This is a genomic window from Streptococcus sp. Z556 (genome assembly GCF_053010225.1).
Genome location: NZ_JBRKNU010000001.1, coordinates 114,510 through 345,195, shown reverse-complemented (window position 1 = coordinate 345,195; position 230,686 = coordinate 114,510). Strand labels below are relative to the sequence as shown.

Genomic DNA, 230,686 nt, shown 5'->3' with positions numbered 1-230,686 from the left:
AGTTCCAATGTAAAATTTTTCATTTAATTTTCGGTTATTAACTTTCACAGTCGGAATGATCCGAACTATCTCATTCACATTCATATATTCCTCCAACTCTTTTATTTTAAAGGATTTTCGAATATTTTACAAGCCATATCTATTTTATTTAAAAATTTTATAACAAAAAACTGGGTTCCCCCAGTTTCTTTTATTATAGATAAAGTAGTTTGAATACTGCTACTGCTGCAATAGCCGCTGCGATTGGAGCTACAACTGGTACCCATGCATACCACCATTTTGAATCACCCTTGTGTTGACCAAGAACTGATTTTGGAAGGAGTTCGTGAAGAAGACGTGGTCCAAAGTCACGAGCTGGGTTCAAACCAGGCCCAGAAGGTCCACCGAGTGAAGTTACCAAAGCCATAACTAGGAAACCTAGGGCCAAGTGCGCAACTGAAAGTCCAGCAGCTGTGTGTGGAGCTACTTGAGCTTTTACTGCCATTTCAGTTAAATCAACAGTTTGTCCAGCTTGAGTAGCCATTTGTTTCATGTATTGAAGAACCTCAGCACCAAAGAAGTTTTTAGTCAAACCAAGTGCTGCAAAGAAAAGAACAAATGAACCTACAAACTCATTTAGGAAACCATTAACAGTAGCTGCAAAACGTGATTCTTTTGTTCCATGGTCCAAACTTGAGATAGTTGAGAAAGTTCCCAAGATGTTGTTTGGATTTTCTGTTTTCAAATAGTAAGGACGGTGAGTCGCTACAACCATAGCTTGACCAAAGATTGCTCCCAAAACTTGTGCTAGGATGTAAAATGGAACTTGATCCCAAGAGAAAAGACCACTAACTGCAAGTCCAAGAGTGAAAGCTGGGTTGATGTGGTTTCCTGATACATTACCAAACATCAAGGCTGGGATCATAACCCCCATACCGTAACCAACCGCGATAACGAGCCAGCCACTTTGGTGACCTTTCGTACCTTTAAGTTCAACGTTAGCAACTGCACCATTACCAAGAATGATCAAAATAGCAGTTCCCAAGAATTCTGTGGCATATTTAATAGCCCATGTAAAATCCATTTGATAGATTCTCCTTAAATTTTTTTAGACAATCCTTATTCTATCAATTTTTAGGCCTTTTAGCAATATCTTTTCTAAAAGAATCTATGGAAAACGCTTTATTTAACTTATCTTTAGGAAAAGGACAAAAGAAGTCAAACTCCTTTTGTCCTAATCGTTATTCGTGACGTTGACCAAAATCTGCAATCATCTGCTCCATCTCTTGGCGACTCGGAGTGGTCAGCATATAAAGGAAGTCCCCTTGTAGCTCTGCAAAGGCTGCTGGCATGATTTTTTTGACCTTGAATTGTTGGCTATACTTGGCAAGCAAGTCTTCTTCTGAATAGACATAGTTTGCATTGGCACGACGTGATGTAGCTAGACAGTATTGAGGTTCAAACTCTGATGCTGGGAACTCTTCTCCTGCGACAATCGCCGCATAGCCACGATAGAGGTCCAAAGAGTGAGCAAAGTTATAAACATCAATGGTAAAGCCACCTGCAGGACGGTTATTGTACTCAATGGCAATGTAGTCATCCCCGTCACGGAAAAACTCGATATGGAAAAAGCGTTCTCTCATTCCAAATTCTTTGACAATGGCCTCACCATACTTGCGCAGTTTGGGATCCATATCCTTAAGCACATAGTAGGAATTGTCCATCTTATAAATCATGAGATCAAGTGGTGTATGGGCATAATCGAAAGTCGTTGAAAAGACGATGTTGCCATCCTTGTCCACAAGCCCGTCAAAGGTACAGATTTCGCTAGAAGTGACAAATTTTTCAAAGAAATAAACGGTTGAATGGTCCCATTCTTGCTTGAAGTGGTGGATATCGTCTTCTGTCTCAAGCTTAAAGGTTGCTGCTGCTCCCACTCCGTTATCAGGTTTGGCAATCATTGGTAGACCGATTTCTTTCACTGCTTTATCCACATCTGCTTCCGTCTGGATAACAGTACCAGGTACCACAGGAACGCCTGCTTTTTTGAAAAGTTTCTTCATCTCAGACTTAAACTTGGTCTTTTTGAGATCCTCTGGTTTGGCACCAAAGACATTGAATTGCTCTCTGAGTGTTGCGTCTAGCTCAAGCCAGTATTCATTGTGGGACTCGATGCGGTCGATTGGGCCATGCTTGTAGAAAAGAAAAGCTACTGCACGTTTGACTTCGTCTATGTTCTCAAGATTGTCCACACGGAAATACTCGGTCAGGCTATTGCGCAAAGGTTCATCAAGTTGTTCGTAGGGCTCCTGACCAATTCCCAAAACGGTGATGCCTTTATTGGCTAGCTCGATGGTAAACTGTTGGAAGTTTTGCGGATAGTAGGGAGAAATAACAAGGTAATTCATAGGCAACTCCTTTTATAGATACAGGTGTCCAAGAAAATAGGGCATTTGTTTACGCCACCATTCCCAGTCGTGGGCGACATCGTGTCCCCATTCAGCAAACCAGGCTGGAATTTGTTTCTGGTCAAAGGCTTCTTTGAGGTTGTAGAAAGATGGCAGACCATCTTGTTCCCAGGCACCGAGACCCGTACAGACGACGATTTCTGCCTGACGGTAACGATCGATAAACCAGCCGTCGTTTTGATTCCAGATATAATCTACTGGCGAGTTTTGGTAAATAGCATCGTCATTGTAGTAATCACCGACAAAGAAACGTGCGTCATAAACACCACTGAGGGCAATCACCTTGGTAAAGACATCTGGATGCTGGAGGAAGAAATTGAGTGCATGGTAAGCCCCCATCGAGCAACCTGTTGTCATCATGCCATCAAACCAACCTGTCTTGTGCTTGATAAAAGGAATGGCCTCCTCAATCACATAGCGTTCGTAGGCACGGTGCATCTCTGCTTGGTCATGACCATTTTTCCAAGTAGCCAACCAGCTCTCGCTGTCCACACTGGATAGGGTAAAGAACTGGACACGCCCCTCCTCGATAAAGGAAGCGCAGGCATCAATCATGCCAAAATCATAGTATTCATTGTGACTGCCACCAGATGAAGCAAAAACCACAACTGGAATCCCAGCGTATCCATAACGGTTGAGGTACATTTCACGGTTGAGGTGACCACTCCAGTGGCTGAGATTTTCAATATGCATTGGCTTTCTCCTTTCCTAACTTACCATTTCTCAGCAAAAAATCGAAGACAGTCTGGTAAATTTTCCGACCAAGGGATTTCACTATGGATGGCACCAGACTGAACTTTCAAAACAAGATTATCCAAGTGTATTCCACCTGCAATCAAATCATGATAATAACGAAGCGACGAGTCGATATAGGCTTGCTTGATATTGCCAGCCATCAAGGTCTTATCCGTATCGTCTGCTTCTTCTGTCCCTACATAGATGAAAATGCGCTGTTCAGGCGTCAATTTCTTGCGCTCGATATAGCGGTTAAAGGCTTCTTGGTGAAGCCAGTTGGCAGATGAGAAGACACCTAGACAACCAATTCGGTCTTGGTACTCTAGTCCGATAAACTGGGTAATATTGCCTCCTAGTGACGAACCAATCATAGCCGTATGCTGGCGATCAGCTTTGGTACGATAGGTTTCATCGATAAAAGGCTTGACCACTTCCATGATAAACTCGGCATACTCCACACCCTTACCACCAAACTGCTGGCCTGGGATAGGAGATTCTTGAAATTTCCAAGCCGCATACTCATTCATCCGTCCCATGCCGTCATTATCTATAGCAACGACAATCATGCGACTGATGTCAGGATTTCGTTTAATAGCCGGAATGATCTTCCATGAGTGTCCGATATAAGACTCCTTGCTGTAAAAGACATTTTGCCCATCATGAAAGTAAACAACAGGGTAAAAACGGTCTGTGTCTTTCTCGTAGTCCTTTGGCAGAAGCACACGCACACGACGCTCTTTTCCAGTATAAGGAACCTTGAGTTTGTGTTCTTTCATTTTTAAGTAAAAGTAGGAATGATTCATTGTCAGAAAACTCTCTATATTCAAAATTTTATCTCATTATACCATAAAAATAGAAAAAAAGTCAGTAATTGTCCATTTTAAGGATAAATAACTAACTTTTTTCATTTAATATTCTAAATTCTTCTGGATTTTCTGATTAGAGTAGATTATCAATTAACTCATCGACAGCGTCTTTTTCAGCTTGAGGTGTGATCTTAGTGATCATAATACCTGCCACTGCTCGCTCAACCAAACCTTCAACATCCATCCGTTTTTCATACTGCTCAGCATTCTCTATCTTAGGATTGGTCTTAGGACGGTCAGGCGCAAAAATAGTACAGCAGTCTTCAAAAGGTTGGATTGAAATTTCAAAGGTATCGATTTCCTGCGCAATATCAATGATTTCCAACTTGTCCATAGTAACCACAGGACGAATGATTGGAGTGCTAGTCACAGCGTTGATAGTCTGCATGCTTTCCAAGGTCTGGCTGGCTACTTGACCAAGACTTTCCCCATTGATGATAACTAATCCATTTCTTACCTCACGAATACGGTCGGTAATGCGCATCATAAAACGACGGGTCAAGGTCATGAGGTAGGCTTCTGGCGCCTTAGCCTTGATTTCTTCTTGAATCTCAGTGAAAGGCACTTCGATAAATTGGATATTGCCACCAAACTTGGTCAATTTTCGAGTCAAATCGTGGGCTTTTTTAAGGGCACCAGGACTAGTATATGGTGGGCTGGCAAAGTGAACGGCTTCAATATCAACCCCACGTTTGAGAGCTAGATAACCTGCCACAGGTGAATCAATTCCACCTGACAACATGAGCATGCCTTTACCAGAACTTCCCACAGGTAATCCTCCTGCTCCACGAAAGGTTTCATAGGATAGGTAGGCAGCCTCCTCACGAATCTCAACCTGAAGATTAATATCTGGATTTTTCATCTGAGCTTGCACGTTTGGAATAGCTTCGAAAACAGCACCGCCAAGAGTTTGATTGAGTTCACGACTATCCAATTCGAAGTTGTGGTCGCTACGCTTGCTAGTGATTTTAAAGGTCATCCCTTCCTTGTAGATTTCCTTCATAATCTCTTGGACAGCAGATTTCAGAACTTCCACAGACTTTTCAACCTTATACACAGGAGAAAAGTTTTGAATCCCAAATACTTGTTTGAGAGATTCTGCTACTGCTGTATAATCAGCTCCATTGAGGTAAGCATGGGCACGGTCGCGGTCTGCTGTTACCTTAACTTGAGGATAGATGGACAAAACGTCCGAAATATTATTACGAAGTTTATTGATGAAACGCATACGATTTTTGTGCTTGGTTGACAATTCTCCATAGCGAATCATAATTTCTGAATACTGCATAAATGCTCCTATCTTACTTTTCTAGTTTGATTGTAAATTAATTTTAGCTTGGTCAAGAACTGCTCGACCTGACTCATATCATTTTCTAGGTCTAGGCTGATACGTACTGCTGACTGGGCCTTATCCTTGTCTACTCCCATGGCAATCAAAGTACCTGCAGGTTTCCCAGCCTTAGATGAACAAGCAGAGGTGGTGGAAATGAAAATATCATAGTCCTCAAAGGCGTGAACGATGACTTCTCCACGAACCCCCTTAATCCCAAAAGTCAGGATATGAGGGGCAAAATCTTCCTCACCTGAAAAGACGAAAATATCTGGATAGTCCAGAAGGGCTTGGCGAATGACTGTCTTTATCTGCCCAGTCTTACTAGCAAAGATAGCTAACTTTTCCATAGACAAACGAAGAGCCTTGGCTGTCGCTGCAATTCCAGCAACATTTTCAGTTGTCGAACGATAGTCCCCCTCTTGACCACCACCAGTCAACAGAGGCGTAATCTTCTTGCCAGACTTGATATAGACAAAGCCAACACCTCGGACGCCATGAAACTTATGACTTGAGAAGGTCGCAAAATCCACTCGATCAGTTAGATACTTTTCAGTTGGAATCTTAGCAAGAGCTTGGACAGCATCCACATGGAAGGAAATAGTTGGTTTATCAGCTAAAAGTTCTGAGATAGCCTCAATAGGCTGGATAGAGCCGATTTCATTGTTAACTGCCATAATAGAAACGAGGGTCGTATCAGGTCGAATCAAACTTGCTAGAACCCTAACATCTACAAATCCTTTCTCATCAACTGGGGCAATATCCACCTCAAAACCTTGACTTTTCAGCCAGAGTGCTGACTCCTTGACTGCTGGATGCTCAATAGCTGATACGATGATGTGCTTGCCAAACTGGGCTTTTTCAAAGGCTACACCCTTGATAACCCAGTTATCCCCTTCTGTTCCACCAGAGGTAAAGAAGATTTCATCACTTTTCTTCCCAATCAAATCTGCAATTTGCTGCCGGGAAGCATCTAAAATTCGTGTTGCCTGGTCTCCCAAACGATGGAGACTGGATGGATTTCCGACAATTTTTGAAGCGACCTGCATGTAGGTTTCAAGTGCTTCAGGATAAGGCTTAGTTGTCGCCGAATTATCAAAGTAGATCATGTTTTCTCACGCTTTCTAAAATCACTCCTTCTATTGTATCACGAAAAGAGACCTGCGACAAGAAAGGGAATCTTCTCTTTTTTTAAGATTTTTTTAAAGAAATGAGGTATAATAAATCATAATCAAAGGAGAGTATCATGTCTAATTATCGTAGAACTTCTAATAAATCAAAAACTGAACACATTAAAAAAGGATTTACTGTCTTTCAAAAAACGATTGCTACCATCGGTAGTATCCTTGGTCTGATTACCGCTACTATCACCATCATGAACGCCATGGATAATAACAAAAACAACAAAAAAGTACCGACGACAACCCAAACAACTGTTGTCAAGGAAATTCAAAAGGAATCCCCTCAGGAAAATACTACACCTAACAAGGACAACACTTCTACTAAAGAAAATACCCCACAAGAAGAAACTTCTCAATCCAACAAGAAAGAGGAGAAAAAAGAAGAACAGAAAACAACAACTCAGGACTCTTCTACACCCGCTACAAATAAAGAAACAAGCGATAACGGTACACAGTCAAATACGACAAATACAGAAACTAAAACGAACCAGTAATCACTAAAATAGCTTCCTTCCATATTTGGAAAGAAGCTATTTTTTATTGTTGCAATACTTTTCGTGGTTTGGTTCCCTCAGCTGGACCGATGACACCTGCCATTTCGAGTTCTTCCATCAGGCGGGTCGCACGGTTAAATCCAACCGACAAACGACGCTGAATCATAGAAGCACTAGCTTTCTGGGTTTCGATAACCAAAGCCTTAGCTTCCTCAAAAAGCGGGTCGCCACCAGCTTCACCGTCAGAGAAATCCCCCTCATTATCTGGGACGTCTCCTGGATCAAAGCTATCATCGTAGTCCGCATCCGCCTGAGCCTTGATGAAGTTTACGATGCGTTCAACATCATCATCTGAGATGAAGGATCCTTGTAGACGGACCGGGTGATTTTCATCAATTGGTTTAAAGAGCATATCTCCTCGACCGAGCAGTTTTTCTGCTCCATTTTCATCCAAGATGGTTCGTGAATCTGTACCTGATGAAACTGCGAATGCCACACGAGATGGGACATTGGCCTTGATAAGACCAGAGATAACATCAACCGATGGACGTTGCGTTGCGAGAATCATGTGAATCCCTGCAGCACGTGCCTTCTGTCCGAGACGGATGATAGCATCTTCCACTTCCTTGCTGGCCACCATCATAAGGTCAGCCAACTCGTCCACAATGACAACAATCAAAGGAAGCGGCACTTGTTTGTACTCAGATTGTCTATTGAATTCTTCAACCTTGGCATTGTAGCCAGCGATATTTCGCACACCAACCTTAGCGAAGAGTTCGTAACGGTTTTCCATCTCATCCACAACCTTTTGCAGAGCCTTGCTGGCCTTGCGTGGATTGGTCACAACTGGAATCAAGAGGTGAGGAATGTCATTGTAAACCGATAACTCAACCATCTTTGGATCCACCATCATAAACTTGACCTGGTCGGGTCTTGCTTTCATGAGAATGCTAGCGATAATACCGTTAACTGCGACTGACTTCCCTGATCCCGTCGAACCTGCAACCAGTAGGTGGGGCATCTTGGAAAGGTCAAAGGTGCGAGCAGTTCCATTGACCGCCTTCCCTAGAGGAATTTCGAGGAGATTTTCTGGTTTAGTCTGAGACTGTTCCCAGAGTTCACGGAAGGAAACGGTCGCAATTTCAGAGTTAGGTACTTCAATTCCGACTAAGGATTTACCAGGAATAGGAGCCTCAATCCGAACATCCTTGGCTGCCAGAGCCAGCGCTAAGTCGTCTGCCAGATTGGAAATGCGGTTAACCCGTACACCGACTGCTGGTTTGACTTCATACTTGGTTACTGAAGGTCCAATTTCAGCCCGTTCTACCGTCACCTTGATTCCAAAGCTGGCAAAGGTTTCTTCTAGGATTTTGATATTTTCTCGAACAATTTTCTTTTCCTTGGACTGGTCTTTGGGTTTATCTGGCGCAAAGAGTTGCAAGCTTGGCAGTTTGTATTCAAGGGCTTCTTTGGCCGAAAAATCAACCTGCACCTCTTCATCCTCAAAGTCTTCTTCCACATCTGGAACTTCAAATTCAGCTTGAGGAAGGATAATCTCCGGTTCACTCCATTCTTTTTCAGGAATTGGGGGGAGATCGTAACTTGGTTCTTCTGATAAGATTTCTCCAGTTTCAGGATCTACAGGAGGAAGCAGTATCGCATCCTGTTCTTCTTGTTCTCTCTGAATTCTTGCTGCTTCTTCAGCTTCTTGACGAGCCTTCTCTTCTTCTCTCTTGATGAAGCGTTCCTGTTTTCTCTGTTCCTGTTTTTCCATGAAGGATCTGAACTGAGCTCCAATAAAGGCTGCGACATCATAAATAGACCAGGGACTAACCAAGAGTGCCCCAACTAGAATCAAGAGAACTCCAATAAAGTACGATCCGATATTGGAGAAAAGAAAGGATATGGGGATATAGAGTCCAACACCAAGCAGGCCTCCACCGGCGAAGCTAGTCACCCGCATACCAGTCAGGTCCGTCATAACTTGAGACAAGGTCCCTTTTAGAACTGACTGCTCCAAGCCAAATTTCCAGACAAGATAAGCCTCAAAAATTAAGAGTAAGCCAGCGAAGATACAAAGAAATCCTGACAGAAGTCCCTCTTGCTTACGTATCCATTTAAATAGAAAGAGGTAAATGAGGAGGGCACCAATGGCCACATAGGCCAAACTTCCGACCACCAGTCGAATGAGATTATAAAGGGTGATACCCGCCGCACCAAGCTTGAGGGCTGCAATAATCAATAATAAGGCAATCCCTAAGGAAATCAACATCCTCTGAATAGCTTGTTTTCTTTCGAGTTCTGCTTTAGACGGTCTCCGTCTTGTTTTTGTAGTATTCTTGTTTGCCATTCTTCTATTATACCATATTTCACAGCCATTTCGAATAGAGAAAAAGATTGCACCAAATGGTAACAATCTTTCTATTCTAATACTTTTTATGCTTGTGGTTTGCGTAGGGAACCATAAACCACACCACTTACAATTGCACCAACCAAAACAAAGGCAAGATAAAGAAGAGCATTTGAAGTTAGAGCAATGACGAAGATTCCTCCGTGTGGTGCCATGAGTTTGATACCTGCAAGACCAACGAGTCCTCCTGCTACTGCTGAACCAAGGATAAAGCTTGGGATCGCACGAGCTGGGTCAGCTGCACCAAATGGAATTGCTCCCTCAGTGATAAATGACAAGCCCATGATGATGTTTGTCAAACCAGAGTTACGTTCTTCTTTGGTAAATTTATCTTTGAAAAGAAGGGTTGCGACAAAGATAGCAAGTGGTGGCACCATTCCTCCCGCCATAACTGCTGCCATAGCTACAGAACCACCTGAAGAAACAGTCGCTGCAAGCGTACCTGTACCAAAGACATAGGCTGCTTTATTGACAGGTCCACCCATATCGACAGCCATCATACCACCAAGAACGATACCAAGAAGGACAGCTGATCCTCCTCCAAGACCGCCTAGGAAGTCATTCATAGCAGTGTTGATTGCTGCCATCGGGATGTTAACAGCCAACATAACAAATCCTGTCAAGATTGTTCCAAGAAGTGGCAAGAGAAGGATTGATTTAGCACCTTCAAGTGAACGAGGAACCTTAACGTATTTCTTGATAGCAAGAACCAAAGCACCTGCGATAAATCCACCAACAAGGGCACCGAGGAAACCAGATGAGACACCTACAAGAGTTGAAGTTGCTTCACCACCTGCGGCATAAGGGATTTTTCCAAAGGCAAAACCTTCTTTGGCAATTGCACCAGCCACAAAACCAGCTACCAAACCTGGTTTTTCAGCGATAGAATAAGCAACATAACCTGCAAAGACTGGAAGCATCAAGCCGAAGGCCGCGCCACCAATTTTCATGAACATAGAAGCCAATTCATGGTAGGAACCAAGATTTCCAAGGCTATCTTGTGGCACACCAAAAGCTCCGTCAATCAAGAAAGCAAGGGCAATCATGATACCACCACCTATAACGAATGGCAACATTTGAGACACACCACTCATCAAGTGTTTGTAGAAAGCACCACCGATACTTTGTTTTTCATTGCTTGCTGTTGCAGCTTTTGCTCCATTGGCAGCACGATAAACTTCAGCATCTCCTGAAAGAGCCAAGTTGATCAACTTTTCCGTCTTACGGATACCATCAGCAACCGGACGATTGATTAATGGTTTGCCATCGAAACGATCCATTTCAACGGCCTTATCTGCTGCGATGATAACTGCTTTAGCCTTACGGATATCTTCTGCAGTTAGTTGATTTCCAACACCGCTGGCACCGTTGGTTTCAACCTTTATCCCAACACCCATTTCAGCAGCCACTTTTTGAAGAGCTTCTTGGGCCATGTAAGTATGAGCAATCCCTGTCGTACAAGCTGTAACAGCTACGATAAAGTCGCCAGAGTCATTGGCAGGTGCTTGGATAGGCTCCTCAGCTTTTTCTGAAGCTTGGTCAAAAAGTTCGATAACTTGATCAGCTGATGTTACTTGACGAAGTTTGTCAGCAAATCCGTCTTTCATCAAGTATTGAGACAATTCTGCCAAGGCTGCCAAGTGAGTGTCATTGGCACCTTCTGGAGCTGCAATCATAAAGAAGAGGTCTGTTGGTTGCCCATCCAAGCTCTCATAGTCAACACCCTTGTTTGACTTAGCAAAGAGAACGGTTGCTTCTTTGACAGCAGAGTTTTTGCTGTGTGGCATAGCGATTCCGTCACCCAAACCAGTGGAAGTTAGAGCTTCACGCGCTAAGATTCCTTCTTTAAAGGTTTCAAAATCTGTCACATAACCGTGATCTACCAAACTTTTAATCATTTCTTCAATGACAGCTGTTTTTTCAGTTGCCTGCAAATCCAGCAACATAACATCTTTTCTCAATAAATCTTGAATTTTCATCTTTTTTCTACCTCAACTTTTTCATAAGTTTCTTTAATAAATGCTGCAGTTGCTAAATCATCTGAAAATGTAGTTGCTGTTCCACAAGCCACTCCCCATTTGAAGGCTTCTACTGCGTCTTTTGATTTGACAAACTCACCCGTAAATCCAGCAACCATCGAGTCACCAGCTCCAACTGAGTTTTTCACGGTTCCTTTAATCGGTTTAGCAAAGTAGGTTCCCGCTGATGTTACCAGAAGGGCACCATCACCAGCCATTGAGATAATAACGTTTTGAGCACCTTTAGCCAATAACTCTCGGGCATGTTTCTCTATCTCATCTAAACTTTCGAGCTTCACTCCAAAGATAGCACCAAGTTCATGATTGTTTGGTTTGACTAAAAGTGGTTGATAATCCAAACTATCAATCAAGGTCTGACCTTCAAAGTCACAAACCACTTGCGCACCAGTCTGGCGTGTCAAGGCAATCAAATCCTTATAGATAACATTGCCTAGGTTCTTAGCACTCGAACCTGCAAACACCACCGTATCATCTGCTGTCAGACTAGACAAAATAGCTTTCAATTCTTCTAACTGAGCTGGCTCAACATTAGGACCAGTCCCGTTGATTTCTGTTTCTTGGTCTGCTTTAATCTTGACATTGATTCGAGTATCTTCTGCTACTTGGACAAAACGTGTCTCGATTTCTTCCTCTGTAAGGGTATCTGTGATAAATTTACCAGTGAAGCCTCCAATAAATCCGGTCGCTGTATTGGGAATACCCAAGCGCTTCAAAACACGACTAACATTGATTCCTTTCCCACCAGCAAACTTATCATCACTGTCCATTCGATTGACACTACCGACTTCTACGTTGTCTAAGCGAACGATATAGTCAATGGATGGATTGAGCGTGACTGTATAAATCATACTTCTATTACCTCCGTTTTCTCCTTAATAGCCTGCAAGAGCTCATGCCCTTGACTTGTGATAACGATAGCGCGTTTGAGTGGTGCTACCTTGGCAAAGCAAGTTTGTCCAATTTTTGATGAATCCACCAAAACATAGGTCTGTTTGGCATTCTCTAAAATAGCCCGCTTAAAAGCTCCCTCCTCCATGTCAGGAGTCGTATAATAACCATCGTCAACACCATTCATCCCGATAAAGGCACGGTCAAAGTGTAATTGGTTAATCTGGTTAAGAGCAACGCCCCCGATGCTAGCATCTGTCGTCATCTTGACGCTACCTCCAACCATGACAGTTGGAATCTGCTTTTCTACCAGCTGAACTGCATGGTGAATCGAATTGGTCACAACGGTGATCTCCTTATTAACCAATTCCTTGATTAAAAAAGCAGTTGTCGTTCCAGCATCAATAAAGATAACATCCTGTTCCTTGATAAGAGAGGCTGCTTTTTGAGCAAGTAATTTCTTCTCTTGAAGGTTTTTGACAGATTTTTCTTGAATGGTTTCTTCTTCCTGCAAGGAGTGGGGCAATTCTGCTCCACCATGCACACGGCGAAGCTTATTCTCTGCTTCCAACTCATCCAAATCTCTTCGTACTGTCGATTCTGATGTTTCTAATAGACTAACCAATTTTTCTAGGGAAACTACGTGATGTTGATTAAGTTGCTCTAAAATCAGTTGTTTTCTCTCTGTTTTTAACACCAAAACACCTCCTGTTATCGTTTACACTATTCATTCTAACACATTTTCTATCAAAGTCAAGCATTATTTATCATTTTCTTTCAAATTCTATCATTTTTGTCTATTCCAACATTTTTATTGCAAGATAAGTGGCTTTATGGTAGACTATTTGAGTAAGTATTGGAAGATTACTCAAGAGGCTTAAGAGGCCGTGTTGGAAACGCGGTAGGCGTGTAACAGCGTGCGTGGGTTCGAATCCCATGTCTTCCGTAGAAAAACAGAAAAACTGCACTTCGATGCAGTTTTATTTTATTTATCATACTAAAAATGTCTATTTGCAAAGATCTACAACTTAATAAGTGAAAGGACACTACTTTAATCGGAGAACGCTTTGCGGATTATATTGATTTCTAGGATACAGCAAAACGTTGTATCCTTTGTTGTATCCTTTTTTTGAAAAAGAATACTAAACAATAAAAAAGATAAAAATAAAAACGCTGATTTATCAACGTTTTAGAAAGGTTTGCGAAAGAATGCAAAATATAGATGGAGCCGGTGGGAGTCGAACCCACGTCCAAACACCTGCCAACATATTTGTCTACAACCATAGGTTATGTATTGTTTTAACAGTCCCTCGACACATAACTCAAGCCTAGGAACTGCGAGTCTATTAATCTCTTATCAAACCACTAGACAAGGCTTGATCGTATCTCGCTAATCATAAGACCTGTCATTGAACACGAGCAATCCAAATCAGGTCACGCCTGCTGGTTTTTAGGCAGCTAGAGCGTAAGAAGTGTTATTTTTTGCAGTTATATTTAACTGAGCGTTTACGTCGCCACACGGGTTGCAAAATATGCCTCATAATGCCTGTCGAATCCGTAACGACCCCAGGATGTTAGAACTATTATAACCTATCTTCATAAAAAATGCAAAATCAAGCCAATTCTTTAGAAAAGATACGTTTTTAAAATATCTGATAAAGCTTGATAACCAGCTACACTCAGATGGAGACCATCCGTTGTATAGGCTGATTGAAGTTGTCCTTCTGAATCTGTCAAACTATCATAAATTGGTAGAAAATCTACTTGCATATAGGCGGAAGCTAGAGCCTCATAGGCTTGATTCCATTCTCTGATCTTTTCATTGGTACGAATATATACTGTCTGCTTGTATTCTTCTCCTTCATTGACTGGCAGAATAGAAACAAGCTTTATTTGTGACAGCGGATATTCTCGGGCAATCGATTGGATCACACGCTCAAGATTATCCAAGGCTTCATTCATGGGAATATCTTTTCCGATATCGTTTGTCCCAATTAAGAGAACAATTTGATCGACAGCATCACCATAAAGATGGGCATCAAGATTGTCTAGTAGAAGCCCCGTCTGGTAACCTCGGATGCCTCGATTAACAATCGTCTTGGCAGTCCCAAGTAACTCTTGCAAAGGGTAGTATTCTACAATCGAATCGCCGATAAAAATCATATCTGGTTCTAAAAGAGAAATCTGATTGAGTTCACGATACTTGGTTTGAATCTTTGTCTGCTCTTTTAGAAGCCAATTTTCTAATAACTGTACTGCCACCTTATCCCTCTTTCTCTAACCAATTTTCTAGAACCTGATAAACGCCTCCTTGGCTGTTAGCTGGAGCTAGGGCAGTTGCAACTGCCTTGGCCTCATCATCAGCATTTTCCATAGCATAGGCAATTCCAGCCATCTCCAACATCTCAACATCATTTTCGCTATCACCAAAAGCCATGATTTGTTCCGATGTCAAATCCCAGCGCTTGAGTAATTCTTCCAATCCCCAAGCCTTGTGAACCCCAGCTTGCAGGATATCGATACAGCCATAACCGCTAGAAACAGCCCTTACATGACCATCAAAGAGATCATTGATTTCCTGCAAAACTGCACTAGAACGTTCCTCTCCAACGACCATGCTCATCTTTAGTACTCCTCCAAAGAGGTCTGAGTTTAGTTCATCCACAAAATTGGTCCTTTGGTAAAGTTTTTCAATCATCTCTGGAGTCATAAATTTTTCCAGATCTGTAAAAACCGTTCCTTCCTTGACAAAACTCCCATTCATACTGGTGACGACGAACTGATCTCGACACTCCCTCCCTTTAAAATGAAGGAGAGCCTTGTCAACCATAGCATCATCCCAGGTCTGAGCCTGAAGTAATGTATCATACTCAAATATCCGCGCACCGTTAGCAACAACAAGGACTACTCGACTCGCTAAGTGTTCTAATAATTGCCTCATCCGATGGACTTCATTTCCCGTTGCAATAACAAAACGGATACCTCGTTCATCTAATTGGTCTAAAATCTTTTCTAAACGTGGCAAGTCCAGTTGCCCTCTTGGATCCAGCAAGGTCCCATCCATATCTGTTGCAATCAATTTAATCGTCATCTCGTCTCCTTTAGGGCGAGTGCTTACCACTTCAACCCTACATGTTCATTCATTTCTTTATAGGCTGTGTCAATTCGTTCCTTGGTCGCCTCATCCAACTTGTCACGGTGACTGCCCCCCTCGATGAAGTCCTCTAGGATATAGGTCTGATAGAGGAAGAGCGGATAGCCTTCTGGGGAGTAAGTACCTTTGGGTGTTCGATTAACCCAAGTAGGATGCGCTTTGGCGGTTTCAATCCTTGTCTTTCCATCTTTTTTCTTAATGGTCACATCCATAAGAACACCGCGCTCTGTCCACTTGGCATTTCCCTCGTCTTGCATTGTTTCAATGCGCTGGTTTGAAAGGAAATTCCCCATGGAATAGATAATCAGTTTTTTGTCACCATCTTTTTCAACTGTTTCGGCAGGTTCAACGACGTGCGGATGCCCTCCAAAGATAATATCGGCTCCCCAGTCCACCATCTTGTGGTAGAGTGTCTTTTGTTCTTCCGTTGGTTCCAACTGGTACTCAATTCCCATCTGAGGCATAACAACAGTGATATCCGCTTCTTTCTCTGCACGCTCGATTTCCGCCTTCATCTTTTCTTCGTCTAAGTCAGAAAGATAGCGATTATAGTCCTCTTGGGAAATAGATTGTTCAATGCCATTAAAGCCATAGGAATAAGCCAGGAGAGCTACCTTGATACCATTGACTTCCTTGATGACTATAGGAGCTTGGTCTCGGGATTCATGTGTGTAGACTCCGATGGGTGTCATTCCAGCCTTTTCAATAGCTTGAGCCGTTGAAACCACTCCCTCAATTTGAGAATCCAAAATATGATTATGAGCCAAGTCTAGAACTTGGTAGCCTGCATCCTTGATCGCATCCATGACTTCCCCTGGTGCATTAAAGAGAGGATAACCTGCCAAGTAGTGGTCCTTGTTCACCGTTCCTTCAAAGTCACCAATCACCAAATCCGCTTGTTTGAGCCAGGGTTTTACATACTCAAAATTTTCATGGAAATCATAGGTTCCATCTTCTTTAAGAGCTGTTCGGTAGATGGGGATATGATAAAGAAGGTCACCGTTTGCCATGATACGGGCTGTCTTTTCGTCAGAATCATTTTCCTTGGACTGACCAGATGTACTTGTAGAATCAAGAGTTTGACTACTAGGACTCGTTCCCTTGTTGCCTTGTACTGCTCGAACTAATAAGTTCCCCCCCATGGACACGGCAACTGCAAGCAGTAACACAATAATAAACTGAGCATTGGTCCAGGATTTATAATTCCGAAAGAACCCAATACTTCTCTCCAACAATCCATCAATAGGTCCATGAGACCGTCTATTTTGTCGCTTTTCCATCTGCATTCTCCCTTGCTTTCTTATGCAAGTCTTTTCTTTTATTATACCACAGACAAAAGAGGAATACCGTTTATTATATTATTTTTTAGTAACTTCTGCGACTTTCTTTCTCGCCTATTTTGTGTTATCATGTAGAGGTAATGAAAGGAGAGAAAATGTCTGCTATAGAACGTATTACAAAAGCTGCTCATTTGATTGATATGAAAGATATTATCCGTGAGGGAAACCCTACTCTACGTGCGGTTGCTGAGGAAGTGACCTTTCCATTGAGTGATCAAGATATCATCCTTGGCGAAAAAATGATGCAATTCCTCAAGCATTCTCAGGATCCTGTTATGGCTGAGAAAATGGGACTCCGTGGTGGTGTTGGCCTTGCTGCTCCTCAGTTAGATATCTCAAAACGCATTATCGCTGTTTTAGTGCCAAATATTGTGGAAGAAGGTGAAACTCCAGAGGAAGCCTACGATTTGCAAGCCATTATGTACAATCCGAAAATTGTATCCCACTCTGTTCAGGATGCTGCCCTTGGCGAAGGAGAAGGTTGCCTATCTGTTGACCGTAACGTGCCAGGCTATGTTGTCCGCCATGCCCGCGTCACTGTTGATTACTTTGACAAAGACGGCGAAAAACACCGTATCAAGCTCAAAGGTTACAACTCCATCGTTGTCCAACATGAAATTGATCATATAAATGGAATCATGTTCTACGATCGTATCAATGAAAAAGATCCATTTGCTGTTAAAGATGGTTTACTGATTCTGGAATAAAGAAAATCCCGTTGCAAGACGGGGTTTTGTGTTATAATAGAGGCATGAAAACAAATGATATTGTCTATGGCGTCCATGCCGTTACTGAAGCCCTCCTTGCAAACACTGGAAACAAACTCTACCTCCAAGAAGATCTTCGAGGTAAGAATGTTGAGAAAGTCAAGAAACTGGCTGCTGTGAAAAAAGTCTCCATCTCTTGGACCTCAAAAAAATCCCTCTCTGAAATGACCGAAGGTGCTGTCCATCAAGGATTTGTCCTTCGAGTTTCCGAATTTGCCTATAGCGAGCTAGATCACATTCTTGCCAAAACGCGTCAAGAAGAAAATCCTTTGCTATTGATTCTGGACGGGTTAACTGATCCTCACAACTTAGGTTCTATCTTGAGAACTGCTGACGCGACTAATGTTTCAGGAGTCATTATCCCCAAACACCGCGCTGTCGGTGTAACTCCTGTTGTTGCCAAAACGGCTACTGGGGCTATTGAGCACGTACCGATTGCGCGAGTGACCAACCTCAGTCAAACTTTGGATAAACTCAAGGATGAAGGTTTCTGGACCTTCGGAACAGATATGAACGGTACCCCTTGCCACAAGTGGAATACAAAAGGAAAAATCGCCCTCATCATTGGAAATGAAGGAAAAGGCATCTCTAGCAACATCAAAAAACAGGTTGATGAGATGATTACCATTCCCATGAATGGACATGTTCAAAGTCTTAATGCCAGTGTTGCTGCAGCCATTCTCATGTACGAAGTTTTCCGAAATCGACTTTAAAAAAGTTTCCAATCAATCTGATTGGAAACTTTTTTAACTATGTTCAGTAATAAATTTGTAGGCTTCTTGACCAGCGATAGCCCCATCTCCAACTGCTGTTGTTACTTGGCGAAGATCTTTCTGGCGAACATCTCCAACCGCAAAGATGCCATCAACGCTAGTTTTCATGTGGTTATCTGTTACAATCCACCCCGCCTGGTCTTGGATATTCAAATCCTTAACAAAATCACTAACAGGGTCCAGTCCAACATAGATAAAGACACCTCCAAAGGCTTGCTCTGTCACTTGACCCGTTTTTACATTTTCAAATACAACTGACTCTACTCTGTTTTCACCCTTGATTTCCTTAACTACAGAGTCCCAGATAAAGTTGACTTTTTCATTTGCAAAGGCACGGTCTTGCAAAACCTTTTGAGCACGAAGTTCATCTCGACGGTGAACAATGGTAACAGTCTTGGCAAAACGAGTCAAGAAAAGGGCCTCTTCTACCGCTGAATCTCCACCACCAACTACGAGCAACTCTTGATCACGGAAGAAAGCTCCATCACAGACAGCACAATAAGAAACGCCTCGGCTATTTAGTTCTTCTTCTCCGGGAACTCCCAAGAGACGGTGTTTTGACCCAGTTGCCACGATGACAGTACGGGTTTCATAAACTTGGTCATCAGTGATTACCTTCTTAAAGTCACCCTTGTCTTCAATATTTTCAACGTAGCCATAAAGGTGTTCTACTCCAAGGTTTTCAAGAGGTTCAAACATTTTTTCAGCCAATTCAGGTCCACTGATGTTGGCATAACCTGGATAGTTTTCGATATCAGATGTGTTATTCATTTGCCCGCCTGGCAGACCACCTTCAATCAAAGCCACTTTCAGATTGCTTCGAGCTGCATATAAGGCAGCTGTCATTCCCGCAGGTCCAGCACCGATAATAATCGTATCGTACATTTCGATTCCTTCTTTCTTGTTGTAACTATCTTTATTCTAACTGTTTGAAGTTTATTTAGCAAGCATTATGCTCTAAAAACTAAAATGAGACTCATGACGGCAAAGGATAATACTGGAATCACCAAAACCCCTATCATAATCATATCATAGAGATGGGCTTGACGGGCCTTGGCTGTCTTGTCCACACCAGACATAGCTCGCAATCCAATCCAAATCCCTAAAGAAATCACGACGAGAATGGTCGTTAAGATCAAACTCTCGAAATATAAAGAAAATAGTTGCAGCAGCATGATCTCTCTCGTTTCTATCTTTTTTAAAGAGTAAACTCAGCTAGTCCAACTAACTGAGTTTTCCTTTTTACTATTATATCAAATATAAGTCCGTTTGTAACTAGCGAAGAATTCTTTTGTCCGTTCTTCTTTCGGCTGATTGATGATTTCATCCGGTGTGCCTGACTCGATGATTTTCCCTTTATCTAGGAACAAAATCTTATCTGCCACTTGGGCTACAAAAGACATATCGTGACTAACCAAGATCATGGTCTGACCAGACTTAGCGGCATCTGCAATAGATTTTTCCACTTCTCCGACCAATTCTGGATCAAGAGCTGATGTTGGTTCGTCCAAGAGCAAAACGTCTGGTTTCATAGCGAGAGCACGCGCTAGGGCAACCCGTTGCTTTTGCCCACCTGACAAATGGCGAGGGTAATGTTGCTCCTTATCAGAAAGACCGACCTTAGCCAACTCTTCCTTGGCGATTTTGGTTGCTTCATCATCTGATAATTTCTTAACAACGACCAAGCCTTCCTTGACATTGTCAAGGGCTGTTCGGCGTTCAAATAAGTTGAACTGTTGGAAAACCATGGACAACTTGCGACGAAGGGTCAAAATCTCCTCTTGGCTAATCTGAGAAAAATCAACTGTAAAATCGTCAATCTGGATGGATCCGCTATCTGGTGTCTCAAGATAGTTAAGGCTACGCAAGAAAGTTGATTTCCCTGCTCCAGATGAACCAATCAAGGCTACTACTTCTCCCTTTTGGATATCCAAGTCCAGATGATCCAAGACAGTCTGACCTGAAAAGGATTTGCTTAAATTCGAAATCTTAATCATTAACGTAAGTCTCCTTTCACATCTGTAGTTACTGTATCCGGCGCTGAAATTTGCATTTTCTTCTCGATAAAACGACCGAGGCTTTCAATTCCGATATTGACTACCCAGTAAACAAGGGCTACAGAGATGAATCGCTCAAAGTAACGATAATCGGCTCCACCCAAAATCTGAGCTTGGGCAAAAACTTCGACAACACCCGCACTAAAGGCTAGAGAAGTTCCCTTGGTCAAACCAATAAGGGAATTGATCAAGGTTGGAGTAGCTACCACCGCTGCATTAGGAATAATGACACGACGATAAACTTGTGCACGGGTCATCCCCAGACTGCGTGCCGCTTCAATCTCACCAGGATTGACAGAAAGGATGGCTGCACGAATGGTTTCGCTGGCATAAGCTGCCTCATTAAAGGCAAAAGCTACGATAGCAAAGGTTGCTGCTGGAATAGCATTGATATTGAAGCTGGTTCCCCATTGTTGATTGAGGGCTTTCAGAGCAAGTGGAATCCCGTAGTAGGTCAACATAAGCTGAACCAAAATCGGTGTCCCTTTTAAAAAGCTGACAAAAAAGGCTTGTAAGGGATATAAAATCTTAACACGGTTGATCTTAACAATGGCAAAAACCAAGGCTAGCACCAAACCAAAAATCGCACCGCTAAGAGTCAACATGATAGTTGTGGGAAGTTGTTGGACAATTCTTGGAATCCCATCAAAAACCGAACGCAAGCTAAAGAGCTTACCGTCTGGAATCAGCTGCATCAAGCTCTGGTACCAATCTGATGCTAAAAGTGTTGTAACAGTCATAAAAACATCCTCTCCTGATAATGATTCATTCTACCATACTTCTGCTCACAAGCAAATTATTTGCTACGGGTAAAGCAGACTTTGTCTACCTTCTAGTTTATCACACTTTAAAACAGGGAAGCTATATATTTTACCTATCAAGGAGATAGATAAAAACTATTTCAAGCCCAGTTCCCCGTAGGATTTTCTATAGCCGATTTGCTTAACAGCACCATTTTCCACTAAGATTGGGCGTTTTAACAACATGCCATCACTAGCCAGAAGCTTGGCTGCTTCTTGCTTTGACAAGCTTCCCACCTTATCTTTCAGGCCCAGTTCACGATATTTGATCCCACTGGTATTGAAAAATTGTTTCACTTCAAAACCGGAAGTTTCTAACCACTTCAAAATCACTTCTTCACTTGGTGTTTCTTCTACGATGTGGACATCTTGGTATTCCAGTCCAAGTTGATCCAATTCATTTTTTGCTTTCTTACAAGTTGAACATTTTGGGTATTCGATAAATTCTAACATCTTCTTTTCTTTCTATTTTTTACTTTCTTGAAATGGTGCCCCTTCATGTTGCAAGAGCCAGGCTTTCTTTTCGACTCCAGATGCATAGCCTGTCAGACGATTGCCTGACCCCAGCACACGATGACAGGGGACGAGGATGGACCAGGGATTACGCCCCACTGCTCCGCCAATAGCTTGGGCAGAATTCACCTGCAAGTCTTGAGCTATTTGTCCGTAAGTTACTGTTTGACCGTAAGGAATAGCCTGTAAGTAAGCCCAGACTCGCTTTTCAAAATCCGTTCCAATAGGAGCCAAAGGTAAGTCAGATAAATCCTGAACACTGCCTTCGAAATAGGTATCTAAATAGGAAATAACTTGCTCTAATACAGGATGGCTAGCAACTTCTTCTATCGTTTCGTCTCCTAATCCCCTCTCAAAATGAGTTTGGTCCTGAACCCAAATCCCAAACAAATATTGCTCATCAGCAACTAAGGACAAGGTTCCAATTGGCGATAAGTAGAGCATTTTTGAATACTTTTTCTGCGTCATTTTTTTAATTTCTGATAGGCCAAGCGTTCTCCATCAACTGGAACTTTTCCTACATGACTAAATCCAAGTTTTTCAAAGATATGCTGCATGGCCTTGTTTTCTACATGCGTATCTGAACGAAAATCTAGATAATCAAAACCTTCAATCAAGCCTTCTAGGAAAGTCTGAGCAACACCTTGTCCTTGGACATCTGCTGCCACAGCGATACGGTGAAAGACCAGATATTCTGATTCTTCCCCCTGCCAACTTCCTTCATAAATGGCTTCATAGGCTTCCTCTGGGCTCTTGGTCACAGCAGCATAGGCTAACAGTTCTCCCTCTTCCAAGGCCACATAGGCTTGACCAGAGATGATATCATCAATAATGATGTCAGCATTTGGATAGCCATTTTGCCACTGGTCACTACCAGACTTGGCTAAACACTTTTTGGCATCCTCCATCACCTGCATAATCGCATCTACTTCGTTTGGAAAAGCTAAACGAATCTCCATCTTTTCCCCTCATTTCTAACTAGTTTCTCTCATCATAGCATAATTTAAAGCTTTCTACAAGCAGTTGAAACTTGACTTTTGTTTTTTATTATTTTATAATCTAGTTATCGAAACTAGATAAAAAGGAGTTGGAAATGAATTCTAGCTTTTCCTACCCAAAATGGGAAGACATTCCAAACATTGACCTCTATCTGGATCAGGTTTTACTTTATGTCAATCAAGTCTGTGCCCCTATCTCTCCAGATAAAGAAAAGGGCCTGACCGCATCTATGGTCAATAACTATGTCAAACACGGTTACCTGACAAAGCCTGACAAGAAAAAATACCAACGTAAACAGATTGCCCGTTTGATTGCTATCACTACTCTCAAGTCTGTCTTTTCGATCCAAGAAATCGCTCAGACGCTTAATAGTCTACAAACTCAAGCGAGCTCAGACCAGCTCTACGACGCTTTTGTGGACTACATGAACCATGGGATTGATCCAGAAAATCCTATTATCCAAACCAGCTGTCAAACGGTTAAACTCTATCATCAAACTCTAGACTTAATCCTTATCAAAGAAGAGGAGGAAATCCAATGAATACCAGCTTAAAACTCAGTAAAAAACTCAGTTTTGGAGAAGAAATCGCCAATAGTGTGACCCATGCTGTGGGTGCCGTTATCATGCTCATCTTGCTCCCTATTTCATCCACCTATAGTTATGAAGCACATGGATTTTTATCATCTTTTGGTGTTTCTATCTTTGTTATCAGTCTATTTCTCATGTTCCTCTCGTCAACCATTTACCACTCTATGGCCTATGGTTCGACCCATAAATACGTCTTGCGAATCATCGACCATTCTATGATTTATGTGGCTATCGCAGGCTCTTATACGCCAGTCGTATTGACTTTGATGAATAACTGGTTTGGCTATCTGATCATTGCCATTCAGTGGGGAACGACCATCTTTGGCATCCTCTATAAAATCTTTGCTAAAAAGGTCAATGAAAAATTCAGCCTTGCCCTTTACCTGATTATGGGCTGGTTGGTTCTGGCAATCATTCCTGCCATTATCAGTCAAACAACGCCCATCTTTTGGAGTCTCATGGTAACTGGCGGACTCTGTTATACAGTTGGAGCTGGATTTTACGCTAAGAAAAAACCTTATTTCCACATGATCTGGCATCTCTTTATCTTAGCTGCGTCTGCTCTCCAGTACATTGCTATTGTTTATTTCATGTAAAAAAGTTGAGAATCTTTTCTCAACTTTTTTCTTTACACATATTAATAAAATACTGGTGCAAGCTTACATCATCTGTTAACTCTGGATGAAAAGAAGTTACCAGCATATTTTTTTCTTGGGCTGCAACGATTTGGTTGTCTACGGATGCTAGGATTTCCACATCCTCTCCAAGACTGCTGATAATCGGTCCACGGATAAAAGTCATGGGAATCTTGCCAACTCCCTTACATTCTGCCTCTGTATAGAAGCTTCCTAGTTGGCGTCCATAAGCATTGCGCTCAACCACTATATCCATAGTTCCAAGATGACTCTCTTCCTGAGAAGTGATTTCCTTAGCCAGCAAAATCAAGCCCGCGCAAGTCCCAAAAACGGGAAGACCAGAAAGTATGGCTTCTCGGATGGGAATCAGCATCTTCTGGTCACGCAAGAGTTTGCCCATGGTCGTAGACTCACCTCCAGGTAAAATCAAACCAGATAAGTCACTCTGATGCTGTTGAAAATCATCTAAATTTCTGATTTCAACACTATCAACACCTAACTTCTCTAGCACTTTTGCATGTTCTGCAAAGGCGCCTTGCAAGGCTAATATACCGATTTTCATCTATTTTCCTCGCTCAGCCATGAGAATTTGGATTTCATTCTCATTGATACCAACCATGGCTTCCCCTAGATCTTCAGAGATTTGAGCCAGAATTTGAGGATTTTGATAGTTGGTTACGGCTTTAACAATAGCACTTGCTCGTTTAACAGGATCTCCTGACTTGAAAATACCTGATCCAACAAAAACACCTTCTGCTCCCAGTTGCATCATCAAGGCCGCATCTGCTGGCGTTGCAACGCCTCCAGCTGCGAAGTTAACAACCGGCAATTTTCCATGTTCATGGACATACTGAACCAATTCAATAGGGACTTGCAAGTCCTTGGCAGCCACATAGAGCTCGTCTTCACGTAGGTTTTGAATACGGCGAATTTCTTGATTCATCATGCGCATATGACGAACGGCTTGAACGATGTCGCCTGTCCCTGGTTCTCCTTTTGTACGAATCATGGAAGCTCCTTCCGCGATACGACGCAAGGCTTCTCCCAAGTCCTTAGCCCCACAGACAAAAGGAACTTGGAATTCTTTCTTATCCACATGGAAACGGTCGTCAGCTGGAGAAAGCACTTCACTCTCATCGATATAGTCGATCTCAATGGCCTCCAAAATCTGAGCCTCTACAAAATGTCCAATTCTGACCTTGGCCATCACTGGAATGCTCACCGCTTCTTGGATTTCCTTAATCATCTTTGGATCACTCATACGGGAAACCCCACCAACAGCGCGAATATCAGCTGGAATCCGTTCCAAGGCCATAATAGCTGCCGCACCAGCAGCCTCTGCGATACGAGCCTGTTCAGGGTTCTGAACATCCATGATAACACCGCCCTTGAGCATCTGAGCCAAGTTTTTATTTAGTTCATAACGATTTTCAGTCATTTCTTAATCCTCATCATTTGTATTGGTAGCTACCATTTTATTTTATGTCAGATTGGAATGAAGTACAAGATAGAAAAACAACAACTGTCTGGGGACAGAAACAAGAAAAAACTATCTGACCTTCAGTTAAGGCCAGATAGTTCATCAATTTTTATTTTTCAGCTGTAAGTGCAGCCATTGTGATGTAGTTGTAAGGTTTGTTAAAGTGTGGCAAGAAGAATAGATCTGTCAAAGCCAACTTGTCAATTGTCACATGTTCTTGGATAGCAAGTGAGAACATATGAATTCCCATGCTGATAGCAGAATCACGTGATACCATTTGAGCACCAAGAATTTCGCGACTGTCTTTATCAAAGACAATCTTGATGGCAACTTCATGGTTGTCGTGCTTCATAAATTCTGGTTTTTGAAGATCGTTAAAGCCTGTTTCAGTTGCGTTGTAGCCAGCAGCTTTAGCTTTTTCAAGAGTCAAACCAGTTGAAACCATGTGAAGACCGTAGATTGAGATACCGTTTGATCCTTGTACACCGATTCCTTCAAGTTCGTGTCCACAAGCGTTATAAGCACCAACGATACCAGTACGAACAGCGTTTGAAGCAAGCGCGATGTAGCTAGTGTCTTTACGAGCGTTGTCATAAACAGTCGCACAGTCACCTACTGCATAAACACCTGGAATTGATGTTTCTTGTTTCTTGTCTACAAGGAAGGCACCGTTACGGAAGAGTTCAATCTTACCATCAGCAAGAGCTGTGTTTGGACGGAAACCAACTGCAAGAACAACCATATCCACATCAAATGTTTCTTTGTCTGTTACCAAGCGTTCAACTTTACCATCACCTTGGATAGCTTTTACTGTTTGACCAAGTGCCAAGCGGATGTTGTTGTCTTCCAAGTTCTTCGCCATCATTTGAGTGAAGTCTTTGTCGTAGTAGCCGTTCAAAACAGTGTCTACGATATCAACAAGAACAACTTCTTTTCCAAGACGTTCGAAAGCTTCAGCAAGCTCAACACCGATGTAACCACCACCTACAACAGCGATACGCTCAAGGTGTTTGCTCTTGTCAGCAAGTTTTTCGATAACTTCTTCTGCGTTTTGGTACAACTTAACAAATTGAACATTTTCAAGTGTTGCTTTGAATTCGCGGTTGCCCTTAACGATTTCAACACCTTCGATTGGAGGCAAGATTGGAGTTGAACCAGTCGCAAAGATCAATTTGTCATAAGACTCTTTGTGTTCTTGACCTTCAACTTCTGCTGTCACAACTTTATTGTCATAGTCGATTGAAAGAACAGGTGAGTTCATGTAAACTTTTGCACCCTTAGCTTCCAATTTTTCTTTATCAGAGTAGAACAAGCCTTCAGCTCCGTCGATTTGTTCCCCGATCCAAAGCGCCATTCCACAACCAAGGAATGAAATATTTGAGTTTTGGTCAAATACAACGATTTCATTTTCATGTCCAAAATTGTCCAACATAGTATTGATACATGCTGTACCAGCGTGGTTAGCACCAACTACAACGATTTTACTCATAGAAAATTTCCTACCTTTAATTTAAAATTTACCTTTCTAGTATAACATTTACTGTTAGCGTTTACAAGGTATTTGCTTAGAATTCTCTTATTTTAAGCAATTTTAAGTTTTATTATATTATTTTTTTGAGTTTCTATCCTTTTTTTATATTTTTTGAGCATATTTCTTGACTTTTGTTAAAATTTATTTGTGAAAACGCTGACTTTATGTTATGCTAGAAACATGGGAATAAAATGTAAGGGGTTCAATTTAACCTCCTTGAACTATTTCCTCTGAAGAAGAAAGGAGTTGGTAGCTTGCCTCTTCGTTCACGTTCTGAACGACTAATGGGAACAACTATTACGATTTCATTAGTAGATGAACAGGCAGATTGCCTGCTTCAAGGAGCCTTTGACTTACTCAGAGAGCTCGAGTACCGCTTCAACGCCAACAGTCAAGAATCCGAATTGATGGAGATCAATCACCAGGCTGGAATTGCTCCGGTCAAGGTCCATCCTGACTTATTTGAGCTGATTGCTCTTGGGTTAGAACATAGTCTAGCTCCATCTAGCCATCTAAATATCAGTATTGGCCCCTTGATTCAAACCTGGCGAATCGGTTTTTCAGATGCCCGACTCCCAGATCTAAATGAAATCGAAGCTGTCTTGCCTCTAGTTGACCCGCATTTTATCAAGTTAGATCCCGCTAGCTCTACTGTCTTTTTAGAGAAAAAGGGAATGAAGCTTGATTTAGGTTGCTTAGCTAAAGGCTATAGTGCAGATAAGGTTGCTCAGTATTTAAAAGTACACGGAGTCACTTCTGCCTTGATCAATCTCGGAGGAAATATCCTCACCATCGGGAACAATCAAGCTAAAGAAGGGAAAGACTGGCAAATCGGTATTCAAGATCCACGAAATCCTCGTGGCAATCATCTCCTAACCATTCCTGTTTCTAATAAATCCGTCGTCACTTCTGGTATCTATGAACGGCACCTGACAATAGACGGAGAAGACTATCACCATATTTTTGATAGCGAGACAGGATTCCCTGTCGAAACAGAGCTTGCTAGCCTAACGATTATCTCAGATAAATCCGTCGATGGTGAGATTTGGACAACCCGCCTATTCGGAGAACGTAGCGCTTCTATCCTCTGGCAAGTCGAAAGTTTAGATGGCATCGAAGCCATTCTCATCGACAAAGAGGGGAACCTTACATGTTCTTCAGGCCTTTAAATTTGTATTATGTAAAAAGAGAAAGGAAATCTCATGCTAAAACTTATTGCCATTGTTGGAACGAACTCTAAACGTTCTACAAACCGCCAATTGCTCCAATACATGCAAAAACACTTTGCGGATAAAGCTGAAATTGAACTTGTTGAAATCAAGGACATTCCTGTTTTCAACAAACCAGCAGATAAACTTCTTCCTGCTGAAATTCTTGAAATTGCGGCTAAAATTGAAGAAGCTGATGGTGTGATTATCGGTACTCCTGAGTACGACCACTCTATCCCTGCAGTTTTGATGAGCGCTCTTGCTTGGCTATCTTACGGTATCTACCCACTTTTGAACAAACCAATCATGATTACTGGTGCTTCATACGGAACTCTTGGTTCATCTCGTGCCCAATTGCAACTTCGTCAAATCTTGAACGCTCCTGAAATTAAGGCAAATGTTCTACCAGATGAATTCTTGCTCTCTCACTCTCTTCAAGCATTTAACCCAAGTGGTGACTTGGTTGACCTTGATGTCATCAAGAAATTGGATGCCATCTTTGATGACTTCCGTATCTTTGTGAAAATTACTGAGAAATTGCGCAATGCGCAAGAATTGCTTCGCAAAGATGCAGAAGAATTTGACTGGGAAAATTTGTAAGATAGGAGACCGAAAGAATGAAATTTGTTGGACTTGTTGGATCAAACTACGATCAATCATATAACCGCAAACTCTTGGAATTTATCCGTCGCAATTTCAAATTTAAATTTGAATTAGAAGTTCTTGAAATCGACGAAGTTCCAATGTTTAACCAAGACGAAAAATGGGACGAAAGTTTCCAATTGCGATTCTTGTACAACAAGATTACACGTGCTGATGGTGTCATTATCGCAACTCCTGAGCACAACCACACTATCTCAGCTTCACTCAAATCTGTACTTGAATGGCTTTCATACGAAGTTCATCCATTTGAAAACAAACCTGTTATGATTGTGGGAGCATCATACTACGACCAAGGAACATCACGTGCCCAAGTTCACCTTCGTAAGATTCTTGATGCTCCAGGAGTTAACGCCTACACGCTTCCAGGTAACGAATTCCTTCTTGGTAAAGCCAAAGAAGCTTTTGATAACAATGGAAACATCACCAACGAAGGAACTGTTAAATTCCTTGAAACATGCTTAGATAACTTTGTTAAATACGTAGGAGTCGTTTCGAAATTGAAAAAACCAAAACCAATCGAACCAGAAGACTTGGATTGTGGAAGACCAATTGCTACAACCATTACAGAAGTTGACCCTGATGATCCAGAATGGGTAGAAAAAGTTGCAGCAATCACTGGAGCTGTTTCTGGTGATACCTATGTCAAATTGGACCACGGTATTCTAACAGTTAACCAAATCGATATGTTCTTGAAAGCTATGCCATTTGAATTGACATACGCTGACGACAACAACCAATTCCTCTACTACAACAACGCTCACCAAGATCCAGACACCATGTTTGCTAAACGTGTACCACCTCAATCAGGTAGCCGTATGTCGACTGTTCATGGTTCTCTTCCACCAGCACGTATGAAGAACGTAGAGTGGGTTATCGGAACACTTCGCAACGGAAACCAAGAATACGTCCGTACGATCGTTCCAGGTTCTCCTGCAGGTGTCATCAACACACACAACTACCAAGCAATGTACTATCCTGATGGATCATACGCTGGAATCAATGAAATCGTCTTTAACTTCCAACCATGGCTTGACTGGTACCTAAAAGAGACTGGTCAACGTTTGGTGGGTGGTAGCGGACCATTTGCTCCTGCAGCTGGAGGTCATGGAGACGCCGATGCTACTTCTGGTGCTTCTGATTCAGGTGATGCTGGAGGCCACGGTGGTGACGCTGACGCTACTTCTGGTGCAAGCAACTAAGAAACCAAAAAGGAGCCATTTGGCTTCTTTTTTTTATTGCAACAGAAAAGGGGCTTGTAAATCATCTACAAACCCCTTTCATTTTATGAGTTGGGATCATCTAAACTACGCCCATGCAAACCTTTTTCACGTTGTACCTGACGTAGTTTTTCTGGTGTGACATCATTTCCTTCCTCGTCCACAATTTTAATTCCTTCAATGTGGTGACGAACAGAACGACGATAGCCTTCGATGTACTCCTCACGAAGTTTAGCTTGTTCCACTTTTTCAGCAGAAGTTAAGCCTTCTGTCTTTTTCTTTTTGGCAAGCTCATTAATACGAGCGATTTTTTTCGGATCCATTTCTTCTCCTTTGTGATAAGATACAGTTCGTTTGACTGAGTTTATTTAGTATTGATTTGGTTAAAACGAGCGAGCTTAGCTGCTTTCTTGGTTAATTGCGACAAGATAGCCAAACGATTTTGTCGAACAGTCTGATCTTCAGCCATTACCATGGTATTTTCAAAGAAAGCGTCAATAACTGGGCTAAGCGCAAAGAGTTGTTCTAATTGCTGGCTTGCAGCCCCTGACAAAACAAGAGATTCTACAGCTTCTGCCAAGGCTTTCTCTTCTTCATTCTCAAAGAGAGCAGGATCAACCGTGTCAGAACCTTCTGCCTTCTCAGTCAAGTTGAAAGCACGTGAGAGGGATTCAACAGATGGTTTGAAATCTTCTTTCTTGCTTGCTTCGACAAGAGCACTTGCTGCTTCTAGCATATCTGCCACAACAAAGTTCGAACTTGCAAGAACTGCTTCCTTAATATCTTTTGGAGTTGAACCCATCATCTTATCAACACGAGCCTTGATAAAGTCCATGACCTCTGCTTTATTTTCATAAGTCAAACTGTCGAATTTCAGAGCATAAAGGCTATCAATCAGCTCGTCCATAGCAATGTGCCAACCAAAGGCATCCAAGATACGAACTACACCTTGCGTTGCACGACGAAGAGCGTAAGGGTCATTAGAACCTGATGGAATCAAGCCTACTGAGAAGAAACTCAAAATCGTATCCAATTTATCTGCAATGGCTAGAACTGCCCCAACCTTGCTCTCTGGAAGTTCTCCGTCAGCAGATGTCGGCATGTAGTGTTCACGAATGGCTGCTGCAACTGCTGGAGTTTCACCAGCAAGAAGGGCATATTTCTCACCCATAATACCTTGGAGCTCATCAAACTCACCAACCATACCTGTCAACAAGTCAAACTTGTAAATCGCTGCTGCACGAGCAAGGTCAACTGTTTCATCCACTGACAAGCCAGCTTTTTCTGCCAAGAGAATGGCGATCTGACCAGTACGAATCATGTGTTCACGAAGAGAACCAATCTTTTCATGGAAAGTGACGTTGTTTAATTTTTCAACAAGGTCAGAAATAACCAATTTTTGGTCTTCACGCCAGAAGAATTCACCGTCTTCCAAACGGGCAACTAAGACTTTTTCATTACCCTTGATGACATTTTCCAAATGCTCTGCGTTTCCGTTACGGACTGAAATGAAGTTTGGTAAGAGTTTACCGTCTTGATCACGAACAACAAAGTAACGTTGGTGTTCTTTCATCGAAGTCACCAAGACTTCTTCTGGAACTTCAAGGTATTTGGCATCAAAACTTCCCATAAAGGCAGTTGGGTATTCAACCAAGTTCAAAACTTCGTTCAGTAAGTCAGCATCAATTTCGATGCGTACGCCTTGTTCAGCTTCGATTGCTTTGATTTGATCAACAATCATTTGCTCACGTTCACGAGGATCCGCAATTACAAATTGTTTACGAAGGTCTTCTTCATAGCTCAATGCTGACTGAATCTTAGTTTCTTGCCCCAAGAAACGATGGCCGCGACTCACACGACCGCCCTTGATATCAAGGAAATCCAAATCAAACTCTTCTTCATCTAAAAGAACAGTTAAAGTGTGTACAGGGCGGATGTATTCAAAAGTGTTGTTAGCCCAGTGCATGCTGACAGGGAAAGTCAGTGACTTCAAGACGTCTACTACACCTGGAACAATGGCTTCAACTGGTTTACCCACTTCTTCCTTGGTAACATAGACATATTCTTCACCCTTGATTTCACGGAATTCAATATCTTCAACCGTCAGGCCTTTCCCACGGACAAATCCTTGAGCTGCTTTGGTGAAATTTCCATCATTATCCAGGGCAATTTTTTTCGCTGGACCCTTGAAATCTTCTGTCAAATCAGACTGTTTGTCTGCAAGACCAATCACACGAACAGCCAAACGGCGTGGTGTGGAGAAGGTTTGAATGGCTTCAAAAGACAGGCGGTTTTCCTTGAGGAAGGCTGCCATTTTTTCACCTAGTTGTTTTTCACTTGGAGTTACTACATAGGCTGGTAACTCTTCAAGACCGAGTTCTACTAATAAGTTTTTTGTCATGTTTTTTCCTTTACATCTTCTTCAATCTTTTTTGATATGCACCTTAGGTACTGGGGACGTCGCTAACTAACTTTGTGAGTCTGAATGGAAATCTAATGCAAAATTGAACAAGATTTCCAACAGTCTCATCAAAGTGGATTTAGCTGACTGATTTTTGAACCTAAGGTTTCAAAAATCTCCACATAACAGTACAGCGGTGCATATCTCTCTAGCAAGTCTTCGACTTGCCTCTAACGATTTTAGAGCACAGTATTACTCACTATTCTGCGTCTTCTGCTAAGAGTTTAGCTCTTGTTTCTTCATCTAAAAGTGGGTAGCCTAGGCGTTTGCGTTCTGCGACAAAAGTTTTAGCTACGACACGAGCAAGGTTACGGATACGAGCGATATAGCCTGCGCGCTCCGTTACAGATACGGCACCACGCGCATCAAGTAGGTTAAAGGTGTGTGAACATTTGAGAACATAGTCATAGGCAGGGTGAACCAAGCCTTCTTCCAAAGCGCGTCCTGCTTCTTTTTCAAACTTATCAAAATTTTCAAGCAACATTTCTTGGTCCGAAATTTCAAACGAATATTTTGAGTGCTCGTACTCAGGCTGGATAAAGATTTCTCCGTATTTTACACCATCAGCCCACTCGATATCATAAACAGAGTCTACTTCTTGGATGTAAGAAGCCAAACGCTCCAAACCATAGGTAACTTCCGCAGTCACAGGGCCAGTTGCCAATCCACCGACTTGTTGGAAATAAGTGAACTGAGTGATTTCCATGCCATCAAGCCAAACTTCCCAACCAAGACCAGCTGAACCAGTCGATGGATTTTCCCAGTTATCTTCAACGAAGCGAATATCATGTTCCAATGGATTGATACCCAATTTTTCCAAAGACTCAAGGTAAAGCTCTTGGATATTTGATGGAGAAGGTTTCATGACCACTTGGAATTGGTGATGTTGGTAAAGACGGTTAGGATTTTCCCCGTAACGACCGTCAGCGGGACGACGTGATGGCTCTACATAAGCCGCATTCCATGGCTCAGGCCCGATAGCACGAAGGAAAGTGTACGGACTCATGGTTCCCGCACCTTTTTCATTATCATAAGCCTGCATAAGCATACAACCTTGGTCATTCCAAAATTGTTGCAAAGTCAAAATAATTTCTTGAAATGTTAATTTCTTAGACATTGAATACTCCTTAATAAAAAATGATTTTTTGCGACACGAGTCTGCCTTGTCGATTATACGAGGCAAGACGAGTTAGTACTGCGTCTAGCTCAGGCCCTCTAGTGCTGAGCGTGGGGCAGTCCGACTGTAAGGAGGTCTCTGCCACTGACGCAGTGGAAAGTCAATTTTTTAGACATTGTTTACTCCTCGTTATTAATTCTTGAGACTTTGGATACAAAAAGAACCGTGTCTTTACTCCTAAGTCAAGTGACCTAGGGGCGTCAGAAACGCGGTTCCACCCTAATTTATTACTTCATTGTTTTTAAAAATACGACAGAAAGCGCCAGTTTCTTAGTTTGTTCTACTTGGCTCCCACTGTCCCAAGCTCGCTTGAAGAACGCCATAAGACTTTCTTTCCTGTTGAATATTATATCAGAAAGGCAAGAAATTTACAATTCTTTTTCTTACTTTCTAAAAATCCATCTCATCCACACGTGGTGCACCAGAAGTCACCGAGATTTTCTTTAAGATTTCTCGTTCTTCTTTGCTGAGTTCTATCCCAAAACAGTCAAGATTGCTCTGGATGCGAGAGACTGTCACTGACTTAGGTAGAGGTAAGAAACCTTCTAATAAACTCCAAGCCAAGGCGATATGAGCCACTGATTTCCCATGCTTAGCAGCAATTTCTTGGACTTCTTTCTTTTCAAACAACTCTCCTTGGCCAAAAGGTCCCCAAGCCTCTAAAAGAATGCCTTTCTCTCTACAGTAGTCAACCACTTCCTCTTGATAAACTCCTGGTGCCAAGCGAACCTGATTGACTGCAGGAACAATTCTTGCTGTTTCAAGCAAAGCATCCAAATGCTTGGGAAGGAAATTACTAACTCCGATAGCACGAATTTTCCCTTCTTGGTACAGGTCCTCCATCGCTCTCCAGACATCGGCATTGCGAGTTTTCCATGCCTCATTTTCTCTTAGTGGTTTTGGATTTGGCCAATGGATCAGGTACAAATCTAGATAGTCCAATCCCAGTTTTTCCATTGATTGCTCAAAAGCTTGGTGAGCTTCTTCATAGCTGTGATTGGTATTCCAGAGTTTGGTCGTTACAAAGATTTCTTGGCGAGGAATACCGCTATCTCGAATAGCGCGACCAACACTCTCCTCATTTTTGTAGATAGCTGCAGTATCGATATGACGATAACCAGCCTTCAAGGCTTCTAAAACAGCTTGGTAGGCTACTTCTCCATTTTCAGCTTTCCATGTTCCAAATCCTAGTACAGGAATTGAAACTCCATTATTAAGGGTGTAAGATTTCATCGTTTTTCCTTTCTATGTGAAGAAAATCTAAAGAAACAAAGCCAGATTAACAGAGGCATGTCTCTTTAGATCTTGAAGATTATTGATCACGGTCATAATATATTTCGTGAGCCTTCAAGCGAGAGTTCAGCATTTCCGGAACAGTCACAAATGTATAACCTTGTTCTTTCAGATATTCAATGATGCTTGGTAGGGAATTAACAGAAGGACCATGAATATCATGCATAAGAACGATCGATCCATTACGAACCTGACGTTGTATCTCTGTCAAAATAGCTGTTTCATTCTTACTCTTCCAGTCCAAACTATCCACATCCCACATGATAAAGCTCAAGTCCAGACTGTTACGGATATCATCTGTAATGGCACCATAAGGAGGGCGCATGAGTTTAGAACTCGAACCTAGAACTTGGGTTAACAAATCTTCTGTGTCAGTGATTTGTTTTTTAGCATCTTCGAGAGAAAGTTGGGAAAGGACAGGATGACTCCAGCTGTGGTTGGCAACCACATGTCCTTCAGACTTCATCCGTTTAAGGATGTCTTCATTGCCAGCGATGTTTTTACCAAGTACAAAGAAGGTCGCCTTTACTTTGTACTTAGCTAATGTATCCAAAGCCTGTGTAGTTGTAGACGGATTTGGACCATCGTCAAAGGTCAAAGCCACAACTTTTTTGTCTTTTTGTGCAAAGTAAGCTTGATAGAGTTCAGCATCCTTTTCTAATAGATAAGAGGACTTCAAAACATCAAAGAAACTGGATATCGGTAGAGCAATTTCTTCCAGAGTCTCCCCTGGATTAGCAGGATAAAGGATGATTTGACTATCTTTATAATCAAAGCTCCATGATGCCAGATCTTGGTCTGTAAAGTTTTTTAGGACCTGATCAATTTTTGTCTGGTCAAGTTTCTTATCTTCTAGAGTCGATTTGATTTGACTCAATAGGAGTTCCTTAGCCTTGCTAGCATCTTTGAAAAGCCTACTGAGATCAAAAGTTTTTCCATCTTCTGTCAAGAAAATTTTTCCTAAAGACGTCTTTTCTTTTTCTTCAACCTTTGCTGCAGACAAATCGTAAACTTGCTTACTTATATTACGCGCAAGAACTCCCTTTAGAACCTGATCCAACTGCTCCGTATAATAAAAGACCAAATCCTCTTTATCTTCTAACTTTTCCTTGATGTCTTGGTTGATTTTTTCTCTAACAGACGCAATGACTTCCTCTCCTTGAAGAGGATAGTAGGCAATCACCTCAGCTTGACCTTTTCGGAAATGGCCTCTCTGACTACCTGAGTTGAATTGTTGGTCCTTTTCGCTTTTTAGCGCTTCAATTTTTTGTTCATAAGATTGCTTTTGTAGCACCTTGTAACCAATGGCACACCCTAAGAGAATCATAGCGATTCCTAAAATCCCTACAAAAGCAAGAAGTATACTTCTCTTTTTATCGTGAGAAACACGTTTCGCTCTATTTTTTTTCATATTTCCATCATATCAAATCGAGGCTATTATTTCAATGATAAACAAGAATTCTGACTTCTTTTTAGAAAAATAAAAAAGCTTAGAAGTATCTAAGCTTTTCATTTAGAAACGAATCGTTTCACGTGTTTTTTCATATGAGGTCACAAAACGGTTTGTAACTCCTGGTTCTGCAACTTCCAAGGCTTGCGAAATCTTTTCAAATGATGTTTTATAGTCAAAGTCTTTCTCAAAAATCTCAAGCGCTTCATTGAAAGCCTCTTGGATACGTTCATCAAATGAACGGTAACGATTTGAGTATTGCAAGAGTTGCTCAGTCAAAGTTGCATATTGAACAATATCGTAGGTTTCTGTTTCAAGTGCTTCCATATCATTGGTTGCGACTTCAAGAATTCGCTTAACGGATTCAATATTCACTTGTGGTTGCTCTAACTCTGCCATCAAATCCTCTGTGTTGTGGCTTGCAGTAAAGAAAAGTTTCAAGAAACTTTGAGGAATACCTGGCAAGTTTCTCTTCTCCATGTATCGTTTAATGGTATGCAAACGATTCACATAAACATTTGCTTTTTGACGAGCATTGAGATCAACTTTTTCGATTTGGGCAAGTCGTTCGCTCACAGAGATTTGCTCATCCTCAATATCTTTGAGGTTGCTTTGCAGCATTTCCAACTGTTCTTCAAGTACAGAGAAGGCTTGAGTTGGCTCACCTTGGTCCTCTGTTACCTCTAAGATAGCTGTATCAAGTGCTGCCAATTCTGCTTGAAGACGGCGAACATGGTTTCCATCACTTTCTGGAAGAAGGTAGGCCTTGTTCAAACGTTCAAGATCTTGAACAAGAACTTGGTTGTTTTCTTTCAGGTGAGTGAGGTAAGTTGGCAATGTTGAAAGAAGACTTTCAACTACTTTTTGAGCTGCAATTTCGCGAGTGAAGATATCATAAAGTGCGTTGATTTCTTCATGAATGCGATTATTTTCATACTCAGCATTATCCAACTCCAACTGGCGGATGTTTTCTTGATTTTTCTTCAAGGCTTCATACAAAAGTTGGAAACGTGACTCGATATCTGTTTCAGTGAAGTGGAAGTTGGCATCCAACAGCTTGCGATAGCCTTCTTCCAAATCTGACAATTGATCTGGTAGGTCTGTTGTCAATGTTTCAACTAGAGCTGGAATACGATCAACGATGTGAGTTAAAGCAAGAATATGGTTTTCAGTAGCATCTAGAATAGCCGCAGCTTCAACTGGGTCACCTGATGAGTTCAAGGTAACAAATTGAGAAAATTCTGATTGGATGTTTTCCAATTGTTTCTCAATCTCAGGAAGGGCTTTTCCATATTTTTCTGAGTTTTCTGCCACAGTGTGCTGAAGTGTTTCAAACAAGTCCAAAGCGTGCAAGACACGACCACTGTTTTTAGATTCTTGTTTTTCAAGTTCTGAGAGGGCATTGCGAATAGCTGCAATGTCTTCTTCGATTAGGTCGATTTGGCTCTCAATTTGATCAATTTTATGTGTTGCCTTAAAGAAACGGAAAGAATTGTTATAGCTTTCAGCTTCAAAGAGATGATTTTCAATATCAGCAAATGAGTTAAGTGATAAATCGACCCATTTTTGATTCCATTCACGGAAGGTTACCTGACTTTGACCAATCAAGTGCATGTTTTTAACGGCTTCAACCTCATCATTAACTGGAAGGTTATAGAGTTCTTCTTTTCTTTCTTCAAGGGCCGTTAATCTACTTACATTACGCTTACGTAAAAAGATAACTGCTACATAAGCTAGGATCAAAATGACTGCAATCGCAACCATTAGATAAATTAGTTGTCCATTAGACATATCAAACTCCTTTTATACTAGAAACAATCGTAATGATTATATCATATTTTTTAAACCAAGGGAACTATTTCCCACAATTTTTAGACGTCAAGTGTACTGTAAACAGCGTTTTCTTCGATAAATTCGCGACGAGGCTCTACCCGATCGCCCATTAACATATCAAAGATCTTATCCGCTTCGGCAGCATCATCTACCGAAACACGCGCCATCAAGCGATGTTCTGGATCCATGGTTGTTTCCCACAATTGGTGGTCATCCATTTCTCCTAAACCTTTATAACGTTGGATGGTTGGTTTTGAACGCCCTTCACTGTGACGTGCTAAGGCTTCTTGGAGTTTAATTTCTTGATCCGCACCTGGCTGGATGTATTCTTTAATCTCACTTCCAACTTTTACTCCGTAAATTGGCGGTTGGGCAATGTAGACATATCCAGCTTCTAGAATTGGCTTCATGTAGCGGTAAATCAGAGTCAGTAAGAGGGTTCGAATGTGGGCTCCATCAACATCGGCATCGGTCATCAAAACGAGTTTTTGGTAACGAGCCTTAGTGACATCAAATTCTGCCCCAAAACCTGTTCCCATGGCTGTGAAAAGGCTCCGAATTTCTTCGTTGGCAAGAATTTTATCCATGCTGGCTTTTTCAACGTTCAAGATCTTACCACGAATTGGCAAGATAGCTTGGAATTCACGGTTACGACCAGATTTAGCTGATCCACCAGCTGAGTCTCCCTCAACGATGAAGAGTTCGGTTTCAGCTGGGTTGTTTGAAGAACAGTCTGCTAATTTCCCTGGAAGATTAGAAATTTCCAAGCCAGATTTCTTGCGAGTGACTTCACGCGCACGCTTGGCAGCTACACGAGCCTTGGCAGCCAAAATCCCTTTTTCCACGATGCGCTTGGCAATCTGCGGATTCTCCATGAGGAAATCAGAAAATGCATCGCTAAAGAGGCGGTTGGTAATCTTAACAACTTCGCTATTTCCCAGTTTGGTCTTGGTTTGTCCTTCAAACTGCGGATTAGGGTGCTTGACAGAGATAACAGCAGTCAAACCTTCACGAACATCTTCCCCTGTCAGGTTGTCTTCATTGTCTTTTAGCAGTTTATTCTTGCGGGCATAATCGTTGATAACACGCGTCAGTGCTGTACGGAAACCTTGCTCATGTGTTCCACCTTCATGGGTATGAATATTATTGGCGAAACTCATGACGTTTTCGTGGTAACCCGTTGTGTACTGCATGGCTACTTCAACAGTAATGTCATCCATTTCTCCATCTGTATAGATTGGTTTGTCAAAGATAACATCCTTATTTTCGTTGATATACTCAACGTAGCTAGAAATCCCACCCTCATAATGGTAATGCTTGGTTTGTTCGAGACCTTCACGCTTGTCTGTAATTGAAATTCGAAGTCCTCGGTTCAAAAAGGCTAATTCTTGAACACGTTTGTTTAATTTTTCAAAGTCAAAAGTCGTTGTTTCTGTAAAAATCTCTGGGTCTGGTGTGAAGTGAACTGTAGTTCCTGTTTTATCTGTATCTCCAACGACCTCAAGATCAGCAACAACATGACCACGACGGTATTCTTGGTAATGAATTTTGCCGTTTTTGTGAACATGGACATCTAGTTGGGTTGAAAGAGCGTTTACTACTGATGAACCTACTCCGTGGAGTCCACCTGATACCTTATATCCGCCACCGCCGAATTTTCCTCCAGCGTGAAGAACCGTAAAGACTGTCTCAACAGCAGGACGTCCCGTCTTTTCTTGAATATCAACAGGAATTCCACGACCGTCATCCACAACGGTAATGGAATCATCAGGTTCGATAAAGACTTGGATATGACTAGCAAATCCAGCCAAGGCCTCGTCAATAGAGTTATCAACAATTTCCCAGACTAGGTGGTGAAGACCTTCTTTTGAAGTTGATCCAATATACATACCTGGACGCATACGAACGGCTTCCAGACCTTCTAAAACTTGAATTTGACTGGCATCATAATCCTGTGCCTGTTGGTTTTTGATTTCTTCTGTCATTTTTTCCCTTTTCTTACATGTCTATTGCTTGTCTCAATGTCGCAACGTTATTAAAAAGATAGGCATCTAAGCCAGCAGCTATACCTGCTTCTACATCAATATTTCTGTCACCAATGACCAAACCAGATGTAATATGATATTTATCACGTAAATAAATCATGGACTCAGGATCTGGTTTTCGTTTAAAACCTGAACTGGCAGTCACTACTTCAGTGAAGTAGTTGGCTATCCGGGTCTTAGAAAGAAGTTCCAGAACTTGGTCATTTCGATGAGAAACTAAGAAATGGCGACCACCCTTGTCAGAGATGTCTTTGAGTAAGTCTGGAATTCCCTCAAACAAAACTGGATGCTCTAACTCACGTGCTTCATTTTCTTTGTAGTTCTCTAAAAAATCCTCGATATCTGGAGCAAACTTCTCAATGGCAAAAGCTGTCGAAACCTTCAAGGCTTCGTAAACACGGTCGTGTTCTTGCTCAATTCCATATTGGGCCAAGGTTTCTACAAAAGCTGCTGTAGAAGTCTCATAATTATCCAATAGGGTACCACCTAAATCCCATATGTAGTCGTGATATTTCATACCCTTCATTATACCATTTTTTTATGAAAAAAGCGATGATTTCCTAGATTTTTCCAAGTAAAAAACGAGAGCCGAACTCTCGTTTTACTGTTGATTTCCAAAGACATCTTGATAGAGCATGCCGACTCGTAAACTTTCGGCATCTCCTCCCAACTGATCCACCAATTCATAGGCAAAGGCAAGGGCTGTTGACGGTCCTCGGCTGGTTGTTAGATTGCCATCCACAACCACTGTTTCCTTTTGGTAAATCCCGTCAGTAATTTGCTCCTGAACACCGTCATAACAGGTAAAGTGTTTGTCTTTTAAAACACCTGCTTGTTGGAGGGCGATTGGGGCTGCGCAGATAGCTGAAATCTTCTTTCCTTCTTGGTTAAAGGCTTGAATCTCAGAAATGAGGGCTTGATTATCCCGTAGATTTGCTGATCCAGGCATGCCACCTGGAAGAACGAGCAAGTCATAGTCGGATAAATCACCATCAAAGACACGATCGGCTGTTACTTGAATGTCATGTGACCCCGTCACCTGCTCCTCAAATCCTACCATATCACAGGAAATGTTTGCTCGACGCAAGACATCGACTACTGTCAAGGCTTCGATTTCTTCAAAGCCATTTGCTAAGATAACTGCTACTTTTGCCATAGCGACCTCCTCTTATTTGATTTGTTTTAGGATTACTTTTTTTCGTTTGAATGGAATTTTCCCACTTTTTTCTTCTGCTAGATTGGTCTGGTAACTCATAGACAAGAGAAGACCGACTCCGATGAGGTTACTAATAATTGCGGACCCCCCTTGAGAGATGAAAGGTAAAGGTATCCCAGTCAGAGGAAGCAAGCCAGTCACTGCGCCAATATTTTCAAAGATATGGAAGAGCAACATCATGATAAAGCCAGTCGAAATATAGGTATAGAACTGGTTGTTTGACTTAAGTGTAATCTTCAACATCCGATAAATAAGAAGCAAGTATAGAGCAACCACAAAGACTGAACCAATAAAGCCAAAGTCTTCCGCAATTACGGTGAAAATCATATCACTTTCACGTACTGGAATGAGGAGATTGGACACATTAAAACCTTGTCCAAACAAGCCACCACTTCCAATAGCAATTTGCCCTTGCGCTTGTTGGTAAGTTGTTGTTTGCGCGAAGTCAAAGGGATTGAGCCAAGCCAAAATACGGTTAATCTGGTAGGTCGGCATCCCAATCTGGTGTAAGAAAGCACGTCCATCTTTACTGATAAAAATCGCTAGGAAACCTGCGACTGCAGTCACTCCTGTAGCAAAAACTGGAATGATAATCTTCCACGAAACACCTGAAAGGAGAACCATACCGGAAAAAATAGCCACGAAGACCAAGGCAGTTCCTAAGTCACTTTGTAGGGCTAAAAGAACCAGCACTGGAATAGTAAAGCCAATCATCCAAATAATCAGCAAGAAATCCAGTGGGATGGTTCGGCGCCACTCCTTGTGCTTTTGAGTGAATTGTACAATGACTCGAGCCAATATCAAGATATAGGAAATCTTCATGAACTCAGATGGTTGAAAGAGCGTGGTTCCTCCAATCGACACCCAGTTTTTAGCACCCGTAGAAGCTACCAAACTCGGATTGTAAAAAACAAGGGGGAGAACCATCAAGGCCAAACCTAAGACATAAAGATAGGGAGTTACCTTCCATAAAAACTCGGTATTGAAGAACATGACCACAAAACCAATAACAAGCCCTAAAGCAATCCAGGCGATTTGTTGACCTAGAATTGGAAGTACATTATTGGGATAGTCATGGCTAACTGCTATATAAATAGCCACTACTCCAATCACCAGTAGACAAAATACTGGTAGAAGGAGGCTATAGTCGACTCGAGAGTCGAAGGAACGTTTCATATTTTTTACCTTTTCTCTTTCTTGGATTTTTCTTTCATTCTATTGCGACGGGATTGTAGAAAATCTGCTACTGCAGACTCTAGCTGTTCTCTAGCAAGGACCCGAACCTTTCTTTCTTTTGACATGGTTTGGGCAATTTGTTTGCCATAGCGCTTGCTGACAACACGACTGTCTAGGATTACAGCAACCGAACCTTGGTCAGGCCGTCTAACAGTACGACCAAGGGCTTGTTTTAGCCGAATAATAGCCATCGGCAATTGATAATCATAGAAGGGATTTTTTCCTTCTCGACGTAGTTCTTGGTTTAATTTTTTGGTTAAAGGTTCTTGTGGATTTTGAAAAGGCAATCTCGGAATCACTTGGAGTACAAATGGATGGGTTGAAAAATCAACTCCTTCCCAGAAACTACCTGTTCCAAGCAATATCTGACGTTCACCTTTTTCAAAACGTTTTTTCAGTTGGCTTGGTTCTCCATTTTTATATTGAGCTAGATGAGGATGGTCTAGCAGATCCGAAACTGCCAGCAACATCTCTTTTGAGGTAAACAAAACCAATAAGGGTTCTTGAAAGGCTTGTAACCTTCGAATGACAGAAGTCACTTCACTCGCATAGTCAAATGGCGAAACTTCTGTCACAAGAGGAAAGTCATCGATTAGAAAGACTTCTTGTTGCTCCTGCTTTGCTACATCAAGCCTAACAAGTGGAGCATCTGGAAATCCCAGTAAATCTGCTAAGGAAACCCGATTGCTGATTTCAAGAGTGGCAGATACTCCTAGGAGCCTACAATCTTCTGGCAATAAGTCTGCTAGTATAAAGCGACCGTTTTTGCTTGAACAAATCAGGACATCCTTGCTCGATTTCTCTGCTGGAGCAAGCCAAAATTCATGGTCCGACGTAAAAAAGTTTGCCATTTCTCTATACTCTGGGAGAACTAGCTCCGAAAAATGTTGGCGCAACTGTTCGAGAGAATCCAACCACTTTCCATCCTTAAGGCCTGACTGATAGTGCTCCATCAAGTAACGACATTCAAAAGCAATACTCTCAAGCAAGCGCTTCTGAACCAAATCTTCCTCTGACTCTAAGGACTTATCAAGCTGGGTTACAAGTTCCTCAAGACGATAAGCCTGCTGGGCTAGATTTTCAAGAGCTAGCAGCATTTTTTGAGCTTCATCCAAAATCACCAAACGGTTGTCGACAAACTCTGGATTGTCTTCCAAACGAGTAACCAGATAGGCATGATTGGTCAAGAGGACGCGACTGGTCTTGGCCTTTTCCTGCCCTCGTTTCCAAAAATCCTCTGTGGCAAATAAACTTTTCTTTGAAAGCTTGCCATCGTGGACTAGTTCAGGTAGAAAATGCTGATAGCGATAAAGTTGCCCAATTTCATCCAAATCACCAGTCTCTGTTTCCGTTAGCCAGATGAGCAGTTGCATTTTAAAGCGTGTGAAAAGACGATTGGACTCAGATCGATGGAGAACTCTGTGAAAGGCATCCAGTTTTAAATAATTTTGAGGACCCTTGAGACTATGAATCTCCAGATGAAAAACCTCTTTTAAATGCTGTCCTTCTTCTTGCATGATCTGATTTTGAAGAATTTTGGTCGGGACGCTCACTAGGATTCCAGCTTCACCCTCCAAATTCAAAGCTGGGAGGAGATAGCCGTATGTCTTACCCAATCCCGTTTGAGCTTGGATAAAAGAAGTCTGGTATTCTTCTAATAAGTGCTCAATCTTCTCCGCAAAATCCAGCTGTTGCGGACGGTCCTCCAGCCCCAGTAAAGAAATGTTTTTAGCAAAGTCTTTGGATAATTTGCGTGGTACTAAGGCTTGACTTTCCTTTCTCAGGAAAAGCCCATGGAGTTCTATCAATTCCGGAGAGGACAGGAGAGATTGTTGCTGATAGACCTCCTCAATCACCAGATAGCTTTCATAGAGAAGGTTATCTGCAAGGTCTAACAAGCTTTCTAAGAGCCCTTTTGGTAACTCAAAAAGTTTTTGACGCATGTAAAGCAAGAGTTCTGCTGTTGCCTGAGCATCAGACAGGGCAGTATGGGCCTGTTCCAGTTCAATGCCCAACTCTTGACAAAGAATACCTAGATTGTACTTTTCAAACTGAGGATATAGAACTTGGGCTAGCTCAACAGTATCCACCCGTGGAGTGCGCAATTCATAGCCTTCAAAAAAGAGAAATTCTGCAAGGAGGTTGGCATCAAATTGTACATTGTGCGCAACAAAAATACCGTCCTTAACCAATTCAAAAATTTTTCCAGCCACCTGAGAAAACTCTGGTGCCGCAGCCAAACGTTGATCAGTCAGACCTGTTAATTCTTTGATATGAGAATCCAAGGGTTCGTGAGGATTGACATCAGTCGCATACTGATCGATGATTTCACCATTCTCAATCACCACAATGCCTACTTGAATAATTTTTGCCTTGCTTCCGGTGCTGGTCGCCTCTAAATCAACGACCACATACCGATCATTTCTCGCATTCATCATTAAAAATTATATCAAAAAAAGCATGATTTGACACCCCTCAACTTTGATAACAATCTTGCTTCACTTTCGAGTTCGATTAAAAATCAAGACCTTAAAAGTGAGAATTTCTCGCAAGTTCAGCAGTTGTTTGCTGGTTCTGAGATGTTTGAAAAACTTAACAGGATAGTTACATCAATATAAAAAGACAACCAAGGTATCAGTTGCCTTTTTGAGATATTTTTTTCATTTTTTTCGGAAGTGTCTTGCTAATTTCCGTTGGTAAGACAAGATAGTGTTCTTGAGAAAGTTCTTGCGCGATAGCTGAGTGCAGATGGGTCGCTACTACTACGCGTTCATAGAGATTGACATGTGGAAACTGACCTGCAAAACCTGCAATCATCCCAGCCAAAGTATCTCCCATCCCACCAGTTGCTTGATAGGGGCCTCCAACCTCCAGTTGATAGTATTCAGATTTGCCAGTTTGCCAGATACGAGTCGCTGGACCCTTCTCAACTAAAATCGTCCCTTGAGGAAAAGATGAAAGAGCCCTAGCAATCGTCTCTGTATTTTGATGGTCAAGAGCTATACCAGATAGTCTTTCCCATTCCTTTTGGTGGGGAGTTAGGATGATCTGTCTAGATGGGAATGGCAAATGACCTTTTGCTAAGATGCCCAAAGAACCACCATCAATAATCAAAATCTGGTCATTTCTGAGCTTATCAAAAACCCGTTTTACAAGTTCTTCTCCGAAGGCATCCTCTCGCAGACCTGGACCCAGCAAGACAACTTCTGCCTTTTCCAACTGTTCCTTTAGTAATGCTTTATCCTTTAGAGAAAAAGCCATGGCTTCAGGTAAATGGCTGTGCAGGGCTGAGATATTCTCCTTATCCGTCCCAACAGTCACCAAACCAGCGCCACTTTTAACTGCTGCAATGGCGGACATGATAATAGCTCCCCCATAAGGATAGGTTCCTCCCAGCAAGAGTAGACGACCGTAATCCCCCTTATGACTGTGACGAGACCGTTCCACAATGACTTTTTCTAATAAAGTTTGATCAATCACTTTCATCGTTTTTTCCTCTCACTCCATTATACTACAAAAGGAGGGGCGAACCTCCTTCTATCTATTTTCCCTTAAATTCCGCAAAGGTCTGTAATATTTTAGCTGCCACTGCTGGAGAAGGTTCTCCTTTTAGCTCAACCGTTTCATCTGTATATGGACTAAGACCAGCAAAATCGCCTATCCGGACAGAGTAGAGAGATGTTTTAAAGAGCTCAATATCGTTTTGGTCATTGCCAAAAGCAATAAAGTTCTCTCCACATAACTTTTCAACAGTTGTCGCCTTATGAGTGTCCAAGGGGTTGACATAAAGGCATTTTTCATGCGCATGATAGGACAGATGAGCCTGCCCCAGTCTTTCTAGCTGTCCAAGCAGATCATCAAGCAAATCCTCATGGTCTCCCATATAAACGACTACCTTAATCGGAGTACCCAAGTCCTCGAGTTTCTGATGGCGAGCTACCTTTAGGGGATCCACACTGGAGATAAATGGAATCTTTTCCACAATCTGACCACTATAGTCAAAGCAATCATCTGCAAAGAAAGGGAGATTATAGGTCTGGCAATAATCCACTAGCGCCTGATAAACTCTAGCATCGAGATTTCTCTCATAGATGGCTTTCCCCAGATAATAGGCTACGCCTCCATTCAAACCTATGACCAAGCGCTGACTAAGTTCAGTACCTAATAAACCCAAACAATCCCGATATGAGCGAGCTGAGGCAAATACAACCTCATGTCCATAATCGCCAGCCTTTAAAAGAACCTGCTTAATCTCCTCATCTATGGTCATATAGTCAAAAGACAGCGTCCCATCCAGATCAAATACGAATTTCATTTTCCTAGTCCTTGTTTAGTGTTCGAAGCGCTGCTTCATAGGTTTGCTCCATCAGCATGGTAATGGTCATAGGGCCAACTCCACCAGGTACTGGCGTGATGTGGCTGGCAAGTGGTGCAACGGCATCATAGTCAACATCACCACATAGCTTGCCATTTTCATCTCGGTTCATCCCTACATCAATGACAACTGCACCCGGTTTGACAAAGTCAGCAGTCACAAACTTGGCGCGACCGATAGCTACGACAAGAATATCCGCTTGCGATGCTACTTGAGCTAGATCTTTTGTACGGGAATGAGTTAGAGTAACAGTAGCATTCTTGTCTACAAGAAGCTGGGCAATCGGCTTCCCAACGATATTCGAACGACCAATAACGACCGCATTTTTTCCTTCCAGCTCAAACCCATACTCATGAAACATCTCCATAATCCCAGCAGGAGTTGAAGGAATCATAACTGGATGCCCTGACCAAAGACGTCCCATGTTTAGCGGATGAAAACCATCCACATCCTTTTCTGGATCAATGGCAAACAAAACAGCCTCTTCGTCAATATGTTTAGGTAATGGTAACTGAACCAAAATCCCATGCCAAGCTGGATCTTGATTGTATTTGGCAATCAAGTCTAACAATTCCGCTTGTGTAATAGTTTCAGGAACTCGCACTACTTCACTATGGAATCCTGCAGCAAGAGCTGACCGTTCTTTGTTGCGAACGTAGACTTGGCTGGCTGGATTGTCCCCAACCAAAATCACCACCAATCCTGGAACTAAACCTGTTTCTTCCTTTAGTTTGGCAGTCTTTTCAGCCAACTGTCCTTGTAACTTAGCGGCAAGAGCCTTTCCATCAATAATCTGTGTCATATCACTTCTCTTTTCTGTCAAATATCCTCTATTATATCAAAAAACACCTTGCCATTCTAACACTTCTTGACTAATAGACCTTATAGTTTGAAACTATAAGAAAAAGCTCTTGTCGAGCTTTTAGTGCCTATTGATATTAGGTAAATCTGTCATGCTTTCTTTTTAACTTTTGGAGCCGGTAAGACTTCATACATATCCCTGATCAGTCCCGCTAGAAATGACTTATCTTCAAGGTCTTCTAGTAAAATCATCTCTTTGGCTCCTTCATAAGGTCGTTCAAGCCTAGTTTGTTCCAATTGATCCATAACCACCTTCACAGGCTTCAGTAACAAACGATTATCATAGATTCCACCAATGATTTTCCCACGATAATAAAGGATATACTCTCCCATCATTGGGCGATAACTCATCTCCTCTAGCTCCGAAAACTGATCGAGAATAAAGTCTAAATATTCCTTACTGGAAGCCATGATTTTCACTCCACTTCTTCTAAAAATGAGGTCTTACAAAACCTTACTCAAAAAATCCTTGGTCCGTTGTTCTTGGGTTTGGTCAAAAATCTCCTCTGGTCTTCCATCTTCTACAACAACCCCATCCGCCATAAAGATAACACGGTCTGCCACCTCGCGGGCAAAGCCCATTTCATGCGTCACAATCACCATGGTCATCCCTGACTTGGCAAGGTCTTGCATAACAGCTAGAACTTCTCCAACCATCTCAGGGTCTAAGGCTGAAGTCGGTTCATCAAAGAGCAAAACATCTGGTTCCATTGCCAGTCCACGTGCGATGGCAATCCGTTGTTGTTGCCCACCTGACAAACTCTGCGGGTAGGTCTTTGCCTTATCTGGCAAGCCAACTTTTTCTAATAGTTCCAGTGCTCTCTTCTCCGCAACTTCCTTGCTTTCTCCTTTGGTTTTAATTGGTGACAAAGTGATATTTTCCATCACTGTCATATTGGGAAAGAGGTTGAATTGTTGAAATACCATGCCCATCTTTTCACGCATAGCAAAAAGGTCATTTTTCTTATCAGTGATATCAACTCCTTCAAAGATAACCTTGCCTTTACTTGCTTCTTCAAGGAGATTCATCGAACGAAGGAGAGTTGACTTTCCGCTCCCTGACGGTCCGATAATGACCACAACTTCTCCTCGTTTAATCTCAAGGTTGATGCCTTTTAAAACTTCATTTTTCCCAAAAGACTTATGTAGTTCTTCAATTTTAATCAAGGTTTCTGTCATTATTTCTTGTCTCCTTGTCCAATATGTTTTTCAAATGCTTTCAACGCCACTGTCAAAACAGAGGTCATAATCAAATAGTAAAAGGCTGCAAATAAAAGGGGAGTCAAGGGTAAATAAGTTGTTGTTGCTACTGTCGTTGCACCATTCCACAACTCCATCACCCCAATCGCAGACAAGAGGGAACTATCCTTGATAATGGTGATAAATTCATTTCCCAATGCTGGCAAAATATTTTTAATTGCCTGTGGTAAAATAACATAACGCATGGCATTTTTCGGACGAATACCGAGAGAATATGCGGCCTCTAACTGCCCTTTAGGAACTGCATTGATCCCTGCACGAACGGTTTCAGACACATAAGCACCACTGTTCATCGAGATAATCAAAATACCTGGAATTAAACGAGAAAGGTCCACACCTAAAATCCCTACTTGAATAGTGGGCGCATCGATATGCATGAGGGCAAAAGCAATCATAATTTGCACCATCATCGGTGTTCCTCGGAAAATCCATACATAAACATTTGCAAACCATACAAGAGGTTTAAACCGTGAACGTTGAGCAAAGGCCAATAAGACACCTAGAATGGTACCGAAAAAGACTACCAGAATTGAAATCACTACCGTGATAAGAGCACCATAATTAAAATAAGGTAAATACTTTGGTAAAAAGGAAAAATTCATATAAACTCAGCTTTCTAAATATCGGATTGTATGATTATAACATGTTCTGAATTAAAATTCAATCTTTTTTCACTGATTTTCACCAATAATTTTATGCAAAAGAGAAATAGCGAGAAATCTTAGTTTTTTCTAGTCAAGTCCCCGTGGTTTATGGTAAAATAGTAACGATAAGAAATGGAGGAGAATCATAATGGAATCACATTTGGTTAGAATCATCAACCGCCTAGAAGCTATGACAAAAGATGGCGGAAATCTAAAACGTAATTTTGAACGTGAAGGAGTTGTTGTTGCAGAAGTTGCTTACAGCTATGACGAAGAAAATGGATCACTCTTCACCCTTCGCGATGTTGAAGCACGTGAAACCTATACCTTTGATAGCATTGACTTGATTGCAATGGAGATCTACGAACTCCTTTACTAATAGAAAAGCAGCAGGGAAACCTGACTGATGAACGAGAATCCTTTTTGTCCCTGCAAATAGGATTTTTTCTTACCATCAGTAACAGAGATTTTCTTAGGAACTTTCTCTCGAAATCTCCCTAGCCCAATCTTTTTACTTGCTTTACACCTTAATCATGCTATAATGAGAATATAAAACTTTGACTATTTTTGACCTTTTATCAGGCCAAGGGTAAGAATGAAATGAGGTAGATGTATGCTCTGTCAAAACTGTAAAATTAACGACTCAACAATTCATCTTTACACCAATCTCAATGGACAGCAAAAACAAATTGATCTCTGTCAAAATTGCTATAAAATTATCAAAACAGACCCAAACAATACCCTCTTTAAAGGAATGACTGACCTAAACAATCGTGATTTTGATCCTTTTGGAGACTTTTTCAATGATTTGAACAATTTCAGACCTTCTTCTAATAACGTCCCTCCAACTCAATCAGGTGGAGGATATGGAGGTAATGGTGGCTACGGACCTCAAAATCGCGGACCTCTTCAAACACCGCCTCCAAGTCAAGAGAAAGGTCTTCTAGAAGAGTATGGGATCAATGTTACAGAAATTGCCCGTCAAGGAGATATTGACCCTGTTATCGGTCGAGATGAAGAAATAATTCGTGTTATCGAAATCCTCAACCGTCGAACCAAAAACAATCCTGTCCTTATCGGTGAACCAGGTGTTGGTAAAACAGCCGTTGTTGAAGGTCTGGCTCAAAAAATCGTTGATGGTGATGTTCCCCATAAACTCCAAGGCAAGCAAGTCATCCGTTTGGATGTGGTCAGCCTAGTTCAAGGAACAGGTATCCGAGGCCAATTTGAAGAGCGTATGCAAAAGCTCATGGAGGAGATACGCAAACGTGAGGATATCATTCTCTTTATCGATGAAATTCATGAAATTGTCGGTGCAGGATCTGCTGGTGATGGCAATATGGATGCAGGTAATATCCTCAAACCTGCCCTTGCCCGTGGTGAATTGCAGCTTGTCGGAGCGACTACCCTCAATGAATACCGTATTATTGAAAAAGATGCCGCTCTCGAGCGCCGTATGCAGCCTGTCAAGGTAGATGAACCAACTGTCGAAGAAACCATTATCATCCTCAAAGGGGTTCAAAAGAAATACGAAGACTACCATCACGTCAAGTATACTGATGCGGCTATAGAAGCTGCTGCAAATCTGTCCAATCGTTACATTCAAGACCGCTTCTTACCTGACAAGGCTATTGACCTTTTGGACGAAGCCGGTTCAAAAATGAATCTGACGCTGAACTTTGTGGATCCCAAAGTGATTGACCAGCGTTTAATTGAGGCTGAGAATCTCAAGGCTCAAGCTACACGAGAGGAAGACTTTGAAAAGGCTGCCTACTTCCGTGATCAGATTGCCAAGTACAAGGAAATGCAAAAGAACAAGATGACTGACCAGGATACTCCTATCATCAGTGAGAAAACCATTGAACACATCATCGAGCAGAAAACCAATATTCCTGTCGGAGAACTCAAAGAAAAAGAACAGTCTCAGCTTATCCATCTAGCAGAAGACCTCAAGTCCCATGTTATCGGACAAGACGAGGCTGTCGATAAGATTGCCAAAGCCATCCGTCGTAATCGTGTTGGTCTTGGAACTCCTAACCGGCCAATCGGAAGTTTCCTCTTTGTCGGACCAACTGGTGTCGGTAAGACAGAACTGTCCAAACAACTAGCCATTGAACTCTTTGGTTCTGCTGATAGCATGATTCGCTTTGATATGAGTGAATATATGGAAAAACACAGCGTGGCTAAATTGGTCGGAGCCCCTCCAGGCTATGTAGGCTACGATGAAGCGGGGCAATTAACAGAAAAAGTTCGCCGTAATCCCTATTCTCTCATCCTTCTCGATGAAGTGGAAAAAGCTCACCCTGATGTCATGCACATGTTCCTTCAGGTCTTAGACGATGGTCGTTTGACAGATGGGCAAGGACGCACTGTTAGCTTCAAGGATGCTATCATTATCATGACTTCAAATGCTGGAACTGGTAAGGCCGAAGCCAGCGTTGGTTTTGGAGCCGCTCGTGAAGGGAGAACCAACTCTGTCCTTGGTGAACTCGGAAATTTCTTTAGCCCAGAGTTTATGAACCGTTTTGACGGCATCATCGAGTTCAAAGCTCTCAGCAAGGACAACCTCCTCCAAATCGTCGAACTCATGCTAGCAGATGTTAACAAACGCCTCTCTAGCAACAACATCCATCTCGATGTAACAGACAAAGTCAAGGAAAAGTTGGTTGACCTCGGCTATGATCCAAAAATGGGGGCGCGCCCACTCCGCCGTACCATTCAAGACCATATTGAGGATGCTATCACAGACTACTACCTTGAAAATCCAAGTAAAAAAGACCTCAAGGCAGTTATGACAAGCAATGGCAAGATTCAAATCAAATCTGCCAAAAAAACTGAAAAAACAGAAGAGATTGCTTCTGAAATAGAAGAATAAAACGACCTAACAGGTGCAGGAAATCTAACAATTTCTGCACCTTTTTTACTAAAATAACTGTAAATTCTTGACAGCTTGCCCCTCGTACATTATGATAATAATAAAGATACTAAAGAATGAGGACAGTTCGATGGCCAACCCAACTTTTGGTGTAAAAAAAGAAAATGTGACCTACCAGCACCGCTATGGTGTGTACGCAGTTATTCCTGATCCTGATAAAAAACAAATCGTTTTAGTTCAAGCTCCCAATGGTGCTTGGTTCTTGCCTGGTGGAGAGATTGAAGCGGGAGAAGACCATCAAGAAGCACTGAAGAGAGAACTCATCGAAGAACTTGGCTTTACAGCTGAAATTGGAAGCTATTTCGGACAAGCTGATGAGTATTTCTACTCTCGCCACCGTGACATCTACTACTACAATCCAGCTTACCTCTACGAAGCTATTTCTTTTGAGGAAGTACAAAAACCTTTGGAAGACTTTAATCATATTGCTTGGTTTCCTATTGACCAGGCAATAGAAAAACTCAAACGTGGTAGCCACAAATGGGGAATTGAAGCTTGGAAAATCCAGCATGGAATTGACTAAAATACACGATTTTATCCAAAAAGTGCTATAATAGAATTAGAAAATCGGAGGAACTATTATGAAGCTTATCAATACGACAAACTCACACTCGCAACTTGTTAAAAGCCAATTAGAAAGCACTGACGCAACGCTTGTTGAAGTCTATTCAGCTGGAAACACAGATGTGATTTTCACTCAAGCTCCGCTTCACTATGAAATCCTCATTTCCAACAAACACCGCGCTATTCGTGAACCAGAAATCGAAACCATCCAAGATTTCTTCATGAAACGCAAAATCGATAAAGATAATATCGATGAAGCCAATATCAAGACCCTTTATTCTGATAAATTGATTGAAATTTCTATTCCTACAAAATAAGAAAGCCAGCCAAAAGCTGGTTTTCTTTTGCAAAAAAAGATTGGTAGTTTCTACCAATCTTTTATTTTTATTTTACAGCTTCTTTCAAAGCATCTACCTTGTCTAAACGTTCCCATGGAAGGTCAATATCTGTACGTCCCATGTGTCCATAAGCCGCTGTTTGACGGTAAATTGGACGTTTAAGATCCAGCATTTGGATAATTCCTGCAGGGCGAAGGTCAAAGATTTGACGAGCCGCTTTCTCAAGCTTGCTTTCAGCTACTGTTCCTGTACCAAAGGTATCGATACGGACAGAAACAGGCTGCGCAACACCGATAGCGTAGGCCAATTGAACTTCTGCCTTCTTAGCCAGACCCGCTGCAACAATATTCTTGGCAATATAACGTGCCGCATATGAGGCTGAACGGTCCACCTTCGTCGCATCCTTACCAGAGAAGGCACCACCACCGTGACGAGAGTAGCCACCATAAGTATCCACGATAATCTTACGACCAGTCAAACCGGAGTCTCCTTGAGGTCCACCGATGACAAAGCGACCAGTTGGATTGATGAAGAATTTTGTTTGCTCATCCAAGTAAGAAACTGGAATAACTTCTTTGATAACCTTGTTAATCACATCATTATGAATTTGTTCATTGCTGACATCTGGATCGTGCTGAGTTGAAATAACTACAGTGTCCACACGTACTGGACGATCGTTTTCATCATACTCAACTGTAACTTGTGATTTAGCATCTGGGCGAAGATAGCTGATTTCACCAGATTTACGAAGTTCTGCCAAACGACGAACCAGTTTATGACTGAGTGAAATTGGCAATGGCATGAGTTCCTCTGTCTCATCTACTGCAAATCCAAACATGAGCCCTTGGTCTCCAGCTCCAATCAAGTCCAGTGGATCTTGATCTGCATTCCCACGAACTTCCAAGGCTTCGTTCACACCTTGTGCGATATCTGGTGACTGCTCAACAAGTGAAGGATGTACTCCTACCGTCTCCGCAGAAAAACCATATTCTGTATTGGTATAGCCAATCTCTGCAATAGTATCACGGACCACACGGTTAATATCCACATAGGCATTTGTCGAAATCTCACCAAAAACGTGGACTGAACCAGTATAAACAGCTGTCTCAGCAGCAACGTGCGCTTCTGGATCCTCTGCTAAAATAGCATCCAAAATCGCATCTGAAATTTGGTCTGCAATCTTATCTGGATGCCCCTCAGATACAGATTCAGACGTGAATAATTTACGTTCTGACATAAAAATGTCCCCCCTTAAAAAATATTGTTATAGAGTTACAAAGTACTGGTAGGTATTTCCATTATCTAAGAGTTACGACGCGAAAGAAATAAAAACGATACTTTTTTATTTCTGATGCTAGTAAGGCGCATAGGGTGACCGCCTTATAGCGGCAACCGTAGAATGACGAGTAACTTTGGAGCCGTCATTCTTTGCGAGTTACAAAGTACTGATAGAAAATCCTATCCTCTACGGTTTCAACTCGAAAGAAAAATAGACCTTTCTACCACCTTATCGGGACTATATAACCTTATCATTATACCACTTTTTATTTTTTTTTGCAGTATTTTTAAAAATTCATAAAATGAAGTTAAAAAAAGGAGCTATGCAGCTCCAATTCTATACTTAAAATGTTTGGCGTTTGGCTTTACGCTCGGCACGGCCACGAGCACGATTTTCAGCACGCTTTGTTTTGCGACGTTTTTCATCCACCGCCCATTGAATCTTCTTCTTATAACCTGGTTTGACTTTTTTCTTTTTCTTTTTAACCAAGCCAATCATTTCAATATCAAGCTTATCCTGCTTCTTTTCACGGTTGGCACGACGATCACGATCATAGGTATCTTGAAACTCTCCGTCTTTGACCATCTTAGGAGTAAACTTGATTCCTAATTTCTCCAACTCACGGATATCCGAGTCATCGCTTGGCTGGTAAAGGGTAATAGCTGTACCAGGCAGTCCGTTGCGACCAGTTCGTCCAACACGGTGAACAAAGAAGGACAAGTCTTGCGGAATGGCGTCATTGATGACATGACTAACCCCTTCAATATCAATTCCACGCGCTGCCAAGTCCGTTGCGACAATGTACTCAAAATCAAGATTTTTCACCTGATTCATGATCCGCTTGCGCTCACGAGGGGCAATATCCCCATGAATCTTAGCCACCTTCAAACCTTGAGCTGTTAGATATGTATGCAATTCATCTGCACGAGTTTTGGTATTTACAAAAATCATAGCCAAATAAGGCTGCATGGCTTGCGTCAACTCATAAATCTGAGCATTCTTATCTCGTCCCTTGGTCGAAATCAACCAGTTATCAATGGTCTCAGAAATGACTGTTTTTGTTTTGATTTTTTCCATAACAGGATTTGACAAATATTTTTTCAAGAATGGCTGCAACTTCTGTGGAATGGTTGCTGAAAAGACCATGAATTGCAAGTCCTTAGGAAGGCTTCCTGCTATCTTATCAACTGTCTCTAAGAATCCCATATCCAAGGTCATATCGGCTTCATCGACAACAAAGGTCTTAGCCTTGTGAATAGCCAGATCACCAGATTTGACCAAGTCATAGATACGACCTGGAGTCCCGATGACAATGTGGGGCTGGTTACTTGCCAATTTATCAATCTGACGTGCCTTATCCGTCCCCCCCACATAATTAACCACACGAACTTCGACATCCGAGTGGGCCGCAATCTGACGTGCTGCTTGGTAGATCTGAGTAGCTAACTCACGACTTGGAGCAGTAATGACCGCCTGCACACTATCGCTAGTTTCATCTAATTGCTGGAAAATTGGTAACAAGAAAGTATGAGTCTTTCCAGAACCTGTTTTTGATTCACCAACCAAGTCACGACCTGCCAAGACTATAGGAATTAACTTATCTTGAACCTCTGTAGGAGTCTCAAATTTCAACTCCTCCAAGGCTTCTGCTATATAATTTTTAAATTGAAATTTCGTAAATGACATGCTATCCTCGATTCTATTCATCTAACCATTATACCATATTTTGAACATTTTCAGTAGTTAAGTCCGACTAGCAAAAAATGAAAGGGAACAATCCCTTTCATTTTCTATTTCCAGTTTAAAATGGCATTCAAACCATAATGATCACTGACTTGTGGACCATTCTGCCCATCAAAAACCACATGCAAACTTTCTACTTCTAACTCTTTCGTTGTAAAGACATAGTCAATTCGAAGCGGTTCAGTATTGCCTTTCCAACCATCAATTTCTGGTGGAACGGTATAGCTACCACTTCTCTCCTTAGCAACTTCAAAAGCATCTTGTAACTCTAGAGGACTAGCTAGGATCGCTTGATAACCTTCCTGACCAGCTGGATTATTGAAATCACCTGCTAATATTAGAGGTTTCTTCAAATCTTTCAGTACAGCCTGGAATCGTGCCCATTCTTCCTGAAAACCTTTATCCCACCATGAAAGATGGACGCTTGCAAGAGCGAGTTCTTTACCCTCAACTTCTGTCTCTACCAAGGCGACACGGCGAGTATGGTAGTCTGTTGGATCATCTACATCCGAAACTAAAATCTCACGCGCTTGAATAGGTGTCTTGGATAAGATAGCAACACCCTCATGGTAGCGGTCATAACCGATATGGTTATAGGCCCAGGTCCAATAGTAGCTTCTTCCTTTCTCAGCCAATTTTTCAACCAAAAGTCTAACATAGTGGTCTTGGTGAATTGGCTCTGCCGCTGGCAAAGCTTGATAGAGGTCATTAACCTCCACCTCAGGAGAAGTGATTTCCTGATTGATTTCTTGGAAACAAATCAAATCATAGTCTTTATCAAGAATATCTTGGAGCAAGAGCTGGAATTTTTCTTCTGCTTCTTTCTCCATCCAACTATGAGTATTGAGTGTTAAAAATTTCATGCTTTTCTCCTAAAACAAGAGGTTGGAAAACAGCTTCCAACCTCAAGTATATTACAATTCTACTTTTGCAACTGCTGTTTTCGCTGCAAGAGAACCAGTTTGTTCTAATTTAACAGATTTAATTGCTTCAGCATTTGTGAAGACAACCACTGTTGAAGTTTCACGATCTGCTGCACGGATAGCATCCAAGTCAGCTGTAACAAGAAGATCACCAGCAGCAACCTTTTGTCCTTCAGCTACGTGAACTGTGAATGGTTTTCCTTCAAGACTTACTGTGTCCAAACCGATGTGAACAAGCACTTCAAGTCCTGCTTCAGTCACAAGACCGAGAGCATGTTTAGTTGGGAAGACACTTGATACAGTACCAGAAACTGGAGATACGATATTTCCATTTGCTGGTTCTACTGCGAAACCGTCACCCATCATTTTTTGAGCAAAAACAGGATCTTTCACTTGTTCCAATTCAATAACTTGACCATCAGCTACTGAGTAAACTTCCTCTGTCACACCTTTGTAGTGTACAGTGTTTTGTTGAGCTTCAGTCATTTGGCTTGGAAGAGTTTCAGGAATAATTTCACCTGAGTCAAGAATATCTTGGATATCAGATTTCAATACGTCAGCTTTTGGTCCGTAGATAGCTTGGACACCTTGTCCTTTCATGACAAGACCCATAGCTCCTTCTGCTTTCCATTGTTCCTCAGTACCAACGCGATCTGCATCTTTAACAGTTACACGAAGACGAGTCATACATGCATCCACATCTACGATATTTGCACGACCACCAAGAAGGTTAATGATATTTACGGCTTGAGAAGCTGCTGCAACTTTTGGAGTTCCAGAAGCTGCTTCTTCTGATGCTCCTTCAGCTGTTTCGTAGTTTCCGTTACGTCCTGGGGTTGCGTAGTTGAATTTTTTGATCATGAAGTTGGCAATGAAGTACATGATAACCGCAAAGAGAACAGTTACCCAGATAAAGTTAACGATATCCATACCAATACCAGCATTAATTGCCAATGGTGTACGAGTCAAGAATTCAATTGAACCGAATGAGTGGACACGAAGGTGAACAATATCTGCCATAGCAAAGGCAGCACCTTGAACTACTGAATAAACAAGGTAAAGCGGTGTCGCGATGAACATGAACATATACTCGATTGGTTCAGTAACCCCTGTCAAGAATGTTGCAAGGGCTGTCGCAATCATCATCCCTTTGTATTGGTGTTTCTTGTCTGCATCAACATTACGGTAGATAGCAACGATAACACCCATCAAGATACCAAATGAACCGATCATTTGTCCAACTTTGAAACGAGCTGGATGTACTGTATCTAACAAGTGTTGGTATTGACCAGCGTCAGTACCTTTAAGGTTTACAAGGTCTGTTACCCATGCAAGCCAAAGTGGATCTTGACCAAATACTTGGCTACCTTTTGCTGCACCAGTTAAGACTTCATAAGTACCACCAAGAGCTGTGTAGTTCATTGGGATAGTCAACATGTGGTGAAGACCAAATGGCAAGAGCAAACGCTCCAAAGTACCATACAAGAATGGTGCTAGAATTGGTGCAGTTTCTTGAGAGTTTGCAATCCAGATACCAAAGCTATTGATACCTGTTTGAACAAGTGGCCAGAAAATTGAAAGAACAATTGCAGCAATTACTGAACGAACAATAACTACAAACGGTACAAAACGTTTTCCGTTAAAGAATGAAAGTGCATCAGGAAGCTTACGGAAGTTATAGTATTTGTTAAAGGCAGTTGCCCCTATAAAACCAGAAATAATCCCTACGAAAACACCCATGTTAAGTGCTGGAGCTTCCATAACACTGATAAAGTAATCAGAAACTTTGATTGACCCACCCAATAGTGTTGAAACCATAGCATTTGGATCTTTTAGCATGTCGCCAGATACTCCAAAGATTGTACCTGTGATACGGTTGATAAGGATAAAGGCAAGACCAGCAGCAAAAGCACCACCAGCGCGTTCTTTAGCCCAGCTTCCTCCGATAGCAAGGGCGAACAAGATATGAAGGTTAACGATAACTCCCCAACCGATTTGCTCTAGTACACCACCAGTAATTACAAGTGGTGAAAAGTTAGGGTTAATCATCACTAGCGACTTACCGATTGAAATCATCAATCCAGCCGCTGGCATAACAGCGATAACCACCATCAAAGCCTTACCGAATTTTTGCCAAAACTCGAAAGACAAGACATTTTTGAATGTAGCTTTCATCATTCAAATCTCCTTTATTTTATTTTAGGCAAACGTTTTACGAAAACGTTTGCACCAACTTATATACTAATTATACCACTTTTTATTTTTTTGTAAAGGCTTTTATAGAAAAAAATTCTCCTTTTTCTTAAATTTTTATACAAAAAAGAGAAGTTCTTTAAAACTTCTCCTTTAAACTGTCTGGATATTTCCACTAAGCTATGCAATTTGCATTGATATCCAATTAAATTTTCAAGAATCGACGCATTGAAATTCCTGATCCGATTGATCCAATGAAGATTCCGATGACAAACAAGAGAACCGTCATCAAAGGAATAAATAGATCTGGCGTAATCATGGATAGGTTTTGACCAACCAAAGATTTATTGACAGATTGGTAGACCATATTGTAGATAAAGAATACTAGGACTGAAGGAATAGCTGCTCCAAATAAACCGATGAAGGCACCTTCCAACAAGAATGGACCACGGATGTAACTATTCTTAGCTCCTACCAGACGCATGATCTGAATTTCACGGCTACGCGAAATAATGGTGATACGAATGGTGTTGGAAATCAAGAAGACCGCGATGAAAATCAAGAGTCCTGCAATAATCAATCCCCAAACACGGATGAAAGATGCTAGTTCAAAGAGTCGTTGAGTGTTGGCTCCACCATCTTGAACTTCTGAAACTCCCTCGATTTTCTTAGCTTCTTCAGCTACTTTCTTTACATCACTTGGAGATTTGGTATCTACGATATAGGCATCATAGAGTGGGTTGGCATCCCCTTCAAAGACCTTCCAGTCATCCCCCATCGTTTCAGTCAATTTTTGGTATTGCTCCTCTTTACTTGAGAAGATAACGCTTTTTACAGCTGGCATAGCTTTCAAAGCATCATAGACCTTGTGGTAGTCATTGTTGGTAACTGTCTGACCTTCTTTTTCAATCGTTTCACTGTTATCAGCCACATCCTTACGAATGTAAACCATAACACGAACGTTGTTTTCAATATCGGTAGCCAGTTTAGCTGTGTTAAAAATTACGGATGCAAACAGGGCAACGAGCGTCAAGGTAATCATAACCGAGCTCACTGCTGCTACTGTCATCCAGCCATTTCGCTTTAAACTTTTTAGTGATTCAAATAAATGGCGAAAAAATCTACTAATCATCGTATCCATATTCTCCTTTTGCTTCGTCACGAACGACACGGCCATTTTCAATGGCAATGACACGGTGGCGCAAGGTATTTACAATCTGACTATTATGGGTAGCCATCAATACTGTAGTACCTTGGAGATTGATGCGTTCCAACAGATTCATAATTTCCCAAGAATTATCTGGGTCCAAATTTCCTGTCGGTTCATCGGCAATCAAGACTTTCGGATTGTTGACAATCGCGCGAGCAATAGCAATCCGTTGTTGCTCTCCACCTGAAAGTTCATTAGGGAATGAACGAACCTTGTGTTTCAAACCAACTAGGTCCAAAACTTCCATAACACGTTTTTTAATGGTACGGCGGTTCTCACCGATTACTTCCATTGCATAGGCAATATTTTCATAAACGGTTTTCTTTGGCAAGAGTTTGTAGTCTTGAAAGACAACTCCAACACTACGACGAAGAAGAGGAATATCTTTCTTCTTGATTTTAACCAAATTAAAACCTGCAACTGTTAAACTACCTTTTTCAATCTTTACTTCTCGATATAAAGCTCGAATAAAGGTGGACTTCCCTGCTCCAGAAGGTCCTACAATGTAGGCAAATTCTCCCGGTTCAATAGTGACAGACACACCACGCAAGGCAGTCGTTCCGTTGTCATACTTTTTGACAACATCTCGCATTTCAATGATTGACATGTGAGTTCCTTTCTATCTTAGCTGATTCTCCATTTGAGATAGGCATCGATGAAACCATCTAAATCTCCATCCATAACCTTATCTACTTGGGCAACTTCAAAGCTCGTACGGTGATCTTTCACCATGGTATAAGGTGTGAAGACATAAGAACGGATCTGACTTCCCCAAGTGATTTCTTTTTTCTCACCTTTAAGGGAATCGACTTCTGCTGCTTTCTTTTCTTGCTCCATTTGATAGAGCTTAGCCTGCAACATCTTCATAGCACGATCTCTATTTCCATACTGGGTACGATCGACTGTCGATTGAACGACTGTCCCCGTAGGAATGTGCGTCAAACGCACACCTGTTGAAACTTTATTGACGTTCTGTCCACCAGCACCACCTGAACGGAAGGTATCCATCTTGATATCGTCGTCACGAATTTCCACTTCGATGGTATCATCTAACTCAGGCATAACCTCTACGGATGTGAATGATGTGTGACGACGTTTAGCTGAGTCAAATGGTGAAATACGGACCAAACGGTGAACACCCATCTCCGACTTGAGTAGGCCATAAGCATTTGGACCTTCAAAGGACAAGGTCACCGACTTGATACCTGCTTCATCACCAGCCTGATAATCCAAAACTTCTACTTTAAAACCTTTGGCATTTCCATAACGAGTATACATGCGGAGCAACATATCCCCCCAGTCCTGAGCTTCAGTCCCTCCAGAACCTGGATGGATTTCCAAGATTGCATTATTATGGTCATAGGGTTCTGACAAGAGAAGCGTCATTTCGTAACTGGTCATCATCTTATCCAACTCGGTTAGCTGCTCCACAAGTTCATCATGGACTGACTCGTCTTCTGCTAAAAAGTCTAATAAAATTTCAACTTCATCCTGCAACTCCTCCATTTTATGGAAGGTGTTGTAGGTGTTTTTTAATTCATTTAATTCTTGCGACGTTTTTTGGGCCGCAATATTATCGTTCCAAAAATCAGGTTCTGTCATCTTGTTCTCCAAGATGGCAATCTCTTCCTCTAATCCTTCGAGGTCAAAGAGACCCCCTGAAAGAAGCTAATTTTTCACGATTTGCATCAATTTTTTGACGAATTTCTGAAATGTCCATAGATACTCCTTTTCATATCGTTTTATTATACCATAATCTCTTATTTCTTTCCATATTTTGCTTTTTTATGCTTTTATTGCCCAACAAAAAGAGGCTCTAAAGCCTCTGATTTAAAGGACTTTGGCAGAGGTATGAGTGATCTCCTCCACTTGAATTCCTTCTTTTTCAAACTTATCCTTTAATGAAGTCAAATCGATTTTTCCATCAATTTGAACTTCGATGACTACTTTGCCATCCTTACGCGGAATATTAACTGTGTGCGAGATATTCAAATTTTCCTCGGCAATCAAGGACACGATTTTTCCTAAAACTCCGACCTCGTTTTCCGTAATAAAACGAACACGAATCCCTTCTTCTCCATAACCAGCGATTTCCAAAAAGGCTTGGAAGACATCGCGGTCCGTAATCACTCCATATACCTGCTGGTTATCAACAACTGGTAAAATGCCAATCTTATTTTTCAGCATCAGATAGGTCGCATCTTCTAGACTTGCATAGCCAGAAACTGTCACGACATCTCGAATCATGACGTCTTTGACTTTGGTCTTATTGAGAAGATAATTCATCTCGTAGATAGAAAGACTGGTTGCTTTAGATGGACTTGCCTCTGCGATAGTCCCTTCTGTAACAAGACCAACCAATTGATCATTTTCGATAACAGGTAAACGGTGCAAGCCTTGCTCGCGCATCAAATCTGCTGCGTGTGCTACAGTCGTATCAGGACTGATATAAACTACCTTGCGTGTCATAAAATCTTTAACTGCCATGAGACTTCTCCTTCTCTATTTCTACTTTCATTATACACTTTCTTAGAAAATCTATCAAACGCTTTCATCTCTTTTTCAAGATTTTGAGTCTTTTACAAAAAAGAGCTCTAATTTAGAGCCCTGTGAATGAGGGATTAGCAATCCACATTCGGTTTTATTTCATCACTTAGGAAATTGCTACGCAATCTCTATCCGCCGACTAAAACAATCCACTGGTTCTGATGATTGCTACGCAATCTCTATCTGCCGACTAAAAAGGTCCCCCGGACGTTAGGGGAATTGCTTTTGCAATTCTCATCCGCCGACTAAAACAATCCAGTGGTTCTGATGATTGCTACGCAATCTCTATCTGCCAACTAAAAAGGTCCCCCGGACCTTTTTAGCCACCTAGGTATGCTTTTCTGACTTCGTCTGATGCTGCGAGTTCTTTTCCTGTTCCTGATAGGACAATCTCACCTGTTTCAAGTACATAACCTCGATCAGAGATAGCAAGGGCCTTGTTAGCGTTCTGCTCAATTAGGAGAACTGTTGTTCCTTGCTTCTGGATATCTTGAATGATATCAAAAATTTCTTGGATAAAGATCGGAGCCAGTCCCATTGACGGCTCGTCCAAAAGGAGAAGCTTAGGTGTAGACATGAGGGCACGTCCCATAGCCAGCATCTGTTGCTCACCACCAGATAGAGTTGCCGCATCTTGATTTTTGCGCTCTTCTAGACGAGGGAAACGCGAAAAGACTTTTTTCAAGTTAGCTTGATTTTCTTCACGATTTTTCTTTAAAAAGGCTCCCATTTCTAAGTTTTCCATAACAGTCAAACCTGGAAAAACATGGCGTCCCTCAGGAACTTGTGAAAGGCCACCTGCCACGATTTTTTGCGCTGGCAACTTTTGAATTTCTTTGCCTAAAAACTGAATTTTACCAGCACTTGGACGAACCAAACCTGAAAGGGTACGAAGAATGGTTGTTTTACCAGCACCATTGGCACCAATCAAGGAAACAACTTCACCTTCATTAACCTCGAAACTTACATCACGAACTGCTTGGATCATACCGTAATGTACAGAGAGGTTTTCAACTTTTAACATAGACATTAGGCTTCACCTCCTAGATAAGCTTCGATAACGCGTTTGTTGTTCTTGATCTCATCCGGAGTCCCATGAGCGATCAACCGACCATATTCAAGAACATAGATACGCTCAGTGACTTCCATAACCAAATTCATGTCGTGTTCGATGAGCATGATGGTAATTTTAAATTCATCTTTGATACGACGGATCAATTCTGTCAATTCAGCTGTTTCTTGTGGATTCATCCCAGCTGCCGGTTCATCCAAAAAGAGGATTTTAGGTTCGGTTGCCAGAGCACGAACGATTTCTAATCGACGTTGTTGGCCATAGGCCAGATTCTTCGCAAGAGTATCTGCATCACCATCCAAATCAAAAATCTTCAGCAAGTCCAAAGCTTTGCTTTTTAATTCTTCCTCATTCTTATAAAAAGCTGGTAGGCGTAGAAAGCTCGCAAGGACATGTTGTTTATGATGATTGCTAAACGCAATCAAAACATTTTCCAAAACTGTTAAGTCCTTAAACAAACGAATATTTTGGAAAGTACGACTGAGTCCAAGTGAAGCAATCTTATAGGGAGTTTTCCCATTTAGGAGGTGACCATCTAGAGTCACAGTACCTTCACTTGGTTCATAAACACCAGTCAAGAGATTGAAAAGGGTTGTTTTACCAGCGCCGTTTGGTCCGATCAAACCAACCAATTCTCCCTCGTTCAATTCAAGAGTGACATCTCCAACAGCTGTTAGACCGCCAAAATGTTTGGTTAACTGTTTAACTTCAAGTAATGCCATTAGTTTTGTCCCTCCTTCTTAGATTTTTTAAAGAAACGTGATAGACTCAATTCCCATGTCCCAAGAAGTCCACCTGGTCTGAAAATCATGACCAATACAAGAGCCAAAGCGTAGATAATCATACGTACGCTAGCTACATCTTGAAGGAGCATATTTAGAATTCCTAAAACAATCGCTGAAACGATGGTACCAGTAATAGATCCAAGTCCACCAAATACAACGATAATCAAGACGTTGATGGAATTAATAAAGGTGTAATCTTTTGGGACAACAGAACCGATAAAACCGGCCTGAAGTGAACCAGCAATACTTGCTGTAATGGCACCAAAGACAAAAGCGATAATCTTGATCTTTGTAGTGTTTACCCCAACGGACTCAGCAGCAATCTCATCCTCACGAACAGATAGAGTAGAGCGTCCAATTGGACTACGTAAGAAGTTGAGAGTTGCAATAGTTGTGATCACTACAAAAAGATAAACCATTTGCCAGTTGGTAAAGTTTGGAATACCCAAGATACCAGCGGCACCGTTGGTCAAACTTCCACCATTAATAATAAAGATACGAATGATTTCTGAAACACCTAGTGTCGCAACAGCCAGGTAGTCACCCTTCAAACGGAGTGTTGGAATCCCAACGAGCAAAGCAACTGCACCAGAAATCAAGGCTCCTATCAACATAGCAGCAAAGAAGGCACCATAGGTTGGTGATTTGGAACCAATAATCGCTGCTGCATAAGCCCCAATTGCCATAAAACCTGCATGTCCAAGTGAGAATTGTCCTGAAAAACCAACAATTAAGTTCAAACCAACTGCAAGGATGATATTAATCCCAATTTGTTCTAAAATTTGGACATGGAATAGATTGAGAACACCAGCAGAAACCAGTACACTAATCAGCCCATAACCTGCTAACAGAAGGAATAACCAGAAAATATTTACTTTAAGATTTGTCTTCATTGTTTACACCTTCTCTTTCACATTCTTACCAAGGATACCTGCAGGACGAACAATCAGAATCAAAAGCAAAATTCCATATACGATAGCATCACGGAAATCAGACATACCGAAAGCAGTTGCAAAAGTTTCCAACAAGCCAATAACAAAGCCCCCTAGAGCTGCACCAGGAATAATCCCGATACCACCAAGTACAGCTGCAACGAATGATTTTAGACCTGGAGTCACACCCATCAAAGGTTCAAGAGAGTTGTAGTAAAGGGCAATGAGGACACCTGCTGCACCAGCAAGAGCTGAACCCAAAGCAAAGGTAAAACTGATTGTACGATTTACATTAATTCCCATCAATTGAGCTGCATCACTATCAACTGATACAGCACGCATGGCTTTCCCCATTTTTGTTTTTTTGACGATCAATTGCAATAAAACCATTAACAATATAGAAACTGCTAAAATCATCAATTGAACATTTGTCAAACTAATTGGCCCAAAATCAAAGCGGATTGTTTCAATCGCTTGAGGGAAAGCACGAGTATTGGCACCTACTAGATAAACCATCCCATATTCCAGTAGGAAGGACACTCCGATAGCGGTAATCAAGACAGAAATACGTGTAGAGTTTCGCAGAGGACGGTAGGCAAGAAATTCGATCACAACACCAAGTAGTGCAGTTCCCGCCATTGAAATAATTAAAGCTAAAAAGAAATTCATTTGGAAAGAATTAATCAAAAAGTAACCAATAAAGGCACCCATCATATAAATATCACCGTGGGCGAAGTTAATGAGTTTGATAATTCCATAAACCATGGTATAACCTAGGGCCAAAAGTGCATAAACACTACCCAGAATTAGACCATTCACAAGTTGTTGGAGCATAGCATTCACTCTTTTCTATCCTTATTTTTTAGAAAATTTCATTATTTTCACAAGTTCATAAACACCGAAACAGGGAGTGAGTCAAAGGCTCATTCCCCATTTCAAGTACTATTCTAATGTTATGGTTTTACAACTTCTGCTTCTTCAACTTTACCATTGTTCATGGTCATCATGTAAGCAGTTTTCACTGTATTGTGGTCAGCATCAAAGCTTGTTTGACCAGTTACACCTTCAAAATCTTTGGTTTTAGCAAGGTTGTCCTTGATTTCACCTGAGTTTTTAGCACCTTTTGCAGCATTCGCTACTAGGTAAACTGAGTCATAGGCTAAAGCTGAGAATGTTGAAGGCTCTTCGTTGTATTTAGCACGGTATGCTTCAAGGAAAGCTTTAGCTTTTGCAGAAACATCAACGGTAGTTGAGAATCCAGAGATGAAGTAAATGTTTGATGCTCTTTCAGCAGTTGCTTGTTGAACAAATTCTTCACCGTTAAATCCATCACCACCAACGATTGGTTTATCAATTCCCATACCACGAGCTTGGTTTACAATTTTACCAGCTTCTGTGTAGTAACCTGGAACAACGATAGCGTCAAACTCTTTCCCTTTCATTTTAGTAAGGGCTGCTTGGAAGTCTGTATCGCCTGCTACAAAAGTTTCATCTGCTACAATCTCACCCTTGTAGGCTTCGCGGAAAGATTTAGCAATACCTTTGGCATAGTCACTAGCATTGTCAGTATATAGAACAACCTTCTTAGCATTCAATTTATTTGTTACATAGTTAGAAATAATTTTCCCTTGGAAGCTATCTTGGAATGTTCCAATAAATAAGTAATCTTGACCTTTAGTCAAACCGTCTTGTGTAGCACTTGGTGAAATCAATGGCACTCCAGCTTTAGTAGCGTTAGCTACAGCTGCGGCAGTTGCACCAGATGTCGCAGGCCCTACAATAGCTGCTACTTTTGATTGGGTAACAAGGTTTGTTGTAACAGAAGCTGCTTCAGCAGTTTCTGACTTGTTGTCTTTGTCTACAACTTCGATTTGTTTTCCATCAATTCCACCTGCAGCGTTGATTTCGTCTACAGCAAGTTGCGCACCTTTTTGTTCAGCAGTACCGTAAGCAGCCACAGCACCTGTCTCTTCAAAGTTAAAACCGATTTTGATTGTTTTTTCGTCTACTGGATTTCCAGTTGTGTTTGACGCTCCTGACTTAACTTCACCACATGCAGCAAGAAGGGCTACACTAGCAAGAGCCACAAAAGATAGGGCAAATTTTTTCTTCATTTTTAATCTCCTTATAGTTGTTTCAAAAAACAGTATGTTAAGAATATACCGAATTATCAGAAAATTGTCAATACATTTATTTAATTTTTTAAATGATAACGTTTTCTTCATTGCGATAGAGATTGCCAACAAAGGGAGTCTCTAACTCTTGAATATGACAAGGCCTTACCTTTTTGATAAATCGTTCCTTAGCTAATTTCTCAACCAAGCTTTCTAGATTCTCAGTCGGAACATAAAGCTGTAGGTAGCGATGCTTTTTAGAATGATAAATAATGTCTCCATATTCCTGTAGTTTTTTCGCATCTCTATTATAGTAGAGATAGATGATTAATCCTGATCGATTTGTTTTTTCAAACATGAGGAAGCCTCTTTCTAAGAAATCTTATCCTATTATATCAAAAAAAGCAAACTCCGTCGAGTTTGCTTTCTAGGTTGCTTAGCTTAAAGAATTATTGGCCATGATTTCATCAATAAAGCCATATTCAAGCGTTTCTTGGGCACTCATCCAGTAATCACGTTCCGCGTCTGCATGAATTTGCTCAACTGATTTACCAGAGTTATCTGCAAGGATTTTTTCCAAGGTCTTACGAGTTTTGAGCAAGTGTTCTGCTGCGATCGCCATATCTGTCTGTTGGGTACCACCACCGGTTCCACCCATTGGTTGGTGAATCATGTACTCTGCATTTGGAAGCATGAAACGTTTGCCTTTTGCGCCACTTGATGCAATAACAGTCCCCATAGATGCAGCCATTCCCATCACGATGGTTTGGACATCAGCCTTGATAAAGTTCATGGTATCAACGATTGCCAAACCAGCTGAAACAGAGCCTCCAGGTGTGTTGACATAAAGATAAATGTCTTTTGTGCTGTCTTGGGCATCCAAGAAGAGCAATTGGGCGATAACGGAGTTGGCCATATTGTCTTCAACGGGACCTGTTAGCATGATGATGCGGTCTTTCAGAAGACGAGAGTAAATATCATAGGAACGTTCTCCACGGCTTGTTTGTTCAATAACTACAGGAATCATTCATTTCTCCTTTTAATGTTGAATTTTCTTAGTCATACGACTCAATACAGAACTATTATATCTTTTTGGTCAAAAAAGGTCAAATCTTTGCTCTATTACCTAAACAGAAACAAAAACTCAACCTCCTTGCAAGTCAAAAACGAACTTCTAGTTCCAGTATTTACTTTGGAATCTTATTTGGTACCAAACAAACGGTCTCCAGCATCCCCAAGACCTGGTACGATATAACCATGTTCATTCAAGCGTTCATCCAAGGCTGCTGTAAAGATTTCTACATCTGAGTGAGCTTCTTGAAGAGCTTTCACTCCTTCTGGAGCAGCTACAAGGCAGACAAACTTGATGTTTGATGCCCCGCGTTTTTTAAGGGAGTCAACAGCCAAGATAGCTGAGCCACCTGTTGCCAACATTGGGTCCACTACAAAGATTTGACGTTGGTCAATGTCCTCAGGCAATTTCACCAAGTATTCAACTGGTTGAAGGGTTTCTTCATCACGGTACATACCAATGTGCCCAACTTTTGCTGCTGGAACCAAGCTCAATAGTCCATCGACCATTCCGATACCTGCACGCAAGATTGGGACAATCGCCAATTTTTTACCAGCCAATTGTTTTTGAACTGTTTTTGTGATTGGTGTTTCGATTTCCACATCTTCAAGTGGAAGATCACGAAGTACTTCATACCCCATCAACATTGCAATCTCATCTACTAGCTCACGAAAAGCTTTTGTAGAAGTGTCTGTACGACGCAAGATTGACAATTTGTGTTGAATGAGCGGATGATTAATGACTTCAATTTTTCCCATTTTCTGAGTTCCTTCTTTCAATTTATTCTTCTTATTATATCAAAAAACGGTTTAAAAAGCTTTCTAAACCATTTATTTTTATTATTTTTTAAATCAAATCTGCCTCTTGAAGAGCTGTCTGAACAGTCTCAAGCGGTAAATGGGTCAACTCGGTCCCTTTTTCTTGATAGAGGTATTTGGCATAGTCATCCATACGGTACTGGTTGATATAGACTACACGTTTGCAACCGACTTGTAAGAGTTGTTTTGTACAGTTCAGACAAGGGAAATGGGTCACATAAGCTGTAAATCCTTTCGGAACCCCTCGTTCGGCACCTTGCAAGATGGCATTGACCTCGGCGTGAAGGGTTCGGACACAATGTCCTTCAATGACTAAGCATTCGTGATCAATACAGTGCTCAGTTCCTGATACGGAACCATTGTAGCCTGTTGAAATCACCTTATTGTCCTTGACTAGGACAGCTCCCACCTTGGCACGTTTGCAGGTCGAACGATTGGCAATCAGTAAGGCCTGGGCTGCAAAGTACTCATCCCAAGCCAGTCTTTTTTCTGTCATAATTCTTCTCCTTATCCCCTATTTTTTGAAAAATGGCAAGCGTAAATCCGCAATCTTTTCTGCTGGAACCTTCATGCCATCCTTGATCCATTTGAGCAGGACTGATACGATGGCAGAACTCCAAAAGGAATGAAGGTAGCTGCTGACGCCTTTTGATTTTCCGTGGTATTTTTCCAAAAATTCCTGCATAGCTTGGACGAAAATCTTTTCCAAGTGGTAGTCCAGAGCAAGTTGGATAACCTTGGCTTCTTTCTTGGCTGCGCGGAAAAGGTGTACCCAGACTAGATAAAGGTCTGTTTTGACATCGTAATGGCTCAACTGTTCCATAATGTTATGGACACTGCGTTTAAAGACGCTTTCCAAAATCTCTTCTTTAGAATCATAATTTCGATAGAAGGCCGCGCGAGAGACACCCGCCCGCTTGACCAGCTCCGAAATACTAATCTTAGCCAAGTCTTTTTTTTCCAGAAGTTGTAAAAGAGCAGTCTCAATCGCTTCTCTGGTCAAGAAATTGGATTCTTGATTTGATTTTCTGAGATTTTCAAGAGATTTTTCAGATATTTTACGTTCAGACATAACAATTTCTTTCTACTTGTGACAACAGAGAGGTGGTACTTTTGTTTCAAGGGCTTTCATGATATAATTGTAAAAAAAGACAGAACCTTTGTCAATGTATAAGTGACAAAGATGGAGAATTTCTATGACTTGGAAGATTGTAGCTGACTCTGGTTGTGATTATCGTCAACTGCCTACTCTTGCTATCGATACTGAATTTGTGAGTGTTCCTTTAACCATTCAAGTAGCTGATCAGGTCTTTATCGATGATGCCAATCTCGACATTAACCACATGATGGAAACCATGTATGCGACTTCTGAGGCTTCAAAATCAGCCTGTCCTAGCCCTGATGATTACTTGCGTGCATTCGAAGGAGCCAAGCATATCTTTGTCGTTACTATCACTGGTGCTCTTTCTGGCAGTCATAATAGTGCGCAGCTTGCTAAGAATATCTACCTTGAAGAACATCCTGACACTCAGATTCATGTTATTGATAGTTTATCTGCAGGTGGGGAAGTTGACTTGATTGTCGAAAAAATCAATGAATTGATTGATCAAGGACTTTCTTATGAGGAGATTGTTGAAGCTATCACAGCCTACCAAGAAAAAACCAAGTTGCTTTTTGTCCTTGCTAAGGTCGATAACTTAGTAAAAAATGGTCGTTTGAGCAAACTTATCGGTACAGTTGTTGGTCTTCTCAACATCCGTATGGTCGGAGAAGCGAGTAATACTGGAACCCTAGAACTGCTCCAAAAGGCTCGTGGACCAAAAAAATCGCTTCAAGCAGCCTATGAAGAACTCATCAAGGCTGGCTATGCTGGTGGCCGTATCGTCATGGCTCATCGCAGCAATGAAAAATTCTGTCAGCAATTGTCAGAACGCTTGCTGGAAAACTTCCCACAAGCGGATATCAAAATTATCCCAACGTCTGGTCTCTGCAGTTTTTATGCAGAAGATGGCGGTTTGTTGATGGGATATGAAATTAACTAAGATTATGAGCAACAAGAGATGCCAAGCATCTCTTGTTTTTTGTGGTACAATAGAGCTATGAAACATTTTGATACTATTGTCATCGGTGGAGGGCCTGCTGGCATGATGGCTACCATTTCCAGTAGCTTTTATGGTCAGAAAACTCTTCTCATCGAAAAAAATCGGAAACTCGGAAAAAAATTAGCTGGTACTGGTGGTGGCCGTTGCAATGTCACCAATAACGGAACTCTAGATGACCTACTAGCTGGCATCCCTGGAAATGGACGCTTTCTATACAGTGTCTTTTCCCAGTTTGATAACCATGATATCATCAACTTTTTCACGGAAAACGGTGTTAAAGTCAAGGTTGAAGACCACGGCCGCGTCTTTCCTGCCAGCGACAAATCTCGGACCATTATCGAAGCCTTAGAGAAGAAAATCATTGAGCTAGGCGGACAAGTTCTCACTCAAACAGAGATTGTCTCGGTTAAAAAGATAGACGACCAGTTTGTTCTTAAGTCCGCAGACCAAACCTTCACTTGTGATAAACTCATTGTCACAACAGGTGGTAAGTCTTATCCTTCGACTGGTTCGACTGGTTTTGGTCACGAGATTGCACGTCATTTCAAACATACTATTACCGAGCTTGAAGCTGCTGAGAGCCCATTGTTGACAGATTTTTCGCACAAGGCCTTGCAGGGGATTTCACTGGATGATGTGACCTTAAGCTATGGTAAGCATGTCATCACTCATGATCTGCTCTTTACCCACTTTGGTTTGTCAGGACCTGCTGCTCTACGCATGTCTAGTTTTGTCAAGGGTGGGGAAGTTCTCTCACTGGATGTTTTGCCTCAACTTTCTGAGAAAGACTTGGCTGCATTTCTAGAAGATAATCGGGAAAAATCCTTGAAAAATGCTTTGAAAACTTTACTTCCGGAACGCTTGGCTGAGTTTTTTGTACAAGGATTTCCTGAAAAAGTCAAACAGCTAACTGAAAAAGAACGCGAACAACTTCTCCAGTCCATCAAAGCCCTCAAAATTCCTGTGACTGGCAAAATGTCTCTTGCCAAGTCCTTTGTCACCAAAGGCGGTGTCAGTCTCAAAGAAATAAATCCTAAAACTCTGGAAAGCAAACTCGTTCCTGGGCTCCACTTTGCTGGCGAGGTACTGGATATCAATGCCCACACGGGCGGCTTTAACATCACTTCTGCCCTCTGTACCGGATGGGTGGCAGGAAGTCTGCATTATGATTAAAGATCAAAGGTTGTGAAAAATGAACAGAAGAGAAACAGTCGAATTTGTCAACATGTGTATGATTCAAAACGGAGACAAGGTTCTTGTCCAAGACCGAGTTAGTCCTGACTGGCCTGGAATTACTTTTCCTGGCGGGCATGTTGAACGTGGCGAATCCTTTGTCGAAGCTGTCATTCGTGAAGTGAAAGAAGAAACTGGACTAACTATTTCCAAACCCCAACTCTGTGGTATCAAAGATTGGTATGATGATGAGGAGTACCGTTACGTCGTTCTATTTTACAAGACCAAACACTTTACTGGTGAGCTCCAATCTTCAGACGAAGGAAAGGTATGGTGGGAGGATTTTGAAAATCTTTCTCGTCTAAAACTGGCAACCAATGATATGTCTGATATGCTTCGTGTTTTTTTGGAAGATGATCTCAGTGAGTTTTTCTACTATAAAGACGGTGACGACTGGCTTTATGATTTGAAGTAAAAAATAGGCTAGGAAATTCCTAGCCTATTTATTCTGCATTTGTCCGAACGTAAGCTGCAATGACATCTGATGTGTACTGAGCTGTTCCAGGTCCAAACTTGTCAATGTTTTCCTTAAACTCTGGGTTGTAGACGTAGCCTTTACCGATATGACCGAAGACTTCAATAGAGCAGTCAAATCCATAAGTACGAATGGCTTGGAAGAGCTTGGCTGCTTGCTCTTGGTTTTCAGTTGCTGTTGCAGGTAAACCAGCTTGAAGATTTTGTGCCAAAGTTTGAAAGACTTGGTTAAAGGCGGCCGTAGACTCATCTTCACGACCTTTTTGTCGCTCGAGGGCCTGGTCCATGACTTCTTGCCCATATTTCTCTATCGCTTCTTGGTGGTATTTTTGATTGTCTTGATAGCTAAATCCCGTGAATTTTTCCTCAATTGTCATTTTTCTTTCTCCTTTTTGTTCTTGAATAGTTTTTTGCAAGGTGGAAATCAAGGTATCTAGATGTTGCCTTTCTCGAGTCAAATAGTCCAACTGTCTAGTCAAGTGAGGCAACAAATCTGATCTATCTTCCTTTAACAGCTCTGCTATTTTTTCTAAAGAAAAACCTAGATATTTGTAGTAAAGAATGACTTGAAGGCGTTCCAAATCCTCTTGACTGTATCTTCGATAGCCGTTTTCCGACTTTAAGGGGACCAAGAGTCCTATCTTGTCATAGTGGTGCAGGGTCTTGACAGAGACACCTGAAAGCTGCGCAGCTTCTTTTATATGGTACATGATTTCCTCCTTACAATGATAGTATACCCCCTCCCCTTAGGTCAGAGTCAAGTGTTTTTGCGAAACATTTTTAACTTTTTGAGAAAGGTGTGAAAACTTGAAAATGGTTTTCTTGACAGACATTGGAAAACATGATAGGATAGTCAAGTCTATCAATCAAACAGAAGGCTCATAAAGAGCCATTGAGAGAAGGCTATTTGACAACTCAAGTAGCCTTTTCTTATTTTAAAAACGAGATTGGAGTTTAACTATGTCAGAAAAATCGCAATGGGGTTCGAAACTGGGCTTTATTCTAGCATCTGCTGGCTCAGCCATCGGGCTTGGTGCCGTTTGGAAGTTTCCCTACATGACTGCTGCTAATGGTGGCGGCGGCTTTTTACTAGTCTTTCTCATTTCTACCATTTTAATCGGTTTTCCTCTCCTGCTTGCTGAGTTTGCCCTTGGCCGTAGCGCTGGTGTTTCGGCTATCAAAACCTTTGGAAAACTTGGCAAGAATAACAAGTACAACTTTATCGGTTGGATTGGTGCCTTTGCCCTCTTTATCCTTCTCTCTTTCTATAGTGTTATCGGGGGATGGATTTTAGTCTATCTAGGTATTGAGTTTGGGAAATTGTTCCAGCTTGGTGGAACGGGTGATTATGCTCAGTTATTCACTTCAATCATTTCAAATCCAGCCATTGCTCTAGGGGCTCAAGCAGCATTTATCTTATTGAATATCTTTATTGTATCACGTGGGGTTCAAAAAGGGATTGAAAGAGCCTCGAAGGTTATGATGCCCCTGCTCTTTATCATCTTTGTTGTGATCATTGGACGCTCTCTCAGCTTGCCAAATGCCATGGAAGGGGTTCTTTACTTCCTAAAACCAGACTTTTCAAAACTAACCAGCGCTGGTCTCCTCTATGCTCTGGGACAATCTTTCTTTGCCCTTTCATTAGGGGTCACAGCCATGCTGACCTATGCGTCCTACTTGGACAAGAAAACCAATCTAGTTCAGTCAGGGATTTCCATCGTAGCTATGAATATCTCTGTGTCCATCATGGCAGGACTAGCTATTTTCCCTGCCATGTCAGCCTTCAACATCCAATCCGAAGGTGGACCAAGTCTCCTCTTTATCGTCTTTCCTCAACTCTTTGACAAGATGCTCTTTGGAACCATTTTCTACATCCTTTTCCTCTTGCTCTTCCTCTTTGCGACGGTCACTTCTTCTGTAGTCATGCTGGAAATCAATGTGGGCAATGTCACCAATCAGGACAACAGCAAGCGGGCTAAGTGGAGTGCCATTTTAGGAATCTTGACCTTTGTTTTTGGAATTCCTTCAGCCCTATCTTACGGAGTTATGGCGGATGTTCACATTTTTGGAAAGACCTTCTTTGATGCCATGGATTTCTTGGTTTCCAATCTCCTCATGCCATTTGGCGCTCTTTGCCTTTCTCTCTTTACAGGCTACATCTTCAAAAAAGCCCTTGCCATGGAGGAACTGCATCTTGATGAAAGAACATGGAAACAGGGACTTTTCCAAGTCTGGCTTTTCCTCCTTCGTTTCATCATTCCAATTATCATCATTGTGGTCTTTATCGCCCAATTTATGTAATCAAAAAGGACTTGAGTAGTGATACTCTTCGAAAATCAAATTCAAACCACGTCAACGTCGCCTTGCCGTACTCAAGTACAGCCTGTGGCTAGTTTCCTAGTTTGCTCTTTGATTTTCATTGAGTATGAACTCAGGCCCTTTCTTTTTTTTATGGATGACTAACAATCAATTCCAAACCTTGCCCTTCCAAGGTCCAAGCTTCAACATCACTTGGTAGGATAAAGTGGCTGCCTTTTTGGATTGGATAATCTTTTCCATCTACAATCAGTTTCCCTTGGCCAGCTAAGACACTCAACAAGCTGTAGTCAGCTGTCTTTTCAAAATCAACTTTTCCAGTGATTTCCCACTTGTAAACGGCGAAGAAATCATTGGATACAAGGAGAGTTGAACGTAGGTCATCAGCCTTGATAGTTACAGGACGGCTATTTGCTGGTTCACCAATGTTCAAGACATCGATGGATTTTTCAAGGTGAAGCTCACGCAAGTTGCCATTGTCGTCCTTGCGGTCAAAGTCATAGACACGGTAGGTTGTATCACTAGACTGCTGGGTTTCAAGAATCAAGATTCCCGCCCCGATAGCGTGCATGGTTCCGCTTGGTACATTGAAGAAATCTCCAGCCTTAACAGGGACTTTTGTTAATAGACCATCCCAGTCTTTAGCTTCGATTTGCTGGCGGAGTTCTTTTTTTGACTTGGCATTGTGGCCATAGATAATCTCTGAACCTTCGTCTGCTGCGATGATATACCAGCATTCTGTTTTTCCAAGTTCACCTTCATGCTCGAGCCCGTATGCATCGTCTGGATGAACTTGGACACTGAGCCAGTCGTTGGCATCGAGAATTTTAGTTAAAAGCGGAAATACAGGCTCTGGACGGTTGCCAAACAACTCACGGTGTTCCGCATACAAAGTAGCAAGGTCTGTTCCCTCGTAGCATCCATTGGCTACCTTAGAAAGTCCATTTGGGTGAGCTGAGATAGCCCAGTATTCCCCGATTTTTTCACTTGGAATGTCGTAACCAAACTCATCACGTAGCTTGGTACCACCCCAGATTTTTTCTTGCATAACTGATTGTAAAAATAATGGTTCTGACATGTCGATCTCCTGTCTGATTTTTCTCCCCTCATTATAGCAAAAAAAGAGTTCGAATTGAACTCTTTTTCCTATCTTATAAAGTAGGGAGAAGATTTTGTAAAAATAGTAACGAAACAATCTTTTACTTGATGGAGGAAACCCTAAAGCAGCACTCAGAAAGCAAGCTGTCAACGGCTGTTTTCCTCAACTCTCATTAGACTTTCTTTACTTGAGAATCTATTTTTATGTACAAAAAAAGACTGAAACCAGTCTTCTTTTTAAATCAATGCCGTGATAGCCGTTACTAGACCAAAAACGATACCCGGTGCATTCGCTGCCGCAAGTGGAATATCTCTTTCCTTTTTGAAAAGACCGTAGTAAACCCAGAGACTACAGTTGATGGCTGCAACCAAGGGTTGGATGAAATTTCCTTTTTGACCAGCCAGGTTGTTCATGATTTGTGGGAAGTAAGAGACATACATCATAACGGACATGAAGGTCGCTACCCAACCCAAAATTTTCATTTGTTTTTCAGACATTTTCAAAACCTCTTTCATTTTTATGAATCATATTTTATAATCTTTTTTCAAAACAATCAAGACTTTGAAGCTTTTGTTATGAAGATGTAAACTATCACAATCTTGTGATAAGAAAAAGACCGGATTGCTCCGATCTTTCAATAGTTCATATTCTCACATTCTGTTTCAAGAATGATTAAGGTTAACTTCAAATGACTAATCGTCCTATTTCATACGATAAAAGTCAATCACTAGGCCATCAGGGCCTTTAACTAGTAGCGATTCCGTTCCCCAATCAGTTCCAGCCGGACCGTTTAAAATCTCGACACCAATTTCTTTCAATCGTTGGAAGTTCTGATTTAGATCCTCAACCTCGATGTGAAGAATGATTCCTGATTGAAAATTTCCCAAAGGAATCAAATGATTTTGGGACAACATAAGACAATGACTGCCAATCGTAAACTGAGCAAAACTGTCATCAACATAATCGGACTTTTTATCCAAAATACGCTCCAAGTCAGCACAGACTTGGGGAACATCTGAAACGATAATATCTAATTGATTTAAATTCATTTACTATCCTCCACAAAAAGACCGGAGTGCTCCGATCTTTTTAAGTTCCACGAAGGAATTATTTGATTGCGCGTGATTGCAATCCTTCTTCTTCCAAGAAGAGGCGGAATGGTACAAGCTCTTCAGCTTCGTATTTTTCCTTGAAGGCTTTGATAGCTTCTTCTGAGTGTTGTTTTGGATCCAACTCAAGTACTTCTACTGGAAGTGGACGATGTGGAGTGATGTGAGCATCGATAACAACAGTTTTACCTTCTTTGTTCAATTTAACAGCTTCTGCAACAACTGCATCGATGTCTTCGATACGGTCAACTGTAAATCCTACAGCACCTTGCGCTTCAGCGATTTTCGCATAGTCAGCATTAGGGAAGTCACAACCAAACAAGTGTTTGTTTGTGTCTTCGTATTTGTCCTTGATGAAGGCATATTTACCATTTGAGAAGACAACGTTGATAACTGGAAGGTCGTATTGAACGTTTGTGATCACGTCTGGGTAGCACATGTTGAATGCACCGTCACCCATGATGTTCCATACTTGGCGATCTGGATTGTCTTTCTTAGCAGCGATACCACCAGGAAGGGCAATACCCATTGTCGCAAAGAGTGGAGATGTACGCCACATGTTCTTAGGTGTCATGTGAAGGTGACGAGTTGATGTTTGAGTAGTGTCACCTACGTCGATTGAGTAGATAGCGTCTTGATCAGCATGTTTGTTGATTGCATTGTAAACTTGATACAATTGCAATTCACCCTCAGTTTTACCTTCGAGTTTGTTCATGTAATCACGCCAGTTTTGGTTGTTCTTCACGTTTGCACGCCACCATGGAGTTGACTCAACTGGGTTCACTTTGTCGAGGATAGCTTTAGCTGCTTGACCTGCATCACCAAGGATTGAAGCATCAAGGGCGTGGCGTTTACCAAGTTTGTAAGGGTCGATATCGACTTGGATGAATTTTTCAGTGTTCTTGAAGGCTTCGTAAACTTCAGCAAACGGGAAGTTTGAACCAAGGAAAAGAACTGTGTCTGCTTCGAAGACAACTTCGTTAGCTGGTTTCCAACCAACACGGTAAGCAGAACCTGTCAACCCTTCGTAGTTCCATTCGAAAGCTTCGAAGTTTTTACCAGTTGTGATGATTGGTGCTTTGATTTTACGTGACAATTCAGTAATCACTTCACCAGCTTTGACACCACCGTAACCAGCATAGATAACTGGACGTTCAGCGTTGTTCAAGATTTCAACAGCTTTGTTGATTTCAACTTCGTTCAATGCAGGAGCGATGAATGAACGCTCGTATGAACCTGAACCGTAGTATGAGTTTTCATCGATTTCTTGGAAACCGAAGTTTACTGGGATTTCAACAACAGCTGGACCTTTTTTAGAAACTGCAGCACGGCAAGCTTCGTCAATAACTTTTGGCAATTGTTCAGCATAAGCTACACGTTTGTTGTAGACAGCTACTCCGTGGTACATTGGGTTTTGGTTAAGCTCTTGGAAAGCATCCATGTTGAGTTCGTTAACTGGACGTGATCCAAGGATAGCAAGGAATGGAGTGTTGTCCATAGCTGCATCGTAAACACCGTTAATCAAGTGAGTCGCACCTGGACCACCTGAACCTACTGCAACCCCGATTGAGCCTCCGAATTTAGCTTGCATAACCGCTGCAAGAGCACCTGTTTCTTCGTGGCGAACTTGCAAGAAGCGAATATCTTTGTCTTCTGCCAAAGCGTCCATCAATGAGCTGAGTGTTCCTGATGGGATACCGTAGATTGTGTCTACGCCCCATGTTTTCAATACGTTGAGCATTGCTGCTGATGCAGTAATTTTCCCTTGAGTCATTATAACTCTCCTTCAAATATTTTTAAAATTTGATTCATCCGTTTTCATATACTAATTGGAAACGTTTCAGCAAATTTTTACTCTACTACTTTACCATAATTGTTTTTTGTCTCCTAAGAATGTGCTCAGAAGTTTTTATTCTCTATTACAGTACAGTTTGAAAGCGTTTTTTAGAACTGTTTTATAATACTCAATGAAAATTCAAGAGCAAACTAGGAAACTAGACGCAGTTTGCTCAAAGCACAGCTTTGAGGTTGCAGATAAAGTTGACGTGGTTTGAAGAGATTTTCGAAGAGTATAAAAAGCGAGCAAGCCCGCTTTTAGTCTATCTTAGTAACGTTTAACATGAGTGAACTAATCAAAACAGATACAGAACTAAAGGCCATGGCTAGACCAGCCAGTTCTGGGTTGAGCACCAGCCCAATTCCTGAAAAGACACCTGCTGCAATCGGAATTCCGGCGACATTGTAGATAAAGGCCCAGAAGAGGTTGAGAAGAATTCGATTGAAGGTTTTCTTGCTCATATCAAAGGCACGTACCACTCCTAAGAGGTTATTAGTTGTCAACACCAAATCTGCTGACTCAATGGCGATATCTGTTCCAGCTCCCATAGCAATCCCCACATCTGCTACACTGAGAGCAGGAGCGTCATTGATGCCGTCACCAACAAAGGCTACTTTGCCAGCCGCTTGCAGTTGATGGATTTCATGGGCTTTTTCTTCTGGCAATACACCTGCAATGACCTCTTCAATGCCAATCTGATCTGCAATGGCACGCGCCACGCCAGCATTATCCCCTGTCAGCATGACTGTTTTAAGACCTCGTTTTTTCAACTGACTGATGGCAAGTTTAGCATTTTCCTTAGGAATATCTTGTAGTGCAAGCAAGCCTTTGATTTCATTGTCAACAGCCAAGAACACAACTGTCTTAGCTTCTTTTTCCAGTTCTTCTAGTTTTTCTTGATAATTGCTTGAAATATCCATACCATCTAACATTTTAGCATTTCCAAGTAAGACTTGTTTCCCAGCTATTTGCCCTGAGACACCTTTTCCGTGTAGGGCTTGGAAATTTTCTACAGAATGAAACTCAAGTCCTCCTTCAGCCGCTCGCTGGACAATAGCTTGTGCTAGAGGGTGTTGAGAGGCTTCTTCTAAAGAAGCTGCTAAGCCAAGTACTTCTGTCTCATCACCAATAATATCAGTGACAACTGGTTTTCCTTCCGTCAAAGTCCCTGTCTTATCAAAGACGAGAGTTTTGACTTTCTGGATTTCTTGTAAGACGGTTCCATTCTTTAGGAGAACGCCCATTTTGGCACTACGACCAGTCCCCACCATGAGGGCTGTTGGTGTTGCAAGTCCCAAGGCACAAGGGCAGGCGATAATCAACACTGCCACCCCATAAAGGAGAGAGGTCACAAAGCTAGCCTCAAGCAAGACAAACCAAACCCAAAAGGTCAGAATCGCTAAAATGACAACTGCTGGGACAAAAATCCCTGAAATCTTATCCGTCAAATCCTGAATTGGTGCTCGGCTAGTCTGGGCTTTCTTCACAAAGTCCACAATCTGAGCCAAAACTGTCTCTGAACCAACTTTTTCTGCCCTAAAAACAAGTGTTCCATCGTTATTGATGGTGGAGCCAATGACAGTATCTCCAACGGTTTTATCCACCGGCAGGCTCTCACCTGTCACCATGGATTCGTCAATACTGGACACACCTTCGACTACAACCCCATCAACCGCAATCTTTTCACCTGGCCTTACTCGAATCAGGTCACCTACCTTAACTTGCTCCAAGGGGATTTGAACATAGCTATCATCACGCAAGACTTCTGCAGTTTTAGCCTGCAAGTCCAGTAATTTCTCCACAGCTTGGGAAGTATTTTTTCGCATTTTTTCCTCAAAAACGGCTCCCAAAAGAACGAAGAAGAAGATAAATGCAGCACTTTCAAAGTAAACGGGGAGACCAGCGAAGAGGGCAACTAAGCTATAGAAATAGGCCACTAGGGTTCCCAGAGCAACCAAGCTATCCATGTTGGCATTGTGCTTTTTAAAGCTGGCCCAAGCACTCTGGATATAAGGACCACCTGCTACTAGCATGATGGGTGTTGTGGCTAAAAAGGTGCCCCAACGCATGACTTGGTGACTAATTCCTCCTGTCGACATCCCAATCATGATAATCACAAGAGGCACAGTAAAGATACTGGTAATCCAAAAACGCTGTAGGAGGGATAGAGATTTTCGAGTCTTCTCAACTACGGTGTAGCTTCCCTTTTGCATCTCCATACCACATGAGAATTCATGCTCACCCAACTCTTGAGGTGTAAAACGAATTGTCTTCTCTTCATCTACGCCGATTGGTTCCAAGATGTCTTCTTCTTCAAAAAGGATTTCCTTGTAACAGTTTGAAGGAGTTATACGATGAAAGGTAATTTCAGCGGGAATCCCTTTTTGAAGCTGAATATGGGCTGGATGGTAGCCTTTGTCTGCCGTGATACGGATTTTTTGAACACCATTTTCAAGACTTGCTTTTACGATTTCAGTCATATCATTCTCCTATTCTACAATCATCTTGCCGTGCATCATATTCATGCCACAAGAGAAACCATACTCTCCAGCCTGTTCAGGTGTGATTTCCACTACATACTCTTCACCCATAGGCAGGTCCGCATGCACTCCAAAATCTGGGAAAACAATCTGATCTAGGCAGGGTGAAGGGTCCTTACGGTCGAAGACGATACGGGCTGGCACTGATTTCTTGAGAATAATCAACTCAGGCGTATAGCCCCCCATGACCTCCACACGAATCTCTTGGTAGTCCTTTTTTTGCTGGGCCTTTTGTCCAGATTTTTCAGGCTTTTTGAAAAACCAAAACAAGATAAACGCTATAAGGGCAATGCAAACAATGGTTACAATACTATTTAACATGGCGTCTCCTTTACATACAATTACATCTTACTTCTGTTACAGCGCTAACTTTCTTCTCAGAAATCACAGCTTCCAAGTCTTCCAAGTCAGCCAAAGTGAAATCACATTCGACAATCAAATCAGCCAACAAGTTCTTAATCCTACGAGAACAAACCTTGTCTTTGATATCTTGGACAAGCAAGTCTCGACTTTGATCCAGAGTTAAAAGGGCTGAATAGACAAAGAACTTGCCTTCTTTTTTCCTAGTCAAACACTCTTTCTCAACCAGACGAGCCAAAAGGGTCTGAACCGTGGACTTGGACCAGTCAAACCGCTCCGCCAGAACCCTGATCAAATCCGTGCTGGTCTGTTCTCCCTGCATCCAAATAATCTTCATAACCTGCCATTCTGCATCTGAAATCTGCATCAGCACACCTCCTAAATCTACATTTGTCAATTATAAATTTTAGTATACTCTCAAAATCTACATTTGTCAACTATAATTTTTATTATTTTTTCGAAAAATAGAATAATAATCATGTAACGAGAGATTTTCAGTCAAATTTCACTATATAAACTATAAAAATATGCTATACTGTAGAAAAAAGAAAACAACCACTAGGGGTGCGTAAAGCTGAGATTAACGACTGTTAGATCCCTTTGACTCAATCTAGGTAATGCTAGCTGATGGAAGTGGAAATGATAATGAGGACTACTTGTCTTCTATTGCTTTCCTGAAACAGACTAGCTTGTTCTTAAGAATACAAACTTCAGTTGGTTGGGAGGTTTTAGATGACTTATTTACCCGTTGCTCTAACCATTGCAGGAACTGACCCTAGTGGCGGTGCTGGCATTATGGCTGACTTAAAGTCGTTCCAAGCGAGAGATGTCTATGGAATGGCCGTTGTGACCAGTCTTGTCGCTCAAAATACCAGAGGTGTTCAGCTAATCGAGCACGTCTCCAACCAAATGTTGGAAGCCCAATTGGAGAGTGTCTTTTCGGATATCAAGCCTCAGGCTGTAAAAACAGGGATGTTGGCAACTACTGAGATCATGGAGATCATCCAACCCTATCTTAAAAAGCTGGACTGTCCCTATGTGCTGGACCCTGTTATGGTCGCTACGAGTGGGGACACTCTGATTGATTCCAGTGCCAGAGACTACCTAAAAACAAATCTGCTTCCCCTTGCAAGCATTATCACGCCCAATCTTCCTGAGGCAGAAGAGATTGTTGGTTTTTCAATCCATGACCCCGAAGACATGCAGCGTGCCGGTCGCCTGATTATAAAAGAATTTGGTCCTCAGTCCGTTGTTATCAAAGGTGGCCATCTTGAAGGCGGTGCCAAGGATTTCCTTTTTACCAAGGAGGAACAATTTGTCTGGGAAAGTCCAAGAATTCAAACTTGTCACACCCATGGTACTGGATGTACCTTTGCTGCAGTGATTACAGCTGAACTAGCCAAGGGCAGAAGTCTTTACCAGGCAGTTGATAAAGCCAAGGCCTTTATCACAAAAGCCATCCAAGACGCTCCTCAACTCGGTCATGGTTCTGGACCAGTCAACCATACAACTTTTAAAGATTAAGAAAAAACTCTCTAGTTCCCACTTTAAGGGAATTAGAGAGTTTTTTATTAGGAAATCATGTCATCCAGCTTTGTTAAAAAGGCTTGAGTTTTTGCCTCAATATCTTCTGCCTGCATCAGATCACGTACGACAGCTACTCCAGCTATACCCGTGCCGATAAGTTGGTCAATATTCTCTGACGTCAAGCCTCCGATAGCAACTACTGGAATGGCGACCGTTTGGCAAATTGTTTTCAAGGTTGAAATCAGGGTAATGGGTGCATTTTCTTTGGTCGTAGTCGGGAAAATGGCTCCTGTTCCCAAGTAATCCGCACCCCATGTTTCTGCTTCGAGAGCTCTATTAACTGTTTTAGCAGTGACACCGAGGATTTTTTCAGGACCCAAGACTTTGCGGGCAACCGAAACTGGTAGTTCATCGTCGCCGATATGCAGACCTGCTGCATCGACTGCAAGACAGACATCCAACCGATCATCAATGATCAAGGGCACCTGGTAGGCATCTGTTATTTCCTTGACTTGTTTTGCCAAGTGATAGTATTGATTGGTGGTGAGATTTTTTTCTCGTAATTGGATGATAGTAACACCTGAACGGCAGGCTGTCTCAACTTTTTCAAGAAAGTTTTCCAAGGAATCTTGGTAGCGATTGGTTACTAGATACAGTTTAAGTACTTCTCTATTCATAAAAGTCTCCTTTGATGGCTTCTAGCCAATTTTCGTTTCTTTTTAGGAGAGAGAGTTGATTGAGAACTTGGTAACGAAAATCTTCCAATCCCATTCCTTGAACAACTATTCTCTCAGCAGCGATATTGAGATAAGAGACCGCTAGACAAGAAGCTTCAAAGGCAGTCATTCCTTGGCTAAGAAAAACGGCTGTCAAGGCTCCAACTAAGTCTCCTGTCCCTGTTATCCAGTCTAATTCTGCACAGCCATTTCCCAATACAGCAACTTGATTTTCTGAAACGATGAGGTCCTTGGGGCCAGTGACTAAGAATGACATACCAGGATAAAGCTGACACCAGTCTTTCAAGACTTGAAGCAAATCCTCAGTTTCTTGATCTTTATGGCTAGCGTCAACTCCAACTCCGTGGTGCTTTAAGCCAACAAGACTTCGGATTTCTGACATATTTCCTTTAAGGACCGTGGGCTTGTATTCTAAAAGATCTCTGACTAGATCCTTACGAATGGGGGAAGCCGCAACGCCAACTGCATCTACTACCATTGGGAGACAAGCTTGAGCTGCATAAGTAGCTGCCATGCGGATTGCTTTCTCCTTCTCAGCTGACAAATGCCCCAAATTGATGAAGAGAGCTTGGCTTTGTTTAGTAAAATCAAGAACCTCACGGGGATCATCTGCCATGACTGGTTTGCATCCCAGAGCCAAAATGCCATTGGCCAGCATCTCACAAGAAATCTCATTGGTGATGCAGTGAATTAAGGAGCTAGAGCTCAGAGGAAAGGGATTTGTAAATTCCTGCATCAGTCTATCCTTTCTCCAAAGAAATATCCTTGTACTTTTTTAAAGAATTCCTGCTTAATTAAAAATCGAAAGGCAAGAAAAGCTATGGCTGTACCGATCAAGGTCGCTCCGAAAAATCGCGGAGTATAGATAAACCAGCTGAGCTTGGCCGCAGATCCGGTAAAGAGAACCATGACAGGATAGGAAACAATGGAACCGATAATCCCTGTTCCCAAAATCTCTCCTAGGGCAGAATAATGAAATTTTCGACCGTACTTATAAAAGAGACCTGCAAGGAGGGCTCCAAAAGTAGCTCCTGTGAGGGCCAAGGGCGGAATGCCTTGAGTAGACATACGGATAAAGGCTGTGACTGTAGCCATGACCAAGGCATAAATAGGTCCCATCAAGATTCCTGCAAGAATGTTGACTACACTGGACATTGGTGCCATTCCTTCAATTCGAAAGATGGGTGTAAGAACTACGTCAAGGGCAATCATCATGGATAAAATGGTTAATTTGTGAACTTGAAGTCGGTGGTTTCTCATTTTCTATTTCTTCTCTTTTCCTAAGGACTGCAAATCACTCATCCATGTTTGGTGTTGGTAAGCCATCTCCCAAAACTTGGCTTCCATGTGAACACTGCGGTGGAAGGCCTCTAGCATTTTTTGTTTGTCCGTCTCATTGCTTTCGCGATAGAGTTGATTGACCAGCTCTCCCTCCTCTCTGATCTGCTGCTCTAACTCATCCGTAATATAAGTTTCAATCCATTGTTGGTAGAGAGGATTTGGTGATGGTTTAAGATTAAGTGATTTACCTATATCATGGTATAGCCAAGGACAAGGTAGCAAACTTGCAAAAGCAATGCCCAAGTTTGGCTCTGCAAATTGCCGATAAATGTGAGAAATGTAATGATAGCAGGTGGGAGCGATTGGATGTTGCTCCATTTCCTGGTCGCTGATTCCCAATTCCTTGAAAAATTGTTGGCGGATAAACAACTCACCCTCCACTAGACTCTGAGCATTTTGTTTCAAGAGTCTTTTCATCTCTTGATTCGAAGTCTTATCAGCCAAGAGGTGATAGATTTCTGAGAAGGCCTTCAGATAGTAGGCATCTTGAATCAGGTAATAGCGGAAAATATCAGGTTCTAAATTTCCCTCTTGTAATTGTAAAATAAAGGGATGATGAAAAGAAGCCTGCCAAGCTTCCTTGGATAATTCCATCGCAATATCTGTAAATTCCATAATAACTCCTTTATAAAAATAGACTGGTTTGAAGCAATAAAAAGAAAAGCAGGTAGATTAATTTTGTTTTTTTAGGAATAGAAAAAGTCCGATAGCTATTCTCCACCTGTGCATGTTCGTCATATCCATGCGCCGACAGAGCTCTCAGATAAAGATGGCGCCACCTAAAGACTGTCATCAGAACCTTGCTGTAAATCAAGGGAGACCAAACATGCAGTTCTTGACCACGTAATAGGCAAGCTTCTTTGAGGGACTTGATTTCCTGCTGAATGAGGGGAAAGGAATTAAATACCACAATCAAGGCATAAGCCCAAGACCGTGATAACCCCTTTTGAGCTAAGTACAAGAGAAGCTCTTTTAGGGAAATAGAGGAAACAAAGACAAGACCGATACAAACCGTCACAAAAGCCCTCGTCCCAAGTATCACTGCCTGCGAAGCATCCCCATGTAACTGAACTGCCCAGTAATTAGCCAAAGATGGTAAAATGGCGAGCACAATCATCCAAGCCAACATCTTAAATCGACGGTAATAGAGCATGAAGAGTATGCAAAATGCAGCTACTGAAAGATTAAGAGCAATCGAAGGAATGAAAGATGTTTCCAAGGATAAAATCAGCAAGAAGAGACTGATAATCGGTGTCTGGGTTGCTACTTTGATCATACTATCTCACCTCCCCTAAAGTATCATTTTTCAGAGATGGGAGAGGTTTGGTAATTGTCACTTCTTTCACATGACTGAGACCCTCACTAGTCATCTCAATCCAATAATCAACCACAGAGATCAAGGGATCTAAACGATGGCTAATGATCAAAAAACTTCTCCCTTGATTTCTCTCCTCCAACATCCACTGACAATAATAATGGCAAGCTCTATCATCCAAACCTGCAAAAGGTTCATCTAGCAAGATCACAGAGGCCTTACTAGTCAAGATGGTCAAGAGCTGAAGAATCTTTTGCTGGCCGCCACTTAATTGGTAGGGACTCTTATCAAGAGCCTGCTCCAGATCAAAATATTGTAAAGCTTGGAAAATTCGCTGATTTCTTTCAGAATCAGGTCCATCTAATTGAAGCTCTTCTCGCAGACTGGCTCTGATAAATTGCTTCTCAGCTTCCTGAACAACACCAGTCAGATCACGATACAAACTCTTTTTCTTTTTCAGGACTTTCCCCTTCCAAGTAATGCACCCCTTATACTTTTGAAATTGAAGAATAGAGCGAAAGAGGGTTGATTTCCCGACACCATTATCACCCAAGATACAGGAAATTCCTTGGTAGAATGTAAAATCAGCAATCGAAAAGAGGGGGCGGTTACCCAGCTCACAAGTCACACGATCCATATGAAATAGTTCTGGGCTAGAAGCAACATTCTTTGAAGAAACCTGTATCATCTCAGAGTAAGGGACTTGAAACACTTCCCTCAGTTGCCCGTCTCTTAGCTCCACCATATGGTCGATATAGGCTTCATAGTCTGATAAATCATGGTCACACAGGATGACTGTCTTCCCATCAAGAGCTAACTCTTTTAGAATCTCCAATATCTCGATTCTGCTCTTGCGGTCAATGGAAGCGAAGGGCTCATCCAAGAGATAGACCCTAGGATTCATAGCAAAGAGGACAGCTAGCGCAGCCTTTTGCTTTTCCCCACCTGATAGGTGATGAATGGGACGGTGCAAGATTGGCTCGCAACGACATTGCCGAACCACCTCTGCTATTTTAGCATCAATCTCTTGAACAGGATGGTCGATATTCTCCAAGGTAAAAATCAGCTCCTCAAACAAGTTCTCCATGGTAAATTGATGATTGGGATTTTGAAAGAGAATGCCAACCGTCTGGACACGTTCGACGATAGAAAGCTGACTGACCTCGCTCCCATCTATCAGGACTTGACCACTATAGGGAAGAGAACTTACTTGAGCAATGACTTGAAAGAGGCTGGATTTTCCTGAACCACTGCTCCCAACTAACAAGGTAAAAGCTTGCGCATGAAAAGTAAAATCAAGCGGCTCAGAGAAGATTGGGGACTGAATCGCTCGTAGTTCCAGTCCCATCTATGCCTTGCCCCCAGCAGCAAACTGATGATAAAGTTTGACAATGGCACGAACCAAGATGGTACAGAAGAAAAAGACGGAAATAAAACGCACCACCAGTAAGGAAAGGACAAAAGGAAGGGAGAAGGCATAGTAACCTAATTTAATGTATTCATAGACAAAGCTAAAAAGGGTAATCCCAATACTATTAGCAGTTAGAGAGAGCCAACTTTCATAGCGATTCTTGGTCACAAGAAAGCCAAATTCACTTCCCAGACCTTGAACCAAGCCAGACAACAGAGCGCCTAGACCGAATTGGCTACCATAAAGAACTTCAGCAAGCGCAGCGAGCACTTCTCCAATCGTTGCACTTCCGACTCTTGGAACAAAGATAGCCGCAATAGGCGCAGCCATACACCAGAGACCAAAGAGGATTTCATTGGCAAAAGCCTGCAAGCCAAGAGGGGCTAAAATCAGAGTGAGGATATCAAACAGATAGCCAGATCCCACAAAAACGCCACCAAAAAAGATAGACAAGAAAGCAAGTAAGATAACATCTTTTAATTGCCATTTTTTCAACATAAAAAACTCCTTTTTTTAAAGAAAAGTGGGACATTCAAGGAGACCTACCTAAATGCTTTGTATCGCCTTCATCCAGCTTATATAAACAAAAAAACTCCAATTACAATCAAGAATTAGAGTTTAGCTTACAAGATTAGACAGTTCTTTTCGACATACGAAAAAAACCTTTTCACATTTCCCTTCGCCAGTCTTAACTGTATCAGGTTCAATGGGTATTATCTCAGCCTATAGCACCCCAAATGTCTTTATTATTTTATTACTTGACCAGTATAACAGAATTTGAAAGCTCTAGCAAGATATTTGACCGGAAAATATATTTATATGGTTTGTTTGTTAATTCTTTTAATCTACATCAAAGGATTGAATCTGTCCTATAATTCATAACCAATATCAAAAAAGGTTAATTCTAAAGCAACTGCTTGATTCCAGCGTTGCTGAAGTTCTGTCAAATCTTCTCTACCTTTCCCGACACGATTGAGTTCATCAACCAGAAATTGAACCCACTCTGTAAAGAAAGGACCTCTGTGGAGATTGATCCATTCCAAATGAATATAGGCTTCAGGTAGAGCCAAATCTTTAGAACCCCAGTCTAAATAGAGACCTTCTGCAATGACCAGCATGACTAAAAGATGAGCATAGTCTGATGAAGCAACAGCAGAATACATTAGCTCCTGAAAGGCTTTTGTTACAGGGTGCAAGGTCACTTCTAGATAGTCATTCTCTGCTACTTTTAACTCTTTGAAAGCCTTTTGGAAATAACCATCTTCATCTGCTTCAAGAAAGCCTAGTTGCTTGGCAAAACGAAGTTTGGATTCAAGCTGGTCTGCGTGAGCTACACAAGCTCCCAGCATGGATAAGAAGGCATCAAAGAAATGATAATCTTGAATCAGGTAGTCTTTTAAGACCTTATTCTCAATTGTCCCCGCAAAAAGTTCCTTAACAAAACGATGATTGATTGCAGCCTGCCAATCCTTCTGACTGCTTTTTAATAATTCTCCAACGGTCAAACCTGGCTGAAATGCATAGTCTTGTGTTTCCATATTTATTTTTCCTTTCTTTACTCCTTAGTAATCAATAAAATACCAAGAGATACCAAGTAAAATCGTAATTCCACTTGATACTTTTTAAGAACATCGAGGGCATTTGCAGAGAGCTACCTAAACAAGCCTATCAAGTTTGTATAAACAAAAAAAACTCCAATTACAATTAAGAATTAGAGTTTACCTTACAAGATTAGACGGTTCTTTTCGACATACGAAAAAAACTTTTCACATTTCCCTTCGCCAGTCTTAACTGTATCAGGTTCAATGGGTATCATCTCAGCCTAAAGCACCCCAAATGTCTTTATTATTTTATTACTGGACCAGTATAGCAAAAAATGAAAGCTCTAGCAAGACATTTGACTGGAAAATATATTTATATAGTTTCTGATAGCGATTTAATCTTTCTATACACGAAGAAAAGCCTCCACATCAAATGGAGACTTTCTACTTTATCAATACAACTTCAAATCACGTGAATCAATTGGGAAGGATGGATTGTATGGATTGTGACGCAGTTTGAAGCGTTTAACATCTTCAATAGTCTGAGTTCCAGATAACTGCATGACTGTCTTTAATTCTGCATTCAAGTGTTCAAAGACTTGGCGTACACCCACACTACCACCAAGAGCCAAGCCATAGATCACAGGGCGACCAATAGCTACCAAATCTGCTCCTGAAGCCAAGGCTTTAAAGACATGCTGACCGCGACGAACACCAGAGTCAAAGACAATTGGCACACGTTTAGCAACTGCTTCAGCCACTTCTTGAAGCGAGTCAAAGGCCGCTGGCCCACCGTCAATTTGACGACCACCGTGGTTGGTTACCCAGATACCAGAAGCACCTGCAGCAAGAGAGCGTTCAACGTCCTCACGGCATTGTGGCCCCTTGACATAAACAGGAAGACCTGAGTAAGCAGCGATAAATTCGACATCGCGTGGAGACAAGCGTTGTTTGGCTGATTTGTAAACAAAGTCCATTGATTTACCAGCACCTTCTGGAAGGTATTCTTCAACAATCGGCATGCCAACTGGGAAGACGAATCCATTGCGCTTGTCGACCTCACGATTGCCCCCTACAGTTGCATCTGCCGTCAAGACAATCGCTTTGTAGCCTTCAGCCTTCACACGGTCCATGATGTGGCGGTTGATACCGTCATCCTTACTAAAGTAAAATTGGAACCAGTGAGGCGTCCCTTGAAGGGCTTCTGTAATTTCTGGAAGGTCTACAGTAGAGTAAGAGCTAGTTGTATAGAGGGAACCAAACTCATGAACACCACGCGCAGTAGCCACTTCACCTTGTTCATTTGCTAATTTATGAGCTGCAACAGGCGCCATAATGATTGGTGAAGATAATTTTTCACCTGCAAATTCAATCTCTGTACTTGGATTTTCCACATCACAAAGTGTATGTGGAACAATAAGCTTGTGGTTAAAGGCGCGGATATTCTCCCGCAAAGTGAAAGTATCTTCCGCTCCACTGGCGATATAGCCAAAGGCAGCTTTTGGAATGACTTGTTGCGCCATTGCCTCTAAATCATAAGCGTTAATAAAATCTACAGGTCCTTCTGCATTACTTGTTTTATATGACATAAAATGCCCTCCTTGTTAAGTAAGCGTTTACTTTTTCTTGCATAAACTATCTTACCTCTTTTTCAAAATCCTTTCAAAAATTTTGTCTGGGAATTTCAAACTGATTACCTGGACCTTTCAAAAAAAACAGGTAATCCTTGTGACTACCTGATTTTCTATGTTTTAAGCATTTTGCCAATTTTCTTGGTCTTCTTTAAAGCGTTTTAAGAGAGCCAATCCCTCTGGTGTGATGTAACCTTCTTCTTGGGCTAGGTGAATAAGCTCGCTATAGTTAGATAGTGTCACCAATTTGACTCCAGCATCCGCAAAGTTCTTATCTGCTTTTGGTAGTTGATAACTAAAAATCGCTACAACACCAAGAACGTCTGCCCCTTCACGTTTAGCAGCAGCCACTGCTTCGAGAACAGAACCACCAGTTGAAATCAAATCTTCGACAACGACCATCTTTTGACCTTGGGCTACACGGCCTTCGATTTGGTTGCCTGCTCCGTGGTCTTTTGGTTTGCTACGGATATAGGCAAAGGGCAGGTTCATTTTGTCAGCAATGATGGCTCCGTGGGGAATCCCTGCTGTCGCTGTTCCTGCAATCACTTCTACCTCTGGAAAGGCTGTCTTGATAGCATCTACAAAACCATTTTCAATCAAGGTTCTAGTTTCTGGGTAAGCCAGAGTCACGCGGTTATCTGTATAGATAGGTGACTTGATACCCGATGCCCAAGTAAAAGGCTCTTCTGGTTTAAGGTAAACTGCCTGAATTTTCAATAGGTGGCTAGCAATGTCTTTAGCAAGTGTCATGGTTTTCTCCTTCTTATCCTTACATCTCTTAGCGAATACGCTTTAGGCCCAGTCTCGTGTCCATTCTTCCTTGATAGCATGGTAGGCTGCTACAGGGTCTTCCGCCTGCGTGATTGGACGACCTACTACAATGTAGTCACTACCGATTTGATAGGCCTGACCAGGGGTCACTACGCGTTTTTGATCCGCTGCTTCAGCACCTGCTGGTCGAATACCTGGCGTCAAGCAGATAAAATCTTCGTTTGTAGCTTCCTTGATGAGTTGAGCTTCTTGGGCTGAACAAACCACTCCATCCAATCCAGCTTCTGCTGTTTTCTTAGCATAGTGAATCACCGATTCTTGCAGACTTGTTTGAATATTTTGGCAGTCTTGCATCTGTTCTTCGGATGTTGAGGTCAGCTGGGTCACCGCGATGAGAATTCCCTTATCTCCCAACCCTTCACGCGCAGCCTGCATCATTTCAACCCCACCTGCAGCCTGAACATTAGTCATATCGACACCCAAACTAGACAAGATTTTCATGGTCGATTTAACCGTGTTTGGAATATCATGCAACTTGAGATCCAAAAAAACGCTGTGTCCTAATGATTTCAAATAACGAACAACCTCTGGACCAACCGCATAATAGATTTCCATTCCAACCTTGACATAGAGTTTTTCCTCTGCTGGAAAAAGGGCTAAAAATTCCTTTGCTTCTTCAAAACTGGGAAAATCTAGGGCAATGACTGGGCGACTCTCACGCATATATTTCTCCTTCTCATTCTTCTTGCAGTCCACCAAACTCCTTAAAAGGACTATGAAAAAAGGAACCTGCTAGCAGCAAGGTTCCACGAAAAATGGGTAGTCTCCACCCTTTCACCGTCTAACCTTAGCTGCCTCTCTGGACTGCTTTAAAGGTTTTTTACTATTCTATTATTTATATAGGAACTTGTCAAGTAAAAACTGGGCTTTATTGTTGTTGCTGTTGTTTCTTTTCTTCAGCTTCTTTTTCTTCCTGTTTTTTCTTCTCAGCTTCCTGTGCCTCTTTTTTAGCTTTTTCCTCAGCTTCTTCCAAAAGTTTATCCGCTAGGCTCGTACTATAGATTCCAGCTTCCATATCGATAAAACTCGGTTCTGCTAGTTGTGGCTTAATTTTGCTGTAATAAGGCAATTTCTTGCTCAATTCTGACAAGGGAACCAAAATCTCATCTGTATCTAGCATGGTGATTTTTAGAAGATCGGCAGTTGCCTTACTTGGGGCTAGTTCGATCTTCTGGATTTGACTCTTTATGTCCTCACTGATGCTAGAAAGACCCGAAATCAGATCCTTCACCTGCTGCTCATCGTTAAAGGTAACTGTTAGGTAGGTCTCAGGCAGGTTCAAAAGGTTGACAGGGCTTGAGTCAATTGTTCCACTAGACAGGATTGGATAGTGGTCTTCACCTGTCACATAGTAGCCCACAATCTCAAACTCTTTGACTTCAATCGTAAAGTTTGTTGGAAATTTGTAGTCAATCGTTGCTGACTCTATCCAGTGATTCGACTTGATCTGCTCAGCGTGCTTGTCCTTGTTCAATAACAAAGACAAGGTATAGTCACTATCCTGAATGCCAGAAACCTGTTTAATGTCATCCGCTTGGGTCTGGACATTCCCCTTAACCTCGATATGCTTAAGAGTCGAAAGAGGAGTCAAGAGATAGATAGAAAGGAGGAGAACCAGAACACTCGGCACCAAGATACTGACTGCCCTCCAAATATGAACAGGAGCAATTTTCGGCTTGGCAGGTTTTTCTGGCTTTTCTTTTTTCTTTTTCTCTTTCTCTTTTTTTACTTCGCTGTCTTCCTTTTGAGCTTTCTCATCTTTCTCGGAGGGTTTCTGACTTGGACTTGTATCTTCCTCGTCGGACTGACTCGAGGATTTCTTGGCCTCCTCCAATAACTTCGAGTTGGCTTCCTTTCGAGCTTGTTTTTCCTTTTCCTTCTCCGCAGCTAGAGCAGCTTCCTCCTCAGCCTTCTTTTTCAGGTATTCTTGGTTCCGTTTCTGCCATTCAGACAATTCTTGTTTCTGGTTTGATTCTTTTTTCTTATCCTTTGACATTGGTTTTCCTTATGATAAGTCTTTTCTTAGTAGGGCATAAAAATCATTAAGAGATTTCAATTCAGTTGAAGCCTTCATACTAACTTGGTATTGGTCCTTATGACTAAGCAGGTGACTGACTTTCTCCTCCAAGCTTTCCAAGGTCAATTCTGTCTCTTGGAGTTCTACTGCATAACCCTTTTTAACAAAATAGGCCGCATTTTCAATCTGGTCTCCTCGGCTAGCCTCACGTCCAAGAGGGACAATGAGATGGAGTTTAGCCATAGCCAAGAGTTCAAAAATCGTGTTGGCCCCACCTCGAGTCACCACCACATCCGCCATCTCCATCAAGGGTTGATAGAGATCCGTCACATAGTCGATACGGAAGAGATTTTGGCTCAACTCATTAAGGCTAGAATCTCCTGTGAGGTTAATAATATTGTAGCGTTCTGTTAGCACTTTCTTGTGGTCTGTTACCAGTTGGTTAAATACACGAGCTCCTGCAGAACCTCCGACAAATAATACGGTTGGCAATTTGGGATTAAAGTGAGTTTGGATATCCACCAACTCGTCTGGTTCTGGCGTCTCTTGATCTGTTACCTTGGTCACTGCCCCCACATGCTCGACTTTTGCAAGACTAGCAGGCTGCTCAAAGGTTGAGTACATCTTGGTTGCGAATTTATAGGCAATTTTATTGGCCAAGCCCATAGATAGGTCCGATTCGTGAATAAAGACAGGTACTCCTGACACACGCGCTGCGATAACCGGCGGTACTGAGACAAATCCTCCCTTAGAAAAAAGAGCCTGTGGACGCAGTCGTAACATGATAAAGAGGGATTGGACAATTCCCCAACCAACTTTGAAGACGTCCAGCATGTTTTGCCAAGAGAAATAACGACGCAACTTTCCAGTCGCAATAGAATGGAAAGTAACATCCAAACCTGACTTGAGGATTTCTTGGTGTTCGATTCCATGCTTGTCACCAATATAGTGAACTTCCCAGCCGTCTTCGATGAACTTAGGCATTAACAAAAGGTTGAGGGTGACATGTCCAACCGTCCCCCCGCCTGTAAAGACAATTTTTTTCATATTATTCCTTTAACTCCGCTACTGTGTCGATAAAGAGGTCTCCACGTACTTCAAAGTTAGCATACATATCCCAGCTAGCATTTGCAGGACTGAGAAGGACTACATCTCCTTGAGTCGCAAGCTCATAGGCCTTGCAGGTCGCATCAGCAATATCTGTCGCATCTACATAAGTCACACCAGCCTTATCCGCTGCCCGTTTGACACGTTCTGCAGACTGACCGAGGATGACCATTTTCTTGAGTCCAGTGATGTCTGGCACCAGCTCGTCAAATTCATTCCCACGGTCCAAACCACCTGCAATTAAGATGACCTGGCTGTTGTCAAATCCTGACAAGGCTTTTTGAGTAGCTAGGATATTGGTTGACTTGCTATCGTTATAGAATTTGACACCCTTAATCTCATCCACGAATTGGAGACGGTGTTTGACGCCACCAAAGGCTGAGAGAGTTTCCTTAATGGTTTGATTGTCCACACCACGAAGTTTGGCTACTGCAATTGTTGCAAGGGCATTTTCTACATTGTGGCTACCTGGAACACCGATTTCATCTGCTGCCATGACCTCTTCACCACGGAAGTAGAGCAGACCGTTTTCTAGATAAGCCCCATCAACCTTTTCCTTTGTTGAAAATGGTACAACAGTAGCCTCTGTTTTTGTGGCCAAGTCTTTTGCCAAGTCTTGGTTAAAGTTCAAGACAAGAAAATCAGCTGCTGTCATCTTGTTCTGGATATTCCACTTGGCTGCCACATACTCCTCAAAAGAGCCATGATAGTCAAGGTGGCTAGGCATGAGATTGGTAATGACCGCAATTTCCGGATGGAACTCCTGGATTCCCATCAGTTGGAAAGAAGAAAGTTCCATGACAAGGGTATCCTTTTCTGTCGCAGTTTGAGCCACTTGACTAGCAGGATAGCCGATGTTCCCTGACAAGAGACCTCGTTGACCAGCAGCAGACAAAACTTCCCCAATCATGGTCGTTGTGGTCGTTTTTCCATTTGAGCCAGTGATACCGATAATTGGCGCTTCCGAAATCAAATAAGCCAATTCCACCTCAGTCAAGACTGGAATCCCCTTTGCCAATGCCTTTTCAATCATGGGATTGCTATACGGGATACCTGGATTTTTCACCATCAAAGCAAAATCTTCATCCAAGAGCTCCAAAGGATGGCCACCAGTGACAACCTTGATTCCCTCTTCTAACAGACTTTGCGCAGCAGGATTTTCCTCAAAAGGTTTGCCGTCATTAACAGTGACAATAGCACCCAGCTTGTCCAGCAAACGAGCCGCAGACTCACCAGACTTAGCCAAACCTAAAACAAGTACTTTCTTATTTTTAAATTGATCGATTACTTTCATGTCTCAAACTCCATTTCTACTCCTACTATTTTACCATTTTTATGGAAATAATACTAAACGAAAATGCTCTAACTCTCATTATACAATAGAAAAAGAGAGCCGTAGCTCTCTTTCTATTTATCTTCTTTTGCTCTTTTTTACAGACATGAGCGTAATGTCTCTCAAGCTAAAGTAGGCTAGGGCCAGCATGGCGATTGTGACAAAGAATTCTGTAGGTAATTGGAAGATTTGCAAGATGGACAACATCAGCAAAATCAAGAGTGCAACAACTACAAAGACCAAGATAACGATGTTGACTGTTCCTTTGATACTTTGGGGTGTCGCAAATACATAGAGTAGTAATAAGAGTATCCCTATGATTAAATAGACCATCTTTATCTCTTTCTAGCTCTTACTCAGCTGATTTTTTCTTTTTATTGGCTTTCTCACGCTCTGCCTTGTTAAGGATTTGCTTACGCAAACGGATAGACTCAGGCGTTACTTCCATGTACTCGTCGTCGTTCAAGAACTCAAGTGATTCTTCAAGGGTCAAGATACGAGGTGTCTTGATAACCGCTGTTTGGTCCTTAGTAGCTGAACGGACGTTGGTCATTTGTTTGGCCTTGGTGATATTAACTGTCAAGTCGTTTTCACGAGAGTTTTCACCGATGATCATTCCTTCGTAAACCTCAGTACCTGGGTTGACAAAGATTGTACCACGTTCTTCGATCGACATGATTGAGTAAGTTGTAGCCTTACCAGCATCGATGGAAACAAGGGCACCACGGTGACGTCCACCAATTTCACCTGGAATCAATGGCAAGTATTGATCAAAGGTATGGTTCATGATACCGTAGCCACGAGTCATTGACAAGAACTCAGTTGAGTAACCGATCAAACCACGCGCTGGAACAAGGAAGACCAAACGAGTTTGACCATTACCAGTTGAAATCATATCCAACATTTCACCCTTACGTTCAGAAAGGCTTTGGATAACAGATCCTTGGTATTCTTCTGGAGTATCGATTTGTACACGTTCAAATGGTTCACATTTAACACCGTCAATTTCTTTTACGATAACTTCTGGACGAGATACTTGAAGCTCATAACCTTCACGACGCATAGTCTCGATGAGGATTGACAAGTGCAATTCTCCACGTCCTGAAACAGTCCATTTATCTGGTGAGTCTGTAGGCTCAACACGAAGAGAAACGTCTGTTTGCAATTCTGCTTGCAAGCGTTCTTCCACCTTACGAGAAGTCACCCATTTTCCTTCACGACCTGCAAATGGTGAGTTGTTGACCAAGAAGGTCATTTGAAGAGTTGGCTCATCGATATGTAGGATTGGAAGAGCTTCAACTGCATCTGTCGGAGTAATGGTTTCACCAACAAAGATATCTTCCATACCAGAAACAGCAATCAAATCACCTGCTTTTGCTTCTTGGATTTCACGACGTTCCAAACCAAAGAAACCGAAGAGTTTTGTAACACGGAAGTTTTTGGTTGTGCCGTCCAGTTTAGAAAGGGTAACTTGGTCCCCAACCTTAACCGTACCACGGAAGACACGACCGATACCGATACGTCCAACGAAGTCGTTGTAGTCCAAAAGTGACACTTGGAATTGCAAAGGCTCATCTGAGTTATCTACTGGAGCTGGGATGTGGTCGATAATCGTGTCAAAGATTGGCGCCATTGTTTTTTCTTGATCAGCTGGATCGTCTGATAATGAAGATGTTCCGTTAATAGCTGAAGCATACACTACTGGGAAATCAAGCTGATCATCATCTGCACCAAGCTCGATGAAGAGTTCCAATACTTCGTCCACTACCTCTGCTGGACGAGCTGATGGTTTGTCGATTTTGTTGACAACCACGATTGGGACAAGGTCTTGTTCCAAGGCTTTTTTCAATACGAAACGAGTTTGTGGCATGGTTCCTTCGTAGGCATCTACGACCAAGACAACACCGTCAACCATTTTCATGATACGCTCAACTTCTCCACCGAAGTCCGCGTGTCCTGGTGTGTCCATGATGTTGATACGAGTTCCGTTGTAAGCAACGGCAGTGTTTTTCGCAAGGATGGTAATTCCACGCTCTTTCTCGATATCATTTGAGTCCATAGCGCGCTCTGCCAATTCAGTACGTGCATCAAGAGTTTCAGATTGTTTCAATAATTCGTCAACAAGGGTTGTTTTCCCGTGGTCAACGTGGGCGATAATCGCAATGTTACGGATATCTTCTCTTAATTTTGTCATGATTTCCTCTAATATTTAAATTTTTATTTCTAACTGAACAATTATACCACAGTCTCATTCAAAAATCACAGTTCAGCCAAGTGTAAATGTTTTCACTCTGCTTTTCTAGTCAAGGCAACTCTTTTCAAAGTCAGAGACTTATGATAAGATAAGCTGGTATGCGTTTAGATAGATTATTAGCCCAGGAAAAAATCAGTCGGAAAGCCATGAAACAGGCTCTTCTGAAAAAAGAAATTTTAGTAGATGGACGAGCGGCTTCTTCCCTTGCACAGAATGTTGATACAGGGTTGCAAGAGCTGATTTTTAAAGATAGAAAACTCCAAGGATATGAGCACATCTACCTCATGCTTCATAAACCAAACGGAGTCGTTACAGCCAGCAAGGATAAGAAACTGCCAACCGTCATGGACCTGCTTCCGCCTGACATCCAGTCTGACAAGCTCTACGCGATAGGTAGGCTAGACCGCGATACGACAGGACTGCTCCTTTTGACAGACAATGGACCTTTAGGCTTCCAGCTCCTTCATCCCCAGTACCATGTCGATAAATCCTATCAAGTGGTAGTAAACGGACCGCTCATGTCAGAACATATCCAAAAATTCAAAGAGGGAATCGTCTTTTTAGATGGGACCACTTGTAAACCAGCTCAGCTCGAAATTCTGTCCTCAAGCCCAACAGAGAGCCATGCCTCCATCACCATTTCAGAAGGGAAGTTTCATCAGGTTAAGAAAATGTTTCTCTCAGTTGGTGTCAAAGTGACCTCTCTCAAACGAGTCCAGTTCGGTGATTTCACTTTAGACCCAGAACTAGCAGAAGGGCAATACCGTCCCTTGAATCCAGAGGAATTGGAAATCATTAAAAACTACTTAGAGAAAAGTGGATAAAAGAAAAAAGCTTTATGTTTAAAGCTTTTTTCTTTTTTGCTTATCTAAAAAATACTGCGACGGCTAGAATCCAGTTAAGAACAGAAACTACAAGACCTACGATGTTGAGAATTTTTTCTGTTTTATAGTCCAGTCCAGATTCTTTTTGGTATGAAAAAGCCAAGACCAATCCTATGATCCCCAAAATCAGACCAACTATTGGAAATAGCAAACCAAGGACGATAGATAAGATACCTAAAATAAGTGAAGGTTTTTTCTTTTGTTGTGAATTCATATTACAAAATCTCCTTAAATTTATTATAAATGATGATACCTTAAGATACTAGCTTTATCTATCATTCGACAGTTTTTAATAAAATATTAGCTAGTCTTGACCTTACCAATCCAAGAATCCAATCCATAAGAAAGGATATAAATCTCAGAAAAACCTTGTTTTTTCAGATAGAGAGCTGCATTGGTCACTCGTTGTCCGCGTTGGTTTTCGTAGAGAAGGACAGGTTTATCCTTACGAAGGGCTGCAAGGCTTGACTTCAACTGATTTGAAGGAATATTGCGAGCTCCGAGGATATGTTTTCTGTGAAATTCTGCTGCATCACGGACATCAATCAACTGCCCTTTTCGAATCAAGGCTTCAAATTCTGCATTGTCCACAATCTTAGCCGCACGACGAATACGAAGGTAGTTATACCCCATCCATGCCGCCATCGCTAGTACGATTCCCCACAAAATCCAAATTGTCATAAGTTCTTATCTCCATTTTTCTCTATGTAGTCTAATTCTATCTTGTGCTCTCTACGAAGAACAGCTTCTGCCTCTAGATAGTCTAGCTTGTCCATCAGACCTGCATCATAGATCCGAGAGAGTTCGAGCTTCATCAGTTCAATATCATACAAGCGCTTCCCCACATAGACAATAATGCCAAACTGTTTGAGAAATTGCTGCACATCATAGAATGTTTTCATAGCTTTCATTCTAACAGATTTCAGACTTTTTTTCAATACTGGACCGGCTCTTTCCCCCTATTTTCTTCGTCTTCATTGTCCATTCTTCACCAAGTATGGTACAATAAAAACATGAGAATTCAACAACTACACTATATTATCAAAATCGTCGAAACTGGCTCTATGAATGAAGCAGCCAAGCAACTCTTTATCACCCAACCCAGTCTCTCCAATGCCGTTCGAGACTTGGAAAATGAAATGGGTATTGAAATCTTTATCCGCAATCCCAAGGGCATTACCTTGACCCGTGATGGGATGGAATTTCTCTCCTATGCCCGTCAAGTTGTCGAGCAAACCCAGCTTCTGGAGGAACGCTATAAAAATCCTGTCGCCCACCGCGAACTCTTTAGCGTTTCGTCTCAACACTATGCCTTTGTGGTCAATGCCTTTGTATCCCTACTCAAGAAAAGTGATATGGAAAAATACGAGCTCTTCCTTCGTGAAACTCGGACTTGGGAGATTATCGACGATGTCAAGAACTTCCGTAGTGAAGTCGGTGTCCTCTTTTTGAACAGTTATAACCGAGATGTTTTAACAAAAATGCTGGATGACAACCACCTCTTAGCCCACCATCTCTTTACAGCTCAGCCCCATATCTTTGTCAGCAAGACCAACCCTCTAGCAAAGAAAGATAAGGTTAAACTAGAAGACTTGGAGAACTTCCCTTACCTCAGCTATGACCAAGGGACTCACAACTCCTTCTACTTCTCTGAAGAGATTCTCTCGCAGGAATACCACAAAAAATCTATCGTAGTCAGCGACCGTGCCACTCTCTTTAATCTCTTGATTGGTTTGGACGGATACACGATCGCAACAGGGATTTTGAACAGCAACCTCAACGGAGACAATATCGTTTCCATTCCACTGGACATAAACGATCCCATTGAGCTGGTCTATATCCAGCATGAAAAAACCAGCCTGTCTAAGATGGGCGAACGCTTTATCGAATACTTACTAGAAGAAGTTCAGTTTGATAATTGATAAAAAATAAAAATTTAAAGAGAAAAAGAAAAAGTTAGGAAATAGAAAGTGAAAAAGTTACTACTTGCCAGTGCTCTGATTCTGTCAATAGCAGGATCTACTCTAGCACCCGTCTCTGCAGAAGAAAACCAATCACAAACTCCTTCTGCAGTTAAAGAAAAGCAAACCAAAGATGTTCAAAAAGATGCTATTGTTAAGGAGAATACAGAACCTGAGGCTCTTCCAAAAGTAGATATGCAAGAAGCCAAACCCAAAAAGGAGGGCTGGTACCAAGAAAACTACCACTGGCGCTTCTACCAAGATGATCAACCAGCAGTGAATTGGAAACAAATTCAAGGCAAATGGTACTACTTCGACCAAAATGGTGACCGTCTCCAGTCCACTATCTACAAAGGCTATGCCTTTGACCAAGAGGGTGCCATGGTGGAAAATAGCTGGACTAAATGGGAGAATCAATGGTATTACGCTGATCCTTCAGGACGACTTGCTCAGAACAGCTGGAAAAAAATTAACGGCTCTTGGTACTATTTTGACCAAACTGGAGTCATGCTGAGCAAGACAAGTATTAATGGCTATTTCTTAAGTCAAAGCGGAGCCATGGCATCACACGGTTGGCAAGAGGTCAATCAAGTTTGGTACTACGTTCTGCCGTCAGGAAAAATCTCTCAAGACAAATGGGAGAAAATCAAGGGTACTTGGTACTATTTTGACAAAGAAGGAAGGATGTTGAGCGAAACAACCTTCAAGGGCTACCTCTTTAAGAAGAGTGGTGCCTTGGCTGAGAACAACTGGGTCAAAATCAAGGATACTTGGTTCTATGCTAGCGATTCAGGCAGATACATTAAAGCCAAGTGGCAAAAAATTCAGGGCTCTTGGTACTCTTTTACTCATGATGGGGGAATGCTAGCAGATAAATGGCAAGGAAGCTACTACCTCAAGACCAGTGGGGCCATGGCTGAAAAAGAGTGGATATTTGATAAATTCTACAAGAGCTGGTTCTATCTAAAAGCGGATGGCCGTTATGCAAATCAGGAGTGGATTGGAGCTTATTATCTCAAGTCTGGTGGCTATATGGCTAAAAGCGAGTGGATTGATGATAGTCAAGACAAAGGGCGTTACTATTTGGATGAAAATGGTCGCTATGTTACAGGAATTCACAAGATTTCTGGAAAAGACCATCTCTTCCAAAAAGATGGGAAATGGATTTCTGAAGTTTCAACTGAGGGTGGATTTGTAAAAGGCCAATACAGTAAGACCATCTTCCTCGATCCCGGACATGGCGGACGAGATTCTGGCGCCTTTTACTACAATGTAGCTGAAAAAGATCTCAACATGCAGATTTACCGTAAGCTTCGTACTAAGTTAGAAGAACTAGGCTACAAGGTTCTCACCTCACGTGATAGTGATATTGATGTAGATTTCATTACAGAACGTTCCCGTATGGTCAACAAAACCAACTCGGATATTTTTATCAGTATCCACTTCAACGCTACTGGAAACGCATATTCAAAAGCGAGCGGTATTCAAACCTACTCCTATAGCGATGAACCTGATTATCCAAGTAAGATTAATCCATACTGGCACAACCATCCTGATCGCATTAGTGAAAGTAAGCGCCTCGCTGCTGCTATCCACTCCTCTCTCTTAGCCGAAACAGGGGCTAAGGATGCTGGTCAGTTAGAAAGAAGTTTTGCCGTCCTACGCGAAACAGCCAAACCAGCCGTCCTCCTTGAACTTGGTTATATGGATAATTTCACTGAAAGCCAACAAATCAGAGATAGCCACTACCAAGATAAACTGGTGGCAGGCATCGTGAAAGGAATTCAAAAATATTACGCTGGTAAATAACAATAAAGTCTCGAGAAACCTCGAGACTTTTTATTTGCCTTCTTTTTTATCTTTATCAGGACAGAGGTAGCCAAGTCCTACACAAGCTAGCACTCCCGCACCAATCACCAAACCACTTGAAATTGGCAAAATATCAAAAATAGCATTTGCAATGATAAAGGCAATGATCAAGCACATCAGACTAGACTTGTAGTCTTTTTTCAAAAAGTTTTCTATCGTGAAATAGAGGAACAATCCTATCGGAATGAGTGACCAGAGGTTGACATCCAAACTTGGCCATCCAACAGATCCGAAATACAATACTAGCGCTGCTGCTACTAAAAATACAAGTCCCAATAATTTTTTCATTTTTTTGTCTCCATTTTCTTTTTTTGGTTCTTGAGTTGTCTGATACTGACCCCTCACGTCCCTTACAAGAATCATTATAGCAGAGGAATTTTTCAAGAACAAGCCCTTTTGCCTATCTGGTCAATATCTCTGTCTAAGTGGTTGAGTATTTGTAACAAAAGAAAAAGAAGCCCTAATGGGCTTCTTGATTCTGCCGATTGTAACAGTATTTTTGAACGAATACCATCTAATTTTTCTTTTCCTTTGACTCAAGAGAAGATTTGATTGATTCACGATCTGCTTGTAGTTGAGCTAAGTTCTTTTCTGCTTCCTCAAGTTTACTGGTATCTGGTTTCACACGATAATAAACATTTTCTGGTTTCATTAACATCGCTCCATACTCTTGCCCTGAAAGTAGTCTTTCCTCAGCATGATTGCTTTTATCCGTAATCTTTCCGTCATCAGCAGGTTGCATAACAACTCCACTTGGCACAGCTACTACTACAAATCCTCCAGCAACAGAATCTTTTACCCATGCACTGATAGACGCTGTCTCAGGGTTACGACTATCTTGTCCTTTTGATACCTTTAATCCAACTACAGATTCGTACTTTTGATCATTTGTAAACCAAGTCGCATGTACTTCTCCAGAATCATTAATAATGTATTCATTACCAGATTGACTACGCCAAGTACCTTCTAAACTAGACAGATCATTGTTCTTAATGGCTTCAATATCGGGTTTTGGAACGGTAGTTTCTTTCTTCAACTTGCTAACAAGTGCTTCTGCTTCCGTAATTTTGGTATCTAAAGCAGTCAGTTGATCCTTGAGTTTCTGAATTTCCTCTTGTTTATCCTTATCAGTCTCATCTGTTTTTCCTTGGCTTGTAGACGCTTGACTTGTTGACTCTGTAGTTGAAACAGCAGACGATGCTTGATTTGACTCTTTCTTTCCAATCAAAGAATGCGAGAAAACACTTACCAAGATGAGAGTAACTGAAGCAGCGAGTACTAGGCCAATATAGATTTTTATATTTTTACTCGGAGCCGACTTTGATTCAGACCGCTTAGGTCCATTGATCTCTTCAAATTGTTTTTCCCGTTCTTTCTTATTCATAATTTCTCCTTTTTGATTTATATTCAGCCGAGCTTACGAGACTTCATTCGTTACTATCCATGATTTTTTATAATTTTTAGAAAATCTAAACAAAAATTTCTAGCATAATTAACTATAAAATCATCTCTAGATTGGTATCAAAACAAGTATTTATTACAATACATTATACCACAAAATATAAACCACAGTTTGTATTTATATTTTTATAATCCGAAGAAATGGATTTTAAACAGAACCCATCTCAAACGTTCCACCTTTCCTATATTTATAAAAAAGAAGCCCTAATGGGCTTCTTGATTCTGCCGATTGCAGGGCTTGAACCTGTGACCTACGCGTTACGAGTGCGTTGCTCTACCAACTGAGCTAAATCGGCGATTACCCTTTTAGTATAGCACTCTGAAAATAGATGTCAAGAAATTTTCATCTCCAATAGAAAAAGCCTGTCCTGAGACAAGGCTTTGAGTTTCTTCCTTTTACGAACCCGCACTTTCGTAGGCATCTAAGCCCCTGTCCCATAGTTTCAAAGAAATTGCAAAGAAGATAAGTGAAATCAGAATCAAACCACCAATGTTAAAGAGCCCATCCTTGTCCTGCAAGAAATAGCTGGCAGGATAGTAGGCTGTAAAGGCAAAGGGGATGATAAAGCTAATCAACCAGCGAAGAAGGGAGTTGTAAATCGAAATCGGGTACTTAGCAAAGTCATTAAACATATAAAAAATGTAAATCATGGCGCCTGACTGCTTGGTCCAAAAAGCGATGCTGGCAGTCGCGATTTTCAAGGAAGTATAAATCAAGGTCGCAAAGGGGATACAGACTAAGAAAAGCAGGAATTTGGGAAGAGTCCAAGCAATGCTTGATACCGTTGTCGCTAGCAAAATACCTCCGACCAAAAGTTCACCCAAGGCATCAATCTGAAAGGTCTCAACCAGAATGTGAAAAAGAGGATTGATAGGACGAGTCAGATACTTGTCAAATTCTCCCTTTCGCACCAAGCGCTGCCCTAGTGCCCAGAGATTGTCAAAAAAGAGATGGTCCAATCCCTTGGGAATCAAGGAAAAACCATAGATAAAGGCTATTTCTTGGAAAGTCCAGCCTTCTAGCGAGGGAATGTGTTGAAAGATGACATTGAGAAACAAGAGGTTCAGGCCTTGAGTCAGAAAGACTCCCAAGACACCAACCACAAAATCGACCTTGTATTCCATGATTTGCTTGATGTATTGTCTGATAAAAATCAGATGCATGCGTTGATATTTTTTCATACTAACCTCCCTGAATAGTGATGAATGACTGGACTCGTTTCCAGATCAACTGAGAAAAGCCTACCATCACTATGAGCCAGAAAAGCTGGAGTAAAAGCGCCTGAAGAATCTGACTGGCATCGTATTTCCCAACGATAATCATAACCGGAGTATAAATCAAAGATGAAAAAGGCAAGAAGGACAGGATATCTGATACGATCTTTGGAAAGAAAGCCAAGGGAATCAAACTCCCAGACATAAAGTCAATCAGAGAATTCTTAAGCAGATTAGAGCCCCATAAATTTTTAAAGACAAAAGCTGAAAATCCAAAGCAGATATTAAAGAAAAAGTTGATCAGGTAGGCTAGGATTAAGCTAAAGAGATAAAGGACAGTTAATCCCAGCACTTCTACAATCCCTTGCCCAGATAAGATTTTCATCAAGACAATCACACTCAAGAAAGGAAGTCCGACACTGACAAAAATCAACCACTTGGAACCAAGCTCGGTGAAGAGATAAGAGGCCGCAAAATGCACTGGTCTCAACAAACGCATGATAATGGAACCATCCTTGACCTCCTCCCCAATCATAAAGGAAGAATCCGACCTAGTCAGAAGATTAGTCACAAAACTCATGATGATGTAGAGGGTGATATCTGCCATACTAAACCCCTGAATCAAAGACTCCTGCGAGGAATCAAAGACAGCCTTCCAGAGATAAAATTCCACAAAAGCACCCATGACATCGCCAATCCGATAAAGAAGAAAGTTGACTCGATAGGTAATCAACTCCTGAATCCCTGCATTGATAAAGGGTTTATAACGTCGCCACAATTTGACCATCTTAGAGCTCCTTTCGGTAGAAGCGACGGATAATATCCTCAATATCCGTATCCAGCATCTTCAAATCGCGAATTTCAAAATCAGACAGGGTCTGCTTGATAATATCAGCTGACTGGTAGCGGGAACTATCGAATTCAATATTGAGACTGTTTCCTTGTCTATCAATGGTCATATCCGAAAAACCTTCATAGTGAGAAAGGAGATGACTTTGACCTGGTACCAGTTCAAAGGAAAGAGTCTTCATCTTGCCAAAGGTTTCCTTGAGCTGGCTAACCGTTCCATCAAAAATCTCCTGCCCCTTATCAATCATAAAAATTCGATCACAAAGCTGCTCGATATCGCTCAGGTCGTGAGTGGTCAAGAGAATGGTTGTTTCTTCCTCTTGATTGATCTGAGTAATTGCCCGACGAATGTTGTCCTTGACCGACACATCCAAACCAATGGTCGGCTCATCTAAAAAGAGAACCTTGGGATTGTGGAGCAAGGAAGCCGCAATGTCCGCCCGCATCCGTTGACCAAGTGAAAGAGTCCGCACGGGATCCTTGATAAAGTCCTTCAAATCCAAGACTTCATTCAAAAAGTCCATACGTTTGTGAAAGAGCGAGTCTGGCACATCGTATATCTCTTTTAAAACCGTGTAAGTCTCTTGTAGAGCCAAATCCCACCATAGCTGGGTTCTTTGTCCGAAGACCACTCCAATATCCTTGACATAGTCTTGACGATTATCCTGCGGAATCTTGCCATTAATCCGACAAAAACCAGATGTCGGTTTCAGAATTCCTGTCAACATTTTGATGGTTGTCGACTTTCCAGCACCATTAGCCCCGATGAAACCTAAAATCTGCCCCTTGGGTACCTCAAAAGTCAAATCCTTGACCGCTTCAAAGGTCTGCTTTTCAGGATGAATAAAGGAGCGCAAAGCCCCCTTCAAGCCTGGTTCCTTAACAGTCTTTACAAAACTTTTCTGAAGATGTTCCACTTCTATCATTGCCATATCTATCTCCCTACCGTAAGGAATAGCAACATTGTATTTTTGACTACAAATATTCTAAATCCTTACTTTCTAAACTTTCTAATTGTTATTCTTACAGAAGGCTTTATACCAACCTATTATAGTCCAATAAAAAACGGAATGCAAGCGTTTGCCTATAGATTATGAAATTAGAGATTTCTCTCTTAAAATAATACTTTTAAACAAAAATTCTGGTTTGATATTTTCCTTAAAACACCAAAAAACCTGCCAAAAAGGGCAGGTTATGAATTGTAAAGAGCAAACTATTTTGATCAATATGATTCACTATTTAATCAAAGAACTAATCTTTCATAATTCTTTTCACAATCCCATTTCTATCAATTAGAAAACAATCTGGAAAGGTCATTTGCTCCCATTTTTTATAATCAAAACTGGAATCAAAGTGATGTAGTAGTATTCCTATCAAATTCCCGTGTGAACTAAGTAAAATCGTTTTTTCTGAGTATCTCTCTTCCAATTCCATTAAAAAATCTAGTACTCTAGCTAGTGCATCTTGGTTTGATTCCCCTTCTGAAAGAGATTCACTGGGATTTTGCCATAAATATTTAATACTGTCTTCAAACTCAGAATCTTTTATAAAGGTTGAAGATAATTTTCGCTCTCGTAACCGATTATCAAGAACTATTTTATCAAATTGAATTGGCGAGCTATTAACCGTTTCAAATGCTCGTTTATAAGGACTAGAAAAATAATAATCAATATTAAAAGAATTCAAAAACTCTAACTGGTCAAGAGATGAAAATCCTTTTTCTGATAAAGTTCTATTAAAATCATCACTTGAAAATCTTGAATGAGCATGTCTAAGTAAAATATAAGAATTATTCATAAGTCATTCCTTTCAATTATTATCATCAGTCTCAATGGATTTTTAAGCCCTCAATTATTCTCTAAAAATTCTTTAATGCGAGAAACAATAGCATCGCTTTGATAATGATAGAGGTCGTGAGGAGCATCCATATAAATGACCTTCACATTAGCCTGTTCACTAGCAAATTTCTCTGCAAAATGCTGCCATTCTGATTGGCTAAAACCAGTGCCTTTTCCGTTAGACACCAGTAGTAAGGTGGGAATTTTCGGATTAATGTTTGAGGGAACTTTCTTGGCATTTTCCTTTACCGTTTGGGATTCATGAAGCATGGCTTGTGACATCAACTGCTTATAAGCTAGAAGTTTATATTGTTTTCGTTCACTCTCGATCAGAGTTTGATTTTTTATATAAAAGGACTCAGGGAAATAACGTAAAAAACCAATCTTACTGCTCCAATAGGCCAACGTAAGCAAGGTCTGATTATCCTTTAAATCCTCATAACTTGATGGCAGTGCCCAATCCAGACCAATCAAGGCTTTCACTTCATCAGGATACTTCTCCTGCCAAGCCAAACTCTCTAGACTAGCCATGGAATGAGACAGAATGATAAACGGCCCTGTGATATTTGCTTGCGAAAGAGCTTGGCGAGTCTCAGACAAAACCTCCATCACATCTCTTGAATGATTGCTATCATCACTATAACCATATCCCGCCCTCTCCACGATAACTACCTTATACTGTTTCGATAAGGATTCCGATACTTCTTTAAAATCCAATATAGGAGAAGCAATACCAGCACCTGAGAGAACTACTATAGTCTCAGGACCATCCCCTTCAACGTAAACATTTATTTGATGTCCATTGACGAGAACTTGTTGCCCCATAGGTGTTAAAAATTTATTTTCCTTTTGTAAACTGATTCTGTGATAGAAAAATGTAGCGCCTAAAAACAAAAGCATAAGACTAAGGAAGCCAAGAAACCATTTTTTCAGTTTTTTCATAGCATTATTGTACAAAAATTAGAATCTTTTAGCAACTTAAGATTGGTTCTTCTACAGTATATCGCTATATAGCCACACACCAAAAAACCCACCCAATGGGTAGGTTCTGTATGTATTGTTCAGCTCGATTAAGCTTTACCTTCTGAACCGAATACGTCGATACGTTCTTCAACTGATGCTTGGATAGCTTTTACACCGTCAGCCAAGAATTTACGTGGGTCGAAGAGTTTTTTCTTGTCGTATTCTGCTTCGTTTGCTTCGTAGTCACGAGCAAATTTACGAGTTGCGTTAGCGAATGCGATTTGGCATTCAGTGTTAACGTTAACTTTCGCAACACCAAGTTTGATAGCTGCTTGGATTTGGTCATCAGGGATACCTGAACCACCGTGCAATACGATTGGGAATCCTGGAAGAGCTTCTGTCAATTTCTTCAAGTGGTCAAGGTCAAGACCTTCCCAGTTTGCTGGGTAAGGACCGTGGATGTTACCGATACCAGCTGCCAAGAAGTCAATACCAGTTGCAACCATTGCTTTAGCGTCTTCGATTGGAGCCAATTCACCTTTACCGATGATACCGTCTTCTTCACCACCGATAGTACCAACTTCAGCTTCTACTGAGATACCTTTAGCGTGTGCTTTTTCAACAACTTCTTTAGCCAATTTAAGGTTTTCTTCAACTGGAAGGTGTGAACCGTCAAACATGATTGAAGTGTAACCAACTTCGATACACTCAAGTGCATCTTCGTAGTGACCGTGGTCAAGGTGGATAGCTACTGGTACAGTGATCCCCATTGACTCAACAAGGTTAGCGATCAAGTTGCGAGCAACTTTGTAACCACCCATGTATTTAGCAGCACCCATTGAAGTTTGGATCAAAACTGGAGCTTTTTTAGCTTCTGCTGCACGCAAGATAGCTTGAGTCCACTCAAGGTTGTTTGTGTTAAATCCACCAACTGCATAACCGTTGTCACGAGCTGCTTGGACAAATTTTTCTGCTGAAACGATTGCCATTTGTCAGGCCTCCTATATATTTTTTGGGACATCCCATTTACATTGTTCATTTTATCACTTTTTGACAAAAAAAGCTAGTTTTTCCCATACTTTAGATTGAATTTCTTCCAACTCAATCAATGTAAACCCTTTCTTTCCCTTAGTCTTGAGAGACTTTAGGATAAGACATGAAGAAGGTCAAACGATCATCTTGCATCTCAAAATGATAAGGTAATTTCTCGTGTTCTAATAAACTTTTGACCACAAAGAGCCCCATTCCTGAACCCTTGGCCTTGCGACTAGCATTGCCAGAAAAAGACTGGGCTAGTTTTTCTTGTTCTTCAGGACTACAGCTATTCTCGATAAAGAGTTCTCCGTCTCTCTCGCCGATGCGAACCAAGCCACCTGGAGTGGAGTGCTTGATAGCATTGCTGATGAGATTAGATAGAATCAACTTCATCACAGATGGATTTATGTAGGCTTGCTGATGGGTCAAGCTAATGTCTATCTGAACATTTCTTTCCTTGGCTAGTAAAGTATAATCCTTAACCAGAGTTTGCGTCATTTGGAGTAGGTCGATGTTCTCCTTCTCCTCTCGCAATTCCTGAACAGAAGAAAGAGAAAGTATCTGAAGAACGTGGTGACTGAGGTCGTCCACAATCCCCAAGGCAACTCCCAGATAGTGGTCTCTATCTTTATAACGACCGATATTTTCTTTCATATTTTCGATTAGGATTTTGAGACTAGCCAGAGGTGTTTTCAGCTCATGAGAGGCCCCTCGTAGGAATTCAACCTTCATTTTTTCTAACTGGAGAATGGCTTCATTCTTGTCATGCAAGTCCGCAATGACAGTCAAAAGATGCTGGTAAAGGCTATTGATTTGTTCCTTAAGATCACCGATCTCATCCTTAGAGTCCACGCGCAACCGCACTTGAGCATCCAGGTCCATCATCCGACGGGTCACCCGCTTGATTTCCAAGATCGGCGCAACAATGGTTCGAGCATAGATGTAAGATACCAAGAGGGAAATCAAAAACGATGCCAGCAAGGTATAGGGAAGAAACTGGAGGCTAATTTGCTCTGCTTCCTTTTGCAAATCCATGGACGCTAAAAACTGGAGAGTCATAGTGCTACCATCTTGGGTTGTCACCTCACGCTCCTCGATAAAGAGAGAGGTGGTCTGGCGGTCTGTATCTAGAGGAAGGTTGTCCTTGACCTCTAACTTGTCCTCTGTCATCTCTCCCTTGACGGCCCCCTTGATATCACTAGTCTGGGAATACAAGTCTAACACTTGCTCGATACTTTGCCTATCCTTTCCTTCTAGGGACTGGGAAATGGCTGTCGCTTTCTGACCGATGCTTTCCTGACGATGACTCAGATAAGTTGAGGGAAAGAGAAAATAAATAGCTAAATGAAGACAAATAACCAGAACACTAAAAATCGAGAAGGTATAGATGAATATCTTTGTAAATAAACCTGTTCGTTTCATTTTCGCTCCAATTTATAACCAACATTACGCACTGTGAGGATACAATCCAAGTCTAGCTTTTTCCGCAGTTCCTTGATATAAACATCAATAACACGGTCAAAAGGCACCTCATCTGTCACCTTCCAGACGGCATCGATTATCTGAGATCGAGTCAAGGCCCGTCCTTCATTTTTCACCAGATAGTCCAAAATTTCCAACTCTTTGGCATTGATAGCCACTTCCTGACCTGCTAGGCTTGCACTGTAGCTCTCAAAGTCCACCTTGGTATCCTTATAGGAGAAGATTCGTCCCGTATCGTAGTAGCGCTTGAAAATCGCATCTACTCTCACTTTTAAGAGGGAGAGTGAGAAGGGTTTTTCCAGATAGCCATCTGCTAGCGAAACAAAGGCACTCATCTTGTATTCCTCATCCTGAAAGGCAGTCAACATCAAGACAGGAACCTGACTGGTTTTGCGAATCTCAGCTAGGACTTCTAGACCATTCAGCTTGGGCATTTGGATATCCAGTAAAACCAAGGCTACTTCATAGCTGGAAAATTGTTCTAGGGCTTCCTGACCATCCGCCGCCTCAATAGTCTCATAACCACAATCTGTCAAATAGTCACTGATTCCCTCACGGATCATTTCTTCATCTTCTACAATTAAAATTTTCATAGAAAAACGTTTCACATTCCTTTAAATTTCTTATAAATCTTCTCTGTTTCATCCTGATAGGAAGAGTCCTTATCAAGATAAAATAGATAAAAATGCTACCTATATTATACCCCATTTAGGGGAGAATAGGTAGCAAGTTTTTTATTCGCTATCGAGCAAGAGTTCTTTTGGTTGTTTTCTGAGGAGATTGCTTGAAGCAAGCGCCATAACAAGAACGACTAGAACTAAAGCAAGGACAAAGACGATGATAAAGTCTGATGTCTGAATGGAAATGTCTAGGCTCGATAAGGTCTTACTAAAGCCATCTACTTCTGCACCACCACCAAGGTTAGAGGCTTGAGCTGCCTTGCTGGCTTGCTTGGCAACACCTGAAGTGACATTGGCAAGAACAGTATTTCCGATTGCTCGAGCTGTGTAGTTGGCTAGGAAGTAAGCCGAAACGAGAGCAGGGATGGCGATCAGGATAGATTCGGTGATGAATTGACCCAAGATACTTGCCTGCTTGAGACCGATAGAGAGGAGAATTCCCACTTCCTTGCGACGGGCATTGATCCAAAGGCTGAGCAAGAGAGCAAGGAGAAGGACTGAGAAGCTCAAGCTACCCCAGAAGAGGAGGTTGGCCATCTTGTACATACCAGAGATGGATTGCTCAAGAGCTGGGTAGTTAGATGAGCTCTTTACAAGTGTGTAGCTCTTCCAGTTGATACCACTGATGCCATTCAACTCTTTCATGACATCATCCAAGTTCTTGTCTGCTGTTACAAAGAAGGTTGCGTCCCCATAAATAGCTGTGTCTTCTGTGTATCCATAAAGTTTTGCAGCAGTGTGAATGTCTGTGATAGCTGTGTTTTCATAGAGTTCTTGTGAGTAGGTTACTGCTGACTTATTGTGACCATCAAAGAGTCCCTTGATTGTCACTTCGACTGTTTCCTTGGCACCTTTTTCATTGTCTGCATCGTAGACATTGGAATCCAGTTTAACCTTGTCCCCTACTTTCCAGCCGTGTTTGGCTGCCAAGTCCTTGTGCAAGAGGATTTTGTCTTTGTCGTCGTTGGTTAGGTGCTCACCTTCAACCAGCTTATATGAGCCAGAGACAAACTTATCTTCTTTTGAGGAGTCATTGACACCTGTAATCATCAAACTGCTTCCAAACCGTTTGGCACGGTCTGCAGTGAGGTTTTTCTTGGTTTCTGGCGTTTCGATGAGGTCATATCCAGTCAAATCTCCGATAGCGTTGATGCGTTTCACATAAGACTCGATGGCCTTGTTTTCAGTGATTTTTTTGATATCCTCACCCTTGATATTCCCAGCACCACGAGGCGTTCCTTGATTGACGCGACGATTGATTTGCATGGAGAAGCTGTTGGTGATATTTTTAAAGGTCTCCTGAGAAGCCTTGGCTGTAGCTCCCTTGATCGACAAGCCGACCAAACTCAAGCTCGCCATGAGGAGAATAATCAGGAAGATAACAATCGATTTGAAAAACTTCCTTGTAACATAGGCAAATGCGTTGTGTAACATAGGTTCCCTTTCTAGATTTGATTTAATAATTCTATCAAAACAAGCTCATATTATTTAGTAGTATTGCGAGTTTCAGTCAGTTTCTTATTCTTCAATTCAAGTGTAATATCTGACGCTTGTGCCACTTCCTTACTGTGGGTGACGACGATCACACATTTACCTGTTTTCTCGGCAAGTGATTTGAGCAGTTCGATAATATCTCCAGCAGTTTTAGGGTCCAGATTTCCTGTTGGCTCATCAGCTAGAATAACTGGAGCTTCTGATACCAAACTGCGAGCAATAGCAACACGTTGCTGTTGACCACCTGATAACTGGAGAACGTTCCGCTTGATCTGACTTTCATCCAAACCAAGTTCAAGAAGAGTATCCTTGCTGGCTTTTTTGTTGACCAAGCGGATATTTTCCAGTGGAGAAAGATAATCTATCAAGTTATAATTTTGAAAGACTAGAGAAATATGGTGCATGCGATGGTAAGAATATCCCTTATTCCGAATGTCCTCTCCTTGGAAAAGGATAGAACCTTCAACAGGACTATCTAGACCAGCCAGTAGAGACAAGAGAGTGGATTTTCCTGCTCCTGACTCACCAATGATACTATAAAACTTTCCGGGTTCAAAATTATACTTGATCTGATATAAAACTGCCTCAGCAGTGTTCTTATAACGGTAGGTAACATCTTGCAATTGTAATAAAGTCATGATTTCTCCTTCTTAACTAATAGATGATAAAATTTCTTTCGGTGATTTTCTAAATAAGAATAGGAAACAAAGAGCTACGGACAAGCAACCAATCAAGAGCAGAAAGACATAGGATTCTGCAAAGGATAGGAGACTGGTTGATAGACTGCTTGCTTTGGCCAGCGTGTCCTGTAAGCTTGCCTGATCTCCACTTGCTAGTACAGTTTGTAGCAGATAGGATGTAATGGCCTTCCCAGCAATAAAGGATGGAAGCAAAGCTCCAAGAGATACCAACACCACCTCTAAACAGAACTGTAGGAAGATTGAGCTCTTGCCTTTTCCAAGTGCCAGTAAAATCCCTACTTCGTAGACCCTTTCTCTCAACCAGAGAGACAAGACCAAAATTAAGGCTCCAGCTCCAGCTATCAACATCCCATAAAGGAAGATAGTTAGGAAGGTTTGGAAGGTTGCAACTGAGTCTTTGATCTGTTCAAAGGCCTTGTTTTCCTTTTCGACTTGGTAGCCTTGATTTTCCAAGGTCAAGTTTTCCACCTGCTTCATGAGTCCGTCCATTTCCTTAGGATTTTCTACATAGAAGCGCGCTGCACTAACTTGAGGTTCACTATTTCCCAAAAGGGTTTGGCTACTTTCATAGTCTGTAAAGACTTGGTTTTCACTGAAGTCAGAAGACAAGCCTGTAAATTTCTCTTGTTTTTTACCAGAAAAGATGCCGACAATTTCAAATTCAACTGTTTGACCTTTTCCAGATTCTGACTGTCCAGCATCCAAGCGAATCTTGTCATGAAGCGAAAGACCGTTCTTCTTAGCCAGCTCTTCGTGGATCAGGATTTTCTTGGAATCCCCTTTTTGAAGGTGTCGGCCTTCTTTTAGATTGAAAGCCGAACTGGTGAAGGTAACATCCTTGGATGAATCCTCAAGAGCCGTTAAGCTAACCAAATTCTTGTCCGCAGCTGACAAGTCATCACGTTCGACGCTCTGCTCACCACTCACTGCTTCCTTGTCTTTTAGTTTTGCGACCGTCTCGAGTTCAGGAGAGACATTCTCCAGTCCCTTAATCTTGCTAACTGATGCTAGGTCCGATAACTTGAAGGTCTGTCCATTTTCTATCTTTTTGATAGAAAAAGAGGTATTGAGAGATTTGTAAAGATTTGTTTCTACTGTTTTGTTGGACTTCATCAGCGTCAAACAGGCTGAAATTCCTGCTAAAAGAACAAATAAAATCAGAAATAAAATAAAACTTCTCAGTCGTTTTCTGCTGACATAAGCCCAAGCTCTTTGGATTGGATTCATTTGTCACCTCCATATTTGTAAGACTATTATAAAATCCAAATATGAAATGTTTATGAAATCGAAAAAATTTTTGATTTATTTTTTATAAAAAATAAAAAAGCTAGCGTCCGCTAACTTTTCTTCTTATCTAAACAAATAATTTACTAATCAAAAATCCACTCCATTCTATATATGATGGGCATCATCTTTCAGCTAAGTATTTTTCAATTTCTTCGACTTTTAATTTCCTGACTTGTGTTTGAGGAAATTCTTGATAAGGCGAGATAGAAAAGCTTGGTTGCAAATTGTCGCATCTTTTATCTGGATTCTTCTTGAGGTAGTCTGCTAAAGCTTCCCTGTTGGCAAAAATCTTATATGAAACCCTTCCTTTATTTGACTTGATTTGGTAAATGCCACAGCTTGTCTTCATACTATAATCTGCCGCCCGTAAATAATAGCTAGCAATTTCTAGCGATTTGAACGGAAAATTCCAACGCTGTAAACCGTTTTTCGTATGCTCTATACAGATACAACGACCACAATGGCTACAAATATATTGCCTATGCTCTCTTAAACACTCCTGAGGATTCAGTAAGGGGGTCACACGATTTTTCTCACTATAACATTCGACACACATGATTTGACATTCCTTTCTCTCACCCTTAGTATAGCAAGCTTTCTCATAAAAAGACAGTTCTTGATACCAATCTCTTCCGATAGTCGAACTGCAGCTCTAGCCCTCTTTGAAAAAACAAAAAGAGCTAGCTAAAGCTAACTCTTACCCTATGCGGAGAGAGGGACTTGAACCCTCACGACCTAAAGCGGTCACAGGATCCTTAGTCCTGCGCGTCTGCCAATTCCGCCATCCCCGCGTCGATTACTTTACTAGTATATCAACTTTCAAAATCTTTGTCAACACTTTTTTCAGATTTTTTTCATTTTTCCAAGGGAATCATTCTGTAATTTCAGTTAAGTTTTCATCAAGCAACTTGGCTCCCAGAGTGTTCTTAAAATGTCCAAGAGCAAACTGATGATTTTCTGGCCAGATAGAGGCAACCGCAGGTTTGACAACTTCAATGTCATAACCTAAATTGTAGGCATCAATAGCCGTATGAAGGACACAAATATCGGTCAGAACCCCCGTCAAGATAACTGTAGTAACCCGACGTTCTCGCAGGCGAATGTCGAGGTCCGTTCCTGAAAATGCTGAATAGTGACGCTTGTCCATCCAAAAGACGCGACTATCGTCCTTATTTTCCGCATAGAAATCAGCTAGGGAGCCATAGAGGTTACGGCCACTAGTCCCAATGATGTTGTGCGGTGGAAAGAGCTTACTTTCCGGGTGGAAGGTATCCTTCTCCTCATGAGCATCAATAGTGAAGAAGACATAGTCTCCACGATCAAAAGCCAGTCTGGTTACTTGATTGATTGCCTCTGATATTGCTTGAGCAGGTGCTCCAGCAGTTAGCTTTCCGTTGTCCGCTACGAAATCCTCTGTATAGTCGATCGAGATTAAAGCCTTTGCCATTAGTAGTCCCTCTTTTTCACTTCCTCAAAAATATCACCAATTAGAACTTTGAGATAAGTCCCCTTCATTCCTAATGAACGACTCTCAATAATTCCCGCCGACTCCAATTTACGAAGCGCATTGACAATCACTGAACGCGTAATGCCAATACGGTCTGCAATGACAGATGCAGTCAATTGTCCTTCATTTCCATCCAACTCAGCTAGAATTGCTGAAACGGCACGAAGTTCTGAATAGGAAAGGGTATTAACTGCCATGGTTACAGCAGTACGACGGCGAATATTTTTCTCATCTTCTTCACGTTGGAAGTTCAAGAGTTGAATCCCTACCACCGTGCTTGCAATCTCGACAAGAATCAAATCTTCATCTTCAAACTTCTTATCATTGCGCCAAATAATCAACGAACCTAGGCGAATCCCTGATACATGAATCGGAGCGATGGTCGTCAACCCATCTGGAAAGTCCGCACGACTTTCTACAGGGAAAATGGTCAAATCATGTTCGACAGGAAGATTGGCTTCCGTATCATAGATCATGTTTGCCCCTTGTACATAGACGTCAGGGAAGGTTTTGGTTTGGAAAAACTGCTCTACTCGATCTGTATTTGTCTTGTAACGCATGAAATAGCCCAAGAGACGTCCCTTACTATTCACAATACAAGCGTTACAATCAATAATATCTGCCAACTGGCGTGTAATTGCATTGTAGGGAAGTTCATCTTGAAGTTGTTCCTCTGAGCGTTTCAAGATGGAAGTAATTTTTCTTGTTTTTTCTAATAAATGTGCCATTTTTTACCTCGCATTTAATCGCTATCATTATAACATAAAGAGCCTGAATTTTCAATTATTATCTGAAAATTGCTTATTTAATTGCAATTTTGAACAGCAAAAATATTTTAGAAAAAAAGCGATTTTTTTTATTGACATCCTATTTTATTTTTGATATTATAACATTATAAGAAGATGACATGATAAATCCCTTTCCGTTTCACCTATCCTTTACTATCAACCATCTTCTTTTACCCTTGGTCTCCTTATATATAAAAGCGATTCACCCAGTGAATCGCTTTTTCCTATTTGTCTCCCTTGTTACGAATAACAAAGCCTGTTTTCTTTTCGCTTGAAGTGTTGCGAGGTTTTTTATTGTCTTTATTACGGTAACGTCTGTCTTTATCAAAGCGGTCGTTTCCACGACTACCTTTCTTGAACTCATCACGACGACCATTGCCACGGCGATCACGGTCTCGACGGTCGTCTCCACGACGGCCACCTCGACCTCCCTTAGCTTTGCCACCGAAGCCATTACCTGATGGTTTAAATGGCAATGGTTTTTCACGTGCAATCTCAACTTCTGGAAGGCTGTCAGGATCTTGGACAGTCAGACTCAAGATATACATAGCCAATTCTTCAGGACTAAATTCAGCCGCTAACTTACGAGCGTCTTTAGCAAATTTCTCAAAGTTGGAACGAATTTCTTCATTTGCGAAATCACGTTCGATTTTCTTGAGCGCCACTTGCTTTTTAGCTTGGAAGGCTTCCTCTGCACTTGCAGGTTTAAGACCTTTCATGCGCTTCTTGGTCAAGTTTTCGATGATTTGAAGGTAGCCCATTTCGTTTGGAGCTACGAAGGTAATGGATTGACCTGACTTACCAGCACGACCTGTACGACCGATACGGTGAACATAACTTTCAGGATCTTGTGGAATATCGTAGTTGTAGACATGAGTCACTCCTGAAATGTCCAAACCACGCGCTGCCACATCCGTTGCAACGAGAACATCTAGATTGCCATTTTTAAAATCCCGAAGGACACGAAGACGTTTGTTTTGGTCCAAATCACCATGAATGCCTTCTGCACGGAAGCCACGGATCTTCAGTCCACGAGTCAATTCATCCACACGGCGTTTGGTACGACCAAATACGATAGCAAGTTCTGGTTGTTCCACATCCATAAGACGTGTCATGGTATCAAATTTTTCTTGTTCCTTAACACGGATATAGTACTGGTCCACCAGTTCTGTTGTCAATTCTTTGGCAGCAATCTTGACATGCTCAGGTTCTTTCATAAACTGAACACCGATACGTTTGATGGCTTCAGGCATGGTTGCTGAAAAGAGCAAGGTTTGACGACTGTCAGGGACACGCGAGATAATAGCTTCGATGTCTTCAAGGAAGCCCATATTGAGCATTTCATCCGCTTCATCAAGGATGAGGGTTTCGATATCGTGCAATTTCAAAGCCTTGCGTTTAATCAAGTCCAAAAGACGGCCTGGTGTTCCTACCACGATATGGGCACCAGATTTAAGGGCCTTGATTTGTTTCTCAATACTTGAACCACCATAAACTGAGCGAACTTTCACTCCCTTGCTACGGCCAAAGCGGAAAAGTTCTTCTTGACTTTGAACAGCGAGTTCACGAGTTGGAGCGATGACCAAGGCTTGGATAGTCGCTTCTTCTGTACGGATTTTTTCAAGGGTTGGCAAGCCAAAGGCTGCAGTTTTCCCTGTACCAGTCTGAGCTTGACCGATAACGTCTTTTCCCTCAAGAGCCAAAGGAATAGTTTGCTCTTGGATAGGACTTGCTTCTACAAATCCAGCTTTTTCAATCTCTGCTAGCAAATCAGCAGACAAGTTAAATTCATTAAATTTCACGTTTTTCTTCTTTCTAAAGATGGTGCGAAGCCACCCTATAGGGCTTTAGTTTATACTTTTCTTTTCATGACGTATCTTCTTTAAAACGAGATACCGTGTTGCTTCTTTTCCACGAAAGAAAAGTACTAGTTTCTTTGCAACCTATCTAGTATAACACAAGAGAGAGGCAAAAGATAGTAGAATCCTTTAGGAAAATCATGTAAGCGGTTTTTGGATTTCCTTTTTGATTGAACGACCTAGATAATAAGACAAAGCCAAGGCTATACTATATAAAATGAGAAAAACGAACAAGGTTTGTGTGTAAGAATGAGCTATTTTATAAGTCTCTGCTAATAAAATAGGCCCTGCTAAACCAGCCATTGCCCAAGCTGTTAAAATATATCCATGCAGAGCAGCCAATTCCTTGGTTCCAAAAATATCACTGAGATAAGCCGGAATCAATGAAAAACCAGCTCCATAGCAAGTCATCAAAATAGACATAGCGACTACAAATAAAACGGAATCTGTAAAGAGCCAAAGTGAGAGAGAAAAGAAAAGATTGACAAGCAGTAATATACTAAAGGTTAGAGGGCGACCGATATAGTCAGATAAACTCGCCCAGAGCAAACGACCAAACCCATTGAAAATCCCTAAAACTCCCACCATTACTGCTGCATGACTTGTAGACAAGCCAGCCATCTCCTGTGCCATTGGCGATGCCGCTGAAATTAAGCCTAAACCACAAGCTATGTTGATAAAGAAAATAATCCAAAGTATATAAAACCGATTGCTTTTCAGGGCCTGATTCGCAGCCATTCCTTGCGTCAAAGAGGCTGTTTTTTCTTTCCCTGAAACAGATAAAATTGCAAGCTCTTGCTCATTTGGACGCTTAATGAATTGTGAAGCTAGGAGCATGATAATAAAGTAACTTGCACCTAAAATATAAAAAGTTTCTACAAGCCCTACCCCTGCGATGAGATGTTGCGCTATGGGACTAGTCAATAAAGAAGCAAAACCAAACCCCATAATCGCTAAACCTGTTGCGAGACCACGTTTATCAGGAAACCATTTTATAATCGTTGACACAGGGGTAATATAGCCTGCTCCCAAACCAAGCCCACCTAAAATACCATAAGCGAGATACAACAACCACAGCTCCTGACGGTCTATTGCAAATCCTGTTAAGATATTTCCACCTGCGTATAGAAAAGCAGATAGACTCCCCATGACTCTAGGACCAAATTTTTCTACCAAACGCCCCATAAATGCAGCCGATAATCCCAAACAAAAGATTGCTAGACTAAAGGCAAAGGCAACAGAAGCCTGATCCCATCCCGTTTTTTCAATAATAGGATTGCGATAAACACTCCAAGCATAAGTCGAACCCAGCATTAAGTGTAAAATGACCCCAGCAAAGGCAATAATATAACGATTTGATTTCATAAAACCCCCTATTTTCGAACATTTATTCTATTTTATATAAAAATAGATAGGATTTTAGTTTATCAAGCTTGTCAAAAAATTACTAGTTTTTTGTCTGGAAAGCGTTTTTATCTTTTTCTGTCTTTTTCGTAGCAGAATTGTGCAAAAGTTTTTTTCTTGTGCTAGAATGAAAATCGAATAGGAGGACTATAAATGTTAACATATGATTTAATCGTTATCGGATTTGGTAAGGCTGGGAAAACACTAGCTGGTAAATTAGCTTCAGCTGGCAAAAAAGTTGCCCTTATCGAACGTAGTAAGGCTATGTACGGCGGAACTTGTATCAACATTGGTTGTATCCCAACTAAAACCTTGCTAGTTGCTGCTGAGAAAGATTTGTCTTTTGAAGAAGTCATTGCTACCAAAAATACCATCACTAGTCGCCTCAACGGTAAAAACTATGCGACTGTTGCTGGTACAGGCGTGGATATCTTTGATGCGGAAGCTCACTTCCTTTCAAACAAAGTCATCGAAATCCAAGCTGGTGATGAAAAACAAGAACTGACTGCTGAAACTATCGTTATCAATACCGGTGCCGTTTCAAACGTCTTGCCAATCCCTGGACTTGCTACAAGTAAGAATGTCTTTGACTCGACTGGTATTCAAAACTTGGACAAATTGCCTGAAAAACTTGGAGTTCTTGGTGGCGGAAACATCGGTCTTGAATTTGCAGGACTCTACAACAAACTTGGTAGCAAAGTCACAGTCCTAGATGCCTTGGATACATTCCTTCCTCGTGCAGAACCTTCCATTGCAGCTCTTGCTAAACAATACATGGAAGAAGACGGCATTGAATTGCTTCAAAACATCCGTACTACTGAAATCAAAAACGACGGTGATCAAGTCCTTGTCGTAACTGAAAATGAAACTTACCGTTTTGATGCTCTTCTCTACGCAACTGGACGTAAACCAAACGTAGAACCACTTCAACTTGAGAATACTGATATTGAACTAACAGAGCGTGGTGCTATTAAAGTAGACAAACACTGTCAAACAAACGTTCCTGGTGTCTTTGCAGTTGGGGATGTCAACGGTGGACCTCAATTCACCTACATTTCACTTGATGACTTCCGTGTTGTCTATAGTTACCTTGCTGGAGACGGCAGCTACACACTTGAAGACCGTCTCAATGTACCAAACACCATGTTCATCACACCTGCACTTTCACAAGTTGGTTTGACAGAAAGCCAAGCAGCTGATTTGAAACTTCCATACGCTGTGAAGGAAATTCCTGTTGCAGTCATGCCTCGCGGTCACGTCAATGGAGATCTTCGTGGAGCCTTCAAAGCTGTTGTCAACACTGAAACAAAAGAAATTCTCGGTGCAACTATCTTCTCAGAAGGTTCACAAGAAATCATCAACATCATCACTGTTGCTATGGACAACAAGATTCCTTACACTTACTTCACAAAACAAATCTTCACTCACCCAACCTTGGCTGAGAACTTGAATGACTTGTTTGCGATTTAAGTTAAGACTACATCGTATCTAACAGCCCTCATCGGGCTGTTTTTGTTTCTGCGAAATCTCAAATCTGTCTTTTCTTTCTTTTATGATATAATAGAAACATGAAATTAAAAACTACTTTGGGCCTCCTAGTTGGGCGTTCTTCTCACTTCATCTTGAACCGTCTTGGTCGTGGAAGTACGCTCCCTGGAAAACTTGCCCTTCAATTTGATAAAGATATTTTACAAAATCTAGCTAAGAACTACGATATTGTCGTAGTCACTGGAACCAATGGTAAAACCCTGACAACTGCCCTCACTGTCGGCATTTTAAAAGAAGTCTATGGTCAGGTTCTAACCAATCCTAGTGGTGCCAACATGATCACAGGGATTACGACAACCTTCTTGACGGCCAAATCCTCTAAAACTGGGAAAAACATCGCCGTTCTAGAAATTGACGAGGCCAGTCTATCTCGTATCTGTGACTACATCCATCCTAGCCTTTTTGTCATCACTAATATTTTTCGTGACCAGATGGACCGCTACGGTGAGATTTACACGACGTATAACATGATTTTGGATGCCATCCGTAAGGTGCCTACGGCTACAGTTCTCCTCAATGGTGACAGTCCGCTTTTCTACAAGCCAGCTATTCCAAACCCAGTTCAGTATTTTGGTTTTGACTTGGAAAAAGGACCAGCCCAACTAGCTCACTACAATACCGAAGGGATTCTCTGTCCTGACTGCCAAGGCATCCTCAAATACGAGCACAATACCTATGCCAACTTGGGTGCCTATATCTGTGAAAATTGTGGCTGCAAACGTCCTGAATTGGACTACCGTCTGACAGAACTGGTTGAGTTGACCAACAATCGCTCTCGTTTTGTCATTGACGGCCAAGAATACGGCATCCAAATCGGTGGACTTTACAACATCTACAATGCGCTAGCTGCGGTTGCCATTGCTCGATTCCTCGGCGCTGATTCGCAACGAATCAAGCAAGGATTTGACAAGAGCCGTGCTGTCTTTGGACGCCAGGAGACCTTCCATATCGATGACAAGGAATGCACCCTTGTCTTGATTAAAAATCCTGTTGGCGCGACCCAAGCTATCGAAATGATTAAACTAGCTCCTTATCCATTTAGCCTATCTGTCCTTCTCAACGCCAACTATGCTGATGGAATAGATACCAGCTGGATCTGGGATGCAGACTTTGAACAAATCACTGATATGGACATTCCTGAAATCAACGCAGGCGGTGTTCGTCATTCTGAAATCGCGCGTCGTCTACGGGTGACAGGATACCCAGCTGACAAGATCACTGAAACAAGTAGCCTGGAACAAGTTCTCAAAACAATCGAAGCTCAAGACTGCAAACATGCCTATATCCTGGCTACCTATACTGCTATGCTGGAATTCCGCGAACTGCTGGCTAGTCGTCAGATTGTTAGAAAGGAGATGAACTGATGGTTTATACTTCACTTTCCTCAAAAGCTGGCAACTACCCTTATCAGCTCAACATCGCCCACCTCTATGGAAACCTCATGAATACCTACGGAGACAACGGCAATATCCTCATGCTCAAGTATGTGGCTGAAAAACTGGGAGCTCATGTAACAGTTGACATCGTTTCTCTCCATGATGACTTTGATGAAAACCACTACGACATCGCCTTTTTCGGTGGGGGTCAGGATTTTGAACAAAGTATTATCGCTGGCGATCTTCCTGCTAAAAAAGAGAGCATTGACAACTACATCCAAAACGATGGTGTTGTTCTAGCCATCTGCGGTGGTTTCCAACTATTGGGTCAATATTATGTTGAAGCTTCAGGCAAACGTATCGAAGGGCTAGGGGTCATGGGCCACTATACCCTCAACCAGACCAATAACCGCTTTATCGGTGACATCAAGATTCACAATGAAGATTTCAATGAAACCTACTATGGATTTGAAAATCACCAGGGCCGTACCTTCCTCTCAGATGACCAAAAACCGCTGGGACAGGTGGTTTATGGAAATGGAAACAACGAGGAAAAGGTCGGCGAAGGGGTTCATTATAAGAATGTCTTTGGTTCCTACTTCCACGGACCTATCCTCTCTCGTAATGCCAATCTAGCTTATCGCCTGGTCACTACTGCTCTTAAGAAGAAATACGGTCAGGATATCCAACTCCCTGCCTATGAGGACATCCTCAGTCAAGAAATCGCTGAAGAATACAGCGACGTCAAAAGCAAGGCTGACTTTTCTTAAACCAAGGAAAACCATATCAAAGAACTCCGCTATCTTGTCGGGGTTCTTTTTGCCTGTTCTTTTACCCTTCTCCCTTGCATTTTCTCTCTTTTTTTGCCAAAATAGAGGGGTAGAAAGAAGGTAGCATATGTCTAAATTACAACAAATCTTAACATATCTTGAATCAGAAAAACTAGACGTCGCTGTCGTATCTGACCCCGTCACTATCAATTACCTCACTGGCTTTTACAGTGATCCCCATGAACGCCAAATGTTCCTCTTTGTTCTAGCAGATCAGGAACCTCTCCTCTTTGTCCCAGCCCTTGAAGTGGAGCGTGCAACTAATACTGTTTCCTTCCCAGTTGTGGGCTATGTGGACTCTGAAAACCCATGGAAGAAAATCCAAAACGCTTTGCCGCAGCACGACTTCAAACGTGTTGCTGTTGAGTTTGACAACCTCATCTTAACCAAGTATCATGGTTTGAAAACAGTCTTTGAGACTGCTGAGTTTGAAAACCTCACTCCTCGCATCCAACGCATGCGCCTCATCAAATCAGCTGATGAAGTGCAAAAAATGATGGTTGCAGGTATCTATGCTGATAAGGCTGTAAAAGTTGGTTTTGACAATATTTCTCTTGATAAGACTGAGACAGATATCATTGCCCAAATCGACTTTGCTATGAAGCGTGAAGGTTATGAAATGAGTTTTGATACTATGGTCTTGACTGGCGATAACGCTGCAAATCCACACGGAATTCCTGGTGCAAACAAGGTTGAAAAGGACGCCCTTCTCCTCTTTGACCTCGGTGTGATGGTCAATGGATACGCCTCAGATATGACTCGTACGGTCGCTGTTGGCAAACCAGACCAATTCAAGCAGGATATTTATAACTTGACCCTTGAAGCCCAACAAGCTGCCCTTGACTTTATCAAGCCAGGTGTGACTGCACATGAAGTGGACCGCGCAGCTCGTGAAGTTATCGAAAAAGCTGGCTACGGTGAGTACTTCAACCACCGTCTCGGTCACGGTATCGGTATGGATGTCCACGAATTTCCATCTATCATGGAAGGAAACGACATGGTCATCGAAGAAGGCATGTGCTTCTCTGTTGAACCAGGTATCTATATCCCGGGTAAAGTCGGTGTTCGTATCGAAGACTGTGGTGTTGTTACCAAGGATGGATTTGACCTCTTTACCAGCACCAGCAAAGATTTGCTTTATTTTGATTAAACATAGAGACAAGCAAAAAGTCAGCTATTGAAGCTGACTTTTTTATTTTATCTTCTTGACGCTCTGAAAAACTACAAACCCCACAATCATTCCCAAGGTATTTTGCAGGAAGTTTGGAAGGATTTCTGGCAAGGCTGCTGACCAGCCATTCATTAGGGTAGAACCTAGGGCGTAGCCACTTACCATGACGATAGTAGCCAAGACAAGGCCTAGCCATTGCCACTTCCCTTTAAAACCTGCAAAAAATCCTTGCAAGCCATGGTTCACTAAACTAAAGAACATCCACTGTGGATAGCCTGATAAAAGGTCAATTAGGAATCCTGCTAGTCCTCCAACGACGGCTCCTTCTTTACTGCCAAAGTAAAAGGCAGTAAAGAAAATACCTGCATCCAAGAGAGTCAATATTCCTGTTGGCGTTCCAATTTTCAAGTAATAACCTAGAACCACAGAAAGGGCGGTTAGAAGGGATACAAGGGCGATTTTAGTTGTTTTTGTTTGCTTCATATTGTCTTACTCCATATTGATCTGCTTGTGCAATGGCACGGTAAACGAAAGCTTTAGAGCTCTCCACTGCTGTTAAAAGTTCATCACCTTTAACCAAGTGACTGGCAATGCTTGAGGCAAAGGTACAACCTGCACCAGCATTTTGCCCTTGGATAACGGGATTTTCTAGGACAGTGAAAGTTTGTCCATCATAAAAGACATCCACAGCCTTGTCCTGACTAAGGCGATTGCCTCCCTTGATAATAACTGCCGGCGCTCCTAAATCATGCAATTTCTGCGCTGCAGCTTTCATATCTTCCAAGGTTTTGATCTCCTGATCAGCTAGCAATTCTGCTTCTGGGAGATTAGGTGTAATCACGCTAACATGAGGAAAAAAGCGAATCAACTCTTGACAGAGTTCACTGACAGCCACATCATGCGTTTCCTTGCAGACCAAAACGGGGTCCAATACCACCGGCACTCCCGGACGTTGCTTGATAAAGTCCAGTGCCTTCTCAGCCACACTGACAGTAGGGAGAAGACCAATCTTGATCCCTGCAAAGTCCACGTCACGCAAACTATTCAACTCATGTTGGAAAATAATATCATCCGTAGGAAAGACTTCAAAACCCTTTTCTGTCAAGGCTGTCAAACAAGTCACTGCTACAAAACCATGCAAGCCGTTCAAGTTATAGGTAGCCAAATCAGCTGACAGACCTCCACCACTAAAAATATCATTCCCAGAAAGTGCTAAAATACGATTATTCTTCATAACGAATCTCCTTCAAATACAAGCCATTTGGTGCTGCTGTTGGACCTGCAAGCTGTCTGTCTTTTTTTTCCAAGATCAAGTCAATCTGCTCAACTGGCATTCGATTATTTCCGATTTTGAGAAGAGTCCCCACCATATTGCGAATCTGCTTATACAAGAAACCATTTCCTGAAAAGGTAAAGGTCAAAAATTGGCCTGTCTCATCGACTGTTAAACTCGCTTCTGTAATGGTCCGAACCTTGTCCCCTACACTGGTTCCAGATGCTGTAAAACCGGTGAAATCGTGGATTCCCTCTAGCTTTTTGATTGCCATCTGCATCCGTTCCACATCGAGGGGATAGGGAAAGTGAGTAGCATAGTGACGGCGCATCGGATTTTTGGGGCGCCCTCTATCCACGATAAACTCATAGGTCTTGCTATGTTTTGCATAACGGCAATGAAAGTCATCCGCCACAATCTCAATCGAAATCACATCGATATCTTCTGGAGACTGAGTATCCAGAGCAAAACGGAGTTTTTCCTCATCCATCTGATAGGGCAGATCAAAATGAATAACCTGACCCAGAGCATGGACCCCACTATCCGTCCTACCAGCACCATGAACAGTGATGGCTTGCCCCTTATTGAGTCTCGTTAAGGTTTTTTCGATTTCCTCTTGAACGCTCCGCGCATGAGGCTGGCGCTGAAAACCAGCAAAGGCATAACCGTCATAGGAAATGATTGCTTTATATCTTGTCATAACTTCTATTTTATCAGGAAATAAAAGTGTAAACAAGTTTAAAAACTAATAATTGTCTGGGTACAAAAACTCCGAAAAGAAAAACTTAGAAAATCAATCCTAAGCTCTCTTTTGAAGTGCGTACATAACAAAGATAGAAGTGACAATCAACCAGCATCCTAGAATGGTGAAGACCAACATACCGTTTTGAGTCACAAAGCCAATCGCCCCAAGAATGAAAGGTGTCGTAAAGGCTCCAAAGCTGCATCCTAGCACTGCAAAAGATGTTGCCTGATTAAGGAGCTTGGCTGGGATTCTTTCAGAAAGAAGCTGAAAGACAGTGGTCAAGGCTACGCTGTAGGCAAAACCTGCCACAACACTTCCAACTACCATCACACCCAATGACGGAGACAAGGCAATTACAATCTGACCCAATCCAAAGGTGATACCTGACCAAAGGAGCAACCTTTCTTTAAACAGAGAGATAAAGAAAGAAAAACTCACACCTGCCAAGATACCAATCAACTGCATGATACTTAAAACCAAGCTCGATAACTGGGCATCCCCTAGACCTCTTTCTACCATCAGACTAGGAATACGAATAGTGATAGCTGTGTTGGTACAAACAACGACTGCTGCTTCAACAGCCAAAAGGAAAATCAAGCCTTTCATCTGTCCTGTCAGACGAGCGCTTTCAACCTCTTTTTTCTTAGTCTCTTTCTTTTCTTTGCCATAAGGGACAAATAGCAGATAAAGTATCAACACTAAAAATCCCGCACTGTAAGCTAAAAAGGTCGCTGTCCATCCAAAGGAAAGGAGTTGACCTACCATTAGAGTTAAAATCGAAGCACCAACCACCTCTGCTGATCCCCTTAGACCTAGCATCTGGATCCGTGTCTTTCCGTGATAGCGTTCACTGATAATGGAAATGGCCTTGGCATTGATCATCCCCACACCCAAACCAAATAAAATCCGCATAGCAAAGACAAAGTTATAATCCTGATACCAGAAGGGAGCTATTCCACCGATAGAGAGGATGACAAGGCCCAGACTAATCTGAAGACGTTCAGGCAACAAACGTTCCAAAACCCCATTTAAGACTAGCATAATCATAATCCCAAAAGAAGGGAGGCTAACGAGAAGCTCGATTTGTTCTTTGGGATAGCCCTGATAGTAGTCGAACATAGCTGGTAGAGCACTCGAGATGGAAAAGGAAGTAATCAAAACGAGGGAGAGAGCTAGAATGCTAGCCCGTTCTAAATATTGTTTCATGGATTCTCTTTCTGTTTTTTTCTCTCACTATCATATCTTTTTTTAAAGGATATGGCAAGAAAAGAAGGAGCCCAACTGACATAGGGACTCCGTCCTAATTTCCCTTATAGGAAGACTATTTTCGCTTGATTTGCTTGATCAGGTAGAAGATAAATCCTGCAACCATATAGGCCACAAAGATAGTCAAACACCATTTAATAACCACGTCCCAACCCTTGGCCACATCTAAAAAGAAATAAGGGAAAGGACTAACCTTGGAATTTGGTACAGGTAGTTTCAATACTAAGCCATTAAAAAGGGCAAAAAGCATGTAAACCAAGGGCAAGATGGTCCACAATACTGGATCCCAGATCTTGTATTGACCTTGCTTATCAAATAATAAGGTATCAGCTAGAAACCAAAGAGGAACGATATAGTGACAGAGGAAATTTTCCAAACGGTAAAAATCAGTCGCTATCGGCGCTAGCATAAAATGGTAAATGACACAAGTAATCATGATACTCATGGTAACTCCGCCCTTGAGACGGAGTAGATGCCGACTTTGCCATTTTTCACCAGATTGTCTCATCACATAAAGCAGATAAGCTGTAAAAAGTGTTACCAAGAGATTGGATAGCACTGTATAGTAGAGGAGCATGCCAAAACCACCACGCTTGGTAATCTCTAGGTAAACTCCTGTGAAAGCCGCTAAGAACAAGAGCACACGGCTATAAAAGATAAATTTCAGGTTCATTTTCATGGCTAGATTTTCTTAACAAATTCTGATTTGAGTTTCATAGCTCCAAAACCATCAATCTTACAATCGATGTTGTGGTCGCCTTCTACGATACGGATATTTTTGACACGAGTTCCTTGTTTCAAATCCTTAGGTGCACCTTTTACTTTCAAGTCCTTAATCAAGGTTACAGTATCGCCGTCAGCCAATTTATTTCCATTGGCATCGATAGCAACAACACCTTCTTCTACTTCTGCAACTTCAGCAGGATTCCATTCATAGGCACACTCTGGGCAAACCAAGAGGCTTCCGTCTTCATAGACATATTCTGAATTACATTTTGGGCAATTTGGTAAGTTGTTCATGGGTTCTCCTTATAACGTTTCACTATTCTTTGAAAATCAAAATTTCTCGAACAGCAACTATTATACCGTAAAATCCTACTTTTGACAATGTGTCCTAAGTCCAGTAAATAAAAAATCATGCAACTGTTTACAGTTACATGACTTTTAAAAGATGATTGGTCATGGGCACTTATCAAGCGCCTCATGATAAAAGGGGTAGCAACTATATCTTACAAACCAGGAGCTTGTCCAAGTTCTGCTGCAAGCATCCAAACTGTTTTCTCAAGTTCAGCCTTAGCCCCAACAAAGATATCGTTTGTAACATCATCACCTTCTTCATCAGTTACATCCAAAGCTTTTTGGAAAAGAGTGATGAGGTAGCGATAAATAGCTAGAACACGTTCCAAGCTTTCTTCAACGTTACGGAATTCTCCTTCTTCTTCTTCGATTTCACTGTGTTGAAGGAATTCTGTCAAAGTTGAATAAGGTTTGCCACCAAGAGTAATCAAACGTTCACTGATTTCGTCAAGATAGCCATCAAGACTGTCCATGTATTCATCCATTTTTGGATGCCATACGAGGAAACCACGACCACGCATATACCAGTGAACTTGGTGAAGGGCAACGTGAGCCACATACAAGTCTGCTACTGCTTGGTTCAATACTTCCTTTGTTTTTGCCAATGCTACTGGCGCTGTTTTAGATAATGTTGTTACATCTTTTACTGCTTCTTTTTTCAATTCAACCATATTTCTTACCTCTTTTCATTTTTTTATAACTACTTCACAGTAGCTATAATACAAGTATACTACTACCAGAAAATGATATCAAGGAAAGTGTACTATCTGAGAAAAGTTGCAATAGACTGATAATTTAAGAAAAATATACAGTCTTTTTTTTTTAAAAAAAAGACAGTCTTAGAAGACTGTCTGGAATAAGCTAGATTATTTTACAAAGTCAAGCAATGCCAAGAAGCTTTCAGCTTCAAGTGACGCACCACCAACAAGGGCACCGTCAACGTCTGGGCAAGCCATGTATGAAGCAACGTTTTCAGGTTTAACTGAACCACCGTATTGAACGCGTACTTTGTCAGCAACTTCTTGACCGAAGTCAGCAGCTACAACGTCACGAACAACTTTACACATTTTTTGTGCGTCGTCTTGTGAAGCTGATTTACCAGTACCGATAGCCCAGATTGGCTCATAAGCGATAACGGATGCAGCAACTTGTTCAGCAGTCAATCCAGCCAAAGCAGCAGATACTTGAGCACCTACGAATTCAGCTGCTTTACCAGCTTCGTAAGTTTCAAGTGACTCACCACAACAGATGATTGGAAGCATACCGTTTGCAAAGATTGCTTTTGCTTTTTTATTGATATCTTCGTCAGTTTCATGGAAGTAGTCACGGCGTTCTGAGTGACCGATAACAACGTAGTCTGTACCGATTTCTTTCAAAACTTGTGGGCTTGTTTCACCAGTGAAAGCACCTGCATTTTCAAAGTAGCAGTTTTGAGCAGCAACTTTAAGGTTAGTTCCTTTAGCAGCAGCAAGAACAGTTGTCAAGTCAAGTGCAGGAACTGCGATACCAGCTTCAACAAGGTCTGATGAAGGAAGTTTTGAGGCAACGGCTTCAACGAATGCTTTTGCTTCTTCTGGATTTTTGTTCATTTTCCAGTTACCAGCGATAAATGGTTTACGTGACATTTCACATACCTCTTTTTTCATTTTATTTTCTATTATTTTATCATATTTATAAAGAGCTTGCAAACCTTACTCTAATTTTCAAGATTTTTCAAGCGACTAATCTTGCCACAAATTCATGGCATCGAGAAAATCAGCTGAAGCTTGAACTTGTTTAGGATTGTTTGCTTCTCTCTCAGCTCGTTTAGCTTCCACTTGGGCTACAGATTGGATGCCTTCATGGCGCCAATTCCGAAGGATGGCTTGAATATATTTCCAGTTTGGTTTGCCATTTAGAACAGCTTCTCGGAGAGCTTCCTTGATTAAATCCGCCTTGATCCCATCGTCTTTGACAGTCTTAGAAAGATCTTCGATTTCAAATGGTGTTAATAAGCGTCCCAATTCCTGCTGAAAAGTTTCAACCAGAGCCTTCAACTGATTCTGCGTGTTTGGAGCAGTTGTAGCTGGAGTTTGGCTGTCTAGCAAGCTATCCAAGCGTTCAAAAGCCAAACTAGCATCAAAAATGAGCTCAATTTCCCCATTTAGTTCAATGGTCCGATATTGTAGCAAACCATTTTCAGTCAAATTCGAAATGGATTGGTTGACATCTGCCACTTCTTTCCCAATGATTTCAGCAATCTGGCTAGGCGAAACATCTCCTAGGGCTGTGGTATTTTGTAAATAGAAAAATTGCCAGACGAGAAAATCTTCGCTGGAAGGAAAGAGTTCCTTAAAATGCAAGAGCAGGGCACTTGGCAAAACCAAGTTCCCTGATTTAAAAGCGTCAAAATATGTCATAATTCCTCTTATAAATATCCAAATGAAGCTGCATCGTCCTCTACCTTTTTCCAGTCAAAAGGAGTTTCCTGATAAACGGCATAGTTAACCCAGTTACTGAAAAAGAGGGCAGCTGATGAAGACCAACAGAGACACGGTGTCTCATTCACATCATCATTTTTGAAGTAATTTTCCGGAATGTTAGGATTAAGTCCTGCCTCACAATCACGAAAATACTCTTTTGCTAGAGTATCACGGTCATATTCTAAATGACCAAAACTATAAATCTCACGAAGATCCCGACTGGCTAAAATTGAAACGCCGACTTGTTCTCCCTCAGAGAGGATTTCCAGATTGGTTTTTCCCAATATCTCTTCCTTATAGATTTCTGTATGACGAGAATGGGGAGCTACATAGCTATCATCAAAACCACGAAAGAGAAGATGGCCCTCTTTCAAGGTATCCTGAGGGTAAATACCTGACAGCTTCTGCTCCATCTGGTGTTTTTCAACGCCATAGCGAGCATAAAGACCTGCTTGGGCACCCCAACAGATATGCAGGGTTGAAAACACATGCGTCTTGGACCATTCGATGACCTGTTTAAACTCCTCCCAATAGTCCACCTCCTCAAAAGGTAAGTGCTCCACTGGAGCTCCCGTGATGATCATTCCATCAAAAAAGTCATTCTTGACTTCCGAGAAGGTCTTATAGAAGGTCTCCATATGTTCGGCACGAGTCGTCTTTGAACGATGCGTTTCCATATACAAAAAATCGATATCTAACTGTAGAGGCGTATTGGCCAAATGCCGCAAGAGTTGTGTTTCTGTCACAATCTTTTGGGGCATCAGATTTAGAATCAAAATCTTCAAAGGTCGAATATCTTGGTGAGCAGCCCGTTGATCATCCATGACAAAGATATTTTCTGTCCTTAAAATCTCAACGGCAGGTAATTTTTTTTCAATCCGAATCGGCATAATACCCTCCTAACAGTCATCTATTTCGGGAATGGCTTTATCTGCTTGAAAGCACAATCTTTCAAACTTCTCTTCCTTTTATTATACTGTATGAAGATATAGTTTTCAATTATATTTTTTCTCTAACTAGCTATAGTTTGTTTATATAGCAGATGAAGAGAAAACAGCCCCAAGGACTGTTTTTCATTAATAATGCATAAGTACCTTGTAATCGTAATCTCCGATTTTTTCACGGCCTTTAAGCTCATCAAGCTCAATCAAGAAAGCACAACCGGCTACAACTCCACCAAGTCTTTCGATCATTTCAATGGTTGCTTTGACAGTTCCACCTGTCGCCAAGAGGTCATCTACGATGAGAACGCGTTGACCTGGTTTGATGGCATCCGCGTGCATGGTCAAGGTATCAATACCGTACTCTTTCTCATAGTCAGCAGAAATGACTTCACGTGGCAATTTCCCTGGTTTACGAACAGGTGCAAAGCCAATTCCCAACTCAAAAGCAACTGGGCAGCCAACAATAAATCCACGAGCCTCTGGCCCAACAATCATGTCGATCTTCTTGTCAGTTGCATACTGAACGATTTCACGAACAGCATAGCTATAGGCATTACCATCTGCCATCAATGGGCTGATATCACGGAAGGTGATACCTTCCTTAGGATAATTTTCAATCGTTGCGATATAATCTTTTAAATTCATCTTTTTCTTTCTTTCAAAGTTTTTTACTCTCTATTATAGCATATTTTTTAAGAAAGAAACAAGGAAAAGTTAACTCCAATAATTATCTAACGATTTGACGATTTATAACTAGCCATAGCAATAAAGCCCAATTTCTGTTTATTCTTAGCAAACATTTTATACATAGTTAAAAACTGCTTTCTATTCTCCTTTTTACAAGCATTTACGCAAATTTTCAAAGTTCCTAGCCAACCTTCGTCATAAATCATACCTGATAATTTCATTAATGTCATTTCACCAGTCAATATTTTCACATCACGATAACCTGATTCTATCATCACCTGTTCCCAACCATCTTGAGTTAAAGGACCTACATTTACATGAATTGCTTGTGACAATTCCTGTCTGACAGACTCTTCAGCTTCCTTAAGAAGCACATCATGTGTCAAAAGAAGACCTTCAGGTTTTAAAACCCTTAGATACTCCATTACACATTTTTTCTTAGCTTGATCGGCTTGCATAGTCAGCATAGCTTCATTTATAACAATATCAAAACTAGCATCTTCATAAGGAAGTTTCATTGCATTTGCTCTTTCAAATCTAATCAAATGACCAACACCTGCCATTTCAGCAGATTTTTTAGCCACTTCTAAGGCTTGTCCATCCATATCAACAGCAGTTATCTTACAACCAAAACGCTGTGCCAACTCAATTGCTGTAGTTCCCCTATTGCACGCAACTTCTAGTATTCTCTTTTCTTTTGAAAATCCTCCTTCCGCAATTAACCAATCTGTAGCACGTTTTCCACCTGGACGTAAGCGTTTTTTCCCCAGTTTTGCTAAAAACTTATGACCTGCTTCTGACATTTGAACACCTCTATTTTTTCTTCATTATAACATAAAATTATATTATCTGACAATTCTAATCTATTATTTGATAAACTAGAATCAAAAGCATACAAACTGTCATGACTATAGCATAAATCTATTAATCACCTCTCTAGTTCGAATTCAATTGCTCACGTAGTTTACTCATATAGGTTACGACTACATATTTGTACTTTAGAGTTGCTGGCCTCCTTATCCGCTATATACGCTTTACTATCACGTGCCTATTCGTATAGCCAAGATTTCTCTATCTCTTTCTCTGCCGATTCTTATTTCCAACGTCAGACTTAAACAGTCTATCCTAATGCCGTTCGATCAGCTACTCACAATAGTCAGGCTTGGGAATCACTTTTGGGTTTACTAGTATATGGTAGCCACAGAGGACTTACACCTCAGATGAACGGAATGCCCGTCGTAGCTAAAAAAACGAGCACTTTCGCACTCGTTTTTTATATATTTATTGATTAAAGTGAGTTCACGTCAACCTTGATACCAACACCTTGAGTAGTTGTGATAGTCAAGCTTGTTACGTAAGTTCCTTTAGCAGTAGCTGGTTTCGCTTTTTGGATTGTTTCGTTGAATGCTTTGAAGTTTTCAACCAACTTGTCAGCTTCAAATGAAACTTTACCGATGATAGCTTGTACGATACCTGCACGGTCTGCACGGTAAGTGATTTTACCACCTTTAGACTCTTCAACTGCTTTAGCAACATCCATTGTTACAGTACCAGTTTTAGGGTTTGGCATCAAGTTACGAGGTCCAAGGACACGTCCAAGACGTCCAACAAGAGCCATCATATCAGGTGTTGCGATAACTACGTCGAAGTCCAACCAACCGTCGTTGATTTTAGCAACTAGGTCGTCTTCACCAACGAAGTCTGCACCAGCAGCTTTTGCTTCTTCAGCTTTTGCACCACGTGCAAATACAAGAACGCGAGCTGTTTTACCAGTACCGTTTGGCAATACCATTGCTCCACGGATTTGTTGGTCAGCTTTTTTAACGTCAATGTTCAAGTTGTAAGCAACTTCTACAGTTGCATCAAATTTTGCAAAGTTAGTTTCTTTTGCAAGAGCTACAGCTTCTTCTACGCTGTACGCTTTTGTGCTGTCGATTTTCTCAAGAGCAGCACGAAGTTGTTTGCTTTTTTTAGCCATTTTCTATTCTCCTTGTAAGTGGTTCAATCGATTTTCATCTCCCACGTCACTTCTCGAAATGATGAAGTCTTGCGGGTTATCTTGGGATGTTATTGATTAGTCAACAACGTTGAATCCCATAGAACGAGCAGTACCTTCGATCATACGCATTGCAGACTCAAGGTTTGCAGCGTTCAAATCTGGCATCTTAGTTTCTGCAATTTCTTGTACTTGCGCACGAGTAACTGAAGCAACTTTAGTTTTGTTAGGTGTACCTGATCCTTTTTCAACACCTGCAGCTTTTTTCAAAAGAACAGCAGCTGGTGGTGTCTTAGTGATGAAAGTAAATGATTTATCTTCGTATACTGAGATAACAACTGGAATAATCATTCCAGCTTGATCAGCTGTACGAGCGTTGAACTCTTTTGTGAATCCCATGATGTTGATACCAGCTTGACCAAGAGCAGGTCCAACTGGTGGAGCTGGTGTAGCTTTACCAGCAGGGATTTGCAATTTTACAAGTTTTTCGACTTTTTTAGCCATTTTTAAATCCTCCTTTGTGGTTTTGGCGGTAATGTAAGATTTTTACCTCCCACAAGTATGCTTTACACATACTTTTCCATTATACACTATTTATCTAAAAATGCAAGAGAAAACTTTCATTTTTAATCGATGTAATCTCCACCTTCAAAGCCATAGTACTCTTCCAAACTGAGACCACTTGCAGCAATTTCTTTGGCTTCTTTTCCAACGTAGCGGAGATGCCATTCTTCTGCCATGTAGCCGGTCTCCTTTTCCTTGCCTTTGAGATAGCGGACAACAAAGCCATAGTCAGCCGCATGGTCCAAGAGCCACTGGGCTGCCTTTTCTTCAGTAACTAAATCACCATCTGTCCCAATAAGATCAAAAGCAAGACCAGTCTGGTGTTCACTGTAACCTGGTCGTGCTGAGTAGCGATCCGCCGCTTCCTTCCCGTCTTGATTGACATAGTCTTGGTAGAGCTTAGCCTGAGTTTCATAACTTCTAAAACCACTGTAGTGGTCACTGATTGGATAGCCAGCTGCTTGCATTGCTGCAATGAGTTTCAGCAACTCTGCCTTGGCTGTTGGATTTTCTCCTGGATTATAGTCTTTTGACAAAGGATAGTGCTTATTAGCTATGACGATTTCATCGTATTTCCCTTGAATACTATAGTAGTCTCCCTTATTGACAACTTCTGCCTTTTTCTGACTAGAAGCTTGAGATTTGCTACCTACAGTTCCTTCCGGTTGACTGCTTTGCTCCGTCTTTTGAGTATTTTCTTCAACTTTGGTTTTTTCTTGCGAACAAGCTGCAAGAGTCAATGCTAGTAAACCAGATAAAATGACATATCTTTTTTTCATTTCTTTCTTCCTCTCTCTTAGGCCAAATTCTTCTCCAATTCATGAGATAAGATTTTAATCATCTCTTCCAGCTCTGGCGATTGTACTTGGCAATCTTCTGCTACCATTTCTTCCCAGGGCACCCACCAGACTGGCCCACGGCCATTCAATCCATGACCCTTCATATCACCTGTTCTTCGTGGAAAGAGATGCCAATGAGCGTGGGCATCACCATTTCCTAGGAGTTCAATATTCATCTTTTCAGCCTCAAATGCTTTGGCGACTGCTTCTTGGACCAAACTCATTTCCTCTAAAAAGCGAAATTTTACAGGATTCTCCATATGGTGGAGTTCTGTAACATGCTCTTTTGCTAAAAATAAGGTATAGCCCTTAAAGTATTGGTGGTCTCCAATAACCACATAGCCCGTTTCTAGTTCTTTGACAAAGTAGGGATTTTCTCCAGCTTTGATGAGTTCGATTCTCTGACAGATTAAGCACATTCTATGATACCGCCTCGCTCTTGAGATAGGCATCTACCATACGCTCAGTCGCTACTACTGAATCGATGTGGGTACGCTCATAAGAGTGACTGGACTCAATACCAGCTCCAAGGAGGGCGTGTTTGACCTCTGCTCCTGCTGACATAGCCGCTGAAGCATCCGATCCATAAAATGGATAGATATCCAGCTTAAATGGAATATCTTGCTCTTTCGCCAAAGCTACTAAGTGTTGACGGAAGTCATAGTGATAAGGACCGGAAGCATCCTTGACACAGATAGATAATGTGTACTCATCCGTCTGTTGGTCATCGCCCATAGCTCCCATATCCACAGCTAGATATTCTACTACCTGATCAGGAATATTGGAGTTTGCACCATGACCCACTTCTTCAAACACTGAAAAAGCAAAGTGTGTCGTCATCGGCAAGTCAATTCCTTCTTCTTTATAAACTCGAAGGAGATTGAGTAAAATTGCTGCGCTGACCTTGTCATCCAAGTGGCGAGACTTGATAAAACCAGTTTCCGTCACAACTGTTCGCGGATCAAAGCTAATGAAGTCACCAACTTCAATGCCCAAGGCGCGGGTTTCTTTTTCATTGGTCACTTTTTCGTCCAAACGCACTTCCATATTGTCCTGCGTGCGTTCTGCAGTTCCTGCATCTTTGTAGACATGGCAAGATGTCTGGTGGATGAGGATCGTTCCAGATACCGTTTTACCTGTACTAGCCACATGAACGGTACAGTTTTCTCCCTCAATCATGTTCCAAGGAAAACCACCGATCCGGTCCAATTTGAGACGACCATCTGGCTTGACTGCACGCACAATGGCTCCAAGTGTGTCCACATGGGCAGTTACATAGCGATGTTCTTCGTCGTTTTGACCTTTGATGGTCACATTGACACCGCCCTTGGCTGTACGAACCGGCTGGTAACCAAGCTCTTCTAAAGTATGGACTAGGTATTCTGAAATCTCACGAGTAAAGCCCGTTGGAGATGCAATAGCGGTTAATTCTTTGATATAGTTTACAGTTTGATTCATTTCTTCACCTCTTCCTACCATTATATCACTTTTCTAGCTGGATCCCTTTGGAAAAGGGTCTTATCCTTCTCGTTGATTTCACTATAGATCCATGTTATAATACAAATACTTTGATTATGAAAGGAAAGTAAAAAATATGAAATCATACTTTAAAGTATCGCTAGCCCTTGTGGCTTCACTTGTCCTCCTACTCGGATGTTCCAAACAAGCATCAACACCTACCAACCGCAGTAGCAAAGAAGACAAAACAACTCAGTCAAGTGAGAGCAAACAAAGCACTGAACAATCATCTGAAAAGAAAGAAACAACTAAAACACATACCTTTGTAAACAAAAGCAATTCTGGAATCACTTCTACCTTGGTTTATACTGTAGACGGCGACAATGTTATCAAGCAATCAGCTCATAACATTGCTGATCCTGAAATCCTTGGTGCAACTCCAGAAGATGTCAAGAGTTTTATCGAAGAAAAGTACAAAGGTTATAATGGACTCAAAGGTGTTAAACAAACGATTGAAATCAAAGATGGAAAAGTTGTTCAAGATCTCGAAGTAGACTTTTCAGTTGCAAGCATTAGCGAACTTAGAAAAGCACTTCCTGAAGAATATTCTGGTATCGGCAATCGTGTCAGCTTCTCAAACTCTAAAAAAGCACTAGAAGGAATGGGATTCACTGAAGAAAGCAACTAATCTTTCATCCTTAAAAACAGACAAAAACCTGACCTTATAATGGCCACCCCATACGATAGTCACCAAGCTATCTTTGGGGTGTTTTTTATATCACGAGGGAATCAATCAAAATGAAATCCTTGTTCAAATGAAATGGAGATTAAGAGCTAGAAGCTAGCCAAGAAGGCAAATCCAAGCATATCTTTTTACTGTCAGTGGGATTGTTTACTGGGTTCTTCTGATTGCTTGCATCCACTATCCGTGTTATAATACAAATACTTTGATTACGAAAGGAAAGCAATGGATATGAAATCTTACTTTAAAACATATCTTGCCCTTATGGCTGCTCTCGTCCTTCTGATAGGATGCTCTAAACAAGCATCAACTCCTACCAATAGTAGTGCCAAGGAAGACAAAACTGTTCAGTCAAGCGAAACCAAGCAGAGCACGGAACAATCATCTGAAAAGAAAGAGGAAATGACAACTCACACCTTTGTTCACAACAGCAAGCCTGGTATTGAGTCTACCTTAGCTTATACCATAAAAGGAGACGACATTCTAAAACAAACAGTTTATAATGTTTTTGATCCTGCTAAACTTGATAATACAGCAGAAGCCATTAAAGAAATTGTTGAAGATACTTATAAAGGTTATGAGGGTGTCAAAGGAGTAACACAAAAAGTTGAAATCAAAGACGAAAAAGTTATTCTAAGTATGGAAGTTGACATGACTGTTGCAACTCTTGCTGACCTAAAAAAAGCAATGCCGAACGAATTTTCTGGCTTTGGAAACCGTATAAGTTATGCAGCTTCGAAGAAAATGCTTGAAGAATCTGGTTACACTGAAAAAACCAACTAAGATTAATAGAAAAAACTTGGCCTTGGCCAAGTTTTTTTATTCCATTTCAAAAACATCGCTTTCTTGCTTGTTTGGAAGAACCAAGGAAAGCAAGATTCCAATGATAGCAGGGACCAACCATGGGAGGGACGCCTTAGCAAAAGGCAAAGTATTCACAAGATTTGCTAGAAACTCAATCTTAAAGGAGCTTCCAAGAACACTTGCAACAGCGATTGCTGTGACAACTCCTATTGTTAACTGCATACCCGGTTTTGATAGGGGTACAAACTTATTAACAATCACAATCATCACAATGGCAATAGTGATTGGATACAAGATTACCAATACTGGAATTGAGTACTTGATGATCGCATCCAGACCGAGGTTTGCAATGGCAAATCCAATCAAGGTAAAGGCAGTTGCATAGACCTTGTAGCTGATTTGTGGGAAACGTCCGTTAAAGAACTCTGCTGTCGACACAATCAAGCCAACTGTCGTTGTGAAGCAGGTTACAGTTACCATAACAGCAAGGAAGAGTTGAGCCGTTGAACCAAAGATTTCCTGAGTTGCTTGCGACAAGATATAAACACCTGGTGTTCCACCCTTCATGACTTCTGCCGGAACTGGGAAGTGATTTCCAAGGAATCCTAGACCAATATAGAGAGCACTGAAGGCAAGAGCTACAACAATACCAACAACCCAAATAGTTGAGATGTATTCTTTCTTACTTGAAAATCCAAGTTGTTTCAAGGTTTGAACAGCGATGACACTAAAGGCAACTGAGGCAAGGGCATCCAAGGTGTTATACCCCTCTAAGAATCCTGTTCCGAAAGCAGATGCTTGATAGGCTTCTGAAGCTACTTGAGGACTTGTTCCGCCATATTTAAAGGCACCTAGTACAACTAAGATAACGATCAACAAGGCAAAGACTGGCGTCAAGATTCGTCCGATACGATCCAAAATCTTTGATGGATTGAGTGAAATCAGATAGGCTGCGGCAAAGTACAACACAGTAAAGATAATCAATCCTAGGCCTTTATTTGCTTCAGACAAGAGAGGGCTGATACCGACCTCATAAGCTGTTGTTGCTGTACGTGGAATGGCAAAGAATGGGCCAATCGATAGATAGAGGACTGCAAGATAAAGAGTCGCAAACCAAGGTGAGATTTTCTTAGAAATCTCATAAATGTATCCTTTGGGATTGAGCGTACCGATGATAAGCGTTAGGACAGCAATCCCAACACCCGAAAATACAAAACCTGCAATGGCAGGAAGAAACTGTTCTCCAGATAGGGCACCTAGAGAAGGTGGAAAAATCAAGTTTCCCGCACCAAAAAATATTCCAAACAGGAGCAAGCCTGTTAGGGCACCTTTTTTAGCCATAAAAATCTCCTTCATATTTCTAAAATACTGACCTAGTATACCATGATTAAAACTTTGAAAAAAGTATCTAAAATTAATCATTGAATGTTTTCAATATTTTAAAAAATAAGAATAGTCTAAAAATAAAATCCCTCACTCGGTTAAAACCAAGCAAGGGAAGATTAGGATCTATCGCCATATTGGTTTAAAGATTTTCAAAGGCCGTCATTCCACCTTGGACATTGATAACGTCATAACCCTGTTCAGCTAGAAATTGACAAGCACGAGCTGATCTCATCCCTGCTTTACAAATGACATAATGCAACTGGTCCTTGTCCAACTCTTCCACTTCTCTCACATCTAATACAGAAAGGGATTCTTTCTGGTAAAGTTGGTAAAATTTGTCAAAAACAATTTCTTTCATCATTTCTTTTTTTGATGCCTTTAACGCAAAGTTAAAAACTTATAGGTAAATCCAATCGACTCTAAAAATCGGAACAAGTCTTTGCTTTTGATAAAGATGGTCTTTTCATTAGTATTGGGATGGAAAGTCATGATATCCTCCGATACAATGTCCTTATCAAAATAAACTAGAATGTCTTTTTCATCATTATTTAACAAACCAAAAGGTGATACCGTTCCTGCTAGCAGGTTCATTTTCTCAGCCAAGGAGTCCAATGAGGCCATTCGAATCCGATCGGCTCCCACTTGAACTTTAAAGTCATCCATATCCAATCGTTTCTTGTCATCCATTATGAGCAGATAGTACTGAGTTTTCTTCCTATTGGTCAAAAACATGGACTTAGTCCGGACTCCTTCCATTCCTTCAATATAGCTATCTGCCTGCTCTGTCGTAAATACAGGTGGGTGCTCCACCACATCAAAGGTGATTCCCAACTCTTGCAAGGTATTAGCTACTTGTTGATAGGCGTCCATAGTTTTTCTCCTTTATTGATGAATAATCTTTTTTACCAATGCTTGCAATTCTGGCACCACTTCTGACTCAAACCAAGGATTTTTAGCCATCCAGATTTGATTACGGGGAGAAGGGTGAACTAGGGGGAAATACTCAGGCAAATGGTCTTTGTAATGTTTTACCCGCTCTGTTACCTTGCTACTAACCTTCTCATGAAGATAATAGGCCTGAGCATATTGTCCAATCAAAAGGGTCAATTCAATATTTGGACATTCCTTGAGGAGTTGTGGGTGCCATTTTTCGGCAAAGCCTTTACGAGGTGGAAGGTCGCCTGATTTTCCATGTCCTGGAAAGTAGAAATCCATAGGCAAAACAGCAAAATATCCTGAATTGTAAAAGGTATCTTCATCTACACCTAACCACTCACGCAGACGATTACCACTCTTATCCTTCCAATAAATCCCAGCTTCTTGTGTTTTGAGTCCAGGAGCCTGACCGACAATATTGATGCGAGCTGTCTTTGGCGCTGCAAAGAGGGGCTCTATCCCCTGATCTGTATAGCTTTTGTTTTGCGAATCTGCCATGATGGCTTGTTTGATCTTTTCGATTTGAGACATCTGTTTTCCCTCCAAAAAGAAGTCCAAGCATAAAATCTCAGACTTCTAAAGACTTATTTAATCAATTCATAGATAGCTTCGGCATAGATTGCTGCTGCTCGGAAGAGATCGTCCAAGGCGATAAATTCATTGGCTTGATGCATGGTATCGATAGAATCTGGGAACATCGCACCGTAGGCAACACCACGTTCTAGCAAACGACCAAAGGTTCCACCACCGATGACTTGCTCATGACCTTGAAGTCCAGTTTGTTTTTCATAGACATTCAACAAGGTTTGAACAAGTGGATCTTCCATTGGCACATAGTGAGGTGTGTGTCCATGTTCAGACAAGCTAACAGAAACAACTGGCAAGTTTTCAAGGATTGACTTGATTTGTTCTGGACTTGTTCCTTTTGGATAACGGAAGTTAAGGGCAATAGTATTGTCAGCACTTGCCTCGTCGAAGCGGAAAACACCCACATTCATAGAAAGGGCACCCATCTTTTCATCCACATGAGCAACTTTCAAGTTTTTACCTTCGTGGTCGTTCAAGAGAATCTTACCAGCAATCTCAAGATAGTCTTTAGCAGGTCCCGCAAAGTCAAATTGGCTGAGGAAGAGGGCAAGATAAGTTGCACCGTTGACACCTGATGCAGGCATAGCACCGTGAGCTGATTTACCGATAATAGTAACCTTGTACTGACCGTTTTCTTCTTGCATTTCTCCTCTGAGTTTGTGTTCTGCAACAAAGGCATCTAGTTTCTCTTGCAAGTTAGCCAAATCACCTGAAACGAGTGCCGTTGCTGATTCAGGTACCATGTTTTCACGCAAACCACCTGTGAAGCTGTGAAGACGGGCTGCACCTGTATTTTCACCTGCAAAGTGGAGGTATTCAGTGATGTTCCCTTTTTCACCATTGATGATAGGGAATTCAGCGTCTGGAGAGAAACCGAAGTCTGGTTTCGCAAGTCCTACATGTTCAAAGTAGTAGTCCATGTCTGCCCAACCTGATTCTTCGTCTGTTCCGACGATGAAACGAACTTTCTTAGAAGTTGGAAGGCCCAATTCTTTGATGATTTTCAAACCATAGTAACAAGCTGTTGTAGGCCCCTTGTCGTCTGAAGCTCCACGCGCATAAAGGCGACCATCTTTGATAGTTGGTGTATAAGGGTCCGTGTCCCAACCGCTACCAGCTGGCACCACGTCCATGTGAGCAAAGATTCCGAGAACTTCTTCTCCTTCACCAAACTCAAAATGTCCTGCGTAGTTATCAACATTTTTAGTTGGATAGCCATCACGGTCTGCGATTTCAAGGAATTTTTCCAAGGCTTTTACTGGGCCAGGTCCAAATGGATGCTGAGCGTCCGCCTTGCTGTCATCACGTTCTGAATTGATTTCCAAAAGGCTAAACAAGTCAGCCAAGAGGTCTTCTTTGCGTTTTTCTACTTCTGCTGTAAAATCAATTGCTGTCATTTTTTCTTCCTTCTATCTTTTCTCGATGATTTCATCTACTGGCAAGCGGTAGCTTGGTTCTAATTTCTCGTCTGTGTATCCCACTGTAATCAAGAGTTCTGGGCGGAAACGGTCTTCGATATCCAAAACTTCATTGGCTTTTGATTTGTCAAATCCAAGAATAATGTTAGAACCGATTCCTTGGTCTGTCAAAGCCAGAACCAAGTTCATAGCAACCAAACCTGCATTGAGGGCTAGGTAGTCGCTGACTTGTTGTTCACTATAACGCGCAAATTCAGCAGGCAGATTCTTCATAAAATATTGAAGTTGCTCTTCAGAAAAGTTATTAGCGCCGCCAACTCGGGCAATCTTGCGAGCACGTTTAGCCAAATCTGTGTCTGTAAACAAGGCAATGGTCACTGGCGCTGATGACACCTGCTCAAAGTTCGAACCATAAGCTAATTTTGCCAATTCAGCATTTTTCTCACGAACAACCACAAATTTCCATGGCTGGCTGTTGTGGGCACTTGGGGCCAAGGTTGCGATTTCGATAGCCGTACGCACATCTTTGGGATCTACTGGTTTATCAGTAAAATGCTTAGTCGCATGACGTTTTTTATTCAATTCAAGAAATTTCATAATCGATTTCCTTTTCTAATTCTACTGCATCCATTCTACCATATTTTGAAAGAGCTTGCAGAGATTTTTCATAGAAAGAAATTGGAACACGGATGAAGCCATGGATTTAAACTTATCATTAAAATCAGGTTTCCCCTCATCCAGTACCAACTATTTTTCAGGGGGTAAAGAAACTAGTCTACCTTATATTCTGACTTTATAGCCTCCAAAAATTTCTTCACATCTTCTACATACCCATGCTTTTCAATTAAACTAGCTAAGAGTTCCAGATTGTGCCCCCGATAGTTGTCATATCGGCGTAGTTCTTCATACATTTCGATAAAAGGAAGGTCCTTAGACTTGGCCAATTCTAACTCTGCTTCATAATCATAGGAAACTTTTCGGAATAGAATATTTACCAATTCCCCATCTTCCACTTCTATCACGGCATACTGGGCACGGTGATTTTTTAACGCCTCCCAATCAAAATAGGGCATACCAATCGTACCTGAATTGATGATTTGTTGCCCTTGACTGCCGTAACGAAGCAACTGCTTGTGGACATGACCATAGACTGCCACGTCCGTTTCCTCATCTAGGAGTTGGTCAAATTTATCTGTGTTATTCCCAACAGACAAGTCACCACCATAGTTCTTATTTGGCAAATTATGAGAAAGAGAAAAGCGCAGCCCATCAACTTCTTTCTTTTCTAGCATAGGTAAGCTTCGTAGCCAGACAATCGTTTCAGGATCCATTCGTTCCATCAAATACTGTGTCATACGCAAGAGCTGAACTTCCTGTGGGTCTTCTAAGCCATATTGCCCATCTAAAGCCTCAAGGACACAATCGTCCCAATTGCCTCGAACACTTGCCGTGATAGGAAGTTCCTTTAACAGAGCGACCAAGTCATTTGCACCTGGACCAGGGAGGAAAATGTCTCCCATGAGCCAATATTCACTGGCTCCTTGAGTTTTAGCATCTGCAATCACTGCTTCTAGCGCCGTCGCATTGCCATGAATATCTGATAAAATTGCGATTTTATGGTTCATGATGGTTTTCCTTTTTCTATTTCATCTAGCCAATTGTGAAACTCCCAACGAAGAGGATCTTCCTTGCCTATTCTTTGCCTCAAATGTTCTTGATATTGAAGATAGAAGGCGTAATCTCCCCAACTACTCCACACTTGAGAAGGTCTTGGGATACACAACTGTTTGTTCGCCCTCTCTAACACGATGTTATCTATCGGTACGTGTAAAAAAGGAAAAACGGAGTCTAGGGTTACAGCTTCAAGCATATACAGATACTTGAAAGTCATATTAATCCACTTTTGAGCATGACCATAAGTGAATCGAATCCCATTTGAGCGATAGCAATCTATCAGAACATCACAAGTCCTATGATGCCAACTATCAAAATCAGTTTGACACAGCTTGTCCCGATTCAAGAGATTTAAAATCGCTTCTTTGATACACCTAGAGGCCCGATTTCTCATCTCCAAGCGCTGTTCATCTGGCATGCCATGAAATCGCAAGGTTCGATTAAAATCAAGATAGGCTCGAGTAGTTGCAGCTAAAAATAAATCTTTTGAATTCCCAAAGTAAGTAAATCGTAAAAAAAGGAGTATATCTCTGTCAATCTCAATTCTATTCATTTCTTCTACTTTCTATCTAGATACTTATTCCAATTCTTTTAATGGTTCCGCTACTTGAGCCAATTCCACTTCTTCCTGAGGGTTCAACTTTCTCTGCACAGCTTCTGCGACTGCTCTTGGCACACCAACTTCGACAATTTCATCCACACTGGCTTCCTTGATTTTAGTGAGAGACTTAAAATGCTTCATGAGATTCTGTTTGCGTTTAGGTCCCAGACCGTCAATCCCATCCAATTGAGATGAAAAAGAATTTTTGGAGCGCAGTTGGCGGTGGAAAGTGATAGCAAAGCGGTGTACCTCATCTTGGATGCGTTGGAGCAGGAAAAATTCCTGAGAATTGCGAGATAACTCTACCACTTCCAGTGGATCTCCGAAGAGCAGTTCATGGGTTTGGTGCTTGTCATTTTTTTGCAACCCAGCAATCGGAATGTCCAAGCCCAGCTCCTCTTGAATGACTTGCTTAGCGATATTGACTTGACCTTGTCCTCCATCAATCACAATCAAATCAGGAGGAGTCAAACCGTCTCGTTGAACTCGACCATAGCGTCTGCGAATGACCTCTCGCATACTAGCGTAGTCATCTGGACCTACAACCGTTTTTATCTTGTACTTACGGTAATCCTTCTTACTCGGTTTACCGTTGACAAAGACCACCATGGCAGAAACAGGGCTAGTTCCCATGATATTGGAGTTGTCGAAGGACTCAATGCGAACCGGAGTTGGTATTTGGAGCAAGTGTCCTAGATTTTCAATAGCTCCCTGAGTCTTTTCGACAGATTTTTCTAGCAGATTGAACTTCTGCTCCAGACTAACACGAGCATTTTTTATGGCTAGATTGACCAGTTGTTTTTTCTCACCACGCTGAGGTTTGACAATCTTGGTATCCACCAAGGCCTTGACGGCTTCTTGGTCAATATCCTGCGGAATCAATACTTCATTAGGAACCAGGTGAGATTTTTCTTGATAAAATTGTCCCACATAGGTCAAGAAGTCCTCATCCGGATCATTGTAGTAGGGGAAGAGGTTAACATCTCGCTCGATGAGCTTGCCCTGACGGACAAAGAAAACCTGGACACACATCCAGCCCTTGTCCACATAGTAACCAAAGACATCACGGTTTTGGAGGTCTTTAGCCATGACCCGCTGCTTAGTCCTTAGAGTGCCTATTGCCTGAATCAAATCGCGGTATTCTGCCGCACGTTCAAACTCCATACTTTGTGCTGCCACTGCCATTTTACCCTTAAGATCATCGATGATTTTGTCATCCTGCCCTTTTAAGAAGTCAGAAACCTCCTGAGCCATGGACTTGAAATAAGCCTCATCCTTTTTACAGATGGTGTGGGCCATACACTGACCGATATGGTAGTAAAAACAAACCTTAGACGGCGGATTGGTACATTTCCGAAAAGGGAAAATTCGATCCAAGAGTCGCTTAATTTCATTGGCTGCCCCCACATCGGGATAAGGACCAAAATAAAGCCCCCCATCCTTCTTGACCTGACGAGTAATGATGAGCCGTGGATAACGCTCATTGGTGATTTTGATGAAGGGATAGGACTTATCATCCTTGAGCATGATATTGTACTTGGGCTTATTTTCCTTAATCAGGTTGATTTCTAGGAGAAGTGCCTCAATATTGGACTCAGTGACGATAAATTCAAAATCCACAATTTCAGACACCAGAGCCTCAGTCTTGGTATCATGACTTCCACGGAAATAGGAGCGCACACGGTTGCGCAGATTTTTAGCCTTTCCAACATAGATAATGGTGCCATTTTTATCCTTGTGAATGTAACAACCAGGGCTGGTAGGCAAGAGCTCTAGTTTTGATTTGATCAAGTTGTTCATAGTTCCATTATAGCAAAAAGGCCGTAACAGGACGAACAAAAAGCCCCACCAATCACTTGTTGGAGGAGCTTTGATTTCTTTTCAGATTGCACCGACTTCATCTAGTCGCTACTGGTATAGAGTTCTTTAACAGCTCTCACATCCTGAGGCTGAATCCCATAGTAGGAGCCGGCAGGCTGCATAACAGAAGTCTCGTTGGTATGATCCAATCCGATGGCATGCCCCAGTTCGTGCTCTGCCGTGTGCACGATCCGTTCATAAGAATATCCATAACTTGGATTGGATAGATAATGATGATTTAGTCGAACTGTTACAGATATAAATTGATTGGTCAATAGATTGGTTTGACTCTCGGCTTGACCAGCTACAGCTGTCGATCCATCATTCATTTCACTTGCCACAATATCTGCTTGGCTAGAATCCGCTACCACCTCAAAGGCAAAGGCTCCCGTTTGATTCCAGTTTTTTATGGCTTCTGCATAGGCAGCTTGGAAGGTCTCATCCATTTGAGGTTCAATATAGATGCGAGCTGAAGCCTGACCCCACTTGCCTTCCGCGTGTTGGTGACTGTCTGTCTGAGACAAGACTTCCAGCGTTCCCGTCTCCTGCCATTGATTCCAGCCACCTTGACCAATCTGGCTCATTTTTTCAACCTGATTGACTGCAGAATGAAAATCACCTGTCAGATACCATAGCACTCCAAAAGCAAGGAGAACAATGATAACCAAGGTCCAGACCAGACGCCAAAAGAAACGCCAAATTCCCAAAAGAAATCGAAAGAATAATCGAATAATCCAGAACATGACACTCCACCTTTCATAAAAATAAGAATCTATCTTAAAATCAATGGTCTCCCATAATCAAGATAGATTCTCTATTTTACTCAATAAAACTGAAAGAAAACTAAAACTAAGATAAGCGTTCTTCCAAGACAAAGTCAATTGGTAAGGTAGCCAAAAAAAGCTCCAATTGTTTTTCCCAGTAGTACCACTCGTGCTTGCCAGGACTATGACTATAGGTCACTTCAAAACCAAGCTTTTTGAGGTTTTTCACTGCGAGATTATTGGCAGAGTAGAGATAGTCTTGCTCCCCACACCAAACCCATAGTTTGGTTTTTTTATCCGATTTCGCAGCGATACTTTCAAGCGAATGAGGGCTAGTTGTCCAGTCTTTGATTTCTCCAAAAACTCCTCGCCAGTAGGCAAGAGAGCCCAAATCCTGACTTTCAGGAGAAAATTCCTGAAAACTGAGCGCACCAGAAAAACTAGCCGCATGAGAAAAATGATTGGTTGCGAGAGCCAGCTTGAAGGAGCCGTAGCCACCCATGGAGAGCCCTGCTATGAAGGTCTTTTCTCGCTTGCTGGTCATATTGGGAAAGAAACGTTTCATTACCTGAGGTAACTCTTCTGCTAGAGCTGTAAAGTAGTTATAGCCATACTGAGTATCTGTGTACCAGCCATTGCTAGTATTGGGCATGATAACAATGAGATTGGTTCCCCGCAACAAGCGTTCGACATTGGTACGTTTGAGCCAGCTATTTTGATTTCCTGACATTCCGTGCAAAAGGTAAAGCGCAGGAATATCTATGCAATCTGGTTCAGTCACCCGACTAGCATCTGGATAGAGTACTGTAACGCCCCACTCCATATCCAAAACTTCAGAGTAATACTCGATATTCATAACTGCCATGGTTGTCTCCTTTTACTATTCTATAAGAAAAAGCCGAAACTCGACTTTTTCTGTAGGTATGCTGCTTATTATTTGGCTTCCATCACGACTGGCAAGATTGCTGGACGACGTTTAGTTTGGTCAAATAGATACTTGGCCAAGCCATCACGGACCTTCCCTTTGAGATCAGCCCAGTCGAAATCTTCACCTTGGAGATAGTCTTCCACGATTTGGTTGATCAATTCTGAACTTTCACGGAGAATATCACGACTCTTCTTGAGATAAACAAATCCACGCGTGTGAACTCGCGCTTTGGCGATGATTTTTTTCTCACGTCTATTTACGGTAATGGCAACGATGAAAATCCCGTCCTCTGACAAGACTTTACGATCACGAAGGACAACATTTCCGACATCTCCGATAGCATTTCCATCAATCAAGACATCACCTGCAGAAACTCCACCAGCAGGAACAAAGTCCCCGTGTTCGTAGGACATGGTTGTTCCCTTTTTAGGGATAAAAATACGCTCTGGCAACATCCCCACTGCCATGGCAGCCTTGGCATGCGCATCCAACTCACGGTATTCCCCTTGGATAGGGAAGAGATACTTGGGTTGCAAGAGATTGATCATCAACTGAAGATCACGCGCATTCCCATGTCCAGATACTCGCAAGCTTTGGGTGATGAGTTTCACTACACCACCAGCTTGGTAGATCATATTTTCCACACGCGCCATGACAGCTTCTTTTGCGATAGATGGAGTGGTTACGATATAGACCAAGTCCCCATCTTTGATTTCCACATAACGGTGGCGTCCGATAGACATCTTACGAAGTCCATTAATAGGCTCACCCATACGACCAGTCTCAAGGATAATCAACTCATGGTCTTCAAAACGAGACATTTCTTTGGGTTTGATCAAGAGACTTTCGTTGGCTAGAGACAATTTTTTGAGACGAATCGCTGTGCGGACGATATTTTCAACATCAAATCCAGTCAAAACAACTCGACGACCGGTATCCGCAGCAGCATCAAAGACCTGCTGGATACGAGAGAGGTTGCTGGCAACAGCCGCAACGATGATTCGCCCCTCCCAGTCTGCAATGGTATGGGTAATCTCCTCTCCAACTTCACTCTCGCTCGCCACTTGGATATTGCTGTCCGCATTCGCAGAGTCACTGAGAAGAGCCAAGACACCCTCACGACCAATCTCGGCCAAGCGACCAAAATCAGTCGCATAGGATTCACTAGCAGTCTGGTCAAACTTGAAGTCCCCTGTGTAAACAATGCTCCCTTTTGGAGTTTTCAAGACGACTCCCAAACTTTCTGGAATGGAGTGAGTTGTACGGAAGAAGGAAACCTCAGTTCCTCCAAAGTCAATCTCCGTATCCTCATCAATCACATGAAAGTCATTGAATTTCTTCACAGCATCATTCCCTTTGACAAAGAGTTTTGCCAACTCGATGGTTAACTCAGAGCCAAACACAGGCACCTTCGCTTCTGCCAAAAGATAAGGCAGAGCTCCAATCGCATCCGCATGTCCGTGGGTCAAGAAGACTCCAGCGATACGATCACTATTTTCAAAAAGGTATTCCATATTTGGAATAACGACGTCGACCCCAAGCTGTTCATTTTCAGGGTATTTAAGCCCCGCATCCAAAACAAAAATTGAATTGCCAATCTCAGCAATGTACATATTTTTCCCGTTTTCACGCACACCACCTAGTGTTGTTAAACTGATATTACTCATTTTTCCTCCGAAACCTTAGTTTATCTTGATTATAGGGTAGGTTCACCCTCTTATTCTAAAAGTTCTCAAACTCTCAGCCGAATCTTTTCCTACCATTATACCATTTTTTTGATTATTTTCAAAATGAAGATCGGATTTTGACCTGAGACCGTTCACTACTAAAAATCAACCCCTTTTGCCCTATTCTCTCTTTTCAAGACTGACTATAGAAAATTAAACGATTGAACTTTCAGACATCCCAAATTCCTAAATAACTTGGTTTCAGATAGATTTCTCGCATTCTAAAATTTTAATTTTAGTTCATAATTTTAGTTCATAACAAGAAGAATCCTTGCCTTTTACTTCTCGTTTCTAAAAATCTTTATACTAATTCATCACTTTTCTACATCCAAAAGTACGGAATTCCTGTCCGTTATAAATCCTAGAAACTATTCAGCAAATAACCACTAGACCCGAGCTCACCAAAAGAAAGTTTCACAGAAAGAAAAAAGACTTAGAAATTCTAAATCTTTTTATCATCTTTAGTTTGGATAGATATAAGTAACGTTACCTAAAAATTCATGAGGATTAAAGAAGCCACGGTAATTCGCAATCTGCTTTTGACGTCTATAGTTTGCTTCCAATACCTGGATAGAGTTTTCACTTTGAACATCTGTTACATAAGCAACGTGGCCATATTCACCACCGTCCCAAACGGCAATCGCTCCTACTACTGGAACACTGCCTGTCTTATAGCCTTGAGCACTAGCATAGATTGCCCACGTGTTGGCATTTCCCCACCAGTTACTAGCCCAAGGCGCTAATTCTTTCACGCCCCATGTACACTGACCAACAGGATAAGAGTTTCCATAGTTTGTTGGAGTCTTTTCGACAACATCTTCTGTGTCTGACACTTCATTGGCAGTCACGGCTGGAGCGCTGTAGGTAGAGCTAGCCTGAGCTGAACCACTCACTTGGAGAACATCTCCTGAGTGGATGGTATCAAAGATGGTTTTCCCATTCAAAGCCGCCAAGTCATAAGGATCCATACCATTGGCAGTAGCAATGGCAAAAAATGAATCTCCGTCTTGGACAACGTAAGAGTTGGCATGAACCGTTTGAGCACCAACTGTCGCTAAAATAGCGGTAGAAGTCAAACCAAGAGTCAGTTTCGTAACTGTTTTTTTCATAACTATGTTCTCCCTATTTTTTGTTGATAAGGAAATCATAACTGATTTACATGTCAGTTCGTTTAGAGTTATATTTTAGTCATATTACAAATAGTTATACTTTTACTACATCTGTTCTAGAAAAGACAAAGAAAAAGCCGAGATAGGTTACCTCAGCCTCTTTCCATCTATTTTTCCATCAAAAAGTCATATATTTCTTGCACGGTCCCCAGTGCCATGATTTCTTGATTTTTGACAGTTTGTTTGAGATTTTGGTAAATCTGACTTTCAGCAATCTCCCTTTTCGGCGCTTCTTTATTGACTGTCATGACACCATCTTTGATCGTCACAAAGCCCAGTTCCTCAAATACTTGAATCATCTTGACCAGCAAGATTTGTTGGATATTGAGATAAGCCGCCAGATCCTTCAGCTTATAGCGAATATCAAACTCTGGAAACTGGTAAATGGTCTTGTACAATTTGGCAAACTGTTCTCTGGTCCCATAACCTGTTAGATAATAGGCCTTGTCAATGTCGTTCTTGAAATAGACCGCAGAGAAATTTTGTTCTTGAAAAACGGTCTTCAGCAAGGTAATATCTTCCGGAATATTTTTCACAACAACCGCTTCACTGGTCGCTAGATCTGGCAACTCTCCAGAGAAATATAAAACTGGGATCCCTTCTGGCAAGACTGCATTCTTCCCACGAATGTTAAAGAGTTGAACACCTTCCACTCGCGCATCTACCATCATCAACTGGAGGGCGGTTTGGCCATTCCATTGGTTAACAGACAGGGTGACTGCCAATTCTAAGTTTTTTGTCTGAGCAAACTCTGTCGCCCATCTACCTTGTCCAAAGGCCACCACTTCAAAACTCGCCTCACCCTTGGAAATTTTTAGTTTAAGGTGGGCATTGCCTGCTCCCATACTGCGAGCACTCTCGATATTGAAATCCCTGATATAAAAAACAGGTTTCTGATTATCCATCCCAAAAGGTGCCAAGCGTTCAAAACTTTTGACCGTTTCCAAGCTAAGTGTCTCCAAGTCTAGCTCTTCATCTAGATTTAACTTATTCTTACCATTGGCATCTGCGCCTTTTTCACGAACATAGTCTTCCAAGACCTGAGATAAATCTGAAAGTTTCTCTACTTCTAGCGTCATACCCGCCGCTCCAGCATGACCTCCAAAGGCAATGAAGAGATCCCGATGGGGATCCAAAGCTTCAAAAATATCAACCGCTTCCACACTACGAGCACTACCCTTGGCACGACCGTCTTCTATATTAAGAACGATAACTGTTTGCCCCAATTCTTCCAGCAAGCGCCCAGCCACGATACCCAAAACGCCAGGATTCCAGCCTTCCTTGGCCAAGACCTGGACCTTCTTCTCAGGATCCACCATAGTCTTAGCTTCTTCATAGATAGATTGTACAATTTCCTTACGCTCTTCGTTTTTTTGGTGAATCATAAGGGCAATCTCGTGCGCTTCCTCATCATCAAATCCAGTCAGGAAATCAATGGCAGGATTGGGATCATCCAAACGCCCCAAAGCATTCAAACGCGGTGCAAGCTGAAAACCAACCGTTTCTTCTGTTACTTCGTTAGCAGCAATCCCAGCCATGTCTAGCATTTCTTGCAGACCGATGCGCTGAGTATGTCCCAACATCTCCAGACCATATTGAACCATGATACGGTTTTCATCCGTCAGACTTACCATATCCGCAATAGTTCCGATAGCTACCAAATCGAGTAGCTCCACTTGCACTTCTTCTAAAAGGGCGCAAGCCAGCTTGAAAGCCACTCCGCAACCAGCCAACTGTTTGAAAGGATAGTCCGCATCTGGATGCTCAGGGTGAACTATCGCATAAGCATCTGGCAAGGTTTCCGGCATGGAATGATGGTCAGTCACAATGACATCCACTCCCATAGACTGTGCCAGTTCAATGGCTTCGTGACCAGCAACCCCATTGTCCACTGTCACAATCAAGGAAATTCCCTCTTGCTCGATAAAGTATTTGTAGACACTGGCATTGGGACCATAGCCATCTGTAAAGCGATTGGGCAGGTAAACACGACACTCGGCACCAAGTTGTTCCAAACTTTCCTTAACAATCGAAGCTGAGGTCATGCCATCCGCATCATAGTCACCGTAAACGAGGATATTCTCCCCTTCTTCAATAGCCTGACGAATCCGTTCCACTGCCTTATCCATATCATGGAGCAGATAGGGGTCATGTAAGTCCTCTAAAGAAGGTTCTAAAAACTTCTTTAGACTTTCTTCATCCTGAATCCCTCTTTCAAATAATAACCGAGCCACCTCAGGACCCAGTCCAGCCTTCTTGGCTATCTTTGTAAAATCCGCATCTTCAACCTGTGGGGCAAACTGCCATTCATAAGTAGGAGTTATCAAAAAAACATCCACTCTTTCTAAGAATTCTATCGTTTCATTATAACACGATTTAGGCATTTTCTCTATCCAGATTGCTTTTTTATAACATTTTAGTGAATTTTTTTCAGATATGATTTGACAAGAACATTCTTTTGTTGTAAAATCATGTTATAAAATCTAACACAAAGGAGATCTCTCATGGCTTTAGTAGAATTTAAACACGTCGAAAAATATTACGGAGACTATCACGCACTCCGCGACATCAATCTCCGTTTTGAAAAAGGACAAGTCGTTGTCCTGCTTGGACCTTCCGGATCTGGTAAGTCTACTCTTATCCGTACGATTAATGGTTTGGAGGCTGTTGACAAAGGAAGTCTCCTAGTCAATGGACACCAAGTAGCAGGTGCTAGCCAGAAAGATTTAGTTCCTCTTCGTAAGGAAGTCGGCATGGTTTTTCAACATTTTAACCTTTATCCACACAAAACGGTGTTAGAAAACGTTACACTTGCGCCCATTAAAGTTCTAGGAATTGATAAAAAAGAAGCTGAAAAAACAGCCCAAAAATATCTGGAATTTGTAAACATGTGGGACAAGAAAGATTCCTATCCAGCTATGCTATCTGGTGGACAAAAACAGCGGATTGCCATTGCTCGTGGTCTTGCCATGCATCCGGAACTCCTCCTCTTTGATGAGCCAACATCTGCTCTTGATCCTGAGACTATCGGAGATGTTCTAGCCGTTATGCAAAAACTGGCGCATGACGGGATGAACATGATCATCGTTACCCACGAAATGGGCTTTGCCCGAAAGGTTGCAGACCGTATCATCTTTATGGCCGACGGAGAAGTTTTGGTGGATACGACAGATGTCGATGACTTTTTCGACAATCCAAGCGAACCTCGTGCCCAGCAATTCCTCAGCAAAATTATCAACCACGAAAGTGATAAAGTCAAATAAGGAGGCGCCTATGAAAAAGAAATTCTTTTTATCCGCATTATTAATTAGCCTTTTCAGCCTTGCTGCTGCCAAACCAGTCCAAGCCGATACTAGTGTGGCAGACATTCAAAAAAGAGGCGAACTAGTTGTCGGTGTCAAACAAGACGTTCCCAATTTTGGCTACAAGGATCCTAAGACAGGGACTTATTCTGGTATCGAAACGGATCTGGCCAAAATGATTGCAGACGAACTCAAGGTCAAGATTCGCTACGTTCCTGTTACTGCACAAACTCGCGGACCCCTTCTTGACAATGAACAGGTCGACATGGATATCGCAACCTTCACCATCACAGATGAACGTAAAAAATTATACAATTTCACCAGTCCCTACTACACGGATGCTTCTGGTTTTTTGGTCAATAAATCCGCCAATATCAAAAGCATTGAGGACCTAAACGGTAAAACGATCGGAGTTGCCCAAGGCTCCATCACCCAGCGCTTGATTACTGAACTGGGTAAAAAGAAAGGTCTAACCTTTAAATTCGTCGAACTTGGTTCCTACCCAGAATTGATTACTTCCCTTCACGCTCACCGTATTGACGCCTTTTCCGTGGACCGCTCTATCCTCTCTGGCTACATCAGCAAACGGACAGAACTACTAGATGATAGTTTCAAGCCATCTGACTACGGTATCGTCACCAAAAAATCAAATACCGAGCTAAACGACTATCTTGATAGCTTGGTCACTAAATGGAGCAAGGATGGTAGTTTGCAGAAACTCTATGACCGTTACAAACTCAAACCATCTAGCCATACCGCAGATTAAGGAGGACATCCCATGACAGATTTATCATCTTGGACAGCCTATTTTCAGGATTTTGGACAATTTTTCAATGGTTTCCTCTTTACCCTTGCCCTAGCGGTTGGTTCCTTTATCCTCGCCATGGTTTTGGGCATCTTCTTTGGGGCCATGTCAACTAGTAAACGCCCATTCTTGCGTGTTTTGGCTCGTATCTTTGTCGAATTTTACCAAAATACTCCCCTCTTGGTGCAGTTTGTCATCGTCTTCTATGGTTTGCCTCTTATCAGTGAACACACCATCATGATTCCGATTTATTGGACAGCCGTTCTCTGCGTGGGACTCTATCACGGCGCCTATATCGCTGAGGTTATTCGTTCAGGGATTCAGTCTATTCCTAGCGGTCAGATGGAGGCCGCCCTGTCGCAAGGATTTACTTATATCAGTGCCATGCGCTTGATTATCTTGCCTCAAGCCTTCCGTATCATTCTCCCTCCTTTGACCAACCAAATTGTTAACCTCATCAAGAACACCTCTACCGTAGCTATCATCTCTGGAGTGGACTTGATGTTTGTGACTAAGTCTTGGTCGGCTCTCAATGGAAACTATATCCCAGCCTTTTTAGGTGCTGCTCTTCTCTACTTTGCCCTATGCTTCCCTGTTGCCCAGTTTGGTCGCAAGATGGAGCAAGCCAACAAAAAAGCCTATTCACTTTAGGAGGTTACTATGGAATCTATTTTAGAAGTTTTGACCCCAGATAACCTAGTCTTTATCTTTAAAGGATTTGGCTTGACCCTCTATATTTCTCTGATTGCCATTGTCCTCTCGACCCTGATCGGGACAGTACTTGCGGTTATGCGAAATGGGAAAAATCCGGTCTTGCGAATCATCTCCAGCATTTATATCGAATTTGTGCGTAACGTTCCCAACCTCCTCTGGATTTTCACCATCTTTTTAGTATTTAAGATGAAGTCCACACCAGCAGGTATTACGGCCTTTACCCTTTTTACCTCAGCAGCCCTAGCTGAGATTATCCGAGGCGGTCTCAATGCTGTGGACAAAGGGCAGTATGAAGCAGGAATGTCGCAAGGATTCACTTCAGCCCAAATCCTCTACTACATCATTCTCCCACAAGCAATCCGCAAAATGCTGCCAGCCATCATTTCTCAGTTTGTAACCGTGATTAAGGATACCAGCCTTCTCTACTCTGTTATCGCCCTACAAGAGCTCTTTGGCGCTAGCCAAATTCTCATGGGACGTTATTTCGAACCTGAGCAGGTCTTCAGTCTTTATATCCTGATTGCCCTCGTATACTTCAGCTTTAACCTAGCAATTTCAAGCCTGTCCCGCATGCTAGCCAAACGCTGGCAACAAGCTGCAGAATAAAAAAGAAATGTGAACTCAAAACAAGGGTTCACATTTTTTGCTATAAATGAAAAAGAGCAACTCTATGCTATGCAAACGTTTTACTTTTTGGTAAAATGACTTTAAAACCATAATGTAAGGAGAAAAACAATGATCCAAGAACTTTACAAAGAATTTTCTCAATTGGAACAAGTAGAAGCCATCGCTCTAGGTGGTTCACGTGCAGGACAAGACTATGATCAAAATTCTGACTATGACGTTTACATCTATCTCAACTCTCCTATTGATGAGGCAACTCGCCTAAAAATTTTGAGTAAGTACTGCTCCTATATGGAGATTGGAAACCAGTTTTGGGAATTAGAGGATGACTGCGTGCTAAATAACGGTATCGAAATCGAGTTGATTTATCGTTCACTGGAGTCGTTTGAACAAGAACTAAACTCAACTGTTTTTCAGCATCAAGCCCAAAACTCTTATACAACCTGTATGTGGCACAATCTACTCCACAGTAAAATCCTATACGACTCGAATGGGCGCTATACTTCTCTCCAAAAAGCCTACCAGATTTCCTACCCACAGGAACTCAAAAAGCATATCATTGAAAGGCAACTCCTTTTACTAGAACAATCCATGCCTGCCTTCTCTCACCAAATAGAAAAAGCTATCAAACGCCAAGATCTTCTCAGTATGAATCATCGCTCAAGTGAATTTTTTGCTTCCTACTTTGACTTGTTGTTTGCACTCAATGAGCAAACCCATCCTGGTGAAAAACGAATGCTTGACTATGCTAAGACCAATTGCGCTCTCCTACCTAAGCAATTTGAAGGAACTATTCGCGACTATTTCCTACTACTCTACCAACCGCAGCAAGGAAAGCAAGCGGTCCTAACCTTACAAACCATCTTAAAACAACTAAAGGATATTTTGCCATAAGTAAAAAATGAAGTGTGAACCTGAAACCAAGGCTCACATTTTTTTACTTAACTGTAAAGCATCTAGTACACTTGAACACAGTTCTTCTTGCCCAACTTCATAAAAAATCGGCAATGAAAAAAGAGGACTCTAGCCCTCTTACTTGATCATTTTATCCTGAGTCTCAGCCACAACCTGAGCCAGACTCGTCTGACGAAGTTGGTTTTCCATCGCTAGTTGGATATCCAGCAATTTTTGATCCAAGACTTCATGAATATTTGCTCCTACTGGACACTTAGGGTTGGGATTGTCATGGAAACTAAAGAGTTTACCAGATTTTCCTAAACATTCAACAGCTTGATAAATATCAAAAAGGCTGATATCTCGGAGGTCTTTGATAATCTCAGTACCGCCCGTCCCACGCGCAACTGATATCAGTTCAGCTTTTTTGAGTTGGGACAAGGTTTTGCGAATAATGACTGGATTGACTCCAACACTGGCTGCGAGAAAATCACTAGTTACCTTACTTTCTTGACTCTTGATAGCAATAATGATTAACATATGAGTCGCAATCGTAAATCGACTTGAAATTTGCATCTTCTTCTCCTTTCACATCCTATCTGATACCCATTATACCCTTTTGTGTTGTAATGTCAATTATTACCACAAAAAAGTATCCTCTAAAAAAGCCTTGTATTCCCTAATAAGTCCAATGACATAGAGAATACAAAAGCTTATCCTTTATCCAATTTTACGAGCAGTTCCCTTTGTTTTGTGACTTGACCAGACTGAACTGATAGAAATCCCCGCACCAACCAAGGTAAAAACAGCTAACATCCCTAGATTAAAGAAATAATTATCTGGATATTCTCCGCTGGCAATTAGTTCATTGACCACTCGGAAAGCATAGGCAAACTCAACCCCTAGTTGAGCTACGACTTCCATTGCCAAATCGATTTGATTTACTAAAAAGACTGTAACTACCATCAAAACAACAGAAATCAGAATCCCTTTTCGTGATAACTTTCTTGCAAACATTTCATATCCTTTAATGGTACAAATTCCAAGAACAAGCCCCGCTGCGACAGCTACATAACCAAGACGTGCGATGAAAAGAGCAACCGCCCCACCAATCAAGGCTCCAAGTAAGGCTCCAATGGTTCCAAGAAGAACATTTTCCTTCTGACTGTGATAAGAATCCATTTCAATTTGAAGATTACTCTTCAAAAATTGATAGCTTTCTTCATTGATAATGAAAACCGACTCTCCTAATTGATAAAGACTAACTGGCCCCTCTTGACCACTGTAACCACATACTTGAACGAAGTGATGGGATTCAAGGAAATCTACAAAGTCTCTTATAAGTGTCTGTAACTTTTCAATTGTCTTTGATTTGCGCATCGCACCTTTGACAACGATAGATACAGTGTACTGATTAATAGATAAGGTTGACAAGTTTGGAAGTGATTCGCTCTTAAAGTCATCCCACACCAACTCGTTTTCTTCTGAATCCGCAGGATTGCCATTCAAGCTCACACTGACACTAAGTCGAAACTGATTTTTTACATCTGCTTCATGTAGCAATAGCAGGTAGCCTGATTGCACGCCATAAATGCTTCCAGACTCCTCATCAAACTGTAGGCCTAATCCCGACGCAATTACCTGTAATTCTTCTGGCTTCATAAATAATCTCCCTATTATTTTGAACATCAATTAGTATGATGTTCAAATTATATATTTTTCCACATTCTAGCATAAATTTTATAAGTAGTCAATTCGTTTCCTTTTTGACTTCCCAAGAAACAGCTGTCATCAGACTATCCTATTTCTAGTCAAAACTCCTTTTAAAACCAATCCTTCTTTTCTCTTTCCATCCAAAGTTCAACATCTTGATCATAACCTTCTTGCTCGCTAATCTTCCCCAACAATTCATGGTTATGAGTGTGGTGAATTCCATTTACCAAGCTTTCATAGTAAACCTGAAAATAAGGAAGCTTTAAATCCTTAGCCAGCTGCAATTCGGCTTCTACATCATAATCCACTCGACGAAAATCAACATCAGACAAACCTGCTTCATCAAACTCTAAAATCATATACTGAGCCCGCAAGTCCTTACGCAACTTCGCATCTAGAAAGAAAGGTTGTCCAATGGAACCTGGATTAAGAATCAACTGTCCATCACTTCCGTAACGAAGCAACTGTTGATGAATATGACCATATACTGCGATAGAGGCGTGTGGATTAGTGACCAATCTATCAAAATCTTCTTGCTTTCCCGTATGAATCAACTCTCTACCCCAGTTTTTATCAGGGAGATGGTGAGTTATTCCTACCATCAAATCACCAAACTGACGATGAACTTGCATGGGTTGATTATTGAGGTCTTCGATTTCTTCAGGGCTGACTTCCTCTAAGATGTACTGACTTTGACGCAGGAGATAACGATGGCTCGCTTTTGTAGGGTCTAACTTGCGATGCAGGCCTCGCCAGAGACTATTTTCCCAATTACCAAGAACTCTTACTGTAATAGGCAAGCTAGCTAAGAGGTCTAAAATCCTTCTACGTCCTGTTCCTGGCATCAGAATATCCCCTAAAAGCCAGTATTGGTCTACCTCTGCTGCTTTAGCATCAGTCAGAACAGCTTCCAAAGCTGTCGTATTTCCATGTATATCTGAAAGAACTGCTATTTTGGTCATTCTTTCTCCTTACTCTCTTACTTCTTTTGTTAGTATTATAACAGAAATGCCATAAAATAGAGTCGTTTCTGCTCTCCTAGAAAACTTGGAAAATCACTCCTTTCTTGCTATAATATGAGTAAAGAGAACCTTCATTTATAGCAAGATACTCTTCAGTATCACTCTTTTAGCAAGGATTGGAGGACTATTGCCATGAAAAAATATCTTAAGTATATCCCATACTGCCTTGTCATTTTCTTCTTTTACTGGCCCCTCTATGAACTCCTCTCTCTACTCATCTCTGACCCATATACACTGAAGGGACTGTACATTTACAACATCATCCTCTTTTCACCTCTGGTAACCTTTATCGTATCGCTACTTTATAGCTGTCGATTTCATTTCTCACTTTGGTGGCTACTCGGTATTGGTCTGCTCTATTGCTTTACCATCATCACCTTTGGCGAGTTCATCCTGCTTTACTTCCTAGCCTATGAGCTCTTTGCCCTACTTGGCTTGGTTTCTGGTATGGGTATCAAGCATCTCCTCCAAAGAGAGAAAAACAAAAAAATTATACAAAAGCCTTGAAAAATCTCGCAATCATGCTATAATAATGCATAGAGACAAGTCACTTAGTCCCTTTCTACTAGAGAGTGCGTGGTTGCTGGAAACGCATAGAAAGCCTAAACTGATACTACTCTACTGACTTTTATGCAAACATAAAACGGTGGCTACGTTAAAGCCAATCAGAGGTGTCAACAGTTTTTGTTGTGCATAAATGAAGGTGGAACCACGTTGCGACGTCCTTTTAGGATGTCGTTTTTATTTTGTCAGAAGGAGGAAGAATGATGCTTTATATGATTGGCGGATCGCCTTGTAGTGGAAAGTCAACAATTGCCTCACTTCTTGCTAGACAGTATCAACTACTTCATATCAAACTGGATGATTTGGTAGAAGAGATGATGAGTCAAGCAAGTGCAGACTCACAGCCAATTTGCCTTCTTAGGCAGGATAGAAATCCAGAACAAATCTGGATGAGAAATCCAGAAGAGATGGCAGATGAAGAATGGCGCTTTTATGAAGAGATTTTTCCTTATGTAAAATCTTACTTGATAAAAAATCAGAACAGACCTCTCTTGGTGGAGGGAGCTGGACTTTTGCCTCACTTGGTAAAGGAGCTCGAATGTCAAGCATCATCCTATCTTTGCTTGACTCCGATAGCTGATTTTCAAAAAAAGCATTATATACAGAGAGAATGGGTTCCTTATGTCTTAGAGGGTACAACCAACCCTGAGCAAGCTTTTGAAAACTGGATGCAACGAGACATTCTTTTTGCTCAAATGGTGCGTAAGGAAGCGGTGAGATTAGGCTATCCTAGCCTCATAACAGATGGCAGTCAATCAGAGAATCAGACTGCGGAAGAAGTTGCTCGGCTCTTAAAATTGTCCAACAAAAAAAGAATAAATATTTAAGGAGAAAACCATGATTAAGATTACTTTCCCAGATGGCGCTGTTCGTGAATTCGAATCTGGCGTTACTACTTTTGAAATTGCCCAATCTATCAGCAATTCCCTAGCTAAAAAAGCCTTGGCTGGTAAATTCAACGGCAAACTCATCGATACGACTCGTGCTATCACTGAGGACGGAAGCATCGAAATTGTGACACCAGATCACGAAGATGCCCTTCCAATCTTGCGCCATTCAGCTGCTCACTTGTTCGCCCAAGCAGCTCGTCGTCTTTTCCCAGACATTCACTTGGGAGTTGGTCCAGCCATCGAAGATGGTTTCTACTATGATACAGACAACACAGCTGGTCAAATCTCTAATGAAGACCTTCCTCGTATCGAAGAAGAAATGCAAAAAATCGTCAAAGAAAACTTCCCATCAATTCGTGAAGAAGTGACTAAAGACGAGGCACGTGAAATCTTCAAAAACGACCCTTATAAGTTGGAATTGATCGAAGAACACTCAGAAGACGAAGGTGGGTTGACTATCTACCGTCAGGGTGAATATGTAGACCTCTGCCGTGGACCTCACGTTCCATCAACAGGCCGTATCCAAATTTTCCACCTTCTTCATGTAGCAGGTGCTTACTGGCGCGGAAATAGTGACAACGCGATGATGCAACGTATCTACGGTACAGCTTGGTTTGACAAGAAAGACTTGAAAAACTACCTTCAAATGCGTGAAGAAGCCAAAGAACGTGACCACCGTAAACTTGGTAAAGAGCTTGACCTCTTCATGATTTCTCAAGAAGTTGGTCAAGGACTTCCATTCTGGTTGCCAAATGGTGCGACTATCCGTCGTGAATTGGAACGCTACATCGTCGACAAGGAGTTGGCTTCTGGCTACCAACACGTTTACACTCCACCACTTGCTTCTGTAGAGCTTTACAAGACTTCTGGTCACTGGGATCATTACCAAGAAGACATGTTCCCAACCATGGACATGGGGGACGGGGAAGAATTCGTCCTTCGTCCAATGAACTGCCCACACCACATCCAAGTCTTCAAACACCATGTTCACTCTTACCGTGAATTGCCAATCCGTATCGCTGAAATCGGGATGATGCACCGTTACGAAAAATCTGGAGCTCTCACTGGTCTTCAACGTGTGCGTGAAATGTCTCTCAACGACGGTCACCTCTTCGTTACTCCAGAACAAATCCAAGAAGAATTCCAACGTGCCCTTCAGTTGATTATCGATGTTTATGAAGACTTCAACTTGACTGAATACCGCTTCCGCCTCTCTCTTCGTGACCCTCAAGATACTCACAAGTACTTTGATAACGATGAAATGTGGGAAAATGCTCAAACCATGCTTCGTGCTGCCCTTGATGAAATGGGTGTGGACTACTTTGAAGCTGAAGGTGAGGCAGCCTTCTACGGACCAAAATTGGATATCCAAGTTAAGACTGCTCTCGGAAAAGAAGAAACCCTTTCGACTATCCAGCTGGACTTCTTGCTTCCAGAACGTTTCGACCTTAAATATATCGGAGCTGATGGTGAAGAACACCGTCCAGTTATGATCCACCGTGGGGTTATCTCAACTATGGAACGCTTCACAGCTATCTTGATTGAAAACTACAAGGGTGCCTTCCCAACATGGCTTGCACCACACCAAGTAACTCTCATCCCCGTTTCTAACGAAAAACATGTGGACTACGCATGGGAAGTAGCTAAAAAACTCCGTGACCGTGGTGTCCGTGCTGATGTGGATGAACGCAACGAAAAAATGCAGTTCAAGATCCGTGCTTCTCAAACCAGCAAGATTCCTTACCAATTGATCGTTGGTGATAAGGAAATGGAAGACGGAACTGTCAACGTTCGTCGCTATGGCCAAAAAGAAACACAAACTGTCTCAGTCGATGACTTTGTGCAAGCTATCCTAGCTGATATCGCCAACAAATCACGTGTGGAAAAATAAAACGATCACTGTCTGAGAAACATTTTTCAGTAAGAAAAAGCAACAACTGAAATAGTTGTTGCTTTTTTATATTTTATTTAACCTGAGCTAGTCGTGATTGGTCAAACCACCACAAATGGTATCCTCATCAACAATCCTTTCTATCCACTAACTGTTGGATATAGGATATCCTCCCAACATTTGCTTCCATGAGTTAGATAAGTTCAATATCCTCAATCCTTGTCTGCTTCATTTTCTTTTACGAGATCTTTTTGTGAATCTTTTTCAGAGAGTTTTTGATCGATATACTTGTTAATGTTTTCATAAAATTCCTTGGTCATCTCACTATCTAATTTTATCGAATTATGGACTTGATTGACTTTTAATTGAACAGATTGAATACCGTAAGAGGCTTGTTTTTGGTGGATCCTTTCTAATTCTTCTTCTGAAATCGGATCTCCAACAACCGTCAAGACTAATTCATTGTCCCTTGACTTATAGACTTGATTAATAACCGTATGATTGGCGAACTCTTTTCCTACAAACTGTTTGATCCCTTCTTTTCGTGCTTGATCCATCGTCAGAGTGACTGCTGAATAGCTGGCTGGAAGGACCAATAATACAATCAAGGATATCAAGCCAATTTTCATTTTAATGTTTAGCTCTTTAAATGAACTTAAGGGAGATTTTCTCATCAAAATTCTTGTTCCAATAATGTTGGCTAGCATGATAAAGGCACAGTTGATCAAGAAAAGATAGAGAGCCCCAAATAAAAATCGTACATTTCCGTTAGCTAAACCATATCCTGCAGTACAGATAGGTGGCATCAGAGCTGTTGCAATGGCTACTCCTGGCACGATATTGTTTGCTTCTTTTTTCCTTGACCCAATTACACCTGCTATCCCACCAGCAATAGCAATGAGAACATCCCAAATGGTTGGAGAGGTTCGTGCAATCAATTCGCTACTTGCATAAGATAAGGGAGAAATCCAGAAATACAGAGTCGAAACAAGCAAGCTGACCAATACTTGAGTAAATAAAACCTCTAAAGATTGCTTGATTAAACGCGTATCAAAAATAGCTAAACCAAATCCGAGTCCAACAATCGATGTCATAAGAGGGGAAATCAGCATGGCTCCAATAATGACAGCTGTTGAATTCATATTTAAACCTATAGAGGCAATAAAAATCGCACACATCAAAATCACTGTATCTCTCAATCGAACATGAAGGTCATCGTATAATTTCTCACGGTATTCCCGTGTTGAATAATTGGCAGTCATTTGTCCTCTCCTCTTTCCTTATTTAAATTGGTATAATAATTAAAAATAACAGCTGATAAACAGCCAAAAAATATGAGCCCATAAATCGTCAAGAAGACACTGGTAATCCTTCCAATCAAGGTCACAGCTAGGAGATCCCCGTAGCCGACAGTCGTCGAAGTCACAAAAGCATACCAAAGACCGTCTCCGTAATTTGTGATAGCAGGTTCAACTAGGAAAAGCACGCCTCCTGACCCAAAAACAAAGGTCACAAAACTCAGAGCAAACCGAGTAAAACCCGTAACCTGCATAATATGCCATAACATTTTTAAACGTTTCATTTGTTCTCCTTATTCATACTAGCTCCTGACCGAGCCGTTTTTTTCCAATAATCAAAGTGAAGATAGGACATGATCTCCATCAGAGAAAGATAGACAAACTGATAGATCTGATTTAAGCTGATTATCAACTGATATTGTTTGAAAAATGACTGGAAGAAAGACCAGATATGACTGTCTTGAATCAGTCCCTTCTTAATATCAGACAGGATATTAGCTAAAGCTCCCAAGGACTGAAACGGTAAATCCTTGACATTTATATAGATCCGGTCCACCACATCATTCAGACTGGTATCTTGGATGGCATGAAATTCTCCAAAGAGAACTCCTGCCGCTCCAAGAGTAGAAACAAATTCCACCAAATAATTTCTGAGGAAATTTTCTCAACCTTTTCCCATAATGTGTTTAGTGCCATCCATAACGATCCCAACCAGAAAAAGGAAAGAAAACAAGCAAAGAAATTTTGCCGTAAATCCCAAAAAGCTTCAAGACTTGGTGTTGTTGGTTTTTCTAACTCTAAAACCAAGATGGTCATAATAATTGCTAGAACAGCATCTGTCAATACAATTAATCTGTCTTTCTTCATCGGATTGCATCCCCTTTCTTTTTTGTAACATTCTATCTTATCGCATAATATTGGATATTCTTTCATAATCCGACTACAAACAAAAATAAACCAAAAAGTATGTCCCTATTATACTATATTTAACTCTAGAAGTATTCATCCATCTAATTAATAAATATATCATATTTCACAATAAGTGAATACTATCAAAGATTCATCCCCTTTCACTTCATCATGTAGTGTTGCTTAGATTTATCAAAAACAACCAAATTTGTATTAATTTCAAGTATCACCTAGTTACAAAAATTTGGGGTGAACAGAAAAATCATCCCGTATTTTTGATACGAAATGCTTTCAATAAGTTTAAATAAGTTTTAACGTTTACTAAATTGTGATGCTTTACGAGCTTTTTTCAAGCCTGGTTTGGAAAGTATGAATTTCAGTTGGACTAAAAACAGCGTAATATCAAGACTTTTCTCCGCTTTTATAAAAGCTTTTTTCCAATCAAATTCAACTAATTTTATCCGAATGGTGTGGATTTTACCCCCAAAATTACAGAGAATGGAGCTGATAAACACTAAACGTTCACACCATTAGTTAAATGATTTTTTGTTCATCATTTTTCTTAGATGATAGAACTTCTAATTTATTTCTTATTCAAGCAAAAACAACCTGCTATAAGTAAGAAAGAGGAAGATACAAGAAAAACACGGCGTAAAAACCGATTCAGTTCATTGTCCTCAATCCTTGTCTGCTTCATTTTCTTTTACGAGATCGTTTTGTGAATCTTTTTCAGAGAGTTTTTGATCAATATACTTGTCAATGTTTTCATAAAATTCCTTGGTCGCTTCACTATCTAATGTTGGCGAGTTCTGAACTTGATTCACTTTCAATTGAACAGATTGAATACCGTAAGAGGCTTGTTTTTGGTGGAGTGTTTCTAATTCTTCTTCTGAAATCGGATCTCCAACAACCGTCAAGACCAATTCATTGTTACTTGACTTGTAGACTTGATTAATAACCGTATAATTGGCGAACTCTTTTCCTACAAACTGTTTGATCCCTTCTTTGCGCGCTTGTTCTATTGTCAGAGTAACTGCCGAATAGCTAGCTGGAAGAACCAATAATACAATCAAGGATGTCAAGCCAATTTTCATTTTAATATTTAGCTCTTTAAATGAACTTAAGGGAGATTTCCTCATCAAAATTCTTGTTCCAACAATGTTGGCTAGCATGATAAAGACACAATTGATCAAGAAAAGATAGAGAGCTCCAAATAAAAATCGTACATTTCCATTAGCTAAACCATAGCCTGCAGTACAGATAGGTGGCATCAAAGCTGTTGCGATGGCTACTCCTGGCACGATATTGTTTGCTTCTTTTTTCCTTGACCCAATTACACCTGCTATCCCACCAGCAATAGCAATGAGAACATCCCAAATGGTTGGAGAGGTTCGTGCAATCAGTTCGCTACTTGCATAAGATAAGGGAGAAATCCAGAAATACAGAGTCGAGACAAGCAAGCTGACCAATACTTGAGTAAATAAAACCTCTAGAGATTGCTTGATTAAACGCGTATCAAAAATAGCTAAACCAAATCCGAGTCCAACAATCGGTGTCATAAGAGGGGAAATCAGCATGGCTCCAATAACGACAGCTGTTGAATTCATATTTAGACCTATAGAGGCAATAAAAATCGAACACATCAAAATCAGTGTATCTCTTAATCGAACATGAAGGTCATCATATAGTTTCTCGCGGAATTCACGTGTTGAATAGTTTCCAGTCATTGGTTACTCCTTTTATTTCATATAATCTTGTTTCTGCATGGATGATGGTAGAGAGACTTCTGTCTAAACTGACATGTTTTTAATTCTTACCAATGATTCTTTTGAACATTATCTTTTAAATAACCATCAGTCCATCCTACATATTATATCAAAAATTTTACATTCTTTCTCTGAGCAAATCAATTAATTTAAAAGATAGAGAAAGGAAGAAATTTTTGTATCCTTATCCGAAGAAAAAGAAAAACGATATCTCCTCTGAAAGTAGATACCTTTTTAATGTTTAAACATGATGAGTTTATAGCAGCAGTCCTAGCTGATATCGCCAACAAATCACGTATTGAGAAATAAGAGATAAAACCTGGTACAAAATCCCAGCTACTAAAAAAGAGGCTGGGACAAAAGTCCTAGCCTCTCAATTGTCTTTGGATTGTCGAGCAAGACGCAGTGGTTGAGTGGGCTCTACTACGCTGATTTCATCAGCTTTTACAGCCCTACTCAACTGTGCGGAGGTGGGACGACGAAATCGAATTCTAACGAATTAACGATTTCTGTCCTACTCTCTTTTTTGATGTTTCTATTTTTACATTTGAACAATTCTACGATAGCTTCTTGAAGTAATCATAAAGATAAGTACGTAGATGAGGGCAAAGATACCACATATAGAAAGTGTTACGGTTAACATCATGGCTGTATCAATAACTCCGATAACCTTGAGAATCAAACTTAACATGTGATAAGCAAAGGCCAAATGTAGAAAGGCGAAGATTAGCGGAAGGAAGAAGACAGTCAAAACTTGCTTGTTAATAGTTTGCTTGATTTGTTTTTGGTCTAAGCCAACTTTTTGCAGGATAACAAAGCGCTCACGGTCTTCATATCCTTCAGAAATTTGTTTGTAGTAGATGACCAGAACGGTTCCGACCATAAAGATAATGGATAGGAAAATACCAATAAAGAAGACACCGCCAAAGAGGACACTCATTTGAGCACTAGCATCTGCTAGATTGCTACCATACACATAGCTACCTTCAGTGTTTAATTGAGCATTAAACTTTTGTAAGTATTTTTCATATTCTTCAGCGACCTTGATTTGTTCTTCTTCACTGATATTTACATTCATACCACCGTAAAGCTGATTATAGATAGCCGAATCAGGGAATTGGTCCAAAAAGGCTTGTAAATCTGGAACAACAAGATAATTGTAATCAGCAGTAAAAATATTAAACTGATTTGGGACGTGGTTAACAATGAAATCTCTAGTAAATTCTTCTTTTACAGAAAATTGATGGTCATTTAAAGTTAGGTTTTTCTGTCCTTTTAGTCCATCATTCTTAGCAAAGAGTCCGACCTCATTGCCTGATAGAGAAAGTTTTTGACCAGTCATATTTTCATAATCTTTTTGGTCAAATACCATGAAAACTGTTTTTGGTTGGACACGGTTTTGTCCTTTTTCAAAAATGGTTAACTTGGTTCCTTCTTGATTTGCAACACCAAAGTTACTGTAACGAAGAACTTCTTTCTCTTTGACACTATAACCTTTGTCACTTGCAAACTGGCTTAAGAGTTTGTCCAAGTCTTCTTTTTCAACATTTTGTCCAGTAATCCCAAAGTCATGCGGATTCATCACTTTTTTAAAGCTTTCTGAGGCATTGAAAATGCTTGTTGCTGCTGACATGGTTACCAAAACCATTGTTGACAAAATTGCGATAGTTGCTAGTCCAACCGCATTTTTCTTCATACGGAAGATCAAGTTGGACACTGAGATGAGATTATTTGGTTGGTAATAGTATTTCTTATTTTTCTTTAAGATTTGAAGGAAAACTGTAACCCCTGCATTGAACAAAAGATAAGTACCAAAGATAACCAGCAAAACAGCTAGGAAAAATGTTGTTAGGGCTGTAAGAGGATCTTTTACTGTAAGGGCAAGATAATAGCCAATCCCTAAGCTAACGGAACCAAGAATGGTTTGGAGAAGAAGGAAGCGACCTTTTTTCTCTCCACTTGCTTTCTCACGCGAGAGCTGGAGGGCATTCATACGGGCGATTCGAAGGGCATTCAGAAACATGAGGCCTAGGAAAATCAAACCAAAGACAACAAGTACTGTAATGACAACTTTCATCTGGAAGGTAGCGACCATCTCAACCTTTAATTTCATCAGTTTAAGCAAGAACGCGAAAATCAACTTGTCAAACAAGGCTCCGACACCGATACCTGCTCCAACAGTTAGAATTCCAAATATCACCAACTCTTTAAAGGTCATACTGATCAGATGACGCTTCTCCAAGCCCAACATACCATAAATCCCCAACTCCTTGGAGCGGTTTTTCATAACAAAACTATTGGCATAAAGGACGATAATGGCTGACGCAAGGGTGACGACAAACATACCAAATCCTAGAGTAGCTTGAATGGTGGATCCTCCACGGATTTCCGCAATCTTGGGATTGAAGGTCAGAGAGTAAAAGAGATAGCTGATAGTGACTGCCAAAATGACAGCCAAAGCAAACGGATAATAGAGTTTGCGGTTTTTGATTAAGTTGGATATGGCCAGCTTATTGGTTAATCGAAACATACTAGTTCACCTCACTTGCCATAACAGTCAAGGTGTCAGAGATTTCTTGGAACATCTGACGATCCGTCTTTTCACCTCGATAAATTTGATTATAGAGAATACCGTCCTTGATGAAAAGAACACGTTTTGCACGGCTGGCCGCAGCTGTTGAGTGGGTTACCATGAGAATGGTCTGTCCTTGCTCGTTGATCTGATCAAAGATATCAAGGAGGGCTGCAGATGATTTAGAGTCTAGGGCTCCTGTTGGCTCGTCCGCAAGAAGAATTTCTGGTTCTGTGATGATAGCCCGTGCAACTGCTACCCTTTGTTTTTGCCCTCCAGAGATTTCATAAGGGTACTTCTCCTGCAATTGATTGATGCCAAGATTTTCGGCCGTCACGACCAATTTTTTCATCATTTCTGTAATAGGCTTTCTAGACAATACCAAAGGGAGTAAGATATTGTCTTTAACAGAAAGCGTATCTAACAAATTGAAGTCTTGGAAGACAAAGCCTAACTTTTCACGACGGAAGCTTGATGCTTCAGAATTTTTAATGGTGGCTGTGTCAATTCCGTTTAGGAAGACCTGCCCACGCGTTGGCTTGTCAAGCATAGCAAGAATATTCAGTAGAGTAGATTTACCAGATCCAGACTCACCCATGATAGCGACGTAGTCGCCTTTTTCAACGGTAAAGTGAATATCTTTCAGGGCTTCTACTTGATTGCCTTGAAAGCGAGTTTTATAAATCTTTTGAACGTGTTTTACATCTAATAGTGTCATTTTAACTTCTCCTTTTTAATATCCCATTAATTGAAACTGAGCTTGCATCATTTCGATGCCGATTCGAACTCGCTCAATATCCTTTGGACACGGCTTACTTGTATGTTTCTTTTGTAAAATTGTTTTCATAGTTTCTCTCCTTTTTCTTTATGCTCTAAGTTTACTCCAAAAAAAGATGGCTTGCCATAACATAACCTTACAAAAGAGGCCTTTAATCTTACATTTTTGTAAGATTACATTTTTTATCTAATTGAAGCCTTTTTTCTCACTATATCAAGGTCTAAAGAAGAGCTTGAAAGGTTTCTTCCAAGCTCTTCACAATTCTTTTCATTCAATCAGTAAATTCACTTCAGAGAACTTAATCCTCACCGTTGTTCCTTGCCCAAGCTCGGATTCTATTTGAATTTGATGTCCTAATTCTTGGCTGATTTTCTGGGTTAGATAGAGCCCAAGTCCAGATGACTGCTGGGTCATTCGACCATTATATCCTGAAAATCCACGTTCAAAGACTCGCAACCGATCACTGTTTTTGATACCAATCCCAGTATCTTTGATGCAAAGGTCTGAACCTTCCATGTAGATTTCAACCCCACCTTCATTTGTGTACTTGAGGCTATTTGATAGGATTTGTTCAATGACTACCAACAGCCATTTTTTATCCGTCACAATCCTTCTGTCCAAGTCATGCAGATTAATACTTAGATCTTTCTGGATAAAGAAAATAGCATATTTGCGAATGACTTCCTTGACCAGATCTTCTATATTTTCTTTCTTCAAAACCAAATCATCATGGAAGCTTTCTAAGCGTAGATATTGGAGAACGAGGTTGGTATAGGAATCAATCTTAAAAATTTCCTGCTCCATCTGTTGCTTCAGTTGGCGATCCGCCACCTCGCTCACTAGGAGTTTACTGGCTGCAATTGGTGTTTTTATCTGATGAACCCAGAGTGTATAGTAGTCCACCAAATCATTATAGCGGTTTTCAGCATCTGATTTCTTTTGATAGAGTTCAGATTCACTTTTCTCCAATTTTTCAGTTAGAAGGGCTTCCATTGGTGACTTAGCTTTTCTTTCCCCATAGAGCAATTCCTTACGATAACGTTGCAATTCTATCAAGAAATCAAATACCAAAAACAAAAATGTCAAAAATGTAGATAGAAAGAAGAAATAGTTAAAGTAGGGCTCTTGCTTATCAAACAAGATTTCAAAGAGAAAAAGCAAACCTGTAAGCGATAGAATAAAAGCAAAAAAACGGCTACGCGAACGGATATAAGCTAGAAAAAAACTTTTAATATCAAGCATGTTTCAATCCATACCCTATCCCTTTCTTGGTTTCGATAAAACCAATTAAACCTTCTTCCTCCAGTTTCTTGCGCAAGCGAGCGACATTAACAGACAAGGTATTGTCGTCGATAAAAAAGTCACTGTTCCAAAGTTCCCGCATCAAATCATCACGCGCTACGATATTTCCAGCATGCTCAAATAAAACTCGTAAAATCTGAAATTCATTCTTGGTTAGGCCGATAGCTTTGCCATTGACATGCACATCCATAGACTTGGTATTGAGAATAACTCCAGCATACTCTAAGAGACTTTCATCTCGTCCAAATTCATAAGAGCGGCGCAATAATCCTTGTACCTTAGCTAAAAGGACCTGCTGGTCAAAAGGCTTGGTCACAAAATCGTCAGCTCCCATATTAATAGCCATCACTATGTCCATAGCCTGGTCTCTTGAAGACAGAAACATAATAGGAACTTTGGAAATCTTGCGAATTTCCTGACACCAATGATAACCATTAAAGAGAGGCAATCCAATATCCATCAGGACCAGATGAGGCTCAGACTGAACAAATAACGTCAGAACTTCCATAAAGTCTTCTACCAAAACGACTTGAAATCCCCACTCAGAGAGCAGTTTTCCCACTTGTTGTCGAATAACTTGGTCATCTTCTACTAGTAAAATCTTGTGCATGCGCTCCTCCTTTGCTCTTGTTCAAACTATAAAAAACCTTAATAAAAAATCTATGAATTAGTAACTCAACTATTTGGCTATTTATCTTTCAAATCCAGATTCGGAAACGAAAGCTAAATAGAGAATAATCCCATTGATATCATACCTTATTTTTAACTATAGTTCCAGCCTTATCCTATATTTTCTTTTTTGTGCTCATTTAGTTAGCGTTTCTTTAACTTATTTAATAGATCTAGCCTTCTTATTGACAAGCTGGCAATGATTTGTTAGAATATGAATGAACGAACAAATTTATTCATTCATAAAGCAAAGGAGGTTAAATCATATTGGACAAAAAACAAGCTCTAAAAACAGCAGCCTATGACGTTTTTTCGAAAAAAGGTTACAAAGCGACAGGAATTTCAGAAATAGCTAGGCAAGCTGGTATGGCAGTAGGTTCTTTTTATAACTATTACGAGAGTAAAGAAGCCATTTTTCTAGACATCTATATAGATGAAAACAACCGTGTTCGCCAAGCTATGATCGAAGAACTGGATTGGGAAATTGACATGATTGACCTCATTGGTCAACTCTTTGCTCAGTCCAGAGCACTCGTTTCTTCCAATAAAATCCTTGCAGAATGGTACAATCCTGCCATAGCCGATGACTTGCACAGCTACTATTCCTCGGAAGAAGGCAAAGTCGCAAATCCTTTTCATCAGTTTCTAGTTAAAACTTTTACAAATCGTATGCAGGCTGAAGGGTACTCGCCAGAAAAGATTCAAGAGATTTTACAAGTTTACAACCTATTTTACTACATGGATATGCATATTACGGAAAAAGATTTTCCAGATATTGGCAAAACTGTCGAAATACTTGCAACCAACTTCATAAAAGGAGTACTAAAATAAAGAAAATGGTTTTCTTTATTTTTTGGAAATATGTGAATGAATTTATTTTTTGTTCATTCAATAATTAAGATTAGGAGTCATAAAAAATGAAAAGAGGTAAAAAAATGTTTATTATCATTCTGTCAACACTTGGAGCGCTATGTATTATAACTTGGGGTGCCATCGCTTATCTTGGACGAAGCCAGACATTATCGATAAAATCCATCGAAAACCCCAGCGGAAATCTATATTTAATTCATATCACAAAACCGAGTCATCAAATCTGGAAAGCTGGGGCTTACGCTAAGTTTACACTCCCTGATACCTCGTCTACTGCTAGTAAATATGAAGCTAAGGGAGAGCAAACCAGTCGATGGCTAACCATTGCCTCCACACCTGATGAAGATGAAATTCTCATTTTGACTCATAATAGTGGTAGCCACTTTAAGGAAACCTTGACACATTTACCGTCTGGCAGTGAGATTGAGATGAGTTGGTTGGATTCCTCTTTGACTGTTAAAGATACGAATCAGCCACTAGTTTGCTTTGCATCTGATGTCGGCATTTCTGCTCTACGCCCCCTTATCAAAGAATGGGCTGGTAAATGTCCGATTATTCTCAACCATTTTGACAAAGGAGTTACTATTTTCGATAATGAGATGAAAGAACTGGCTCAAAAAACACCGAATTTTACTTATAAAACTAGCGATGAACTTTCTCAAAGTCAAGAATTTTTAAAACGTGCTATTGATGAATACGGCAATCAAGCCAGCTATCTCATCACAGGTCAGCCTGATGATGTAAATGAGATGAAGAAGTTTTTAAAGGAAAATGGGATTGATAGCAAAAACATACAAGTAAGCTCGTTTAGAGGTTTGAAATAGGAGCAATCTATCTTCTATGTATTTCAATCAAACCCTACTAGGTCATTCGAACAAGCCTACTAGCTAATTCTAGGTAAATGTGATAGGATAAACATAGAGAAAGGAGCTTTTATGGCCAATATTTTTGACTATCTTAAGGATGTAGTCTTCGATTCCTTTTATGACCTCCCCGTGAATGAGTTAGATGTTCTTGCCTTGACCGAATTAACCTACCTTGCTTTTGATGGTGTAGTCACCGAAAAACCCCAGCGCCTCATAGATCTTGCGCCCCAAATTCCTAGAGACACGACGATGTTGACCAATAAGAACCGCCTCCAGTTGTTGGATCAGCTCGCTCAACACAAACGCTTTAAAAATTGCAAGCTCTCAGACTTTATCAACGATATCGATCCTGAATTGCAAAAACAGTTCGCAGCTATGGCTTATCGTATCAGTCTCGATACTTATTTGCTTGTTTTTCGCGGAACGGATGATAGTATCATCGGTTGGAAAGAAGATTTTCATATGACCTATATGAAAGAAATTCCAGCTCAAAAACATGCCCTCCAGTATTTAGAGAATTTTTTTGCTCAACATCCTAAGCAAAAGGTTATCCTAGCAGGACACTCAAAAGGAGGCAATCTAGCTGTCTATGCTGCCAGTCAACTTGATCCAAACTTGCAGAAAAACATTGTCGCTGTCTATACTTTTGATGCCCCTGGGCTTCACAAGGAACTAACCGAAACACCTGGCTATCAAAACATGATGGAAAGAACGAAAGTGTTTGTCCCACAAGGTTCTATCATTGGGATGATGCTGGAAATTCCTGATAAAAAAATCGTTGTTCGAAGCACTGCCTTGGGTGGTCTTGCCCAGCACGACACCTTTAGTTGGCAGGTTGAAGACAAACACTTTGTCCAACTGGACGAGACCAATAGTGACAGCCAGCAAGTCGATACAACCTTCAAGGAATGGGTTGAGACGGTCCCTGATACTGAACTGCAGCTCTACTTTGACCTCTTTTTCGGAATCATTCTCGATGCAGGCATCTCCTCTATCAACGATCTTTCTTCCTTCAAGGTTATTGAACACATTCACCATCTCTTTGTCCAAGCTCAATCCCTCACTCCTGATGAAAGAGAAATCATGGGACGACTAACCCAACTCTTGATCGACACCCGCTACCAAGCTTGGAAAAATCGTTAAGATAAGAAAGTCAATGAATCACCGATTCGTTGGCTTTTTTAGAAAAAAGGGACAGAAAAGCTAGCCTAAATCCCAAATCTTGACTACAGATTCATTTTTTGTTAAAATGTAACAAATTTTATTACATCTAACATAAGATAATCCGTGAAAGGACTTCAACTATGAAATCATTAAAAGGTATTTTATTTATCGGGCTTAGTATGTTTCTGACTATCCTAGCTTGGCTCAGTTCAGGTGTTAGTCAGTTTCTAATCCCTGGTTTAGCTCTCACTACTCTTTCACTTACTTTTATACTAGCTAGCCGTTTACCCTTGCTTGAGGCTTGGTTTAACGGACTTGAAAAGATGTATCTAGCTCATAAATTCACCGCTTTTCTATCTATTCTCCTACTAAGCCTACACAACTTTAGCATGGGAGGTCTCTGGGGTTCGCATTTGGCTGCCCAGTTTGGAAATATCGCTATCTATATCTTTATCAGCATTGTTCTGGTTGCCTATCTGGGACAGTACATCCAGTATGAAGCTTGGAGATGGATTCATCGATTGGTTTATCTAGCCTATATCTTTGGCCTCTTTCATGTTTTGATGATCATAGGAAATCGCCTCCTCTCCTTTAGTTTCCTAGGTCTTATCTTTGGAATCTATGCTATTTTAGGCTTGCTTGCAGGTTTTTATATTATTTTCCTTTATCAAAAAGTCGGTTTCACCTATCTTGGAAAAATCGTAGGAATCAAACGCCTCAACCATGACACGACTGAAATTGAAATAGAACTCAGTCATCCTTTCACCTACGAATATGGACAATTTTCCTTTCTAAAAATTTTCCAAAAAGGTTTTGAGACTGCTCCACACCCTTTCTCCATCTCTGGAGGACAAGGACGAACTCTTTATTTTACGGTAAAAAACTCTGGTGACCACACCAAGAATATCTATGACAATCTTCAAGTTGGTAGCAAGGTTGCAGTTGATTGCGCCTATGGGCATATGACTATGGAACACGGTCCAAAGCAGCAAATCTGGATTGCAGGTGGTATTGGAATTACACCTTTCATCTCTTATATCCGAGAGCATCCTATCCTAGACAGGAACGTCCGCTTCTACTATAGTTTCCGTGGAGAGGAAAATGCTGTCTACCTAAATCTACTTCGAGACTATGCCCGTCAAAATGCTAACTTTGACCTGCAGCTGGTCGATAGTAATGAAAATGGATACCTGACTTTGGAGCAAGAAGAAATCCCTGACCAGACTACTGTCTATATGTGTGGACCTCTACCTATGATGAAGGCCCTTGCTAAGCAGATTAAGAAAAAGAATCCCAAGGCAAAACTCATTTACGAAGGTTTCAAGTTTAAATAAGATCCTTGTCCCTCTAACACAAAAGAGGGACTTTCTTTTCACTTTATTTCTCTCTTCTATGCTATACTTAGTTTAGTACATTCTTTGAGATTGGAGCCAGTATGAAAATCCATAAAACCGTGAATCCCGTTGCCTATGAAAACACCTACTACATAGAGGGAGACCAACACCTGATTGTAATCGACCCTGGTAGCCATTGGGAAGCTATTCGCATGACTATCGAGAAAATCAACAAACCAGTCTGTGCGATTCTCCTGACTCACACCCATTACGACCATATTATGAGCCTTGACTTGGTCAGAGATACTTTTGGAAATCCCCCCGTTTATGTAGCAGAGAGTGAAGCTAGCTGGCTCTATACTCCCGTTGACAATCTCTCTGGCCTACCTCGTCATGATGATATGGCTGATGTCGTCTGCAAACCAGCTGAACACACCTATGTCTTTCATGAGGAATACCAGATCGAAGAGTTTCGTTTTACGGTGTTGCCAACACCTGGCCATTCTATCGGAGGTGTTTCTCTCGTTTTTCCTGATGCCCATCTAGTCTTAACCGGAGATGTTCTATTCCGCGAAACCATCGGACGGACAGACCTTCCTACAGGTAGCATGGAACAACTTCTCCATAGTGTCCAGACTCAACTCTTCACTCTTCCTAACTACGATGTCTATCCTGGGCATGGTCCAGCTACGACCATCGCTCACGAAAAAACCTTCAATCCCTTTTTCTAGCAAAGAAAAAACCAAGGATAATTTCCTTGGTTTTTGTCTTACCAAATAATCACACGATCCTCTGGTGAACGCCACATACCGTCGCCTTCTTTGACATCATAAGTTGTAAAGAAGTCATCGAAGTTTGGCACTTGCACATTGACACGGAGTTTGGCTGGCGCGTGCACATCGACACTAGCCATGAGTTTCATCAACTCTGGACGACCTTTCATGCGCCAGATACGTGCAAAGTTGTGGAAGAATTCTTCGGCTGAGAAGTCTGGCTCTCTCTTGGCAGCTTCAAGGGCTGCAGCAATTCCTCCAAGGTCAGCAACGTTTTCTGATACCGTTAGTTTCCCGTTAATTCTTGCGCCGTAAGATTCTTGGCCATCAAATTGATCGATAACCTTCTGAGTCTTTTCTTTGAAGGCAGCATAGTCATTCTCAGTCCACCAGTCTTTGAGACTACCATTTTCATCAAAGGAAGCTCCATTTGTGTCAAAGGCATGAGAAATCTCATGGGCAATAACCGCTCCGATACCACCATAGTTAGCAGAAGATGACTGATGCAAGTCATAGAATGGAGCCTGTAAAATAGCAGCTGGGAAAACAATCAAGTTCTTCTGAGGATTGTAGTAGGCATTAACCATGTGAGCAGGCATGCCCCACTCCTTGTAGTCAACCGGTTGGTTCCACTTGCTCCAGCTGTGCCTGATTTCCACACGCGCAAAGGATAGAGCATTCTCAAAGAGACTGGCAGTTTCGTCCACTACTTTGTCCTTATAGCGTTCTGGCAATTCCTCTGGATAACCGATATAAGGCTTGATGACATTGAGTTTGACAATGGCCTTGTCTCGCGTTTCAGGTGTGAGCCAGTCGTTCTTAGCCAAGCGTTCCTTATAAACGTCAATCATGGTCGCTACTTTTTTCTCTACGTCAGCCTTAGCTTCTGGGGAGAATTTTTCATGCGCGTACCAGAGACCCAGAGCTTGCTTGAAAGGACCTTGGGCCAAGTGATAAGCTGCCTTGACCTTATCCTGAGCTTCTGGAACACCTGAAAGGGCACGTCCGTAGGCACCTGACAAGACACGAATCTCGTCTGTGAGATAGCTTGTTGAGAGATTGACCACACCCAAAATCAAGGTTGCTCTGAGTAGAGGCCACGCTTCATCACTATAAAATTGATCTGCTGCTTGCCAGAAACGTTCCTCGTCTACGATAACCTTATCTGGAGTTTGCCCAAGAACAGCTTGGAAGAAATCATCCAAAGGTAGGGCAGGGGCAAATTTCTTGAAATCCTCATAAGAATACGGATGGTAGAGTTTGGCATATTCAGAACTTTCTTCGTTAGAAAGCACCACAGCCGCAACTCGACGGTCCAATTCCAATCTCTTCTCTAGTAGGTCTGCGATTTCTTCTTCTGAAAAATCAAAGGCTTTGAGAAGATTCCCCGTACTTTCCTTCCAAAGAGTCAAGAGCTCCTCACGCTGAGGATGGTCTTCAGCATAGTAGGTTGTATCTGGCAAAATCGTCCCTGGTGCACTAGCCCAGAGAACATTGGTTCTGGCATCCATAAAGTCTGGCGATACACCAAATGGAAGGAAGTTTGGTTTACCAGCTAGTTCGAACTCTGCCAGTTTGCTAGTAAAATCTGCAAAGCTCTCCAAATCTTGGTATTCCTTGAGCATCGGAAGGACAGGCTTGATCCCTTCTGCTTCTCTCTTGTCAAAATCACGTACCATACGATGGTACTTAACAAAGTTTGCGAGGATTGCATCCTCTGGAACATCTTCGCCTTCCAACCACTTGTCCGTAGTCGCCAGCATCAACTCTTCAATTTCCTCATCAAGGTCAATAAACCCACCTGTTCGAGATTTATCAGCTGGAATGACAGCTGTCTTTTCCCATTCGCCATTGATTGCATCATAAAAATCATCTTGATAACGTGTCATCTTGTTCTCGCTTTCATTTTTTCACTTATTCTTAGCTTAGCAAAAAACACTTGGGAATGCAATTAAAAATGGTCTCTCTTTTTTCTTCATTTTTCAGTTATTATTTTAAATTTTTCAAAAATTAACTTGACTTAATTTTTTTTTTAATGTATATTAAAAGATAGGAGGAAAACAACTGTATGATACGTATCGAAAACCTCAGTGTCTCCTACAAAGAAACGTTGGCACTAAAGGATATTTCACTAGTGCTCCACGGACCAACTATTACCGGAATTATTGGTCCAAACGGTGCTGGAAAATCAACTTTATTAAAAAGTATGTTGGGAATTATCCCACACGAAGGTCAGGCCTTTCTCGATGACAAAGAAGTCAAGAAATCTTTACATCGAGTTGCCTATGTCGAGCAAAAAATCCATATCGACTACAATTTCCCTATCAAGGTCAAGGAATGTGTCTCACTGGGACTCTATCCATCTATCCCGCTCTTTCACACTTTAAAGGCCAGCCACTGGAAAAAAGTGGCGGATGCACTTGAAATCGTTGGACTCTCAGACTATGCTGATCGCCAAATCAGTCAGCTCTCTGGAGGACAATTCCAACGTGTTTTGATTGCCCGCTGCTTAGTGCAGGAAGCTGACTACATCTTTTTAGATGAGCCTTTCGCTGGAATTGACTCGATCAGTGAAGAGATTATCATGAATACGCTGAGAGACCTTAAAAAAGCTGGTAAAACAGTTCTCATCGTCCATCATGACCTCAGCAAAGTCCCCCATTATTTCGACCACGTTTTGCTTCTCAATCGAGAATTAATAGACCTTGGTCCAACTGAAGAAACCTTTACCGAAGCCAATCTTAAAAAAGCTTATGGTAGTAAGCTCTTCTTTAATGGAGGTGACCTATGATAGCAGAATTTATCGATGGATTGCAACATTTCCATTTCCTACAAAATGCCTTGATAACAGCTATAGTCATCGGAGTGGTTGCTGGAGCTGTGGGATGTTTTATCATCCTACGTGGAATGTCTCTCATGGGGGATGCTATCTCTCACGCAGTTTTGCCCGGCGTAGCCCTTTCCTTTATCCTGGGAATTGATTTCTTTATTGGAGCCATCATCTTTGGCTTGATGGCTTCCATCATCATTACCTACATCAAGGGAAACTCTATCATCAAGAGTGACACTGCCATTGGTATTACCTTTTCATCTTTCTTAGCCTTAGGTGTCATCTTGATTAGTGTTGCCAAGAGTTCGACAGACCTCTTCCATATCCTTTTTGGGAATATCCTCGCTGTCCAAGATACGGACATGTGGATCACCATTGGTGTGGGTGCATTGATTCTCTTGATTATCGGGATTTTCTTTAAACAACTATTGATTACATCCTTTGACGAACTCCTGGCTAAAGCCATGGGAATGCCCGTCAATTTCTACCACTATCTGCTTATGGTGCTCTTGACCCTTGTGTCAGTCACTGCCATGCAAAGTGTTGGAACTATTCTTATCGTGGCCATGTTGATCACCCCAGCTGCGACGGCTTACCTTTATGCGAATAGCCTAAAGAGCATGATTTTTCTTTCATCAACCCTAGGGGCAACCGCTTCTGTCTTGGGACTCTTTATCGGCTATAGCTTCAACCTCGCAGCAGGATCCAGCATCGTGCTCACATCCGCCAGCTTCTTTTTAATCAGTTTCTTTATCTCTCCTAAGCAACGATACTTGAAACTAAAAAATAAAAAAATCAATAAATAAGGGGAAACCCTTCTGGAGGAATCTAATGAAAAAATTAGGTACATTGCTCGTTCTTTTTCTTTCTATCATTGGTTTAGCTGCTTGTGCTAGTGGGAAAAAAGATGCAGCATCTACAAACCAAAAACTGAAGGTTGTAGCGACTAACTCTATCATTGCTGATATTACTAAAAATATCGCTGGTGACAAGATTGATCTTCACAGTATCGTTCCTGTTGGTCAAGACCCACACGAGTACGAACCACTTCCTGAAGACGTAAAGAAAACTTCTCAAGCTGATGTGATTTTCTATAACGGAATCAATCTTGAAACTGGTGGCAATGCTTGGTTTACCAAATTGGTCGAAAATGCCAAGAAAACTGAAAACAAAGACTACTTTTCAGTTAGTGAAGGCGTAGACATCATCTACCTTGAAGGTCAAAACGAGAAAGGCAAAGAAGACCCACACGCTTGGCTCAACCTTGAAAATGGGATGATTTATGCAAAGAACATCGCTAAACAGCTCATTGCAAAAGACCCTAGCAACAAGGAATTCTACGAAAAAAATCTCAAAGACTATACTGAAAAACTAGACAAACTGGACAAGGAAGCCAAAGAGAAATTTAACAATATCCCTGCTGAAAAGAAACTCATCGTAACCAGCGAAGGATGCTTCAAATACTTCTCTAAAGCTTACGGAGTTCCAAGTGCCTACATCTGGGAAATTAACACAGAAGAAGAAGGAACACCTGAACAAATCAAGACCTTGGTTGAAAAGCTTCGCCAAACAAAAGTTCCATCACTCTTCGTTGAATCAAGTGTCGATGACCGTCCAATGAAGACTGTTTCACAAGACACAAATATTCCAATTTACGCACAAATCTTTACTGACTCAATCGCTGAAGAAGGTAAAGAAGGCGACAGCTACTACAGCATGATGAAATACAACCTTGACAAGATCGCTGAAGGTTTGTCAAAATAATCCATTAAAAACGTCATTCTCACCGAATTGGCGTTTTTCAATTTCCGGTCAAATCATTGGAAAAATCTGACAATTCTCGGTAAAATAAAAGAAAAAAGAATGGAGTAGTTTCATGACCACTTTTCTCGGAAATCCTGTAACCTTTACAGGTAAACAACTGCAAGTCGGAGACAAGGCACTTGACTTTTCTCTCACTACAACCGATCTCTCTAAAAAAACGCTAGCTGACTTTAATGGAAAGAAAAAAGTCTTGAGTGTTGTCCCTTCTATCGATACTGGTATCTGTTCAACGCAAACACGTCGATTCAACCAGGAACTTGCCAACCTTGACAACACCGTCGTTCTTACCGTTTCTATGGACCTACCATTTGCCCAAGGACGCTGGTGCGGGGCTGAAGGCCTTGACAATGCCATCATGCTTTCAGACTACTTTGACCATTCTTTCGGGCGCGATTATGCCCTCTTGATCAACGAATGGCATCTCCTTGCACGTGCCGTCTTTGTTCTCGATACTGACAATGTCATCCGTTATGTAGAATACGTTGACAATATCAACACGGAGCCAAACTTTGAAGCTGCTATTGCTGCAGTTAAAGAACTAGACTAAAATCACAAGCATTATGACAGAAAGCTAGAGAAATCTAGCTTTTTTTGGTATACTAGATGGAGAGAATATACAAGAGGAAACGAATGACTCCAAATAAAGAAGATTATTTAAAATGTATTTATGAAATCGGTACGGACATGCAAAAAATCACTAACAAAGAAATTGCTGCCCGTATGCAGGTCTCTCCGCCTGCTGTAACAGAGATGATCAAACGCATGAAAAGTGAAAATCTCATCCTCAAGGATAAGGAGAACGGCTATCTATTGACAGATATTGGCCTCAAACTGGTCTCTGAGCTCTATCGTAAACACCGTTTGATTGAAGTCTTTCTAGTTCACCATCTAGACTATACTAGCGATCAAATCCACGAAGAAGCTGAGGTCCTAGAGCACACTGTCTCTGACCTATTTGTAAAGAGACTGGATAAACTACTGGGCTTCCCTAAAACCTGTCCCCACGGTGGAACCATACCAGCCGAGGGAGAACTCTTGGTTGAAATCAATAACCTGCCACTAGCGGCCGTCCAGGAAGCTGGAACCTATCTCCTGACTCGCGTTCATGATAGCTTTGAACTACTCAAATATCTAGAAAAGCACGCAATTCATATCGGTGACCAACTCCAAGTCAAACAGTTTGATGGCTTTTCCAATAGCTTTACTCTGGTCAACAAAAACGAAGACCTCCAAGTTAGTATGGATATCGCCAAACAACTCTATGTCGAAAAAAATCAACTAACCCCTTATTCCTGAAAGAAATTCCTTTCAGGGATTTTTTATTATTTTGCTTGTAACTCCCATTCATTTGGTGTAGAATGAAGGTAGATAAAAGAGGGAGGTCTTCCTATGAAAAAGCTCTTTAGAATCCATTTCGCAGCCATTGCAGTCAGCGATTTGCTACTATTAGCAATTTTTATCTCCAAAACCGATCTCTCTGTAGACTGGCTCCTGCTCTCTGGTTTTATTTTCATCCTTGCTCAGGGACTACTGCTATTTCGCTTGGTCAACCGACTCAAACATCATTTCGTTGAGATTTATCCTCAAATAAATAAAAAGTTTCGCTTCTACTATTTAGGAGTAGCCATCAGCGATTTTCTATTATTTGTCCTCTTAGCCTTCGCTAGTTCTCAGCGACTTTCCTCTCTTATGCCAATCGTCACTGGTTGTCATTCTACTTTATATTATATAACGGCTAGCCACCTAAGAGAAAACTATCCAGACTTTTACAACAAACATACCTCTTTATGGGAGTGTCTATAAACAAAAACCAAGCCAGCTGGCTTGGTTTTCTTATCTATTTTTTGTATCAAGGATAATGGTGACTGGTCCGTCATTGACCAGCTCCACCTGCATATCCGCTCCAAAGATACCTGTCTGAACAGGTACTTCCTGAGCTAGCTTTTGGTTGAGAGCCTCATAGAAGGCAGATGCCCTATCCGGCTTGGCTGCTCCTGTAAAAGCTGGACGATTGCCCTTCTTGGTATCCGCAAAGAGAGTAAACTGGGAAATAGAAAGGATTTCCCCCTCAATATCCTTGACAGACAGATTCATCTTGCCTTCTGCATCTGAAAAAATCCGCATGTTGACCAGTTTTCTCACAGCATAATCCAGATCTTCCTCCTGGTCCTCTGGGCCAACACCGACCAGTAATAAGAGTCCCTGATTGATTTTCCCCTGAACCTGACCTTCGATATTCACTTGGGCTTTCTTGACTCGTTGAATGATGATTTTCATAATAGCCTTTCTAATAACCGAGGGGAGAATTAGCCATTGGTCCGTTTGACAGAGTAGACCTCTGGCACACTCTTAATCTTGTCCACGACTGTGGTCAGTGTAGAGAGGTTGGAAATACCAAAGGAGACATGGATATTAGCAAATTTCATATCCTTAGTTGGTTGAGCATTAACAGTTGAGATATTCTTAGTTGTGTTGGAGAGAACTTGCAGAACATCATTTAAGAGCCCTGTACGGTTGAGACCATAGATATCGATGTGGGCAGTGTATTCCTTGCTTGAGAATTGATCTTCCCATTCCACATCAAGGAGACGTTGCTCGTAGTTTTCTTGGGCACGGAGATTCATACAGTCCACACGGTGAATAGCCACACCGCGTCCCTTAGTAATGTAACCGACAATGTCGTCACCCGGAACTGGATTGCAACACTTGGCAATCCGAACAAGGAGTCCTGAGGCACCTTCAATGACCACACCACCCTCATGCTTGACCTTGAGGGTTTCTTTGTTTTCAACCTTGACCTCGCCACCTTTGACAAGCTCTTCTGCTTCCGCCTTGGCCTTGGCACGCTCTTCCTCACGGCGTTCCTTTTCAGTCAGACGATTAAAGACCGTAATGGCTCCGATTTCTCCAAAACCAATGGCCGCAAAGAGAGACTCTTCTGTCTTGTAGCTAGTCTTTTGAAGGACTTGGTCCATGTGACGCTTGTCCATGAATTTATTGGCTACATAGCCGTTTTCTTGGAACTGAGCTATCAGCATTTCACGGCCCTTGTTAACAGACAATTCCTTGTCTTGGTTTTTAAAGAACTGACGAATCTTGTTGCGTGCCTTGCTGGTCTTGACCATGTTGAGCCAGTCACGACTCGGGCCAAAGGAGTTAGGGTTGGTGACGATTTCGACCTGATCCCCAGTTTTGAGCTTGGTTGTCAGAGGAACCATACGACCATTGACCTTGGCACCAGTTGCTTTTTCACCGACTTTGGTATGAATTTCATAGGCAAAGTCAATCGGGCCTGAATCTTTTGGAAGGGAACGTACAGCCCCATCTGGGGTAAAGACATAAATCTCCTCAGCCAGATAGTTTTCCTTAACAGAATCCACAAATTCCTTGGCATCATCAGCCTGGTCTTGCAACTCAATCATTTCCTTAATCCAGTTCATCCCGATAGCTGATTCTTTGCTGTTGACCTGCCCTTTGATTCCTTTCTTATAGGCCCAGTGAGCTGCTACCCCGTACTCAGCCACCTCGTGCATTTCCTTGGTACGAATCTGGAATTCAATCGGCCCTTTTGGTCCATAGACAGTCGTATGGATAGACTGGTAACCATTAGCCTTACGGTTAGCGATATAATCTTTAAAACGCCCAGGCATTGGCTTCCAAAGCTCATGCACATAGCCAAGCATGGCATAGACATCACTATGAGTCTCTAGGATACAGCGAATGGCAATCAGGTCATAAATCTCCTCGAAGCGTTTCTTCTTATCCTGCATCTTGCGATAGATAGAGTAGATGTGCTTGGGACGGCCATAGATTTTCCCTTTTAGATTGCGTTCGGAAGTGTATTCCTCTAACTTTGTCACGACTTCATCAACCAAAGCCTCACGCTCTCTGCGTTTTTCCTTCATCATGTGAGTGATCTTGTAAAACTCAGTTGGATTGAGATAGCGGAAGGACAAGTCTTCTAACTCCCACTTGACGCTGGAAATCCCCAGACGATGAGCAAGTGGTGCATAGATTTCCATGGTTTCTCTGGAAATGCGTTCCTGCTTGTCCTTTCGTAGGTGGTTAAGCGTTCTCATGTTATGCAAGCGGTCAGATAGTTTAACCAAGATAACGCGGATATCCTCAGACATGGCCATGAGCATCTTGCGGTGGTTTTCCGCTAATTGCTCCTCGATTGATTTGTACTCGACCTTACCAAGCTTAGTCACTCCATCAACAATGATACGAACATCATGACCAAACTCTTGCTCTAAATCATCCAGTGTCGCATCCGTATCCTCAACCACGTCATGCAAAAAACCGCAGGCAACCGTCACGGCATCTAGCTTGAGTTTAGCTAAAATCCCTGCCACCTGAATGGGATGAATAATATAGGGCTCGCCAGATTTACGGTATTGACCACTATGGCATTCAACGGCGTAAACCAAGGCTTTATGTACAAAAGCAACATCTTCTTTTGATAAATATTTTTGCGTTAAAGCGACAACCTCATCGCCCGTCAAATTCACTTCTTTCGGCATCTATTCTCTCCAATTCTTCCTACCATTTTATCACTTTTTTAAGAATAATAAAACTAGAAAAGCCTGTTTTCATGCCTAGCCTCTGCATTTAAATAGAAAAAGCACTGCAAGAGAAACTCTGCAGTGCTTTGCTATTCTATTTATTTATCTTAGTAGATTGTTTTCTCAGTTTCTACGTCGAAGAAGTGCGCTTTGTTCAAGTCAAATCCAAGTTCAACTGTTGCACCTGTTTGCAAGTAGTCACGAGCATCCACTTTTGCAACAAATTCATCTTTACCAACTTGGCAGTAAAGGTGAGATTCTGAACCAAGCAATTCTGATACAGAGATAGTTGCTTTAACCACTGATTCTGGGAATGTTTCAAGGAAAGCAGGTTCTGCATTCACATCTTCTGGACGAATACCGAAGATCAATTCTTTACCTTCGTAGCCTTTATCACGAAGAACTTTTAAAGCTCCTTCTGGAACTTTCAAGCGGAAACCGTCAGAAACAATTTCACCACCAACCAATTTCACATTGATGAAGTTCATAGCTGGGCTTCCGATAAATCCTGCAACGAACTTGTTAACTGGATTTTTGTAAACTTCTTGAGGAGTACCGATTTGTTCTACACGTCCGATAGTACCTGTACCAGCAGGGTTCTTAGTAGCTGACATGATAACGATACGGTCTGCCAATGTCATCGCTTCTGTTTGGTCGTGCGTTACGTAGATAGTTGTAGCACCGATACGACGGTGAATCTTCGCAATTTCAGCACGCATTGATACACGAAGTTTGGCATCCAAGTTTGACAAAGGCTCGTCCATCAAGAACACTTTTGCATCACGGACAATCGCACGACCCATGGCAACACGTTGACGTTGACCACCTGAAAGGTCAGCTGGTTTACGATCCAAGAATTCTTTCAAGCCAAGGATTGCAGCTGCTTCTTGTACACGTTTGTCGATGTCTTCCTTGCTGTATTTACGCAATTTCAAACCGAAAGCCATGTTGTCATATACAGTCATGTGTGGGTAAAGAGCGTAGTTTTGGAATACCATGGCGATGTCACGGTCTTTTGGAGCTACGTCGTTGACAACCACGCCATCGATAGATGCAGTACCTTCTGTAATGTCTTCAAGACCAGCGATCATACGAAGAGTTGTAGACTTACCACATCCTGAAGGACCTACGAAAACGATAAATTCCTTGTCTTTGATGTCCAAGTTGAAGTCTTCAACTGAGTAGTGTTCGCTGTTTGGATATTTTTTGTAAATGTTTTTAAGATTTAATTCTACCATGGAAGGTGAACTCCTTTTATTTTTTTGATAGTTTTATTATAAATGAAAACGCTTTACATTTCTATGGCAAGATGACCAAAAAAATAAAAAAGTTCTGTGCAACTTGCACAAAACTTTAGAGAATATCTTGTAAAATCAACTGATAGCACAAGGTGAGATCTGTCAACTCCTTCAACTGAAGCCCTGTTAATTCTTCCCATTTGTCAATCTTGTATTGAAGAGAATTGCGATGCAGATAGAGTTGCTGGGCTGTTTTCGTTAAGACAGCACTGTTTTCCCAAAGAGAGAGAATGATTTCCTGAATCTGGTCTTGGTCCAGAATCAACTGACGAAGGTATTCTTTGATAATTCTATGGTCAACCAGCCCTTCCCCAAGACTCCAAAGATAGAGCTGTGAAAAGGTGTGTACACCTTGGTGACCCTGACGCCACCATGCCTTAAACAAGTCCCGCTCTGCTTGGATTAAATCTGACAAAGCCTGATACCCAGTCTGTGACCAAACCTGCCCCAACATGATAGACAGACGAAGACCAAAGTCATACTCTACTGCCTCAATCGTATCGGATAAGATTGAGCGAACAGAGCTGTATTTATCTTGCTGGAGAATAAAAACATAGTCCTGAACTCCGACCTGCAACACTGTCTGGCAGTTAGGAAAGAGGGTCTGCATCATATCCAGCCAAGAGGCTAGATTTTCCTGTTGGTAATAGGATAGATGGCAATAAACCAGTTGTATCTTTTTAAAAGTTTGAGGCGCCTGTCCCTTTCCCTCGATCAGATAGGAATACCAAGGATTGAGCGAACGAGCCTGCTCCTGCTGGGTTAAAAGGGTAATTAACTGCTTTTCACGTTCAGTGAGATTGGTCTCCTCCAGTAAAATCCACTGTTGAGAAGATAGAGGAAGTGTAAGATATCCTAGCTTCTCTATCGGCTGATCTGAAATCTGAGCCTCAGGAAACCAGTCTAGTAATTCTTTTGCAAGCATTTCTACGCCTCCACTTTTTGGATACACCACGAAATCAAGGTCTCTAGACGCTCCATATTATCAGTTAGATGAAGATAACCCATGACCGCTTCAAAGCCAGTCGACATCCGATAAGTTACGACATCTGCATTTTTAGCCTTTGTGTGGCTATTGGTATTGCGCCCACGTTTATAGATTTCTTCTTCTTTTTCCGTTAAAACTTGCTCCTCCAACATGAGGGAAATCAGGCGAGCCTGAGCCTTGGCCGAGACATACTTGGTCGCCTCTTGGTGAAGTTTATTGGGCTTGGTCATGCCTTTTAGGATGAGGTGGCGGCGAATATACATAGAATACACCGCATCCCCTTCAAAAGCAAGAGCAATTCCATTAATGAGATTGACATCAATCACGTGTCCACCTCACTCCATCCTTGGTATCAAGGAGCTTAATCCCTTGAGCAGCCAGTTGATCACGGATTTGGTCTGCTGTCGCAAAGTCACGATTAGCACGCGCTTCTTGACGTTTTTGGATCAAGGTTTCGATCTCTGCATCCAAAACTTCCTCAACAAAGACAATTCCGAAGACTTCTAACATAGCCGCAAGAGCTTCCTTGACACTTGCATCATAGTTGCCTGAATTGATCCATTTGGCCATTTCAAAGACAACTGTGATACCATTGGCAGCGTTAAAGTCCTCATCCATAGCCGCTACAAACTTATCTTTAAAGTCTTGTAACTCTAGAGCATCTACATTTCCAGTAAATGGTTGCTCGTAAGTGTTCTTTAGATACTTGAGATTTGTCTCGGCATCACGCACTGCTTTTTCCGTAAAGTTGATTGGTTTACGGTAATGCTGAGTCGCAAAGAAGAAACGAAGGACTTGGCCATCGATGGTTTTGAGGGCATCATGTACAGTTATAAAGTTGCCCAAGGACTTGGACATCTTGACATTGTCGATATTAACAAAGCCATTGTGCATCCAGTAGTTAGCAAAAGTCTTGCCTGTTTTAGCTTCTGACTGGGCAATTTCGTTGGTATGATGCGGAAACTCTAGGTCAGCTCCACCACCGTGGATATCAATAGTATCACCTAAAATCTCTGTCGACATAACCGAACACTCGATATGCCAGCCCGGACGACCAGGTCCCCAAGGACTATCCCAAGAAATCTCGCCTGGTTTGGCAGTCTTCCAAAGGGCAAAGTCCACAGGATTTTCCTTGCGAGCCGTTTCTTCATCGGTACGACCTGAAGCACCCAGCTCCAAATCTTCCAAGGTTTTATTAGCCAACTTGGCATAGTTGTGGGATTTTTCCACACGGAAGTAAACATCCCCTTGACTCTCGTAGGCAAAGCCTTTTTCAATCAAGTCTTCCACAAAGCGGATAATGTCAGCCATAAACTCGACTACTCGTGGATGGCGAGTCGCAGGCTTGACACCCAAGGCCGTCACATCCTCACGAAAGGCAGCGATGTACTTGTCCGCAACCTCCTGAGGTGTGATACCTTCTTCCTTGGCACGGTTGATAATCTTATCATCTACATCTGTAAAATTGGAAATATAGGCAACCTCGTACCCACGGTATTCGAAGTAACGTCGAATGGTATCAAAAGCTACCGTCGAACGTGCATTCCCCACGTGGATATAGTTATATACGGTTGGCCCACAAACATACATCTTGACCTTGCCGTCCTCTATCGGGACAAATTCTCGCAAATCACGAGACATGGTGTCGTAAATTTTAATCATGCGGTCCACTCCCTTCTCTATTTCTGACTTTTTCGGCTGAAAACCAGCTCTGCAAAAGGGCCAAATTGTCTGAGGCTATCCAGTTGGTAAAAGCGCTGCCCTTCCTCTTGGGTAAAGAGGGGAACCCCCTTTCCTAGGATAAGGGGCGCTATCTGAATAATGAGGTGGTCGAAAAGATCCGCATCCAAGAGCGGTCCTACCAAGGAATTACCACCAATCACAAAGACATTTTTGCCTTTGTCAATCTGGTGAACAAAGTCCACCACATCCCCAGCTACTGGCTGGTAATTGCTGACAGGCAGGTGCCTATCATGCGTAAAGACATAGTTTTCCGTAGCTTGATAAAAACTTTCTACATCTTGCAAATCTTGGATTTCCTCAAAGGTCCGCTTGCCCATGATGGTGATATCCATTTGCCTGTAAAAGTCATCGTAGCCTGTATCCCCTACAGAACCAAGCTGATGTAGCCAGTCTATCCTGTGCTGGCTGTCTGCCAAGTAGCCATCCATGGTGATACAGCCGTAAAAATATACTGCCATTCTTGTAGTTACCTTTCTAGTTCCTTTGCTATTGTCAAAGCGATAGTGAAAAAAGTCATGGCATCCGCTGTCCGCTCTTCATGTCGGGCATCCCAGGTTCTGTTATGATGATCCACATAGTCAGCTGTGTAGAAGAACTGATAGACTTTACTCTTGCGAAATTGACTCCAAGCCATGATAACTGAAGCTTCCATATCCACCACTTTGGCTCCAGCAGCCAAGCGACGCTTGACCTTATCAGGCGTTTCTCGATAAAAGGCATCAGTCGTCCAAGACTTTGTTCGAATGTGCTCAATGCCAGATTTGTTCAAAGCTTCTTCCATGGTTAAGAGCAAAGTTTCGTCATAAGCTATCTCATCACTTGGAGGAGCGTAATGATAACTTGTACCTTCATCACGTAGAGCTGAACTTGGTAGGATAATCTTATCTGCCTGAATAGACTGATCTAGAACTCCGCAAGAACCCAACACAATAAAGTTCTTAAATCCTCTTGCTTTGAGTTCTTCTAAGAGCCCAACAACCATCGGGGCTCCAATCGTAGCTATAGCAACTGCTACCTTACTCCCATCCTTTTCATAGATATACCATGGAAATCTACCATTTAGATTGGTTAGATAGCCACCTTCGTAAACATCATCAAACTGCTTTACTCGTTCAATGATTTCTCCATTAAAAGATAAAATGATCGTGTCACAGATTTCTCCACCACCACGAATACTTCGATCAGTTGGTTCGATAACAGCAGGTACATTTTCGAATTCTTCTAATAGCATTTTTCTACTCTTTCTCATTCAAATAAACTACCTGTGTCTGTTTGACAAAGCCGATTTTTTCATACAAGCGCTTGGCACCTACGTTGCAGTCCTCTACTGCAATCTGAAATTCCTTATCATTTTGCTCAATCAGTTGGTTGACTAGGGATTTTGCTAAATAGCTTCCGTAGCCTTTGCCACGTTCAAGTTCTAATATTGCTAAACCGTAGAAGTAATTCGTATTAGTCGATAAATCTACCGTGCAAGTCCCAATAACCTGACCGTCTTTTAATAAAATATATAGGCGACTTTCTGAATCTTTCAGAGCTTCAGCGACATATCTATCCACAACTTCTCTCGATTCATGTTCCTCTGAAAATGCCTGAAATTTTAACTGGCTAATTTGCTCCTGATACGAACTATCTGCTAACAAAACTTCAAGATTAGAAACAGTTACTAACTGATAAGGTCTTCTATCCTTAACTAACCAGGTTTCTGTCTCTTCATCCTCGACCAATCCCCAGTTGCTGACAAAATCAGGATGACGCTCTAGAAAAATACGTTCTGTCTGAAAAGTAACTGAACGAATAGGGAAAGAAGCCGTTTCTTTCTCAAAACTCGTAAACAAAGCACACGTAATTCCCTGACGGCGATGATTTGGATGAACCAGTATCGTCACTTCCACATCTTGGTCATCAGCATAGACAGTTAATAGACCAACAAGTTCGCCTTTTTCATAATAAAGGAAAAAGGCGGGCATGTTTGGGTCAAAATTAAGCATGTTAGAAAGATAGGGATCACGATAAGTTCCATCATAGGCTTGGCAACAGTCAATTAGTTTTTTCTCTTCAAATAACTCTTCTTGGCTCAACTTATTTCTTGCTTGAATCATATAGGTATCCTCTACAACCCCGACGATCTGTGACTGGCTTCTCTAGCCTGCTCTAGTTTATTGACGTAGTACTCGCGTTTTTCTTCGACTTCGTGGATTGTTGGTTCATCCTTCTGTCCATGAACTCGGACGATCTTGGCCGGAATACCGACAACTGTCACATCACTAGGTACGTCTGCCACGACTACTGCAGCAGCACCGACTTTGGCATTTTCACCGATTTCCACTGGTCCGATGACTTGGGCATGGGCTGATATGAGAGCTCCTTTACGCACAGTCGGATGGCGTTTGCCAACATCCTTACCAGTCCCACCAAGAGTCACTCCGTGATAGAGAAGAACGCCTTTTTCAACAATCGCCGTCTCTCCAATCACCAAGCCAGAACCATGGTCGATAAAGACACCTGATTCTATCTGAGCACCCGGATGAATCTCAATCTGAGTCCAAAAGCGCCAAAACTGACTATGCAGCCGAGCCAGGAGTTTGAAGCCGTGCTTCCAGAGAAAATGCGAGAAACGGTGGGCAGCTAAGGCCTTGACACCTGGATAAGTCAGCAAAACTTCCAAGCTGTTGCGTGCCGCTGGATCATTTTCTTTTACAATATCAATGGTTTCGCGCCACCATCCCATACATTTCTCCTTTTCTTATTCTGAATCTTTTGGTGTTTCTGTAAATTCTTTCTTAGGTTTGTGGTCCTTGTGATGACGTGGACGGTGAGGACGTTCAGACTTTTCACCTTTTTCATCACGCTCAGGTTTTGGTGGACGAGGAAGAAGAGCTTTCATAGAAGCATCAACACGTCCTTTTTCATCAATCTTGATAACCTTAACATCTACTTCATCACCGATAGCTACCAAGTCTTCTACACGGTTGGTACGAGTCCAAGCCATTTCAGAAATGTGCACAAGTGCATCTGTCTTATCAAAGAGGTTGACAAAGGCACCAAATTTCTCGATACGAACAACCTTGGCATGGTAAACTTCATCTACTTTAGCCTCACGAACCAAGCCAGCAATGATTTCTTTGGCACGGTTAATAGCAGCTTGGTCACTAGAGTAGATCGATACGTTTCCTTCTTCGTCGATGTCAATCTTAACGCCTGTTTCAGCGATGATCTTATCGATGGTTTCTCCACCTTTACCGATGACAATCTTAATCTTGTCCACATCAATCTTGATGGTATCAATTTTTGGAGCAGTTGGCGCCAATTCTGGACGAACTTCTGGAATGGTTGCTTCAATCACATCAAGGATTTCAAAACGCGCTTTTTTGGCTTGAGCAAGAGCCTCAGTCAAGATTTCTGCAGTAATCCCTTGGATCTTGATATCCATCTGAAGGGCTGTAATCCCGTCACGAGTACCTGCAACCTTAAAGTCCATGTCTCCAAAGTGGTCTTCCAAACCTTGGATATCTGTCAATACGGTGTAGTTGTTTCCATCTGAGATAAGTCCCATGGCAATCCCTGCTACTGGCGCCTTGATTGGCACACCACCAGCCATAAGGGCAAGAGTTCCCGCACAGATAGAGGCTTGAGAAGAAGAACCATTTGATTCCAAGACTTCTGCTACCAGACGGATAGCGTATGGGAATTCTTCCAAACTTGGCAAAACTTGAGCAAGGGCACGCTCACCAAGAGCACCGTGACCAATTTCACGACGACCTGGTGCACCGTAACGACCAGTTTCCCCTACAGAGTATTGTGGGAAGTTGTAGTGGTGCATAAAGCGTTTCTTGTACTCTGGGTCCAAACCATCGATGATTTGCGTTTCTCCCATTGGAGCCAAGGTCAAGACTGAAAGGGCTTGAGTTTGCCCACGAGTGAAGAGACCGGAACCGTGCACACGAGGAAGGAAGTCAACAACCGCATCCAAAGGACGGATTTCATCGACCTTACGACCATCAGGACGAACCTTGTCTTCTGTGATCAAACGGCGCACTTCAGCGTGTTCCATTTGTTCCAAGATTTCAGCCACATCACGCATGATACGGTCACATTCTTCATGGTCCGCATATTTTTCTTCGTAAACAGCAGTGACTTGGTCTTTGACTGCTTGAGTTGCAGCTTCACGAGCCAATTTTTCTTCTACTTGGACTGCTTTTTGAAGGTCACTGTTGTAAGCTGCAATGATTTCAGCCTGTAATTCAGCGTCCACGTGAAGCAATTCTACTTCTGCTTTTTCTTTCCCAACTGCTGCTGCGATTTCTTCTTGGAAGGCAATCAATTCTTTGACAGCTTCGTGTCCTTTAAGAAGAGCTTGTAGCATGATTTCTTCTGACAATTCTTTAGCACCAGACTCTACCATGTTGATAGCGTGCTTAGTACCGGCTACTGTCAATTCAAGAAGAGAGCGCTCTGCTTGTTCTTGAGTTGGGTTGATGATGATTTCACCATCGACATAACCTACTTGTACCCCAGCGATTGGTCCGTCAAACGGAATATCTGAGATAGACAAGGCCAATGATGAACCAAACATAGCTGCCATTGGTGCAGATGCATTTTCATCGTAAGAAAGAACTGTATTGATCACTTGTACTTCATTACGGAAACCTTCCGCAAACATGGGGCGGATTGGACGGTCAATCAAACGGGCTGTCAAAGTCGCGTCTGTCGAAGGACGTCCTTCACGTTTCATAAAGCCACCCGGAAACTTCCCAGCTGCGTACATTTTTTCTTCGTAGTTAACTTGGAGTGGGAAGAAATCCCCAGTTGCCATTTTCTTAGACATAACTGCTGCAGTCAAGACAGTTGACTCACCGTAACGAACGACAACAGCGCCATTTGCTTGCTTAGCAACCTGACCAGTCTCTACGATCAACTCACGACCCGCAAAAGTCGTTTGAAACACTTGTTTTGTCATTTTAATCCCCTTTGGATTGATAAAATTATACGCCTTGCCTACAAAGATCAAGATACTAAAGACGCAAAAAGCAAAGTAAAAATAGGAAACTGGCGGAGTCTTCGATGAAGACAAGACAGTTTATCTTTTTTACACGGCTTTTCGGCCGGGTTCAATTACTCAAGATACAAATCATTAGAAAGGATTGATGCTAAAGCATCTAATCCTTTCACGCTAATCGCTATCATGCGATTAGCTAAATGCTTTACTAACTCCCTTGTCAAATAATATCGATTTGACTCGCTCGTGTCGCTAAACCTTGCAGTTTGAATGCATTGTATTATTTTATACCCTCATCTTTGTATCAAGTACGTACAGAGTCTATTTTATCATATTTTTCTTAAAAAGTGCGGGCTTTTCTATTAAAAAGGAACCATTCCCCCATGAAAAGAGGAATGGTTTGTTGTTTATTTTATTTAGCAAATTCTTTGGCTTTCGCAACTGTCATTTTTCATTTAAAAGCATGTAAATGACAAGCTGTCGTCTCAGTGGTTAAAGAATCGATTACCCTAAAGACTGATGATTAAACAAGGCATGGGTTGCTTGGTGGATGTATTTTGCTGTTTCAGCATTGTTCATGGTGTAGAGATGCACACCTGCGACATCCTGGGTTACCAAGTCCACGATTTGATCCACTGCATAAGCAAGTCCTGCTGCTCTGAGCGACTCAGGGTCATGCTCGTACTTGTCTAAGATGGCCTTGAATTTTCGTGGAAGATGGATATTCTCACACGTTTGCAAGAGACGAAGCGCTTGATTACGGTTCAGAATGGGCATGATACCCGCATGAATGGGAACCTCAATCCCTGCCAAGGTACACTTGTCTTGGAAATCGTAGAAGCGCTCATTGTCAAAGAAAAGTTGCGTTACAAGGCTTGAACAGCCTGCATCCACTTTCTTCTTGAGATTTTGAATATCTGAGATCTGGTTTGGCGAGTCAGGATGCCCTTCAGGATAACAAGCTCCAATAATATCAAAGTGAGGGGCTTGTTCCTTGATGAACTCGATCAAATCCGTTGCGTAGCGGAAATCCTTTTGTGGCTCCACATCAGGGATAATATCCCCACGCAAGGCCAAGATTTTCTGTACCCCAACCTTATCCAAGTCTGCAATGGTTTCAGCAACCTTGTCCTTAGTCAGATAGATGGCTGGCAAGTGGGCAATAGTTGGAATCGCCAAATCATTCTGGATAAAGTCAGCCAAACGAACCGTTGTTTCCTTGATATTAAATTTATTATTGCTAGCAGTCACACTGATAAAGTGCGGTGTCAGCTCCCGCATATCCTGCAAGGCTGAAATAATCTTATCATTACCCACAGCTGGGTTGGGAGGGAACACTTCAAATGAGAGTGACGGTGTTTGGCGTGACATAGTTTTTGTCCTTTTCTTTGATTTTGATATTGCTTAGCTAGATAGAGCTAAGCAGTTCCTTGATCAAACAGTGTCAAGCGAGAAATCGGATCTTACAATTTCTCACGTGCAGCTTTTGCTGCTTCGACAAGGCGGATCAAGCTTTCTTTTGTTTCTGGAATACCACGTGTTTTCAAACCACAGTCAGGGTTGATCCAAACTTTCTTGCTTGGTACTTTGGCAAGAATAGCATCGATTGTGTGGTCGATTTCGCCTTCATTTGGCACACGAGGTGAGTGGATATCGTATACCCCAGGTCCCACTTCTGTTTGGAAGTTTTTCGCTTTGAGTTCGTCCAAGATTTCAAGGTTTGAACGGCTTGCTTCAAAGGAAATAACGTCCGCATCCATGTTGTCGATAGCTGGGATGATATCTGTAAATTCTGAGTAACACATGTGAGTGTGGATTTGTGTGTCTGGCGCTACTGTAGAGTGTACCAAGCGGAAGGCTGGAATAGCCCAGTCAAGGTAGTCTTCGTACCAGTCGCTACGACGGAGTGGCAATTTCTCACGAAGAGCAGCCTCATCGATTTGGATAATCTTCACGCCTGCAGCTTCAAGGTCAAGAACTTCATCCTTAATAGCAAGAGCGATTTGAAGAGTAGAATCCTTGATAGAGATATCTTCACGTGGGAATGACCAGTTGAGGATGGTAACCGGTCCAGTCAACATTCCTTTAACAGGTTTGTCAGTACGGCTTTGTGCGTAGCTAGACCATTTCACAGTGATTGGGTTGAGACGAGTAACATCGCCCCAGATGATTGGTGGTTTCACCCCACGCATACCGTATGATTGTACCCAACCATTCTTAGAGAAGAGGTAACCTGACAAGTTTTGACCGAAGTACTCAACCATGTCATTACGCTCAAATTCACCGTGGACAAGCACGTCAAATCCAACTTCTTCTTGCCATTTAATCCATTCGTCGATTTGCTCTGCCAAGAACTTGTCATAGTCTTCTGCTGACAACTCACCCTTACGGAAGGCCAAACGTTTAGCACGAACTTCTTTAGTTTGAGGGAATGAACCGATAGTTGTTGTTGGAAGAGCTGGAAGTTTAAAGGCTTCTTCTTGGATAGCTTCACGTTCTGCAAAGGCTGGCAAACGAGTGTAGTCAGCGTCTGTCAATCCAGCGATGCGTGCAAGAAGTTCTGCATTTTCACCCACACGTTCAGTCGCAAAGAGTTCTTTGTTAGCTGCAAGAGCTTGTTCACCTTGACCATTGCGGATAGCATCCAAATCACGGATCTCATCCAATTTTTCAACTGCAAAGGCAAAGTGGTTCAAGATAGCTGGTTCAAATTCTTCGTTAGCAGTTGTAAATGGCACATGAAGAAGTGAGCATGAGCTAGTCAAAACGATATTTTCAGCTGGGATTTGCTCAAGAACAGCCAAGCTCTTTTCGTAGTTGTTGCGCCAGATGTTTTTACCATTGACAATACCTGCATAAAGAGTCTTGTCAGCTGGGAAACCACCTTTAACAAGTTCAAGAGTTTTCTTACCTTCAACGAAGTCAAGACCGATGGCATCTACTGGCAAATTCACAAGATCAGCGTAGACGTCACGAACGTCACCGAAGTATGTTTGAAGCAAGACTTCAAGACCTTTTTTGTCAGCCAAGAGTTTGTTGTAGAGGTTCAAGAAGAGAGCTTTTTCTTCAGCTGTCAAATCTTTGACAAGAGCCGCTTCGTCGAGTTGGATGCGAGTCGCACCAAGTTCCGCCAATTTAGCAAAAACTTCTTGGTATGCAGCTACTAAGCTATCTACGAAGTCTTCTGCTTTCACGCCTTCTTCAAAGTCTGATAATTGAAGGAAAGTGAACGGACCTACAAGGACAGGACGAGTGTTCAATCCAAGTTCTTTGGCTTCTTGGAACTCATCAAAGATCTTGTGACCAGCCAATTTAACTTGAGTGTCTTTTTCAAATTTAGGAACGATGTAGTGGTAGTTGGTGTTGAACCATTTCTTCATCGGAAGGGCACGCACGTCTCCTTTTTCTCCTTGGTAACCACGTCCCAAAGCAAAGTAGCGCTCAAGGTCAGACAAGTCCAAATTTTGAACTGAAGCAGGTACCACGTTGAAGAGGAAAGCTGCATCAAGGAAGTTGTCATAGTGAGAAAAATCATTTGATGGGATTTCAGTGATGCCTTTTTCTTTGACAATGTTCCAGTGTTTTGCACGCAATTCTTTTGCGGCTGCAAGTAGTTCTTCTTCTGAGATTTCTTTTCTAAAGTATTTTTCAGTTGTAAATTTCAATTCGCGGAATTCGCCCAAACGAGGGAAACCGATGATCGTAGTTGACATGATGTGTCCTCCAAAATTTGTTGTTGAAACTATCTTAACAGAAAAGAAACTGTCTGTATAATTGTAAATAATTAGGCTTTGATATAGTTTGAAACTATATCACTCTTTTGGTCAAAAGAAAAAGACTTGAGACCAGCGTCTCAAATCCTTTGTATAGCTTGTTTGGTGGCTGTATTTTAGTTGGAATGCTCAAACGAGCTATTGACGATTCTCATCAGTGACTATGGCTTATTATTAGAAAAGACTATAGGTTGGTTTTCCTGTGGCATTTTTGATATTTCCCTTGAAAAGAAGACCTTAGAATCATTCTAAAGGTCTCATTTTTATTATTCGAAAAAATACGAAAAGAGTTCTAAATTAGAGCTAATCCTGACTCTTACTCCAGCTCTATCCCCTTGTCACGGAGATTAGCCAGACACTCCTCATAGTAGGCAGCATCATGCTCACTATAGATGGGCTTACCTAGCTTCTCCTCAGGCAAGTCATGATAAGGAGAGCAGGTCTTGCCACGGTAGTTCTTGTCCAGCCACTCTGGACTGACATTGTAGCCACGGTCAGCCATCTCCTCCATGATCAAGCGATGATAGGCATAGAGGTGATAAGGCGAGTGGGTAAAGACATAGTCCACCGTCGCATGCTTTCTGCCCCAGCCATTGCCACGCAAAGCACAGCACTCTCGGTGTTGTCCCAAAAGTTGAGGACGGGGAAGCTGTGAAATCAAAGCCTCATGCCAAAGTCTCATGGGAGTCTCCTTTCAGTAAAGTCGAATGTTGCAAGTAGGTATTCGGATAGCGATCAAGCAACTCTCGAGTCTTAGCAATCAAGTCTTCCTTGGAAGCCTGACCAAATCGGTAGCGATCCAGCAAAAGCATATAGTCTTTGCGCTCAACATCTGTCGCTTTCTTTTTGAAATAGCCCCAAATATGCTGAAAGGCATTGCAAACCTGACCCCTGTGTTCTGGGATTTGACAGACACGGTCGATCAGTTCTTGAACATGGCTGACCTCCACCACTTCATTCTTCAAGTATTGGCGAATCTCATTGTAAATATTGCTGGAATGGCTCAAAACGAGGTATTTGTTTCTAGCCCAGAGTTGCTGGCAAAGGGCACGTTGGTTGTTGTTTTCCATATTTCTCCTTACTTTTATCTATCTCCGAGAAATACGGAAACAAAATTTTATCTTAATTTTTTAAGGAAATGAATTTTCTTTCTATTTTATCATTTTTTTGTAAAAAACGAACTATGATAGACAGGTGCCTTATATCTTGATATAAAAATGAAAATATCAAGTTGTTTTGGTTATGTATTAGAAATAGTCTTTAAGAAATCCATGAAATCTGGATGAACAAATATCTGTCTTTCAGAGTGCCTAACTTGAAGATTATTAACTGAATTTATAAAAGGAGTATCATGATTCGAAAGAACTGCTAGTGTATTATTCAAACTTTCCCCTTTTACTCCCAAAAAGTTCCTTGGTACTATTTTAATAAGAATTTTACTAGATAATGGATAGTAGATAAATGTATCATCTCTTCCTACACCATTGTCAGCGTAAGAAACTGAGTTTCTAATAAAATTATACATCACAACCGGAGAGTCGCTTGTAATAAATGGAACACTAGAATTATTGAAACAAACTAACCAAATTTTATCAGCTAATACCTTAGAAAGTTTTTCCAGTCTATCTACCTCTGCAATTAATGGAATAGTCATATCTCTTATAAAGTCATTTTTATTATTTACAAAATCTTCTAATATGCCTTTTATTATTTCAGGATGTAATTCAAACTGTTCTGATGTTTCGTTGATCTTTTCATCAAAAACAATTTCCCCATGTTCAAATCTACGTTCTAAAAATCCTGGTACTCGTAATATTTGAAAGGAGATCATTTTAGATAACGAGTGAATCTGAGAAACTGTTAAAACATCATTCTTTTTTTGAGATAACGTTAGTGAAGCAATTATGTTATTCATCTCTGGTCCATATAAAGGTTCAATCTCGCTGGAGAAAAATTTCTCCCAATGTTTAGAATCTTTTTTATCACTAACGTCATAAAAGTTTTTCCTAAACGCCACATTATCAACTGAATCTATAAAAATTTTATTAGATTTCAATTGTTTAACTGCTATATTATAGCCTTTATTATTCAGATTTTTCTTACCGAATCGTTTCAAATAACTTTTAGGAACAACGTGCTGTTTAATATTTGATTTAATCGTATTCCTCCTATCTATCTAATTCACACAAACCGACTTCTCGGAAACGAGATAGTATATCTTCTGAACTTAATTTTCCTGTTTTAAACTGTTCAAACATTTTTAAGAAAATAAGACTATCTACTATCAACACATTATTAGCCGCATTCCTGGCTACTTCAATAACATTATTGCTAACAGGTAGCCGTTCCTCAGGTTTTATATCTTTAAATCGATTTACTATGATTATCTTTTTAATTACGTCTGGAACAACTTCTTTTGTTTCTTCATAAATATGTCCATGAGTCACTAATTGTGAAACATTTGTTTTTTTTACATCTTTTGTTAACCCTTTAAATTCAAAAATGTAATGAATCCCATTTTTCTCGAAAGAATAATCTTCATTTTTTCTATCTTCGAATTCACTTTGAACATCACACATTATTTCTAACATTTCTATCAAAATTACTTCTAATTCCGATCCTGATTTAAATAAAATTGATTCAAAACGTTTATTTTCACGAATAATTTCTTTTGAAATTTTTATTTTATCTTTAGACTCTTCAATCTTTTTATTTTCTATTTGTATAGCTTCATTTTGATTAATATCATCAAAAAAATGTAGTTCTTGAAACCAGTCAGGTGCCTCTTCTTTGGTTTCATCCATCAAAACATTTTGTACCAAGACTGATAATTCATCATTATTTTTAGCTTGTAGAGTAGTTAATGAATACTTGCCATGTGATACAAATACTAATTTTTCGCTTCCGTCTGAATAGACCATATCCTCTGATAGATTATAACCGTCATAATAATTCTCCCCCATTTTTGAGTCAAAGTAGAAATCAGCTGATAGTTTAGTACCTGACAAATTTGTATGAGTTTTTTCGTAATACAAATCAATATTTGTTGGTATAACTTTTTCTAAATTATGAACCAAATACCTGATAATATCTTTAAGTTGCTCCCTAGCCAAAAAATCTTTGCCTCTTCCTCTAATTGGTGTTGCATATTCCGTTTTAAATCTAATATTTGGTGGTAGAATGTATAAGAATTTTGTCTTAGATGAGTGACAAACGCTAGTTAATAGCGTTTGAAAGTCATTATCGCAGTCTAGTTTTTCAAAATCCTTATTATAACAATGGTTTAACCAAATTGAGGAATCAGTCAAATCGATAATATTTAAATCATAGGAATCTAATGAATGAGCCTGTCCAAATGAATTACACTCCGTTACACTATAATCATTTTCATTACGTCCATTATAATTTATTAACTGTATCTGCATTCTTTTCCTTTCTATCTTACATCGAATCTATTTTCTCTTTTTAATTTTCCTACCAAAATTATACCACGAATCCACCCAAAAACGCCTTTAGATAATAATATATCTAAAGACGTTTGTTTTTATCCTGCTATTTGTGTAGTTTCTTCTACTTTAAATTTCTTATCCTTCTTATTGGAACCAGTCAATCGTCGTTTACTGTCTCGGATTGTGTTCAAGTCTTTAAGGAGTTTGGTTAGGTGCTCTTTTTCTGGATAAGCTTCTGCACTAGCTGCGGTGTAGCGCATAAAGAGGTCGTAGATGCTGGTTAGTTCGGTACGGACTTGTCTGGTCTTGCCGACTTCCTTTGCAGACTTATGCGCACGCGCCTGATTTTCCACCTTATCATATTCCTCCTGTGCACTAGTGACTGCAAGGAGCATAGGTGTCAGTCCTAGACTGGTAACTGCTGTCTGGTAGGGTTCTTCGCTCAGGGTTTTGAGCAGACTCTTGATTTCTGCCGTTTCCACATCATTGCTATGCTTGGTGATGTCCTTGTACTTGACAAAGACTGGCTTCAAGGTCTCATGGGCTTCTTTGAGTTTGGTCTCCTTGATCTTAGCAAAACCCCTATGAAGGGTAAAGAGACCGACTAGGGCACTGTCACGATTGCGGTCGACTTCGGTCAGGTTTGTCGCCTCTTTCTTTTCTACGATAGCGAGTTGGGCTTGGAAGTCTGCTAGCTTGCTCCTGAAGGAATCGAGATGTTTGCTATACATAGGCTCGTCCTTATGTGCCTTGGCAAAAACTTCTAGTAGTTGACCCGTATCTACCATGAGACTTTCAAACTCACGGTTGGTAAAGTTGGTGTAGCTTAGCGGGCGGATAGTGAATGTTTTTGTCATGATGATAACCTTTCTATTTAACGAATCATTTAGTTTTTTCTTTATCAAATAAAGACTGGATTAATTCCGGAAGATAGACCTGTTTTTGATCTGTTTTTACAATGCTTCCTTGCCTATCAGGTTGAATCAAAGGTCTATCCTTTCTTACATAGACTTGAAGCAATACACAGACCAAAAATAGGAGGCCCCATAGAGGAAGGTCCGATAGGAAACTCTCCTCATTTACTTTATCTTTCTTCATCAGATTTCTCCTTTAAGTTGATAAGACAATTCTAACAAATAGCAAATAACTTATGACACTCATCCGCTCAACTGTCTACTTTATCATCCAAACAGCACTTTTTCAGTCTATTTCTTACTTTTACAGGATAAATCCGTCATTTCAGAAATAGAAAATCCCTATCTGACTAGACATACACTCCGTCTGTCAGATAGAGACTCTTACTATTTTTAGATTTTAACTTTTCTAGCTTTAGAATACATCTAAACTTTAGGAAAGATGACTATTCGAAAGCTCGAAGACCTCAAAACTTTCTCAGATAGACTATTCGAAGCTTAGAATACTCATAAATTTATGTATTTCTTATCATTCTAAGCTTAGAATACATATAAACTTTAGAAAACAATATCATCCGATCCTTAGAATAAAGTCTAAAATATCTCGAACTCAGATTAGTTTTTATTATCAAAATATGGTATAGTAGAATCATACTATCAATGAGGAGTTTACATGTCACAGGATAAGCAAATGAAAGCTGTTTCTCCCCTTCTACAGCAAGTCATCAATATTTCATCTATCGTCGGGGGAGTCGGCACCTTGATTTTCTGTATTTGGGCCTATCAGGCGGGTGTTTTACAGTCCAAGGAAACTCTATCGGCCTTTATCCAGCAAGCTGGGGTTTGGGGGCCACCACTCTTTATCTTTTTACAGATCCTACAAACCGTTGTTCCGATCATTCCGGGAGCTTTGACCTCAGTGGCTGGGGTCTTTATTTACGGCCACATCATCGGAACCATCTATAACTATATCGGTATCGTGATTGGCTGTGCTATTATCTTTTACCTGGTGCGCCTTTATGGAGCTGCCTTTGTTCAGTCGGTCGTCAGCAAGCGCACCTATGACAAGTACATCGGTTGGCTAGATAAGGGCAATCGTTTCGAGCGGTTCTTTATCTTTATGATGATCTGGCCAGTTAGCCCAGCTGACTTTCTCTGTATGCTGGCTGCCCTGACCAAGATGACCTTCAAGCGCTATATGATTATTATCATTTTGACCAAACCCTTTACCCTAGTGGTTTATACTTATGGTTTGACCTACATTATTGATTTCTTCTGGCAGATGTTTTGAGAATAGAAAATAGCCTGATACTAAATATACTTTGGTATGGAAATCATGCCAACTTTTCGATAGTGAATCGAGGACTTACCTAGCCTTTCCGCCGTGATAAAAACACCTGAAATCTAATGGTTTCAGGTGTTCGGAAACTTTGAGACATTAGGCTCAAAGTTTAGGTATGGAATTTCGAAGAAAGTCGCTACCGTCCGTCATCACTTAAGGAAAGGCTCAAAAAAATTGCCTTCAAACAAAATATCCGTTTGGTTTCCCAAGCGGATGTTTTCTTTGTTTTATTTTGCGACACTCTTAGCAAGGACAAAATTTCCAAGTGTGGCAGAACCATTTCCAGCAACTGCTGGTGTCACGATGTAGTCACGCACGTCTGGTACTGGTAGGTAGCCATTGAGAAGAGCTGTGAATTTCTCACGCACACGGTCCAGCATGTGTTGTTGGGCCATAACCCCGCCACCAAAGACGATGACATCTGGACGGAAAGTCACTGTAGCATTGACCGCAGCCTGAGCGATGTAGTAGGCTTGAACATCCCAGACAGAACTGTTGAGTTCGATGTTTTCACCACGAACACCTGTACGAGCTTCTAAACTTGGACCAGCCGCAAAGCCTTCCAAACAACCCTTGTGGAAAGGACAGACACCGTTAAATTCTTTTTCCTCGTCCATTGGGTGTTTAGCCACATAGTAGTGACCCATTTCAGGGTGACCGACACCTCCGATAAACTCACCACGTTGGATAACACCTGCACCAATCCCTGTACCGATCGTGTAGTAAACCAAGTTTTCGATACGACCACCAGCATTGTTACGAGCAACCACTTCACCATAGGCAGAGCTGTTTACGTCTGTCGTGAAGTACATTGGAACGTTGAGGGCACGACGGAGGGCCCCAAGCAAGTCCACATTTGCCCAGTTTGGTTTTGGAGTCGTTGTGATAAAGCCATAGGTTTTTGAGTTTTTGTCGATATCAATGGGACCGAAGGAACCGATGGCAAGACCTGCAAGATTATCGAATTTTGAAAAGAATTCGATGGTTTTATCGATCGTTTCGATAGGAGTTGTTGTAGGAAACTGTATTTTTTCTACAATGTTAAAATTTTCATCTCCGACAGCACAGACAAACTTTGTACCGCCCGCTTCTAAGCTTCCATATAATTTTGTCATGATAAACCTCTTATCTTTGTTTTCTCTATTATAGCACATTTTAAAGGGCTAGATTTCTCAATATTTTAGATTTTCCTCTGTAAATCTTACCATTCAAGCAAAAACGAACAAACATGTCATTTGTTCGTTTTGTTTTTAGATTTGATTTTTGAAGAGGATTAGGCTTTCACTTCGATGATCGCGTCACCCTTGACAACTGAAGCACTTGCGACTGGTGTCACAGAAGCATAGTCAGCTGTATTGGTAACGATAACCATTGTTGTGTCGTCAAGACCTGCAGCAGCGATTTTGTTTGAGTCAAAGGTTCCGAGAACGTCACCAGCTTTAACCTTGTCGCCTTGAGCAACCTTTTGTTCAAAGCCTTCACCGTTCATAGTCACTGTATCGATACCAACATGGATCAAGATCTCGGCTCCATTAGCTGTCTTCAAACCATAGGCATGTCCTGTAGCAAAGACGATCGATACTTCGGCATCAGCTGGTGCATAAACCACGCCTTGGCTTGGTTTTACAGCGATCCCTTGTCCCATAGCGCCACTTGAAAAGACTGGGTCATTCACATCAGCAAGCGCTACGACATCACCAACGATAGGAGTTTGGATTGTTTCATTTTGAGGAGCTAGTGGAAGGTTTCCAGTTGTTTCTTCTTGAACAAAGCGCTCTGTCGCCACTTCAGAAGCAACTTCTGCTTCATCCTCGTAACCAAACATGTAGGTAAGGGCAAAACCAAGTACAAATGATACACCTACCATGAGAAGGTATTGGAACAATTGACCATTCCCAACGTACAACATTGTACCAGGGATGATGGTGATACCATTACCAGTACCAGCAAGGCCAAGGATTGAAGCCAATCCACCACCGATAGCACCAGCGATCAATGAAAGGAAGAATGGTTTACGGAAGCGCAAGTTTACCCCGAAGATAGCAGGCTCTGTAATACCGAGGAAGGCAGAAAGAGCAGCTGGGAAAGCAAGTGTTTTCAGTTTAGGATTTTTCGTTTTAACACCAACGGCAACTGTCGCAGCACCTTGAGCTGTCATCGCTGCAGTGATGATGGCGTTGAATGGATTCACATGGTCAGCAGCAAGCAATTGCACTTCAAGTAAGTTGAAGATGTGGTGTACACCTGATACGACGATCAATTGGTGAACCCCACCGATGACCAAACCACCAAGACCAAATGGCAAGGCAAGAATCGCTTTTGTTCCGAGAAGGATGTAGTTTTCAACAACGTGGAAGACTGGTCCGATGACAAAGAGTCCAAGGATAGACATGACCAAAAGTGTCACGAACGGTGTCACCAAGAGATCCAAGACATCTGGAACCACTTTGCGGAGAGCTTTTTCAAACTTGGCTCCGACCACCCCAATGATGAAGGCTGGAAGAACGGAACCTTGCAAACCAACAACAGGAATGAAGCCAAAGAAGTTCATAGCTGTTACTTCACCACCTGAAGCTACAGCCCAAGCGTTTGGAAGCGAACCAGAAACCAGCATCATACCAAGGACGATACCAACAGCTGGGTTACCACCGAATACGCGGAAGGTTGACCATACAACCAAACCTGGCAAGATGATGAAGGCTGTATCTGTAAGAATTTCTGAGTAAATCTTCACATCATCTGGAAGTGTCATCCCAAGAGCGTTCATGAGACCACGAAGACCCATGAAGAGACCAGTTGCTACGATAACTGGGATGATTGGCACGAAGACGTCACCGAAAGTACGGATAGCACGTTGGAACCAGTTTCCTTGTTTAGCAGCTTCTGCCTTCATGTCTTCTTTAGAAGATGTTGGCAAACCGAGTGCAACCACTTCGTCGTACATCTTGTTTACTGTACCAGTACCAAAGATGATTTGGTATTGACCTGAGTTAAAGAAAGCTCCTTGAACTTTATCCAAGTTCTCAATCACTTCCTTATTGATTTTCCCTTCATCTTTGACCATGACACGTAGACGAGTCGCACAGTGGGCAACACTGTTGACATTTTCACGTCCGCCAAGGGCTTCGATGACTTTTTTTGCAATATCCTGATTGTTCATTTGCAAAAATCTCCTTATAAAATTTTGTTCTTGTTTGAAAGCGATTTTATTCGCCCTACGACTATTATTTTATCATGTTTCCAAAATATGTCAAGCGTTTTGCAGAATTTTTTATTTTTATCCTCTTCTTTATATTCCTTTATGATAGTTTTTGACTGAGTTCTTCTATTTACTCATAAAAATATCTTGTTATTAGAGGGTTCAAAGCTTTTGTATTTTATTTTTAGGTGAAAATTAATCGAGTATCCTACTTTTCTTTTATGATAATCGTTTGACATTTTTTGCTATTTTTTAACATAAAAGACTTGCTTTTTTGGTCGAAAACGTTTACTATTAAGATAGCAGAACTTTCGGAGGAATGATATAATGGAATGGACAACAGAGCGTCGCTACAGACGCTACGAGGATTGGACAGATGATGAAGTCAAGGAAATCAAGGAAAAGATGGCACAATCTCCTTGGCACACTCATTACCATGTTGAGCCAAAAACAGGACTTCTCAACGACCCAAATGGCTTTTCTTATTTTGATGGCAAATGGATTCTCTTTTACCAGAACTTTCCTTTTGGAGCAGCTCATGGCTTGAAGTCTTGGGTGCAGCTTGAAAGTGATGATTTGGTGCACTTTTCAGAAACTAATGTCAAAGTCTTGCCTGATACAAAACTAGATAGTCACGGTGCCTACTCTGGCTCTGCCATGCAGTTTGACGATAACTTGTTCCTATTTTATACTGGAAATGTCCGTGATGAAAACTGGATCCGTCACCCCTACCAGATTGGTGCTTTGATGGATAAGGATGGCAATATTACAAAGATTGACAAGATCTTGATTGACCAGCCAGCAGACTCTACTGACCACTTCCGCGACCCGCAAATTTTTAACTTCAAAGGTCAATACTATGCTATCGTTGGTGGACAGGACTTGGAGAAAAAAGGCTTCGTTCGTCTCTACAAGGCTGTAGACAATGATTATACAAACTGGCAAGCAGTTGGTGACCTTAACTTTGCTAACGACCGCACTGCCTACATGATGGAATGTCCAAATCTAGTCTTTGTAGGGGAGCAACCAGTCCTTCTCTACTGCCCACAAGGATTGGATAAGGCTGTTCTAGACTATGATAATATCTATCCAAATATGTACAAAATCGGGGCTTCCTTTGATCCTGAAAATGCTAAAATGGTAGATGTGTCTCCCCTTCACAACCTAGACTATGGTTTCGAAGCCTATGCGACTCAAGCCTTTAACGCTCCAGACGGACGTGCATTGTCTGTCAGCTGGCTTGGGCTACCAGATATAGCCTACCCATCTGATCGTTTTGACCACCAAGGAACTTTCTCCTTGGTCAAGGAACTCACTATTAAAGATGGCAAACTCTATCAATACCCTGTCGCAGCTATCAAAGAACTTCGTGCCTCTGAGGAACCCTTTTCAAATCGTGCTCAAACCAATAACACCTATGAACTGGAGCTCAACTTGGAGGCCAATAGCCAGAGCGAGATTGTCTTACTTGCTGATAAAGAAGGCAAGGGACTTTCCATCAACTTTGACCTTGTAAATGGTCAAGTTACAGTAGACCGTAGCCAGGCTGGAGAACAGTATGCCCAAGAATTTGGAAACACTCGTTCTTGCCCAATCGGCAATCAAACTACTACTGCTAACATCTTCATCGACAATTCTGTCTTTGAAATTTTCATCAATAAAGGAGAAAAAGTATTTTCTGGTCGCGTCTTTCCGCATGCCATTCAAAATGGTATCCTGATCAAATCTGGAAAGCCAACCGGAACCTACTATGAATTAGATCATGGTCGCAAAACTAACTGATGTCGCCAAACTTGCAGGCGTCAGCCCCACTACCGTCTCACGGGTTATCAATAAAAAAGGCTATCTGTCTGAAAAAACCATTCTCAAGGTCAATGAAGCCATGAGAGAATTGGGCTATAAGCCCAACAATTTAGCTCGTAGCCTTCAAGGAAAATCAGCTAAGTTAATCGGCTTAATTTTCCCAAATATTTCCAATGTTTTCTATGCAGAATTGATTGACAAGTTGGAACACCAACTCTTTAAGAATGGATACAAGACCATCATCTGTAACAGCGAACATGACTCTGAAAAAGAACGGGAGTACATTGAAATGCTGGAGGCCAATCAGGTCGATGGTATCATTTCTGGAAGTCACAACTTGGGAATCGAAGACTACAATCGTGTGACGGCACCGATCATTTCCTTTGATCGAAACTTGTCTCCTGACATTCCTGTTGTCTCCTCTGACAACTACGGTGGCGGTGTTCTCGCTGCCCAAACCTTGGTCAAGACAGGTGCCCAGTCTATCATCATGATTACAGGAAATGACAATTCCAACTCGCCTACTGGACTGCGTCATGCTGGCTTTGCTTCTGTTCTCCCAAAAGCTCCTATTATCAATGTTTCGAGTGACTTTTCTCCCGTCAGAAAGGAAATGGAAATCAAGAATATCTTGACTCATCAGAAACCAGATGCGATCTTTGCTTCAGATGATCTGACAGCCATTTTGGTTATCAAAATTGCTCAAGAACTGGGAATCTCTGTTCCTGAAGAGCTCAAAGTCATCGGCTATGACGGGACTTACTTTATTGAGAACTACTACCCTCAACTCGCGACCATCAAGCAACCCTTGGAAGAGATTGCCCACCTCACTGTCGATCTTCTCTTGCAGAAGATTGAAGGCAAGGAGGTCGCGACAACTGGTTACTTCTTACCCGTCACCTTATTACCAGGAAAAAGTATTTAATACTCTTCGAAAATCAAATTCAAACCACGTCAGCGTCGCCTTACCGTACTCAAGTACAGCTTACGGCTAGCTTCCTAGTTTGCTTTTTGATTTTCATTGAGTATAAACACAAGAAAACTCAGACGAATGCGTCTGAGTTTTTTTATGATCGTAAATTTTCCAGATAGCGCTGAGCTGTCTCTAAGTTAAAGGTTTTCTCTGCGATGAGACGCTCAACGAGGGGAGCAACCTCTGTCTCACTAGCACCTGCTAGGAGAGCTAAGGATTTGGCCTGCAATTTCATGTGGCCTTGCTGGATGCCCGTACTCACCAAGGCTTTCAGAGCCGCAAAGTTTTGTGCAAGACCAATAGACACGATAATCTGGGCTAATTCTTTGGCAGAAGGATTTCCCAGTAGTTCATGACTAAGAGCTACACGGGGGTTGAGACCGATAGAGCCACCCTTGGTCGCTACAGGCATAGGTAGGGTCATCTCACCGACCAATTCTTCTGTGTCCCTATCTAGACTCCATCGACTAAGTCCTTGATAGCGTCCATCTCGACTGGCAAAGGCATGAGCCCCAGCTTCGATAGCACGCCAGTCATTACCCGTGGCGATTAAAATGGCATCGATACCATTAAAAATCCCTTTATTGTGAGTAGCTGCTCGGTAAGGATCTGCCTGCGCAAACTGGCTAGCCAAAGCTATTTTCTCTGCTATTTCTCTGGCTTCATCCTTTCGTCGGCTCAAGTAGCGAAAGGCAATACGACAGCTTGCTGTCACTAGAGAATCTGTCGCGTAATTGGACAGGATTCCCATGAGACTCTGCCCCTGACTGAGTTCTTCTAAGACCGGCTTCAAGGCTTCTAGCATGGTATTGAGCATATTGGCTCCCATGGCTTCCTGGGTATCGACATAGAGATAAACAACGAGAAAGTCTGTTTCACCTTTGATCTGTTCTACATGCAAATCACGCGCCCCACCACCGCGTTTGACGATGGAGGGATAGGCTTGATTGGCAAGTTCCAAGAGCTCTGCTTTCTTGTTGACAATCTTCTCTTGCGCTTGTTCAGGTTCAGCAACTTGATAAAGAGCTACCTGACCAATCATCTGGCGCTGATGAACCTGAGCAGTAAAACCGCCTGCTCGCTTGATGATTTTGCTGGCATAGCTAGCTGCAGCAACCACTGACGGCTCTTCTGTCACATAAGGAACTGTATAATCCTGACCATTCACCAAAAGCTCTGGAATAATCGAATAAGGTAGAGAAAAAGTTCCTACCACGTTTTCACTCAGCTGGTCTGCAACAGCCAAGCTGACTTGTTCATCCTGCTCTAGACTGGTTTGCTTTTCAGGACTAAGGAGCGCCTGAGCTCGCAACAACTCAAGGCGCTCATGGTATGATTTTTTAGAAAATCCATTCCAACTTATCTTCATTATTTTTCAACCTTGCTATAACGGCGTTGGTGGTCGACAATCTCCACCAAGGCATAGTCTTGATGTTCATAAGCTGCAAATTGGGCTGAACCAGATTCATCCAACTGCACCTCTTCGAAGAAGACTTTTTCATAGTCTGCAACGGATAGGACTGTACGTTGCTGGAGTTTGCTCAAGCGCTCTTTGTCGAGATAAGCTTCATAGCCTTCGACCAATTCACCACTAAAGAACTCTGAAACCGCTCCACTTCCGTAGCTGTAGAGGGCAATTTTATCTCCAGCCTTCAAAGTCTCTGCATTTTCTAAAAGGGAGAGGAGGCCGAGGAAGAGGGAACCTGTATAGATATTTCCAATCATCTGACTGTAAAGAATGGATTTGTCAAAGTTTTCTTGCAAACTATCCTGCTTCTCCTGAGAAAGAGTCTTGTCCATCATCTTGCGCAAGCCTTTTAGGGCCAGCTTAGGATAAGGCAAGTGGAAACAGATGGCCGCAAAGTCACCCATGGTCCAATCGTAACGCTTCTTGTATTCGTCCCAAGTCGTCATGAGACTGTCCAGATATTGCTGGGTTGAATAAACACCATTGACATAAGGAGTCGTTGAATAGTTTGGACGCCAGAAATCCATGATGTCACGCGTTTGAGCAACATTGTCATTGTTAAAGGCCATAATGCGTGGATTTTGCGTGATTAGCATGGCCACACTTCCAGCACCCTGAGTTGGTTCGCCCGGAGTTCCGACACCATACTTGGCAATATCACTGGCAATGACCAAAACCTTAGACTCTGGAGAAGTTTCCACATGTAACTTGGCATAATGAAGGGCAGCTGTTGCTCCATAGCAGGCTTCTTTGATTTCAAAGCTACGGGCGAAAGGCTGGATGCCTAACAGACCATGAACAAAGACCGCTGCTGCCTTACTCTGGTCAATTCCTGACTCGGTCGCCACGATGACCATGTCGATTTCTTCTTTATCTGTATCTGTGAGGATAGAGTCGCTTGCACTAGCAGCCAAGGTAACAATGTCCTCAGTCAGTGGTGCAATGCTAATTTCATTTAACAAGAGTCCCTTGCTAAATTTTTCGGGGTCAACTCCCCTTGCTTCTGCTAGGTCTTGTAATTTCAAGACATATTGACTGGTTGCAAAACCAATCTTATCAATACCGATTGTCATATTTACCTCTGTTTTTTCATTCATTGTAAAAAATCGTTTCATTCTATTTTATCACAAATAGGGGCAAAAGAGAGAAAAAAGACTTGATTCACCAAATCAAGCCTTTTCTTTGACTGCATTAGGAAGAGATTCCTCGTTGTTTTCGGATGTAGTAATAAAGCTTTAGAATTACCGTTCCACTTGCCATTCCAATAGAAATAACGAGGGCTAACATAACTACCAAAGTCGCGCTGGCAAGGGCATGACTGTAATCGCCTGTCACAAAGAAAGCTGTCGTCCGATAGGATAAATAACCTGGCACCAAGGGGGCAAGAATGGCCAAGACAAATACCACCGCTGGTGTCTTATAGACAATACTTAAAATCTGGCTAATGCAAGAGCCAATTACTGCTGCGATAAAGGTTGCAACGATGACATTGGTTGGTTCTTTGAGAACGAGATAGAGGAGCCAAACGCCCATTCCCAGAATACCACCAGGAAGGAGCATGGAGCGTTGGACATTCAGTACGATTAAAAAGGTGATAATGGCGAGTAAACTCGCCACCGCTTGGAGTAAAATACTTGTTAGAGTCATCTTATGTCATCAAAACCAGGGCGACCGAAGTGCCGGCCCCTAAAGCGAGGGTAATGAGCAGAGATTCAAACATCTTGCTCATACCAGAGTTGATATGGTTGGTCATGATATCCCGAACCGCATTTGTCAGAGCGATCCCTGGAACAAAGGGCATGACTGCTCCTGCTATGATCAGGTCTGCCGTCGAAGGAAATCCAGTGTAGCGGGCCCAGAACTGGGCAATCAAGCCAAAAACAAAGGCTCCCGCAAAGGCTGTTACAAAAGGAATGCGGATAAACTTCTCGACGTAGAGAGAGAAGGCAAACCCAAACAAGGTCGCAATAGCAGCACCAAATGCGTCATAGACATTTCCCCCAAACATAATCGAGAAGAAGGGAGCACTAAGGGTCGCTGCGATGGTTACTTGGAACTTAGTATAAGGAAGGGCTTGATTGCCGATTTCTTTCAGCTTTTTAAAGGCTGTCGAGAGATCAATCTGTCCTCCGACAAGCTCCCGTGATACTTGGTTGACATCACAAACTTTTTCGATGTTATAGGAGGATGATGTCACTCGCTTCATTCGAGAAATATTAGTATTTTCAATAGAAAAGAAAATAGCAGCGGGCATGGCAAGTACATTGCAATCCATAATCCCTTGTGAATGGGCAATACGAATCATGGTATCCTCTACCCGATGAATCTCCGAACCACTTTTCAAGAGAATGGTTCCTGCTAGCATAATCACATCAATGACGGCATTCAACTCTCTCGATTCGTCCATTTTCTCCTCCTTTTTTCTACTCCCTATATTTTATCACAAAATCTTGTTAAAAAAAATCTTTGTCATGATTTCATGACAAAGATTCGTTTAATCTCGAGAACTTTCGCGGTTTCCTTCATTATTTGGTTGATTAGTTGGAGGATTATTACCTTGTTGATTACCTTGTTGGTTCCCTTGATTTGGTGTTGTTGTAGAACCCTGGTTCCCTCGTTGAGCAGAGTTAGAGGATGAAGTTGACGGTGGTGTTTTCGGTTTGTAAATCGAAATCTTGATACGCGTGCTAGCAAGGTCAACCTTTTCACCAGCTTTTGGTGTTTGATCTACAACTGTACCCTCTGCTGTTCCTTCAGGAGCAGTCGATACTTCAATAACCTCGATATTAGCCTCTTTTACTCCGACAATCTGAGTCAGATTATTCTTAGTAAATTCGAGACTTGAACCGATGTAGCTAGGCATGCTGACACTGGTCACCTTCTTGGCCACTGTTAAGGTAATCGTGGTGGCTTTTGAAAGGTCATAAGTCGAACCCGAAGCAGGGGTTTGTCTGAGGATAGTTCCTGGTTCGCTTTCGCTGGATTCTTCCTCTTCCATCTTGATTAGATTTTCAGGAACCTTCTTCTCCTTGAGTTCAGCTACAACTTCTGTATACTTGCGTCCGACGTAATTGTTCAATTGGAAGGATTGCTTGCCAGAAGAAACAACCAAATTGACCTTGGTCCCTTCTTTTCGGCCGCTACCAGCTTCTGGATCCGTTCGAATAACACGTCCTTCTGCTACTGTATCGCTGGCCTCTGACTTTTCTTCACCAGCTTCAAACTTGGATTTTTTAAGAGTTTCCTTAGCCTCTGCAACGGTTTGTCCAGCTACGTTAGGAATAGCAATCGTTGCTGGTGTCCTTGACAAAATCCAGACCAAAGAGGCTGCAACCAATAGAAGACTAGCCAAAAGAATCATATAGCGAGCCTTAAACTTCCGTTTCTTGGCTGGTTTTGGTGCAGGTGCTGGCTCAGCGACTGGTTGAGTTGCTTTCTTTGGCTGAGGGCGTTCTTCTTGCGCAGGCGCTTTAGGAATAGACGTCAGTGTACTTTGTGGAACTTTAGGCAAGGTCTTGGTGTCTGCCTTGCTGGCATCATCAAAGACCAATTTTGGTTCATTTCGGCGATTGTATGACAAACTACTCGATAAATCTACATACATCTCCGAAACAGACTGATAGCGATCCGTCAATTTCTTGGCCGTTGCCTTGATGACAACATTTTCTAAAGCCTGAGGGACAGATGGATTTTCAGCAATGACTGATGGAAGAGGCTTCTGGAAATGCTGGAGAGCAATCGTAACTGCACTATCCCCATCGTAAGGAATGTGACCAGTCAGCATCTCATAGAAGATAATCCCCATTGCATAGATATCACTCTGGAAGGTCGCTTTAGAACCACGAGCTTGCTCTGGTGACAGATAATGAACCGAACCCAGCATCGAGTTGGTCTGAGTGAGACTGGTCTCCGCAAAGGCTACGGCAATCCCAAAGTCAGTGACCTTGGCTGTGCCATCAGGTGTCAGTAGGATATTTTGTGGTTTCAAATCGCGGTGAACAATGCCTCTAGTATGGGCTAAGCGCATGGCCAAGAGGATTTGTCCCATGATTCGAACCGCTTCTTCATTTGAAAGAGGATGGTGTTCTTTGATATAACGCTTGAGGTCAAGCCCTGCTACGTACTCCATAGCTAGGTACTGTTGACCTTCTTCCTCACCAATATCTGTTATCCGAACGATATGAGGATGGTCCAGATCTGCCATAGCCCTCGCTTCACGCTGGAAACGTGCTACAGCAATCGGGTCTGTCTGGTAGTTGGTCCTCAGGACCTTGACCGCCACTTCTTCCCCGTCTAGGATCAAATCCTTGGCCAGGTAAACATCTGCCATGCCCCCTCGACCAATCTGTTTGATAATCCGATACCGCCCGGCAAAAATCTTGCCGATTTGGATCATTCTGCTTCCTCCTCGTTCATGTAAACAAGGGCAACCGTAATGTTGTCTAAACCTCCTGCATTGTTAGCGAAACGAATGAGGGTTGCCGCCTTGTCTGCTAAGGAAATATCGCTGGTTACGATATCATAAATCTCGCTGGCCGAAATCATATTGGTCAAACCATCACTATTGAGCAAGAGATAATCTCCTGACTCCAGTGTAATCATTCCAAAATCTGGTTGAATCTCATCCTTTTGTCCGATGGACTGAGTGATGATATTTTTTTGGGGATGTGCTTCAGCTTCTTCTGGAGTCAACTGACCAGCCTTGAGCAATTCATTGACCAAGGAATGGTCACTGGTCAACTGGTGGTACTCTTCTCCACGAATCAAACCGATACGAGAATCTCCAATATGAGCATAGATAGCTTGGTTGTCAATAATAGCCATAGCTTCTAGCGTAGTTCCCATACCTTTGTAGTCTTCGTCCTGACCTAGTTGATGAATTTTTTGATTTTCAATCTCTAGGTAATGAGCAAACCACTCACGAACTTCATTGACTGAGTCGATTTGGGTATCCACCCAAGCCACGCCGAGGTCTGTTACCGCCATTTCACTAGCGATATTTCCTGCACGGTGCCCTCCCATCCCGTCAGCCAAAAGGATCATTGTGCGTCCTGCTCGGTTGACAAAGTGATTGACATAGTCTTGGTTATTTGTTCGTTTCTGACCAACATCTGTTAATAATGCTATTTCCATTGTGTCAGTTCCTTCCTAATCTGATATCTTACGAAATTGGCTAATGAAGAATCCATCACTTCCATACAATTCTGGAGTAATCAGGATACAGCCATCTTTCAGGATATCTTTACATTCGTGTTCTAGTTTAACCTGCTCGAACTCGGGATGACTTTCTAAAAACGCCTCAACGACTTGAAAGTTCTCCTCAGAGACAATAGTACAGGTACTATACGTTATTATACCACCTTTTCGTAGTGTTTGACAAACACTACCTAATATTTCCAGCTGAATTTCCTGCAATGACGTGAAATCTGCCGTTTCTTTATTGTATTTGATGTCTGGTTTGCGGCGCAAGAGGCCGATTCCAGAACAAGGGGCATCTACTAAAATCTTATCAAAAGAGTCTTTTTCAAAAAACTCATGCACTTTTCTGGCGTCCAATTTTTGCGTTTGCACTCGATCCGCCACACCCAGACGTTGGGCGTTTTCTTGGATCAAGTCCAACTTGTGATCATAAAGATCTAAAGCCGTCACCTTACCAGATGTGAGGAAAGAAGCCATATGGGCTGTTTTCCCACCCGGAGCTGCACAGGCATCTAGGACCTGCTCATGGCCTTGCAGATCAAGAGTCGGAGCAACCAGTTGACTGGACTCGTCTTGGATGGTTATAGCCCCTTCTGCGAACAAATCATGTCCTGCAAAGTAGCCTTGCTCCTTGACCAGACCAGTGGCCGCCAAAGGGGAATCACTCGCCTCTAACACGGCTTTGATCTCCTCTTTTCGGCTCAAATCGACTACACGAATACTGGCTTTGCTGCGTACCAAGAGACTTTTAAAGATGGCTTGTGCTCGCTCTTCACCGTACTCTTCCTTGAGCTTAGATACTAGCCAAACTGGGAGAGAATAGGCAATGGAATCACGCTTATTTTTTCGCTTAATGCTGTCAATATCTGGCCAGCCTTCTCGTAAGATACGACGCAGGACGGCATTGACCAATTTCTCACTGCCTTTTTTACGGGCTTTGGCTAGTTCCACTGCTTCATTAACAACAGCGTGATTAGGAATCTTATCCAGATACCGAAGTTGGTAGGCGCTCAGGAGGAGCAGAGTATAGAGCCAGTTATCTAGCTTATCCCGGTCTTGGATAAAGTGGGACAGGTACCATTCCAGAGTGAGTTTTCGGGCTACCGTTCCGTAGACAATCTCTGTCACCAAGCCCTTATCTGCTGCTGAGAGTTGACTCCCCTTGAGGTGTTTATTTAAGGTAATATTGGAGTATGCTTGGTTAACTAAAACATCCTCTAGCACTGCTAGAGCTAGACTTCTAGCCGTTTCTACTTTAGTCACCAAATCGTTCTCCTACAGTCAATGTCCGACCCACTCCGTTGAGGAAGGAAGCAATGTCCATCTTGGGCTTCCCAGCTGGCTGCACTTGCTTGAGAGATAGAGCGCCTTCAGCCGCTGCAACGATTAATTCTTTCTTGCCAATAGAGAGGATCTCACCTGGAGCTCCCTGACCTTCTACTGGTAGGGCTTCATAAATCTTAAAGCGGTCTTCCTTGAGAAAAGTGTGGGCAACAGGCCATGGATTCATCCCTCTGATTTGGTTAAAGAGTTGACGGTTAGTCTTATTCCAGTCCAACTTTTCTTCCTCTGGTTTGATATTTGGCGAGAAAGTGACTTGACTAGGATCTTGTGGTTCAGGTTTGATCTCCCCAGCAATATAGGCAGGAAGGGTGTCCAAAAGCAAGTCCCGACCAACGATTGCCAATTTTTCAAACAAGGTTCCAACATTATCCTCATCAGTGATAGGAATACTGCGACGGGAAATCATGTCTCCTGCATCCATTTCCTTGACCATTTCCATAATGGTCACACCAGCTTCCTCATCCCCTTGAATCAAGGCATAATGAATGGGGGCACCACCACGGTGTTTGGGAAGAAGGGAGGCGTGAACATTGACCGCAAAGTCCATGCTATCAAGAAGTTTACTTGGGAGAAATTGCCCAAAAGCAGCGGTCACAATCCCATCTGCTCCTAAATTCATAATAGCTTCCAGCTCTGGACTTCCAGATAATTTTTCAGGCTGGTAGATGGGAAGACCTGCTTCTTTGGCAGCCTGCTTGACTGGGGTTTCTTGGATAACTTTTTTACGGCCGACAGCGCGGTCTGGCTGGGTCACAACAGCTAGGATCTCGTAACGGTCGTCTGATAACAACCCCTTCAAAACTGTCGCTGAAAAATCAGGTGTCCCCATAAAGATTAGTTTTGTCATTTCTTCTCCTTCTTATAAAAATTGCTGCGGTTCGTGGTCAATGCTGAGACGAAGCTCGCTATTTTCCCGTTCTTGGGTCAAGGCCAAGACCTGGTTGAGGGTTGGTCCCAGCTCATCTTCTAAACGGTATTTAATCAAAATCTGGTAATGGTAAAGGTTGTGGGTGCGGGCAATGGGTTTTGGCGTTGGTCCAAGGATTTTACTAGTTTCCGATAAACCTGAGCGCAAAATTCCCATGACTTCATAGGCACGTTTGACAACCTCTTCTTCTTTCTTGTGAGAGAGGGTAATCCCAATAGTGAAATAATAAGGCGGATAGCCGAGTTGGCGCCTGATACTCATTTCATAGGCATAAAAACCTTCATAGTCCTGTTCCTTGGCAAAACGAATGGCATAGTGCTCAGGATTGTAAGACTGGATCAAGACCTGCCCAGCCTTTTCCGCACGACCTGCACGACCAGCCACCTGAGTTAAGAGTTGGAAGGTTCTCTCAGAAGAACGGAAATCAGGCAGATTCAAAGCCGTATCCGCATTGAGCACTCCGACCAAAGTCACATTTGGAAAATCCAAGCCCTTGGCAATCATCTGAGTTCCCAGCAAGATATCTGCTTGCCCTTGACCAAACTGGTCAAGAAGAGCTTGGTGACTACCCTTCCTACGGGTCGTATCCACATCCATCCGCAGAATACGTGCCTGAGGAAAAAGCTCTGCTAGCTCATCATAGGCTTTCTGAGTCCCCGTCCCATAGTATCGAATACTGCGGCTCTGACAGTTGGGACAGACATGAGGAATTCCCTTAGAAAAGCCACAGTAATGGCAGTTCATGGTCTTGGTATCCATGTGCAAGGTTAGAGAAATGTCACAGTTGGGACAAGTATCCACCGTCCCACACTCCCGACACATAACAAAGCTAGAATAACCCCGACGATTGAGCATGAGGACTACCTGCTCTTTTTTATCCAGACGTTCTTTGATGGCCTCTAGCAAAGGAGGTGTAAAGTTTGATGTCTCATTCTGCCCGATATAGTCACGAAAGTCAATCACTTGAACCTCAGGAATGGTGGCTAAAGGATTGGCACGTTGGCTTAGACGTAAGTGTTGATAGACACCTTTTCCAGCCCTCGCACGGCTCTCTAAGCTCGGTGTCGCCGAACCAAGGACCAGAGCCGCTTGATTGTACTGGGCTCGTAAAATGGCGACCTCTCTAGCATGATAACGGGGATTGCTGTCTTGCTTGTAGCTAGCTTCATGCTCTTCATCGATAATGATGACACCTAGATTTTTCAGAGGAGCAAAGATAGCTGATCGAGCGCCAACGACAACTTGGGCATCGCCACGTTCGACCTTGCGCCATTCATCGTACTTTTCACCATTGGACAGGCCTGAATGAAGAATGGCTACTTTCTCGCCGAAACGAGCAATGAAACGCTCCGTCATTTGTGGCGTCAGGGAAATCTCAGGCACCAACAAAATGGCTGTCTTGCCCTTGTCCAAAGCTCCTTGGATAATCTGTAAGTAAACCTCTGTTTTCCCACTTCCTGTAATCCCTTGAAGGAGGAAAGGAGGTTGCTGACTGCCAATAGCACTGACAACGGCATCACGCGCCTGTCTTTGTTCTGGATTCAATTCCAAAGGTTGGCTGGCTTCAATGCCTTCAAAATAAGCAGCTGAGCGTTGCACTTCCTTTTGGACTAGGGTTAGAGCTCCTTGCTCCACAAAGAAGTTGACTTGCTCCCGCGAGTAGGAATCTAACAAACTAGCTAGAGGAGCGCTTTCAGGATGAGCTAGCAAATAGTCTCTCAGCTCTGCCTTTTTCTTAGCACGCGCAGAAATCTCAATCTTCTCTAGTCGAGTAGCATCAACCTCATACCAAGACTGGGTCTTGACCTTCTTCTGATCGACAGCCTGGTATTCTAGGCGGAGCAGCCCTTTTCTGGTCAAGCGCATCATTTCTGCCTGTTTGGCCAAATCTAGAGATGAAAAGGCTAGCGAATCTTCTGAACCAAACAAGCGCTCTTTGTCTGCCTGACTCAGGCCTTCTAGAGGATAGAGAATCTTATCATAGCTGGAGTTTAAAAATCCTGGAAGCATGGCTTTTAGAATGGAGATCTTGTAAGAAAAGACTGACTTACGAAGCTCCTCAGCCAGCCAGAGTTGCTCCTGGGTCAAGACGGGCGAAAAGTCTAGGACTTCTGCAATCTCTTTCAAGTCCTGATCTGCCACTTCTTCATCCGACTGGGACTCCAAACCCAATACAATCCCTTGGATCAAACGATTGCCCTTGCCGAAGGGTACATGAACCCGCATACCGACTTCCAGCATCTCTACAAATTCCTCTGGGATCTTGTAACTGTAGGGCTGGTCCGTCTGCATCAGGGGAACATCCACGATAATCTTTGCGATAGCCATTTTCTCACCTCCTTCTTGTCACTACATTCTTGCAATAGAAAAAATAAGATTGAGTCCCCCCAACCTTAAATTTTTTCACCATCTTCTTTTTCTTTAGCGATTTGCTCTTTGATTTTCTTTTCTTCTTCTTCTTTTCGGCGTTTTTCTTCTTCGATACGGAGACGAACTGCTTCACGTTTTCCTTCTGGATCTGGGTGAATGGTTACATTTCCAGACTCGATTTCTTCTAAAGCACGAAGAGTTGATTTTTCAGACTTAAACTCTTGAGTCGCTGGTGCGCCTGCTTCTAGTTCGTGGGCACGTTTTGCTTCCAAGATTACGAGTGAATATTTTGATGGTACCTTGTCCAGCAAGGTATCAATAGAGGGTTTTAACATCATTTGCTTGTACCTGTTTCCTATAGTTTATCGAGTAGTTGGAGATTTTGGCAACATCTCCTGGTAGTGACCAATAACACGGTCCACACGGAAGTGTTCTGCTTCGATCACACGCTTGACACGTTCAGCAGCGAGGGGCACCTGATCGTTGACAATGGCATAATCATACTCACGCATGAGGGCAATTTCTTCCTTGGCTTTTTCGATTCGTTGGGCAATCACTTCAGCGCTATCTGTTCCACGACCTACCAAACGATCTTGCAATTCATCCAAATCTGGTGGTGTTAAGAAGATAAAGACAGCATCTGGAACCTTTTTCTTAACCTGAAGGGCTCCTTGGACTTCAATCTCAAGAAAGACATCGATTCCCTTATCTAGGGTTTCGTTGACATAGGTCAGAGGAGTTCCATAATAGTTACCGACATATTCTGCATATTCCAACATCTGACCTTGACGAATCAGCTCTTCAAACTCTTCACGAGTACGGAAGAAATAATCTACTCCGTCCACTTCACCAGGACGTTGCGCACGCGTCGTCATCGATACAGAGTATTGAAATTGATTCTCAGAACTCTCAAAAATCTCTCTTCTAACCGTTCCTTTCCCAACTCCTGAAGGACCAGAAAAAACGATTAGCAAGCCTCGGTCTGCCATTGTGTCTCCTTTAGTTAGTCTGTGAAATAAAGTAAAATTTCTCTCGGATACTGATGATTGCGTCAGTTATCCTTCTACAGTCTTTCTATCTAGTGTAACAAAAAAGCAGTAATTTTTCAACTGCTCTTTCTTATTTATTTAGCATAATCTACTGCACGAAGTTCGCGGATCACGGTTACCTTGATATTTCCTGGGTAATCGAGATTATTTTCAATTTTCTCACGAACTTTGTGAGCCAAGATTGTGACTTTGTCGTCTTTGATTTGTCCTGGATTAACCATGATACGGATTTCACGTCCTGCTTGAAGGGCAAAGCTGTTTTGCACTCCTTCAAAGCCATTGGCGATTTCTTCCAAATCATGGAGACGCTTGATATAGCTTTCAAGAGATTCACTACGAGCACCTGGACGCGCTGCACTCAAGGCATCTGCTGCAGCAACGATCACTGCAATGACGCTTTCGGCTTCCACATCGCCGTGGTGGCTAGCAATAGTATTGACCACAACTGGGTGTTCCTTGTACTTACGAGCCAATTCCGTACCAATCTCAACGTGGCTACCTTCAACCTCGCGGTCAATAGCTTTCCCGATGTCATGAAGGAATCCAGCACGACGAGCAAGAGCTGCATTTTCACCAAGTTCACTGGCGATGATACCAGATAACTTAGCAACCTCAATCGAATGACGCAAGACATTTTGTCCATAAGAAGTACGGAACTGCAAACGTCCCATGATCTTCATCAGGTCTGGATGGAGGTTAGGCGCACCAATCTCATAGGCAGCAGCCTCACCATATTCGCGGATTTTATTGTCAATCTCCTGACGGTTTTTCTCCACCAATTCCTCGATACGAGCTGGGTGGATACGGCCATCCTTGAGCAACATTTCCATGGTCATACGAGCAATTTCACGACGAATCGGATCAAATCCTGACAAGGTTACCACTTCTGGCGTGTCGTCAATGATGACATCTACCCCTGTCAAACTTTCAAAGGTACGAATATTGCGTCCTTCACGACCGATAATGCGTCCCTTCATGGTATCGTCTGGTAGATGAACTGTAGAGTTTGTTGACTCCGCTACATACTCACCAGCGATACGCTGCATAGCCTGAACCAAGATATCTTTGGCAATCTTGTCTGAACGTTCCTTCACCTCTTGCTCTGCCTCACGAATGCGGCTAGCAATTTCCTTGGTCAAATTTTCCTCTGTCTGAGCCAAGATAATATCTCGAGCCTCAGTTTGGGAA

The 230,686-nt window shown here is 41.7% G+C and carries 229 protein-coding genes, 3 tRNA genes, 1 other RNA gene and 3 riboswitches (2 of these 236 only partly in view); of the genes, 49 read left to right on the top strand and 184 right to left on the bottom strand.

The window, feature by feature from the left end; translation table 11 throughout:
* From ACVC7S_RS01655 to ACVC7S_RS01625, 7 genes are all read right to left on the bottom strand, one after another.
* A protein-coding gene (locus ACVC7S_RS01655; RefSeq protein ID WP_447265945.1) for a CppA N-terminal domain-containing protein crosses the window boundary here: on the bottom strand, positions 1-84 show its 5' portion. The gene continues 642 nt to the left of window position 1, outside the view; only the first 84 of its 726 coding nucleotides appear in the window; the start codon lies at positions 82-84; its stop codon lies beyond the left edge, outside the window.
* 109 nt (positions 85-193) lie between these two features.
* Positions 194-1,063 (bottom strand): aquaglyceroporin Gla, encoded by an 870-nt coding sequence (gla, locus tag ACVC7S_RS01650; protein WP_447265944.1) that lies wholly within the window; start codon positions 1,061-1,063, stop codon positions 194-196.
* A gap of 157 nt (positions 1,064-1,220) precedes the next feature.
* Positions 1,221-2,387: an ATP-grasp domain-containing protein gene (locus ACVC7S_RS01645; protein WP_447265943.1), complete on the bottom strand. Its 1,167-nt coding sequence runs from the start codon at positions 2,385-2,387 to the stop codon at positions 1,221-1,223.
* A gap of 12 nt (positions 2,388-2,399) precedes the next feature.
* Positions 2,400-3,140, bottom strand: coding sequence for an esterase family protein (locus ACVC7S_RS01640; protein WP_447265942.1), 741 nt, complete (start codon positions 3,138-3,140; stop codon positions 2,400-2,402).
* Positions 3,141-3,160: 20 nt separating this feature from the next.
* Positions 3,161-3,985, bottom strand: coding sequence for an alpha/beta hydrolase (locus ACVC7S_RS01635; protein ID WP_447265941.1), 825 nt, complete (start codon positions 3,983-3,985; stop codon positions 3,161-3,163).
* Between the two features lie 136 nt (positions 3,986-4,121).
* A complete protein-coding gene (gene thiI, locus ACVC7S_RS01630) occupies positions 4,122-5,336 on the bottom strand; it encodes a tRNA uracil 4-sulfurtransferase ThiI (protein ID WP_001200094.1) in 1,215 nt (404 codons plus the stop codon).
* Between the two features lie 8 nt (positions 5,337-5,344).
* Complete coding sequence (locus tag ACVC7S_RS01625) at positions 5,345-6,487, bottom strand: cysteine desulfurase family protein (RefSeq protein ID WP_447265940.1); 1,143 nt, start codon at positions 6,485-6,487, stop codon at positions 5,345-5,347.
* 137 nt (positions 6,488-6,624) lie between these two features.
* Between ACVC7S_RS01625 and ACVC7S_RS01620 the strand changes: the two genes are divergently transcribed.
* Positions 6,625-7,053, top strand: coding sequence for a DUF6556 family protein (locus ACVC7S_RS01620; RefSeq protein ID WP_447265939.1), 429 nt, complete (start codon positions 6,625-6,627; stop codon positions 7,051-7,053).
* Positions 7,054-7,096: 43 nt separating this feature from the next.
* On the opposite strand, the gene ACVC7S_RS01615 is transcribed toward ACVC7S_RS01620, so the two are convergent.
* The 4 genes from ACVC7S_RS01615 to ACVC7S_RS01600 form a co-directional block, all read right to left on the bottom strand.
* A complete protein-coding gene (locus ACVC7S_RS01615) occupies positions 7,097-9,403 on the bottom strand; it encodes a DNA translocase FtsK (protein ID WP_447265938.1) in 2,307 nt (768 codons plus the stop codon).
* An 86-nt stretch (positions 9,404-9,489) separates the two neighbouring features.
* Positions 9,490-11,442 (bottom strand): PTS fructose transporter subunit IIABC, encoded by a 1,953-nt coding sequence (locus tag ACVC7S_RS01610; protein ID WP_096407729.1) that lies wholly within the window; start codon positions 11,440-11,442, stop codon positions 9,490-9,492.
* Positions 11,439-12,350: a 1-phosphofructokinase gene (gene pfkB, locus ACVC7S_RS01605; RefSeq protein ID WP_096407731.1), complete on the bottom strand. Its 912-nt coding sequence runs from the start codon at positions 12,348-12,350 to the stop codon at positions 11,439-11,441. Before pfkB ends, ACVC7S_RS01610 begins: the two co-directional genes overlap by 4 nt.
* A complete protein-coding gene (locus tag ACVC7S_RS01600) occupies positions 12,347-13,087 on the bottom strand; it encodes a DeoR/GlpR family DNA-binding transcription regulator (protein ID WP_447265937.1) in 741 nt (246 codons plus the stop codon). Before ACVC7S_RS01600 ends, pfkB begins: the two co-directional genes overlap by 4 nt.
* Before the next feature lie 161 nt (positions 13,088-13,248).
* Here ACVC7S_RS01600 and ACVC7S_RS01595 point away from each other — a divergent pair.
* Positions 13,249-13,336, top strand: a tRNA-Ser gene (locus ACVC7S_RS01595).
* A gap of 274 nt (positions 13,337-13,610) precedes the next feature.
* Here the strand turns inward: ACVC7S_RS01595 and ssrA are convergent.
* The 4 genes from ssrA to ACVC7S_RS01575 form a co-directional block, all read right to left on the bottom strand.
* Positions 13,611-13,958: a transfer-messenger RNA gene (gene ssrA, locus ACVC7S_RS01590) on the bottom strand.
* A gap of 58 nt (positions 13,959-14,016) precedes the next feature.
* Positions 14,017-14,652: an SGNH/GDSL hydrolase family protein gene (locus ACVC7S_RS01585; protein WP_447265936.1), complete on the bottom strand. Its 636-nt coding sequence runs from the start codon at positions 14,650-14,652 to the stop codon at positions 14,017-14,019.
* Position 14,653: 1 nt separating this feature from the next.
* Positions 14,654-15,481 carry an HAD family hydrolase gene (locus ACVC7S_RS01580; RefSeq protein WP_447265935.1) on the bottom strand — a complete coding sequence of 276 codons (828 nt, stop codon included), beginning with the start codon at positions 15,479-15,481 and terminating at the stop codon, positions 14,654-14,656.
* A 23-nt stretch (positions 15,482-15,504) separates the two neighbouring features.
* Positions 15,505-16,824, bottom strand: coding sequence for a CapA family protein (locus ACVC7S_RS01575; RefSeq protein ID WP_447265934.1), 1,320 nt, complete (start codon positions 16,822-16,824; stop codon positions 15,505-15,507).
* A gap of 155 nt (positions 16,825-16,979) precedes the next feature.
* On the opposite strand from ACVC7S_RS01575, the gene def reads away from it, so the two are divergent.
* Together def and rlmB are read left to right on the top strand one after the other, a co-directional pair.
* Positions 16,980-17,591, top strand: a complete 612-nt coding sequence (gene def / locus ACVC7S_RS01570) for a peptide deformylase (RefSeq protein WP_447265933.1) — start codon at positions 16,980-16,982, stop codon at positions 17,589-17,591.
* A gap of 44 nt (positions 17,592-17,635) precedes the next feature.
* On the top strand, positions 17,636-18,364 hold the full coding sequence (rlmB, locus tag ACVC7S_RS01565) for a 23S rRNA (guanosine(2251)-2'-O)-methyltransferase RlmB (RefSeq protein WP_447265932.1): 729 nt from the start codon (positions 17,636-17,638) through the stop codon (positions 18,362-18,364).
* Positions 18,365-18,397: 33 nt separating this feature from the next.
* Here the strand turns inward: rlmB and trxB are convergent, their stop codons facing one another.
* The 7 genes from trxB to ACVC7S_RS01530 all read right to left on the bottom strand — a co-directional run bounded on the left by trxB (position 18,398) and on the right by ACVC7S_RS01530 (position 22,753).
* Entirely contained in the window at positions 18,398-19,309 is a 912-nt protein-coding gene (trxB, locus tag ACVC7S_RS01560) for a thioredoxin-disulfide reductase (RefSeq protein ID WP_447265931.1), read from the bottom strand.
* Between the two features lie 65 nt (positions 19,310-19,374).
* Positions 19,375-19,599: a DUF4059 family protein gene (locus ACVC7S_RS01555; protein ID WP_000926604.1), complete on the bottom strand. Its 225-nt coding sequence runs from the start codon at positions 19,597-19,599 to the stop codon at positions 19,375-19,377.
* Positions 19,600-19,677: 78 nt separating this feature from the next.
* Positions 19,678-20,421 carry an amino acid ABC transporter ATP-binding protein gene (locus ACVC7S_RS01550; RefSeq protein WP_447265930.1) on the bottom strand — a complete coding sequence of 248 codons (744 nt, stop codon included), beginning with the start codon at positions 20,419-20,421 and terminating at the stop codon, positions 19,678-19,680.
* Complete coding sequence (locus tag ACVC7S_RS01545) at positions 20,421-21,221, bottom strand: amino acid ABC transporter permease (RefSeq protein ID WP_049537241.1); 801 nt, start codon at positions 21,219-21,221, stop codon at positions 20,421-20,423. Before ACVC7S_RS01545 ends, ACVC7S_RS01550 begins: the two co-directional genes overlap by 1 nt.
* Before the next feature lie 156 nt (positions 21,222-21,377).
* Positions 21,378-21,734, bottom strand: coding sequence for an arsenate reductase family protein (locus ACVC7S_RS01540; RefSeq protein WP_061408860.1), 357 nt, complete (start codon positions 21,732-21,734; stop codon positions 21,378-21,380).
* Between the two features lie 12 nt (positions 21,735-21,746).
* Complete coding sequence (locus ACVC7S_RS01535) at positions 21,747-22,262, bottom strand: methylated-DNA--[protein]-cysteine S-methyltransferase (RefSeq protein ID WP_061408858.1); 516 nt, start codon at positions 22,260-22,262, stop codon at positions 21,747-21,749.
* A complete protein-coding gene (locus ACVC7S_RS01530; protein ID WP_447265929.1) occupies positions 22,259-22,753 on the bottom strand; it encodes an N-acetyltransferase family protein in 495 nt (164 codons plus the stop codon). Before ACVC7S_RS01530 ends, ACVC7S_RS01535 begins: the two co-directional genes overlap by 4 nt.
* Positions 22,754-22,887: 134 nt before the next feature.
* Between ACVC7S_RS01530 and ACVC7S_RS01525 the strand changes: the two genes are divergently transcribed.
* Together ACVC7S_RS01525 and trhA are read left to right on the top strand one after the other, a co-directional pair.
* The gene (locus tag ACVC7S_RS01525) at positions 22,888-23,334 is read left to right on the top strand and encodes a DUF1836 domain-containing protein (RefSeq protein ID WP_061408850.1); all 447 of its coding nucleotides are present in this window, start codon (positions 22,888-22,890) and stop codon (positions 23,332-23,334) included.
* A complete protein-coding gene (gene trhA / locus ACVC7S_RS01520; RefSeq protein WP_001097971.1) occupies positions 23,331-23,978 on the top strand; it encodes a PAQR family membrane homeostasis protein TrhA in 648 nt (215 codons plus the stop codon). The genes ACVC7S_RS01525 and trhA overlap by 4 nt, the downstream gene beginning before the upstream one ends.
* Before the next feature lie 19 nt (positions 23,979-23,997).
* Here the strand turns inward: trhA and pdxT are convergent, their stop codons facing one another.
* The 3 genes from pdxT to nox form a co-directional block, all read right to left on the bottom strand.
* Complete coding sequence (gene pdxT, locus ACVC7S_RS01515; RefSeq protein ID WP_447265928.1) at positions 23,998-24,579, bottom strand: pyridoxal 5'-phosphate synthase glutaminase subunit PdxT; 582 nt, start codon at positions 24,577-24,579, stop codon at positions 23,998-24,000.
* On the bottom strand, positions 24,580-25,455 hold the full coding sequence (pdxS, locus tag ACVC7S_RS01510; RefSeq protein WP_447265927.1) for a pyridoxal 5'-phosphate synthase lyase subunit PdxS: 876 nt from the start codon (positions 25,453-25,455) through the stop codon (positions 24,580-24,582).
* Positions 25,456-25,606: 151 nt separating this feature from the next.
* Entirely contained in the window at positions 25,607-26,986 is a 1,380-nt protein-coding gene (nox, locus tag ACVC7S_RS01505) for a H2O-forming NADH oxidase (protein ID WP_096407767.1), read from the bottom strand.
* Between the two features lie 296 nt (positions 26,987-27,282).
* Here nox and ACVC7S_RS01500 point away from each other — a divergent pair, with 296 nt between their 5' ends.
* Genes ACVC7S_RS01500 through ACVC7S_RS01490 form a run of 3 tightly spaced genes read left to right on the top strand, consistent with a single transcriptional unit; the run spans position 27,283 to position 30,098 of the window.
* The gene (locus ACVC7S_RS01500; protein WP_447265926.1) at positions 27,283-28,197 is read left to right on the top strand and encodes an FAD:protein FMN transferase; all 915 of its coding nucleotides are present in this window, start codon (positions 27,283-27,285) and stop codon (positions 28,195-28,197) included.
* A gap of 33 nt (positions 28,198-28,230) precedes the next feature.
* Positions 28,231-28,836 (top strand): NADPH-dependent FMN reductase, encoded by a 606-nt coding sequence (locus tag ACVC7S_RS01495; RefSeq protein WP_000915930.1) that lies wholly within the window; start codon positions 28,231-28,233, stop codon positions 28,834-28,836.
* A gap of 17 nt (positions 28,837-28,853) precedes the next feature.
* Entirely contained in the window at positions 28,854-30,098 is a 1,245-nt protein-coding gene (locus tag ACVC7S_RS01490) for an NAD(P)H-dependent oxidoreductase (protein WP_084946274.1), read from the top strand.
* An 83-nt stretch (positions 30,099-30,181) separates the two neighbouring features.
* On the opposite strand, the gene ACVC7S_RS01485 is transcribed toward ACVC7S_RS01490, so the two are convergent.
* The 17 genes from ACVC7S_RS01485 to ACVC7S_RS01405 form a co-directional block, all read right to left on the bottom strand.
* On the bottom strand, positions 30,182-30,439 hold the full coding sequence (locus ACVC7S_RS01485; protein ID WP_000371291.1) for a DUF896 family protein: 258 nt from the start codon (positions 30,437-30,439) through the stop codon (positions 30,182-30,184).
* A 41-nt stretch (positions 30,440-30,480) separates the two neighbouring features.
* The gene (glyS, locus tag ACVC7S_RS01480) at positions 30,481-32,517 is read right to left on the bottom strand and encodes a glycine--tRNA ligase subunit beta (RefSeq protein ID WP_033705432.1); all 2,037 of its coding nucleotides are present in this window, start codon (positions 32,515-32,517) and stop codon (positions 30,481-30,483) included.
* A gap of 259 nt (positions 32,518-32,776) precedes the next feature.
* Complete coding sequence (glyQ, locus tag ACVC7S_RS01475) at positions 32,777-33,694, bottom strand: glycine--tRNA ligase subunit alpha (RefSeq protein WP_000038736.1); 918 nt, start codon at positions 33,692-33,694, stop codon at positions 32,777-32,779.
* Between the two features lie 450 nt (positions 33,695-34,144).
* Complete coding sequence (locus ACVC7S_RS01470) at positions 34,145-34,987, bottom strand: aldo/keto reductase (RefSeq protein WP_447265925.1); 843 nt, start codon at positions 34,985-34,987, stop codon at positions 34,145-34,147.
* A gap of 79 nt (positions 34,988-35,066) precedes the next feature.
* Positions 35,067-36,458 carry a peptidoglycan-N-acetylglucosamine deacetylase PgdA gene (pgdA, locus tag ACVC7S_RS01465; protein WP_447265924.1) on the bottom strand — a complete coding sequence of 464 codons (1,392 nt, stop codon included), beginning with the start codon at positions 36,456-36,458 and terminating at the stop codon, positions 35,067-35,069.
* Between the two features lie 102 nt (positions 36,459-36,560).
* Positions 36,561-38,288 carry a septation ring formation regulator EzrA gene (ezrA, locus tag ACVC7S_RS01460; RefSeq protein ID WP_447265923.1) on the bottom strand — a complete coding sequence of 576 codons (1,728 nt, stop codon included), beginning with the start codon at positions 38,286-38,288 and terminating at the stop codon, positions 36,561-36,563.
* Positions 38,289-38,368: 80 nt separating this feature from the next.
* Positions 38,369-40,315, bottom strand: a complete 1,947-nt coding sequence (gene gyrB, locus ACVC7S_RS01455) for a DNA topoisomerase (ATP-hydrolyzing) subunit B (protein WP_447265922.1) — start codon at positions 40,313-40,315, stop codon at positions 38,369-38,371.
* Positions 40,316-40,328: 13 nt separating this feature from the next.
* Complete coding sequence (locus tag ACVC7S_RS01450) at positions 40,329-40,892, bottom strand: HAD-IA family hydrolase (protein WP_447265921.1); 564 nt, start codon at positions 40,890-40,892, stop codon at positions 40,329-40,331.
* Between the two features lie 84 nt (positions 40,893-40,976).
* Entirely contained in the window at positions 40,977-41,531 is a 555-nt protein-coding gene (locus ACVC7S_RS01445) for a DJ-1 family glyoxalase III (RefSeq protein ID WP_447265920.1), read from the bottom strand.
* A 12-nt stretch (positions 41,532-41,543) separates the two neighbouring features.
* Complete coding sequence (locus ACVC7S_RS01440; RefSeq protein ID WP_447265919.1) at positions 41,544-42,767, bottom strand: FtsW/RodA/SpoVE family cell cycle protein; 1,224 nt, start codon at positions 42,765-42,767, stop codon at positions 41,544-41,546.
* Positions 42,768-42,772: 5 nt separating this feature from the next.
* The gene (locus tag ACVC7S_RS01435; protein WP_447266041.1) at positions 42,773-45,262 is read right to left on the bottom strand and encodes a bifunctional DnaQ family exonuclease/ATP-dependent helicase; all 2,490 of its coding nucleotides are present in this window, start codon (positions 45,260-45,262) and stop codon (positions 42,773-42,775) included.
* A gap of 199 nt (positions 45,263-45,461) precedes the next feature.
* The gene (locus ACVC7S_RS01430) at positions 45,462-46,313 is read right to left on the bottom strand and encodes an NAD(P)H-hydrate dehydratase (protein WP_447265918.1); all 852 of its coding nucleotides are present in this window, start codon (positions 46,311-46,313) and stop codon (positions 45,462-45,464) included.
* A 55-nt stretch (positions 46,314-46,368) separates the two neighbouring features.
* Positions 46,369-47,142 (bottom strand): HAD hydrolase family protein, encoded by a 774-nt coding sequence (locus tag ACVC7S_RS01425; RefSeq protein WP_447265917.1) that lies wholly within the window; start codon positions 47,140-47,142, stop codon positions 46,369-46,371.
* Positions 47,143-47,146: 4 nt separating this feature from the next.
* Positions 47,147-48,004, bottom strand: coding sequence for a bifunctional methylenetetrahydrofolate dehydrogenase/methenyltetrahydrofolate cyclohydrolase (locus ACVC7S_RS01420; RefSeq protein WP_447265916.1), 858 nt, complete (start codon positions 48,002-48,004; stop codon positions 47,147-47,149).
* A gap of 149 nt (positions 48,005-48,153) precedes the next feature.
* Positions 48,154-48,474: a TfoX/Sxy family protein gene (locus ACVC7S_RS01415; RefSeq protein WP_447265915.1), complete on the bottom strand. Its 321-nt coding sequence runs from the start codon at positions 48,472-48,474 to the stop codon at positions 48,154-48,156.
* Between the two features lie 33 nt (positions 48,475-48,507).
* Positions 48,508-49,242 (bottom strand): amino acid ABC transporter ATP-binding protein, encoded by a 735-nt coding sequence (locus tag ACVC7S_RS01410; RefSeq protein ID WP_447265914.1) that lies wholly within the window; start codon positions 49,240-49,242, stop codon positions 48,508-48,510.
* Entirely contained in the window at positions 49,242-49,925 is a 684-nt protein-coding gene (locus ACVC7S_RS01405; RefSeq protein WP_268705450.1) for an amino acid ABC transporter permease, read from the bottom strand. Before ACVC7S_RS01405 ends, ACVC7S_RS01410 begins: the two co-directional genes overlap by 1 nt.
* 190 nt (positions 49,926-50,115) lie before the next feature.
* Between ACVC7S_RS01405 and ACVC7S_RS01400 the strand changes: the two genes are divergently transcribed.
* From ACVC7S_RS01400 to ACVC7S_RS01385, 4 genes are all read left to right on the top strand, one after another.
* Positions 50,116-50,346 carry a DUF1797 family protein gene (locus tag ACVC7S_RS01400; RefSeq protein WP_000443579.1) on the top strand — a complete coding sequence of 77 codons (231 nt, stop codon included), beginning with the start codon at positions 50,116-50,118 and terminating at the stop codon, positions 50,344-50,346.
* 234 nt (positions 50,347-50,580) lie between these two features.
* Positions 50,581-52,842, top strand: coding sequence for an AAA family ATPase (locus ACVC7S_RS01395; RefSeq protein WP_447265913.1), 2,262 nt, complete (start codon positions 50,581-50,583; stop codon positions 52,840-52,842).
* Between the two features lie 130 nt (positions 52,843-52,972).
* Positions 52,973-53,425 (top strand): NUDIX hydrolase, encoded by a 453-nt coding sequence (locus ACVC7S_RS01390; protein ID WP_447265912.1) that lies wholly within the window; start codon positions 52,973-52,975, stop codon positions 53,423-53,425.
* Positions 53,426-53,483: 58 nt separating this feature from the next.
* Complete coding sequence (locus tag ACVC7S_RS01385) at positions 53,484-53,783, top strand: DUF1827 family protein (RefSeq protein ID WP_000767191.1); 300 nt, start codon at positions 53,484-53,486, stop codon at positions 53,781-53,783.
* A 67-nt stretch (positions 53,784-53,850) separates the two neighbouring features.
* On the opposite strand, the gene metK is transcribed toward ACVC7S_RS01385, so the two are convergent.
* From metK to ACVC7S_RS01295, 18 genes are all read right to left on the bottom strand, one after another.
* On the bottom strand, positions 53,851-55,041 hold the full coding sequence (gene metK, locus ACVC7S_RS01380) for a methionine adenosyltransferase (protein WP_447265911.1): 1,191 nt from the start codon (positions 55,039-55,041) through the stop codon (positions 53,851-53,853).
* Positions 55,042-55,425: 384 nt separating this feature from the next.
* Positions 55,426-56,769 (bottom strand): DEAD/DEAH box helicase, encoded by a 1,344-nt coding sequence (locus tag ACVC7S_RS01375; protein WP_447265910.1) that lies wholly within the window; start codon positions 56,767-56,769, stop codon positions 55,426-55,428.
* Between the two features lie 104 nt (positions 56,770-56,873).
* The gene (locus ACVC7S_RS01370; protein ID WP_447265909.1) at positions 56,874-57,689 is read right to left on the bottom strand and encodes an endonuclease/exonuclease/phosphatase family protein; all 816 of its coding nucleotides are present in this window, start codon (positions 57,687-57,689) and stop codon (positions 56,874-56,876) included.
* A 51-nt stretch (positions 57,690-57,740) separates the two neighbouring features.
* On the bottom strand, positions 57,741-59,927 hold the full coding sequence (locus ACVC7S_RS01365; protein WP_000973840.1) for a PTS transporter subunit IIBC: 2,187 nt from the start codon (positions 59,925-59,927) through the stop codon (positions 57,741-57,743).
* 220 nt (positions 59,928-60,147) lie between these two features.
* Positions 60,148-61,074: a permease-like cell division protein FtsX gene (gene ftsX / locus ACVC7S_RS01360; protein WP_447265908.1), complete on the bottom strand. Its 927-nt coding sequence runs from the start codon at positions 61,072-61,074 to the stop codon at positions 60,148-60,150.
* Positions 61,067-61,759 (bottom strand): cell division ATP-binding protein FtsE, encoded by a 693-nt coding sequence (gene ftsE, locus ACVC7S_RS01355; RefSeq protein WP_000022274.1) that lies wholly within the window; start codon positions 61,757-61,759, stop codon positions 61,067-61,069. Before ftsE ends, ftsX begins: the two co-directional genes overlap by 8 nt.
* Positions 61,760-61,776: 17 nt before the next feature.
* Positions 61,777-62,872 (bottom strand): peptide chain release factor 2 gene (gene prfB / locus ACVC7S_RS01350; RefSeq protein WP_447265907.1). Its coding sequence is split into 2 segments (ribosomal slippage): positions 61,777-62,799 and positions 62,801-62,872, totalling 1,095 coding nucleotides; the frame shifts between segments, so codons are not numbered across the junction.
* Positions 62,873-62,982: 110 nt separating this feature from the next.
* Positions 62,983-63,639, bottom strand: a complete 657-nt coding sequence (locus tag ACVC7S_RS01345) for a CBS domain-containing protein (RefSeq protein WP_447265906.1) — start codon at positions 63,637-63,639, stop codon at positions 62,983-62,985.
* Positions 63,640-64,018: 379 nt separating this feature from the next.
* A complete protein-coding gene (locus ACVC7S_RS01340) occupies positions 64,019-64,729 on the bottom strand; it encodes an ABC transporter ATP-binding protein (protein ID WP_000062206.1) in 711 nt (236 codons plus the stop codon).
* The gene (locus ACVC7S_RS01335) at positions 64,729-65,493 is read right to left on the bottom strand and encodes an ABC transporter ATP-binding protein (protein WP_001186014.1); all 765 of its coding nucleotides are present in this window, start codon (positions 65,491-65,493) and stop codon (positions 64,729-64,731) included. The genes ACVC7S_RS01340 and ACVC7S_RS01335 overlap by 1 nt, the downstream gene beginning before the upstream one ends.
* Positions 65,493-66,449: a branched-chain amino acid ABC transporter permease gene (locus ACVC7S_RS01330; protein WP_447265905.1), complete on the bottom strand. Its 957-nt coding sequence runs from the start codon at positions 66,447-66,449 to the stop codon at positions 65,493-65,495. Before ACVC7S_RS01330 ends, ACVC7S_RS01335 begins: the two co-directional genes overlap by 1 nt.
* 3 nt (positions 66,450-66,452) lie before the next feature.
* Positions 66,453-67,322 (bottom strand): branched-chain amino acid ABC transporter permease, encoded by an 870-nt coding sequence (locus ACVC7S_RS01325; protein WP_000941416.1) that lies wholly within the window; start codon positions 67,320-67,322, stop codon positions 66,453-66,455.
* A gap of 119 nt (positions 67,323-67,441) precedes the next feature.
* Positions 67,442-68,602, bottom strand: coding sequence for an ABC transporter substrate-binding protein (locus ACVC7S_RS01320; protein WP_216733881.1), 1,161 nt, complete (start codon positions 68,600-68,602; stop codon positions 67,442-67,444).
* Positions 68,603-68,690: 88 nt separating this feature from the next.
* Complete coding sequence (locus ACVC7S_RS01315; protein WP_447265904.1) at positions 68,691-68,960, bottom strand: YlbG family protein; 270 nt, start codon at positions 68,958-68,960, stop codon at positions 68,691-68,693.
* A gap of 78 nt (positions 68,961-69,038) precedes the next feature.
* On the bottom strand, positions 69,039-69,629 hold the full coding sequence (gene clpP, locus ACVC7S_RS01310) for an ATP-dependent Clp protease proteolytic subunit ClpP (RefSeq protein ID WP_000613464.1): 591 nt from the start codon (positions 69,627-69,629) through the stop codon (positions 69,039-69,041).
* Between the two features lie 173 nt (positions 69,630-69,802).
* On the bottom strand, positions 69,803-70,432 hold the full coding sequence (upp, locus tag ACVC7S_RS01305; protein ID WP_125457015.1) for a uracil phosphoribosyltransferase: 630 nt from the start codon (positions 70,430-70,432) through the stop codon (positions 69,803-69,805).
* 88 nt (positions 70,433-70,520) lie between these two features.
* Positions 70,521-70,988: a deoxycytidylate deaminase gene (locus tag ACVC7S_RS01300; RefSeq protein ID WP_007520369.1), complete on the bottom strand. Its 468-nt coding sequence runs from the start codon at positions 70,986-70,988 to the stop codon at positions 70,521-70,523.
* 18 nt (positions 70,989-71,006) lie between these two features.
* Positions 71,007-71,564 (bottom strand): TetR/AcrR family transcriptional regulator, encoded by a 558-nt coding sequence (locus ACVC7S_RS01295; protein WP_000003897.1) that lies wholly within the window; start codon positions 71,562-71,564, stop codon positions 71,007-71,009.
* A 124-nt stretch (positions 71,565-71,688) separates the two neighbouring features.
* Between ACVC7S_RS01295 and ACVC7S_RS01290 the strand changes: the two genes are divergently transcribed.
* From ACVC7S_RS01290 to ACVC7S_RS01280, 3 genes are read left to right on the top strand one after another with little or no spacing between them, the layout of a single operon-like run.
* Positions 71,689-72,534 carry a DegV family protein gene (locus ACVC7S_RS01290; RefSeq protein ID WP_447265903.1) on the top strand — a complete coding sequence of 282 codons (846 nt, stop codon included), beginning with the start codon at positions 71,689-71,691 and terminating at the stop codon, positions 72,532-72,534.
* Positions 72,535-72,591: 57 nt separating this feature from the next.
* Complete coding sequence (locus tag ACVC7S_RS01285; RefSeq protein WP_447265902.1) at positions 72,592-73,767, top strand: NAD(P)/FAD-dependent oxidoreductase; 1,176 nt, start codon at positions 72,592-72,594, stop codon at positions 73,765-73,767.
* A 19-nt stretch (positions 73,768-73,786) separates the two neighbouring features.
* Positions 73,787-74,242, top strand: a complete 456-nt coding sequence (locus ACVC7S_RS01280) for an NUDIX domain-containing protein (protein ID WP_447265901.1) — start codon at positions 73,787-73,789, stop codon at positions 74,240-74,242.
* 28 nt (positions 74,243-74,270) lie between these two features.
* Here the strand turns inward: ACVC7S_RS01280 and ACVC7S_RS01275 are convergent, their stop codons facing one another.
* On the bottom strand, positions 74,271-75,011 hold the full coding sequence (locus tag ACVC7S_RS01275; RefSeq protein WP_447265900.1) for a MerR family transcriptional regulator: 741 nt from the start codon (positions 75,009-75,011) through the stop codon (positions 74,271-74,273).
* 250 nt (positions 75,012-75,261) lie between these two features.
* Between ACVC7S_RS01275 and ACVC7S_RS01270 the strand changes: the two genes are divergently transcribed.
* A complete protein-coding gene (locus ACVC7S_RS01270) occupies positions 75,262-76,602 on the top strand; it encodes a sodium-dependent transporter (protein WP_447265899.1) in 1,341 nt (446 codons plus the stop codon).
* A 148-nt stretch (positions 76,603-76,750) separates the two neighbouring features.
* Here the strand turns inward: ACVC7S_RS01270 and manA are convergent, their stop codons facing one another.
* From manA to ACVC7S_RS01235, 7 genes are all read right to left on the bottom strand, one after another.
* Complete coding sequence (gene manA / locus ACVC7S_RS01265; RefSeq protein ID WP_447265898.1) at positions 76,751-77,695, bottom strand: mannose-6-phosphate isomerase, class I; 945 nt, start codon at positions 77,693-77,695, stop codon at positions 76,751-76,753.
* 257 nt (positions 77,696-77,952) lie between these two features.
* The gene (locus tag ACVC7S_RS01260) at positions 77,953-78,213 is read right to left on the bottom strand and encodes a SemiSWEET family transporter (RefSeq protein ID WP_001291473.1); all 261 of its coding nucleotides are present in this window, start codon (positions 78,211-78,213) and stop codon (positions 77,953-77,955) included.
* Positions 78,214-78,417: 204 nt separating this feature from the next.
* Positions 78,418-78,765, bottom strand: coding sequence for a VOC family protein (locus tag ACVC7S_RS01255; RefSeq protein WP_096407861.1), 348 nt, complete (start codon positions 78,763-78,765; stop codon positions 78,418-78,420).
* A 58-nt stretch (positions 78,766-78,823) separates the two neighbouring features.
* The gene (gene spxB / locus ACVC7S_RS01250) at positions 78,824-80,599 is read right to left on the bottom strand and encodes a pyruvate oxidase (protein ID WP_447265897.1); all 1,776 of its coding nucleotides are present in this window, start codon (positions 80,597-80,599) and stop codon (positions 78,824-78,826) included.
* Positions 80,600-80,919: 320 nt separating this feature from the next.
* The gene (locus ACVC7S_RS01245; protein WP_447265896.1) at positions 80,920-83,142 is read right to left on the bottom strand and encodes a heavy metal translocating P-type ATPase; all 2,223 of its coding nucleotides are present in this window, start codon (positions 83,140-83,142) and stop codon (positions 80,920-80,922) included.
* Between the two features lie 9 nt (positions 83,143-83,151).
* The gene (locus ACVC7S_RS01240) at positions 83,152-83,523 is read right to left on the bottom strand and encodes a cupredoxin domain-containing protein (RefSeq protein ID WP_447265895.1); all 372 of its coding nucleotides are present in this window, start codon (positions 83,521-83,523) and stop codon (positions 83,152-83,154) included.
* 10 nt (positions 83,524-83,533) lie between these two features.
* A complete protein-coding gene (locus ACVC7S_RS01235; RefSeq protein ID WP_447265894.1) occupies positions 83,534-83,929 on the bottom strand; it encodes a CopY/TcrY family copper transport repressor in 396 nt (131 codons plus the stop codon).
* A gap of 183 nt (positions 83,930-84,112) precedes the next feature.
* A riboswitch (TPP riboswitch) is annotated at positions 84,113-84,211 on the top strand.
* Positions 84,212-84,294: 83 nt separating this feature from the next.
* Here ACVC7S_RS01235 and thiD point away from each other — a divergent pair.
* Positions 84,295-85,086 carry a bifunctional hydroxymethylpyrimidine kinase/phosphomethylpyrimidine kinase gene (thiD, locus tag ACVC7S_RS01230; protein ID WP_373075860.1) on the top strand — a complete coding sequence of 264 codons (792 nt, stop codon included), beginning with the start codon at positions 84,295-84,297 and terminating at the stop codon, positions 85,084-85,086.
* Positions 85,087-85,133: 47 nt separating this feature from the next.
* On the opposite strand, the gene thiE is transcribed toward thiD, so the two are convergent.
* The 16 genes from thiE to typA all read right to left on the bottom strand — a co-directional run bounded on the left by thiE (position 85,134) and on the right by typA (position 100,550).
* The gene (thiE, locus tag ACVC7S_RS01225) at positions 85,134-85,766 is read right to left on the bottom strand and encodes a thiamine phosphate synthase (protein ID WP_447265893.1); all 633 of its coding nucleotides are present in this window, start codon (positions 85,764-85,766) and stop codon (positions 85,134-85,136) included.
* Complete coding sequence (locus ACVC7S_RS01220) at positions 85,759-86,562, bottom strand: hydroxyethylthiazole kinase (RefSeq protein WP_447265892.1); 804 nt, start codon at positions 86,560-86,562, stop codon at positions 85,759-85,761. Before ACVC7S_RS01220 ends, thiE begins: the two co-directional genes overlap by 8 nt.
* Entirely contained in the window at positions 86,562-87,086 is a 525-nt protein-coding gene (gene thiW / locus ACVC7S_RS01215; protein WP_447265891.1) for an energy coupling factor transporter S component ThiW, read from the bottom strand. The genes ACVC7S_RS01220 and thiW overlap by 1 nt, the downstream gene beginning before the upstream one ends.
* A gap of 3 nt (positions 87,087-87,089) precedes the next feature.
* Complete coding sequence (gene tenA / locus ACVC7S_RS01210) at positions 87,090-87,782, bottom strand: thiaminase II (protein WP_447265890.1); 693 nt, start codon at positions 87,780-87,782, stop codon at positions 87,090-87,092.
* A 10-nt stretch (positions 87,783-87,792) separates the two neighbouring features.
* Positions 87,793-88,443, bottom strand: a complete 651-nt coding sequence (locus ACVC7S_RS01205) for an energy-coupling factor transporter transmembrane component T (protein ID WP_447265889.1) — start codon at positions 88,441-88,443, stop codon at positions 87,793-87,795.
* A 1-nt stretch (position 88,444) separates the two neighbouring features.
* Positions 88,445-89,830 carry an ATP-binding cassette domain-containing protein gene (locus ACVC7S_RS01200; protein WP_447265888.1) on the bottom strand — a complete coding sequence of 462 codons (1,386 nt, stop codon included), beginning with the start codon at positions 89,828-89,830 and terminating at the stop codon, positions 88,445-88,447.
* A complete protein-coding gene (locus ACVC7S_RS01195; protein WP_000915272.1) occupies positions 89,831-90,391 on the bottom strand; it encodes an ECF transporter S component in 561 nt (186 codons plus the stop codon).
* Positions 90,392-90,550: 159 nt separating this feature from the next.
* Positions 90,551-90,639, bottom strand: a riboswitch (TPP riboswitch).
* Between the two features lie 123 nt (positions 90,640-90,762).
* Positions 90,763-91,431 carry a TenA family protein gene (locus ACVC7S_RS01190; RefSeq protein WP_447265887.1) on the bottom strand — a complete coding sequence of 223 codons (669 nt, stop codon included), beginning with the start codon at positions 91,429-91,431 and terminating at the stop codon, positions 90,763-90,765.
* A gap of 218 nt (positions 91,432-91,649) precedes the next feature.
* Positions 91,650-91,738: riboswitch (TPP riboswitch) on the bottom strand.
* Between the two features lie 148 nt (positions 91,739-91,886).
* Positions 91,887-93,023 carry an L-lactate oxidase gene (gene lctO / locus ACVC7S_RS01185; protein WP_447265886.1) on the bottom strand — a complete coding sequence of 379 codons (1,137 nt, stop codon included), beginning with the start codon at positions 93,021-93,023 and terminating at the stop codon, positions 91,887-91,889.
* A 162-nt stretch (positions 93,024-93,185) separates the two neighbouring features.
* On the bottom strand, positions 93,186-93,818 hold the full coding sequence (gene pyrE, locus ACVC7S_RS01180; protein WP_409003358.1) for an orotate phosphoribosyltransferase: 633 nt from the start codon (positions 93,816-93,818) through the stop codon (positions 93,186-93,188).
* Between the two features lie 42 nt (positions 93,819-93,860).
* Positions 93,861-94,562, bottom strand: coding sequence for an orotidine-5'-phosphate decarboxylase (pyrF, locus tag ACVC7S_RS01175; RefSeq protein ID WP_409003357.1), 702 nt, complete (start codon positions 94,560-94,562; stop codon positions 93,861-93,863).
* A 205-nt stretch (positions 94,563-94,767) separates the two neighbouring features.
* Positions 94,768-95,895, bottom strand: a complete 1,128-nt coding sequence (locus ACVC7S_RS01170) for a cell division protein FtsQ/DivIB (RefSeq protein WP_447265885.1) — start codon at positions 95,893-95,895, stop codon at positions 94,768-94,770.
* A 9-nt stretch (positions 95,896-95,904) separates the two neighbouring features.
* Positions 95,905-96,963, bottom strand: coding sequence for a UDP-N-acetylglucosamine--N-acetylmuramyl-(pentapeptide) pyrophosphoryl-undecaprenol N-acetylglucosamine transferase (locus tag ACVC7S_RS01165; protein WP_447265884.1), 1,059 nt, complete (start codon positions 96,961-96,963; stop codon positions 95,905-95,907).
* Between the two features lies 1 nt (position 96,964).
* Positions 96,965-98,317, bottom strand: coding sequence for a UDP-N-acetylmuramoyl-L-alanine--D-glutamate ligase (gene murD, locus ACVC7S_RS01160; protein WP_447265883.1), 1,353 nt, complete (start codon positions 98,315-98,317; stop codon positions 96,965-96,967).
* 117 nt (positions 98,318-98,434) lie between these two features.
* Complete coding sequence (locus tag ACVC7S_RS01155) at positions 98,435-98,689, bottom strand: DUF3165 family protein (RefSeq protein WP_000262665.1); 255 nt, start codon at positions 98,687-98,689, stop codon at positions 98,435-98,437.
* Between the two features lie 19 nt (positions 98,690-98,708).
* Positions 98,709-100,550 carry a translational GTPase TypA gene (gene typA / locus ACVC7S_RS01150; protein WP_447265882.1) on the bottom strand — a complete coding sequence of 614 codons (1,842 nt, stop codon included), beginning with the start codon at positions 100,548-100,550 and terminating at the stop codon, positions 98,709-98,711.
* A gap of 158 nt (positions 100,551-100,708) precedes the next feature.
* On the opposite strand from typA, the gene ACVC7S_RS01145 reads away from it, so the two are divergent.
* Positions 100,709-101,434, top strand: coding sequence for a 16S rRNA pseudouridine(516) synthase (locus ACVC7S_RS01145; protein WP_447265881.1), 726 nt, complete (start codon positions 100,709-100,711; stop codon positions 101,432-101,434).
* Positions 101,435-101,474: 40 nt separating this feature from the next.
* Here ACVC7S_RS01145 and ACVC7S_RS01140 read toward each other — a convergent pair whose 3' ends face one another.
* The 3 genes from ACVC7S_RS01140 to ACVC7S_RS01130 form a co-directional block, all read right to left on the bottom strand.
* Positions 101,475-101,708: a DUF4190 domain-containing protein gene (locus ACVC7S_RS01140; protein ID WP_447265880.1), complete on the bottom strand. Its 234-nt coding sequence runs from the start codon at positions 101,706-101,708 to the stop codon at positions 101,475-101,477.
* Between the two features lie 86 nt (positions 101,709-101,794).
* Positions 101,795-102,175, bottom strand: a complete 381-nt coding sequence (locus ACVC7S_RS01135) for a rhodanese-like domain-containing protein (RefSeq protein WP_000158115.1) — start codon at positions 102,173-102,175, stop codon at positions 101,795-101,797.
* The gene (locus ACVC7S_RS01130) at positions 102,172-102,405 is read right to left on the bottom strand and encodes a YqgQ family protein (RefSeq protein ID WP_002874361.1); all 234 of its coding nucleotides are present in this window, start codon (positions 102,403-102,405) and stop codon (positions 102,172-102,174) included. Before ACVC7S_RS01130 ends, ACVC7S_RS01135 begins: the two co-directional genes overlap by 4 nt.
* Positions 102,406-102,507: 102 nt before the next feature.
* Between ACVC7S_RS01130 and ACVC7S_RS01125 the strand changes: the two genes are divergently transcribed.
* Together ACVC7S_RS01125 and ACVC7S_RS01120 are read left to right on the top strand one after the other, a co-directional pair.
* A complete protein-coding gene (locus ACVC7S_RS01125; protein ID WP_061587722.1) occupies positions 102,508-103,416 on the top strand; it encodes a LysR family transcriptional regulator in 909 nt (302 codons plus the stop codon).
* A 48-nt stretch (positions 103,417-103,464) separates the two neighbouring features.
* Positions 103,465-105,264, top strand: coding sequence for an N-acetylmuramoyl-L-alanine amidase (locus tag ACVC7S_RS01120; RefSeq protein WP_447265879.1), 1,800 nt, complete (start codon positions 103,465-103,467; stop codon positions 105,262-105,264).
* Positions 105,265-105,294: 30 nt separating this feature from the next.
* Here ACVC7S_RS01120 and ACVC7S_RS01115 read toward each other — a convergent pair whose 3' ends face one another.
* The 20 genes from ACVC7S_RS01115 to ACVC7S_RS01020 form a co-directional block, all read right to left on the bottom strand.
* Positions 105,295-105,612: a LiaF transmembrane domain-containing protein gene (locus ACVC7S_RS01115; RefSeq protein ID WP_447265878.1), complete on the bottom strand. Its 318-nt coding sequence runs from the start codon at positions 105,610-105,612 to the stop codon at positions 105,295-105,297.
* A 226-nt stretch (positions 105,613-105,838) separates the two neighbouring features.
* Positions 105,839-106,708 (bottom strand): DUF6287 domain-containing protein, encoded by an 870-nt coding sequence (locus ACVC7S_RS01110; RefSeq protein WP_447265877.1) that lies wholly within the window; start codon positions 106,706-106,708, stop codon positions 105,839-105,841.
* A gap of 300 nt (positions 106,709-107,008) precedes the next feature.
* A tRNA-Thr gene (locus ACVC7S_RS01105) sits at positions 107,009-107,081 on the bottom strand.
* A 100-nt stretch (positions 107,082-107,181) separates the two neighbouring features.
* A complete protein-coding gene (locus ACVC7S_RS01100; RefSeq protein ID WP_447265876.1) occupies positions 107,182-107,967 on the bottom strand; it encodes an ABC transporter permease in 786 nt (261 codons plus the stop codon).
* 1 nt (position 107,968) lies between these two features.
* The gene (locus ACVC7S_RS01095) at positions 107,969-108,787 is read right to left on the bottom strand and encodes an ABC transporter permease (RefSeq protein WP_447265875.1); all 819 of its coding nucleotides are present in this window, start codon (positions 108,785-108,787) and stop codon (positions 107,969-107,971) included.
* A gap of 1 nt (position 108,788) precedes the next feature.
* Positions 108,789-109,781 carry an ABC transporter ATP-binding protein gene (locus tag ACVC7S_RS01090; RefSeq protein ID WP_447265874.1) on the bottom strand — a complete coding sequence of 331 codons (993 nt, stop codon included), beginning with the start codon at positions 109,779-109,781 and terminating at the stop codon, positions 108,789-108,791.
* 319 nt (positions 109,782-110,100) lie between these two features.
* A complete protein-coding gene (locus tag ACVC7S_RS01085; protein ID WP_447265873.1) occupies positions 110,101-110,646 on the bottom strand; it encodes a histidine phosphatase family protein in 546 nt (181 codons plus the stop codon).
* Positions 110,647-110,696: 50 nt separating this feature from the next.
* Positions 110,697-111,629 carry an alpha/beta fold hydrolase gene (locus tag ACVC7S_RS01080; protein ID WP_447265872.1) on the bottom strand — a complete coding sequence of 311 codons (933 nt, stop codon included), beginning with the start codon at positions 111,627-111,629 and terminating at the stop codon, positions 110,697-110,699.
* 128 nt (positions 111,630-111,757) lie between these two features.
* On the bottom strand, positions 111,758-112,639 hold the full coding sequence (locus ACVC7S_RS01075; RefSeq protein WP_247929324.1) for a class II fructose-bisphosphate aldolase: 882 nt from the start codon (positions 112,637-112,639) through the stop codon (positions 111,758-111,760).
* A gap of 139 nt (positions 112,640-112,778) precedes the next feature.
* A complete protein-coding gene (gene vncS, locus ACVC7S_RS01070; protein ID WP_447265871.1) occupies positions 112,779-114,107 on the bottom strand; it encodes a sensor histidine kinase VncS in 1,329 nt (442 codons plus the stop codon).
* The gene (gene vncR, locus ACVC7S_RS01065) at positions 114,104-114,760 is read right to left on the bottom strand and encodes a response regulator transcription factor VncR (protein WP_447265870.1); all 657 of its coding nucleotides are present in this window, start codon (positions 114,758-114,760) and stop codon (positions 114,104-114,106) included. Before vncR ends, vncS begins: the two co-directional genes overlap by 4 nt.
* Positions 114,761-114,901: 141 nt before the next feature.
* Positions 114,902-116,281, bottom strand: coding sequence for an ABC transporter permease subunit Vex3 (vex3, locus tag ACVC7S_RS01060; RefSeq protein WP_213988729.1), 1,380 nt, complete (start codon positions 116,279-116,281; stop codon positions 114,902-114,904).
* Between the two features lie 50 nt (positions 116,282-116,331).
* Positions 116,332-116,979 (bottom strand): ABC transporter ATP-binding subunit Vex2, encoded by a 648-nt coding sequence (vex2, locus tag ACVC7S_RS01055; protein WP_000173736.1) that lies wholly within the window; start codon positions 116,977-116,979, stop codon positions 116,332-116,334.
* A gap of 12 nt (positions 116,980-116,991) precedes the next feature.
* Positions 116,992-118,269 carry an ABC transporter permease gene (locus ACVC7S_RS01050; RefSeq protein WP_447265869.1) on the bottom strand — a complete coding sequence of 426 codons (1,278 nt, stop codon included), beginning with the start codon at positions 118,267-118,269 and terminating at the stop codon, positions 116,992-116,994.
* Positions 118,270-118,450: 181 nt separating this feature from the next.
* Positions 118,451-118,885, bottom strand: a complete 435-nt coding sequence (locus tag ACVC7S_RS01045) for a hypothetical protein (protein WP_447265868.1) — start codon at positions 118,883-118,885, stop codon at positions 118,451-118,453.
* 149 nt (positions 118,886-119,034) lie between these two features.
* A tRNA-Leu gene (locus tag ACVC7S_RS01040) sits at positions 119,035-119,120 on the bottom strand.
* A gap of 80 nt (positions 119,121-119,200) precedes the next feature.
* A complete protein-coding gene (locus ACVC7S_RS01035) occupies positions 119,201-119,776 on the bottom strand; it encodes a cysteine hydrolase family protein (protein WP_447265867.1) in 576 nt (191 codons plus the stop codon).
* A complete protein-coding gene (gene codY, locus ACVC7S_RS01030; RefSeq protein ID WP_447265866.1) occupies positions 119,776-120,564 on the bottom strand; it encodes a GTP-sensing pleiotropic transcriptional regulator CodY in 789 nt (262 codons plus the stop codon). The genes ACVC7S_RS01035 and codY overlap by 1 nt, the downstream gene beginning before the upstream one ends.
* A 284-nt stretch (positions 120,565-120,848) precedes the next feature.
* Complete coding sequence (locus tag ACVC7S_RS01025; protein WP_447265865.1) at positions 120,849-122,426, bottom strand: DEAD/DEAH box helicase; 1,578 nt, start codon at positions 122,424-122,426, stop codon at positions 120,849-120,851.
* Between the two features lie 195 nt (positions 122,427-122,621).
* On the bottom strand, positions 122,622-123,848 hold the full coding sequence (locus ACVC7S_RS01020; protein ID WP_000841589.1) for an L-lactate MFS transporter: 1,227 nt from the start codon (positions 123,846-123,848) through the stop codon (positions 122,622-122,624).
* A 192-nt stretch (positions 123,849-124,040) separates the two neighbouring features.
* Here ACVC7S_RS01020 and ACVC7S_RS01015 point away from each other — a divergent pair, with 192 nt between their 5' ends.
* The 4 genes from ACVC7S_RS01015 to ACVC7S_RS01000 all read left to right on the top strand — a co-directional run bounded on the left by ACVC7S_RS01015 (position 124,041) and on the right by ACVC7S_RS01000 (position 128,791).
* Positions 124,041-125,357: an FAD-containing oxidoreductase gene (locus ACVC7S_RS01015; RefSeq protein ID WP_447265864.1), complete on the top strand. Its 1,317-nt coding sequence runs from the start codon at positions 124,041-124,043 to the stop codon at positions 125,355-125,357.
* Positions 125,358-125,455: 98 nt separating this feature from the next.
* Positions 125,456-126,799, top strand: coding sequence for a lipid II isoglutaminyl synthase subunit MurT (gene murT / locus ACVC7S_RS01010; RefSeq protein ID WP_447265863.1), 1,344 nt, complete (start codon positions 125,456-125,458; stop codon positions 126,797-126,799).
* Complete coding sequence (gene gatD / locus ACVC7S_RS01005) at positions 126,799-127,581, top strand: lipid II isoglutaminyl synthase subunit GatD (protein ID WP_049500184.1); 783 nt, start codon at positions 126,799-126,801, stop codon at positions 127,579-127,581. Before murT ends, gatD begins: the two co-directional genes overlap by 1 nt.
* Before the next feature lie 127 nt (positions 127,582-127,708).
* A complete protein-coding gene (locus tag ACVC7S_RS01000) occupies positions 127,709-128,791 on the top strand; it encodes a M24 family metallopeptidase (protein WP_447265862.1) in 1,083 nt (360 codons plus the stop codon).
* Positions 128,792-128,833: 42 nt separating this feature from the next.
* Here ACVC7S_RS01000 and ACVC7S_RS00995 read toward each other — a convergent pair whose 3' ends face one another.
* The 17 genes from ACVC7S_RS00995 to ACVC7S_RS00915 form a co-directional block, all read right to left on the bottom strand.
* Positions 128,834-129,295: an ECF transporter S component gene (locus ACVC7S_RS00995; RefSeq protein ID WP_061852778.1), complete on the bottom strand. Its 462-nt coding sequence runs from the start codon at positions 129,293-129,295 to the stop codon at positions 128,834-128,836.
* Complete coding sequence (locus ACVC7S_RS00990) at positions 129,273-130,046, bottom strand: bifunctional hydroxymethylpyrimidine kinase/phosphomethylpyrimidine kinase (protein WP_447265861.1); 774 nt, start codon at positions 130,044-130,046, stop codon at positions 129,273-129,275. The genes ACVC7S_RS00995 and ACVC7S_RS00990 overlap by 23 nt, the downstream gene beginning before the upstream one ends.
* Positions 130,036-130,785, bottom strand: coding sequence for a tRNA pseudouridine(38-40) synthase TruA (truA, locus tag ACVC7S_RS00985; RefSeq protein ID WP_447265860.1), 750 nt, complete (start codon positions 130,783-130,785; stop codon positions 130,036-130,038). Before truA ends, ACVC7S_RS00990 begins: the two co-directional genes overlap by 11 nt.
* Before the next feature lie 99 nt (positions 130,786-130,884).
* A complete protein-coding gene (locus ACVC7S_RS00980; RefSeq protein WP_447265859.1) occupies positions 130,885-132,036 on the bottom strand; it encodes an MFS transporter in 1,152 nt (383 codons plus the stop codon).
* Between the two features lie 115 nt (positions 132,037-132,151).
* Positions 132,152-132,775, bottom strand: a complete 624-nt coding sequence (locus ACVC7S_RS00975) for a Pr6Pr family membrane protein (protein ID WP_096407964.1) — start codon at positions 132,773-132,775, stop codon at positions 132,152-132,154.
* Between the two features lie 2 nt (positions 132,776-132,777).
* Positions 132,778-133,116 carry a zinc ribbon domain-containing protein YjdM gene (locus ACVC7S_RS00970; RefSeq protein WP_001061600.1) on the bottom strand — a complete coding sequence of 113 codons (339 nt, stop codon included), beginning with the start codon at positions 133,114-133,116 and terminating at the stop codon, positions 132,778-132,780.
* 209 nt (positions 133,117-133,325) lie between these two features.
* The gene (locus ACVC7S_RS00965; RefSeq protein WP_447265858.1) at positions 133,326-133,844 is read right to left on the bottom strand and encodes a Dps family protein; all 519 of its coding nucleotides are present in this window, start codon (positions 133,842-133,844) and stop codon (positions 133,326-133,328) included.
* A gap of 195 nt (positions 133,845-134,039) precedes the next feature.
* A complete protein-coding gene (tpiA, locus tag ACVC7S_RS00960; protein ID WP_049490291.1) occupies positions 134,040-134,798 on the bottom strand; it encodes a triose-phosphate isomerase in 759 nt (252 codons plus the stop codon).
* 96 nt (positions 134,799-134,894) lie between these two features.
* A complete protein-coding gene (locus ACVC7S_RS00955; protein WP_447265857.1) occupies positions 134,895-135,572 on the bottom strand; it encodes a DnaD domain-containing protein in 678 nt (225 codons plus the stop codon).
* An 8-nt stretch (positions 135,573-135,580) separates the two neighbouring features.
* Positions 135,581-136,525, bottom strand: a complete 945-nt coding sequence (gene metA / locus ACVC7S_RS00950; RefSeq protein WP_447265856.1) for a homoserine O-acetyltransferase MetA — start codon at positions 136,523-136,525, stop codon at positions 135,581-135,583.
* Between the two features lie 186 nt (positions 136,526-136,711).
* Positions 136,712-137,224 carry an adenine phosphoribosyltransferase gene (locus ACVC7S_RS00945; protein ID WP_001049316.1) on the bottom strand — a complete coding sequence of 171 codons (513 nt, stop codon included), beginning with the start codon at positions 137,222-137,224 and terminating at the stop codon, positions 136,712-136,714.
* 86 nt (positions 137,225-137,310) lie between these two features.
* Positions 137,311-138,069: a class I SAM-dependent methyltransferase gene (locus ACVC7S_RS00940; protein ID WP_268705493.1), complete on the bottom strand. Its 759-nt coding sequence runs from the start codon at positions 138,067-138,069 to the stop codon at positions 137,311-137,313.
* A gap of 485 nt (positions 138,070-138,554) precedes the next feature.
* Entirely contained in the window at positions 138,555-139,244 is a 690-nt protein-coding gene (gene rplA, locus ACVC7S_RS00935) for a 50S ribosomal protein L1 (RefSeq protein ID WP_001085672.1), read from the bottom strand.
* A gap of 96 nt (positions 139,245-139,340) precedes the next feature.
* Positions 139,341-139,766, bottom strand: a complete 426-nt coding sequence (rplK, locus tag ACVC7S_RS00930; protein WP_001085804.1) for a 50S ribosomal protein L11 — start codon at positions 139,764-139,766, stop codon at positions 139,341-139,343.
* 122 nt (positions 139,767-139,888) lie between these two features.
* Entirely contained in the window at positions 139,889-140,605 is a 717-nt protein-coding gene (gene ldcB / locus ACVC7S_RS00925) for an LD-carboxypeptidase LdcB/DacB (protein WP_447265855.1), read from the bottom strand.
* Positions 140,606-140,622: 17 nt separating this feature from the next.
* Positions 140,623-141,084 carry an HIT family protein gene (locus ACVC7S_RS00920; protein WP_447265854.1) on the bottom strand — a complete coding sequence of 154 codons (462 nt, stop codon included), beginning with the start codon at positions 141,082-141,084 and terminating at the stop codon, positions 140,623-140,625.
* Position 141,085: 1 nt separating this feature from the next.
* Entirely contained in the window at positions 141,086-142,123 is a 1,038-nt protein-coding gene (locus ACVC7S_RS00915; protein WP_447265853.1) for a M42 family metallopeptidase, read from the bottom strand.
* 136 nt (positions 142,124-142,259) lie between these two features.
* Between ACVC7S_RS00915 and ACVC7S_RS00910 the strand changes: the two genes are divergently transcribed.
* Both ACVC7S_RS00910 and ACVC7S_RS00905 read left to right on the top strand, forming a co-directional pair.
* The gene (locus ACVC7S_RS00910; RefSeq protein ID WP_096407984.1) at positions 142,260-142,811 is read left to right on the top strand and encodes a DUF1307 domain-containing protein; all 552 of its coding nucleotides are present in this window, start codon (positions 142,260-142,262) and stop codon (positions 142,809-142,811) included.
* 285 nt (positions 142,812-143,096) lie between these two features.
* Complete coding sequence (locus tag ACVC7S_RS00905) at positions 143,097-143,648, top strand: DUF1307 domain-containing protein (RefSeq protein WP_447265852.1); 552 nt, start codon at positions 143,097-143,099, stop codon at positions 143,646-143,648.
* Between the two features lie 36 nt (positions 143,649-143,684).
* On the opposite strand, the gene brnQ is transcribed toward ACVC7S_RS00905, so the two are convergent.
* The 14 genes from brnQ to recJ form a co-directional block, all read right to left on the bottom strand.
* Complete coding sequence (brnQ, locus tag ACVC7S_RS00900; RefSeq protein ID WP_447265851.1) at positions 143,685-145,010, bottom strand: branched-chain amino acid transport system II carrier protein; 1,326 nt, start codon at positions 145,008-145,010, stop codon at positions 143,685-143,687.
* 184 nt (positions 145,011-145,194) lie between these two features.
* Positions 145,195-145,413, bottom strand: a complete 219-nt coding sequence (locus ACVC7S_RS00895; RefSeq protein ID WP_447265850.1) for a rhodanese-like domain-containing protein — start codon at positions 145,411-145,413, stop codon at positions 145,195-145,197.
* A gap of 20 nt (positions 145,414-145,433) precedes the next feature.
* Positions 145,434-145,925 (bottom strand): prolyl-tRNA synthetase associated domain-containing protein, encoded by a 492-nt coding sequence (locus tag ACVC7S_RS00890; protein WP_447265849.1) that lies wholly within the window; start codon positions 145,923-145,925, stop codon positions 145,434-145,436.
* 12 nt (positions 145,926-145,937) lie between these two features.
* Entirely contained in the window at positions 145,938-146,522 is a 585-nt protein-coding gene (locus ACVC7S_RS00885; protein ID WP_447265848.1) for a uracil-DNA glycosylase family protein, read from the bottom strand.
* 53 nt (positions 146,523-146,575) lie between these two features.
* Positions 146,576-147,976 (bottom strand): dipeptidase PepV, encoded by a 1,401-nt coding sequence (gene pepV, locus ACVC7S_RS00880; protein WP_447265847.1) that lies wholly within the window; start codon positions 147,974-147,976, stop codon positions 146,576-146,578.
* Between the two features lie 12 nt (positions 147,977-147,988).
* Entirely contained in the window at positions 147,989-148,594 is a 606-nt protein-coding gene (locus ACVC7S_RS00875; RefSeq protein WP_000670170.1) for a nitroreductase family protein, read from the bottom strand.
* Positions 148,595-148,767: 173 nt separating this feature from the next.
* Entirely contained in the window at positions 148,768-149,622 is an 855-nt protein-coding gene (locus tag ACVC7S_RS00870; protein WP_447265846.1) for a metallophosphoesterase family protein, read from the bottom strand.
* On the bottom strand, positions 149,619-150,224 hold the full coding sequence (locus ACVC7S_RS00865; protein ID WP_447265845.1) for a hypothetical protein: 606 nt from the start codon (positions 150,222-150,224) through the stop codon (positions 149,619-149,621). Before ACVC7S_RS00865 ends, ACVC7S_RS00870 begins: the two co-directional genes overlap by 4 nt.
* Before the next feature lie 24 nt (positions 150,225-150,248).
* Positions 150,249-152,072: an excinuclease ABC subunit UvrC gene (gene uvrC, locus ACVC7S_RS00860; protein WP_447265844.1), complete on the bottom strand. Its 1,824-nt coding sequence runs from the start codon at positions 152,070-152,072 to the stop codon at positions 150,249-150,251.
* A gap of 101 nt (positions 152,073-152,173) precedes the next feature.
* A complete protein-coding gene (locus ACVC7S_RS00855; protein WP_447265843.1) occupies positions 152,174-152,875 on the bottom strand; it encodes a matrixin family metalloprotease in 702 nt (233 codons plus the stop codon).
* A 106-nt stretch (positions 152,876-152,981) separates the two neighbouring features.
* Entirely contained in the window at positions 152,982-153,761 is a 780-nt protein-coding gene (locus ACVC7S_RS00850) for an alpha/beta hydrolase (RefSeq protein WP_447265842.1), read from the bottom strand.
* 68 nt (positions 153,762-153,829) lie between these two features.
* Positions 153,830-155,491: a ribonuclease J gene (locus tag ACVC7S_RS00845; protein ID WP_447265841.1), complete on the bottom strand. Its 1,662-nt coding sequence runs from the start codon at positions 155,489-155,491 to the stop codon at positions 153,830-153,832.
* Between the two features lie 521 nt (positions 155,492-156,012).
* Positions 156,013-156,660 carry a COG3942 and LysM peptidoglycan-binding domain-containing protein gene (locus ACVC7S_RS00840; protein ID WP_447265840.1) on the bottom strand — a complete coding sequence of 216 codons (648 nt, stop codon included), beginning with the start codon at positions 156,658-156,660 and terminating at the stop codon, positions 156,013-156,015.
* 167 nt (positions 156,661-156,827) lie between these two features.
* Positions 156,828-159,047, bottom strand: coding sequence for a single-stranded-DNA-specific exonuclease RecJ (recJ, locus tag ACVC7S_RS00835; RefSeq protein ID WP_447266040.1), 2,220 nt, complete (start codon positions 159,045-159,047; stop codon positions 156,828-156,830).
* Positions 159,048-159,224: 177 nt separating this feature from the next.
* Between recJ and ACVC7S_RS00830 the strand changes: the two genes are divergently transcribed.
* From ACVC7S_RS00830 to ACVC7S_RS00810, 5 genes are all read left to right on the top strand, one after another.
* Positions 159,225-159,983 (top strand): amino acid ABC transporter ATP-binding protein, encoded by a 759-nt coding sequence (locus ACVC7S_RS00830; protein ID WP_447265839.1) that lies wholly within the window; start codon positions 159,225-159,227, stop codon positions 159,981-159,983.
* A 10-nt stretch (positions 159,984-159,993) separates the two neighbouring features.
* The gene (locus ACVC7S_RS00825; RefSeq protein ID WP_080702771.1) at positions 159,994-160,788 is read left to right on the top strand and encodes a transporter substrate-binding domain-containing protein; all 795 of its coding nucleotides are present in this window, start codon (positions 159,994-159,996) and stop codon (positions 160,786-160,788) included.
* A 12-nt stretch (positions 160,789-160,800) separates the two neighbouring features.
* Positions 160,801-161,478: an amino acid ABC transporter permease gene (locus ACVC7S_RS00820; RefSeq protein ID WP_000131156.1), complete on the top strand. Its 678-nt coding sequence runs from the start codon at positions 160,801-160,803 to the stop codon at positions 161,476-161,478.
* A gap of 9 nt (positions 161,479-161,487) precedes the next feature.
* Positions 161,488-162,147, top strand: a complete 660-nt coding sequence (locus ACVC7S_RS00815; RefSeq protein WP_096408026.1) for an amino acid ABC transporter permease — start codon at positions 161,488-161,490, stop codon at positions 162,145-162,147.
* 129 nt (positions 162,148-162,276) lie between these two features.
* Positions 162,277-163,059: a nucleotidyltransferase domain-containing protein gene (locus ACVC7S_RS00810; protein WP_096408030.1), complete on the top strand. Its 783-nt coding sequence runs from the start codon at positions 162,277-162,279 to the stop codon at positions 163,057-163,059.
* Positions 163,060-163,197: 138 nt separating this feature from the next.
* On the opposite strand, the gene ACVC7S_RS00805 is transcribed toward ACVC7S_RS00810, so the two are convergent.
* The 3 genes from ACVC7S_RS00805 to ACVC7S_RS00795 all read right to left on the bottom strand — a co-directional run bounded on the left by ACVC7S_RS00805 (position 163,198) and on the right by ACVC7S_RS00795 (position 165,734).
* Positions 163,198-163,635: an Rrf2 family transcriptional regulator gene (locus ACVC7S_RS00805; RefSeq protein ID WP_096408032.1), complete on the bottom strand. Its 438-nt coding sequence runs from the start codon at positions 163,633-163,635 to the stop codon at positions 163,198-163,200.
* Positions 163,636-163,779: 144 nt separating this feature from the next.
* On the bottom strand, positions 163,780-164,721 hold the full coding sequence (locus ACVC7S_RS00800; RefSeq protein ID WP_447265838.1) for a hypothetical protein: 942 nt from the start codon (positions 164,719-164,721) through the stop codon (positions 163,780-163,782).
* Positions 164,722-164,882: 161 nt separating this feature from the next.
* Positions 164,883-165,734: a metallophosphoesterase family protein gene (locus ACVC7S_RS00795; protein WP_447265837.1), complete on the bottom strand. Its 852-nt coding sequence runs from the start codon at positions 165,732-165,734 to the stop codon at positions 164,883-164,885.
* A 192-nt stretch (positions 165,735-165,926) separates the two neighbouring features.
* Here ACVC7S_RS00795 and ACVC7S_RS00790 point away from each other — a divergent pair, with 192 nt between their 5' ends.
* The 3 genes from ACVC7S_RS00790 (at position 165,927) to thrS (ending at position 169,139) form a co-directional block, all read left to right on the top strand.
* Entirely contained in the window at positions 165,927-166,301 is a 375-nt protein-coding gene (locus ACVC7S_RS00790) for a hypothetical protein (RefSeq protein WP_447265836.1), read from the top strand.
* A gap of 257 nt (positions 166,302-166,558) precedes the next feature.
* Positions 166,559-167,185 carry an AAA family ATPase gene (locus ACVC7S_RS00785; protein WP_447265835.1) on the top strand — a complete coding sequence of 209 codons (627 nt, stop codon included), beginning with the start codon at positions 166,559-166,561 and terminating at the stop codon, positions 167,183-167,185.
* Positions 167,186-167,195: 10 nt separating this feature from the next.
* Positions 167,196-169,139 carry a threonine--tRNA ligase gene (thrS, locus tag ACVC7S_RS00780; protein WP_084877786.1) on the top strand — a complete coding sequence of 648 codons (1,944 nt, stop codon included), beginning with the start codon at positions 167,196-167,198 and terminating at the stop codon, positions 169,137-169,139.
* A 212-nt stretch (positions 169,140-169,351) separates the two neighbouring features.
* Here thrS and ACVC7S_RS00775 read toward each other — a convergent pair whose 3' ends face one another.
* From ACVC7S_RS00775 to ACVC7S_RS00735, 9 genes are all read right to left on the bottom strand, one after another.
* Positions 169,352-170,401, bottom strand: coding sequence for a DUF389 domain-containing protein (locus ACVC7S_RS00775; protein WP_447265834.1), 1,050 nt, complete (start codon positions 170,399-170,401; stop codon positions 169,352-169,354).
* Positions 170,398-170,721, bottom strand: a complete 324-nt coding sequence (locus ACVC7S_RS00770) for a potassium channel family protein (protein ID WP_000825751.1) — start codon at positions 170,719-170,721, stop codon at positions 170,398-170,400. The genes ACVC7S_RS00775 and ACVC7S_RS00770 overlap by 4 nt, the downstream gene beginning before the upstream one ends.
* Positions 170,718-171,077: a hypothetical protein gene (locus ACVC7S_RS00765; protein WP_000397555.1), complete on the bottom strand. Its 360-nt coding sequence runs from the start codon at positions 171,075-171,077 to the stop codon at positions 170,718-170,720. Before ACVC7S_RS00765 ends, ACVC7S_RS00770 begins: the two co-directional genes overlap by 4 nt.
* The gene (locus ACVC7S_RS00760) at positions 171,002-171,304 is read right to left on the bottom strand and encodes a TMEM175 family protein (protein ID WP_006151097.1); all 303 of its coding nucleotides are present in this window, start codon (positions 171,302-171,304) and stop codon (positions 171,002-171,004) included. The genes ACVC7S_RS00765 and ACVC7S_RS00760 overlap by 76 nt, the downstream gene beginning before the upstream one ends.
* A 719-nt stretch (positions 171,305-172,023) precedes the next feature.
* Entirely contained in the window at positions 172,024-173,073 is a 1,050-nt protein-coding gene (locus ACVC7S_RS00755; RefSeq protein WP_447265833.1) for a DUF389 domain-containing protein, read from the bottom strand.
* A 580-nt stretch (positions 173,074-173,653) separates the two neighbouring features.
* Positions 173,654-175,642: an ABC transporter permease gene (locus tag ACVC7S_RS00750; protein WP_447265832.1), complete on the bottom strand. Its 1,989-nt coding sequence runs from the start codon at positions 175,640-175,642 to the stop codon at positions 173,654-173,656.
* 1 nt (position 175,643) lies between these two features.
* Entirely contained in the window at positions 175,644-176,402 is a 759-nt protein-coding gene (locus ACVC7S_RS00745; protein ID WP_447265831.1) for an ABC transporter ATP-binding protein, read from the bottom strand.
* A gap of 327 nt (positions 176,403-176,729) precedes the next feature.
* Complete coding sequence (locus tag ACVC7S_RS00740) at positions 176,730-177,704, bottom strand: sensor histidine kinase (protein WP_447265830.1); 975 nt, start codon at positions 177,702-177,704, stop codon at positions 176,730-176,732.
* A complete protein-coding gene (locus ACVC7S_RS00735; protein WP_447265829.1) occupies positions 177,697-178,374 on the bottom strand; it encodes a response regulator transcription factor in 678 nt (225 codons plus the stop codon). The genes ACVC7S_RS00740 and ACVC7S_RS00735 overlap by 8 nt, the downstream gene beginning before the upstream one ends.
* Positions 178,375-178,694: 320 nt before the next feature.
* Here ACVC7S_RS00735 and ACVC7S_RS00730 point away from each other — a divergent pair, with 320 nt between their 5' ends.
* The 5 genes from ACVC7S_RS00730 (at position 178,695) to ACVC7S_RS00710 (ending at position 183,398) form a co-directional block, all read left to right on the top strand.
* Positions 178,695-179,264: a TetR/AcrR family transcriptional regulator gene (locus ACVC7S_RS00730; RefSeq protein WP_251938340.1), complete on the top strand. Its 570-nt coding sequence runs from the start codon at positions 178,695-178,697 to the stop codon at positions 179,262-179,264.
* Between the two features lie 86 nt (positions 179,265-179,350).
* The gene (locus ACVC7S_RS00725) at positions 179,351-180,127 is read left to right on the top strand and encodes a ferredoxin reductase (protein WP_447265828.1); all 777 of its coding nucleotides are present in this window, start codon (positions 179,351-179,353) and stop codon (positions 180,125-180,127) included.
* A 111-nt stretch (positions 180,128-180,238) separates the two neighbouring features.
* On the top strand, positions 180,239-181,312 hold the full coding sequence (locus ACVC7S_RS00720; protein WP_447265827.1) for a DUF2974 domain-containing protein: 1,074 nt from the start codon (positions 180,239-180,241) through the stop codon (positions 181,310-181,312).
* A 161-nt stretch (positions 181,313-181,473) separates the two neighbouring features.
* Complete coding sequence (locus ACVC7S_RS00715) at positions 181,474-182,667, top strand: ferredoxin reductase family protein (RefSeq protein WP_447265826.1); 1,194 nt, start codon at positions 181,474-181,476, stop codon at positions 182,665-182,667.
* Positions 182,668-182,768: 101 nt separating this feature from the next.
* A complete protein-coding gene (locus tag ACVC7S_RS00710; protein ID WP_447265825.1) occupies positions 182,769-183,398 on the top strand; it encodes an MBL fold metallo-hydrolase in 630 nt (209 codons plus the stop codon).
* A gap of 38 nt (positions 183,399-183,436) precedes the next feature.
* Here ACVC7S_RS00710 and ACVC7S_RS00705 read toward each other — a convergent pair whose 3' ends face one another.
* Positions 183,437-185,329 carry a M13 family metallopeptidase gene (locus tag ACVC7S_RS00705; protein ID WP_447265824.1) on the bottom strand — a complete coding sequence of 631 codons (1,893 nt, stop codon included), beginning with the start codon at positions 185,327-185,329 and terminating at the stop codon, positions 183,437-183,439.
* A gap of 179 nt (positions 185,330-185,508) precedes the next feature.
* Here ACVC7S_RS00705 and ACVC7S_RS00700 point away from each other — a divergent pair, with 179 nt between their 5' ends.
* The 6 genes from ACVC7S_RS00700 to ACVC7S_RS00675 all read left to right on the top strand — a co-directional run bounded on the left by ACVC7S_RS00700 (position 185,509) and on the right by ACVC7S_RS00675 (position 189,897).
* Positions 185,509-186,231 (top strand): metal ABC transporter ATP-binding protein, encoded by a 723-nt coding sequence (locus ACVC7S_RS00700; protein WP_447265823.1) that lies wholly within the window; start codon positions 185,509-185,511, stop codon positions 186,229-186,231.
* Positions 186,228-187,076 carry a metal ABC transporter permease gene (locus ACVC7S_RS00695; RefSeq protein ID WP_000559774.1) on the top strand — a complete coding sequence of 283 codons (849 nt, stop codon included), beginning with the start codon at positions 186,228-186,230 and terminating at the stop codon, positions 187,074-187,076. Before ACVC7S_RS00700 ends, ACVC7S_RS00695 begins: the two co-directional genes overlap by 4 nt.
* A gap of 25 nt (positions 187,077-187,101) precedes the next feature.
* Positions 187,102-188,034 carry a metal ABC transporter substrate-binding lipoprotein gene (locus ACVC7S_RS00690; protein ID WP_447265822.1) on the top strand — a complete coding sequence of 311 codons (933 nt, stop codon included), beginning with the start codon at positions 187,102-187,104 and terminating at the stop codon, positions 188,032-188,034.
* Between the two features lie 112 nt (positions 188,035-188,146).
* Positions 188,147-188,641 (top strand): thiol peroxidase, encoded by a 495-nt coding sequence (gene tpx / locus ACVC7S_RS00685; protein ID WP_447265821.1) that lies wholly within the window; start codon positions 188,147-188,149, stop codon positions 188,639-188,641.
* A gap of 83 nt (positions 188,642-188,724) precedes the next feature.
* Positions 188,725-189,390, top strand: coding sequence for a metal-dependent transcriptional regulator (locus ACVC7S_RS00680; protein WP_447265820.1), 666 nt, complete (start codon positions 188,725-188,727; stop codon positions 189,388-189,390).
* Positions 189,391-189,483: 93 nt separating this feature from the next.
* Entirely contained in the window at positions 189,484-189,897 is a 414-nt protein-coding gene (locus ACVC7S_RS00675; protein WP_061408434.1) for a hypothetical protein, read from the top strand.
* Positions 189,898-189,927: 30 nt separating this feature from the next.
* Here the strand turns inward: ACVC7S_RS00675 and dtd are convergent, their stop codons facing one another.
* The 19 genes from dtd to ACVC7S_RS00580 form a co-directional block, all read right to left on the bottom strand.
* A complete protein-coding gene (gene dtd, locus ACVC7S_RS00670) occupies positions 189,928-190,371 on the bottom strand; it encodes a D-aminoacyl-tRNA deacylase (RefSeq protein ID WP_447265819.1) in 444 nt (147 codons plus the stop codon).
* 29 nt (positions 190,372-190,400) lie between these two features.
* Entirely contained in the window at positions 190,401-192,617 is a 2,217-nt protein-coding gene (locus tag ACVC7S_RS00665; RefSeq protein ID WP_447265818.1) for a RelA/SpoT family protein, read from the bottom strand.
* 149 nt (positions 192,618-192,766) lie between these two features.
* A complete protein-coding gene (locus ACVC7S_RS00660; RefSeq protein ID WP_049538615.1) occupies positions 192,767-193,897 on the bottom strand; it encodes an ABC transporter ATP-binding protein in 1,131 nt (376 codons plus the stop codon).
* A 115-nt stretch (positions 193,898-194,012) separates the two neighbouring features.
* Positions 194,013-194,882 carry a helix-turn-helix domain-containing protein gene (locus tag ACVC7S_RS00655; RefSeq protein ID WP_447265817.1) on the bottom strand — a complete coding sequence of 290 codons (870 nt, stop codon included), beginning with the start codon at positions 194,880-194,882 and terminating at the stop codon, positions 194,013-194,015.
* A gap of 2 nt (positions 194,883-194,884) precedes the next feature.
* Positions 194,885-195,271: a Mini-ribonuclease 3 gene (locus ACVC7S_RS00650; protein WP_000567922.1), complete on the bottom strand. Its 387-nt coding sequence runs from the start codon at positions 195,269-195,271 to the stop codon at positions 194,885-194,887.
* Positions 195,264-196,607 carry a cysteine--tRNA ligase gene (gene cysS, locus ACVC7S_RS00645; RefSeq protein ID WP_447265816.1) on the bottom strand — a complete coding sequence of 448 codons (1,344 nt, stop codon included), beginning with the start codon at positions 196,605-196,607 and terminating at the stop codon, positions 195,264-195,266. The genes ACVC7S_RS00650 and cysS overlap by 8 nt, the downstream gene beginning before the upstream one ends.
* Positions 196,608-196,624: 17 nt before the next feature.
* The gene (locus ACVC7S_RS00640; RefSeq protein ID WP_447265815.1) at positions 196,625-197,146 is read right to left on the bottom strand and encodes a dihydrofolate reductase family protein; all 522 of its coding nucleotides are present in this window, start codon (positions 197,144-197,146) and stop codon (positions 196,625-196,627) included.
* A gap of 8 nt (positions 197,147-197,154) precedes the next feature.
* Entirely contained in the window at positions 197,155-197,919 is a 765-nt protein-coding gene (locus tag ACVC7S_RS00635; protein WP_447265814.1) for a nucleoside phosphorylase, read from the bottom strand.
* 4 nt (positions 197,920-197,923) lie between these two features.
* Positions 197,924-198,790, bottom strand: coding sequence for a GNAT family N-acetyltransferase (locus ACVC7S_RS00630; RefSeq protein WP_447265813.1), 867 nt, complete (start codon positions 198,788-198,790; stop codon positions 197,924-197,926).
* Positions 198,791-198,801: 11 nt separating this feature from the next.
* Positions 198,802-199,419: a serine O-acetyltransferase gene (cysE, locus tag ACVC7S_RS00625; protein WP_125391082.1), complete on the bottom strand. Its 618-nt coding sequence runs from the start codon at positions 199,417-199,419 to the stop codon at positions 198,802-198,804.
* A gap of 15 nt (positions 199,420-199,434) precedes the next feature.
* The gene (gene pnp / locus ACVC7S_RS00620) at positions 199,435-201,648 is read right to left on the bottom strand and encodes a polyribonucleotide nucleotidyltransferase (protein WP_447265812.1); all 2,214 of its coding nucleotides are present in this window, start codon (positions 201,646-201,648) and stop codon (positions 199,435-199,437) included.
* A 543-nt stretch (positions 201,649-202,191) separates the two neighbouring features.
* On the bottom strand, positions 202,192-203,058 hold the full coding sequence (gene metF / locus ACVC7S_RS00615) for a methylenetetrahydrofolate reductase [NAD(P)H] (protein WP_447265811.1): 867 nt from the start codon (positions 203,056-203,058) through the stop codon (positions 202,192-202,194).
* Between the two features lie 92 nt (positions 203,059-203,150).
* Positions 203,151-205,400: a 5-methyltetrahydropteroyltriglutamate--homocysteine S-methyltransferase gene (gene metE / locus ACVC7S_RS00610; RefSeq protein WP_447265810.1), complete on the bottom strand. Its 2,250-nt coding sequence runs from the start codon at positions 205,398-205,400 to the stop codon at positions 203,151-203,153.
* A gap of 376 nt (positions 205,401-205,776) precedes the next feature.
* A complete protein-coding gene (locus tag ACVC7S_RS00605; RefSeq protein ID WP_447265809.1) occupies positions 205,777-206,142 on the bottom strand; it encodes a TIGR02328 family protein in 366 nt (121 codons plus the stop codon).
* Complete coding sequence (locus tag ACVC7S_RS00600) at positions 206,126-206,530, bottom strand: YbgA family protein (RefSeq protein WP_447265808.1); 405 nt, start codon at positions 206,528-206,530, stop codon at positions 206,126-206,128. Before ACVC7S_RS00600 ends, ACVC7S_RS00605 begins: the two co-directional genes overlap by 17 nt.
* Before the next feature lie 170 nt (positions 206,531-206,700).
* Positions 206,701-207,606 (bottom strand): DUF4238 domain-containing protein, encoded by a 906-nt coding sequence (locus ACVC7S_RS00595; protein ID WP_447266039.1) that lies wholly within the window; start codon positions 207,604-207,606, stop codon positions 206,701-206,703.
* 22 nt (positions 207,607-207,628) lie between these two features.
* A complete protein-coding gene (locus ACVC7S_RS00590; RefSeq protein WP_447265807.1) occupies positions 207,629-208,885 on the bottom strand; it encodes a hypothetical protein in 1,257 nt (418 codons plus the stop codon).
* 119 nt (positions 208,886-209,004) lie between these two features.
* The gene (locus ACVC7S_RS00585; RefSeq protein ID WP_447265806.1) at positions 209,005-209,766 is read right to left on the bottom strand and encodes a DUF6261 family protein; all 762 of its coding nucleotides are present in this window, start codon (positions 209,764-209,766) and stop codon (positions 209,005-209,007) included.
* Positions 209,767-209,791: 25 nt separating this feature from the next.
* Positions 209,792-210,007: a hypothetical protein gene (locus tag ACVC7S_RS00580; RefSeq protein ID WP_447265805.1), complete on the bottom strand. Its 216-nt coding sequence runs from the start codon at positions 210,005-210,007 to the stop codon at positions 209,792-209,794.
* 489 nt (positions 210,008-210,496) lie between these two features.
* On the opposite strand from ACVC7S_RS00580, the gene ACVC7S_RS00575 reads away from it, so the two are divergent.
* Positions 210,497-211,114: a TVP38/TMEM64 family protein gene (locus tag ACVC7S_RS00575; RefSeq protein WP_000076176.1), complete on the top strand. Its 618-nt coding sequence runs from the start codon at positions 210,497-210,499 to the stop codon at positions 211,112-211,114.
* Between the two features lie 278 nt (positions 211,115-211,392).
* Here the strand turns inward: ACVC7S_RS00575 and scrK are convergent, their stop codons facing one another.
* Entirely contained in the window at positions 211,393-212,280 is an 888-nt protein-coding gene (gene scrK, locus ACVC7S_RS00570) for a fructokinase ScrK (protein ID WP_447265804.1), read from the bottom strand.
* 158 nt (positions 212,281-212,438) lie between these two features.
* Entirely contained in the window at positions 212,439-214,325 is a 1,887-nt protein-coding gene (locus ACVC7S_RS00565) for a sucrose-specific PTS transporter subunit IIBC (protein WP_447265803.1), read from the bottom strand.
* 366 nt (positions 214,326-214,691) lie between these two features.
* Here ACVC7S_RS00565 and ACVC7S_RS00560 point away from each other — a divergent pair, with 366 nt between their 5' ends.
* Both ACVC7S_RS00560 and ACVC7S_RS00555 read left to right on the top strand, forming a co-directional pair.
* Positions 214,692-216,146, top strand: coding sequence for a sucrose-6-phosphate hydrolase (locus tag ACVC7S_RS00560; RefSeq protein WP_447265802.1), 1,455 nt, complete (start codon positions 214,692-214,694; stop codon positions 216,144-216,146).
* Entirely contained in the window at positions 216,127-217,092 is a 966-nt protein-coding gene (locus ACVC7S_RS00555) for a LacI family DNA-binding transcriptional regulator (protein ID WP_447265801.1), read from the top strand. The genes ACVC7S_RS00560 and ACVC7S_RS00555 overlap by 20 nt, the downstream gene beginning before the upstream one ends.
* A gap of 142 nt (positions 217,093-217,234) precedes the next feature.
* Here ACVC7S_RS00555 and ACVC7S_RS00550 read toward each other — a convergent pair whose 3' ends face one another.
* The 12 genes from ACVC7S_RS00550 to ACVC7S_RS00495 all read right to left on the bottom strand — a co-directional run.
* Positions 217,235-218,509 carry a hydroxymethylglutaryl-CoA reductase, degradative gene (locus ACVC7S_RS00550; protein ID WP_447265800.1) on the bottom strand — a complete coding sequence of 425 codons (1,275 nt, stop codon included), beginning with the start codon at positions 218,507-218,509 and terminating at the stop codon, positions 217,235-217,237.
* The gene (locus tag ACVC7S_RS00545) at positions 218,509-219,681 is read right to left on the bottom strand and encodes a hydroxymethylglutaryl-CoA synthase (protein WP_447265799.1); all 1,173 of its coding nucleotides are present in this window, start codon (positions 219,679-219,681) and stop codon (positions 218,509-218,511) included. Before ACVC7S_RS00545 ends, ACVC7S_RS00550 begins: the two co-directional genes overlap by 1 nt.
* Before the next feature lie 118 nt (positions 219,682-219,799).
* Positions 219,800-220,255, bottom strand: a complete 456-nt coding sequence (locus tag ACVC7S_RS00540; RefSeq protein ID WP_000176905.1) for a threonine/serine exporter family protein — start codon at positions 220,253-220,255, stop codon at positions 219,800-219,802.
* A 1-nt stretch (position 220,256) separates the two neighbouring features.
* On the bottom strand, positions 220,257-221,015 hold the full coding sequence (locus ACVC7S_RS00535; RefSeq protein ID WP_447265798.1) for a threonine/serine exporter family protein: 759 nt from the start codon (positions 221,013-221,015) through the stop codon (positions 220,257-220,259).
* A gap of 87 nt (positions 221,016-221,102) precedes the next feature.
* Complete coding sequence (gene pknB / locus ACVC7S_RS00530; protein WP_447265797.1) at positions 221,103-223,004, bottom strand: Stk1 family PASTA domain-containing Ser/Thr kinase; 1,902 nt, start codon at positions 223,002-223,004, stop codon at positions 221,103-221,105.
* Entirely contained in the window at positions 223,001-223,741 is a 741-nt protein-coding gene (locus tag ACVC7S_RS00525; RefSeq protein ID WP_000401534.1) for a Stp1/IreP family PP2C-type Ser/Thr phosphatase, read from the bottom strand. Before ACVC7S_RS00525 ends, pknB begins: the two co-directional genes overlap by 4 nt.
* Positions 223,742-223,756: 15 nt before the next feature.
* Positions 223,757-225,070, bottom strand: a complete 1,314-nt coding sequence (rsmB, locus tag ACVC7S_RS00520) for a 16S rRNA (cytosine(967)-C(5))-methyltransferase RsmB (protein ID WP_447265796.1) — start codon at positions 225,068-225,070, stop codon at positions 223,757-223,759.
* Positions 225,063-225,998, bottom strand: coding sequence for a methionyl-tRNA formyltransferase (gene fmt, locus ACVC7S_RS00515; protein ID WP_447265795.1), 936 nt, complete (start codon positions 225,996-225,998; stop codon positions 225,063-225,065). The genes rsmB and fmt overlap by 8 nt, the downstream gene beginning before the upstream one ends.
* A gap of 12 nt (positions 225,999-226,010) precedes the next feature.
* Entirely contained in the window at positions 226,011-228,407 is a 2,397-nt protein-coding gene (locus ACVC7S_RS00510; RefSeq protein ID WP_447265794.1) for a primosomal protein N', read from the bottom strand.
* 65 nt (positions 228,408-228,472) lie between these two features.
* A complete protein-coding gene (rpoZ, locus tag ACVC7S_RS00505) occupies positions 228,473-228,787 on the bottom strand; it encodes a DNA-directed RNA polymerase subunit omega (RefSeq protein WP_002874282.1) in 315 nt (104 codons plus the stop codon).
* Positions 228,788-228,811: 24 nt separating this feature from the next.
* Positions 228,812-229,438 (bottom strand): guanylate kinase, encoded by a 627-nt coding sequence (gmk, locus tag ACVC7S_RS00500; RefSeq protein ID WP_000775041.1) that lies wholly within the window; start codon positions 229,436-229,438, stop codon positions 228,812-228,814.
* 134 nt (positions 229,439-229,572) lie between these two features.
* Positions 229,573-230,686, bottom strand: the 3' portion of a protein-coding gene (locus ACVC7S_RS00495; protein ID WP_033606008.1) for a ribonuclease Y. 500 nt of this gene lie beyond the right edge of the window; only the last 1,114 of its 1,614 coding nucleotides appear in the window; the start codon falls outside the window, past its right edge; the stop codon is at positions 229,573-229,575.

Bases quoted from the DNA above. Each gene is read 5' to 3' on its own strand.
- ftsX (WP_447265908.1), bottom strand. From the start codon at position 61,074: ATGATTAGTAGATTTTTTCGCCATTTATTTGAATCACTAAAAAGTTTA.
- trxB (WP_447265931.1), bottom strand. From the start codon at position 19,309: ATGTACGATACGATTATTATCGGTGCTGGACCTGCGGGAATGACAGCT.
- ACVC7S_RS01130 (WP_002874361.1), bottom strand. From the start codon at position 102,405: ATGAAAGCTATGAAAACATTCTATGATGTGCAGCAATTTCTCAAACAG.
- ACVC7S_RS01525 (WP_061408850.1), top strand. From the start codon at position 22,888: ATGAATTCTAGCTTTTCCTACCCAAAATGGGAAGACATTCCAAACATT.
- thiD (WP_373075860.1), top strand. From the start codon at position 84,295: ATGACTTATTTACCCGTTGCTCTAACCATTGCAGGAACTGACCCTAGT.
- ACVC7S_RS00820 (WP_000131156.1), top strand. From the start codon at position 160,801: ATGACAGATTTATCATCTTGGACAGCCTATTTTCAGGATTTTGGACAA.
- ACVC7S_RS00845 (WP_447265841.1), bottom strand. From the start codon at position 155,491: ATGAGTAATATCAGTTTAACAACACTAGGTGGTGTGCGTGAAAACGGG.
- brnQ (WP_447265851.1), bottom strand. From the start codon at position 145,010: ATGGCTAAAAAAGGTGCCCTAACAGGCTTGCTCCTGTTTGGAATATTT.
- ACVC7S_RS01285 (WP_447265902.1), top strand. From the start codon at position 72,592: ATGAAACATTTTGATACTATTGTCATCGGTGGAGGGCCTGCTGGCATG.
- ACVC7S_RS00545 (WP_447265799.1), bottom strand. From the start codon at position 219,681: ATGACAATCGGTATTGATAAGATTGGTTTTGCAACCAGTCAATATGTC.
- ACVC7S_RS01195 (WP_000915272.1), bottom strand. From the start codon at position 90,391: ATGTTGAAAAAATGGCAATTAAAAGATGTTATCTTACTTGCTTTCTTG.
- ACVC7S_RS00770 (WP_000825751.1), bottom strand. From the start codon at position 170,721: ATGAAACGTTTAAAAATGTTATGGCATATTATGCAGGTTACGGGTTTT.
- ACVC7S_RS01270 (WP_447265899.1), top strand. From the start codon at position 75,262: ATGTCAGAAAAATCGCAATGGGGTTCGAAACTGGGCTTTATTCTAGCA.
- ACVC7S_RS00710 (WP_447265825.1), top strand. From the start codon at position 182,769: ATGAAAATCCATAAAACCGTGAATCCCGTTGCCTATGAAAACACCTAC.
- ACVC7S_RS01115 (WP_447265878.1), bottom strand. From the start codon at position 105,612: ATGAAAAAATTATTGGGACTTGTATTTTTAGTAGCAGCAGCGCTAGTA.
- ACVC7S_RS01490 (WP_084946274.1), top strand. From the start codon at position 28,854: ATGAAATTTGTTGGACTTGTTGGATCAAACTACGATCAATCATATAAC.
- ACVC7S_RS00655 (WP_447265817.1), bottom strand. From the start codon at position 194,882: ATGCTTGCAAAAGAATTACTAGACTGGTTTCCTGAGGCTCAGATTTCA.
- ACVC7S_RS01340 (WP_000062206.1), bottom strand. From the start codon at position 64,729: ATGTCTATGTTAAAAGTTGAAAACCTCTCTGTACATTACGGTATGATC.
- ACVC7S_RS01580 (WP_447265935.1), bottom strand. From the start codon at position 15,481: ATGACGATTAAATTGATTGCAACAGATATGGATGGGACCTTGCTGGAT.
- thiI (WP_001200094.1), bottom strand. From the start codon at position 5,336: ATGCAGTATTCAGAAATTATGATTCGCTATGGAGAATTGTCAACCAAG.
- truA (WP_447265860.1), bottom strand. From the start codon at position 130,785: ATGACAAGATATAAAGCAATCATTTCCTATGACGGTTATGCCTTTGCT.
- ACVC7S_RS01420 (WP_447265916.1), bottom strand. From the start codon at position 48,004: ATGACACAGATTATTGATGGAAAGGCTCTTGCCGCTAAGTTACAAGGA.
- glyQ (WP_000038736.1), bottom strand. From the start codon at position 33,694: ATGTCTAAGAAATTAACATTTCAAGAAATTATTTTGACTTTGCAACAA.
- rpoZ (WP_002874282.1), bottom strand. From the start codon at position 228,787: ATGATGTTAAAACCCTCTATTGATACCTTGCTGGACAAGGTACCATCA.
- gatD (WP_049500184.1), top strand. From the start codon at position 126,799: ATGGTTTATACTTCACTTTCCTCAAAAGCTGGCAACTACCCTTATCAG.
- metA (WP_447265856.1), bottom strand. From the start codon at position 136,525: ATGCCGATTCGGATTGAAAAAAAATTACCTGCCGTTGAGATTTTAAGG.
- scrK (WP_447265804.1), bottom strand. From the start codon at position 212,280: ATGACAAAATTATATGGAAGCTTAGAAGCGGGCGGTACAAAGTTTGTC.
- pnp (WP_447265812.1), bottom strand. From the start codon at position 201,648: ATGACAAAACAAGTGTTTCAAACGACTTTTGCGGGTCGTGAGTTGATC.
- upp (WP_125457015.1), bottom strand. From the start codon at position 70,432: ATGGGAAAAATTGAAGTCATTAATCATCCGCTCATTCAACACAAATTG.
- ACVC7S_RS01315 (WP_447265904.1), bottom strand. From the start codon at position 68,960: ATGTTTGAAAAAACAAATCGATCAGGATTAATCATCTATCTCTACTAT.
- ACVC7S_RS00660 (WP_049538615.1), bottom strand. From the start codon at position 193,897: ATGGTAGAATTAAATCTTAAAAACATTTACAAAAAATATCCAAACAGC.
- ACVC7S_RS00695 (WP_000559774.1), top strand. From the start codon at position 186,228: ATGATAGCAGAATTTATCGATGGATTGCAACATTTCCATTTCCTACAA.
- ACVC7S_RS01200 (WP_447265888.1), bottom strand. From the start codon at position 89,830: ATGGGACTGGAACTACGAGCGATTCAGTCCCCAATCTTCTCTGAGCCG.
- pfkB (WP_096407731.1), bottom strand. From the start codon at position 12,350: ATGATTTATACAGTCACGCTCAATCCATCCATTGACTATATCGTTCGC.
- ACVC7S_RS00865 (WP_447265845.1), bottom strand. From the start codon at position 150,224: ATGAATAGAATTGAGATTGACAGAGATATACTCCTTTTTTTACGATTT.
- gmk (WP_000775041.1), bottom strand. From the start codon at position 229,438: ATGGCAGACCGAGGCTTGCTAATCGTTTTTTCTGGTCCTTCAGGAGTT.
- metF (WP_447265811.1), bottom strand. From the start codon at position 203,058: ATGTCACGCCAAACACCGTCACTCTCATTTGAAGTGTTCCCTCCCAAC.
- glyS (WP_033705432.1), bottom strand. From the start codon at position 32,517: ATGACAAAAAACTTATTAGTAGAACTCGGTCTTGAAGAGTTACCAGCC.
- ACVC7S_RS00810 (WP_096408030.1), top strand. From the start codon at position 162,277: ATGATCCAAGAACTTTACAAAGAATTTTCTCAATTGGAACAAGTAGAA.
- ACVC7S_RS01290 (WP_447265903.1), top strand. From the start codon at position 71,689: ATGACTTGGAAGATTGTAGCTGACTCTGGTTGTGATTATCGTCAACTG.
- rplA (WP_001085672.1), bottom strand. From the start codon at position 139,244: ATGGCTAAAAAAAGCAAACAACTTCGTGCTGCTCTTGAGAAAATCGAC.
- ACVC7S_RS00775 (WP_447265834.1), bottom strand. From the start codon at position 170,401: ATGACTGCCAATTATTCAACACGGGAATACCGTGAGAAATTATACGAT.
- ACVC7S_RS01260 (WP_001291473.1), bottom strand. From the start codon at position 78,213: ATGTCTGAAAAACAAATGAAAATTTTGGGTTGGGTAGCGACCTTCATG.
- ACVC7S_RS01050 (WP_447265869.1), bottom strand. From the start codon at position 118,269: ATGAATCCAATCCAAAGAGCTTGGGCTTATGTCAGCAGAAAACGACTG.
- pyrE (WP_409003358.1), bottom strand. From the start codon at position 93,818: ATGACACTTGCTAAAGACATTGCTAGCCACCTATTGAAAATTCAGGCA.
- ACVC7S_RS00825 (WP_080702771.1), top strand. From the start codon at position 159,994: ATGAAAAAGAAATTCTTTTTATCCGCATTATTAATTAGCCTTTTCAGC.
- ACVC7S_RS01240 (WP_447265895.1), bottom strand. From the start codon at position 83,523: ATGTTAAATAGTATTGTAACCATTGTTTGCATTGCCCTTATAGCGTTT.
- ACVC7S_RS00510 (WP_447265794.1), bottom strand. From the start codon at position 228,407: ATGGCTATCGCAAAGATTATCGTGGATGTTCCCCTGATGCAGACGGAC.
- ACVC7S_RS00590 (WP_447265807.1), bottom strand. From the start codon at position 208,885: ATGCAGATACAGTTAATAAATTATAATGGACGTAATGAAAATGATTAT.
- ACVC7S_RS00940 (WP_268705493.1), bottom strand. From the start codon at position 138,069: ATGTCAGAAGCAGGTCATAAGTTTTTAGCAAAACTGGGGAAAAAACGC.
- ACVC7S_RS01090 (WP_447265874.1), bottom strand. From the start codon at position 109,781: ATGGCAATGATAGAAGTGGAACATCTTCAGAAAAGTTTTGTAAAGACT.
- ACVC7S_RS00525 (WP_000401534.1), bottom strand. From the start codon at position 223,741: ATGGAAATAGCATTATTAACAGATGTTGGTCAGAAACGAACAAATAAC.
- ACVC7S_RS01220 (WP_447265892.1), bottom strand. From the start codon at position 86,562: ATGCAGGAATTTACAAATCCCTTTCCTCTGAGCTCTAGCTCCTTAATT.
- ACVC7S_RS01080 (WP_447265872.1), bottom strand. From the start codon at position 111,629: ATGAAAAAACTGAAAAAATGGTTTCTTGGCTTCCTTAGTCTTATGCTT.
- ACVC7S_RS00855 (WP_447265843.1), bottom strand. From the start codon at position 152,875: ATGTTCTGGATTATTCGATTATTCTTTCGATTTCTTTTGGGAATTTGG.
- ACVC7S_RS00745 (WP_447265831.1), bottom strand. From the start codon at position 176,402: ATGACACTATTAGATGTAAAACACGTTCAAAAGATTTATAAAACTCGC.
- ACVC7S_RS00630 (WP_447265813.1), bottom strand. From the start codon at position 198,790: ATGATTCAAGCAAGAAATAAGTTGAGCCAAGAAGAGTTATTTGAAGAG.
- ACVC7S_RS00565 (WP_447265803.1), bottom strand. From the start codon at position 214,325: ATGAACAATCAGGATATTGCAAAAAAAGTCATCGAAGCCCTTGGCGGA.
- ACVC7S_RS01280 (WP_447265901.1), top strand. From the start codon at position 73,787: ATGAACAGAAGAGAAACAGTCGAATTTGTCAACATGTGTATGATTCAA.
- ACVC7S_RS00760 (WP_006151097.1), bottom strand. From the start codon at position 171,304: ATGAAGAAAGACAGATTAATTGTATTGACAGATGCTGTTCTAGCAATT.
- ACVC7S_RS00640 (WP_447265815.1), bottom strand. From the start codon at position 197,146: ATGGCAGTATATTTTTACGGCTGTATCACCATGGATGGCTACTTGGCA.
- ACVC7S_RS01295 (WP_000003897.1), bottom strand. From the start codon at position 71,564: ATGTCTGAACGTAAAATATCTGAAAAATCTCTTGAAAATCTCAGAAAA.
- ACVC7S_RS01400 (WP_000443579.1), top strand. From the start codon at position 50,116: ATGGAATCACATTTGGTTAGAATCATCAACCGCCTAGAAGCTATGACA.
- ACVC7S_RS00920 (WP_447265854.1), bottom strand. From the start codon at position 141,084: ATGTGCTTAATCTGTCAGAGAATCGAACTCATCAAAGCTGGAGAAAAT.
- ldcB (WP_447265855.1), bottom strand. From the start codon at position 140,605: ATGAAAAAAAGATATGTCATTTTATCTGGTTTACTAGCATTGACTCTT.
- ACVC7S_RS00995 (WP_061852778.1), bottom strand. From the start codon at position 129,295: ATGAAGCAAACAAAAACAACTAAAATCGCCCTTGTATCCCTTCTAACC.
- ACVC7S_RS00750 (WP_447265832.1), bottom strand. From the start codon at position 175,642: ATGTTTCGATTAACCAATAAGCTGGCCATATCCAACTTAATCAAAAAC.
- pepV (WP_447265847.1), bottom strand. From the start codon at position 147,976: ATGACAGCAATTGATTTTACAGCAGAAGTAGAAAAACGCAAAGAAGAC.
- ACVC7S_RS00980 (WP_447265859.1), bottom strand. From the start codon at position 132,036: ATGAAACAATATTTAGAACGGGCTAGCATTCTAGCTCTCTCCCTCGTT.
- ACVC7S_RS00890 (WP_447265849.1), bottom strand. From the start codon at position 145,925: ATGGACGCCTATCAACAAGTAGCTAATACCTTGCAAGAGTTGGGAATC.
- nox (WP_096407767.1), bottom strand. From the start codon at position 26,986: ATGAGTAAAATCGTTGTAGTTGGTGCTAACCACGCTGGTACAGCATGT.
- ACVC7S_RS00755 (WP_447265833.1), bottom strand. From the start codon at position 173,073: ATGACTGGAAACTATTCAACACGTGAATTCCGCGAGAAACTATATGAT.
- ACVC7S_RS00540 (WP_000176905.1), bottom strand. From the start codon at position 220,255: ATGACTCTAACAAGTATTTTACTCCAAGCGGTGGCGAGTTTACTCGCC.
- ACVC7S_RS01550 (WP_447265930.1), bottom strand. From the start codon at position 20,421: ATGATTAAGATTTCGAATTTAAGCAAATCCTTTTCAGGTCAGACTGTC.
- ACVC7S_RS01390 (WP_447265912.1), top strand. From the start codon at position 52,973: ATGGCCAACCCAACTTTTGGTGTAAAAAAAGAAAATGTGACCTACCAG.
- cysE (WP_125391082.1), bottom strand. From the start codon at position 199,419: ATGGGATGGTGGCGCGAAACCATTGATATTGTAAAAGAAAATGATCCA.
- murT (WP_447265863.1), top strand. From the start codon at position 125,456: ATGAAATTAAAAACTACTTTGGGCCTCCTAGTTGGGCGTTCTTCTCAC.
- ACVC7S_RS00790 (WP_447265836.1), top strand. From the start codon at position 165,927: ATGAAAAAATATCTTAAGTATATCCCATACTGCCTTGTCATTTTCTTC.
- ACVC7S_RS00600 (WP_447265808.1), bottom strand. From the start codon at position 206,530: ATGGAAAACAACAACCAACGTGCCCTTTGCCAGCAACTCTGGGCTAGA.
- ACVC7S_RS01485 (WP_000371291.1), bottom strand. From the start codon at position 30,439: ATGGATCCGAAAAAAATCGCTCGTATTAATGAGCTTGCCAAAAAGAAA.
- ACVC7S_RS01345 (WP_447265906.1), bottom strand. From the start codon at position 63,639: ATGGCAGTTAAAGATTTTATGACACGCAAGGTAGTTTATATCAGTCCT.
- ACVC7S_RS00850 (WP_447265842.1), bottom strand. From the start codon at position 153,761: ATGGCAGTTATGAATATCGAGTATTACTCTGAAGTTTTGGATATGGAG.
- ACVC7S_RS00805 (WP_096408032.1), bottom strand. From the start codon at position 163,635: ATGCAAATTTCAAGTCGATTTACGATTGCGACTCATATGTTAATCATT.
- ACVC7S_RS00605 (WP_447265809.1), bottom strand. From the start codon at position 206,142: ATGAGACTTTGGCATGAGGCTTTGATTTCACAGCTTCCCCGTCCTCAA.
- ACVC7S_RS01545 (WP_049537241.1), bottom strand. From the start codon at position 21,221: ATGACTGTTACAACACTTTTAGCATCAGATTGGTACCAGAGCTTGATG.
- ACVC7S_RS01325 (WP_000941416.1), bottom strand. From the start codon at position 67,322: ATGCTCCAACAACTTGTGAATGGTCTAATTCTGGGTAGTGTTTATGCA.
- ACVC7S_RS01410 (WP_447265914.1), bottom strand. From the start codon at position 49,242: ATGACAGAAACCTTGATTAAAATTGAAGAACTACATAAGTCTTTTGGG.
- ACVC7S_RS01450 (WP_447265921.1), bottom strand. From the start codon at position 40,892: ATGAAATATCACGACTACATATGGGATTTAGGTGGTACCCTATTGGAT.
- ACVC7S_RS00700 (WP_447265823.1), top strand. From the start codon at position 185,509: ATGATACGTATCGAAAACCTCAGTGTCTCCTACAAAGAAACGTTGGCA.
- ACVC7S_RS01205 (WP_447265889.1), bottom strand. From the start codon at position 88,443: ATGATCAAAGTAGCAACCCAGACACCGATTATCAGTCTCTTCTTGCTG.
- ACVC7S_RS00725 (WP_447265828.1), top strand. From the start codon at position 179,351: ATGAAAAGAGGTAAAAAAATGTTTATTATCATTCTGTCAACACTTGGA.
- ACVC7S_RS00795 (WP_447265837.1), bottom strand. From the start codon at position 165,734: ATGACCAAAATAGCAGTTCTTTCAGATATACATGGAAATACGACAGCT.
- typA (WP_447265882.1), bottom strand. From the start codon at position 100,550: ATGACAAAATTAAGAGAAGATATCCGTAACATTGCGATTATCGCCCAC.
- manA (WP_447265898.1), bottom strand. From the start codon at position 77,695: ATGTCAGAACCATTATTTTTACAATCAGTTATGCAAGAAAAAATCTGG.
- ACVC7S_RS00665 (WP_447265818.1), bottom strand. From the start codon at position 192,617: ATGCCGAAAGAAGTGAATTTGACGGGCGATGAGGTTGTCGCTTTAACG.
- ACVC7S_RS01125 (WP_061587722.1), top strand. From the start codon at position 102,508: ATGAGAATTCAACAACTACACTATATTATCAAAATCGTCGAAACTGGC.
- ACVC7S_RS00680 (WP_447265820.1), top strand. From the start codon at position 188,725: ATGACTCCAAATAAAGAAGATTATTTAAAATGTATTTATGAAATCGGT.
- uvrC (WP_447265844.1), bottom strand. From the start codon at position 152,072: ATGAACAACTTGATCAAATCAAAACTAGAGCTCTTGCCTACCAGCCCT.
- ACVC7S_RS00785 (WP_447265835.1), top strand. From the start codon at position 166,559: ATGATGCTTTATATGATTGGCGGATCGCCTTGTAGTGGAAAGTCAACA.
- ACVC7S_RS01625 (WP_447265940.1), bottom strand. From the start codon at position 6,487: ATGATCTACTTTGATAATTCGGCGACAACTAAGCCTTATCCTGAAGCA.
- ACVC7S_RS00560 (WP_447265802.1), top strand. From the start codon at position 214,692: ATGGAATGGACAACAGAGCGTCGCTACAGACGCTACGAGGATTGGACA.
- ACVC7S_RS01530 (WP_447265929.1), bottom strand. From the start codon at position 22,753: ATGGAGATTCGTTTAGCTTTTCCAAACGAAGTAGATGCGATTATGCAG.
- ACVC7S_RS01395 (WP_447265913.1), top strand. From the start codon at position 50,581: ATGCTCTGTCAAAACTGTAAAATTAACGACTCAACAATTCATCTTTAC.
- ACVC7S_RS00705 (WP_447265824.1), bottom strand. From the start codon at position 185,329: ATGACACGTTATCAAGATGATTTTTATGATGCAATCAATGGCGAATGG.
- ACVC7S_RS00875 (WP_000670170.1), bottom strand. From the start codon at position 148,594: ATGAAATTTCTTGAATTGAATAAAAAACGTCATGCGACTAAGCATTTT.
- ACVC7S_RS00740 (WP_447265830.1), bottom strand. From the start codon at position 177,704: ATGCTTGATATTAAAAGTTTTTTTCTAGCTTATATCCGTTCGCGTAGC.
- ACVC7S_RS01535 (WP_061408858.1), bottom strand. From the start codon at position 22,262: ATGACGCAGAAAAAGTATTCAAAAATGCTCTACTTATCGCCAATTGGA.
- ACVC7S_RS00535 (WP_447265798.1), bottom strand. From the start codon at position 221,015: ATGGACGAATCGAGAGAGTTGAATGCCGTCATTGATGTGATTATGCTA.
- ACVC7S_RS00690 (WP_447265822.1), top strand. From the start codon at position 187,102: ATGAAAAAATTAGGTACATTGCTCGTTCTTTTTCTTTCTATCATTGGT.
- codY (WP_447265866.1), bottom strand. From the start codon at position 120,564: ATGGCACATTTATTAGAAAAAACAAGAAAAATTACTTCCATCTTGAAA.
- ACVC7S_RS00965 (WP_447265858.1), bottom strand. From the start codon at position 133,844: ATGGTTGAATTGAAAAAAGAAGCAGTAAAAGATGTAACAACATTATCT.
- ACVC7S_RS00555 (WP_447265801.1), top strand. From the start codon at position 216,127: ATGGTCGCAAAACTAACTGATGTCGCCAAACTTGCAGGCGTCAGCCCC.
- ACVC7S_RS01335 (WP_001186014.1), bottom strand. From the start codon at position 65,493: ATGGCATTACTTGAAGTTAAACAGTTAACCAAACATTTTGGCGGTCTA.
- vncR (WP_447265870.1), bottom strand. From the start codon at position 114,760: ATGAAAATTTTAATTGTAGAAGATGAAGAAATGATCCGTGAGGGAATC.
- ACVC7S_RS00550 (WP_447265800.1), bottom strand. From the start codon at position 218,509: ATGAAGATAAGTTGGAATGGATTTTCTAAAAAATCATACCATGAGCGC.
- ACVC7S_RS00955 (WP_447265857.1), bottom strand. From the start codon at position 135,572: ATGACATATTTTGACGCTTTTAAATCAGGGAACTTGGTTTTGCCAAGT.
- ACVC7S_RS00870 (WP_447265846.1), bottom strand. From the start codon at position 149,622: ATGAACCATAAAATCGCAATTTTATCAGATATTCATGGCAATGCGACG.
- clpP (WP_000613464.1), bottom strand. From the start codon at position 69,629: ATGATTCCTGTAGTTATTGAACAAACAAGCCGTGGAGAACGTTCCTAT.
- ACVC7S_RS00635 (WP_447265814.1), bottom strand. From the start codon at position 197,919: ATGCTATTAGAAGAATTCGAAAATGTACCTGCTGTTATCGAACCAACT.
- ACVC7S_RS00885 (WP_447265848.1), bottom strand. From the start codon at position 146,522: ATGTCTCAAATCGAAAAGATCAAACAAGCCATCATGGCAGATTCGCAA.
- ACVC7S_RS01020 (WP_000841589.1), bottom strand. From the start codon at position 123,848: ATGAAATCAAATCGTTATATTATTGCCTTTGCTGGGGTCATTTTACAC.
- ACVC7S_RS01300 (WP_007520369.1), bottom strand. From the start codon at position 70,988: ATGACAGAAAAAAGACTGGCTTGGGATGAGTACTTTGCAGCCCAGGCC.
- ACVC7S_RS01615 (WP_447265938.1), bottom strand. From the start codon at position 9,403: ATGGCAAACAAGAATACTACAAAAACAAGACGGAGACCGTCTAAAGCA.
- ACVC7S_RS01275 (WP_447265900.1), bottom strand. From the start codon at position 75,011: ATGTACCATATAAAAGAAGCTGCGCAGCTTTCAGGTGTCTCTGTCAAG.
- ACVC7S_RS01415 (WP_447265915.1), bottom strand. From the start codon at position 48,474: ATGGCTTCCAGTAAGGAATATTTAGACTTTATTCTCGATCAGTTTTCG.
- ACVC7S_RS00720 (WP_447265827.1), top strand. From the start codon at position 180,239: ATGGCCAATATTTTTGACTATCTTAAGGATGTAGTCTTCGATTCCTTT.
- gyrB (WP_447265922.1), bottom strand. From the start codon at position 40,315: ATGACAGAAGAAATCAAAAACCAACAGGCACAGGATTATGATGCCAGT.
- ACVC7S_RS01495 (WP_000915930.1), top strand. From the start codon at position 28,231: ATGCTAAAACTTATTGCCATTGTTGGAACGAACTCTAAACGTTCTACA.
- def (WP_447265933.1), top strand. From the start codon at position 16,980: ATGTCTGCTATAGAACGTATTACAAAAGCTGCTCATTTGATTGATATG.
- ACVC7S_RS01165 (WP_447265884.1), bottom strand. From the start codon at position 96,963: ATGAAAAAAATTGTCTTTACAGGCGGGGGGACGGTTGGACATGTCACC.
- ACVC7S_RS00735 (WP_447265829.1), bottom strand. From the start codon at position 178,374: ATGCACAAGATTTTACTAGTAGAAGATGACCAAGTTATTCGACAACAA.
- rplK (WP_001085804.1), bottom strand. From the start codon at position 139,766: ATGGCTAAAAAAGTCGAAAAACTTGTAAAATTGCAAATCCCTGCTGGT.
- ACVC7S_RS00915 (WP_447265853.1), bottom strand. From the start codon at position 142,123: ATGAATCAAACTGTAAACTATATCAAAGAATTAACCGCTATTGCATCT.
- ACVC7S_RS00575 (WP_000076176.1), top strand. From the start codon at position 210,497: ATGTCACAGGATAAGCAAATGAAAGCTGTTTCTCCCCTTCTACAGCAA.
- vncS (WP_447265871.1), bottom strand. From the start codon at position 114,107: ATGAAACGAACAGGTTTATTTACAAAGATATTCATCTATACCTTCTCG.
- ACVC7S_RS01645 (WP_447265943.1), bottom strand. From the start codon at position 2,387: ATGAATTACCTTGTTATTTCTCCCTACTATCCGCAAAACTTCCAACAG.
- ACVC7S_RS01635 (WP_447265941.1), bottom strand. From the start codon at position 3,985: ATGAATCATTCCTACTTTTACTTAAAAATGAAAGAACACAAACTCAAG.
- ACVC7S_RS01365 (WP_000973840.1), bottom strand. From the start codon at position 59,927: ATGATGAAAGCTACATTCAAAAATGTCTTGTCTTTCGAGTTTTGGCAA.
- ACVC7S_RS01405 (WP_268705450.1), bottom strand. From the start codon at position 49,925: ATGAATTTTTCCTTTTTACCAAAGTATTTACCTTATTTTAATTATGGT.
- pknB (WP_447265797.1), bottom strand. From the start codon at position 223,004: ATGATCCAAATCGGCAAGATTTTTGCCGGGCGGTATCGGATTATCAAA.
- ACVC7S_RS00815 (WP_096408026.1), top strand. From the start codon at position 161,488: ATGGAATCTATTTTAGAAGTTTTGACCCCAGATAACCTAGTCTTTATC.
- pgdA (WP_447265924.1), bottom strand. From the start codon at position 36,458: ATGAAAAAAAATAGAGCGAAACGTGTTTCTCACGATAAAAAGAGAAGT.
- ACVC7S_RS01445 (WP_447265920.1), bottom strand. From the start codon at position 41,531: ATGGCAAAAGTAGCAGTTATCTTAGCAAATGGCTTTGAAGAAATCGAA.
- metE (WP_447265810.1), bottom strand. From the start codon at position 205,400: ATGTCAACTACGATCATCGGTTTCCCTCGTTTGGGCGAATTCCGCGAA.
- ACVC7S_RS01255 (WP_096407861.1), bottom strand. From the start codon at position 78,765: ATGAATTTAAATCAATTAGATATTATCGTTTCAGATGTTCCCCAAGTC.
- ACVC7S_RS00975 (WP_096407964.1), bottom strand. From the start codon at position 132,775: ATGAAAATGAACCTGAAATTTATCTTTTATAGCCGTGTGCTCTTGTTC.
- ACVC7S_RS01035 (WP_447265867.1), bottom strand. From the start codon at position 119,776: ATGGCAAAGGCTTTAATCTCGATCGACTATACAGAGGATTTCGTAGCG.
- tenA (WP_447265890.1), bottom strand. From the start codon at position 87,782: ATGGAATTTACAGATATTGCGATGGAATTATCCAAGGAAGCTTGGCAG.
- ACVC7S_RS00580 (WP_447265805.1), bottom strand. From the start codon at position 210,007: ATGAAGAAAGATAAAGTAAATGAGGAGAGTTTCCTATCGGACCTTCCT.
- ACVC7S_RS00800 (WP_447265838.1), bottom strand. From the start codon at position 164,721: ATGAAGCCAGAAGAATTACAGGTAATTGCGTCGGGATTAGGCCTACAG.
- ACVC7S_RS01135 (WP_000158115.1), bottom strand. From the start codon at position 102,175: ATGACAATTTGGATTTTGTGGGGAATCGTACTAGCGATGGCGGCATGG.
- ACVC7S_RS01095 (WP_447265875.1), bottom strand. From the start codon at position 108,787: ATGGTCAAATTGTGGCGACGTTATAAACCCTTTATCAATGCAGGGATT.
- ACVC7S_RS01000 (WP_447265862.1), top strand. From the start codon at position 127,709: ATGTCTAAATTACAACAAATCTTAACATATCTTGAATCAGAAAAACTA.
- ACVC7S_RS00970 (WP_001061600.1), bottom strand. From the start codon at position 133,116: ATGAACAACTTACCAAATTGCCCAAAATGTAATTCAGAATATGTCTAT.
- ACVC7S_RS01155 (WP_000262665.1), bottom strand. From the start codon at position 98,689: ATGGTCTATTTAATCATAGGGATACTCTTATTACTACTCTATGTATTT.
- ACVC7S_RS01110 (WP_447265877.1), bottom strand. From the start codon at position 106,708: ATGAATAAGAAAGAACGGGAAAAACAATTTGAAGAGATCAATGGACCT.
- pdxT (WP_447265928.1), bottom strand. From the start codon at position 24,579: ATGAAAATCGGTATATTAGCCTTGCAAGGCGCCTTTGCAGAACATGCA.
- ACVC7S_RS00675 (WP_061408434.1), top strand. From the start codon at position 189,484: ATGAAAAAGCTCTTTAGAATCCATTTCGCAGCCATTGCAGTCAGCGAT.
- ACVC7S_RS00910 (WP_096407984.1), top strand. From the start codon at position 142,260: ATGAAATCATACTTTAAAGTATCGCTAGCCCTTGTGGCTTCACTTGTC.
- ACVC7S_RS01385 (WP_000767191.1), top strand. From the start codon at position 53,484: ATGAAGCTTATCAATACGACAAACTCACACTCGCAACTTGTTAAAAGC.
- gla (WP_447265944.1), bottom strand. From the start codon at position 1,063: ATGGATTTTACATGGGCTATTAAATATGCCACAGAATTCTTGGGAACT.
- ACVC7S_RS00990 (WP_447265861.1), bottom strand. From the start codon at position 130,046: ATGAAGAATAATCGTATTTTAGCACTTTCTGGGAATGATATTTTTAGT.
- ACVC7S_RS01370 (WP_447265909.1), bottom strand. From the start codon at position 57,689: ATGAAATTTTTAACACTCAATACTCATAGTTGGATGGAGAAAGAAGCA.
- pyrF (WP_409003357.1), bottom strand. From the start codon at position 94,562: ATGCGTGAGAGTCGCCCAGTCATTGCCCTAGATTTTCCCAGTTTTGAA.
- ACVC7S_RS01140 (WP_447265880.1), bottom strand. From the start codon at position 101,708: ATGAATTCACAACAAAAGAAAAAACCTTCACTTATTTTAGGTATCTTA.
- ACVC7S_RS01145 (WP_447265881.1), top strand. From the start codon at position 100,709: ATGCGTTTAGATAGATTATTAGCCCAGGAAAAAATCAGTCGGAAAGCC.
- thiE (WP_447265893.1), bottom strand. From the start codon at position 85,766: ATGAATAGAGAAGTACTTAAACTGTATCTAGTAACCAATCGCTACCAA.
- rlmB (WP_447265932.1), top strand. From the start codon at position 17,636: ATGAAAACAAATGATATTGTCTATGGCGTCCATGCCGTTACTGAAGCC.
- ftsE (WP_000022274.1), bottom strand. From the start codon at position 61,759: ATGTCAATCATTGAAATGCGAGATGTTGTCAAAAAGTATGACAACGGA.
- ACVC7S_RS01430 (WP_447265918.1), bottom strand. From the start codon at position 46,313: ATGAAAGTGATTGATCAAACTTTATTAGAAAAAGTCATTGTGGAACGG.
- ACVC7S_RS01620 (WP_447265939.1), top strand. From the start codon at position 6,625: ATGTCTAATTATCGTAGAACTTCTAATAAATCAAAAACTGAACACATT.
- ACVC7S_RS01320 (WP_216733881.1), bottom strand. From the start codon at position 68,602: ATGAAGAAAAAATTTGCCCTATCTTTTGTGGCTCTTGCTAGTGTAGCC.
- tpx (WP_447265821.1), top strand. From the start codon at position 188,147: ATGACCACTTTTCTCGGAAATCCTGTAACCTTTACAGGTAAACAACTG.
- vex3 (WP_213988729.1), bottom strand. From the start codon at position 116,281: ATGTTACACAACGCATTTGCCTATGTTACAAGGAAGTTTTTCAAATCG.
- cysS (WP_447265816.1), bottom strand. From the start codon at position 196,607: ATGATTAAAATTTACGACACCATGTCTCGTGATTTGCGAGAATTTGTC.
- fmt (WP_447265795.1), bottom strand. From the start codon at position 225,998: ATGACAAAACTAATCTTTATGGGGACACCTGATTTTTCAGCGACAGTT.
- ACVC7S_RS01330 (WP_447265905.1), bottom strand. From the start codon at position 66,449: ATGAAGACAAATCTTAAAGTAAATATTTTCTGGTTATTCCTTCTGTTA.
- ACVC7S_RS01610 (WP_096407729.1), bottom strand. From the start codon at position 11,442: ATGAAAATTCAAGATTTATTGAGAAAAGATGTTATGTTGCTGGATTTG.
- tpiA (WP_049490291.1), bottom strand. From the start codon at position 134,798: ATGTCACGTAAACCATTTATCGCTGGTAACTGGAAAATGAACAAAAAT.
- thrS (WP_084877786.1), top strand. From the start codon at position 167,196: ATGATTAAGATTACTTTCCCAGATGGCGCTGTTCGTGAATTCGAATCT.
- ACVC7S_RS01190 (WP_447265887.1), bottom strand. From the start codon at position 91,431: ATGGAAACACAAGACTATGCATTTCAGCCAGGTTTGACCGTTGGAGAA.
- ACVC7S_RS00840 (WP_447265840.1), bottom strand. From the start codon at position 156,660: ATGAAAAAAACAGTTACGAAACTGACTCTTGGTTTGACTTCTACCGCT.
- lctO (WP_447265886.1), bottom strand. From the start codon at position 93,023: ATGTCATATAAAACAAGTAATGCAGAAGGACCTGTAGATTTTATTAAC.
- ACVC7S_RS01425 (WP_447265917.1), bottom strand. From the start codon at position 47,142: ATGAAATTCGTATTTGATCTGGATGGGACGCTGTCTTTTGACTATATG.
- ACVC7S_RS00895 (WP_447265850.1), bottom strand. From the start codon at position 145,413: ATGAAAGAAATTGTTTTTGACAAATTTTACCAACTTTACCAGAAAGAA.
- ACVC7S_RS01640 (WP_447265942.1), bottom strand. From the start codon at position 3,140: ATGCATATTGAAAATCTCAGCCACTGGAGTGGTCACCTCAACCGTGAA.
- ACVC7S_RS01540 (WP_061408860.1), bottom strand. From the start codon at position 21,734: ATGTTAGAATTTATCGAATACCCAAAATGTTCAACTTGTAAGAAAGCA.
- pdxS (WP_447265927.1), bottom strand. From the start codon at position 25,455: ATGACTGAAAATCGTTATGAACTAAATAAAAACTTGGCTCAGATGCTC.
- ACVC7S_RS01045 (WP_447265868.1), bottom strand. From the start codon at position 118,885: ATGTGTGTCGAATGTTATAGTGAGAAAAATCGTGTGACCCCCTTACTG.
- dtd (WP_447265819.1), bottom strand. From the start codon at position 190,371: ATGAAAATCATCATTCAACGAGTCAAGAAAGCCCAAGTGAATATCGAA.
- ACVC7S_RS01170 (WP_447265885.1), bottom strand. From the start codon at position 95,895: ATGTCAAAGGATAAGAAAAAAGAATCAAACCAGAAACAAGAATTGTCT.
- ACVC7S_RS01555 (WP_000926604.1), bottom strand. From the start codon at position 19,599: ATGCTGCTGCAACTATTTTCTTTATATTTCGAGAGTTTGATCTTAACG.
- ACVC7S_RS01100 (WP_447265876.1), bottom strand. From the start codon at position 107,967: ATGAAAAAATATCAACGCATGCATCTGATTTTTATCAGACAATACATC.
- vex2 (WP_000173736.1), bottom strand. From the start codon at position 116,979: ATGACTTTATTACAATTGCAAGATGTTACCTACCGTTATAAGAACACT.
- ACVC7S_RS00830 (WP_447265839.1), top strand. From the start codon at position 159,225: ATGGCTTTAGTAGAATTTAAACACGTCGAAAAATATTACGGAGACTAT.
- ACVC7S_RS01015 (WP_447265864.1), top strand. From the start codon at position 124,041: ATGTTAACATATGATTTAATCGTTATCGGATTTGGTAAGGCTGGGAAA.
- ACVC7S_RS01085 (WP_447265873.1), bottom strand. From the start codon at position 110,646: ATGAATAATTCTTATATTTTACTTAGACATGCTCATTCAAGATTTTCA.
- ACVC7S_RS01375 (WP_447265910.1), bottom strand. From the start codon at position 56,769: ATGTCATTTACGAAATTTCAATTTAAAAATTATATAGCAGAAGCCTTG.
- ACVC7S_RS01435 (WP_447266041.1), bottom strand. From the start codon at position 45,262: ATGAATGCGAGAAATGATCGGTATGTGGTCGTTGATTTAGAGGCGACC.
- ACVC7S_RS00905 (WP_447265852.1), top strand. From the start codon at position 143,097: ATGAAATCTTACTTTAAAACATATCTTGCCCTTATGGCTGCTCTCGTC.
- metK (WP_447265911.1), bottom strand. From the start codon at position 55,041: ATGTCAGAACGTAAATTATTCACGTCTGAATCTGTATCTGAGGGGCAT.
- ezrA (WP_447265923.1), bottom strand. From the start codon at position 38,288: ATGTCTAATGGACAACTAATTTATCTAATGGTTGCGATTGCAGTCATT.
- ACVC7S_RS01235 (WP_447265894.1), bottom strand. From the start codon at position 83,929: ATGCAGATTTCAGATGCAGAATGGCAGGTTATGAAGATTATTTGGATG.
- spxB (WP_447265897.1), bottom strand. From the start codon at position 80,599: ATGACTCAAGGGAAAATTACTGCATCAGCAGCAATGCTCAACGTATTG.
- ACVC7S_RS01075 (WP_247929324.1), bottom strand. From the start codon at position 112,639: ATGGCAATCGTTTCAGCAGAAAAATTTGTCCAAGCAGCTCGTGACAAC.
- thiW (WP_447265891.1), bottom strand. From the start codon at position 87,086: ATGAGAAACCACCGACTTCAAGTTCACAAATTAACCATTTTATCCATG.
- ACVC7S_RS01245 (WP_447265896.1), bottom strand. From the start codon at position 83,142: ATGACTGAAATCGTAAAAGCAAGTCTTGAAAATGGTGTTCAAAAAATC.
- ACVC7S_RS01440 (WP_447265919.1), bottom strand. From the start codon at position 42,767: ATGAAACGTTCCTTCGACTCTCGAGTCGACTATAGCCTCCTTCTACCA.
- trhA (WP_001097971.1), top strand. From the start codon at position 23,331: ATGAATACCAGCTTAAAACTCAGTAAAAAACTCAGTTTTGGAGAAGAA.
- ACVC7S_RS00945 (WP_001049316.1), bottom strand. From the start codon at position 137,224: ATGAATTTAAAAGATTATATCGCAACGATTGAAAATTATCCTAAGGAA.
- ACVC7S_RS01575 (WP_447265934.1), bottom strand. From the start codon at position 16,824: ATGGAAAAGCGACAAAATAGACGGTCTCATGGACCTATTGATGGATTG.
- murD (WP_447265883.1), bottom strand. From the start codon at position 98,317: ATGAAAGTAATCGATCAATTTAAAAATAAGAAAGTACTTGTTTTAGGT.
- ACVC7S_RS00585 (WP_447265806.1), bottom strand. From the start codon at position 209,766: ATGACAAAAACATTCACTATCCGCCCGCTAAGCTACACCAACTTTACC.
- ACVC7S_RS01470 (WP_447265925.1), bottom strand. From the start codon at position 34,987: ATGAAATCTTACACCCTTAATAATGGAGTTTCAATTCCTGTACTAGGA.
- ACVC7S_RS00715 (WP_447265826.1), top strand. From the start codon at position 181,474: ATGAAATCATTAAAAGGTATTTTATTTATCGGGCTTAGTATGTTTCTG.